The organism is Neisseria subflava, from assembly GCF_005221305.1.
GTDB classification, from domain to species: domain Bacteria; phylum Pseudomonadota; class Gammaproteobacteria; order Burkholderiales; family Neisseriaceae; genus Neisseria; species Neisseria subflava.
This window is the reverse complement of the sequence record NZ_CP039887.1, coordinates 230,687-461,372: the sequence shown is the minus strand read 5'-3', so window position 1 is coordinate 461,372 and position 230,686 is coordinate 230,687. Positions and strand designations below refer to the sequence as shown.

At 49.5% G+C, this 230,686-nt stretch carries 215 protein-coding genes, 2 tRNA genes and 4 pseudogenes (2 of these 221 cut by a window edge); 82 read left to right on the top strand and 139 right to left on the bottom strand.

The window, feature by feature from the left end; translation table 11 throughout:
* The 3 genes from FAH66_RS02290 to FAH66_RS02280 form a co-directional block, all read left to right on the top strand.
* Nucleotides 1-2,749: the 3' portion of a TonB-dependent receptor domain-containing protein gene (locus tag FAH66_RS02290; RefSeq protein ID WP_137040557.1), read on the top strand. It extends 686 nt beyond the left edge of the window; 2,749 of the gene's 3,435 nt are visible here — the last part of the coding sequence; its start codon lies off the left edge, out of view; the stop codon is at nt 2,747-2,749.
* Nucleotides 2,750-2,986: 237 nt separating this feature from the next.
* Nucleotides 2,987-3,946 (top strand): Slam-dependent surface lipoprotein, encoded by a 960-nt coding sequence (locus FAH66_RS02285; RefSeq protein ID WP_137040556.1) that lies wholly within the window; start codon nt 2,987-2,989, stop codon nt 3,944-3,946.
* 115 nt (nt 3,947-4,061) lie between these two features.
* A complete protein-coding gene (locus tag FAH66_RS02280; protein ID WP_137040555.1) occupies nt 4,062-5,555 on the top strand; it encodes a surface lipoprotein assembly modifier in 1,494 nt (497 codons plus the stop codon).
* Between the two features lie 128 nt (nt 5,556-5,683).
* Here FAH66_RS02280 and FAH66_RS02275 read toward each other — a convergent pair.
* From FAH66_RS02275 to FAH66_RS02265, 3 genes and pseudogenes are all read right to left on the bottom strand, one after another.
* Nucleotides 5,684-6,250 (bottom strand): annotated as a pseudogene (locus FAH66_RS02275) (glycogen/starch/alpha-glucan phosphorylase); the annotation flags it as partial.
* Nucleotides 6,160-6,447 (bottom strand): 4-alpha-glucanotransferase, encoded by a 288-nt coding sequence (locus tag FAH66_RS10970; RefSeq protein WP_244285043.1) that lies wholly within the window; start codon nt 6,445-6,447, stop codon nt 6,160-6,162. The pseudogene FAH66_RS02275 and the gene FAH66_RS10970, both read right to left, overlap by 91 nt.
* Nucleotides 6,448-7,111: 664 nt before the next feature.
* Nucleotides 7,112-7,594 (bottom strand): FKBP-type peptidyl-prolyl cis-trans isomerase, encoded by a 483-nt coding sequence (locus FAH66_RS02265; RefSeq protein WP_003683125.1) that lies wholly within the window; start codon nt 7,592-7,594, stop codon nt 7,112-7,114.
* Between the two features lie 514 nt (nt 7,595-8,108).
* Between FAH66_RS02265 and FAH66_RS02260 the strand changes: the two genes are divergently transcribed.
* On the top strand, nt 8,109-8,375 hold the full coding sequence (locus tag FAH66_RS02260) for a hypothetical protein (RefSeq protein WP_003683138.1): 267 nt from the start codon (nt 8,109-8,111) through the stop codon (nt 8,373-8,375).
* A 95-nt stretch (nt 8,376-8,470) separates the two neighbouring features.
* Nucleotides 8,471-9,844, top strand: coding sequence for an FAD-binding oxidoreductase (locus FAH66_RS02255; protein WP_137041594.1), 1,374 nt, complete (start codon nt 8,471-8,473; stop codon nt 9,842-9,844).
* A gap of 53 nt (nt 9,845-9,897) precedes the next feature.
* Here FAH66_RS02255 and FAH66_RS02250 read toward each other — a convergent pair whose 3' ends face one another.
* Both FAH66_RS02250 and FAH66_RS02245 read right to left on the bottom strand, forming a co-directional pair.
* Entirely contained in the window at nt 9,898-10,728 is an 831-nt protein-coding gene (locus tag FAH66_RS02250; RefSeq protein WP_070633481.1) for a symmetrical bis(5'-nucleosyl)-tetraphosphatase, read from the bottom strand.
* A gap of 70 nt (nt 10,729-10,798) precedes the next feature.
* A complete protein-coding gene (locus FAH66_RS02245) occupies nt 10,799-11,188 on the bottom strand; it encodes a RidA family protein (protein WP_137040554.1) in 390 nt (129 codons plus the stop codon).
* 170 nt (nt 11,189-11,358) lie between these two features.
* On the opposite strand from FAH66_RS02245, the gene yaaA reads away from it, so the two are divergent.
* Nucleotides 11,359-12,138 (top strand): peroxide stress protein YaaA, encoded by a 780-nt coding sequence (yaaA, locus tag FAH66_RS02240; protein WP_137040553.1) that lies wholly within the window; start codon nt 11,359-11,361, stop codon nt 12,136-12,138.
* 79 nt (nt 12,139-12,217) lie between these two features.
* A tRNA-Ser gene (locus FAH66_RS02235) sits at nt 12,218-12,308 on the top strand.
* A 142-nt stretch (nt 12,309-12,450) separates the two neighbouring features.
* Here the strand turns inward: FAH66_RS02235 and FAH66_RS02230 are convergent.
* From FAH66_RS02230 to FAH66_RS02210, 5 genes are all read right to left on the bottom strand, one after another.
* The gene (locus FAH66_RS02230) at nt 12,451-14,055 is read right to left on the bottom strand and encodes an ABC transporter ATP-binding protein (RefSeq protein ID WP_137040552.1); all 1,605 of its coding nucleotides are present in this window, start codon (nt 14,053-14,055) and stop codon (nt 12,451-12,453) included.
* A gap of 24 nt (nt 14,056-14,079) precedes the next feature.
* Nucleotides 14,080-14,988, bottom strand: a complete 909-nt coding sequence (gene oppC / locus FAH66_RS02225; protein ID WP_003683112.1) for an oligopeptide ABC transporter permease OppC — start codon at nt 14,986-14,988, stop codon at nt 14,080-14,082.
* A gap of 72 nt (nt 14,989-15,060) precedes the next feature.
* Nucleotides 15,061-15,981, bottom strand: a complete 921-nt coding sequence (gene oppB / locus FAH66_RS02220) for an oligopeptide ABC transporter permease OppB (protein WP_036472303.1) — start codon at nt 15,979-15,981, stop codon at nt 15,061-15,063.
* A gap of 233 nt (nt 15,982-16,214) precedes the next feature.
* The gene (locus tag FAH66_RS02215; protein ID WP_137040551.1) at nt 16,215-18,011 is read right to left on the bottom strand and encodes an aminopeptidase P family protein; all 1,797 of its coding nucleotides are present in this window, start codon (nt 18,009-18,011) and stop codon (nt 16,215-16,217) included.
* 75 nt (nt 18,012-18,086) lie between these two features.
* Nucleotides 18,087-19,706, bottom strand: coding sequence for an ABC transporter substrate-binding protein (locus FAH66_RS02210; protein WP_137040550.1), 1,620 nt, complete (start codon nt 19,704-19,706; stop codon nt 18,087-18,089).
* A 328-nt stretch (nt 19,707-20,034) separates the two neighbouring features.
* Here FAH66_RS02210 and FAH66_RS02205 point away from each other — a divergent pair, with 328 nt between their 5' ends.
* From FAH66_RS02205 to FAH66_RS02180, 6 genes are all read left to right on the top strand, one after another.
* Nucleotides 20,035-21,105 (top strand): porin, encoded by a 1,071-nt coding sequence (locus FAH66_RS02205; RefSeq protein ID WP_137040549.1) that lies wholly within the window; start codon nt 20,035-20,037, stop codon nt 21,103-21,105.
* 126 nt (nt 21,106-21,231) lie between these two features.
* Entirely contained in the window at nt 21,232-22,746 is a 1,515-nt protein-coding gene (locus FAH66_RS02200) for a polyamine aminopropyltransferase (protein WP_137040548.1), read from the top strand.
* 168 nt (nt 22,747-22,914) lie between these two features.
* A complete protein-coding gene (locus FAH66_RS02195; RefSeq protein WP_167480306.1) occupies nt 22,915-23,382 on the top strand; it encodes an FxsA family protein in 468 nt (155 codons plus the stop codon).
* A 178-nt stretch (nt 23,383-23,560) separates the two neighbouring features.
* Nucleotides 23,561-25,408 (top strand): lytic transglycosylase domain-containing protein, encoded by a 1,848-nt coding sequence (locus FAH66_RS02190; protein WP_137040544.1) that lies wholly within the window; start codon nt 23,561-23,563, stop codon nt 25,406-25,408.
* 277 nt (nt 25,409-25,685) lie between these two features.
* Entirely contained in the window at nt 25,686-25,898 is a 213-nt protein-coding gene (gene rpsU / locus FAH66_RS02185; RefSeq protein WP_003680926.1) for a 30S ribosomal protein S21, read from the top strand.
* 98 nt (nt 25,899-25,996) lie between these two features.
* Nucleotides 25,997-26,443 (top strand): GatB/YqeY domain-containing protein, encoded by a 447-nt coding sequence (locus FAH66_RS02180; protein WP_137040542.1) that lies wholly within the window; start codon nt 25,997-25,999, stop codon nt 26,441-26,443.
* Between the two features lie 63 nt (nt 26,444-26,506).
* Here FAH66_RS02180 and accD read toward each other — a convergent pair whose 3' ends face one another.
* The 11 genes from accD to FAH66_RS02125 all read right to left on the bottom strand — a co-directional run bounded on the left by accD (nt 26,507) and on the right by FAH66_RS02125 (nt 36,307).
* Nucleotides 26,507-27,373, bottom strand: a complete 867-nt coding sequence (gene accD / locus FAH66_RS02175; RefSeq protein ID WP_137040540.1) for an acetyl-CoA carboxylase, carboxyltransferase subunit beta — start codon at nt 27,371-27,373, stop codon at nt 26,507-26,509.
* A gap of 75 nt (nt 27,374-27,448) precedes the next feature.
* Nucleotides 27,449-28,234 carry a tryptophan synthase subunit alpha gene (gene trpA / locus FAH66_RS02170; protein ID WP_137040538.1) on the bottom strand — a complete coding sequence of 262 codons (786 nt, stop codon included), beginning with the start codon at nt 28,232-28,234 and terminating at the stop codon, nt 27,449-27,451.
* 326 nt (nt 28,235-28,560) lie between these two features.
* Nucleotides 28,561-28,908, bottom strand: a complete 348-nt coding sequence (locus tag FAH66_RS02165) for a hypothetical protein (protein WP_137040536.1) — start codon at nt 28,906-28,908, stop codon at nt 28,561-28,563.
* Nucleotides 28,892-29,194 carry an integration host factor subunit alpha gene (locus FAH66_RS02160; RefSeq protein WP_003680933.1) on the bottom strand — a complete coding sequence of 101 codons (303 nt, stop codon included), beginning with the start codon at nt 29,192-29,194 and terminating at the stop codon, nt 28,892-28,894. The genes FAH66_RS02165 and FAH66_RS02160 overlap by 17 nt, the downstream gene beginning before the upstream one ends.
* A gap of 114 nt (nt 29,195-29,308) precedes the next feature.
* A complete protein-coding gene (pheT, locus tag FAH66_RS02155; protein ID WP_137040534.1) occupies nt 29,309-31,672 on the bottom strand; it encodes a phenylalanine--tRNA ligase subunit beta in 2,364 nt (787 codons plus the stop codon).
* A gap of 103 nt (nt 31,673-31,775) precedes the next feature.
* A complete protein-coding gene (pheS, locus tag FAH66_RS02150) occupies nt 31,776-32,765 on the bottom strand; it encodes a phenylalanine--tRNA ligase subunit alpha (RefSeq protein ID WP_137040532.1) in 990 nt (329 codons plus the stop codon).
* A 248-nt stretch (nt 32,766-33,013) separates the two neighbouring features.
* Nucleotides 33,014-33,373 carry a 50S ribosomal protein L20 gene (gene rplT / locus FAH66_RS02145; RefSeq protein ID WP_003675502.1) on the bottom strand — a complete coding sequence of 120 codons (360 nt, stop codon included), beginning with the start codon at nt 33,371-33,373 and terminating at the stop codon, nt 33,014-33,016.
* 12 nt (nt 33,374-33,385) lie between these two features.
* Complete coding sequence (gene rpmI, locus FAH66_RS02140; protein ID WP_137040530.1) at nt 33,386-33,583, bottom strand: 50S ribosomal protein L35; 198 nt, start codon at nt 33,581-33,583, stop codon at nt 33,386-33,388.
* 142 nt (nt 33,584-33,725) lie between these two features.
* On the bottom strand, nt 33,726-34,247 hold the full coding sequence (gene infC, locus FAH66_RS02135) for a translation initiation factor IF-3 (protein ID WP_079453677.1): 522 nt from the start codon (nt 34,245-34,247) through the stop codon (nt 33,726-33,728).
* Between the two features lie 17 nt (nt 34,248-34,264).
* A complete protein-coding gene (gene thrS / locus FAH66_RS02130; protein ID WP_137040528.1) occupies nt 34,265-36,178 on the bottom strand; it encodes a threonine--tRNA ligase in 1,914 nt (637 codons plus the stop codon).
* Nucleotides 36,179-36,230: 52 nt separating this feature from the next.
* Nucleotides 36,231-36,307: transfer RNA gene (locus tag FAH66_RS02125), tRNA-Val, on the bottom strand.
* Between the two features lie 237 nt (nt 36,308-36,544).
* Here FAH66_RS02125 and tgt point away from each other — a divergent pair.
* The 4 genes from tgt to FAH66_RS02100 all read left to right on the top strand — a co-directional run bounded on the left by tgt (nt 36,545) and on the right by FAH66_RS02100 (nt 39,971).
* Complete coding sequence (tgt, locus tag FAH66_RS02120) at nt 36,545-37,660, top strand: tRNA guanosine(34) transglycosylase Tgt (RefSeq protein ID WP_137040526.1); 1,116 nt, start codon at nt 36,545-36,547, stop codon at nt 37,658-37,660.
* 84 nt (nt 37,661-37,744) lie between these two features.
* A complete protein-coding gene (gene hemH, locus FAH66_RS02115) occupies nt 37,745-38,755 on the top strand; it encodes a ferrochelatase (RefSeq protein WP_137040524.1) in 1,011 nt (336 codons plus the stop codon).
* Nucleotides 38,756-38,875: 120 nt separating this feature from the next.
* Nucleotides 38,876-39,274, top strand: coding sequence for a c-type cytochrome (locus FAH66_RS02110; protein ID WP_137040522.1), 399 nt, complete (start codon nt 38,876-38,878; stop codon nt 39,272-39,274).
* Nucleotides 39,275-39,479: 205 nt separating this feature from the next.
* Nucleotides 39,480-39,971, top strand: a complete 492-nt coding sequence (locus FAH66_RS02100) for a disulfide bond formation protein B (protein ID WP_003683060.1) — start codon at nt 39,480-39,482, stop codon at nt 39,969-39,971.
* A 60-nt stretch (nt 39,972-40,031) separates the two neighbouring features.
* Here FAH66_RS02100 and FAH66_RS02090 read toward each other — a convergent pair whose 3' ends face one another.
* Nucleotides 40,032-40,760: a YebC/PmpR family DNA-binding transcriptional regulator gene (locus FAH66_RS02090; RefSeq protein WP_137040518.1), complete on the bottom strand. Its 729-nt coding sequence runs from the start codon at nt 40,758-40,760 to the stop codon at nt 40,032-40,034.
* A 365-nt stretch (nt 40,761-41,125) separates the two neighbouring features.
* On the opposite strand from FAH66_RS02090, the gene FAH66_RS02085 reads away from it, so the two are divergent.
* Nucleotides 41,126-42,556, top strand: coding sequence for an alanine/glycine:cation symporter family protein (locus FAH66_RS02085; RefSeq protein WP_137040516.1), 1,431 nt, complete (start codon nt 41,126-41,128; stop codon nt 42,554-42,556).
* Nucleotides 42,557-42,614: 58 nt separating this feature from the next.
* On the opposite strand, the gene trhA is transcribed toward FAH66_RS02085, so the two are convergent.
* A complete protein-coding gene (trhA, locus tag FAH66_RS02080; RefSeq protein ID WP_049350640.1) occupies nt 42,615-43,241 on the bottom strand; it encodes a PAQR family membrane homeostasis protein TrhA in 627 nt (208 codons plus the stop codon).
* 384 nt (nt 43,242-43,625) lie between these two features.
* On the opposite strand from trhA, the gene FAH66_RS02075 reads away from it, so the two are divergent.
* Nucleotides 43,626-44,189, top strand: a complete 564-nt coding sequence (locus FAH66_RS02075) for an RBBP9/YdeN family alpha/beta hydrolase (protein ID WP_137040514.1) — start codon at nt 43,626-43,628, stop codon at nt 44,187-44,189.
* 128 nt (nt 44,190-44,317) lie between these two features.
* Here FAH66_RS02075 and pyrC read toward each other — a convergent pair whose 3' ends face one another.
* The 3 genes from pyrC to FAH66_RS02060 form a co-directional block, all read right to left on the bottom strand.
* Entirely contained in the window at nt 44,318-45,352 is a 1,035-nt protein-coding gene (gene pyrC / locus FAH66_RS02070) for a dihydroorotase (RefSeq protein ID WP_137040512.1), read from the bottom strand.
* 97 nt (nt 45,353-45,449) lie between these two features.
* Nucleotides 45,450-46,043, bottom strand: coding sequence for an NMCC_0638 family (lipo)protein (locus FAH66_RS02065; protein ID WP_137040510.1), 594 nt, complete (start codon nt 46,041-46,043; stop codon nt 45,450-45,452).
* A 12-nt stretch (nt 46,044-46,055) separates the two neighbouring features.
* Nucleotides 46,056-46,280, bottom strand: a complete 225-nt coding sequence (locus FAH66_RS02060) for a sulfurtransferase TusA family protein (RefSeq protein ID WP_003681929.1) — start codon at nt 46,278-46,280, stop codon at nt 46,056-46,058.
* 109 nt (nt 46,281-46,389) lie between these two features.
* On the opposite strand from FAH66_RS02060, the gene FAH66_RS02055 reads away from it, so the two are divergent.
* The gene (locus FAH66_RS02055) at nt 46,390-47,001 is read left to right on the top strand and encodes a CNP1-like family protein (RefSeq protein WP_070747752.1); all 612 of its coding nucleotides are present in this window, start codon (nt 46,390-46,392) and stop codon (nt 46,999-47,001) included.
* Between the two features lie 63 nt (nt 47,002-47,064).
* Here FAH66_RS02055 and FAH66_RS02050 read toward each other — a convergent pair whose 3' ends face one another.
* Nucleotides 47,065-48,180: a porin gene (locus tag FAH66_RS02050; protein WP_137040508.1), complete on the bottom strand. Its 1,116-nt coding sequence runs from the start codon at nt 48,178-48,180 to the stop codon at nt 47,065-47,067.
* A 387-nt stretch (nt 48,181-48,567) separates the two neighbouring features.
* Between FAH66_RS02050 and FAH66_RS02045 the strand changes: the two genes are divergently transcribed.
* Nucleotides 48,568-49,314, top strand: coding sequence for a carbonic anhydrase (locus FAH66_RS02045; RefSeq protein WP_137040506.1), 747 nt, complete (start codon nt 48,568-48,570; stop codon nt 49,312-49,314).
* A 62-nt stretch (nt 49,315-49,376) separates the two neighbouring features.
* On the opposite strand, the gene FAH66_RS02040 is transcribed toward FAH66_RS02045, so the two are convergent.
* The 30 genes and pseudogenes from FAH66_RS02040 to FAH66_RS01900 all read right to left on the bottom strand — a co-directional run bounded on the left by FAH66_RS02040 (nt 49,377) and on the right by FAH66_RS01900 (nt 72,285).
* Nucleotides 49,377-51,011 (bottom strand): CTP synthase, encoded by a 1,635-nt coding sequence (locus FAH66_RS02040; protein ID WP_137040504.1) that lies wholly within the window; start codon nt 51,009-51,011, stop codon nt 49,377-49,379.
* 124 nt (nt 51,012-51,135) lie between these two features.
* Complete coding sequence (locus tag FAH66_RS02035; protein WP_137040502.1) at nt 51,136-52,791, bottom strand: AMP-binding protein; 1,656 nt, start codon at nt 52,789-52,791, stop codon at nt 51,136-51,138.
* 95 nt (nt 52,792-52,886) lie between these two features.
* Nucleotides 52,887-53,990 carry a tRNA 2-thiouridine(34) synthase MnmA gene (gene mnmA / locus FAH66_RS02030; RefSeq protein WP_137040500.1) on the bottom strand — a complete coding sequence of 368 codons (1,104 nt, stop codon included), beginning with the start codon at nt 53,988-53,990 and terminating at the stop codon, nt 52,887-52,889.
* A 126-nt stretch (nt 53,991-54,116) separates the two neighbouring features.
* The gene (locus FAH66_RS02025) at nt 54,117-54,596 is read right to left on the bottom strand and encodes a copper chaperone PCu(A)C (RefSeq protein ID WP_070631623.1); all 480 of its coding nucleotides are present in this window, start codon (nt 54,594-54,596) and stop codon (nt 54,117-54,119) included.
* A gap of 131 nt (nt 54,597-54,727) precedes the next feature.
* A complete protein-coding gene (locus FAH66_RS02020) occupies nt 54,728-55,111 on the bottom strand; it encodes a diacylglycerol kinase (RefSeq protein WP_049350673.1) in 384 nt (127 codons plus the stop codon).
* 67 nt (nt 55,112-55,178) lie between these two features.
* A complete protein-coding gene (gene gshB / locus FAH66_RS02015; RefSeq protein WP_137040498.1) occupies nt 55,179-56,135 on the bottom strand; it encodes a glutathione synthase in 957 nt (318 codons plus the stop codon).
* Between the two features lie 115 nt (nt 56,136-56,250).
* Nucleotides 56,251-57,912, bottom strand: coding sequence for a DNA repair protein RecN (recN, locus tag FAH66_RS02010; protein ID WP_137040496.1), 1,662 nt, complete (start codon nt 57,910-57,912; stop codon nt 56,251-56,253).
* 199 nt (nt 57,913-58,111) lie between these two features.
* Nucleotides 58,112-58,423, bottom strand: a pseudogene (locus FAH66_RS02005) (BCCT family transporter); the annotation flags it as partial.
* Nucleotides 58,424-58,468: 45 nt separating this feature from the next.
* The gene (scpB, locus tag FAH66_RS02000) at nt 58,469-59,077 is read right to left on the bottom strand and encodes an SMC-Scp complex subunit ScpB (protein ID WP_063067919.1); all 609 of its coding nucleotides are present in this window, start codon (nt 59,075-59,077) and stop codon (nt 58,469-58,471) included.
* 69 nt (nt 59,078-59,146) lie between these two features.
* On the bottom strand, nt 59,147-59,380 hold the full coding sequence (locus tag FAH66_RS01995) for a glutaredoxin family protein (RefSeq protein WP_036472354.1): 234 nt from the start codon (nt 59,378-59,380) through the stop codon (nt 59,147-59,149).
* Nucleotides 59,381-59,529: 149 nt separating this feature from the next.
* On the bottom strand, nt 59,530-59,730 hold the full coding sequence (locus FAH66_RS01990) for a (2Fe-2S)-binding protein (protein WP_003681978.1): 201 nt from the start codon (nt 59,728-59,730) through the stop codon (nt 59,530-59,532).
* A 227-nt stretch (nt 59,731-59,957) separates the two neighbouring features.
* The gene (gene xerD / locus FAH66_RS01985) at nt 59,958-60,836 is read right to left on the bottom strand and encodes a site-specific tyrosine recombinase XerD (RefSeq protein ID WP_137040494.1); all 879 of its coding nucleotides are present in this window, start codon (nt 60,834-60,836) and stop codon (nt 59,958-59,960) included.
* 76 nt (nt 60,837-60,912) lie between these two features.
* Nucleotides 60,913-61,356: a peroxiredoxin gene (locus FAH66_RS01980; protein WP_003683206.1), complete on the bottom strand. Its 444-nt coding sequence runs from the start codon at nt 61,354-61,356 to the stop codon at nt 60,913-60,915.
* 36 nt (nt 61,357-61,392) lie between these two features.
* Nucleotides 61,393-62,028: a deoxynucleoside kinase gene (locus FAH66_RS01975; RefSeq protein WP_070590983.1), complete on the bottom strand. Its 636-nt coding sequence runs from the start codon at nt 62,026-62,028 to the stop codon at nt 61,393-61,395.
* Nucleotides 62,029-62,125: 97 nt separating this feature from the next.
* Nucleotides 62,126-62,614 carry a 2-amino-4-hydroxy-6-hydroxymethyldihydropteridine diphosphokinase gene (gene folK / locus FAH66_RS01970; RefSeq protein ID WP_137040492.1) on the bottom strand — a complete coding sequence of 163 codons (489 nt, stop codon included), beginning with the start codon at nt 62,612-62,614 and terminating at the stop codon, nt 62,126-62,128.
* Nucleotides 62,615-62,629: 15 nt separating this feature from the next.
* The gene (locus FAH66_RS01965; protein ID WP_003681989.1) at nt 62,630-63,004 is read right to left on the bottom strand and encodes a SirB2 family protein; all 375 of its coding nucleotides are present in this window, start codon (nt 63,002-63,004) and stop codon (nt 62,630-62,632) included.
* Between the two features lie 55 nt (nt 63,005-63,059).
* Nucleotides 63,060-63,629, bottom strand: coding sequence for a tRNA 5-(aminomethyl)-2-thiouridylate-methyltransferase MnmM (gene mnmM / locus FAH66_RS01960; protein WP_137040490.1), 570 nt, complete (start codon nt 63,627-63,629; stop codon nt 63,060-63,062).
* A gap of 78 nt (nt 63,630-63,707) precedes the next feature.
* The gene (hfq, locus tag FAH66_RS01955; protein ID WP_003683208.1) at nt 63,708-64,004 is read right to left on the bottom strand and encodes an RNA chaperone Hfq; all 297 of its coding nucleotides are present in this window, start codon (nt 64,002-64,004) and stop codon (nt 63,708-63,710) included.
* 163 nt (nt 64,005-64,167) lie between these two features.
* Entirely contained in the window at nt 64,168-64,233 is a 66-nt protein-coding gene (locus FAH66_RS11180) for a hypothetical protein (protein WP_373463616.1), read from the bottom strand.
* 66 nt (nt 64,234-64,299) lie between these two features.
* On the bottom strand, nt 64,300-65,757 hold the full coding sequence (der, locus tag FAH66_RS01950) for a ribosome biogenesis GTPase Der (protein ID WP_049331367.1): 1,458 nt from the start codon (nt 65,755-65,757) through the stop codon (nt 64,300-64,302).
* Between the two features lie 141 nt (nt 65,758-65,898).
* The gene (locus FAH66_RS01945) at nt 65,899-66,528 is read right to left on the bottom strand and encodes a YfgM family protein (RefSeq protein WP_137040488.1); all 630 of its coding nucleotides are present in this window, start codon (nt 66,526-66,528) and stop codon (nt 65,899-65,901) included.
* The gene (hisS, locus tag FAH66_RS01940) at nt 66,529-67,824 is read right to left on the bottom strand and encodes a histidine--tRNA ligase (protein WP_137040486.1); all 1,296 of its coding nucleotides are present in this window, start codon (nt 67,822-67,824) and stop codon (nt 66,529-66,531) included.
* 117 nt (nt 67,825-67,941) lie between these two features.
* A complete protein-coding gene (locus FAH66_RS01935; protein ID WP_167480305.1) occupies nt 67,942-68,598 on the bottom strand; it encodes a C39 family peptidase in 657 nt (218 codons plus the stop codon).
* Nucleotides 68,599-68,665: 67 nt separating this feature from the next.
* Nucleotides 68,666-68,986, bottom strand: a complete 321-nt coding sequence (locus tag FAH66_RS10965) for a hypothetical protein (RefSeq protein WP_244284974.1) — start codon at nt 68,984-68,986, stop codon at nt 68,666-68,668.
* Nucleotides 68,987-69,030: 44 nt separating this feature from the next.
* Nucleotides 69,031-69,408: a hypothetical protein gene (locus FAH66_RS01925; RefSeq protein WP_137040484.1), complete on the bottom strand. Its 378-nt coding sequence runs from the start codon at nt 69,406-69,408 to the stop codon at nt 69,031-69,033.
* Nucleotides 69,409-69,542: 134 nt separating this feature from the next.
* Nucleotides 69,543-69,791 carry a hypothetical protein gene (locus FAH66_RS01920; protein WP_137040482.1) on the bottom strand — a complete coding sequence of 83 codons (249 nt, stop codon included), beginning with the start codon at nt 69,789-69,791 and terminating at the stop codon, nt 69,543-69,545.
* Nucleotides 69,792-69,976: 185 nt separating this feature from the next.
* The gene (locus FAH66_RS01915; protein ID WP_137040480.1) at nt 69,977-70,399 is read right to left on the bottom strand and encodes a hypothetical protein; all 423 of its coding nucleotides are present in this window, start codon (nt 70,397-70,399) and stop codon (nt 69,977-69,979) included.
* 23 nt (nt 70,400-70,422) lie between these two features.
* Nucleotides 70,423-70,851: a hypothetical protein gene (locus tag FAH66_RS01910; RefSeq protein WP_244284972.1), complete on the bottom strand. Its 429-nt coding sequence runs from the start codon at nt 70,849-70,851 to the stop codon at nt 70,423-70,425.
* Between the two features lie 75 nt (nt 70,852-70,926).
* Nucleotides 70,927-71,373, bottom strand: a complete 447-nt coding sequence (locus FAH66_RS01905; protein WP_137040478.1) for a hypothetical protein — start codon at nt 71,371-71,373, stop codon at nt 70,927-70,929.
* A gap of 42 nt (nt 71,374-71,415) precedes the next feature.
* Nucleotides 71,416-72,285, bottom strand: a complete 870-nt coding sequence (locus tag FAH66_RS01900; protein ID WP_137040476.1) for a meta-pathway of phenol degradation family protein — start codon at nt 72,283-72,285, stop codon at nt 71,416-71,418.
* A gap of 337 nt (nt 72,286-72,622) precedes the next feature.
* Between FAH66_RS01900 and FAH66_RS01895 the strand changes: the two genes are divergently transcribed.
* Nucleotides 72,623-73,546, top strand: a complete 924-nt coding sequence (locus tag FAH66_RS01895) for an RluA family pseudouridine synthase (RefSeq protein ID WP_137040474.1) — start codon at nt 72,623-72,625, stop codon at nt 73,544-73,546.
* Between the two features lie 69 nt (nt 73,547-73,615).
* On the opposite strand, the gene adhP is transcribed toward FAH66_RS01895, so the two are convergent.
* Nucleotides 73,616-74,659: an alcohol dehydrogenase AdhP gene (gene adhP / locus FAH66_RS01890; protein WP_167480304.1), complete on the bottom strand. Its 1,044-nt coding sequence runs from the start codon at nt 74,657-74,659 to the stop codon at nt 73,616-73,618.
* A gap of 340 nt (nt 74,660-74,999) precedes the next feature.
* Here adhP and FAH66_RS01885 point away from each other — a divergent pair, with 340 nt between their 5' ends.
* Nucleotides 75,000-76,481 (top strand): aldehyde dehydrogenase family protein, encoded by a 1,482-nt coding sequence (locus FAH66_RS01885; protein ID WP_137040472.1) that lies wholly within the window; start codon nt 75,000-75,002, stop codon nt 76,479-76,481.
* Between the two features lie 95 nt (nt 76,482-76,576).
* Here the strand turns inward: FAH66_RS01885 and FAH66_RS01880 are convergent, their stop codons facing one another.
* The 3 genes from FAH66_RS01880 to yjgA all read right to left on the bottom strand — a co-directional run bounded on the left by FAH66_RS01880 (nt 76,577) and on the right by yjgA (nt 79,867).
* Nucleotides 76,577-77,512, bottom strand: coding sequence for a DMT family transporter (locus FAH66_RS01880; protein ID WP_137040470.1), 936 nt, complete (start codon nt 77,510-77,512; stop codon nt 76,577-76,579).
* Nucleotides 77,513-77,530: 18 nt separating this feature from the next.
* Nucleotides 77,531-79,231, bottom strand: coding sequence for a single-stranded-DNA-specific exonuclease RecJ (gene recJ, locus FAH66_RS01875; RefSeq protein WP_137040468.1), 1,701 nt, complete (start codon nt 79,229-79,231; stop codon nt 77,531-77,533).
* 102 nt (nt 79,232-79,333) lie between these two features.
* Nucleotides 79,334-79,867, bottom strand: a complete 534-nt coding sequence (yjgA, locus tag FAH66_RS01870) for a ribosome biogenesis factor YjgA (RefSeq protein ID WP_137040466.1) — start codon at nt 79,865-79,867, stop codon at nt 79,334-79,336.
* A 124-nt stretch (nt 79,868-79,991) separates the two neighbouring features.
* Here yjgA and pmbA point away from each other — a divergent pair, with 124 nt between their 5' ends.
* The 3 genes from pmbA to FAH66_RS01855 all read left to right on the top strand — a co-directional run bounded on the left by pmbA (nt 79,992) and on the right by FAH66_RS01855 (nt 83,239).
* Nucleotides 79,992-81,323 (top strand): metalloprotease PmbA, encoded by a 1,332-nt coding sequence (gene pmbA, locus FAH66_RS01865; protein WP_137040464.1) that lies wholly within the window; start codon nt 79,992-79,994, stop codon nt 81,321-81,323.
* Between the two features lie 87 nt (nt 81,324-81,410).
* Nucleotides 81,411-82,580, top strand: coding sequence for a glycosyltransferase (locus tag FAH66_RS01860; RefSeq protein ID WP_137040462.1), 1,170 nt, complete (start codon nt 81,411-81,413; stop codon nt 82,578-82,580).
* 149 nt (nt 82,581-82,729) lie between these two features.
* Nucleotides 82,730-83,239: a cold-shock protein gene (locus FAH66_RS01855; protein WP_137040460.1), complete on the top strand. Its 510-nt coding sequence runs from the start codon at nt 82,730-82,732 to the stop codon at nt 83,237-83,239.
* 93 nt (nt 83,240-83,332) lie between these two features.
* Here FAH66_RS01855 and smc read toward each other — a convergent pair whose 3' ends face one another.
* Together smc and FAH66_RS01845 are read right to left on the bottom strand one after the other, a co-directional pair.
* Nucleotides 83,333-86,818 carry a chromosome segregation protein SMC gene (smc, locus tag FAH66_RS01850; protein ID WP_137040458.1) on the bottom strand — a complete coding sequence of 1,162 codons (3,486 nt, stop codon included), beginning with the start codon at nt 86,816-86,818 and terminating at the stop codon, nt 83,333-83,335.
* 134 nt (nt 86,819-86,952) lie between these two features.
* Nucleotides 86,953-87,747 carry a thymidylate synthase gene (locus FAH66_RS01845; protein ID WP_137040456.1) on the bottom strand — a complete coding sequence of 265 codons (795 nt, stop codon included), beginning with the start codon at nt 87,745-87,747 and terminating at the stop codon, nt 86,953-86,955.
* A gap of 415 nt (nt 87,748-88,162) precedes the next feature.
* On the opposite strand from FAH66_RS01845, the gene gdhA reads away from it, so the two are divergent.
* Complete coding sequence (gene gdhA / locus FAH66_RS01840) at nt 88,163-89,497, top strand: NADP-specific glutamate dehydrogenase (protein WP_070584291.1); 1,335 nt, start codon at nt 88,163-88,165, stop codon at nt 89,495-89,497.
* A 71-nt stretch (nt 89,498-89,568) separates the two neighbouring features.
* On the opposite strand, the gene recG is transcribed toward gdhA, so the two are convergent.
* From recG to grxC, 3 genes are all read right to left on the bottom strand, one after another.
* The gene (gene recG, locus FAH66_RS01835; protein WP_137040454.1) at nt 89,569-91,608 is read right to left on the bottom strand and encodes an ATP-dependent DNA helicase RecG; all 2,040 of its coding nucleotides are present in this window, start codon (nt 91,606-91,608) and stop codon (nt 89,569-89,571) included.
* A 100-nt stretch (nt 91,609-91,708) separates the two neighbouring features.
* The gene (secB, locus tag FAH66_RS01830; RefSeq protein ID WP_003684095.1) at nt 91,709-92,143 is read right to left on the bottom strand and encodes a protein-export chaperone SecB; all 435 of its coding nucleotides are present in this window, start codon (nt 92,141-92,143) and stop codon (nt 91,709-91,711) included.
* 21 nt (nt 92,144-92,164) lie between these two features.
* Entirely contained in the window at nt 92,165-92,422 is a 258-nt protein-coding gene (gene grxC / locus FAH66_RS01825; RefSeq protein ID WP_049329930.1) for a glutaredoxin 3, read from the bottom strand.
* 237 nt (nt 92,423-92,659) lie between these two features.
* On the opposite strand from grxC, the gene FAH66_RS01820 reads away from it, so the two are divergent.
* Nucleotides 92,660-94,153, top strand: a complete 1,494-nt coding sequence (locus tag FAH66_RS01820) for an Rne/Rng family ribonuclease (protein ID WP_107858142.1) — start codon at nt 92,660-92,662, stop codon at nt 94,151-94,153.
* A 57-nt stretch (nt 94,154-94,210) separates the two neighbouring features.
* Here the strand turns inward: FAH66_RS01820 and FAH66_RS01815 are convergent, their stop codons facing one another.
* The 4 genes from FAH66_RS01815 to FAH66_RS01800 all read right to left on the bottom strand — a co-directional run bounded on the left by FAH66_RS01815 (nt 94,211) and on the right by FAH66_RS01800 (nt 97,874).
* Nucleotides 94,211-94,879: a DUF3108 domain-containing protein gene (locus FAH66_RS01815; protein ID WP_137040452.1), complete on the bottom strand. Its 669-nt coding sequence runs from the start codon at nt 94,877-94,879 to the stop codon at nt 94,211-94,213.
* Between the two features lie 30 nt (nt 94,880-94,909).
* Nucleotides 94,910-95,536, bottom strand: a complete 627-nt coding sequence (purN, locus tag FAH66_RS01810) for a phosphoribosylglycinamide formyltransferase (RefSeq protein ID WP_049344053.1) — start codon at nt 95,534-95,536, stop codon at nt 94,910-94,912.
* 96 nt (nt 95,537-95,632) lie between these two features.
* The gene (locus tag FAH66_RS01805; protein ID WP_137040450.1) at nt 95,633-96,448 is read right to left on the bottom strand and encodes an FKBP-type peptidyl-prolyl cis-trans isomerase; all 816 of its coding nucleotides are present in this window, start codon (nt 96,446-96,448) and stop codon (nt 95,633-95,635) included.
* A gap of 160 nt (nt 96,449-96,608) precedes the next feature.
* A complete protein-coding gene (locus FAH66_RS01800; protein WP_003685975.1) occupies nt 96,609-97,874 on the bottom strand; it encodes a Glu/Leu/Phe/Val family dehydrogenase in 1,266 nt (421 codons plus the stop codon).
* A 420-nt stretch (nt 97,875-98,294) separates the two neighbouring features.
* On the opposite strand from FAH66_RS01800, the gene FAH66_RS01795 reads away from it, so the two are divergent.
* The 3 genes from FAH66_RS01795 (at nt 98,295) to FAH66_RS01785 (ending at nt 99,807) form a co-directional block, all read left to right on the top strand.
* Nucleotides 98,295-99,008, top strand: a complete 714-nt coding sequence (locus FAH66_RS01795; RefSeq protein ID WP_049329866.1) for a phosphoglycolate phosphatase — start codon at nt 98,295-98,297, stop codon at nt 99,006-99,008.
* Nucleotides 99,009-99,108: 100 nt separating this feature from the next.
* Nucleotides 99,109-99,570: a recombination regulator RecX gene (recX, locus tag FAH66_RS01790; RefSeq protein ID WP_137040448.1), complete on the top strand. Its 462-nt coding sequence runs from the start codon at nt 99,109-99,111 to the stop codon at nt 99,568-99,570.
* A 75-nt stretch (nt 99,571-99,645) separates the two neighbouring features.
* On the top strand, nt 99,646-99,807 hold the full coding sequence (locus tag FAH66_RS01785) for a hypothetical protein (protein ID WP_003686014.1): 162 nt from the start codon (nt 99,646-99,648) through the stop codon (nt 99,805-99,807).
* Between the two features lie 119 nt (nt 99,808-99,926).
* On the opposite strand, the pseudogene FAH66_RS01780 reads toward FAH66_RS01785, so the two are convergent.
* From FAH66_RS01780 to gmk, 3 genes and pseudogenes are all read right to left on the bottom strand, one after another.
* Nucleotides 99,927-102,082, bottom strand: a pseudogene (locus FAH66_RS01780) (RelA/SpoT family protein).
* A 104-nt stretch (nt 102,083-102,186) separates the two neighbouring features.
* Entirely contained in the window at nt 102,187-102,393 is a 207-nt protein-coding gene (rpoZ, locus tag FAH66_RS01775) for a DNA-directed RNA polymerase subunit omega (RefSeq protein WP_070631367.1), read from the bottom strand.
* 52 nt (nt 102,394-102,445) lie between these two features.
* Entirely contained in the window at nt 102,446-103,063 is a 618-nt protein-coding gene (gene gmk / locus FAH66_RS01770) for a guanylate kinase (RefSeq protein ID WP_003686079.1), read from the bottom strand.
* A 168-nt stretch (nt 103,064-103,231) separates the two neighbouring features.
* Between gmk and FAH66_RS01765 the strand changes: the two genes are divergently transcribed.
* Nucleotides 103,232-103,792, top strand: coding sequence for an adenine phosphoribosyltransferase (locus tag FAH66_RS01765; protein WP_137040446.1), 561 nt, complete (start codon nt 103,232-103,234; stop codon nt 103,790-103,792).
* Nucleotides 103,793-103,837: 45 nt separating this feature from the next.
* On the opposite strand, the gene FAH66_RS01760 is transcribed toward FAH66_RS01765, so the two are convergent.
* The 3 genes from FAH66_RS01760 to FAH66_RS01750 form a co-directional block, all read right to left on the bottom strand.
* Nucleotides 103,838-104,575: a toxin-antitoxin system YwqK family antitoxin gene (locus FAH66_RS01760; RefSeq protein ID WP_137040444.1), complete on the bottom strand. Its 738-nt coding sequence runs from the start codon at nt 104,573-104,575 to the stop codon at nt 103,838-103,840.
* A gap of 225 nt (nt 104,576-104,800) precedes the next feature.
* On the bottom strand, nt 104,801-105,700 hold the full coding sequence (gene prmB / locus FAH66_RS01755) for a 50S ribosomal protein L3 N(5)-glutamine methyltransferase (protein WP_063076008.1): 900 nt from the start codon (nt 105,698-105,700) through the stop codon (nt 104,801-104,803).
* A gap of 95 nt (nt 105,701-105,795) precedes the next feature.
* A complete protein-coding gene (locus FAH66_RS01750; protein ID WP_137040442.1) occupies nt 105,796-108,051 on the bottom strand; it encodes a nitric-oxide reductase large subunit in 2,256 nt (751 codons plus the stop codon).
* Between the two features lie 400 nt (nt 108,052-108,451).
* Here FAH66_RS01750 and nirK point away from each other — a divergent pair, with 400 nt between their 5' ends.
* The 4 genes from nirK to FAH66_RS01730 all read left to right on the top strand — a co-directional run bounded on the left by nirK (nt 108,452) and on the right by FAH66_RS01730 (nt 113,409).
* Nucleotides 108,452-109,633: a copper-containing nitrite reductase gene (gene nirK, locus FAH66_RS01745; RefSeq protein WP_137040440.1), complete on the top strand. Its 1,182-nt coding sequence runs from the start codon at nt 108,452-108,454 to the stop codon at nt 109,631-109,633.
* Between the two features lie 268 nt (nt 109,634-109,901).
* A complete protein-coding gene (locus tag FAH66_RS01740; protein ID WP_137040438.1) occupies nt 109,902-110,657 on the top strand; it encodes a formylglycine-generating enzyme family protein in 756 nt (251 codons plus the stop codon).
* A gap of 210 nt (nt 110,658-110,867) precedes the next feature.
* Nucleotides 110,868-111,137 carry a 30S ribosomal protein S15 gene (gene rpsO, locus FAH66_RS01735; protein WP_003679932.1) on the top strand — a complete coding sequence of 90 codons (270 nt, stop codon included), beginning with the start codon at nt 110,868-110,870 and terminating at the stop codon, nt 111,135-111,137.
* Between the two features lie 178 nt (nt 111,138-111,315).
* The gene (locus FAH66_RS01730) at nt 111,316-113,409 is read left to right on the top strand and encodes an AsmA family protein (RefSeq protein ID WP_137040437.1); all 2,094 of its coding nucleotides are present in this window, start codon (nt 111,316-111,318) and stop codon (nt 113,407-113,409) included.
* A 267-nt stretch (nt 113,410-113,676) separates the two neighbouring features.
* Here FAH66_RS01730 and ubiD read toward each other — a convergent pair whose 3' ends face one another.
* Nucleotides 113,677-115,155 carry a 4-hydroxy-3-polyprenylbenzoate decarboxylase gene (ubiD, locus tag FAH66_RS01720; protein ID WP_137040433.1) on the bottom strand — a complete coding sequence of 493 codons (1,479 nt, stop codon included), beginning with the start codon at nt 115,153-115,155 and terminating at the stop codon, nt 113,677-113,679.
* Between the two features lie 249 nt (nt 115,156-115,404).
* Here ubiD and FAH66_RS01715 point away from each other — a divergent pair, with 249 nt between their 5' ends.
* The 7 genes from FAH66_RS01715 (at nt 115,405) to trmA (ending at nt 123,537) form a co-directional block, all read left to right on the top strand.
* The gene (locus FAH66_RS01715; RefSeq protein WP_070749053.1) at nt 115,405-116,067 is read left to right on the top strand and encodes a DedA family protein; all 663 of its coding nucleotides are present in this window, start codon (nt 115,405-115,407) and stop codon (nt 116,065-116,067) included.
* 66 nt (nt 116,068-116,133) lie between these two features.
* On the top strand, nt 116,134-117,117 hold the full coding sequence (locus tag FAH66_RS01710; RefSeq protein WP_137040431.1) for an asparaginase: 984 nt from the start codon (nt 116,134-116,136) through the stop codon (nt 117,115-117,117).
* Between the two features lie 13 nt (nt 117,118-117,130).
* Nucleotides 117,131-117,898: a TatD family hydrolase gene (locus FAH66_RS01705; RefSeq protein WP_137040429.1), complete on the top strand. Its 768-nt coding sequence runs from the start codon at nt 117,131-117,133 to the stop codon at nt 117,896-117,898.
* A 287-nt stretch (nt 117,899-118,185) separates the two neighbouring features.
* Nucleotides 118,186-119,454, top strand: coding sequence for an NRAMP family divalent metal transporter (locus tag FAH66_RS01695; protein WP_137040425.1), 1,269 nt, complete (start codon nt 118,186-118,188; stop codon nt 119,452-119,454).
* A gap of 155 nt (nt 119,455-119,609) precedes the next feature.
* Entirely contained in the window at nt 119,610-120,686 is a 1,077-nt protein-coding gene (gene prfA / locus FAH66_RS01690; RefSeq protein ID WP_137040423.1) for a peptide chain release factor 1, read from the top strand.
* Nucleotides 120,687-120,834: 148 nt separating this feature from the next.
* Nucleotides 120,835-122,337 (top strand): phosphate acetyltransferase, encoded by a 1,503-nt coding sequence (gene pta / locus FAH66_RS01685; RefSeq protein ID WP_137040421.1) that lies wholly within the window; start codon nt 120,835-120,837, stop codon nt 122,335-122,337.
* A gap of 117 nt (nt 122,338-122,454) precedes the next feature.
* On the top strand, nt 122,455-123,537 hold the full coding sequence (gene trmA / locus FAH66_RS01680; RefSeq protein ID WP_137040419.1) for a tRNA (uridine(54)-C5)-methyltransferase TrmA: 1,083 nt from the start codon (nt 122,455-122,457) through the stop codon (nt 123,535-123,537).
* Between the two features lie 69 nt (nt 123,538-123,606).
* Here trmA and FAH66_RS01675 read toward each other — a convergent pair whose 3' ends face one another.
* A complete protein-coding gene (locus FAH66_RS01675; protein WP_107858123.1) occupies nt 123,607-124,647 on the bottom strand; it encodes a zinc-dependent alcohol dehydrogenase family protein in 1,041 nt (346 codons plus the stop codon).
* A 161-nt stretch (nt 124,648-124,808) separates the two neighbouring features.
* Between FAH66_RS01675 and mutY the strand changes: the two genes are divergently transcribed.
* On the top strand, nt 124,809-125,843 hold the full coding sequence (gene mutY / locus FAH66_RS01670; protein WP_137040417.1) for an A/G-specific adenine glycosylase: 1,035 nt from the start codon (nt 124,809-124,811) through the stop codon (nt 125,841-125,843).
* 6 nt (nt 125,844-125,849) lie between these two features.
* On the opposite strand, the gene FAH66_RS01665 is transcribed toward mutY, so the two are convergent.
* Both FAH66_RS01665 and FAH66_RS01660 read right to left on the bottom strand, forming a co-directional pair.
* A complete protein-coding gene (locus FAH66_RS01665) occupies nt 125,850-126,206 on the bottom strand; it encodes a hypothetical protein (RefSeq protein WP_036473192.1) in 357 nt (118 codons plus the stop codon).
* Nucleotides 126,207-126,209: 3 nt separating this feature from the next.
* On the bottom strand, nt 126,210-126,407 hold the full coding sequence (locus tag FAH66_RS01660) for a zinc-finger domain-containing protein (RefSeq protein ID WP_003745781.1): 198 nt from the start codon (nt 126,405-126,407) through the stop codon (nt 126,210-126,212).
* A 113-nt stretch (nt 126,408-126,520) separates the two neighbouring features.
* Here FAH66_RS01660 and FAH66_RS01655 point away from each other — a divergent pair, with 113 nt between their 5' ends.
* Complete coding sequence (locus FAH66_RS01655; RefSeq protein ID WP_208648092.1) at nt 126,521-127,015, top strand: DMP19 family protein; 495 nt, start codon at nt 126,521-126,523, stop codon at nt 127,013-127,015.
* A gap of 63 nt (nt 127,016-127,078) precedes the next feature.
* Here FAH66_RS01655 and FAH66_RS01650 read toward each other — a convergent pair whose 3' ends face one another.
* Both FAH66_RS01650 and FAH66_RS01645 read right to left on the bottom strand, forming a co-directional pair.
* Complete coding sequence (locus tag FAH66_RS01650; RefSeq protein WP_070749039.1) at nt 127,079-127,852, bottom strand: M48 family metallopeptidase; 774 nt, start codon at nt 127,850-127,852, stop codon at nt 127,079-127,081.
* Between the two features lie 108 nt (nt 127,853-127,960).
* Nucleotides 127,961-128,869 (bottom strand): serine hydrolase, encoded by a 909-nt coding sequence (locus FAH66_RS01645; protein ID WP_372512670.1) that lies wholly within the window; start codon nt 128,867-128,869, stop codon nt 127,961-127,963.
* 313 nt (nt 128,870-129,182) lie between these two features.
* Here FAH66_RS01645 and clpX point away from each other — a divergent pair, with 313 nt between their 5' ends.
* Entirely contained in the window at nt 129,183-130,448 is a 1,266-nt protein-coding gene (gene clpX / locus FAH66_RS01640; protein ID WP_137040411.1) for an ATP-dependent Clp protease ATP-binding subunit ClpX, read from the top strand.
* A gap of 208 nt (nt 130,449-130,656) precedes the next feature.
* Here clpX and FAH66_RS01635 read toward each other — a convergent pair whose 3' ends face one another.
* A complete protein-coding gene (locus tag FAH66_RS01635; RefSeq protein ID WP_137040409.1) occupies nt 130,657-130,989 on the bottom strand; it encodes a hypothetical protein in 333 nt (110 codons plus the stop codon).
* 428 nt (nt 130,990-131,417) lie between these two features.
* Here FAH66_RS01635 and FAH66_RS01630 point away from each other — a divergent pair, with 428 nt between their 5' ends.
* The gene (locus FAH66_RS01630; protein ID WP_137041590.1) at nt 131,418-132,812 is read left to right on the top strand and encodes a DEAD/DEAH box helicase; all 1,395 of its coding nucleotides are present in this window, start codon (nt 131,418-131,420) and stop codon (nt 132,810-132,812) included.
* A 183-nt stretch (nt 132,813-132,995) separates the two neighbouring features.
* Here FAH66_RS01630 and acnB read toward each other — a convergent pair whose 3' ends face one another.
* Nucleotides 132,996-135,581 carry a bifunctional aconitate hydratase 2/2-methylisocitrate dehydratase gene (acnB, locus tag FAH66_RS01625; RefSeq protein WP_137040407.1) on the bottom strand — a complete coding sequence of 862 codons (2,586 nt, stop codon included), beginning with the start codon at nt 135,579-135,581 and terminating at the stop codon, nt 132,996-132,998.
* A gap of 200 nt (nt 135,582-135,781) precedes the next feature.
* On the bottom strand, nt 135,782-136,819 hold the full coding sequence (locus FAH66_RS01620) for a sensor histidine kinase (protein WP_137040405.1): 1,038 nt from the start codon (nt 136,817-136,819) through the stop codon (nt 135,782-135,784).
* Between the two features lie 93 nt (nt 136,820-136,912).
* On the opposite strand from FAH66_RS01620, the gene argH reads away from it, so the two are divergent.
* Nucleotides 136,913-138,292, top strand: a complete 1,380-nt coding sequence (gene argH / locus FAH66_RS01615; protein ID WP_137040403.1) for an argininosuccinate lyase — start codon at nt 136,913-136,915, stop codon at nt 138,290-138,292.
* Between the two features lie 168 nt (nt 138,293-138,460).
* Nucleotides 138,461-138,985, top strand: a complete 525-nt coding sequence (locus FAH66_RS01610) for a hypothetical protein (protein WP_137040401.1) — start codon at nt 138,461-138,463, stop codon at nt 138,983-138,985.
* A gap of 50 nt (nt 138,986-139,035) precedes the next feature.
* Here FAH66_RS01610 and fumC read toward each other — a convergent pair whose 3' ends face one another.
* On the bottom strand, nt 139,036-140,424 hold the full coding sequence (gene fumC, locus FAH66_RS01605) for a class II fumarate hydratase (RefSeq protein WP_137040399.1): 1,389 nt from the start codon (nt 140,422-140,424) through the stop codon (nt 139,036-139,038).
* 320 nt (nt 140,425-140,744) lie between these two features.
* On the opposite strand from fumC, the gene FAH66_RS01600 reads away from it, so the two are divergent.
* Complete coding sequence (locus FAH66_RS01600) at nt 140,745-142,664, top strand: TonB-dependent receptor (RefSeq protein ID WP_137040397.1); 1,920 nt, start codon at nt 140,745-140,747, stop codon at nt 142,662-142,664.
* A gap of 57 nt (nt 142,665-142,721) precedes the next feature.
* Complete coding sequence (locus tag FAH66_RS01595) at nt 142,722-143,699, top strand: ABC transporter substrate-binding protein (protein ID WP_137040395.1); 978 nt, start codon at nt 142,722-142,724, stop codon at nt 143,697-143,699.
* 185 nt (nt 143,700-143,884) lie between these two features.
* On the opposite strand, the gene FAH66_RS01590 is transcribed toward FAH66_RS01595, so the two are convergent.
* Both FAH66_RS01590 and FAH66_RS10775 read right to left on the bottom strand, forming a co-directional pair.
* Nucleotides 143,885-144,847, bottom strand: a complete 963-nt coding sequence (locus tag FAH66_RS01590; RefSeq protein ID WP_137040393.1) for an ATP-grasp domain-containing protein — start codon at nt 144,845-144,847, stop codon at nt 143,885-143,887.
* Between the two features lie 57 nt (nt 144,848-144,904).
* Nucleotides 144,905-145,063 (bottom strand): hypothetical protein, encoded by a 159-nt coding sequence (locus tag FAH66_RS10775; protein WP_167480302.1) that lies wholly within the window; start codon nt 145,061-145,063, stop codon nt 144,905-144,907.
* A 291-nt stretch (nt 145,064-145,354) separates the two neighbouring features.
* Between FAH66_RS10775 and FAH66_RS01585 the strand changes: the two genes are divergently transcribed.
* From FAH66_RS01585 to FAH66_RS01570, 4 genes are all read left to right on the top strand, one after another.
* Complete coding sequence (locus tag FAH66_RS01585; protein ID WP_049331626.1) at nt 145,355-146,152, top strand: ABC transporter permease; 798 nt, start codon at nt 145,355-145,357, stop codon at nt 146,150-146,152.
* On the top strand, nt 146,152-146,844 hold the full coding sequence (locus FAH66_RS01580; RefSeq protein WP_208648078.1) for an ATP-binding cassette domain-containing protein: 693 nt from the start codon (nt 146,152-146,154) through the stop codon (nt 146,842-146,844). The genes FAH66_RS01585 and FAH66_RS01580 overlap by 1 nt, the downstream gene beginning before the upstream one ends.
* A 309-nt stretch (nt 146,845-147,153) precedes the next feature.
* Complete coding sequence (locus FAH66_RS01575) at nt 147,154-147,768, top strand: CadD family cadmium resistance transporter (protein ID WP_167480301.1); 615 nt, start codon at nt 147,154-147,156, stop codon at nt 147,766-147,768.
* Nucleotides 147,769-148,063: 295 nt separating this feature from the next.
* Nucleotides 148,064-149,161, top strand: coding sequence for an NnrS family protein (locus FAH66_RS01570; protein WP_137040387.1), 1,098 nt, complete (start codon nt 148,064-148,066; stop codon nt 149,159-149,161).
* A gap of 52 nt (nt 149,162-149,213) precedes the next feature.
* Here FAH66_RS01570 and pgi read toward each other — a convergent pair whose 3' ends face one another.
* The 5 genes from pgi to zwf all read right to left on the bottom strand — a co-directional run bounded on the left by pgi (nt 149,214) and on the right by zwf (nt 155,092).
* Nucleotides 149,214-150,857 (bottom strand): glucose-6-phosphate isomerase, encoded by a 1,644-nt coding sequence (gene pgi, locus FAH66_RS01565; protein ID WP_137040385.1) that lies wholly within the window; start codon nt 150,855-150,857, stop codon nt 149,214-149,216.
* Nucleotides 150,858-151,000: 143 nt separating this feature from the next.
* The gene (gene hexR, locus FAH66_RS01560; RefSeq protein ID WP_049352085.1) at nt 151,001-151,849 is read right to left on the bottom strand and encodes a DNA-binding transcriptional regulator HexR; all 849 of its coding nucleotides are present in this window, start codon (nt 151,847-151,849) and stop codon (nt 151,001-151,003) included.
* A 77-nt stretch (nt 151,850-151,926) separates the two neighbouring features.
* Complete coding sequence (locus tag FAH66_RS01555; RefSeq protein ID WP_137040383.1) at nt 151,927-152,907, bottom strand: glucokinase; 981 nt, start codon at nt 152,905-152,907, stop codon at nt 151,927-151,929.
* Complete coding sequence (gene pgl / locus FAH66_RS01550) at nt 152,888-153,583, bottom strand: 6-phosphogluconolactonase (RefSeq protein WP_137041589.1); 696 nt, start codon at nt 153,581-153,583, stop codon at nt 152,888-152,890. Before pgl ends, FAH66_RS01555 begins: the two co-directional genes overlap by 20 nt.
* Before the next feature lie 63 nt (nt 153,584-153,646).
* A complete protein-coding gene (gene zwf / locus FAH66_RS01545) occupies nt 153,647-155,092 on the bottom strand; it encodes a glucose-6-phosphate dehydrogenase (RefSeq protein ID WP_137040381.1) in 1,446 nt (481 codons plus the stop codon).
* A 481-nt stretch (nt 155,093-155,573) separates the two neighbouring features.
* On the opposite strand from zwf, the gene edd reads away from it, so the two are divergent.
* Together edd and FAH66_RS01535 are read left to right on the top strand one after the other, a co-directional pair.
* Nucleotides 155,574-157,409 (top strand): phosphogluconate dehydratase, encoded by a 1,836-nt coding sequence (edd, locus tag FAH66_RS01540; protein ID WP_137040379.1) that lies wholly within the window; start codon nt 155,574-155,576, stop codon nt 157,407-157,409.
* A gap of 90 nt (nt 157,410-157,499) precedes the next feature.
* Nucleotides 157,500-158,138, top strand: coding sequence for a bifunctional 4-hydroxy-2-oxoglutarate aldolase/2-dehydro-3-deoxy-phosphogluconate aldolase (locus FAH66_RS01535; RefSeq protein WP_137040377.1), 639 nt, complete (start codon nt 157,500-157,502; stop codon nt 158,136-158,138).
* 66 nt (nt 158,139-158,204) lie between these two features.
* On the opposite strand, the gene FAH66_RS01530 is transcribed toward FAH66_RS01535, so the two are convergent.
* The 5 genes from FAH66_RS01530 to FAH66_RS01515 form a co-directional block, all read right to left on the bottom strand.
* The gene (locus tag FAH66_RS01530) at nt 158,205-159,809 is read right to left on the bottom strand and encodes an NAD(P)-binding protein (RefSeq protein ID WP_137040375.1); all 1,605 of its coding nucleotides are present in this window, start codon (nt 159,807-159,809) and stop codon (nt 158,205-158,207) included.
* 425 nt (nt 159,810-160,234) lie between these two features.
* Nucleotides 160,235-161,212, bottom strand: coding sequence for a DUF4178 domain-containing protein (locus FAH66_RS10960; RefSeq protein ID WP_244284969.1), 978 nt, complete (start codon nt 161,210-161,212; stop codon nt 160,235-160,237).
* Between the two features lie 65 nt (nt 161,213-161,277).
* A complete protein-coding gene (locus tag FAH66_RS10955; protein WP_244284967.1) occupies nt 161,278-161,568 on the bottom strand; it encodes a hypothetical protein in 291 nt (96 codons plus the stop codon).
* 105 nt (nt 161,569-161,673) lie between these two features.
* Complete coding sequence (speD, locus tag FAH66_RS01520; protein WP_137040373.1) at nt 161,674-162,039, bottom strand: adenosylmethionine decarboxylase; 366 nt, start codon at nt 162,037-162,039, stop codon at nt 161,674-161,676.
* The gene (locus FAH66_RS01515; RefSeq protein WP_137040371.1) at nt 162,036-163,730 is read right to left on the bottom strand and encodes a DUF4178 domain-containing protein; all 1,695 of its coding nucleotides are present in this window, start codon (nt 163,728-163,730) and stop codon (nt 162,036-162,038) included. Before FAH66_RS01515 ends, speD begins: the two co-directional genes overlap by 4 nt.
* Here FAH66_RS01515 and FAH66_RS10770 point away from each other — a divergent pair.
* A complete protein-coding gene (locus FAH66_RS10770; protein ID WP_167480292.1) occupies nt 163,729-163,905 on the top strand; it encodes a hypothetical protein in 177 nt (58 codons plus the stop codon). The genes FAH66_RS01515 and FAH66_RS10770 overlap by 2 nt on opposite strands.
* 29 nt (nt 163,906-163,934) lie before the next feature.
* On the opposite strand, the gene FAH66_RS01510 is transcribed toward FAH66_RS10770, so the two are convergent.
* Both FAH66_RS01510 and FAH66_RS01505 read right to left on the bottom strand, forming a co-directional pair.
* Complete coding sequence (locus FAH66_RS01510) at nt 163,935-164,948, bottom strand: SPFH domain-containing protein (protein WP_137040369.1); 1,014 nt, start codon at nt 164,946-164,948, stop codon at nt 163,935-163,937.
* Between the two features lie 50 nt (nt 164,949-164,998).
* Entirely contained in the window at nt 164,999-165,397 is a 399-nt protein-coding gene (locus FAH66_RS01505) for a DUF350 domain-containing protein (protein WP_208648077.1), read from the bottom strand.
* Nucleotides 165,398-165,602: 205 nt separating this feature from the next.
* Between FAH66_RS01505 and FAH66_RS01500 the strand changes: the two genes are divergently transcribed.
* Nucleotides 165,603-166,355, top strand: a complete 753-nt coding sequence (locus FAH66_RS01500) for a CPBP family glutamic-type intramembrane protease (protein WP_137040367.1) — start codon at nt 165,603-165,605, stop codon at nt 166,353-166,355.
* Between the two features lie 73 nt (nt 166,356-166,428).
* On the opposite strand, the gene FAH66_RS01495 is transcribed toward FAH66_RS01500, so the two are convergent.
* Nucleotides 166,429-166,776 carry a cupin domain-containing protein gene (locus tag FAH66_RS01495; RefSeq protein ID WP_003686176.1) on the bottom strand — a complete coding sequence of 116 codons (348 nt, stop codon included), beginning with the start codon at nt 166,774-166,776 and terminating at the stop codon, nt 166,429-166,431.
* Between the two features lie 174 nt (nt 166,777-166,950).
* Between FAH66_RS01495 and FAH66_RS01490 the strand changes: the two genes are divergently transcribed.
* Together FAH66_RS01490 and FAH66_RS01485 are read left to right on the top strand one after the other, a co-directional pair.
* On the top strand, nt 166,951-167,841 hold the full coding sequence (locus tag FAH66_RS01490) for a DMT family transporter (RefSeq protein WP_137040365.1): 891 nt from the start codon (nt 166,951-166,953) through the stop codon (nt 167,839-167,841).
* An 18-nt stretch (nt 167,842-167,859) separates the two neighbouring features.
* Complete coding sequence (locus tag FAH66_RS01485) at nt 167,860-168,216, top strand: SpoIIAA family protein (RefSeq protein WP_137040363.1); 357 nt, start codon at nt 167,860-167,862, stop codon at nt 168,214-168,216.
* 157 nt (nt 168,217-168,373) lie between these two features.
* On the opposite strand, the gene argS is transcribed toward FAH66_RS01485, so the two are convergent.
* Complete coding sequence (gene argS / locus FAH66_RS01480; RefSeq protein WP_137040361.1) at nt 168,374-170,092, bottom strand: arginine--tRNA ligase; 1,719 nt, start codon at nt 170,090-170,092, stop codon at nt 168,374-168,376.
* 153 nt (nt 170,093-170,245) lie between these two features.
* On the opposite strand from argS, the gene FAH66_RS01475 reads away from it, so the two are divergent.
* Entirely contained in the window at nt 170,246-170,782 is a 537-nt protein-coding gene (locus FAH66_RS01475; protein WP_137040359.1) for an isochorismatase family protein, read from the top strand.
* A 13-nt stretch (nt 170,783-170,795) separates the two neighbouring features.
* A complete protein-coding gene (locus FAH66_RS01470) occupies nt 170,796-171,296 on the top strand; it encodes a GNAT family N-acetyltransferase (RefSeq protein ID WP_137040357.1) in 501 nt (166 codons plus the stop codon).
* A gap of 56 nt (nt 171,297-171,352) precedes the next feature.
* On the opposite strand, the gene tehB is transcribed toward FAH66_RS01470, so the two are convergent.
* Nucleotides 171,353-172,222 carry an SAM-dependent methyltransferase TehB gene (gene tehB / locus FAH66_RS01465; protein ID WP_049330918.1) on the bottom strand — a complete coding sequence of 290 codons (870 nt, stop codon included), beginning with the start codon at nt 172,220-172,222 and terminating at the stop codon, nt 171,353-171,355.
* Between the two features lie 12 nt (nt 172,223-172,234).
* Complete coding sequence (locus FAH66_RS01460; protein ID WP_049329817.1) at nt 172,235-172,624, bottom strand: PH domain-containing protein; 390 nt, start codon at nt 172,622-172,624, stop codon at nt 172,235-172,237.
* 119 nt (nt 172,625-172,743) lie between these two features.
* Here FAH66_RS01460 and rnhA point away from each other — a divergent pair, with 119 nt between their 5' ends.
* The 3 genes from rnhA to FAH66_RS01440 all read left to right on the top strand — a co-directional run bounded on the left by rnhA (nt 172,744) and on the right by FAH66_RS01440 (nt 175,095).
* The gene (rnhA, locus tag FAH66_RS01455; RefSeq protein ID WP_137040355.1) at nt 172,744-173,181 is read left to right on the top strand and encodes a ribonuclease HI; all 438 of its coding nucleotides are present in this window, start codon (nt 172,744-172,746) and stop codon (nt 173,179-173,181) included.
* A gap of 248 nt (nt 173,182-173,429) precedes the next feature.
* On the top strand, nt 173,430-173,828 hold the full coding sequence (locus tag FAH66_RS01445; protein WP_003686086.1) for an HIT family protein: 399 nt from the start codon (nt 173,430-173,432) through the stop codon (nt 173,826-173,828).
* A 73-nt stretch (nt 173,829-173,901) separates the two neighbouring features.
* Nucleotides 173,902-175,095: an LD-carboxypeptidase gene (locus FAH66_RS01440; protein ID WP_137040353.1), complete on the top strand. Its 1,194-nt coding sequence runs from the start codon at nt 173,902-173,904 to the stop codon at nt 175,093-175,095.
* Nucleotides 175,096-175,158: 63 nt separating this feature from the next.
* Here the strand turns inward: FAH66_RS01440 and serC are convergent, their stop codons facing one another.
* Entirely contained in the window at nt 175,159-176,265 is a 1,107-nt protein-coding gene (gene serC / locus FAH66_RS01435; RefSeq protein WP_137040351.1) for a phosphoserine transaminase, read from the bottom strand.
* 343 nt (nt 176,266-176,608) lie between these two features.
* Between serC and rimP the strand changes: the two genes are divergently transcribed.
* From rimP to FAH66_RS01405, 5 genes are all read left to right on the top strand, one after another.
* Entirely contained in the window at nt 176,609-177,040 is a 432-nt protein-coding gene (gene rimP, locus FAH66_RS01430) for a ribosome maturation factor RimP (RefSeq protein WP_167480300.1), read from the top strand.
* A 28-nt stretch (nt 177,041-177,068) separates the two neighbouring features.
* The gene (nusA, locus tag FAH66_RS01425) at nt 177,069-178,574 is read left to right on the top strand and encodes a transcription termination factor NusA (RefSeq protein ID WP_137040347.1); all 1,506 of its coding nucleotides are present in this window, start codon (nt 177,069-177,071) and stop codon (nt 178,572-178,574) included.
* An 11-nt stretch (nt 178,575-178,585) separates the two neighbouring features.
* Complete coding sequence (gene infB, locus FAH66_RS01420) at nt 178,586-181,477, top strand: translation initiation factor IF-2 (protein ID WP_137040345.1); 2,892 nt, start codon at nt 178,586-178,588, stop codon at nt 181,475-181,477.
* A gap of 350 nt (nt 181,478-181,827) precedes the next feature.
* Nucleotides 181,828-182,016, top strand: coding sequence for a hypothetical protein (locus tag FAH66_RS01415; protein WP_137040343.1), 189 nt, complete (start codon nt 181,828-181,830; stop codon nt 182,014-182,016).
* 286 nt (nt 182,017-182,302) lie between these two features.
* Complete coding sequence (locus FAH66_RS01405) at nt 182,303-182,860, top strand: nitroreductase family protein (RefSeq protein WP_137040341.1); 558 nt, start codon at nt 182,303-182,305, stop codon at nt 182,858-182,860.
* A 79-nt stretch (nt 182,861-182,939) separates the two neighbouring features.
* Here the strand turns inward: FAH66_RS01405 and FAH66_RS01400 are convergent, their stop codons facing one another.
* From FAH66_RS01400 to yajC, 4 genes are all read right to left on the bottom strand, one after another.
* Nucleotides 182,940-183,821 (bottom strand): carbohydrate kinase family protein, encoded by an 882-nt coding sequence (locus tag FAH66_RS01400; protein WP_137040339.1) that lies wholly within the window; start codon nt 183,819-183,821, stop codon nt 182,940-182,942.
* Between the two features lie 325 nt (nt 183,822-184,146).
* Nucleotides 184,147-185,082: a protein translocase subunit SecF gene (gene secF, locus FAH66_RS01395; RefSeq protein WP_049350727.1), complete on the bottom strand. Its 936-nt coding sequence runs from the start codon at nt 185,080-185,082 to the stop codon at nt 184,147-184,149.
* A gap of 3 nt (nt 185,083-185,085) precedes the next feature.
* Complete coding sequence (gene secD / locus FAH66_RS01390; protein WP_137040337.1) at nt 185,086-186,939, bottom strand: protein translocase subunit SecD; 1,854 nt, start codon at nt 186,937-186,939, stop codon at nt 185,086-185,088.
* Nucleotides 186,940-187,014: 75 nt separating this feature from the next.
* Nucleotides 187,015-187,281: a preprotein translocase subunit YajC gene (yajC, locus tag FAH66_RS01385; RefSeq protein ID WP_003678762.1), complete on the bottom strand. Its 267-nt coding sequence runs from the start codon at nt 187,279-187,281 to the stop codon at nt 187,015-187,017.
* Nucleotides 187,282-187,458: 177 nt separating this feature from the next.
* On the opposite strand from yajC, the gene FAH66_RS01380 reads away from it, so the two are divergent.
* From FAH66_RS01380 to FAH66_RS01365, 4 genes are all read left to right on the top strand, one after another.
* Nucleotides 187,459-188,517, top strand: a complete 1,059-nt coding sequence (locus FAH66_RS01380; RefSeq protein WP_137040335.1) for a histone deacetylase family protein — start codon at nt 187,459-187,461, stop codon at nt 188,515-188,517.
* Nucleotides 188,518-188,750: 233 nt separating this feature from the next.
* A complete protein-coding gene (locus tag FAH66_RS01375; protein ID WP_137040333.1) occupies nt 188,751-189,815 on the top strand; it encodes a 2,3-butanediol dehydrogenase in 1,065 nt (354 codons plus the stop codon).
* Between the two features lie 118 nt (nt 189,816-189,933).
* Entirely contained in the window at nt 189,934-191,076 is a 1,143-nt protein-coding gene (locus FAH66_RS01370; RefSeq protein ID WP_137040331.1) for an NADH-dependent flavin oxidoreductase, read from the top strand.
* Between the two features lie 213 nt (nt 191,077-191,289).
* Nucleotides 191,290-192,885 (top strand): peptide chain release factor 3, encoded by a 1,596-nt coding sequence (locus FAH66_RS01365; protein WP_137040329.1) that lies wholly within the window; start codon nt 191,290-191,292, stop codon nt 192,883-192,885.
* A gap of 49 nt (nt 192,886-192,934) precedes the next feature.
* Here the strand turns inward: FAH66_RS01365 and FAH66_RS01360 are convergent, their stop codons facing one another.
* The 3 genes from FAH66_RS01360 to FAH66_RS01350 all read right to left on the bottom strand — a co-directional run bounded on the left by FAH66_RS01360 (nt 192,935) and on the right by FAH66_RS01350 (nt 195,818).
* Nucleotides 192,935-193,705, bottom strand: coding sequence for a sulfite exporter TauE/SafE family protein (locus FAH66_RS01360; protein WP_137040327.1), 771 nt, complete (start codon nt 193,703-193,705; stop codon nt 192,935-192,937).
* A gap of 132 nt (nt 193,706-193,837) precedes the next feature.
* Nucleotides 193,838-194,725 carry a bile acid:sodium symporter family protein gene (locus FAH66_RS01355; RefSeq protein ID WP_137040325.1) on the bottom strand — a complete coding sequence of 296 codons (888 nt, stop codon included), beginning with the start codon at nt 194,723-194,725 and terminating at the stop codon, nt 193,838-193,840.
* A gap of 205 nt (nt 194,726-194,930) precedes the next feature.
* Nucleotides 194,931-195,818, bottom strand: coding sequence for a YicC/YloC family endoribonuclease (locus FAH66_RS01350; protein ID WP_308862455.1), 888 nt, complete (start codon nt 195,816-195,818; stop codon nt 194,931-194,933).
* Between the two features lie 139 nt (nt 195,819-195,957).
* On the opposite strand from FAH66_RS01350, the gene rph reads away from it, so the two are divergent.
* Nucleotides 195,958-196,686: a ribonuclease PH gene (rph, locus tag FAH66_RS01345; protein WP_137040323.1), complete on the top strand. Its 729-nt coding sequence runs from the start codon at nt 195,958-195,960 to the stop codon at nt 196,684-196,686.
* A 171-nt stretch (nt 196,687-196,857) separates the two neighbouring features.
* The gene (locus FAH66_RS01340; RefSeq protein ID WP_137040321.1) at nt 196,858-198,078 is read left to right on the top strand and encodes an aspartate kinase; all 1,221 of its coding nucleotides are present in this window, start codon (nt 196,858-196,860) and stop codon (nt 198,076-198,078) included.
* Between the two features lie 80 nt (nt 198,079-198,158).
* On the opposite strand, the gene FAH66_RS01335 is transcribed toward FAH66_RS01340, so the two are convergent.
* Nucleotides 198,159-198,599: a DNA polymerase III subunit chi gene (locus tag FAH66_RS01335; RefSeq protein WP_137040319.1), complete on the bottom strand. Its 441-nt coding sequence runs from the start codon at nt 198,597-198,599 to the stop codon at nt 198,159-198,161.
* A gap of 37 nt (nt 198,600-198,636) precedes the next feature.
* Nucleotides 198,637-201,123 carry a heavy metal translocating P-type ATPase gene (locus FAH66_RS01330; RefSeq protein ID WP_137040317.1) on the bottom strand — a complete coding sequence of 829 codons (2,487 nt, stop codon included), beginning with the start codon at nt 201,121-201,123 and terminating at the stop codon, nt 198,637-198,639.
* 360 nt (nt 201,124-201,483) lie between these two features.
* Here FAH66_RS01330 and FAH66_RS11115 point away from each other — a divergent pair, with 360 nt between their 5' ends.
* Nucleotides 201,484-201,609: a hypothetical protein gene (locus tag FAH66_RS11115; protein WP_003678791.1), complete on the top strand. Its 126-nt coding sequence runs from the start codon at nt 201,484-201,486 to the stop codon at nt 201,607-201,609.
* Between the two features lie 68 nt (nt 201,610-201,677).
* On the opposite strand, the gene hflX is transcribed toward FAH66_RS11115, so the two are convergent.
* From hflX to lptF, 4 genes are all read right to left on the bottom strand, one after another.
* Nucleotides 201,678-202,838: a GTPase HflX gene (gene hflX, locus FAH66_RS01325; protein ID WP_137040315.1), complete on the bottom strand. Its 1,161-nt coding sequence runs from the start codon at nt 202,836-202,838 to the stop codon at nt 201,678-201,680.
* 44 nt (nt 202,839-202,882) lie between these two features.
* On the bottom strand, nt 202,883-204,103 hold the full coding sequence (locus tag FAH66_RS01320) for a glycosyltransferase (protein WP_244284964.1): 1,221 nt from the start codon (nt 204,101-204,103) through the stop codon (nt 202,883-202,885).
* A gap of 119 nt (nt 204,104-204,222) precedes the next feature.
* The gene (gene lptG, locus FAH66_RS01315; RefSeq protein WP_137040313.1) at nt 204,223-205,293 is read right to left on the bottom strand and encodes an LPS export ABC transporter permease LptG; all 1,071 of its coding nucleotides are present in this window, start codon (nt 205,291-205,293) and stop codon (nt 204,223-204,225) included.
* Entirely contained in the window at nt 205,290-206,405 is a 1,116-nt protein-coding gene (lptF, locus tag FAH66_RS01310; protein WP_137040311.1) for an LPS export ABC transporter permease LptF, read from the bottom strand. The genes lptG and lptF overlap by 4 nt, the downstream gene beginning before the upstream one ends.
* 158 nt (nt 206,406-206,563) lie before the next feature.
* On the opposite strand from lptF, the gene FAH66_RS01305 reads away from it, so the two are divergent.
* Both FAH66_RS01305 and FAH66_RS01300 read left to right on the top strand, forming a co-directional pair.
* On the top strand, nt 206,564-207,973 hold the full coding sequence (locus tag FAH66_RS01305; RefSeq protein WP_137040309.1) for a leucyl aminopeptidase: 1,410 nt from the start codon (nt 206,564-206,566) through the stop codon (nt 207,971-207,973).
* A gap of 101 nt (nt 207,974-208,074) precedes the next feature.
* Nucleotides 208,075-208,557, top strand: a complete 483-nt coding sequence (locus FAH66_RS01300; protein ID WP_137041585.1) for a cupin domain-containing protein — start codon at nt 208,075-208,077, stop codon at nt 208,555-208,557.
* Between the two features lie 156 nt (nt 208,558-208,713).
* Here FAH66_RS01300 and FAH66_RS01295 read toward each other — a convergent pair whose 3' ends face one another.
* Both FAH66_RS01295 and FAH66_RS01290 read right to left on the bottom strand, forming a co-directional pair.
* On the bottom strand, nt 208,714-209,544 hold the full coding sequence (locus tag FAH66_RS01295; RefSeq protein WP_137040307.1) for an integrase core domain-containing protein: 831 nt from the start codon (nt 209,542-209,544) through the stop codon (nt 208,714-208,716).
* A gap of 171 nt (nt 209,545-209,715) precedes the next feature.
* Complete coding sequence (locus FAH66_RS01290) at nt 209,716-210,507, bottom strand: RTX iron-regulated FrpC family protein (protein WP_244284962.1); 792 nt, start codon at nt 210,505-210,507, stop codon at nt 209,716-209,718.
* Nucleotides 210,508-210,869: 362 nt separating this feature from the next.
* Between FAH66_RS01290 and FAH66_RS01285 the strand changes: the two are divergent.
* Nucleotides 210,870-211,723: pseudogene (locus tag FAH66_RS01285) on the top strand (IS630 family transposase).
* Here FAH66_RS01285 and FAH66_RS01280 read toward each other — a convergent pair.
* From FAH66_RS01280 to FAH66_RS01190, 17 genes are all read right to left on the bottom strand, one after another.
* A complete protein-coding gene (locus FAH66_RS01280; RefSeq protein WP_137040305.1) occupies nt 211,699-212,550 on the bottom strand; it encodes a phosphatidylserine decarboxylase in 852 nt (283 codons plus the stop codon). The pseudogene FAH66_RS01285 and the gene FAH66_RS01280 overlap by 25 nt on opposite strands.
* Before the next feature lie 225 nt (nt 212,551-212,775).
* Nucleotides 212,776-213,042 carry a hypothetical protein gene (locus tag FAH66_RS01275; RefSeq protein ID WP_070645454.1) on the bottom strand — a complete coding sequence of 89 codons (267 nt, stop codon included), beginning with the start codon at nt 213,040-213,042 and terminating at the stop codon, nt 212,776-212,778.
* Nucleotides 213,023-213,430 (bottom strand): phage holin family protein, encoded by a 408-nt coding sequence (locus FAH66_RS01270; RefSeq protein ID WP_137040303.1) that lies wholly within the window; start codon nt 213,428-213,430, stop codon nt 213,023-213,025. Before FAH66_RS01270 ends, FAH66_RS01275 begins: the two co-directional genes overlap by 20 nt.
* Nucleotides 213,431-213,540: 110 nt before the next feature.
* Nucleotides 213,541-213,975 (bottom strand): ElaB/YgaM/YqjD family protein, encoded by a 435-nt coding sequence (locus tag FAH66_RS01265; RefSeq protein WP_003686098.1) that lies wholly within the window; start codon nt 213,973-213,975, stop codon nt 213,541-213,543.
* A gap of 192 nt (nt 213,976-214,167) precedes the next feature.
* Nucleotides 214,168-215,058: a succinate--CoA ligase subunit alpha gene (sucD, locus tag FAH66_RS01260; RefSeq protein WP_137040301.1), complete on the bottom strand. Its 891-nt coding sequence runs from the start codon at nt 215,056-215,058 to the stop codon at nt 214,168-214,170.
* 10 nt (nt 215,059-215,068) lie between these two features.
* Nucleotides 215,069-216,235, bottom strand: coding sequence for an ADP-forming succinate--CoA ligase subunit beta (gene sucC / locus FAH66_RS01255; RefSeq protein ID WP_137040299.1), 1,167 nt, complete (start codon nt 216,233-216,235; stop codon nt 215,069-215,071).
* A gap of 71 nt (nt 216,236-216,306) precedes the next feature.
* Entirely contained in the window at nt 216,307-216,594 is a 288-nt protein-coding gene (locus FAH66_RS01250) for a hypothetical protein (protein ID WP_002213751.1), read from the bottom strand.
* Nucleotides 216,595-216,718: 124 nt separating this feature from the next.
* Complete coding sequence (lpdA, locus tag FAH66_RS01245) at nt 216,719-218,152, bottom strand: dihydrolipoyl dehydrogenase (RefSeq protein WP_137040297.1); 1,434 nt, start codon at nt 218,150-218,152, stop codon at nt 216,719-216,721.
* Between the two features lie 258 nt (nt 218,153-218,410).
* Complete coding sequence (gene odhB, locus FAH66_RS01235; protein WP_137040295.1) at nt 218,411-219,592, bottom strand: 2-oxoglutarate dehydrogenase complex dihydrolipoyllysine-residue succinyltransferase; 1,182 nt, start codon at nt 219,590-219,592, stop codon at nt 218,411-218,413.
* A 99-nt stretch (nt 219,593-219,691) separates the two neighbouring features.
* The gene (locus FAH66_RS01230; RefSeq protein ID WP_137040293.1) at nt 219,692-222,520 is read right to left on the bottom strand and encodes a 2-oxoglutarate dehydrogenase E1 component; all 2,829 of its coding nucleotides are present in this window, start codon (nt 222,518-222,520) and stop codon (nt 219,692-219,694) included.
* 209 nt (nt 222,521-222,729) lie between these two features.
* On the bottom strand, nt 222,730-224,013 hold the full coding sequence (gene gltA / locus FAH66_RS01225) for a citrate synthase (RefSeq protein WP_070591354.1): 1,284 nt from the start codon (nt 224,011-224,013) through the stop codon (nt 222,730-222,732).
* Between the two features lie 124 nt (nt 224,014-224,137).
* A complete protein-coding gene (locus FAH66_RS01220) occupies nt 224,138-224,386 on the bottom strand; it encodes an FAD assembly factor SdhE (protein ID WP_003678830.1) in 249 nt (82 codons plus the stop codon).
* 3 nt (nt 224,387-224,389) lie between these two features.
* Nucleotides 224,390-225,097: a succinate dehydrogenase iron-sulfur subunit gene (locus FAH66_RS01215; protein WP_002241462.1), complete on the bottom strand. Its 708-nt coding sequence runs from the start codon at nt 225,095-225,097 to the stop codon at nt 224,390-224,392.
* 119 nt (nt 225,098-225,216) lie between these two features.
* Nucleotides 225,217-226,980, bottom strand: a complete 1,764-nt coding sequence (gene sdhA / locus FAH66_RS01210; protein WP_070461322.1) for a succinate dehydrogenase flavoprotein subunit — start codon at nt 226,978-226,980, stop codon at nt 225,217-225,219.
* A gap of 2 nt (nt 226,981-226,982) precedes the next feature.
* Nucleotides 226,983-227,324, bottom strand: a complete 342-nt coding sequence (gene sdhD, locus FAH66_RS01205; protein WP_003678837.1) for a succinate dehydrogenase, hydrophobic membrane anchor protein — start codon at nt 227,322-227,324, stop codon at nt 226,983-226,985.
* Nucleotides 227,318-227,695 carry a succinate dehydrogenase, cytochrome b556 subunit gene (gene sdhC / locus FAH66_RS01200; protein WP_004519263.1) on the bottom strand — a complete coding sequence of 126 codons (378 nt, stop codon included), beginning with the start codon at nt 227,693-227,695 and terminating at the stop codon, nt 227,318-227,320. The genes sdhD and sdhC overlap by 7 nt, the downstream gene beginning before the upstream one ends.
* 626 nt (nt 227,696-228,321) lie before the next feature.
* Nucleotides 228,322-228,594, bottom strand: coding sequence for a hypothetical protein (locus tag FAH66_RS01190; RefSeq protein WP_003686206.1), 273 nt, complete (start codon nt 228,592-228,594; stop codon nt 228,322-228,324).
* A 207-nt stretch (nt 228,595-228,801) separates the two neighbouring features.
* On the opposite strand from FAH66_RS01190, the gene FAH66_RS01185 reads away from it, so the two are divergent.
* Nucleotides 228,802-229,185: a YkvA family protein gene (locus FAH66_RS01185; RefSeq protein WP_049329785.1), complete on the top strand. Its 384-nt coding sequence runs from the start codon at nt 228,802-228,804 to the stop codon at nt 229,183-229,185.
* Nucleotides 229,186-229,269: 84 nt separating this feature from the next.
* On the opposite strand, the gene FAH66_RS01180 is transcribed toward FAH66_RS01185, so the two are convergent.
* Both FAH66_RS01180 and cysK read right to left on the bottom strand, forming a co-directional pair.
* Nucleotides 229,270-229,770 (bottom strand): membrane lipoprotein lipid attachment site-containing protein, encoded by a 501-nt coding sequence (locus tag FAH66_RS01180; protein WP_371464839.1) that lies wholly within the window; start codon nt 229,768-229,770, stop codon nt 229,270-229,272.
* A gap of 154 nt (nt 229,771-229,924) precedes the next feature.
* Nucleotides 229,925-230,686, bottom strand: the 3' portion of a protein-coding gene (gene cysK, locus FAH66_RS01175; RefSeq protein WP_137040291.1) for a cysteine synthase A. It continues 171 nt past the right edge of the window; the window shows 762 of its 933 coding nt (coding positions 172-933); its start codon lies beyond the right edge, outside the window — the gene reads right to left on this strand; the stop codon is at nt 229,925-229,927.

Sequence of the window (230,686 nt, the reverse complement as noted above, 5' to 3'; positions counted from 1 at the left end):
CGGCGGTGTCGACCCGCTCACCGGCCAGCAAAGCCCGCAGGCGTTGGTGGTAGACAACTTTACCCCGCCCGCACACAAAAGCGGCCGCGACAACTGGCGCTTCGGCGGCGACCGCAGTTATATGGCCGCCGCCGCCTTCAAAACCGAACTTTCAGACGGCCTGGCCGCCTACAGCTACCGCAACAAAGGCAACTACTTTGCCGGCACCAAGGGAGCGGAAGGCTACCTGAATAATCCGGTATACGACCTGCAAAAATGCTACGACCAAGGCGGCAGCGATTTCAACTGCAAAAACTCTGCCACCTTCGTACCCAATATGGCCAAGGTCTACCACCCCGGGGTGGAAGTGCTCAACAGCAACACCGAAACCAAAACCCTGCTGTTGAAAAACAACTGGCACCTGCCCGGCAGCCATCGGCTCGGCTGGCAATATATGCGCACCGACGTGCGCTTCGGCGAAATCAACCCCTTCCACACCACCTATGTGATGAATATGGAGGAGCACAACGATACCAGCCGCCCCAGAGAACTGTCGCCACAGGCGCAGAGCATCGATTCCTCTATCCGCACCGATACCTACAAGCTCGGCTGGGCTTGGAAGCCGGAAAACAGCCGCTGGGTTGACCTGCAGGCCAACCTGTGGCGCATCAAAACCGACAGCACCCGCCACCAGAGCGGCGGCATGGCTTTGTCTTCCGCCCGCCCCGACCCCTATTATGATGCCTGGTACTGGTGTACCAAACGCGGACAACTTCCGCCCGATCACGTCGACAACTACAGCAGCTGCAACAACCTGATGAATGATTTCGGCATCAGCGGCATGAGCAAAGAAGAAGTGATGCAGCTGCTGCCCAACGACAACGGGCGGTTCCGCGTACTCTCCGGCGCCGAGCAGAAAACCAGCGTCAGCCGCACCGGATTCGACCTGAACAACCGCTTCCGCCTGCATCCGCGCCTGAACATGACCCTGTCCGCCGACTATCAGAAAGAAAAGCTGGAGGAAGAAGTGGAAATCGTCAATTCAAAAGACCTGTTCAATCTGGCCGGCATGGTCTCCGGCCTGACCAAGCTGGCCGGGCCCAGGGGCGGCGAGCGGCGCGAATGGGGGACGAACCTGGTGTTCGACTGGCAGGCCACCGACCGCCTGAAAATCTCCGCCGGCATCCGCTACCACAACTTCCGGGGCTTCGATACCGCCCTGGCCGAAGGCCGCGCCCGCCGCGACCCGCGCTATCAGGCGGGCAGCGGCATAAGTATCTACGAAGACGGGGTTTCCTTAGCTTATATGGAGCTGGTGGGGGATCAGGAGCAGCGCGACTGGGATGCGGTGGCCGAACAGCGCCGGCAGGCTTACCAATCGGGCAATATCGCCGCCATTGCCGCCGCCGAGCAGGCCATACAGGCACATGGTGCCAGGTATAACTTGCCCAAATACCAAAGATATCCAGACCAATACTACACGGACGCGTATCGCCGGATTGATAGTAATGGGCTTGTAAATTATAGCTACCATGTATTCGCACCTCCTCTTACTCATCCTGATGTCCCCTTGTATCGGGTTCATCCGGTGTTCGTCCCCTATGTCAATGGCAAACTGGACAGCAGGGTATGGGATCAACACCACCGCTTCGGTATGTTTGAAGAAAAAGTAGACAACCCGCAGGGTTTAAGCGGGCGCTATAACCGCTATTGGGCAGAGGGCGACTATTCTGGAAGGCTCGATCATACGCATGAATGCGATAAAGGGGTGCCCGGCTGTGCGATGCTTCGGGCAGGCAAGGTGGGGGACTTGCCCCAAGTTGGCCCTGATCAAATTCGAAACGGCATCCTTTACCGCAATTATACCGAGGAGCAACACTGGGCACCGCCCAAGCCGATCCGTGCCCATGCCTGGGCGCCGACCATTGCCGTCAGCTACGACCTGACCGACAACAGCCGCCTGTTTGTGCGCTACGCGCAGATGACCCGCTTCCCCAGCGTATATGAGGTCGGCAGCTTCCATAACGACTTATCCTATATCGGCAAGCCGAAGGCGCCGAACTTCCGTTTCAAGCCGGAGCGCAGCCGCAGCTGGGAAATCGGCTACAGCTTTAATTTCGCCCCGTATTGGAGCCGGCTGCGCGCCGGCGATGTGCGCCTGACCTACTACCGCAACCGGATTGAAAACGTGATCGAAACCACCGACCATTTCCGCACCGTGCAATACGACCGCAAGGATACCGCCGGGCTGGAATGGCAGAGCCGCATCGACACCGGCCGCTTCTTCGCCGCGCTCGGTGCCACCTACCGCCTGAAGCAGCAGATGTGCGACCGCGATACCGCCATTGAATTTGATCCGTATGGCTACAAGGGCGTACCGGATTGCATCGAAGGCGGCTACGGCAGCACGCGCGGCTATCAGGCCGTGCAACCCAAATATTCGATTAATCTGGATGCCGGGGTGCGCCTGTTGGGTGAAAAATTGGAACTCGGCCTGCGCGGCATCTACCACAGCAGCGTCAATACCAAGCAATACGACCAACTGCTGCAAAAGGATTTGGGTGTCATCTTCAGAACAACCGGCAAACCCTACCATTGGCGGTCGTCGCTGACTTGGGATATGTACGGCCGCTATCAGGTGCACAAAAACCTCAACGTCAACTTAGGCATTACCAATCTGACCAACCGCTACTATCTCGACCCGATGTCCAACGTGCCCGCACCCGGGCCGGGTCGGACGGTTACCTTCGGGCTGACTGCCAAGTTCTAGCCATAAAGGCTACCTGAAAAACACTGTTTGCTATACAGCCGGAATTTTCAGGTAGCCTGCCCGGTACACCGGCCGAAAACAGGCCGGCAGAACGATAACGATACAGACGCATCACGGAACAACACAAACCCGACCACCCCGCCTTTCGGGGCAAGGGTTTTTACCGTTTTTTCCGCCTTCGGGCGGCAACAAAGCGGATGTTTTTTGTTCAACAACTTTTTTGATAAGGAGACTATTATGTCTATGCGTAAACAAACCCTGTTGGCCGCCGTACTGTGCGGCGTCTTCGGTGTGGCTGTGGCTGACAGCGGTCAAAATGATGGTATGGGAGGAACTTCCAATTCGCAGGCAGTACGGACTAATAAATCTGACCGACTGCCTTTTGGAGACGGTCAAGCAGGGTTGTCGTTTAATGCCGGTAACGGATTCTCCACAACCATCAATTTGGAAAAAGGCCCGGTACAACATATCCGCGCCAAATATAATGACCGCAATCAGACACCGATACCAATTAACGGTACTGATCCGTATGCCAATGTGGACGGCACGCGCAATCCTCATTATCTGACGTTGCGCGATGTCGCCCCGGTTATCGGCTGGTTCTACAACCCGAAACTAGGTCAGGTGTGGTATGAAAACCGCCACAACAACACCGAAGTGTACAGCGTGCGCCAGATGGCTGAACCGGCCATTCCCGCCGCACCCAAGTTCGGCGGCCTAGTCATCGCCAAGGTGCCGGGTATGAACGGCAGCGACGGCAACGTGTTCTTCGGCGAATGGGCGCCGCGCAAAGGCAATCCGCCGCAAAACAGCACGGATTTGAATATGGCGGACGGCAAACGCACCGTTTGGTATGTGGGCGACAACCCGACCCGAAATATGCCGAAGCTCGTTAATGCTAAATACAATGTATTGGGCGTGAACAAACACACTCCCGGCCGCAACGATTTCTACACCGGTACACTTACCGCCAACTACGGAACAGGGTCAGGTTCACTGACAGGCAGTATCTCCCGTCCAGGCGACAGTGTAAACTTCGCCGGTACCAATATTCGGAGCAACGGCACATTTGACAACGGCAAGGCAAACGAACATATTACCGGCCGCTTCTACGGCAGCGGCGCGGAAGCCCTGGCCGGCATCGTTGACCGCGCGGGTGTCGATAAAGACATTGCCTTCGGCGGCCGCAAACAATAAGCCCAAATTGTCAAGAATACCACGGGATGCAGCTTGACCGTAGTCTGCATCCCGCTTTGGTTTTATCGAATCCGACTTCTTTCAGACGGCCTCCCTGCCCAAAGGACCCTATCCCATGACCTACCGCCTCTGCCTGCTTTTCCTGCCGCTCTGTACGGTCTGCCTTGCTGCCCCGTCCGACGATGCCGCAGACGAACGCCGCCGCCTGCTGGACGAAAGCGGCCGCCAAACGCAGCAATACCGCGAAAGCGGCTGGCTGGACACGGAGCAGGCACACGGGGAAGTGGGAGAAAACGACGGCTACATCATGATAGACGGTACAGTCTACCAAGTCGGCGACACGGCGGAAGAACTGGAAAGCGCGATTTACCACGCCCTCAACGCGCGGCAGTGGCACAAGGTGCGGCAGTTCGCTGCCCGCTACGCCAAACTGCCCCGGCACAAACCCGCGCTGATTCATTTGGCCGATGCACTGCAAAAACGGGACGAAGGGGATTTCCGCGCGGCGGGGAACAGTTTTCAGACGGCCTTGGCAGCAGAACCCGGCAATCCACGCCTGCTGCTCGAAGCGGGGCGGTTTTATGCCGAAGACAACCAAAACAAAGAGTCCGCCGCCGCGTTTGAGAAAGTTCTGAAAACGGATATTCCCGCAGAAACCCGCCCCATCGTGGAAAACTACCTGTCCGAACTGGGTAAACGCCGCCGCCGGCACGGCCAAATCAGCCTAGGCTACGGCTACAACAGCAATGTAAACCAAGGCAACGGCATCAGCCAATGCGTGTGGGAAATCGCGGGCATGTGCCTGATGGAGCGCACCCTGCCCGCGCCAACGGATTCGACCTTCTCATCCTATAGCGCGACCGCCGAAAAAACCGTCCCGCTCAAAGGGCATCACGGCGTACAGGTGCGCGGCGTGCTGTACGGCAACCGCTACACGGAAAAAGACAAAGATTCGGCGGCCATGCCGGATTACGGCTATCACAACGGTTCGCTTTACGCGGGATATGCCTATGCCGACGCACGCTCCTCCTTTTCCCTGCTGCCCTATTTCGAATACGACTTCCGCAACCGCCACACCCACTACCGCGCATGGGGCGCGGATGCCGACTGGTCGCGCGCACTCTCCGCGCGCTGGCGCATCAATGCCCGTGCCGGAGCGAAAAAAACCGGATACGGCGGAAAAAGCAAAGATTATTTTGCCGACTACAAACAATACGAACTGGGCGCGGGGGCGGAATTTTCCATCACGCCCAAAAGCGGCCTGCTTGCCAACTTCGATGCCGCCCGCAAAGCCTATCCCGAAAAATCCTCTTCCAGCAAAGAATATACGGCGCGGCTGGGCACGTATAGGCTGTTTCCGGGCGGTACTTATTTAAACGCCATCCTGCTCTACCGCCGCAGCCTGTATGACGCGGCAAGTTTCGTCAGCGATAACAAACGGCGGCGCGACAAGCAATACATCATGATGGCTGCGGCGGGTTTTCCTCAATGGAATATCAAAGGCGTATATCCCGAACTGCGTTTCAGGCGAACAATCGCACACAGCAACGCGGTGTATTACCGCTACCGCCAAAACGAATGGCTGTTGGGTTTTAAATATCGGTTTTAAATTGAGTCATCTAGAAATACGCTAAAACAGCGATATAACCATGCTGTTTTACTCGTTTCTATATCATGCCGTCTAAAAAAAGCCGATACACCTTTCCGATGTATCGGCTTTCGCTATCTGCTTAACGCTTAATTTCTGCCGGGCAATTCTTTTTCACTCAATGGTTTGATGTACCAAATATCGCGGCAGTAGTCGGCGATGGAGCGGTCGGATGAGAAGAAGCCCATGTTGGCGATGTTGATCAAGGCTGATTTGCGCCATGCGGATACGTTGCGGTAGTGTTCGTCCGCTTTGTATTGCGTGTCAATGTAGCTGCGGAAATCCGCCATCAGCTGATAGAAGTCGCCGTATGGTTGCAACACGTCGTTGTAGCGGTTTGGCTCTTCCGGAGAGAAAGTGCCTTGGCTGATTTGGTTGACGACGCGGCGCAGGTCGCTGTCTCGCTCGATATAGATCAACGGGTCGTAGCCGTTGCGGCGGATTTCTTCGACTTGTTCTACGGTGTTACCGAAGATATAGCAGTTGTCCGCGCCGACTTTTTCCAAAATCTCAACGTTCGCGCCGTCCAGCGTACCCATACAGATTGCGCCGTTGAGGGCAAATTTCATGTTACTGGTACCGGATGCTTCCGTACCTGCCAGTGAGATTTGTTCGTGCAAATCGGCGGCAGGAATGATGATTTGTGCAAGGCTGAGTAAATCGGATTGAGCCATTCGCGCGAAGAAGGGCTATACGGGCTGGCAAAGGCAGGCTTGCTGGTAAACAAGGCGTGCAAAGGGTTGATACCGACAAAATCCAGCTTTTTCTCTGCCGCATATTTCATCAGGTTCAGCAAATCAGTAAAGTCGCCTATGCCCCAGTTGCGCTCGGAACGCAGGCTGTACAAATGCATGGTCAAGCCATTCATCCGACCGCCATTGGCAAGCAGTTTGGGTTGGTAAACCGATTCAGGCGCAACAATCAGGCGTATAAGGCGACATTTGCCGCCGGTCTCAGCCGACAAAGTGTAATAACCGCAAGCCAGTCGGGGCAGCTTAATCCAAAGCGTATCGTTGTCGCCCGGATATAAAGTCAAGCTCTGGCACTCATCCGCCTCATCACTCAATACGACCGCTTCCGCACCATGAAATTCAGACGGCATCTGTAAAGATTCTTCGCCGTTTTCATGCGCGACCATCGTATTCAGATAAAGGCCGTCTGAATCCGGTTTGCTTTTGTCCAAAACAGCAACGATCGATTCCAACACTTCAGGTTTGGTCGCATGATATATACCGTTGATGTCGTGGTAGCCTAAATCAATACCGGCCTCTACAGCCTGCTGCTCCAATGTTTCACTCATTGCATTCTGCCTGTTTTACCAATATCTGAATCTTAATACAGATTGTGTCGCACCGTTACATGTAATTCATTGTAGTTTCTAACAAAATCCATATTTCCCTGCTTGATTTGACCTGCGCCAAAATTTCCTATTTATCTGTCTTGTAAAAACTTAAAGGCCGTCTGAAAAGGAAGGTTTCATTCCTTTTCAGACGGCCTTTATCATACTTCAAGCCTGATTAGTGGTGGTGATGACCGTGCGGGCCATGTACGTGGCCGTGGGCAATTTCTTCCTCAGTCGCATCGCGTACACCTTCAACGGTCGCTTTGAACAATACTTTCATACCGGCCAAAGGATGGTTGCCGTCCACTACGGCTTTACCGTCGGCAACATCGGTTACACGATAAATCAATACATCGCCTGTTTCCGGATCATCGGCTTCAAACATCATGCCGACTTCAACTTCAACAGGAAATACGCTTACATCTTCAATACGTACCAGCTCAGGATCTTGCTCGCCGAAGGCATCATCAGGCGACAAAGCCACTTCAACAGTATCGCCTACATTTTTGCCGTGCAACGCTTCTTCCACCAAAGGGAAAATACCGTCATAACCGCCATGCAGGTAAGCAATCGGCTCTTCGGTTTTGTCCAACAACTGGTTGTTTGCATCGTACATTTCATAATGCAGGGAAACTACGGAATTTTTAACAATAGACATCATGTCGTCCTTAATCAATATTTAAAAGTCAAGTCCAGGCTATTCTATCACAGCTGTAACTAAACAATCGGTTTACCTTAAACAAATACTTTTGGCAAACACAACAAAACCAAAAAAGCCCATATAAAAAACCAAATTGAATGATTCCAACCCATAAAAGTTGCTTTTTCACAACACAAAGTTGCTAAATTACAAAAAACTTCCCAAACGCAAAAACATTCTAAATCCTTAAAACCAACAATAGTTAAAAATAATCAAATTATTGAATATAAACAACTTTTTAAAAGTTCATTAATTATGAATATTTTTAGATGATTTTTTATCTGCCTCCCTGATTTACATTATTTTCGCTAATTTTGTATTGATTTTAATCCGCAAACGGTTAAGCAACGTTGCATTGGCCCACCCCGTGGGGCATAATAACGAAAATTCAGCAATGAATTTCTACTGTACAGGCCGTTTGACGGCTATTTTTAGTTTAAATGTTTAAATCGATTTAAAAAGGTCCTCAAAAATGAAAAAATCTCTGTTCGCTGCTGCTTTGTTGTCTTTAGCTTTGGCCGCTTGTGGCGGTGCTGATAAAGCTGCTGAAACTGCCGCTTCTGCTGCTTCTGAAGCCGCTGCTTCTGCTACTGAAGCTGCTGCATCTGCTACTGAAGCCGCTGCTTCTGCTGCTACCGAAGCTACTGAAGCCGCTGCTTCTGCTACTGAAGCTGCTGCATCTGCTACTGAAGCCGCTGCATCTGCTACTGAAGCTGCTGCTTCTGAAGCTGCTAAATAATATTCTTTTGAATATAAGAAAAGCAGGATACCATTGTGTATCCTGCTTTTTTACATTCCTCACACTCCCCTTCCCGACTTTTCTGCCTGACTGCCATGCACCTTCACGACCGTTTTGCTGAGTTTCTTTCCGCCTCTGAAATCATCGAAGCCACTCCTGCCTTGTTAAACGACCAACGCCGCCGTTTTGTTTCTTCGCCGGATATTGTCTTACAGCCGAACTCTATCGAAAGCGTGCAGAAAATCATGCGTTTCTGTTTTGAAAACCGCATCCACGTAACCCCGCAAGGCGGCAATACCGGATTATGCGGCGCAACGGTAACCACCGAAGGTGTACTGCTCAACCTCTCCAAGCTAAACCGCATCCGCGATATCAACCTTGCCGACAACAGCATGACGGTTGAAGCAGGCGTGATTTTGCAAAATGCTCAAAAGGCAGCAACCGAAGCCGGACGACTGTTTCCGCTCAGCCTTGCCAGCGAAGGCTCTTGCCAAATCGGCGGCAATATCGCCTGTAATGCCGGCGGTTTAAATGTCTTGCGTTACGGCAGCATGCGCGATTTGGTATTGGGTTTGGAAGTCGTGTTACCAAACGGCGAACTGGTTTCCCACCTTCAGCCCCTGCACAAAAACACGACCGGCTACGACTTACGCCATCTTTTTATCGGCAACGAAGGAACATTGGGCATCATTACCGCCGCCACACTCAAACTCTTTGCCCAGCCCAAAACCAAAGCGACCGCATGGGTAGGTTTAGACGATATTGAATCCGCCGTCTCGCTTTTGACTGCGGTGCAAGGTTATTTTGCCGAGCGCTTGACCAGCTTCGAGCTAATCAGCCGCTTCGCCCTCGATTTATCTTCGGAATTCAGCCAACTCAAAAAGCCTGCCGATGCGGAATGGCATATTTTGATAGAACTTGCAGATTCCGTTCCCGATGCCGGACTGGATGAAAAGCTTGCCGAATTTCTCTATCAAAGCGGATGGGAAAACAGCATTTTGGCGCAATCCGAGCAAGAGCGCTCCGACTTATGGACCTTGCGTGAAAATATTTCCGCTTCCCAACGCAAACTCGGCACCAGCATCAAACACGACATCGCCGTCCCTATCGCCCAAGTGGCCACCTTTGTCCGCCAATGCGCCCCTGCCTTGGAAATCCGTTTTCCCGGCATACAAATTGTCTGCTTTGGACATTTAGGCGACGGCAGCCTGCATTACAATACGTTTTTGCCCAACGTATTGAGTAACGAAGCCTACCAATACGAAGACGCCGTCAATACCATTGTTTATGAAAACATCCTTGCCTGCCACGGCACGATTGCCGCAGAACACGGCGTAGGCATCATCAAAAAACATTGGCTGCCCCGCGTGCGTACGCAGGCCGAACTCATGCTGATGCATGCCATCAAAAATCAGCTTGACCCTTATGGCATTATGAATCCGGATAAACTCCTGCCTTCTCTGGATTAACCAATACAAAAGGCCGTCTGAAACATTTCAGACGGCCTTTTATCTTATCCAAACTATTTCAATGCCGTTTTCCAATCCAATCCGCCCAAGGACGGTACCTGTATCACTTCATTGGTATCCAAATTGACCGCTGTCAGCTCTCCGCCCCACAACGCGCCGGTATCCAAAGCGATAACCTGATCGGTATTAACGTAGCCCAATGACGACCAATGTCCGAACACGGTAATATAATCCAAATTCTGCCTATTGGGCGCTTTAAACCAAGGGCGCAGGTAAAGCGGCATTTTTTTCAGAGTGGATTTATATTCATAATCCAATTCGCCTTTGTACGTCAGCGCACGCATACGGGTAAAGACGTTGATAATCATGCGTAGGCGCTCATAGCCTGTCAAATCGTCCGCCCACTCGGTCGGCTTGTTGCCGTACATTTTGCCAAAAAATTTCCTGTATTTTTTACCTTGCAATTCAGCCTCAGCTTCACGAGCAAGACTTTCAGCCTTATCAACCGACCATTGCGGCAAAATACCGGCATGCACCATCACATGTCTGTCACCGCGCACCAACAGCGGCTGATGACGCAGCCAGTCAAGCATGGCATAACTATCGGGATGGGTCAAAATCGGCTCAACCGTATCACTGCGCTTAAGCGTTCCTTCACCGCAACCGACTGCCAAAAGATGTAAATCATGATTGCCCAAAACCATTTGCACACTGCTGTCATGCTCTTTGGCAAATTTCAGGGTTTCCAAGGACTTCGGGCCGCGATTGACAATATCACCAACCAGCCAAAGGGTGTCCGTACCATGATTAAAGCCGATTTTGGCAAGCAATAAAGTCAGCTCGTCAAAACAGCCTTGAATATCTCCGATTGCGTAATGTGCCATTATTATTGTTTTCCGTTGTTATTCTTTTCAGACGGCCTCAAGCCCAGCCCAGGCCGTCTGAAAACATCAATTATGCATTTAAAACCAATACAGCCTCTGCTTCAACCTGAACGCCTTTAGGCAGGCTGGCCACGCCAACCGCCGCACGCGCCGGGAAAGGTTGCTCGATAAATTCTGCCATCACTTCATTGAATACGGAAAAGTTGGCCAAATCAGTCAAATAAGCATTGAGTTTGACGATATCGTTTAAAGAACCGCCGGCCGCTTCGGCTACGACTTGCAGGTTTTTAAATACTTGCACTGCTTCGGCACGGAAGTCGCCATTGCCGACCACAGTCATCGTAGCCGGATCCAAAGGAATCTGACCGCTCATATAAACCGTATCGCCTGCGCGGACTGCTTGGCTGTATGCGCCAATCGCGGCAGGGGCTTTGTCGGTATGGATAATGGTTTTAGACATGATATTCTCCTCAAGTAGAAATGTCAGAATCAGGTGGAAGCTTCGAATTTTACTTTCAACAGAAATACGTTTCAATAAAAGCATTCAATTAATGCGTTTAGCCCGTCTTGTTCTTCCCCGATTTTAAACCTACAATTCCACACATTATTCATTTCAAAGCCGAAATTATCATGTTTTTTGTCTTATCCCCAGCCAAAAACCTCAACGAAAAAGACCCCTCCCCCGTCAGCAGCTTTACCCAGCCCGACCTTTTGCCCGAAGCAGAAATCCTGATGCAAGAGTTGCGCCAGCTTGCCCCTCAACAAATCGCCGAGCTGATGCATGTTTCCGACAAAATCGCCCTGCTCAACGCCGAACGCAATGCCGTATGGCACACGCCGTTTACGCCTGAAAACGCCAAACAAGCCGTATTTATGTTCAACGGCGACGTCTACGAAGGCATCGCCGCCGATACGCTCAAGCCGGAACAAATCGACTACCTGCAACAACACGTCCGCCTGCTCTCCGGCTTATACGGCGTACTGCGCCCGCTCGACTTGATGCAGCCCTACCGCTTGGAAATGGGCACAGCCTTTGCCAACTCGCGCGGCAAAAACCTCTACGAATTTTGGGGCGATAAAATCACCGACCTGCTCAACCAAACGCTGAAGCAGGCCGACAGCGATGTCTTAATCAACCTCGCCTCACAAGAATATTTCAAATCCGTCAACACCAAAAAACTCAACGCACGCCTGATTACGCCGATTTTTAAAGACGAGAAAAACGGCAAATACAAAATCATCAGCTTCTACGCCAAACGTGCGCGCGGTTTGATGGTGCGCTACGCGGCAAAACACGGCATTACCGATCCTGAAATGCTCAAAAATTTCGACTACGAGGGCTATTCATTCAATGAAGCAGCTTCAAACGAAGCCGAATGGGTATTCATGCGTGAAGAACAATCTAAATAAAAACAGAATCCTAGATATTTTTTCTAAAATACCTCTTGGCAAAGGCCGTAAGTTCCATTAGTATTACGGCTTCAAGAACGGAAGCGTGGCAGAGCGGTTTAATGCAACGGTCTTGAAAACCGTCGAGGGTTGATAGCCCTCCGTGAGTTCGAATCTCACCGCTTCCGCCATTCTTGATAAGGATATAAAGACTTGATTGATTCAAGTCTTTTTTATTTTTGTCCTTTTGAAATTTAAGTTTATGTTGACGGGTCAACATTATCGATAAACAAAAGGCCGTCTGAAAACTACTTCAGACGGCCTTTTCCTTTTCTACAAATCAAATGCGGCGTTAATCAAACGTTTGGTGTAGTCGTTTTGCGGATGGTGGAAAATCTGATCCGCGCTGCCGTACTCAACCATTTCGCCCTGCTTCATCACAATTACGTTGTCGCTGACGGCGCGCACGACAGACAAATCATGGCTGATGAACATATAAGTCAGGCCGTATTTCTTCTGCAAGTCGCGCAAAAGTTCGACCACTTTGGATTGTACGGAGCGGTCAAGCGCAGAGGTCGGCTCGTCCAAAAGAATGAATTTCGGGCGCAGGATAACGGCGCGTGCAATCGCGATACGCTGACGCTGGCCGCCGGAGAATTCATGCGGATAGCGGTTGAGCGCGTCAAGCGGCAGGGACACTTCCTTCATGACTTCCAAAACACGCTGGATACGTTCTTTTTTGGTCATTTCAGGATGATGAACCGTCAAACCTTCGCCAATAATTTCGCCAACGGTCAGGCGCGGTGAAAGCGAACCGAACGGATCTTGGAACACAATTTGCCGTTGCGATTTCAGACGGCGTGCTTCTTCGGCGGTATAGTTTTTCAGGTCTTTGCCTTCAAAGGAGATATGGCCGGTATAAGGCAGCATCTGCATGACGGCTTTGCCCAGCGTGGATTTGCCGGAACCGGACTCGCCGACGACGCCCAATGTTTCGCCTTCTTTAATTTTGAAGCTGATGCCTTTGACGGCATCAAAAGTTTTGAGCGGTTTGCCGAAAAAGTTTTGCTTCAATACGAAAGAAACATTGACATTATCGGCATCGATTAACACACCGGCATTGTTTTCTTCCGGCTCTTTCATGCCTTTTGGAATGGCATTGATGAGTTCGGCAGTATATTCGTGTTTCGGATGAACAAATACTTCTTTGATTTTGCCACGCTCGACAATTTCGCCGTTACGCATGACGCAGACGGTTTTGGAATAGTGTTCCGCCAAACCCAAATCGTGGGTAATGAAGATAATCGCCATGCCCATTTGCTGTTGCAAATCGTGGAGCAAATCGAGAATCTCGGCTTGAATGGTTACATCCAAAGCGGTGGTCGGCTCATCGGCAATCAGCAGGTCGGGTTCATTGATGAGCGCCATGGCAATCATGATGCGTTGCAGCTGACCGCCGGAAAACTCGTGCGGATATTGCTTCATGCGGCGCTCGGCTTCTTTAATGCCTACACGCTCCAGCAGTGCCAATGCCTTCTGCCCTGCTTCTTTTTTGCCGAGCTTTTTATTGTGCACACGCGCCGCTTCAATCAGTTGCGTACCGATACGCATAAACGGATTGAGCGAGGTCATCGGCTCTTGGAAAATCACGCTAATGCGGTTGCCACGCAAATCACGTAGGGTTTTCTCATCGGCATCTAAAATGGAAATACCGTCAAAAGTAATGCGCGAATCTTTGCTGTATCGGGCAAATTTCTCAGGCAGCAGGCGCATAACGGACATAGATGTTACAGACTTGCCCGAACCGGACTCGCCGACCAAAGCCAATGTTTCGCCCTCTGCCACTTTAAAGCTGACATTACGAACGGCGTGCACGTTCTTTTCATGCAATTCAAAATTGATGTCCAGATTTTCTACAACCAGTAACTGTTTTGTCATTTTGATTATCCTTTTGGTTGTGGTTTAGCGGTCTTTCGGGTCGAGCGCATCGCGCAGGCCGTCGCCGATAAAGTTGAAACAGAACAAAGTGGTTACCAAGAAGAAACTCGGCACGAGCAGCTGCCAAGGTGCGGCTTCCATAGAAATCGCGCCTTCTTGCAACATCGAACCCCAACTGGTCATCGGCTCTTGCACGCCCAAGCCCAAGAAGCTCAAGAAGGATTCAAACATAATCATGCCCGGCACCAGCAAAGAGGCATACACCATTACCACGCCCAAAACATTCGGAATAATGTGGCGCGTTACGATTTTACGTTTTGCCACGCCGCTCACACGCGCCGCTTCGACAAACTCTTTATGCTTCAAGCTCAAGGTTTGACCACGCACGATACGCGCCACGTCCAGCCAAGACACCAAACCTACGGCAGCAAAAATCAAAAGCAGATTGCGGCCGAAGAATGTGGTCAGCAGAATCACGAAAAACATAAACGGAAATGCGTTCAAAATTTCCAAAAAGCGCATCATCAACGAATCAAGCTTACCGCCGATAAAGCCGGCAATCGCGCCATAAAGCGTACCGATAACAACGGCCACCAATGCGCCGGCCACACCGACCAGCAAGGAAATACGTCCGCCGGTTGCCGCACGCGACAGCAAATCGCGACCGAGCAAATCCGTACCCAGATAGTGATGGGTAGAAAAGGACGGTGGAATCTGCATATTGTCCCAGTCGGTGAAGTCGTAGGTGTAGCGGACAATCCATGGCGCCACAATCACAAAAATGCTGATCAGCAACAGGATGATAATGCTGTACACCGCCGCTTTGTTCTGTTTAAAACGCCGCCATGCGTCGCTCCACAGGCTTTTGCCGTGTACTTGGGCGTATTCTGCTGCCTCTGCAAGGGCCTGAGTCTGCTTCTTTTTGAATAACATAATGTTCTCTCTCGCTTTTTATTCTTTCTTCAGGCCGTCTGAACGTTTCAGACGGCCTTTGCGCAAATGGGATTAATAACGGATTTTCGGGTCAATAATGGCATACAGAATATCGAGGATGGCGTTGAACAAAATGGTCATAATGCCCACCAAAATCGTCAAACCCAAAATCATGCCGTAGTCGCGGTTGAGCGCGCCGTTGACAAACAATTGTCCGACGCCGGGAATACCGAACACGTTTTCAATCACAATGGAGCCAGTGATAATGCCGACGAATGCCGGGCCTAAGAAAGAAACAATCGGCAACATGGCAGGACGCAATGCATGGCGCAGGATGATGCGGCTCATGGGCAGGCCTTTGGCGCGTGCCGTGCGGATAAAGGGGCTGTTCAATACTTCGATCATCGCGCCGCGCGTAATCCGCGCGATACTGGACACATAACCGATGGACAAAGTAACGACGGGCAAAATCAAGTTCATTAGTGCGCCATCGTTCCAACCGCCGGCAGGCAGCCATTGCAGTCTGACGGCAAACACCAGCACCAATACCGGCGCCATCACAAAGCTGGGAACGACGATACCGGTCATCGCTCCGCTCATCAGCGAATAATCCAGCCAACTGTTTTGTTTTAAGGCGGCGATGATGCCGATAAACATACCGAAGATGGCGGCAATCAAAAAGGCGTAGAAGCCAAGTTCTGCCGATACCGGCAGGGATTGGGCAAGCAACTCATTAACGCTGAAATCTTTATATTTGAACGACGGCCCCAAATCCCCCTGCGCCAACTGCTTGAGGTAGTGGAAATATTGGAGGTACATCGGATCATTGAGGTGATATTTCGCTTCGATGTTGGCCATGACCGCAGGCGGCAAATTGCGTTCGCCTGTGAACGGGCTGCCTGGTGCGAGCCGCATCAGAAAAAACGATACGGTAATCAACACCAGCATGGTCGGGATGGAAGCACATATCCGTTTGATGATGAATTTCAACATAATCAGGCTGTCCTGTCTGAACATACCGGACTCGTGAAAACAAAGCTGACCTGAAGCGGAAATCGGATGAATGGCAGCAGGCATCTGTAACGTCGCCGCGCCGGTTTCTCTCTCTATTCCGACCGGGTTATTGTTTTTATTCGGAGTCGGGTAAGGTTTTTTTAGTTTTTAGATAATTGTTGTTATAAGGCCGTCTGAAACTTTGTATCCGCCGTTTCAGACGGCCTTTCACGTTAACGCGCCAAAGGTTCGGTGCGTTCAATCAGCCATGCTTTGGCCTCGCCTTCTGTCAAAGGCTCAAGACGGCGGCGCACTTCGGCGTGATATTGGTTCAGCCATTCGATTTCGCTGCCGGTCATCAGTTTGGTATCGATCAGGCGCGTATCGATTGGGCAGAGGGTAACGGTTTCAAAATACAGGAATTTGCCGAACTCGGTTTCCTCTGGGTTTTCAACCGGACGGTTGATTACCAGGCTTTCGATACGGATACCCCATTTGCCCGGACGGTAAAGACCCGGCTCGTTGGAAGTCAGCATGCCTGACTTCATCGCGTGATGCGGTTGCGGCACGGCGGCAACGGCAATGCTTTGCGGGCCTTCATGCACATTGAGGAAATAGCCCACGCCATGACCTGTACCGTGACCGTAATCGCATTGCGCCTGCCAGAGCGATTTGCGGCAGATGGCATCAATCATCGGGCCTTTGATGTTTTCAGGGAAAATGGTTTCCGCCAGAGAAATATGCGCTTTCAACACCAAAGTGTAATCGCGCTTCATGGCCGCACTCGGATTGCCGACAGGCACCACGCGCGTGATGTCGGTCGTACCGCCCCAGTATTGACCGCCGGAGTCAATCAGCAGCATACCGTCGCCTTTGATTTTGCTGTTATTTTCCGGTGTCGCGCTGTAATGAGGCAAGGCGGCATTGGCATTGTAGCCGGCGATGGTGTCGAAACTTGGCGAAATAAAGCCGGGACGTTGGCTGCGGTGTTTGTAGAGCATGCCGTCGATGTCCAGTTCGCTCAATTCGCCGCCGTCTGCCAAGATTTGTTCAAACTCGGCAAAGAAGCCGCACAATGCCGCGCCGTCTTCCGCCATGGTATTGCGGATATGGGCGATATCGGCATCGGATTTGACTGATTTGAAGAATGTGCTTGGGTGGATGGCTTCAATCAAACGGACGTCTTCAGGCAGGCGGCGCAAAGTGCCGACAGCAGTTTTGTTCGGATCAATCAGCAATGTGCCATTAACGCCTGCCAAATAGTCCGCCGCCTGCGCATAAGGCAATACTTCAAAACCTGCCGCTTTCAAAGCTTCGGCAGATTCGGCTTTCAGACGGCCTGCATCGGTAAACAATACGGCTTTGTCTTGGCTGATAAACAGATGGGACAAGAACACAGGGTTAAACGGTACATCATCGCCGCGCAGATTAGTAATCCAAGCGATGTCGTCCAAAGAAGAAACCAAATGCGCATCTGCGCCCTGCTCTTTCATGGCCGCACGGATTCTGGCCAGTTTTTCGGCCGCCGTTTCGGAAACATAGTCGGGATGGTGAATGTAGATTTCCGGAGTCGGCAATGCAGGACGGTCGTTCCACACTTCGTCCAACAAGGTTTCAGGATATTCGAGGCGGATGTTTTTGGCGGCAAGTGCCTGTTTCAAACCGCGCTCGCCGCTGAGTGCGAACATATCGGCAGGTGCGCCGACCACTGCGCCCTCGGGCAGATTTTGTGCCAACCACTCGGTATAAGGCGCATCAACGCCCATTTTTTGCAGCTCGATGCCGTTTGGCGCAAGCTGTTGGCCTGCCTGTTCCCAATAGCGGCTGTCCGTCCACACGCCTGCTTTATCGGCGGTTACCACCAAAGTGCCGGCCGAACCGGTAAAGCCGGAAAAATCGCGGCGCGCCTGCCAATGCTCGGGCAGGTATTCGGAAAGGTGCGGATCGGCGGAAGGAATGACAAACGCGTCCACGCCATGTTTTTTCATGGCTTCGCGTAAAGCGGACAAACGTTGTTGTACAGATTTCATGTGTTATGTCTCCTATTATTTCAGACGACCTCTGTCATCAAGGCCGTCTGAAAACTTGTGCTGTCTATAATCAATCTATTTTTTCGGTGCGAACGACCAGCTCTTCACTGTATAGTTCCGCAAAGGGTCTTTGTCGGAATAGCCGATGATATCGGGTTTGACCATACGCACTTCAACCTGATGATACAGCGGAATCAGTGCAGCGTCTTCTTGAAGCTGCTTCTCCGCATCGGCATAAAGCCGGCTGCGCGCTTCCTTGCTGACACCATCTTTCAGCGTATTGTTCATAAATGTGTCAAACGCCGCGCTTTTGTAGCGGAATGCATTGTTTGAGTTGTTGGATTTCAAGATATTGAGCATACCCGCCGGATCGTTGAAATCGGAACACCAGCCGCTGAACGAAACCTTAAAATTACCTTGCGCGCGCGTATCCAAATAAGTTTTCCATTCCTCGTTGGACAAAGTCGGACGGATAAACGGAATGGCGGCTTTCCACACCGACTGCACGGCAGTAATTTGTTTTTTGGACGCTTCGCTGGTGCTGTACAAAATATCGAACTCAAGCGGATGGTCATCGTTGTAGCCTGCTTCGTTCAAGAGTTTACGCGCGGTTTCGATGCGTTTTTCAGGCGTCCACTCTTTCCACTCTGGATAAACAGGAATCACGCCCTGCATTTGCGGCGGCGTCAACTGGAACGCAGGCGTATCGCCGCGGCCGCCCACTTTGACGACAATGTCGCGGCGCGTCAGCATATTGAGCGCCTTGCGGACGCGCGGATCGTTAAACGGCGCCGCTTCGTGGTTCGGCTCCAAATACCAGCTGCACAAAGAAGTCGTGCGTCTTACTTGGCCCGGAAACTCAATATCCGCCACTTTGACCTGATCGCTGGGAATACCGTAAGTCACATCAATTTCATTGGCGCGATAACGGTTGTACTCGCCGCTACCTGACAAGAAAACAGCCTTCGGAATAGCCACTTTGTCTTTATCGTAATAATTGGGATTGCGTTCCATATTAATGTGGCTGTTGACTTTCCAATCCGTTAAAAGATAGGCGCCACTGGAAACGTAATGACCGGGCTGCGTCCACTTATTGCCGTATTTTTCAACAGTGGCGCGGTGAACCGGAAACGTGAATTGCTGAATCAGCATATCGGGGAAATAAGGCACGGGCGCAATCAGCGTAAATTGCAGGGTCTTCGCGTCCAACGCCTTGACGCCCAATGTCTCAGGCTTGGCTTTGCCGTTTAATATATCTTCCGCATTTTCCACTTGTGCATCGACCAAATAGCTGCCGAAAGGTGCGCCGGTGGCCGGATCGGCAAGACGACGGAAGCTGTACACGAAATCTTCGGCAGTAATCGGATCGCCATTGCTCCATTTGGCATCACGCAGATGGAAGGTCCAAATACGCTCGCCCTCGCTCTCCCATTTTTCCGCCAAAGCAGGAATGGTTTTGCCTTCGGCATCCGTACCGACCAAACCATCCATCAACTGACGGATAATCGTACCAGCCGCCATATCGCCGCTCATCTGAGGATCCAGCGTACCCGGCTCAACGCCGTTGCTGACTACCACGCGCTCATAATCGGTACGTTTAAACTCAGGGGCAGGCTTGACATCGCGGCTGCACGCCGACAACGCGAATACGGCAGCCAATGATGCAGCCAACAGCGGATAGGTTTTTCCGGCCATATTTCATTCCTTCTTTTTGGGTATTCTTCTTTTTCAGACGGCCTGATTATTCAAACTACACTCGACTACATTTAGTTAGAATTTTTCCAATGCAGTTAAATCGTCTATTTCAAGTCATGAAAATAGTGTTTTAAACCACATATTCCATCAGGATAATAGTGAGCCATCCAAGATTGTTGGCAAATTAACACAAAAATACGTAACTGAAAACTATTTTTCAATTTATCCTACGATAAATTACAAATGTATTGATTTTTTATAATTTGTCAAATAAGATTATCCGAATTTCCCGTCCCCAATTAAGAAAAAGACATAAAAGGAGAATAAAATGAACAAGTTATCTTGCTTTGTTGCCACTACCCTCATCGGCTCTTCCATAAGCTTCGCCCACGCCGAACCTAAAATGAGCGGTACCATCTACATCATGACCGAGGTCGAACACAACAATAAAACCGGCGTCACCAATACAACCATTTCCGATAAAAGTTCCAGTCTTTATCTCTCCGATGAAGTACGACTCAACAACGACTTATGGCTGAAATGGCAACTTGGCTCCTTTATTTACTTCGATTCTGACCGCTGGAGCGGCTGGGGCACTGCCGACTCATACGTTGCGCTCAACAGCTACAAAAACCTTGGTACCGTCAAAATGGGTTACATCAGTACACCCATGAACAGCATTTATCTGAACCCGTTTGACACCAACAGCTCGATTTTGGAATTCGGCAAAATTTCCCGCTTCGGCCAACGTCGCGTTTCTATGGCTTATGAGTCTCCTTGGAAAAACGGTTTCCAATTCAAATTCAACGTTTCCCCAGGTTCCAATGCCGCACGCAACAACAACGACTGGAGTCCGGATAAAAAACGTGACGGCGACTGGGTTTTCGGCTGGGGTGTGGACTACAACCACCCAAACAACGGCTTTAACGCCCACTACGCTGCCGAATACGCACCCAACGACTCTCCGACCGAAACCAAAGACTTCCAAGCCCATGCATTCATGGCCGGATACAGCAAAGACAAAATCTCCGTCGATGCCGCGTTCCAATACGCCAAAAACACTTGCGACGGCTTCAGCTGCTGGGGCGTATGGAAAGATGCGGCAGGCAACGTAGCCGGTTCTTACGACAAAGAAATCAACAACACCAAAGAATTTATGGTGTCCGGCTCATACAAAGTAGGCAATTTCAAACCTCAAATCGGTTTCGCCTACGGTAAAAGCTCTGTCGGCGAAGACTACAAACACGTCGCCGTCAGCACCGATTACAGCTTCTCCAAACGGACAACCGCCACACTCGGCGCCGGCTGGTTGAAAGAAAACGTCAATCCGAAATACGATGAAGATTTACCGAAAAAATCTTCTTACGCAGTGGGCATGGTATTCAAACACCGCTATTAATGCCTGACAGATTAAAGGCCGTCTGAAACAATTGTTCAGACGGCCTTTTCTACATCCTATAAATAAACTTGCAGCCCACCTTAAAAATCATTACATTGCCCACACTCAAGCAACAAAAACGTCATCATGAACGCCCACCGCACCCTCATCATCTCCGTTTTTATCGTCGCCAGCTGCGGCCTTGCTTACGAGCTCATCATCGCCGCGCTCGCAAGCTATCTTTTGGGCGACAGTATTTTGCAGTTTTCCTCCGTCATCGGGCTTTATCTGTTTTCAATGGGTATCGGTGCCCACCTGACCCAATACATCAAAGATAAAGACGTGTTGCACCGCTTTATCGAAATCGAACTTCTGGTCGGCATCATCGGCGGCATTTCCGCGCTGGCATTATTTGTGGCCTTCGGTTTATCCGCCGCCCCGTTCCGCACCCTGCTCTACGCTTTTGTACTGATTGTCGGCATGGTTGTCGGCATGGAAATTCCTTTAGTCATGCGCGTGTTAAACCAAAAAGGGGCGGAATTTAAAGAACTCGTTTCCAAAGTATTGACCTTCGACTACTTAGGCGCACTTGCCGTCTCGTTATTATTTCCGCTCCTGCTCGCCCCCAAACTCGGCATGGCGCGTTCCGCCTTGTTGTTTGGCATTTTCAACGCCGCCGTCGCCTATCTGACCGCGCGTGTATTCAAATCCGAATTACCCCGCTACCGCGCCATCCGCCTGCGCGCGCTGATTGTCTTGTCCGTCCTCGCCGCCGCCTTCGCCTACGCCGACCGTATCTCTTTCAAAGCCGAACAAAGCTATTTCGGCGATCCCGTCGTCTATCAAAGCCATTCTCCCTACCAACGGCTGGTCGTTACCCGCTGGAAAGACGACACCCGCCTCTACATCAACGACAACCTGCAATTCTCCTCACGCGACGAAGCCCGTTACCATGAAGCACTCGTTCTGCCCGCCATGCAGATGGTTCAAAACGCCACCCGCGTCCTCATTCTCGGCGGCGGCGACGGGCTGGCGGCGCGCGAAGTCTTGAAATACCCGCAGGTCAAACACGTTACCCTGGTCGATTTAGACCCTGACATGACCGCCACCTTTAAAACTTCCGCCGCCTTAAGCGCGCTCAACCAAGGCTCGCTGTCCCATCCCAAAATGCACATCGTCAACGACGATGCCGCCAAATGGCTGGAAGGGTCGTCTGAAAAATTCGACGTCATCATCATCGACCTGCCCGACCCGTCCAACTTCTCGCTGGGCAAACTCTACTCCGTCCCCATGTACCGCCTCGTCGCCCGCCATCTTCAGCCGCAGGGCAAAATCGTCGTCCAATCCACCTCGCCCTACTTCGCCCCCAACGCCTACTGGTCGGTCGTTGCCACCCTCGAAGCGGCCAAGTTGAATACCGCGCCCTATCATGTTTACGTCCCCTCCTTCGGCGAATGGGGATTTGTGCTGGCAGGGTTTGACCAAAGCTTCCCCATTCCGCAAAAATTCGACGTACCCACACGATATCTCAATGCCCAGACTGTTGCCGAAATGTTCCGCTTTCCGCCCGATATGGCAAGGCGCAAGGTGGAAGCAAATTATTTGAACAACCAAATTCTCGTCAGTTATTTTGAAAGTGATTGGAACAATGTGATGCGATAGAATATCTAAAGGCCATCTGAAACATCTGCCTTCTTTATATCTCCGTTCAGACGGCCTCATCGTCCGTTTACCCTTTTTCACACAGCATTTGCTTGAAAAAAATAAGGTTTATCTTTATCTAGATAGAACACAATCGACACTATCCGTTGAATGAAGGAACAAACACTTATGCAGTATTTTGGAATCGGTTTTTTGGTTTTAATCTTTTTGGAAATCATGTCCATCGTCTGGGTTGCCGACTGGCTTGGCGGCGGTTGGACGCTATTTTTGATGGCTCTCAGCTTTATCAGCGGTATCTTTATGCTGCGCCATACCGGTATCTCCGGCCTTTTACTCGCAGGCGCAGCCGTCCGCAGCGGCCAAAACATTTCCCTCTATCAGATGCTGTGGCCGATTCGCTATACTGCCGCCGCGGTTTTCCTACTCAGCCCCGGTTTTATTTCAACCGCCGTTGCCCTGCTCTTGCTGATTCCGTTTAAAGGCAACGCGGCCGTTTCTTCTACGCAATCTTTCCAAAGCCACCAGACTTACAGCTCCGCCAAAGATGATGAAGACATTATCGAAGGCGAATATACGGTTACGCGCACCAACAAAGCCGACAAACCGCAAGACTATATCGAACACAAACCCGATTGACGACTTCCTTCATAAAAGGCCGTCTGAATTAGGAATACCTCAAAAGTGTTTCATATTTCAGACGGCCTTAATCATTTCCTGGCTTTGAAAATGTAAATATCAGTTTGTAATTCGGTTATTCCGCATAATTCATTTAAAATAAGCAGTTATTTTGATTATAAAAACGACACGGTATCCAATGAACGTTCAACGTCTTTTCCCTCTCTCCCTCAGCTTGATTACCGCCGCTGTTTTATCGGCGTGCGCCACCCAAAACACACCGACTGCTTCGAAAAGCGAAACCGTCGTTCAGCCTAAATCCACTTCTATTCCTTCACGCCGCGCCGACAGCGAATCCAAAATCCTGTCCGATTACAGCCAATACCAAAGCGCCATCGATGCCGCCAAACGCGGCGACGATGCTTGGGTACAACAATTTTTATCCCAAGCCAGCGACAGCGCAATGGCTGAAAACGTCCGCAACGAATGGCTGAAAACCTTGGGCGCGCGCGGCCAATGGGATTTGTTCCGTCAAGAATTCAGTAAATTGAACGCCGCCGGCGTCGCACAAGAAGTGCAATGTTATGCCGATTTGAGCAGCGACAATTACAGCAAAGCCGCCGAACTGGTTCGCGTTACCGGCAAACTGCCTGCCGGCTGTACCCGCTTGGTTGAAAGCGCGGCAGCTTCAGGCCGTCTGAACACCAACGACGCATGGCGTCGCGTGCGCGGCTTGTTGAGCAACAGTCAAACCACAGATGCACGCAACCTCGCCGCCGCATTGGGCAGCCCCTTTGAAGGTGGCGCGCAAGGTGCGACCGAATACAGCCTGTTGAGCGTGATCGGCAAAGATGCACGCAAATCCGCTTCTGCCGCCGCCACCCTATCCGACATGGAATCCGGCCTCAGCCGCGAACAACGCAGCTTCGCATGGGGCGTATTGGGCCACTACCATGCACAAAGCCAAAACATGCCGACTGCTTTGAGCTACTACGGCCGCGTTTCCGATCGCAAGCAACTGACCGACGAACAATTAGAATGGTACGCACGCGCCGCTTTGCGCCTGCAACGTTGGGACGAATTGGCAAGCGTGATTCAGCATATGCCTGAAAAACTGCAAAAAGACCCGACATGGCAATATTGGCTGGGCCGCAGCTTTGCCGCACAAGGCAAAAGCAGCCAAGCCAAAGAAATGTATGAAAAAGCTGCCGCTTCCGGCCGCAATTTCTACGCCGTAATGGCAGGTGAAGAATTGGGCCGCCGCATCAATACGCGCAACAACGTTTCCGATGCCGATGCCAGAGACGTCCGCCGCATGAGCGAAGACGGCGCCATCAAACGCGCATTGGTTCTGTTTAAAAACAGCCAAAGCAACGGCGACTCCAAAATGCGCCGTCAGGCACAGGCAGAATGGCGTTTTGCCACCCGCGACTTCAATGAAGACAACCTGCTGACTGCCGCACAAGTCGCTTTTGACAACCAGTTCTACGACATGGCAATCAACAGTGCCGACCGTACCGATCACAAACTCAACTACAAGCTGCGCTACCTCTCTCCGTTTAAAGACCTGACCGTCCGCTATGCCGCACAGGCAGGCGTTGACCCTGCATGGGTTTACGGTTTGATTCGCCAAGAGAGCCGCTTTGTCATGGGCGCTCAATCCAGCGTCGGCGCACAAGGCCTGATGCAGGTCATGCCTGCGACCGCCCGCGAAATCGCCGGCAAAATCGGGATGAGCAGCAGCGAACTCTACACCATGGATGGCAACATCCGCATGGGTACTTGGTACATGGCAGATGCCAAACGCCGCCTGCAAAATAACGAAGTAATGGCCACCGCAGGCTACAATGCCGGCCCCGGCCGCGCCCGCAACTGGCAGGCTTCTTCGCCTTTGGAAGGCGCCATCTACGCCGAGACCATCCCATTCACCGAAACCCGCGACTACGTGAAAAAAGTCATGACCAACGCGACTTATTACGCGTCATTGTTCAACGAACCGCAAACTTCGTTGAAACAACGTATGGGTACGGTTCCCGGTCGTTATTAAAACCAAATAGGCCGTCTGAAAAGTGAGACAGAATCAAACGTTCAGACGGCCTGCAATCTTGACAGACTATCGGGTTTATAAGATAATCTCCCGATTGTTTCTGACCGAAAAGGTCACTTGCACGGCAAAAGCCGACTTGTTAGGAGGTGATGTTTACATCACGGCGCGTATCCCGCCCTGCCCTAGGCAAACCCGCGATACAACAACTATCCCATTATGACAAACCGTCCTCTATTTCTTAAAACGGTTTGATTGAACAAAATTTAAAGGAAATAAAATGCCTGCTATTCGTGTTAAAGAGAATGAACCATTTGAAGTTGCCATGCGTCGTTTCAAACGTGCCGTAGAAAAAACCGGTCTGTTGACCGAACTGCGCGCCCGTGAAGCGTACGAAAAACCAACTACCGAACGCAAACGCAAAAAAGCTGCTGCAGCCAAACGTCTGCAAAAACGTCTGCGCAGCCAACAACTGCCTCCTAAAATGTACTAATTACAGGCCTGCCCTGTGATAAACGACACACCGCAAGGGCAGCTTTGCGGTGTGTTTTGTTTTTCAGACGGCATCTTTTTATATAAAGTGAGAACATTATGAGCCTAAAAACACAATTAACCGAAGACATGAAAACCGCCATGCGTGCCAAAGACCAAGTGTCTTTAAGCACCATCCGCCTGATTAATGCCGCCATCAAACAATTTGAAGTAGATGAGCGCACTGAAGCCGATGACGCAAAAGTCATCTCTATCCTGACCAAAATGGTGAAACAGCGCAAAGACAGCGCCAAAATCTATACCGAAGCCGGCCGTCAAGATTTGGCTGATAAAGAAAACGCGGAAATCGAAATCCTCAACCGCTACCTGCCGCAAATGATGTCCGCAGAAGAAATCAAGACTGTCGTTGAAGCAGTCATTACAGAAACCGGTGCATCAGGCATGGCCGATATGGGCAAAGTTATGGGCGTACTGAAAACCCGTCTGGCCGGCAAAGCCGACATGGGCGAAGTCAACAAGATTTTGAAAGCCGCATTGACTGCTTAATCATCAATAATCAAAAAGGCCGTCTGAAATATTACTTTCAGACGGCCTTTCTTATTGTGCTAATCAAGCAGCAGTTACTTTACTTTCATGACGCAACAAAGTAATCAAATCACTGATACGTTTTTTCATGGAACGACGATCGACGATTTGGTCGATTGCGCCCTTCTCCAACAAGAATTCTGCACGTTGGAAACCTTCCGGCAAGGTTTCGCGTACAGTCTGCTCGATAACGCGCGGACCTGCAAAACCAATCAGAGCATTCGGTTCTGCCAAAACCACATCGCCCAAGAAAGCAAAGCTGGCAGATACGCCGCCCATGGTCGGGTCGGTCAATACAGAAATAAACGGCAGACGTTTTTCAGTCAGCAAATGCAAAGCCGCGCTAGTTTTCGTCATCTGCATCAAAGAGTTCAAACCCTCCTGCATACGCGCACCACCGGAAGCCGCCACGCAAATAAACGAACAATTATCTGCAACAGCACGGCGTACACCCTGCACGAAACGTTCACCCACTACCGAACCCATGGAGCCGCCGATAAAGCGGAATTCAAAAGCAGCCACCACGACAGGCAGGCCGTTCATGGTGCCTTTCATAACGACCAAAGCATCGTCCTCGCCGGTTGCTTTACGCGCAGCAGTGAGGCGATCCGTATATTTCTTGCTGTCTTTAAATTTCAGCGGGTCTGTCGGTTTAATATTGGCTGCAATCTCTTCACGGCCTTCTTCATCCAAAAGCAGGTCCAAACGTTCGCGCGCAGAAAGCGGATTGTGATGGTTACATTTCGGACAGACTTCGCTGTTTTGTTTCAACTCGGTTGAGTAAACCGTTGCCGAACAAGACGGACATTTGTGCCACAGGCCTTCAGGGACGCTGGACGAACTGCTTCGGTTTTTAATTTTCGGAGGAAGAATTTTATCTAGCCAGCTCATGAATGACTCCTTAGGATTCAGAATTCAGACGGCCAGTTGAACGTAAGGCCGTCTGAAACAATAGAATGGAAAAATTTAGCGAATCGCGTCTTTCAACTCTTTAACCAACGCGCCTACTGCTTCAGCCTCGCTACCTGCATGGCTTTCAATCTCTTTGACGATACGGCTGCCGACAATAACGGCATCCGCCACCGCACCAATCTTACGCGCACTCTCCGCATTATTGATGCCGAAGCCGACACCAATCGGAATATCGATGTATTTGCGCAAAAGCTCTATTTTACGCGAAACTTCTTCAGTGTCCAAACTTGCCGCACCAGTCACGCCTTTGAGCGATACATAATACACAAAACCGCCGGCCACTTTGGCAATAATTTGAATACGCTCCTCAGTTGTCGTTGGCGCAATAAGGAAAATACAATCAATACCTTGTGCTTTCAACGACTCATGTAAAGGCGCAATGGTTTCTACCGGAGAATCCACGGTCAACACGCCATCTACGCCTGCTTCGGCAGCCGCTTGCGCAAACGCCTGATAACCCATTTTATGTACTGGGTTCAAATAGCCCATCAAGACAACCGGCGTTTTATCATTGGTTTGGCGGAACAAGCGTACTGTTTCCAATACGTCGCGCAAAGAAACATGATTTGCCAACGCCCTTTCAGCCGCACGTTGAATAGTCGGGCCATCCGCCATCGGGTCAGAAAACGGCACACCCAGTTCCAAAATATCAGCACCATTAGCCACCAGGCTATGCATCAATGCCAAGGTTGTCTCAAGGCTGGGATCACCCACCGTAATATAAGGAATCAGTGCTTTTGCGCCATTGAGCGCTGAGAAAGTTTGTTGGATTCTGCTCATTTTCTGCTATCCATTTCATCGATTTGAATGTTGTCCGGCAGCCTGTTTATTCTGCCGTTACATTTGTTTTAAAAACCTCAGTCTGCCATGAAAAGGCGGCATCTATCCGCATTATCTAATGACTGTTTCTTCCCAATCGGCAAACAAGAGGCTAAGTATAACATTTACGGCTATTTCATAGAATCATTTGCAATCAAGATTCTGATATTTTGAAAGCAATATAAAACAATAAAGGCCGTCTGAAAATCATTCAAACAGCCTTTATTAGAATCAATTATGCAAATCTTTGTATGCCTTCGCACTTTTGATTAGAATTTCCCTATCGATTACAGCTCGACATGGTGATTTTGTTGTTCAGAACCCAGATGATGCTCCAAATCAGACAAAATCTGCATCAGACCATGACGCACTTCTTCTGCATTGGCGGCAGGATTGCCGTTTGCATCCAAAGCACCACGGCTGAACGTATCGATATATGGTTCAAACGTATCTTTCAGTTTCAACAACTTAACTACATCTGAGCGCGTATATCGATCGCCACCGTATCCAATCACAACATTATTTTCATGTTGCCATTGGGCAAACTGAGCCGGGCTGATTTGCACCAATTGGCACATCTCATCCAACGTAAAATAACGCTTGGCAGGAATAACCGGATTATTGTTGTTTGTCATAGTAATGCTCCACCATGCCTTTGAGTTTTTGGCTGGCATGGAAAGTTACCACACGGCGTGCGGTAATCGGCACTTCTTCGCCTGTTTTAGGGTTACGGCCAGGGCGTTGAGGTTTGTCGCGCAATTGGAAATTACCGAAACCGGAAATTTTAATTTCTTCACCACGCGCCAAAGTGCTGCGGATTTCTTCAAAAAAGAGCTCGACGATTTCTTTGGCATCATTCTTGGTGACGTTGCTGACTTTGTCGACCAAAATATCAGCCAATTCTGCTTTAGTTAGTGTCATGTGTTTACCTTCATTCAAACTGGTGCAATTATTACCAAAATTCTTTTAAAAATCAAGTCTTCACCAAAAAATCAAATGTTATTGGTGATTTTTGGCGACAACTTTTATCTTATTTTAAGCGCGAAGCTGTGCATCTTTTTCGGCTGCCGCTTTAATCATTTTCGCAACCAAAGGCTCGATGACTTCATCCGTCAGCGTGTTTTCCATATCTTGCAAAATGATTTTGACGGCAACGCTCTTCATGCCTTCAGGCACGCCCGTACCGCGGTAAACGTCAAACACGCTGATTTCTTGAACCAGCTTGTTCGCCGCCGCTTTCAGGGCATTTAACAAATCATCATGCGTTACAGCTTCAGGCATTACAAATGCCAAATCTCGGCGTACAGGTTGGAATTTGGATACGGACTGATAACGGGTTTTCTCACGACCCAATACCGCATCCATATCGATTTCAAACACCAGCGGCGCTTGCGGCAAATCATATTTTTGCAGCCATTTCGGATGCAACTCGCCAACAATACCAACTACTCGGCCGTCTGAAACAATATTGGCGGCACGTCCTGGATGCAATGCCGGATGTTCGGTCTTAACAAAGGATACTTCCTTGTTTTTCAAAAGGCTCTCAACATCGGCTTTCATATCGTAGAAATCTACGTTACGTGTTTTCTCGCCCCATTGCTCAGGCAGCACAGAGCCATACCACAAACCGCCGATACGTTCGTTTTGAACAAATTGATCAGCCGAATCTTTGCTGAACACACGGGCAATTTCAAACACGCGTACACGGTTTTGCTTACGGTTCAAATTGTTTTGCAAAACTTCCACCAAACCGCCGATAAGCGTAGAACGCATGACTGCATACTGCGCCGCCAACGGATTTTGCAGACGGATAGGATTGGTATTGGCAGCAAAGTCTTGCTCCCATTGCTCATCCACAAACGCATAGCTGACCACTTCGCGGTAACCACGTGCCGCCATTTCGTTATAAACCGCAAAACGCGGGCGTTTGGTTTCAGGCAAAACCAACATTTTCAGACGGCCTGAAGTATAGTCGTCGGGAATATTTTCATAACCGTAAACGCGGCCGATTTCTTCAATCAAATCAGCTTCGATCTCGATATCGAAACGGAAGCTAGGAGAAGTGACACGGAAGCCTTCTGCGGTTTTCTCAGGCTGCAAACCCAAGTGTTGCAAGATAATTTCGACCTGATCGGCAGGGATTTCAACGCCCAATACCGTTTTCAGACGGCCTAAACGCAATTCAACCTGTTTTGCCTCAGGCAATTTTCCTTGTGCCTCAACCATTTCACCGGCTGCACCACCGCAAATCTGTACCACCAATTCGGTAGCACGCTCAATAGCATCAGCTTGCAAGCAGTAATCCACGCCACGCTCAAAACGGAAAGAAGAATCCGAGCCAAAACCGTATTGACGGGATTTACCGGCAATAATCTCCGGAGCAAACCAAGCAGCTTCCAACACAATATTTTGCGTCTCATCAGAAACCGCGCTTGCCTCGCCGCCCATCAAGCCCGCCAAGCTCAACGCACCTTTTTCATCAGCGACCACCAGTGTATTGTCAGCCAAAGTAACCGTCTTCTCGTTCAGACACGCCAAAATCTCGCCATTTTGAGCACGGCGGACAATTAAACTGCCTGACAGCTTGTCAGCATCGAAAACATGCATAGGCTGACCGATTTCCAGCATCACATAGTTGCCGATGTCCACCAATGCAGAAATGCTGCGGATACCGCTACGCTCCAAACGTTGTTTCATCCAATCAGGAGTAGCCGCTTTCGCATTAACATTTTCAATAACGCGACTGATAAAACGGCCGCAGTCGGCCGGCGCATCAATACGGACAGCCTGTTTTTTCTCACTGCCGATAGAGGCCGTCTGAATTTCAACAGGCGTAAACGCACATTGAGTCAACGCAGAAACCTCACGCGCAATACCCTTAACACTCAAGCAATCAGCGCGGTTAGGCGTAATTTTCAACGTAAACAGCGTATCGTCCAAATCCAAGTATTCGCGGATATTGGCACCGACAGGCGCATCTTCAGGCAGAATATGCAGACCGTCTACACCATCATCAGGCAAACCCAGTTCATTGGTCGAACACAACATACCGTTTGATGGTACACCACGCATTTTAGTCGGCTTAATTTTGAAATTGCCCGGCAAAACGGCACCCGGCAAAGAACACGGCACTTTAATACCAAGCTTGACATTCGGCGCACCACAAACAATCTGAACCAACTCGCCCGTACCGGCATCAACTTGGGTAACGTTCAAACGGTCTGCATCAGGATGTTTCTCAACGGATTTCACTTCGGCAACAACCACACCACTGAAAGCAGGGGCAGCAGTATCGATTTCTTCCACTTCCAAACCGGCCATGGTCAAAAGATGTTCCAGTTTATCGGCAGAAAGATCAGGATTGGCTTGGGTTCTCAGCCATGAATAAGGAAATTGCATATTATTTTCTCTACTATCAGGCCGTCTGAAACAAATTTTTATCAGACGAAATCAGTAATATCTATTCACTTTTCAGACGGCCTATCAAAAGACCATCTGAAATTTATTTAAACTGCTTCAAGAAGTTCAAATCGTTATCAAAGAACAGGCGCAAGTCGTTCACGTTGTAACGCAGCATAGCGAAGCGGTCAAGACCGATACCAAAGGCGAAACCGGTATATTTTTCAGGGTTAATATTGACGTTTTTCAACACGTTAGGATGTACCATACCGCAACCGCCTACTTCCAACCATTTGCCATTTTCACCCATGATGTCGATTTCGGCTGAAGGCTCAGTAAACGGGAAGAAAGACGGACGGAAACGCACTTGCAGGTCATCGCGTTCAAAGAAGCGACGGATAAAATCAGTAAACACAGCTTTCAAGTCGGCAAAAGTCACACCCTCTTCTACCCACAAACCTTCAGCCTGATGGAACATAGGCGAGTGAGTGGCATCACTGTCTACACGGTAAACGCGGCCGGGGGCAATAATGCGGATAGGCGGCTCTTTTTTGTCGAGCATATAGCGGATTTGAATAGGCGAAGTGTGTGTGCGCAAAACGTCGCCGTTTTCAACGTAGAAAGTATCTTGCATCGCACGCGCTGGGTGATTTGCAGGAATATTCAAGGCTTGGAAATTATGGAAATCGTCTTCGATTTCAGGGCCGTCCGCTACTTCAAAACCCATACCGTGAAACAGCTCGACCACACGTTGCAAAGTTAAAGTAACTGGATGCAAACCGCCATGTTCTTGCGCACGGCCCGGCAAAGTAATATCCAATGCTTCTGCAGCCAATTGAGCTTGCAGCTTGGCTTCATTTAGGGTATCGCGTTTGGCATTAAAGGCCGTCTGAAACTGATTTTTGCATTCGTTGATGTGCGCACCTATGGTTTTACGCTCTTCAGGAGACATTTGACCCAAAGTTTTCAAAAGTCCGGTCAATTCGCCGGTTTTACCAAGATAGCGTGCTTTAATTTGTTCTAAGGCATTGAAGTCTTGCGCGGCTTCAATAGCGGCAATACCTTCTGCAACGATACGGTTTACATTTTCCATAGTGGTTTATCGTCTGTTTGTTGATGGCAGGCCGTCTAAAACAACAAAGCCGTCTGTTGGATTTGATTTCAAACCCGTTCAGACGGCCTTTTGTCTTACTGCGGCCAATCCGTTTGATAAGAGAGGCCTATTTTATCGCAAATTAGTATAAAAAAATAGAGTTTAAAGAAAGAAAATCAACTACATAGGATTTCTTTAAGAAAAGAAAAAAGGAAGCATAAGCTTCCTTTTTAAATAATCTTATCGAATTAAGCAGCCAAAGCAGCTTTAGCTTTTTCAACCAATTGTGCAAATGCAGCTTTGTCGAATACAGCCAAATCAGCCAATACTTTGCGGTCGATTTCGATAGCAGCGCGTTTCAGGCCGTTCATGAATTTGCTGTAAGACAGACCATTTTCACGGGCACCTGCGTTGATACGAACGATCCACAGTTGACGGAATTGACGTTTGCGTTGGCGACGGTCACGGTATGCGTATTGACCGGCTTTCATTACCGCTTGTTTGGCAACACGGTAAACGTTTTTACGACGACCGCGGTAGCCTTTAGCTAACGCGAAGACTTTTTGGTGACGAGCACGAGCGGTAACACCGCGTTTTACGCGTGGCATATTCTAAACTCCTTAAGCGTAGGGCAACATTTTAGCAACAGAAGCCAAATCGCGTGAATCAACCATAGCGGTGCCGCGCAATTGACGTTTAGTTTTAGTGTTTTTTTTGGTCAGGATGTGACTTTTGAACGCATGACCGCGTTTTACACCACCGTTACCCAGTACTTTAAAGCGTTTTTTCGCGCTAGACTTGGTTTTCATTTTAGGCATTGGAAAACTCCATTCGTTATTAGATAAGGTATAAGGGGTTTTGAAATAAATTTCAAACACTTGGAACCCAAAATACCACGGTTTTTGCCGCTAATTAAACCTTATTTCGAGCGGCAATCGAAATAAGCCTTGCATTATAGCTTTATTTTTTCTTAGGCGCAATCATCATCACCATTTGGCGGCCTTCCATTTTAGGGAAGGACTCGATTTGTGCCACTTCAGCCAACTCTTCTTTTACGCGTTCAAGCAGTTGGGCGCCCAATTGTTGGTGTGCCATCTCACGACCGCGGAAACGCAATGTCACTTTAACTTTGTCACCATCGGCAAGGAAGCGGTTGATGTTGCGCATCTTGATTTGATAGTCGCCTTCATCAGTACCCGGACGGAATTTAATTTCCTTGATTTGTACCTGCTTTTGGTTTTTCTTGGCTTCGTCGCGCTTCTTGGCTTGTTGGTATTTGTATTTACCGTAATCCATCAGTTTGCATACGGGCGGTTTGGCAGTCGGGGAAATTTCTACCAAATCGACATCTTGCTCTTCGGCCATAGCCAGAGCTTCACGAACTGAAACGACACCAAGCTGATCGCCTGACTCACTGATTAATCGCACTTCTTTGGCGGTAATTTCACCATTGATTCGTGCTTCGCGTTCTTGAGCGATGATGAATACTCCTATAAAAATTAATGATTGACGAGGGCGTCAGTGATTTCTTGCTGCAATTGTGCAATAAAATCATCTACATTCAAAGAACCCAAGTCCTCTGCTTTGCGGCGTACCGCAACTTTGTTTTCTTGTTTCTCTTTATCGCCGACAACGATTTGATAAGGGAAACGGTATTGGCTGTTGTCACGGATTTTGTAACCGATTTTTTCGTTACGCAAATCCAATTCGACACGGAAACCTGCCGCCTGCAATTTAGTAGCCACTTCACGACAATAATCTGCTTGGTTCTCGGTGATATTCATAATCACCATTTGAACCGGCGCAAGCCACAATGGGAATGAGCCTGCATGGTTTTCAATCAGAATACCGATGAAGCGCTCCAATGAACCCAAAATAGCACGGTGCAACATTACAGGACGCGCACGATCGTTGTTTTCAGTTACATATTCGGCATTCAAACGCTCCGGCAATACGAAGTCCAACTGCAGGGTACCGCACTGCCAAGAGCGACCCAAGGCATCTTTGACATGGTACTCAATCTTAGGACCATAGAATGCGCCTTCGCCAGGCAATTCTTCCCACTCTACGCCGCAAGCGGTCAATGCATCACGCAGACCTTGTTCGGCTTTATCCCAAACTTCGTCAGAACCTGCACGTTGTTCAGGGCGGAGGGACAGCTTCACAGCAACATCATGGAAGCCGAATTGTTTGTAAATGCGAACCAGCAATTCATTGAATGCACGTGCTTCATCAACGATTTGATCTTCGGTACAGAAGATGTGCGCATCATCCTGCACAAAACCACGAACACGCATCAGACCATGCAATGCACCGCTTGGTTCATTGCGGTGGCAAGAACCGAACTCAGCCAAACGCATTGGCAAATCGCGATATGAGCGCAAGCCGTTATTGAAAATTTGCACATGACCCGGACAGTTCATCGGTTTAACCGCGTATTCGCGTTTTTCTGAACTGGTCACAAACATATTGTCTTTATAGTTTTCCCAGTGGCCGGATTTTTCCCAGAAGGTTTTATCCATAATCTGAGGTGTTTTAACCTCTTTATAACCGGCAGCATTCAACTCTTTGCGCATATGCTGCTCAATCACTTGCCACAAAGCCCAGCCTTTAGGATGCCAGAACACCATACCCGGCGCTTCATCTTGCAGGTGGAACAAATCCAATTGTTTACCCAGCTTACGATGGTCGCGTTTTTCTGCTTCCTCGATACGTTGGATATAGGCTTTCAATTCATCTTTGCTTGCCCAAGCCGTACCGTAAATACGTTGCAACATTTCATTGTTGCTGTCGCCGCGCCAGTATGCGCCTGCCAGCTTGGTCAGCTTGAAGTTTTTCAAGAAACGGGTATTGGGAACGTGAGGACCGCGGCACATATCGACGTATTCTTGATGATGATACATGCCCATTGCTTCCACTTCAGGCATGTCTTCAATCAGACGCAATTTGTACTCTTCGCCGCGATCTTGGAAAATTTTGATGGCTTCTGCACGAGGCGTCATCACTTTAATAACGTCATAGTCTTGTGCAATCAACTCTTTCATGCGCGCTTCGATAGCGGCCACATCATCAGGCGTAAATGGTTTTTCAGTTGCGATATCGTAATAGAACCCGTCTTCAATCACCGGGCCGATAACCATTTTGGCATCAGGATAGAGCTGCTTGACTGCATGACCAACCAAGTGTGCGCAGGAGTGGCGGATAATTTCCACACCTTCTTTGTCTTTAGGCGTAATGATTTGAACGTGGGCATCTTCGGTAATCGGATCGCAAGCATCCACCAATTTACCGTTAACCTTGCCCGCTACCGTTGCCTTTGCCAAACCTGCACCGATAGACGCTGCAATTTGCGCCACGGTAACGGGTGATTCATATTGGCGGACCGAACCGTCCGGCAAGGTAATGTTCAACATCAGAAAGCTCCAAAACATTAAAAAATAACGGCATAAAGCCGTTATGGAAATTTGGTAGGCACAATTGGACTCGAACCAACGACCCCCACCATGTCAAGGTGGTGCTCTAACCAACTGAGCTATGTGCCTTCATCTAAGTCGCTTATTGTAACGAAGCGTGTTCCCTTTTGCAAGCATCTGTAAATACTTTTCAGACGGCCTGGATATTTTTGTTTGATTTATACCTCATTTTTTATTTCCTCCGTCATTCAGGCCGTCTGAAGCATTGTTTTGACAAAGATAAAATCCAGCCGTCAACCAACGAAAAATCCTTTATAATCTGCCCTTTCATTTCGCACACACGCGAACGTCCAATCTATTATTACTATGCTTAAATTTACCTTACACAAGAAAGACGGTCATGCCCGACGCGGCACTTTGGAACTGAACCACGGCAAAATCGAAACGCCGGTATTTATGCCGGTCGGCACATATGGTTCGGTCAAAGCGATGAACCCGCAAAACCTGCATGACATCAAAGCACAAATCATCTTAGGCAACACTTACCATCTGTGGCTGCGCCCCGGTTTGGAAGTCATCGAACAATTCGGCGGCCTGCACGAATTTATCGGCTGGGATAAGCCGATTTTGACCGACTCAGGCGGTTTCCAAGTATTCTCATTGTCCGACATGCGCAAGCTGACCGAAGAAGGCTGTACATTCCAAAGCCCGATCAACGGCGACAAACTGTTCCTCTCGCCCGAAGTGTCGATGAAAATCCAAACCGTATTGAATTCCGACATCGTGATGCAGCTGGACGAATGCACCCCGGGCGAGGCAACGCACAGCCAAGCGCAAAAATCGCTGCAAATGAGCCTGCGCTGGGCGGAACGAAGCAAAAAGGCTTTTGAAGACCTGAAAAACCCGAATGCGCTGTTTGGCATCGTACAAGGCGCGATGTATGAAGATTTGCGCGAAGAATCGCTGAAAGGCTTGGAAGAGCTCGACTTCCCCGGCTTGGCCATCGGCGGCTTGTCTGTTGGCGAACCTAAGCCCGAAATGTACCGTATGTTGCGCGCCGTCGGCCCTATCCTGCCGGAACACAAGCCACATTATTTGATGGGCGTCGGCACGCCTGAAGATTTGGTGTACGGCGTGGCACACGGCGTGGATATGTTCGACTGCGTCATGCCTACCCGCAATGCGCGTAACGGCTGGCTGTTTACCCGTTTTGGCGATTTGAAAATCAAAAACACCAAACACAAACTCGACAAGCGTCCGATTGATGAAAGCTGCACCTGCTACGCCTGTCAGAATTTCAGCCGCTCCTACCTGCACCATCTGCATCGTGTCGGCGAAATCTTGGGCGCACAGCTCAACACCATCCACAATCTGCACTTCTACCAAGTCATCATGGCAGAAATGCGCGAAGCCATCGAACAAGGCAAATTTACCGATTGGCAGGCACAATTCCATGAAAACCGTGCCCGCGGTGTGGATTAATCCTTTTAAAGGCCGTCTGAAATCAGATTTAATTCAAACTGCTTTTCAGACGGCCTCAATATTCTTAATTAATAAAGCACAATCATGTCCCGTTTCCATACCGAACCACCCTTAGCCTACACCGCACAAAACCGTACCGCCGTCCTGCTGCTCAACCTCGGCACGCCTGACGCGCCCACTGCTACCGCAGTTAAGCCTTACTTGAAAGAATTTCTGTCCGATCAACGTGTTGTCGAACTGCCCAAGCTCCTATGGCAACCGATATTGCGCGGCTTGGTATTGACTTTTCGCCCGAAAAAAAGCGCGCATGCCTATGAAAAAGTTTGGTTTAAAGAAGGTTCGCCGCTTGAGGTTTACACACACCGCCAAGCAGAAGCCCTGGCCAAACATTTGCCCGATGTCATCGTCCGTCATGCCATGACTTACGGCAATCCAAGCGTTGCCGACGTTTTGGCGGAACTCAAAGCCCAAGGCGTGGGCAAATTACTGGTCATCCCGCTCTATCCGCAATATGCCGGCTCTTCTACCGGCGCGGCTTTGGACAAAGTGTTTCAAGAGTTATTGCTGCAACGCAACCAAATGAGCGTCCGCACCGTCTCCCGTTACTACGACGATGCCGCCTATATTCAAGCCATGAAGCAGCATATTGAAGCCTATTGGGCTCAAAACGGACGCAGCGAAAAACTGATGTTGAGTTTCCACGGTATTCCGCAAAAGCATCACGATGACGGCGACCCCTATCCTGACGAGTGCCACCATACTGCCAAGCTGTTGGCGCAGGCATTGTGCTTGTCCGAACAAGAATACATTGTTTCTTTCCAAAGCCAGTTTGGCAAATCCCAATGGGTCAAGCCCAGCACGCAAGCCCTGTTTGATCAGCTGCCGAAACAAGGCACAACCAAACTCGACGTATTCTGTCCCGGCTTCCTAGCCGACTGCCTCGAAACCATGGAAGAAATCGCCATTATGGGACGCGAACAATTCTACGCCGCAGGCGGCAAAGAATACCGTTACATCCCCTGTCTCAACGATTCCGCCGACTGGATTGCCGCACTTGCACAATTAAGTCGGGCCAATCTGCAAGGCTGGATTTGACCTAAACCAAAGGCCGTCTGAAAAATTCACTTTCAGACGGCCTTTAGCGTTATCATCAAGCTATTAAAACGCAAACCAAGCGTGTGGCCATCAAAAACACTACTCAAAAAGGAACACATCATGACTGCACTCCGCCCTATCCTGCTCCTTCTGACCGCACTCAGCATCCCAACTGCTTTTGCCGCTGATGCCGCTCTGATGAGCAAAGGACAAAAAATTTACGAAACCAACTGCGCTGCCTGCCACGGTAAAAAAGGGGAAGGCCGGGGTGCCATGTTTCCGCCTTTATTCCAGTCCGACTATATCAACAAAAAACCGCAAGCCCTGTTGCAAAGCATGACCAAAGGCATCAACGGCCCGATTAAAGTAAACGGCAAATCCTACAACGGCTTCATGCCTGCTACCGCCATCAACGATGCCGATGTCGCCGCCGTTGCCACTTACATCATGAACGCCTTTAATAATGGCGGCGGTACGATTACTGAAGCAGATGTCAAAAAATCTCACGGGAAAAAATAAAACGTCTCTCCCCTAAAGGCCGTCTGAACATTTCAGACGGCCTTTTCAATATGGAACACATTTTTGTTTCCATATTTATGGTTACGCAACATCAACAAACATACGCAAAAAACCGTCAAACCGAAAAAAGCATATGCGTTTTGTGTTAAAGTAAACATTATTGATCGGCTGTTTTGCGTCCAGGCCGTCTGAAAGGTTTTATGTTATGAACTTTTTCCGCAAGACTGTTTTATTTTTAGTCGTCCTCTCCATATTTGCCGCCTGCGGCTCCTTTATTTCACAATACGTTTTGGGTATGAACCCGTGCGTATTGTGCATCCTGCAACGCTTGTGCGTATTGGCTGTCGGGCTGTTGGCCATTGTTACGGCATTCAGTTCTCAATCTTCCAAATTTGCCCGCTCGCTCTCGGCATTGTTGATTGCCGCTCCGGCCGTTTACGGAGCAGGTGTCGCCGCCTATCAAATTTGGCTGCAAAGCCTGCCGCCCGGCACCGCCCCTTCTTGTGGCGCACCTTGGACTTTCCGCCTGCGTGACTGGCCTTTGTTCGATTGGTTTGAACCCATCGTCCGCGGCTTTGGCAACTGCGCCGAGCCGGACTATCTATTCGGCGTTGCCCTGCCAGTGTGGAGTATTTTGTATTTCGGCTTTGTCGTATTGCTGCTGCTTTGGGCTTGGTTGAAAACCAGAAAAATCTGATTGGTTTCGATATAAAAAGGCCGTCTGAAATTTCAGACGGCCTTTTGTTCTTTAAACTGTTTAGTCCAGATTCAACACTGCAGAAGTATAAACGTCTTGTACGTCGTCCAAATCTTCCAATGCGTCAATCAGTTTTTGCATCTTAACCGCATCTTCGCCGCTCAACTCGGTTTCGTTTTGGGCGCGCATGGTAACGTCGCCGTCAACAGATTTGCAACCTGCCGCTTCCAAAGCCGATTTTACAGCAGCCCAGTCGTTCGGCGCGGTAATCACTTCGATGGAACCGTCGTCGTTGGTGATCACGTCTTCCGCACCTGCCTCCAAAGCCGCTTCCATCAGCGCATCTTCGTCAACGCCCGGTTCAAACACCAAATAACCTTGATGAACGAAGTTGAACGCTACGCAACCGTCGGTACCCAAGTTGCCGCCGTTTTTAGTGAACGCATGGCGCACATCGGCAACGGTACGGGTTTTGTTGTCGGTCAGACAGTCCACCATCAAAGCCGCGCCGCCGATGCCGTAGCCTTCGTAACGCAACTCGATGTATTCCACGCCTTCCAGATTGCCCGTACCTTTATCGATGGCACGTTGCACGTTGTCTTTAGGCATATTGTTTTCAGCGGCTTTTTCCAAAGCCAGGCGCAGGCGCGGGTTTGCGCCGGGGTCGCCGCCGCCCATACGGGCAGCAACGGTAATTTCTTTAATCAGACGGGTGAAGATTTTGCCGCGTTTGGCATCTTGTCGGGCTTTTTTGTGTTGGATATTTGCCCACTTACTATGGCCTGCCATATTGATTCCTTTCGTTTTTTCACGCGTTGAGGCGGAATTTGCTTCATTTGTAAGGCGTGCATTTTATCATAAGTTGCCTTTAGCCAAAATATTCAGACAGCCCGAATATTTGCAAAAACAGGCCGTCTGAAAACAAAGAAACCTTTTTTAAATAAAGAAGCACATTGGCGGCAAACCTTTGTCAGTTTTTCGTTTTAATTCACGAAGGTTTACGGTATGATGACAAAACCGGTCAAAATTGTTAACAACTTAACCGGTATCGAATGGCAAAACGGCCTGCTCGCCGATGTTGCCAACCATGAAAAATGAGAGGGGGTAGTTACCCGTATCATTTTATTTTTATTGTTTTTATTAAAGGTTTTATTATGGAAGAAATATTGTCTGCTCTGGTGGGTGCAGTCAATCAGGTTCTTTGGGACTACCTGCTGATTTATGCCTTAATCGGTATCGGCCTGTTTTTTACCCTGTACTTGGGCGCGCCGCAAATAACCAAATTGGGGACGGGTTTTAAAGCCGTTTTCGGCGGCTTGTTCAGCAAAAAAAACAAAGACCACGAAGGCAAATCCCTGTCTCAATTTCAAGCGCTTGCCGTGGCGATTTCCGCGCAAATCGGTACCGGTAACGTTGCCGGTGTCGCCACTGCGATTACTGCCGGCGGCCCGGGTGCCATTTTTTGGATGTGGTTGTCTGCCATTTTGGGCATGTCTACTATTTTTGCAGAAGCCGTTTTGGCGCAAAAATACCGCGTGGTCAGCCACGGCAAATACATCGGCGGCCCTGCGTTTTACATTACGCACGGCCTGACCCCGAAAATCGGCCGTGGTGCGGCGCGTTTCCTGTCCGGCTTTTTCTCCATTGCCTTGATTATCGCGCTGGGCTTTATCGGTAACGCGACCCAATCCAACTCTATCGCCTCGGCCATAAATTTGGCTTTCGATATTCCTCCGATGGCTGTCGGCATTGCTTTGGCGGTATTCGCCGGCCTGATCATCATCGGCGGCATCAACCGCATTGCCGGTATCGCGCAATTTGTCGTGCCGTTTATGGCGGTGATTTATATCTTGTGTGCCGTGATTATTTTGTTCAAATTCTCCGACCACATCATTCCGATGTTCCACAGTATCTTTGTCGCTGCCTTTAATCCTGAAGCGGTATTGGGCGGTGCAGCCGGTATCGGTATGCGCGAGGCAGTCCGCTTCGGTGTGGCACGCGGCCTGTTTTCCAATGAAGCCGGTATGGGTTCGACCCCACACGCTCATGCGACCGCCAACGTCAAACACCCTGTACAACAAGGTATGGCTGCATTTATCGGTATTTTTATCGATACGCTGATGGTCTGCACGGCAACCGCGCTGATTATCCTGCTGACCGATGCCAACCTGTCCGGCGAAACCGGCGCTGCGGTTACCCAACTGGCGTTTAACAAAGCCTTCCCGGGTTTCGGTTCGCAACTGCTCGCCGTCTGTCTGACCTTCTTCGCCTTTACCACCATCATCGGCTGGTACTACTTCGGCGAATCCAATATCCGCTTCCTGTTCCGCGGCAAACATTTGGGCATCTACCGCGCGCTGGTTTTGGTGGCCATCGTATTGGGTACATTGGGCAAAGTGGATTTGGTTTGGAGTATGTCCGATATGTTCAACGGCTTTATGGTCTTACCAAACTTAATCGCCCTCTTCCTGCTGCGCAAGGAAATCCGTGCTGTTTACGACGATTATCTGGCGCAAACCAAAGCTGGCAAAGAGTTGACCTACAACTATGAATTCCACGAATTCCACGACAAAAACCCAGGTTGACGACAAACAAAAACCTCTCAGTCAAACTGAGAGGTTTTTTATTCCAGGCCGTCTGAAACTACAACACATAAAAATAAATGCTGATAAATTGCGTCAAACTGCCTGCCAAGACAAACAAGTGCCAGATACCGTGGCCATGGCGGATTTTCGTATCGTTGATAAACCAATAAATCCCCACGCTATACAATACGCCGCCCAACACCAGCCAAAACAACCCGCCGGCCGAAAGCGACTGTATCAGCGGCCATACCGCCACCACAATCAGCCAGCCCATCAACACATAAATCACCATCGACAACAACCGCTTCTCGCTTTTGCGCCCGATCGTCAGCTCCTGAACAATGCCCAGCAAAGCCAGCCCCCACGACACGCCGAAAAGCGACCAGCCCCAACCGCCCTGCAGGGTAATCAGCGTAAACGGCGTATAGCTGCCTGCAATTAAAAGATAAATCATGCAATGATCGACCTTTTGCAAAATCGCCTTGGCCTTCGGCTGCGGAATACTGTGGTATAAGGTTGAGCCCAAATACAGAAGCAGCAGGCAGACTCCGTAAGTCAGTGCACCGGCAATCCGATAGCCGTCCGCCGATTCTACCGCTTTCACCAGCATCAGCACCAAGGCTGCCACTGCCAACAAGAAACCGGCCAAATGGCTGTACGCATTAAATCTCTCGCCGTGATACATAAACCATTCTCATTTATAAAAGACCAAAGTGTACGCCAAGACAGGCACTTCGTCAGAGAAATCGGGTTAAAAATAAGTTAAAGCGTAAAGGCCGTCTGAAAAACACGGCCTTGCAATATAACAAAAACATCTTTGCAACAAACAAACCATTCTTTCCCTTTTTCAGACGGCCCCTATATATTTCAAACCCGAACAACACGGCAAAGTCATCCGCCACTGCCGTGTTGTTTGCTTTATTATTCTTGCAAATATCATTTAACAACAAAAGCTTAATCAACCATCCTTACAAAGCGGCAAACAATAAAACATAAACAAACATGGTATAATAAACGCTTACAGGCAGAGATTTAGACAAAATCTCAGGCCGTCTGAAGGAGGAGAAACATGAATCGACGCGTTTATATCGTACATGGCTTTGAAGGCAATCCGCACGGCAACTGGTTTGACTGGCTTTGCGCCCAAGTCAAAAGCACCGGCGCACAAGCAATCTCCCTTGCCATGCCCAATCCCGACAAACCAAGCACGACCGCGTGGCAGTTTACCCTTGACCAGCACATCGGCAAGCCTGATGCCCATACCTTCCTAGTCGGCCACAGCCTCGGTTGCATTACCCTCCTTCACTTCCTCAGCCGCCAACAGCCGCAAAAAATCGGCGGTCTGTTGCTTGCCGCCGGTTTTGCCGATACGTTGCCGCCCCTGCCCGCGCTCGATGCCTACATTAAAGCAGCGTCCCCCGATTTCGACATCCTGCGCAAAATCGACATGCCCAAACACTGTCTGGTTTCCGACAATGACACCCATGTTCCGCCTGAACTGACTTTGGACATGGCGGCCAAACTTAAAAGCCCTGTTACCCATATCCCCGAAGGCGGCCATTTGATGGCTTCGGACGGCTTTACCCAACTGCCGCAGGCTTGGGAAGCGCTGAAACCCATGTTGATAGACTAAACGTAATAATTGGTTTTCAGACGGCCTTGTTTGTCTTCCCTCCCCATAACAGGCCGTCTGAACGACAATAAAAAACAACCTGCCCTTTCAAGCAGGTTGTTTCTTTTTATGCCTTATTGACGGCAAATTTAATATTGCACTGTCCATTCAATCTCGCCGCCGGCCCTCATCGGTACAAGATCGCCATCGCCGTAAGGTACGCTGGCAGGAACGGTTTGCGTTTGTTTGACCAATGTGATGGTATCGGTATTTTCAGGCAGACCGTAGAAACATGGGCCGTTTTTAGAAGCAAAGGCTTCCAGTTTGTCCAGCGCGCCTGCTTTCTCAAACACTTCGGCATAAAGCTCGATGGCCGTCATTGCGCTGAACATACCGGCGCAACCGCAAGCATTTTCTTTGGCAGTTTTAGCATGTGGCGCAGAGTCCGTGCCGAGGAAGAATTTGTGCGCCTTATCGCCGGTAACGGCGGCAACCAAAGCCTGACGGTGGGTTTCGCGTTTGAGTACAGGCAAGCAGAAATGATGAGGGCGCACACCGCCGACCAAAAGGTCGTTGCGGTTGAGCAGCAAGTGTTGCGGCGTCACAGACGCGGCCACATTATCGCCTGCTTCCAATACCAGTCGTGCAGCCTCGGCAGTGGTGATGTGTTCAAACACGACTTTGAGGTTGGGCACTTGCGCCAAAACCGGCTTCATCACGCGCTCGATAAAGGCGGCTTCGCGGTCGAAAATATCGATTTCAGGATCGGTTACTTCGCCGTGAACCAAGAACAAAATGCCCTGTTTCGCCATTTCTTCCAACACGGGGATCAGCTTAAACAAGTCGGTCACGCCGGAATCGGAATTGGTGGTCGCGCCTGCTGGATAGAGTTTGAAAGCCACAATACCGGCAGCCTTGGCTTCACGCACGAGTTCGGGAGTGGCGTTATCGGTCAAATAAAGCGTCATCAACGGCTGGAAGCTACTGCCTTCTGGCAGGGCGGCCATAATGCGCTCTTTGTATGCTTGGGCGTCGGCAACGCTGACGACGGGCGGCTTCAGGTTGGGCATGATAACGGCTCGACCCATTTGTCGGGCGGTGTACGAGACAACAGCTTTGAGCGCGTCGCCGTCGCGCAGGTGTAAATGCATATCGTCGGGGCGGATGATGGTCAGGGTTTGCATAGCTTACTTTCGAGTGGTTTGGTTTGATAATGTTTCAGACGGCCTTTATTCGGCGGTAACGGTTTCTATCGATTTGATGTTTCAATCGTCAACCGGCCTAAGGCAAAACGGGGGCCTTATTGTCGTAAGAATGATGGGTCAAATAAAAAACAGCCTGTACCGGAAAATGCTCGGACGACGTTGTTTTAACGGTCAGCAAGGTTTCTTTCGGACTGCCGGACGCGCGCCATGCGTAGGAAATCTGACGCATAGGCAACGGGGTTTCCACCAAATTATCGGCACGCAACTCAGCGTTCAAACCTTGCGGCGGATTTTCTGCCAAAGCCAAAAATTGTTTGAAAATCAGATGGCCGTCGGCTTTAGCCGTGCGCACGCTGCAACTGTCTTCAGTCAGGCTCAAATAATAATCCGCGCCGTTTACCGTTTTCTTCCAAATGCTTAATGCCTCCAAATCCATCATTCCGGCAGGCAAATCGGCAATATCTTTTTTCGACAATAAAACCAGTTTGTTGGCATTGGCAAACTCGCCGACAAGGGCGGCATCGCCGTCTGTGGCCACGCAGCTTTGGCGGAACAAGTCGGTTACATTTTGGGCATAATCGGCAGCGTTCTGCGGCGAAACGCCTTCATTGCCGCATGCATTCAGGCAGACAGCCAATACAGCGGCAGACAACGCGACGGCTTTAGACATTTCAGACGGCCTTTATTTGTGCTTCAACACCAGCTTGAACACGCCGTCGGCTTCGCTCGATTCCAACAAAACATGCCCTGTCTGACGGCAAAACGCTTCAAAATCGCCGGGCGCGCCGCCATCGGTGGCCAATACGGTCAGCACTTCTCCTTCCTGCATTTGCGCCAAAGCTTTTTTGGCACGCAAAATCGGCAACGGGCATTTCAAACCAATGACATCCAGAGTTTGTGTATTCATGATGAAAACTCGTCATATTAATCAGAATTAACGTCAATTATACCGCACTTACTTGCACCCCACCCTGCAAGCCCATAAAATAAAGCCGTTTTTCACTTTGGAGCTGTCTATGCGCCGTTTTGCCCTTCTTGCCCTCAGCCTTGCCGCGACTCAAGCATTTGCTTTGGGTTTCAGCCAAAAGGATACGCTGACCAACACGCGTTATCAGGAAAGCCCTGAAGAAGTTGCCGCACGCGAATTTAAAGAACACAAAGCCGAGTTGCCGCCCCTTCCCGATACCCAATCGGGAGATTGGTTCGACCTCTACGTCAACGAAACCTACGGCAAGCAGCCTAAAATCCTGCTCAGCAGCCTGCAAATCATGCCTGCGCCTGACAACAGCATCCGCTACGTCTTGAACGTGCGCTCCGACAAAGGCTACGACAACCTCTCCGTCGAAGGCCTCTATTGCGCCCGCACATCCTTTACTTACAGCAACGATAAGCGTTCGTCTTACAAAGTATTCGCTTACGGCGACACAGTAAACCACCGCTGGATCGAGCCGCGTAAAGGCGATTGGAAGCTGATCGGCAATGCGTTCAGCCGCAACGATGCCCTGCATACCGCCCTGTATCAGGCATTCTGTGTCGACGGCATGCCGACAACGGTCGAAGGTTTGGTACAACGTTTGAAAGAACGCGGTGGCCGTCACGGCACAACGCTGACCAACCACGACAAATAAACCGCTTTAATCAACAAAAAGGCCGTCTGAAATTTTTCAGACGGCCTTGTCTTTCAAGACGGCTTAGAATTTGTGATACAGGCCCACAGAAGCGGCTTTTTGTTCAACGCCGCCTTTGTTGGCTGCAGTCAGACGGGTTTTGTTGCCGACTTTCAGATACGCCAGTTGGGCAACTACGCCGGTGCGTTTACTGAAGGTGTATTGGCCGCCGACAACGACTTGGTCGAATTTATCCACCAATTTCTCGCCGCTGTTCACGCCCTTGGCAGGCCAGCCGTGTGCATAAGTAATGCGTGGGGTGACATTGCCCAATTTGTAGCCGACAGTTACTGCTGCATCAACCACTTTCACGGCTTCAGATTTGCCTGAATCGGCAGTGATGTCACTACCCTTGTACTCATTAAAACCATCGGTGAAATAGCCTAAATATTCGTTGGCTGTCTCATGGCCTTTGGCATAGTGTACGCCGCCGCCGACAAAGAGATTGTCTTTGTCGTAATAAGTTTCAACTTTGGCGATTTGTGCCGCTTTGACTTTGCCGGAATTGTCGGTGTACGCGCCGTTGTAGTGGCCGTAAGCCGCATTGGCAGTAAAGCCGTTTTTAGAGAAGCTCACGCCGCCGGTGTATTGGTCTTTGGCCGCTTGGGTGTGCGTGTATTTGTCTGAAGGATTGCGGTTGTCGCGCGGTGCGTAAGACACGTTGAATTTGAATCCGCCAAAATCCGGGCTGTCGTAGCGTACAGCGGCATTACGGTTGCCGGTACGGGTAAAGATGCCCAAGCCTGCGGCATTGGTTTTGTACATCCACGGATCGATGGTGTCCATTTCGTTCAGCATATTGCTGAGTTTACCGGCACGGACTTTACCGAATTTACCTTGCAAACCGATGAAGGAATCGCGATTGGCAAAACCTTGAGAGCCGCCGGTAATGGCTGTTTTTTGTTCAACTTGCCAGATGGCTTTCAAATCGCCGCCCAAGTTCTCGCTACCTTTAAAACCGATACGGGAGGTATTGTCATTGATGCTGGTTGCGGTAGAGCTGGTTTCAGAACCTGCGTCACCTTTGATTTTTACTTGACCAACGGTCACGCTGCTTTTGATTTGACCATACAGAATGACTTCTGCAGAGGCAGCCAGCGGCAAACCGGCAATAACCAAAGCGATAATCGATTTTTGCATTATTCTCTCCAAAACAAAGTTAAAATCTCGTGAAAACACGTTTAGCAATATTAATGTTTTCCAACGATACAAACAACTACTTTCATCTTGATAGACACTTTTATTCATTAGAGTTTAGACTTTTTACAACATTTTTAAATAAAACAGGCCGTCTGAAAAAATTTCAGACGGCCTCTCCCATTCAAAGTCATGGCAAGGACAATCATCCTTATTATTGTAATCATCTAATCAAAAATGATTGCTTGATAAATGTTTGCCATATATCAAGCCAACATTCTCCAATTGCCACTATCATTAATTTTCTTCTTATAAAGAGGCTTTTTTATATCAATAATTTATTTGGTATAAATTTTTCCTTTTACCTAATATAAATAAATAGGAGTCCTTATGTTGAACAAACATCTCTTTTTATCTTTGCTAATGGCTGTCTCTACTGCAACGGTATCCGCCGAAACCCATCATGCACATTGGTCTTACACAGGTGAAAACGATGCTGCACACTGGGGCGATTTGAGTGAAGACTTTGCTGTCTGCAAAACAGGCAAACAGCAATCTCCAGTGGACTTCTCCACAACAAAAGCAGTAAAAGGCAAACAACTGACATACCGTTACAACGTCGCCGACTACAAAGTAGAAAATAACGGCCATACTCTTCAAGCCACGCCGCAAGGCAAGGCCCAAACCATCGTGATTAACGGTAAAACCTATACCTTTAAACAATTCCACTTCCATACGCCGAGCGAACATACTTTCAAAGGCAGACATTTCCCGATGGAAGCGCATTTCGTCCATCAAGCCGAAGACGGTACTTTGGCAGTCATCGGCTCTGTATTTAAACCGGGCAAAAACAATCCTGCCTTATCCGCACTCACTGCCAAAAAACTGAAAGCAGGCGAATCCGTAACGTTAAAAAACTTGAATATCCAAGCCCTGCTGCCTAAAGATAGCAAGTCCTTCCAACTGAAAGGCTCGCTGACAACGCCGCCTTGCAGCGAAAACGTTACTTGGGTTGTCTTAAAAACTCCGGTTCAGGCAGATGCGGCGCAGTTTAAAGCCATGCGCGACATTATCGGCGGCGAAAACAACCGTCCCGTACAACCTTTGAACGACCGCGAAGTCAATGAAGACAAATAACTTCTAAGGCCGTCTGAAAACAAAAAAGCACCCGGAAACGGGTGCTTTTTCAATCACATCAATCAGGCTTTTTTGTTACCCAACGCGGCTTTCACAAACGCGCTGAACAAAGGATGGCCTTTGCGCGGATTGGAAGTAAATTCCGGATGGAACTGACACGCGAAGAACCAAGGATGATTTGGCAATTCGATGGTTTCAACCAAATGCTCGCGGCCTGCGGATACGCCGCCGATGACCAAACCGGCTTTTTCCAACTGAGGAACATAGTTGTTGTTAACTTCGTAGCGGTGGCGATGGCGTTCGCGGATATGTTCGCTGCCGTAGATTTTTGCGGCAAGGCTGCCCGGTTTAAGGTCAACTTCTTGCGCACCCAAACGCATGGTGCCGCCCAAATCGGCAGATTCGTCACGGGTTTCTACGCTACCGTCGGCAGTTTGCCATTCGTCAATCAGGGCAACGACAGGCGCGGCGCATTTCAAGTCAAACTCGGTAGAGTTCGCACCTTTCAAGCCTGCAACATCGCGGGCATATTCGATCAGGGCGATTTGCATACCCAAGCAGATGCCCAAGTATGGTACGTTGTTTTCACGCGCATAGCGTACGGCGGCAATTTTGCCTTCCACGCCGCGTGAACCGAAGCCGCCCGGCACCAAAATCGCGTCCATGCCTTTGAGCATGGAAACATCGCCATTTCCCTTCTCGATGCTTTCGCTGTCGACAAAGGTAATCTGTACGTCGGTTTCAGTGTGAATACCGGCGTGTTTCAGGGCTTCGATCAATGATTTGTAGGACTCGGTCAAATCAACGTATTTGCCGACCATCGCGATTTTGACGGTATGTTTCGGATTTCGAATCGCGTGAACGATTTTCTTCCATTCGGTCAAATCGGCTTGTTTGACATTCAGTTGGAGCTGCTCAGTAATAATGCTGTCGATGCCTTGGTTATGCAGCATTTCAGGGCATTCGTAAATGCTGTCTACATCGTAACTGCCCACGATGGCACGTTCTTCAACGTTACAGAACAATGCAATCTTACGGCGCTCGTCCGCAGGCATTTCTCTGTCCATACGGCAGATCAGGATGTCCGGTTGCAAACCGATGCTCAACATTTCTTTAACGGTATGCTGGGTCGGTTTGGTTTTGATTTCACCGGCGGCGGCAATGTAAGGAACATAGCTCAGGTGGGCAAACAATGTATTGTTGCGGCCGAGCTGGCTGCGCATTTGGCGGATGGCTTCCAAGAAAGGCAAAGATTCGATATCGCCGACTGTACCGCCGATTTCGACAATCGCCACATCATAACCGGCCGCGCCTTCGTGGATACGGCGTTTGATTTCATCGGTAATATGCGGAATCACTTGTACGGTACCGCCCAAATAATCGCCGCGACGCTCTTTGGCAATCACGTTTTCATAGACTTGGCCGGTACTGAAGCTGTTGCGGCGGGTCATGGTGGCGTTGATGAAACGCTCGTAGTGACCGAGGTCGAGGTCGGTTTCCGCGCCGTCATCGGTCACGAATACTTCGCCGTGTTGAAACGGACTCATGGTACCCGGGTCAACGTTGATATACGGGTCGAGCTTAAGCATGGTCACGTTCAAGCCACGCGACTCGAGAATAGTAGCAATAGAAGCGGCGGCGATACCTTTACCCAAAGAAGATACAACGCCGCCGGTTACGAAAATAAATTTAGTCATGATGTGATACCCATGTTGGAATGTGTGATTTTAACTTGAAGCAACATATTCTGGCAAACGGCAAAAGCTTCAGGCCGTCTGAAAATAACGTTTTCAGACGGCCTTATCATACTGTTTCTATATATCAGCGCAGCTCGCGGCGCAGGATTTTGCCAACGTTGGATTTTGGCAACTCGTCGCGGAATTCGATGTCTTTCGGCACTTTATAAGCGGTCAGTTCTTTGCGGCAGAAATCGATCAACTCTTCCTTAGTCAAAGATGGATCTTTGCGTACAACGAAGACCTTAATCGCTTCACCGGTTTTCTCACTTTTCACGCCGATACAGGCGACTTCCAAGACTTTGTCGTTGCCGGCCACCACTTCTTCGATTTCGTTCGGATACACATTGAAACCGGATACCACAATCAAATCTTTTTTGCGGTCCACCAGCTTCAGCCAGCCTTTTTCATCCATCACGGCAATGTCGCCGGTCTCCAAAAAGCCGCGTGCATCGATTGCTTTGGCGGTTTCTTCAGGACGATTCCAATAGCCTTTCATCACTTGCGGGCCGCGCACCCACAATTCGCCCGGTTGTCCGATAGGCACTTCTTTGCCGTCTGCATCACGCAATTCTATCTCAGTTGAAGGAACAGGCAGGCCGATACCGCCGCTGTAAGCTTCGATATTCAAAGGATTGCAACATACGCCCGGGCTGGCTTCGGTCAAGCCGTAGGCTTCCACAATCGGCGTACCGGTGATTTTTTTCCATTTTTCCGCCACGGCTCTTTGCGTTGCCATACCGCCGCCCAAAGTCAGCTTCAAACGGGAAAAATCGACTTCGGCAAAATCTGGACGGTTGACCATCGCATTAAACAGGGTATTTACACCGATGAACACGCTAATCGGCTCTTTTTTCAATTCACCGATAAATCCTTTCATGTCGCGCGGATTGGTAATCAGGATGATTTTAGAACCGGTATTCGCAAAGATCATCAGGTTTACCGTCAAGGCAAAGATATGATACAGCGGCAACGCGGCAATGACCGTTTCTTCGCCTTCGTGCAGGCTATTTTTAATCCATTCTTTTGCCTGCAACATATTAGCGCAGATATTGCCGTGACTGAGGACAGCGCCTTTCGCCAAACCGGTCGTGCCGCCTGTATATTGCAGCAAGGCAGTATCATCGCGCGTCAACTCGACTGGTTTGAACGTATTTGCCGCACCTTGCTTCAAGGCCGTCTGAAAAGTCACGGTATTGGGAATGCGGTATTCCGGCACCATTTTTTTCACTTTGCGGATGACGAAGTTCATCAACGCGCCTTTAATCATGCCGAACATTTCGCCGACCGACGCGACAATCACATGTTTGATTTGCGTACGCGGCAACGCCAGCTCCAACGTATTGGCAAAGTTCTCCAACACGACAATCGTTGTCGCGCCACTGTCTTTCAACTGATGCTCCAACTCGCGCGGCGTATAAAGCGGATTGGTATTCACTGCCACCAAGCCTGCCTGCAAAATACCGAAAAGCGCAATCGGATATTGCAAAACGTTCGGCATCATAATCGCCACACGCTCACCACGCGGCAGTTTCAATACGTTTTGCAGGTAAGACGCAAAATCGGTCGCCAACTTGCCCACTTCGGCATAAGTCAGCGTTTTGCCCATGTTTTGAAAAGCAGGTTTATCCGCAAATTTTTCGACACTTTGACGGAATACGTCGCTGATGGAGCTGTATTGAGAAATATCGATTTCAGGGTTTACGCCTTGTTCATAGCTTTTGAGCCAGAGTTTTTCCATATTGATCAGTCTTTATATTTAGTCGTTTTTTGAAATCGAGGCCGTCTGAAAGGCTTTATTTCAATCCGCCGCTTCGTTTTCAGATGGCCCTTTTATTAAGCAGTAATAATGACAGGCTTGTCGGTGGACATGATGATACCGCCGCCCAAGCACACATCGCCGTCATACAGTACCGCAGATTGTCCGGGGGTTACCGCCCATTGCGGCTCGTCAAAGACAAGCTCGACGGTTTCATCATCCAAGTAACGCAACGTACAAGGCGCGTCAGCCATACGGTAGCGCGTTTTGCAGGTATAGCGTCCTTCTTTCGGGCGTTCGGGCAATGTGAAACTCAAATCGTTCATCACCAAGCTTTGCGTATAAAGCAAAGGATGGTCATGGCCTTGTACGACAATCAGTTCGTTTTGGGTCAAATCCTTGGCCGCGACAAACCATGGCTCGCCTGCGCCACCGATACCCAAGCCTTTGCGTTGGCCCAGCGTGTAAAACATCAAGCCGACGTGTTCGCCGACTACTTTGCCTTCAGGGGTAACCATTTTGCCATTATTGGTCGGCAGGTATTTTTGCAGAAATTCGCGGAACGGGCGTTCGCCGATAAAGCAAATACCGGTACTGTCTTTTTTGGTTGCAGTCGGTAATTTGAATTCTTCGGCAAGACGGCGTACTTCAGGCTTTTCCAACTCGCCCAATGGGAAAATCGCGCGTTCGAGTTGGAAAGGCTTGAGACGGTACAGGAAATAGCTTTGGTCTTTGTTTTGATCCAAGCCTTTGAGCAGGTAATGCACGCCATTGCGAACTTCTTTGCGGGCATAGTGTCCGGTGGCAATGGTATCGGCGCCCTGCTCAATGGCATAATCCAAAAAGCATTTGAATTTGATTTCGGCATTGCACAAGACATCCGGATTTGGCGTGCGGCCTGCGCTGTATTCTTTGAGGAAATAGGCAAATACATTGTCTTTATATTGCGCGGCAAAATTGACGATGTTGATATCGATACCGATGATATCGGCAACGGCAATGGCATCAAAGGAGTCTTGTTTGATGCTGCAATATTCGTCGTTGTCGTCATCTTCCCAGTTCTGCATGAACACACCGCTGATTTGATGGCCTTGCTGTTTGAGCAGGGCCGCGGTAACGGATGAATCGACGCCGCCGGAAAGGCCGACGATGATGTTTGTTGGTGTGTTGGTAGTATTCATGAGGGGAATGTGGGTTTTAAATACATTTTTTAAAGCGTGATTTTAGCACATTTTGATTTAACGACAGAAAAGGCCGTCTGAAAGCCTAATGACTTTCAGACGGCCTTTATATGAAAATTCAAGCAATTAGTGTTGATGCGCGCCACCGTGACCATGACCGTGACCGTGATCCATGCCGGATTGCGGTGCGGTTTTCACTTCCAGTTGTACGGTTTGAGGTTTGGCATTTTTGAATTTCAGGGTAACAGGTACTTTTTCGCCTTCTTTCAGCGGTTTTTTCAGACCCATGAACATAACGTGGTAGCTGCCTGGTTTCAGCTCGGTTACGCCTTTTTCTTCCAGCGGGATGCCGCCTTTAACTTCGCGCATGCGCATTACGCCGTTGTCGTTTACATGGGTATGTACTTCGATACGCTCGGCTACCGGGCTGCTGCCGCCAACCAAGAAGTCTTTTTTAGCTTCATCGTTGTGGATTTTCATGAATGCGCCACCCATTTTCATACCTTCAACGGTAGAACGTGCCCAACCGTCTTCAATATGGATACCGGCTGCAGATACGGAAGTTGCCAAGCCTGCCAGAATCAGGGTTGCCATTAATTTTTTCATGTTTTGCTCCTTATGTTTGCCAAATGGCTGGGATATACAGCCTTCATCTTACAACCGAAGGCCGTCTGAGAACTTTGATATAGATTAAGTAATACTATCTAATCCTAATGAATTACCATATTACCACATTTCTAAGCAGTTAATGCAACAATCCAAACAATAAATAACATTAACAAAGCCATCAGTTGCGCGGCCGAACCGGCATCTTTGGCACGCTTGGCCAGCTCGTGTTTTTCAGTAGAGGTATGGTCAACAGCTGCCTCGATGGCGGTATTAAACAATTCGGTAATCAGTGAAATAAACGATGCGACAACAAGCACCATTTTGGTGACCGGGCCGAAATCAAGGAACAAAGCCAAGACAATTAAAATCAGGTTCAGCCAAAAAACTTGGCGAAATGCGCTTTCATAACGATACGCGGCAGCCAGTCCGTCTTTGGAATAACCAAACGCATTGATAATGCGCTTGATACCGTTTTTTCCTTTTTTCTCGGAAGCGTAGGAAGATGGTTTCATCATATACTCAACATAAAAAGGCAGTCTGAAAAAAACGGTCGGATCAATTTTCAGACGGCCTTTGGATTTATTGTTTTGCCCAAGATGCCACGGCATCTGCGAACATGGCGGCAACGTCGAAATCTTTTTGCTTCATGATTTCTTGGAAGCCGGTCGGGCTGGTTACGTTGACTTCGGTCAGGTTGCTGCCGATGACATCCAAACCAGCAAGCAAAATACCGCGGTGCTTCAATTCAGGCGCAAGGGTTTCTGCGATCTCACGGTCGCGCTCGCTCAACTCCTGCGCCACGCCGCGGCCACCGGCAGCCAAGTTGCCGCGTGTTTCGCCATTTTGCGGAATGCGCGCCAAAGCATACGGAACAACTTCCCCGCCGATAATCAGAATGCGCTTGTCGCCATGTACGATTTCAGGAATATAACGTTGCGCCATGATGGTGCGTGAATCAAGCTGCATCAGGGTTTCCAAAATACTGCCGATATTGGGATCGGATTCGGTCAGGCGGAAAATGCCCATACCACCCATGCCGTCCAAAGGTTTGATGATGATGTTACCGTGTTCTTTCAAAAAGGCACGGACATCGGCAGAACGTGTGGTAACCAAAGTTGGCGCGGTAAACTGGCTGAAGTTCAAAATCGCCAATTTCTCATTGAAATCGCGCATTGCTTGCCCGCTGTTAAACACTTTTGCGCCCTGCTGCTGCGCCAACGTTAAAAACTGGGTCGCGTACAGATATTGCATATCAAACGGCGGATCAGTGCGCATAATGACCGCATCGAAATCTTTTAAGGCCGTCTGAACTTTTGCCTCTGCTTTAAACCATTCATGATCGTCATCGTTCTTCGCGCCGACAAACTCAAATGCCGCTGCCTGAGCCACCACCAAGCCTTCACGGACGGACAATTCTCCGCTCAAGGTATGAAAAAGCTGCCAACCGCGCTTTGCCATTTCACGCATCATGGCGTAAGTAGTGTCTTTATAGGTTTTAAAACTTGCCATCGGATCGGCGATAAACAGGACTTTCATCAAAATTTCCTTGTAAACAGACAATATAATCATACCTTGTATTCTGCCTGCCTGAAAAGGTGGCAAAATATAGAAAAGGCCGTCTGAATTCTATTTTCAGACGGCCTTGAGGCTTTTAGGCGGCTGCCAAATGCAAGAGTTCGGCGGCATGGCTGCGTGTGGTATCGGTAATGATTTCGCCACCCAGCATACGCGCGATTTCCTCAATGCGCTGATGATGGTTCAATACGCTGATTTCGCTGACGGTTTGTTCGCCTTTGCTATGCTTGCGCACCTGCCAATGGTTTTCACCGCAAGAGGCAACTTGAGGAAGATGGGTTACCGCCAAGACTTGATGTTTTTTACCTAAGGCACGCAAAGCTTTACCGACCATTTCAGCGACGCCGCCACCAATACCGGTATCCACTTCGTCAAAAATTAATGTCGGCACTTGCGTGTATTGGCTGGCAACCACTTGCAAAGCCAAGCTGATACGCGCCAATTCGCCGCCGGAAGCCACTTTGTTCAAAGGACGGGACGGATTGCCTTTATTCGCCGCCACTTGGAATTGTACCTGCTCCAGACCATGTGCGGTCGGCGAAGACGGCAACAAGACGATATCAAAACGTGCGCCTTTCATGGCCAAATGCTGCATATGCTCGGTGGTCTCTTCGCCCAAACGGCCGGCCGCCTGATGGCGCATGGCGGAGAGAATATGCGTGGCTTCGTGGTATTCTGCAAGATTGCGTGCGACTGTATTTTCCAAGGCTTCCAAATCGGCAGCCGCTTGCAGGTTTTGCAGGCGCTCGTCGATTTCTGCCAGCTTTTGCGGCAACTCTTCCGGCTCAATACGGTATTTGCGCGCCATGCTCATCAATTCGCCCATGCGGCTTTCTTGTGCGGCCAATTCATTAGGATCGATATCGCTGCGACCGGCCACATCGCGCATATTGGCACTGATTTCACCCAATTCTGCTTCAATACTTGCCAACATATTCAGGCTCTCGGCAAAGCGCGGCTCAATGTTTTGCAGATTGCCCAGCAGTTTTTGGCATTGGTAGATTTGACGTTGGATGCCGTTGTCCCCGTCTATACTGTCGCCTACTTGTTCGGCGGTTTGCAGCAACTCAGCCGAATGCGCCAGGCTGTCGTGGCTTTGGCTTAAGGCTTCCCATTCATTGGGTTTAAGCTCCAATTGGTTCAATTCATTAAACTGCCATTCCAAACGCTCACGCTCAATGGCCATGGTTTCTGCCTGCTCTTGTGCTTCTTGCAGTGCCTTTTTCGCATTAACCCAATTTTGATAAAGCTGTTTGACCGTTTCTGCCTGCTCTTTGCTGCCGGCAAACGCATCCAACAACTCGCGTTGCGCAGACTCTTGATTCAGCGAATGATGGGCATTTTGGCCGTGAATATCGATTAACTGCTCGCCGATGGCTTTCAGCTGCGCCAATGTTGCTGCCTGATTATTGATATAACTGCGGCTTTTACCCTTGGCATCGATAATACGGCGGATGCTGAGCTCTTCAGCATCTTCTTCCAAAAGGCCTTGCTCCTGCAGCTGCGCTTTCAGTTCGGGCAAACCGCTGATGTCGAACAAAGCCGACAACTGCGCTTCTTTGGCGCCGCTGCGCACTTGGCTGTAATCGGCCTTATCGCCCAACAACAGGCCAATCGCATCCAGAGTAATCGATTTGCCTGCACCGGTCTCGCCCGTCAATACGGTAAAGCCGTTTTGAAAATCAAGATTTAGGTTTTCAACAATGACAAAATCACGCAAAGAAAGTGCCAACAGCATTGCAGTATTCCTTAGTAAATCACCCGCACCTATGCGGAATAACTTTAGATAAGCTGATTATAACTAAGATTTTTTATAGTTTAAATCAGATTTTTCTTATAATTTATCTAAGATATTTATTTTAAACAAATTATTTTTTAAGCAGACAATAAAAAGGCCGTCTGAATATTGCTACATGTTCAGACGGCCTAAATTTATTTTACTCTGCCAGCTCTACTTGTTCATGCCCCATCAATTCCTGCCCCACTCCGGCAAGCAGGTTTAGATAACGCTCATACTGCTTAAGCATATCGGCAATCAATTCTTTTTGCGTCATATATTGCACATCGTATCCATCGCGCCCATCCGAGAAATACGTCAACGGTATGAACGTTACCGCATATTTGAAATGAGGCAGGCTGTCTTCACGAATCAACTGGTCGGTAATTTCCCGCTTTACGGATTTAATCCCATAGACAAAATCCATTACCGTCCCTTTATGCACCACCAGCTCTACCGACGGCTCATCTTGTTGCAATCTGAAACACGATTGTTTCAGACGGCCTTTACATTCAAATCAGTTAATCAGTCTGTTTCCTGATTCAACTGCTTCTTCAGCCTCCTCATCACCTGTCGGCGGCGTTTCCATCAAATCAGGCAACACCAACTCGCCCAATTCAGTCAGCGGCGGCAATTCTTCCAAACTTTCCAACCGCAAATCACTTAAGAATGTTGCCGTTGTCGCCCACAAAGCCGGACGGCCGACAGAATCACGGTGGCCGATGACTTCAATCCAGCCCCTATCCTGCAAAGTTTGCATTACATTTTGCGACACCGCCACGCCGCGTATGCCTTCGATATCGCCACGCGTTACCGGTTGCTGATAGGCAATAATCGCCAGCGTTTCCATTACGGCGCGAGAATAACGCGGCGCGCGCTGCTCTTGCAGGCTGCCCAGCCGTTCAAATGCAGCTTGGGCGATTTGGAAGCGCCAGCCCTCATGGGTATGCACCAGTTGCAAAGCCCTGCCCTGCCAGCGAGCCTTCAATTGCGCCAACACATCAATCAGCTTGTCTTGCGACAACGGCGGCACGCATAATTCGCGCATAGCTTTTTCGTTTAAAGGTTCGACTTGCGTTAACAGCGCCGCTTCAATCAGCGCATCGGGAGAAAGTTTTTCAGTCATAATAAAATTAATGTTCAGACGGCCTAAACAGCCAAAGGCCGTCTGAAAGATAATATGGTCAACGGTTTGTTACGCGCTCAAATGCGCTTTCAGTTTTTCTTCATCCAAAAACCAATGGCAGATTTCGGTATCGCCATCCAGCAAAACAGGCACCAGCTCATTGTACTTTTCTTCTAAAACCGGATCTTCATCAACATCGACAATATCCAGCTCAAATCCAAATTGCTCCTGATAAGGCTTTAATTGTTCGCGCATTTTATGGCACAAGCTGCAATATTCCCGAAACATCAAGGTCAGTTTCATGGCAGTTACTCTCAGAGGGACAAAAGCGGCCATTGTATAGCAAAATGCTTCCAAACCATACAGGCATGACAAAGGCCGTCTGAACAGGCGCGAAACGAAATCAAGGATTTCTGTCACGCCTTCAGACGGCCTTTATGTGTATTCTGAAATTAAGACTGAACGTTGATACCGGCAGTCACAGTATTTTGGGCACTGCTTGCAGTCAAAAATGACGCTGCCAATTCGCCGCAGCAACCGCAACAAGTCGCCACGCCTAATTGAGCCTGCAAATCGCTCATGGTGGTTGCACCGGCGGCGATGGTCTCTTTGATGTCGTGGTCAGTAATGGCATTGCAGATGCATACGAACATGATGTGCTCCAATTATTTTGTTACCCTCTGTAATTGAGAGTAGGATTTATTCTTGAACGTAAATATAAATAAAAACGGTTTGCATTGCAATATTGGCACAGCCCTTTTGCTTTGAAATTTTTCTATGAAATTTTATATTTTGATTGATATTTTATAATTTTAAAGTTTGATAACCTTTCAGACGGCCTCAATAACAAAAAGCGGCATCTTCGAGATGCCGCCTTTATTTATGAACGGGAATGGTGTTCATCGACCATGTTTTTCAAACGGATATTGGCAACATGGGTATAAATCTGCGTGGTGTTGATATCGGAATGTCCCAACATCATCTGGACTGAGCGCAAATCAACGCCGTGATTGACCAAATGCGTGGCAAAAGCATGGCGCAAACCGTGCGGGCTGAGCGAAGCAATACCGGCTGCTTCGGCATATTCTTTAACTATCATCCATGCAAGCTGACGGCTGATGCCGCTGCGCTTCTGGCTGACAAACACTTCGTCGCAAATTTTGTTTTTCAGCAACAATGGGCGCGATTCGTTGCAATAGCGTTCCACCCAATATGCCGCTTCCTGCCCCAACGGAACCAAACGTAATTTGTCGCCCTTGCCTATGGTGCGGATACTGCCGCGATGTAAATCGATATCGCTGAGCGTCAATTTGACGGCTTCGGTCACGCGCAAGCCTGTTGCATACATGACTTCGAGTAAGGCTTTGTCGCGCAGTCCGTGCGGCGTTTCCACCTCCGGCGCAGCCAGCAGCGCATCGATTTGGGCTTCGGTAATCAGCGTGGGCAGTTTGCGTTCCGATTTCGGCGCTTTGAGAAAACGGGTGGGATTGTCTGCTCTTTGACCCGTTTCTTCCAACCAGCCGTACATGCGCTTGCAAGCCGACAATGCCCGCGCTTGGGACGTGTTTTTTTCTCCCTCCGCATACACGGCATCAGACAGGGCAAATTCATCGGCACTCAACCAATCCTGCCCGCACTCGGCCAACCGCGCGGCGACTTTGACCAAATCACGGCGGTAACTTTGCAGCGTATTGTGGCTGAGCCTGTCTTGCAGCCAAAGGGATTCAAGCAGCTTGTCTATTAAATCGTCCATATTCATCAAACTGTATTGAAAGGCCGTCTGAACGGCATGACTTTACATCCGTTCAGACGGCCTTAGGTTCTCAAAGCCCTATTTAAGAGGCTTGAGAAATTGTATCCAAAACTTCCTGCGCGTGTCCGGCCACTTTGACTTTACGCCATTCATGGGCGATTTCGCCGTTTTCGTCCAACACAAAGGTGCTGCGTTCAATGCCGAGGGATTCTTTGCCGTAAAGCTTTTTCAGCTTGATCACGTCAAACAGTTTGCAGACGGTTTCTTCTTTGTCGCTCAACAATTCAAACTGAAAGCCTTGTTTGGCGCAGAAATTCTGATGCGATTTGACGCCGTCGCGCGAAATACCGACAACGGTATAGCCCAATGCTTTGAATTGTTCCAATCGGGCATTGAAATCCAAGCCTTCAGTGGTACAGCCGGGCGTGCTGTCTTTAGGATAAAAATAGACAACCAACGGCAAATGTTCGGCGGAGTTAAAATCACTACCGGAAGAAGATGGGAGTGTGAATTGATATTTTGACATATTATTCCTTTCAGACGGCCTAAACCTAGCCTGCATTTATTTTTCGCTTAAATTCAAATAACTTCGCGTACCTTGAAAATCTTCTAATGCGCGCAACAAAAGCTGGAAATGATCGTCATTGCCGGCTAAATCTAACTCATCGGCATTGACGGTCAGCAAAGGCGCACTTTGATACAAATGGAAGAAATGGCTGTATTCGTCATGCACCCGTCCCAAATAACCTTCGGGAAACAAGCTGATGATGCCTTCGTGACGTTTTTGCAGGCGTTTGCGGTTGTTTTCGACGGCGGTTTGCAGATAAATCACCACATCGGGCTCCGCGTATTGCGGCAGAATGCGTTGCTTCATATCGGCAAAAAGCTGCTGCTCGTCATCATTCAAAACGATAGGCGTAAAAATACGGTCTTTTTCTGGTAAAAAATCAGCCACAACCATTCCGCCTTGCGCGCATTGGTCTTCAATAATATTCACGCTTTCTGCGCGACGCGTCAGGAAGAAAAGCTCGGCAGCCAAGCCATTATTGGAAACATTGCTGTAAAACTTCATGAGAAACGGATTGTGATCCGGATTCTCCGACAACAGCAACGCGCTGAAATGCTCTGCCAAGCGGCGGCTCAAAGCGGTCTTGCCACTACCGATGGCGCCTTCGACAACAATATAACGAGGATTCATAGTAACTCTTTGTAATGTGTTTCCCAACAATATTTTATAGTAAAAAAGGCGTGTCCAACACGCCCTTTCTTGTTTTAGTCCGTTTTTCAGACGGCCTTTATTCTTTCAACAGGCGAATACCCTGCCCACTCAAAGCCTGAGCCAAATCAGCCGCACGGCCATGCTCGCCCAACTCGAAATCCGGAAGGATTTCAGCCAACGGCAACATAACGAAACTACGCTCATGCGCGCGCGGATGCGGCAAGGTCAGATGTGGGTTATCACTGCGGATACCGTCAAAATCGATGATGTCCAAATCCAAGGTGCGCGGTGCATTACGGAAAGAACGTTCGCGCCCAAATTTAGCCTCGATGCGGTTTAACTCTGCCAACAGCGCCACGCCGTCCAATGAAGTTTTCACGGTACAAACGGCGTTCACAAAATCGGGCTGATCGTCATAGCCGACCGGCGCAGTCAGATACAGGGAAGAAGCCTTTTCGAGCCAGATATGCGGATGTGCGTCCAATTCGGCCAATGCAGCGCGAACCTGTTCGGCAGGATTGGCGAGATTGCTGCCCAAAGCGATAACGGCAAAATGCGGATACATTTCAGACGGCCTCTTTTAAAACGGCAGCGTTTTGGTTTTGGCAAGGAAAACAATCGTGGCAACACACGACATGGCCAAAACGTAGACAATATAGAATTTCGGTGAACGCGGACGCGAACGCATCATAATCATGCCCAACACAATATAAACCAGCAACAGCAAGATTTTCATGCCGAGCCACGGCGCATTAAACGGCGAAAAATGGGTAATCTTCATCAGCCACAAGCCGGTAAACAGCAACATGGTATCGTTCAAATGCGGCATGGCTTTCCAAATGCCTGCCAACGGCTTCTCAGGATGACGCCAGAGCAGGAAAAAACGAATGTTGAACAACAGGATGGTGATGGCAACGAAAATCTGATGGCTGTATTTTACAAACAGATATTGCATGGCAGTTTCTTATGTTGAGGGTTGAAAAACAAAGCAGCTATTTTACCGCAAACATCTATTTCTGACGCAACTTTTCAATCGCCAGCAGATAGGGAGGCGCATTGCGGCGGTTGACAAAGCCATAGCGTAACACGGCAAAGGTTTCCTGCGGCAAAGTTTCCGCCCATTGCACAATCGCTTCAGCCTCTATTCGGCCGGCTTCATGTCCCGGATACAATACCGCTACGGCAAGGCCGCCCTCTTTCAGCAAACCCAAAGTATCCGTCAGCGCACGGATGCTGCTTGCCGCTTCAGTCGTACAGCTTTTATCGCCACCCGGCAGCCAACCGAAATTAAATACTGCAGCATCTAAAGGCTCATCGATATAAGATAAAAGGTTTTCATGGCCGCCATGTATCAGGGCTACCCGGCCATCTACGCCGTTTTCTCTCAGACGGCCTTGGGTCTGCATTAATGCTTTAGATTGCACATCAAACGCCCACACCCTACCCGTCTCGCCAACCGACTGCGCCAACAGCAAAGTATCATGCCCATTTCCAGCCGTCGCATCCAAAGCGCGGCCGCCTGCTTTTAAGGCTTGTCGTAACAGGGAGTGTACAAAGGGAAGAATGTTTTCAAGCAGCATAATAAAGGTCGTCTGAAAATAAAAATACCCTACCGCAAAAGCGGTAAGGTATTGAAAAACAGGAATACGTTACATCATTTATTCGGCAGGTTGTTGCGCAGTCTCAACTTGAACCGGAGCAGCTGCGGCAGCGGCTTGAGGTTGCTTGTTTTCGTGTTGCAGGCTGACTGCGCGTGCAGGAACGATTGTTGAGATAGCGTGTTTGTAAACCATTTGAGTGACGGAAGTATTACGCAGCAGAACAACGTACTGGTCGAATGATTCCACTTGACCTTGCAGCTTGATGCCGTTTACCAAGTAGATTGAAACCGGAACGTGCTCTTTACGCAACGCATTCAAAAAAGGATCTTGTAACATTTGTCCTTTAGCTGTCATATTCTTGAGCTCCATTATTATGATTGTAAAGACGCCAAAATCGGCGTTTGATGGGATTGTAGCCCCGAATAGGATAAATTACCAACTATTTTTTTCTATCACACCGTTTAGGAATCCAGCAATAAGGGAACTTCCCGTCAAACCGACTGTTTCATTTCCATATTCACAACAATCCCCATTTCAAATTGGATGTTTTTTTAAATTCGGCAAACCCTATCGAAAATGCCATGAAGCTCTAATGAGCTGTTTTTCATTATAAAAAGGCCGTCTGAAATGGTTCAGACAGCCTTTGTGTTTATTTGCTGAATTGTTTTTTCACGCTGACTTTGGTTTTCTTCTTGAAGCGGTTTTTCTCTTCCTTGCGGCCTTCGCGTTTCTCAATACGGTTGCTCAGGCTGACACGGCGCAGCGGTTTTTTCTTCGGTTTGTCTTCCGCATTTTCATACGGGTTTTCCGAAACATTGTATTGAATTCTGAGCGGCGTACCTTGCAGATTGAAGGCTTTGCGGAACGTTTGGGTCAAATAGCGCGTATAGCTGTCAGAAATGGCGTGCAGCGAATTGCCGTGTACTACAATCACCGGCGGATTCATGCCGCCTTGGTGGGCATAACGCATTTTCGGACGCACCAAGCCAGCACGCGGCGGCTGTTGACGCTCGATAGCACTTTGCAGAACGCGCGTGATTTTCGGCGTCGGCATCTTAATCATCGCCGCATTGTAGGCAGCCTGAATGCTTTCAAACAAACCGTCTATACCGCGTTCTTTCAATGCAGAAATAAAGTGGAACTTAGCAAAATCAAGGAAATACAGTTTGCGGTTGATATCGCGTTTCACTTGCTCGCGACGCTCTTCGCTAATGCCGTCCCATTTATTGACTGCCACCACCAAGGCACGGCCTGCTTCCAAAGCAAAACCTGCAATCGTCGCATCTTGATCGGCAATATCTTGTTGCGCGTCCAATACCAAAACAGCAACGTTTGCCGCTTCAACCGCCTGCATGGCTTTGATAACGGAGAACTTTTCCACTGCTTCATCCACTTTGCCGCGACGGCGCACACCTGCGGTATCGATGATGGTAAACGGTTTGCCTTCACGTTCAAAATCAATATGGATACTGTCGCGCGTCGTGCCTGCCATATCGAAGGCAATCACGCGCTCTTCGCCGAGAATGGCATTTACCAAGGTCGATTTACCGACATTTGGACGGCCGATCACAGCAAAAACAGGATGTTTCGCTTCTTCCTCTTCCTTTTCAGGCTCAGGGAAGGTTTCCAAAATATCTTCAATCAAATAATACACACCATCGCCGTGCGCACCTGAAATCACATAAGGGTCGCCCAAAGCAAGTTCGTAGAACTCGGCGGCAAGCACGGCCCTATTGCCGCCCTCGCCTTTATTCACCGCCAAATAAACGGGGCGTGGGCTTTGGCGCAAACGGTCGGCAATGATTTTGTCTTGCGGCGTCAAACCGGTGCGGCCGTCCACCAAAAACACAACCGCATCGGCTTCATCGACAGCCTGCAAAGTCTGCTTCGCCATTTCGTGCAAAATGCCGCTATCGACAACCGGCTCAAAACCGCCGGTATCGATGACCAAATAAGGTTTGCTGCCGACTTTGCCATGACCGTAATGTCGGTCACGCGTCAGGCCGGGCAGGTCATGCACGAGCGCGTCTTTGGTGCGCGTCAAACGGTTGAACAAAGTAGATTTGCCGACATTGGGGCGGCCGACAAGCGCGATGGTTGGTTTCATAATTGAATCTTTCTGTGTCAAGTGCCGCCTAAAAACGGGAGCGGAACACAAGCAGGTGTTTTAAAAACACGGTTGATAAGGATAAGTGTAGGCCGTCTGAAAAGTCATTGCAACTTCAGACGGCCTTGATTTCAAACAAACTTATTTCAAGCTGTCGATTTTCATTTGCAGCAATTCGCGGCCTACTGCGGTTTGCGGCATTTTGCTCAAAGCAGCTTCGTAACTTTGTACGGCTTCTTTGGTTTTATTTTGAGCAACGTAAACATCGCCTTTGGTTTCCAACATCAAAGGCTCGAAATCAGCCTCAACCTGAGTATTCAGGGCATTGATGGCGGCATCGTATTTTTTTTGCTGCAACAGGGTAACGCCCAAACGCTGCGCTGCCAAAGCTTGAACCAGCGGTGCGTTTTGATTTTTCAGCACCCAATTCAAATGACCTTCCGCCACATCATAACGGCCGGCATCAAACTCGGTTGCCGCTACCATCAAAGTGGCTTGGGCTGTCGAAATAGAATCAGGATAGTTTTTTTGCAATTCGGCCAAATCGGCATTGATGGCTTTTGGGTCGGTTTTTTGCTGTGCCTTTTCCACCATTTGCGCCAATACGGCTGCTGCTTCCTGATCTTTTGAAGCTTTTTGGCCTTGGTAAATGGTGTAACCCAAATACCCCAAAGCCGCCACGATCAGCAAGGCAAAGATCCAACGGCCGGTGCGTTTCCAAAAATATTTAAAGTTGTCTAACTCTTGTTGTTCTTCCAAATGGGCTGCCATTTATGCGTTCTTCCATTGTTGTAAAGTGTCTGTCAAATCAGCGGCGGCAACGGTTTGTTGTTCGTGTTTGCCCTGCATATCTTTCAGGGTAACCGTACCGTTTGCCAGCTCATCCTGAGCCACAATCAGGGCAAAGCGTGCGCCACTGTTGTCTGCTTTTTTCATTTGCGCTTTCAGGCTCTGATAGCCGGAATGCTGCATTACATTGAAACCTTGGGCGCGCAAGGCTTGCGTGTATTTCATCACCTGCAAGTCCGCACCTTCACCTTGGTGCATTGCATAGACATCAGGCGCAGCGTTCACTTCCAGCGAGCCGTATTCGCTCACCAAAAGCAGCAGGCGCTCAATACCCATCGCAAAGCCGATAGACGGCGCAGGCTTACCGCCAAGCTCTTCAATCAAACCATCGTAACGGCCGCCACCGCACACAGTCGCCTGCGCGCCGAGTTTGTCGGTCGTCCACTCAAAAACTGTCTGATTGTAGTAATCCAAACCACGGACCAAGCGCGGATTTTCAATATATTGGATACCCAAACCGTCCAACATCGCCTTGAAGCGAGCATAGTGATTTTGCGAAGCCTCGCCCAAGTAATCCACCAGACGCGGCGCCGCATTGCAGATTTCCTGCAAATCAGGGTTTTTCGTATCCAAAACGCGCAAAGGATTGGTTTTCAGACGGCGTTTGCTGTCTTCATCCAGTTGCGCCTCATAGCGGGTCAAATATTCAACCAATGCCGCACGATGTGCCGCGCGCTCCTCACGGTTGCCCAAGCTGTTGATTTCCAAAGTTAGGCATTCGCGAATACCTAATTTTTCCCATAAGTCAGCAGACATCGCAATGATTTCCGCATCGATATCCGGCCCTTCAAAACCCAAAGCCTCGATACCGACCTGATGGAACTGACGATAACGGCCTTTTTGCGGACGCTCGCGGCGGAACATCGGGCCCATATACCACAGCTTTTGCGGGCTGTTATACAGAAGGTTGTGTTCGACTACCGCACGCAGACAAGAAGCCGTACCTTCGGGACGCAGGCTCAAACTCAAAGAATCGTTTGAATCGGAAAAGGTGTACATTTCCTTGCCGACCACATCGGTTTCCTCGCCGATGGAGCGGACAAACAAACCTGTTTGCTCGACAATCGGCGTACGGATTTGCTGGTAGCCGTAAGCGCGTGTCCAACGGTCGACCGTATCTTCAAACGCCTGCCAAAACGCAGCTGTCAGTTTGAAATCTTTTTGTTCGACAGGTAAAAGGTCGTTCATACCTTTTACAGATTGAATTTTTTGTGCCATTTCAATATGGGATAAGCGAAAATCAAATAGTTGGGCATTATAGCTGATTTTTAAGGGTTTGTGAGGTTGGGAACAAATCAAAAGGCCGTCTGAAACAGTTTTCAGACGGCCTTTGACTCAGTCTACACGCCGTAGCCTGATTTGTTTGACTGCAAATTCCGTCTGCCGCTTTGGGTGTTGTGTGAAAAACAATTTATTTGAAATCGTCTCCGCTTTTTTCGGTACGACAGCCAAAATCTTACCTGCCAAATTTCCCTCACGGGTTTTCCAAGCATCCAAAAACTGCGCCCTACTCATGGAAACATGACCCAGCGAAGGGTCGGCAAGCAAAACCGTATTGCCGTCTATCCCGCGCAATACCGAGAAATGATCGTCCTTGCGGTATTTCAGATACACGATGACGGGGATTTTCAACTGCGCAAGCTGCTCGAAAGACAGAGCATAGCCTTTCGCCTCAAAACCCAAATCAGGCATGATGCGCTGCATATCCTCAAACGACGCACGCATCTGCTCCTTATCCAGCTTTTTCAACACTTCTTCTTCCGTCAGCTTTTGCCCGTAAAAATTGTTCAAAAGCGTCGCCACCGAAGCCGCCCCGCAGGAAAAATCCAAATCCTGCTTCACAATATTGAAATCGCTCCTCTCTTTCCAACTTTGCACTTTGATTTTTCCGTAAACAACAGGATTATCGTTAAACATCGGTGCAGCATTCAGAGGACCGGATAAAGAAACGGCAATCGGTACTGACAGACAAATACGTTTAAACATCATCATACCTTCCAAAGATATATGTAAGAGGTCGTCTGAAAAGGCTTTCAGACGACCTCTTACAAAATTATTCTTACATGCCGGCTTTCTTAGCAAACCAGACAACCCTATTTCCAGCATGATATTTTCCGTTTATCGAAATACGGCAAGCCATACCGCAAAAATGCCACGCGCTGCCGATTTCAACGGTAATTTTCGTACCGCTTTCTTCAAATTCCAGGTATTCCCCTATCAGCGAACGCAAAGAAACAGACGCCATCTCGGCTTCGTTATGATAAACCCGCCTGCCGTTGATATAGACTTCCGCCCCTGTCCGCTCCAAATTCCAAAAATTCCGTACTGAAATTTCCATATCCCGATATTGTGCAGACCATGTTTTTTCAAAGGTTTTCATAAAATTTCCTATACCTGTCCAATTGGCACATATCAATTGCATTATTACATCTCAATACGATAAATATTTCTTAAGTCAAAATGCAAGTCTGACCGTACCTTAACTATCAAAATTTTATTATTTTTTATTGATTTTAAAACAATTTCTGCAAAATTCTCTTCGCTTTCTCCCTTTTGTAGAAGCACATCAGAAAAAATAAAACTTCCCCGATTAAATTCATAAATATGTTTCAACCATTCACTTCCTCTTTCTGTAAGACAAGATTCAGTTTCATTCTTCCTTATTGTATAAATATTTCCCTCACAAAATCTGAAATAAATCCATAAATCCATCTTCTTCATAATCAAAGAAAAAGTTTCACCCCGAGATTTTGTCAGTAATTCACAGGGTTGCGATGTTGCAATCAAATAGCCGAAAGACATTTTAACCCCGTCAATTTAGCACACATGCATGGTTACAGACCTAATAACAAAAAATGTATTTAACTTATCCGTAAGACCTGACAATCGTATTTAAAGGCTAGGTCTACACCCTACTTGATCACTGTATGTATGATTTAGACTAAAAAGAAATCGATCATTTGCTCAATTTTAAGTGTCTCCCCAACAGGCTCTCCCGTCTCAGAATCGAACTCAAGAAAACCTGATAAAAAATCATTAATAATCAATAATTTTTCATCACTGGAAACAGTATTGTTTATAATTTTCTCCCTTAGTACAGATAAAGCAAAATTTTCTAAAGAACTATATTGCCCTCCATCAATTTTTTTAAAAATTAAATCAACTATTTCATTTTTAATATTCATAAATTACCCTTAAATGATAAAGGGAGCGAAGCCCGCTTAAAACGTATAACTGTACACCCAATTTCAGCAAGCGCAGGTTGAGTTGCCAAGCCCAACAAAACCGTTGAACCACCTGAATGTTTGGCTATATATAACTCAATCTTATATCTACACTTACTGAAAAACCTCAAATAACTTAATAAAAATCAAACCTCACACTTACTAATACGATAAACTACATTTTCTTTCAACAAGGTTTTATCTGTTATCTCATTTAAAGACAATAAACTTTTTGGAAGCATCTCTAATTTATTAATATCGCTCATATCCCCTACATACAGAAAAAATTCTTGGGGAATCTCCCTTAACTTTTTCAATAATTCTTCACAAAGTCTAAAATGATTTAATTTTAGTTTCTTTTTATTTTTTTTGATAAACTCGAGATAACCGCGCTTATTAGGAAAAATTTCAGGATATATCCCTTCTCCCTCTGAAGAAGTATATATCCATTCATATAGAGAAAAATTCTTATACCCAATATGAAACAAGGTCTTTCCATTATATTTTGAAAAACCTAGAAGCTCCGTATCTATTGGTTTATCAAAATTAACAATTATTGCAGAAGACATGCAGGCTAATAATCTTGATTTATCTATATTTTATTAATTATATATTTAACCCCGAAGTCAATATAGAAATTTAGTGATTTTAAAGTTCTCTTATCAATTTCAATCTCAGGGAGTACATGAAAATCTTCAGAATAGGCAAACTCTACATATGCATCATCATTCGATAATAATTCAATAATATTTTTCATTTCATCCGAAAGAAATGTAACCATCTCATATTGACATTTATTTTTAGACGCCATTTTTGAATATTGATTAAATAATTTTGGATTACTATTTTTAGTAATTAATCCTTCCGGAGTAATAAAACCACTTTGCATAAAGTCATCACTTATATTAACAGCCTTCCGAAAAAAAATATAATCACGCTCTTTGTTATCAATATAAAATCTCATACTCTTCAATAAGGAAATATAAGAATTTCCAGAATTACAAGCAATTTGAAAAAACATCATTACTCCTAAAGCTCATAAATAGTAAGGAATATATATATGCATATTCCTTACTATTTTTTTCACAAATTATGCTTATCTATGCTTATTTCCATAAAAAGCATGCCCTCGAATTTTTTGACTTGAGTTCTGGAAATGAGAATAATTTGAATGGATTTCCTTCTGCCCATGTCTAATAACATTTTGTCTTCCCCAAGCTTGGTTTGCTACCGCTCTTGCTTGTTGAGATGTTCGTGCATAGACATTAGCTCCTCTTGATAAAGCTTGCGCTGCAACACGCTGTGTAACCCAACGCTGCGCAAGGAATCTGCCCGCATGCAAAATTCCTATTGCCACCAACGGTGCCGCTGCCCCCTCAGTCTCTTTCATCTCCTTCTGAGAAAGCTCCGCCAACTGCATAGGCGTATCTGCCTGCGTGTGGAACACTTGGTTTTCAAATGCCTGATTCTCCATGCTGTTTGCCAGTGCGGGAGCGGCAATCATCGTCAGAATCATCATGGCTGCGGTAATTTGTTTTTTCATAATAAGTCCCTTTTTTTACAAGGTTGGAAAATCAAAGCCTGCTTAAAACGTATGCTGTACGCCCAATTTCAGTTCGGAGCTGCTCTGCCCTGAAATATTGAAGCGTGCGGATGCGTTTAAAGACGTGGCTTTGGAGAAGCCAAAGCCTGCGCCGAGATGGGCGTAGGTAGAGGTATTCCTTGCGGATTCTTTTTTGCCGTCCAGACGGTCGGGCTGCTTGCCCAGCCATTGGATGCCGCCCGTGAGGCTGATCCTGTCGTTGGCGGCGAAGGAGATATTAGGGTTCAGCATCCAGTAGTTGCCTGCTTTATATTTGACGTCGTCTGAAAGGGTTTTGCTGCCGTTGATGCGGTAGGCGACAGTCAGAGCAAGGACGACGGGGTCTATGGCTTTGTAAGTCGTCGCGCCAATCAGCCATGATTTGCCCGGCGAAGCTTTGCCGCATGATTTTTCGTAAAGCGTGCCTTCGAGAAAGCCTATCAAGGCAGGGTTTTTGTCGTCTTTGAGGAAGGTATGGCTGATGCCGAGAGATACGTCGGATAGGTGCTTGTCGCGGGTTTTGCTGCTTTCGCCGTCGAATCTGCGGTCTTCGCGCCCCAAGTAGCTGCCGCTGCCGTAGATTTCTGTGTTTCCGGTCAAACCGTAACGTAGGCCGAGTGTGCCGACGAGTATATCGCTGTTGCTGCCGTTTTCCTGAATTTCGGTCGGGACGGGGATAAAGGAAGCGGAGCCTGTCTGAATATAAATTGGCGCAGCAAGTTCGGAACGGCTGCTTTCGCTGTTGATATAGGTAACGGAAGCGTCGAGTTTCAATTTGCCCTTGTCCGTCATGATGTCTTCGATATTCAAAGGCAGGTCGGCGCGGACAACCAACGGAGCAAAGATAACGAATGCAATCAGAATATTTTTCATATTGTTGTTTTATTGTTTTAAATTAAATTTAACGGATATTAATGAAATTTAGTGTAGTTTGCCTAAATTATATTTTTAATGATGACATGAAAACTTATTGCTTTCTTCTATTAAGGTATTTCTGCAAGAGTTCGTCTAAAGACGAAAGCTTTGGGTTTCGATCCACGTTTTCAGACGACCTTAACTGCTAAACCGTCCATTAATCTGAAACAGGTCACCAGTCATCAAAGATGAATTCCTTTCTGCTCTGAAATGATGGCGGCAACAGAAAATCGTGTCCGCCCCTAATGAAAAACATCGTCTGAAAAAATCCTAAAAACCGAGTACAATCCGCCGCATGAAAAAACGTACCAATCCCCTCCCCCTTTTAGACGGTGTCAAACCCAGCTACTTGGTTTTGCCGCATGAAAAGCAGTTTTACGGCTTGCCGCTACTGCATTTTTTATGCGCTCATTTTCCCTTTGTCGGCGAAGAAAACTGGCGGCGGCGGCTGAACAGCGGTTTTGTGGTGGGCGCGGATGGCGTGCCGTTTGATGAGAATACCTTGTTCGAGCCCGGCAAGACGATGTTTTATTACCGTGAAACCAGCCGTGAGAGCGAGCCGCGTATTCCGTTTGAAGAAAAGATTTTGCATATTGATGAGCATTTGATTGTGGTGGACAAACCGCATTTCCTGCCTGTCATCCCCAGCGGCAGGTTTTTGCGGGAAACCCTGCTCACGCGCCTGCGTTTGCGGCCGGAATTGCAGCATTTGAATGTTGAAGACATTACGCCGATTCATCGCTTGGACAAAGATACGGCAGGCGTTATGCTGCTTTCGCTCAACCCTGCCACGCGTCGCGATTATCAGGCCATGTTCCAAGAAAAAACCGTCCGAAAAACCTATGAAGCGGTGGCGCCGACGCGGACGGATTTGGACTATCCGCTGGATATTTCGTCACGAATGGAACGCGGCGAAAAATTCTTTCTCACACGGGAAACAGAAGGCGAACCCAATGCCCACACGACCATCGAGCTTATCGAAAACCGCGGCGCATTCAGCCTCTACCGCCTCACGCCGCATACCGGAAAGAAACACCAGCTCCGCGTGCATATGATGAGTTTGAATATGCCGCTGATGAACGATGCGCTTTACCCTACCCCCTTGGCAGCCGGTGATGAAGACTACGATAAACCTTTAAAACTTCTGGCCAAAAGAATAGAGTTTACCGATCCTATCAGCGGAGAAATCCGCGTATTTGAAAGTAGCTTTACGCTTTAAGTTATTCAATCCAATGAAAAAGGCCGTCTGAAATTGTTCAGACGGCCTTTTTATCACGGAATCATTTGATTAGTGATGAATACAGCTGCACTCTTTATTCATATCAATCACCATACGGCCGGTAATTTTACCTTCCCGCATTTCTTGGAAGATGGCAGGCGCTTCATCCAAAGCACGCAATTCGACTTTAGGCACAACCAAACCTTCTGCGCCGAATTGGAATGCTTCTTCCAAATCTTTGCGGGTACCGACCAGAGAGCCGACCACTTCGATGCCGTCCAAGACCAGACGCGGGATGGACAGGTCCATAGATTCGGGCGGCAGACCAATGGCAACGACGCGGCCGCCTGCACGAACGCAGTCCACAGCGGAGTTGAACGCGGCGGCGGATACGGCTGTTACCACGGCTGCGTGTGCGCCGCCGGTTTTCTCTTGAATCACTTTGGCTGCGTCTTCTTTGGCGGCGTTGATGACTAAATCTGCGCCGCTTTCTTTAGCGAATGCCAGTTTTTCATCGTTGATGTCGATGGCGACGACGTGTGCGCCGAATACTTTTTTCGCGTATTGGACGCCCAAGTTGCCCAAACCGCCTGCACCGTAAATCGCAATCCATTGACCCGGACGAACGCCGGAAACTTTAATCGCTTTATAAGTGGTCACACCGGCACAAGTAATGCTCGAAGCTTGCGCAGGGTCAAGACCGTCGGGTACTTTAACGGCGTAGTCCGCATCGACGATACAGTGGGTCGCCATGCCGCCGTCGGCAGTATAGCCTGCGTTCAATACAGAACGGCACAAGGTTTCGCGGCCGGTATTGCAGTATTCGCAAGAACCGCAGCTTTGGAATAGCCATGCGATGCTGACACGATCGCCAACTTTCAGATTTTTCACACCGTCGGCAACTTCTTTAACCAAACCGATGCCTTCGTGTCCCAACACACGACCCGGTTTGTCGCCGTAATCGCCTGCCGCAACGTGCAAGTCGGTGTGGCACACGCCGCAATACTCGACTTCCACCAACGCCTCGCCGTATTCCAGCGGACGTAATTCGCGTTCAACAACTTCTACATCACCTGCTACATCTTTATTTACTACCACAGCATGCATTTTCATGAGAAAGTCTCCTAGGGTGTTGAAAAACTGTTTAGCTATGAATGAGAATACTCCCCATATCCGAAGACGTCAACCCATAATCTTTTTTAAAACAATAAGTTATGATGTTATACCATAACAAAATCTATTTAATCCCTATAAATCTTTAAATATATTAACAAATATACTTTCATTTCAATTAAATCCTTTATTTTTTAGACGGCCTGCTACATGAAACAACATTGCAAATATAAATTTTGAGAATATTCTCATTTTTAATACTTGAACTTAAAAAGAAAAAAGCATAAGCTGTTTTCATGGTGTTGAAACACCTATTCCCATTCATTAAGGAGACAGCATTATGGCAAAAGATTTAAATGTGTTTGATAAAGAATACGGCCTTTTGATCAACGGCGAATGGACAAAAGGTAGCGAAGGCAAACTTTTATCCTCTTACAACCCTGCCAATGGCGATGAGTTGGCCAAGTTCACAGACGCAACCGATGCCGATGTCGATGCTGCCGTAGCCGCTGCGCAAGAAGCGTTCAAAACATGGCGTAAAACCACGACTGCCGAACGCGCGGCCATTTTGAACAAAATCGCCGATGTGATTGACGAAAACGCCGAATTGTTCGCCCTGCAAGAAACCTTGGACAACGGCAAACCCATCCGCGAAACCCGCGCTGCCGACGTGCCTTTGGCCTCCGACCATTTCCGCTATTTCGCCAGCGTGATCCGCGGCGAAGAAGGCACTGCGACCCAACTTGATGCCGAAGACCTGTCCATCGTTTTGCGCGAACCGATCGGCGTTGTCGGCCAAATCATTCCTTGGAACTTCCCATTCCTGATGGCCGCATGGAAAATCGCTCCGGCATTGGCCGCAGGTTGTACCATCGTCATCCACCCTTCTTCCAGCACTTCATTGAGCCTGTTGTCCCTCGCTCAAAAAATCAACCACTTGCTGCCTAAAGGCGTGTTGAACGTAATTACCGGCCGCGGTTCAAAATCCGGCGAATACATGCTGCACCACAAAGGCTTCAACAAACTGGCCTTTACCGGCTCAACCGAAGTCGGCCGCCGCGTCGGCATCGCCGCCGCCGAATTGCTGATTCCGTCCACTTTGGAATTGGGCGGCAAATCTGCCAACATCTTCTTCGACGATATGCCTTTCGACAAAGCCCTCGAAGGCGCGCAAAAAGGTATTTTGTTCAACCAAGGCCAAGTATGCTGCGCCGGTTCGCGCATTTTTGTACAAGAAGGCATTTACGACAAATTCGTCAATGCGTTGGCTGAAGAATTCAAAAAAATCAAAGTCGGCCTGCCTTGGGAAGACGACACCCAAATGGGTTCGCAAGTCAACGCCGGTCAACTCGAGACCATTTTGAAATACGTCAAAATCGGCGAACAGGAAGGTTGCCGCATTATTACCGGCGGTAAAAAAATCGAAGGCGAATTGGGCAAAGGCGAATTTGTCGAGCCTACTTTGATTGAAGCCAGCAGCAACGAAGCCCGTGTTGCCCAAGAAGAAATCTTCGGCCCGGTTGCCACCGTGATTAAATTCAAAACCGAAGAAGACGTCATCAAAATGGCCAACGACAGCGAATACGGCTTGGGCGGCGCAGTGTGGAGTACCGACATCAACCGCTGCCTGCGCGTTTCCAACGCATTAGAAACCGGCCGCGTTTGGGTAAACTGCTACAACCGCCTGCCTGCCGGCGCGCCGTTTGGCGGCTACAAAACTTCAGGTATCGGCCGCGAAACCCACAAAATGATGCTCGCCGCCTACACCCAAGTGAAAAACATCTACATCAGCACCCGTGAAGAACGCGAAGGCTTCTATTGATTCAGCGATTCACATTAATCTGATTTAGAAAATATAAAGGCCGTCTGAAACCTGTTTCAGACGGCCTTGCTTTATTCTGTTTTGCAATAAATGCTTCATATCTTTCTCAAAAAAAGCCCCATTACTTTCTCTCCGGCCACAGCCAGCAAGGCTCCGACCACAACCACCATGGCACCCACATAGCTGACGATATTCATATCCGAAGCGGCAAAATAATCGGGGGCGAGATGATGGCCGATGGTGGAAAATATCATGGTGAATACAGGAATCAGCGTGGTGACGATACTGACTTTTGAAGCGTCCCAATGATTGAGCGCTTCGCCGAATGAACCGTAGCCGATCAGCGTGTTCAGGCAGCAATAAATAAAGCAGCCCCATAAAAACGGATTGCCGATATGGGCAATTTGCGACGGTTCGGCAAACGGCAGGAAAACAAAGCTGCTACAAAAATAAATCATGAGCAGGATTTGTTGCGAATTGAAATGTTTGGACAAAAGTTTTTGCGCCACGCCGTAGCACACCCAAATCATGCTGCCCGAAGCCGCCATCATCACGCCGACCGCGTAGCTGCCCAAGCTGAAAAGTTCGCCGAATTTGTCGTTGAAAAACATGGCCAAACCCGTCAGCAAAAGCATCAAGCCGATTTTTTGCCAGTGCGTAAAGGCTTCTTTAAACACACCTACTCCGACCAAAATCATGGTAAAGGGCGAGAGCTGCCACAACACCTGCGTGGTTGTCGGCGAAATATAGTGCAAACCCATGGCAACAAGCACGAAGTTGGCGGAAATACCAATAATGCCCAGCACCAATAAAAATAAGGTTTGCTTGGAAAATTCAGACGGCCTCGGCAACTTGCCGGTCAGCCCCAACAACGCAAACAACACCAGCGAAGCCACTAAAAAGCGTATCCACACCAGCGTGGGCGCATCGACGGCTTTTAAGGCCTGTTGGGCGATGACCGGCAGCGAACCCCAAGTCATGGTGGCAAGCAGCGCCAATGAAAAGCCGAGCCAAGGTTTTTGTTTCTTCATTTTTCAGACGGCCTTTGCTTACGCGGCTTCCCAGTAGTCGATATAAAGCTGCAATTCGAGATTATTCCGCCATTCGTTGGCAACGGGGCGGTACACCGTGCGGATGTATTCGGGAATGTCTTCACTGCAACGCCAAAACATGGCTTCAAATTCGTAGCCGTCTTTTTGCAGCCAGACTTTTTTATGTTTGCCTTCCGCGCCCAAAGGCTGCTGGCGGATGACGTGAAATTCGTCGGTAAAACTCGGCGGCGTGAAGCCCTGCCCCCAAACGTGTCGGGCAAGGTTCTGCGCCTGTTCCAGCGTAATGTCGCGGGCAGGCAGGCTGCCGTCGGTGATGAAGGTTTGCGACAAATCGTCTTCGCACACCATCTCGCGCACTGCTTCTTCAAAGGCCGTCTGAAACGCGGGAATATTGTCTTCAAGTATGCTCAAACCCGCCGCCATCGCGTGTCCGCCGAATTTCAAAATCAAATCGGGATGACGTTTAGACACCAAGTCCAAAGCATCGCGCAGGTGCAGATTGGGAATGGAGCGTCCCGAACCGCGCACTTCGCCGTTGTCGGCAGGCGCAAACACGATGGTCGGACGATAAAAACGGTCTTTGAGGCGGCTGGCAACGATGCCGACCACGCCTTGATGGAAATCGTCGCGATACGCCACCAAAGTCGTCTGACCTGGAGGTAGGGTTTCGGGAAAGGCGTTCAGCGCGTCTTGTAGCATGGATTGCTCGATTTCGCGGCGCTCGATATTGAGGTTGTTTAACTGAGCCGCCAGTTCCTGCGCTTCGGCATCATCTTGCGCCAACAGACAGGCAATGCCGACCGACATATCGTCCAGCCGTCCGGCCGCATTGATGCGCGGTCCCAACGCAAAGCCCATATCAAACGGCTGAGCCTTGCGCCAATCCCGTCGCGCCACTTCAAACAAGGCGCGGATACCGGGGCGCATTTTGCCCAAACGCATCCGTTTCAAACCTTGAGACACGAGGATACGGTTGTTGTGGTCTAGAGTGACAACATCGGCGACGGTACCGAGTGCGACCAAATCCAAAAGATCGCCCAGATTCGGCTCTTTCAGGCCGTCTGAAAAATAATGGCGGCGGCGCAGTTCGGCACGCAAAGCCATCAATACATAAAAAATCACGCCCACGCCCGCCAAGCTTTTGCTTTGGAAACCGCAGCCTTTTTGATTCGGATTGACGATGATGCAGTCGGGCACGGTCTCGGCAGGCAGATGGTGGTCGGTCACAATCACATCCAAACCCAACTCCTGCGCACGCGCCACGCCTGCAATGCTGGCGATACCGTTATCCACCGTCACCAATAAATCCACACCTTGCTCTGCCGCGATTTCAGCCAGCTCGGGCGTTAAGCCGTAGCCGTGTTCAAAGCGATTGGGCACAAGGAAATCCACTTTCGCCCCCATCGCCGCCAAACCGCTCATACCGACGGAACACGCCGTCGCACCGTCTGCATCGTAGTCGGCGACAATCAAGATTTTTTCCTGACGCTCAATCGCATCCGCCAAACGGCCGGCGGCGGCTTCGCAGTTTGTCAGCGTTTGATACGGCAACAGCGCAGCAAGTTTGTCGTCCAACTCGGCCGGACTTTGCACATCACGCGCAGCACACAGCCGCGCAATCAAAGGATCGGTACCGGCAGTAAGCAAGTCGTTAAAAACAGTCGGATTAATAGAACGTGTTTGGATTTTGACGGACATGGTGTGTGGGATTAAATAGAGAAAAATTAATATTTTTGAAGCGTTTATTTTAAGGAGGAGGCCGTCTGAAACCTGCAATCCGTTTTCAGACGGCCTTAAGGTTTATTCCTCCCAATCCTGCCCTTCTTCTGAAGCATCGGATTGACCGGCCTCCATCACTGCTTTAATTTCTTGGAACAGCGCGCGGAAGTTTTTCGGCGGTTTGTTTTGTTCCTGCTCTTTTTTAGTGTTGCGGATCAAGGTGCGCAATTTGCCGGCGTCGGCTTGCGGAAAATCGGCCATAAATTGGGTAATCGCGCCATCGTCTGCCAACAGTCGGGTACGCGCCTGCTCGACGCGTTGCAAAAAAGCATTGTGCGCCGTATTGTCGCCGCGCAGTTTGGCCAAGAAGGCTTCGATGGGCGCAGGGTCGGTATCGCGCATCAGGCGGCCGATAAATTGGGCTTGGCGTTTGAGTGCGCTGTTGGACGTGATTTTTTTATAGGTGGCAATTGCCTCGAACAGGTCTTCGTCCAAGCCGATTTTTTTCAATGTATCGCTGGAGAGCTTGGTCAATTCCATACCCAAAGCCTGCAAATCGTTCATTTGCTTTTTCATTTGGGTTTTGCTGACCCATTCGTCTTCTTGTTCAAACATTGTGTTTCCCTGATTTTCTGAATCTGCCTATTTTATCAGTTTTCAGACGGCCTTTCCGTGCGATTTTTGCAGAGGCCGTCTGAAACGGTTAAAATGCCGCAAAACCCTGTCAGGAAACCTTTTTATGCTGTTTAACCACACACCGGACGAGCTGTTGCGCTTGTGCGGACACACGCTGGATTTGGCCAAACAATCCGGCGCCACCTCGGCCGAAGCCGATTTCAGCGAGTCGCTCGGGCAAAGCGTCAGCGTGCGCTTGGGCGAAATCGAACAAATCGAGTTCCAACAAGACAAATCTTTAGACATTACGGTCTATGTCGGCCAACGCAAAGGCCGCGCCAGCACGGCCGACTTCTCCGAACGCGCCCTGCAAGATACGGTCAAAGCTGCCATCGATATTGCACGCTATACCGCCGAAGACGATTGCGCCGGCCTTGCCGACGCTGCCTTGATGGCAACCCATATCGGCGACCTCGACCGCTACCACGAATGGGATTTGAGTACCGAATCCGCCATCGATTTGGCCAAGCAATGCGAACAGGCCGCGCTGTCAACGGACAAACGCATTGAAAATTCTGAAGGCGCATCGGTTCATACCGGCCATTACCAATATGTCTATGGCAACACCCACGGCTTTGCCGCACACCAGCAAAGCACGCACCACAGCATTTCTTGCAGCGTGGTCGCCAGCGACGAACACGGCATGCAGCGCGACTATTGGTACGATTCTTCCTGCCGTCACGAAGACATGGACACGCCCGAACTCATCGGTAAAACCGCAGCCGAACGGACTTTACGCCGTCTGAACAGCCGCAGCGTTCCGACCGGCAGCTATCCCGTACTGTTCGACACCACTGTCGCCGTCGGCTTAATCGGCCACCTTATCGGCGCACTCAGCGGCGGCGCGCTCTACCGCCAAAGCAGCTTCCTGATTGACAGTATCGGCAAACAAGTGCTGCCTGAGTTTCTCAGCCTGCGCGAAGAACCGCATATTCTGCGCTCGTTCCGCAGCACTTATTTCGATGCCGAAGGCGTGGCCACCCAGCCGCGTTTTGTGGTGAAAGACGGCATCATCGAAGGCTATTTCCTCAGCAGTTACAGCGCGAAAAAACTCGGTATGCAGACAACGGGCAACGCCGGCGGCGCGCACAATCTGTATCTGAACCATACCCACGCCACGCAGGCCGACCTATTGAAAGAAATGGGAACAGGTTTGCTGGTTACCGAATTGATGGGACAAGGCGTCAACGGCATTACCGGCGACTACTCGCGCGGCGCGGCCGGTTTTTGGGTGGAAAACGGCGTCATTGCCTATCCGGTTCAGGAAATCACCATTGCCGGACGTTTGCAGGATATGTACCGCGACATCACCGGCGTGGCAGACGACGCATTACGCCGTTCGTCCAACCAAATCGGCTCCATCTTGGTCTCTAAAATGACGGTTGCCGGCAACTGATTGAACTAAATATACAAAAGGCCGTCTGAAAGATATCTTTTCTTTTCAGACGGCCTCGCCGTTACCTACTTCCATAAAAAACACATCATGCATATTGTCGTTATCCCCTCTTGGTATCCTTCTTCCGAAACCGACGTGGACGGAATCTTTTTCCGTCTCCAAGCCCAAGCCCTGCAACGCGAAGGCATGAAAATCGGCATGGTCGTGCCCATGTTCCGCTACTTGAGAAGCCAGCCGAAAACCATCTTCTCGCGCTTCTACGGCCTGCGCCGCCATCAGCAAGGCGGACTCAACACTTACGCCTACGACAGCATGTATTTCTTCCCACGCTGCCCGGTTGTCGACATCGACCGCATCCGCTGGGTCAACGCAGGCATGAAAGCTTTTGAAGCCTATATCGCTGACAACGGCAAACCCGACGTAATTCATGCCCACTGCGTCAACTACGCCGGCATTTTGGCCTGCGCCATCTTCAAAAAATACGGCGTTCCCTATGTGATTACCGAACACAGCAGCGCCATTTCACGCGGCCTTGTCCGCAAAAACCAATGGCCGTCCATGCACGAAGCCGTGCGCCACAGCGCGGCACGGTTCGCCGTCAGCCGTGATTTCTGCCGTATTCTCGAAAAAACCTACGCCGGTACAGACTGGCAATACCTGCCCAATATGCTGGGCGGCAATTTTGAACAGGATTTCGAGTTCCCCGAAAAAAACAATCAAGACTTCACCTTCTGCAGCGTCTCCCACCTGCGCCACCTTAAAGGCCACGACCTGCTCCTACCTGCTTTTGCCGAAGCACTCAAAACCTATCCGCAGCTCAAACTCAAAATCGGCGGCGGCGGCGCAGAAGAAGGCCGTCTGAAACAACTGGCTAGCGACTTAGGTATCAACCACGCCGTTACCTTTACCGGCGCATTGACCACCGACCAAACCCTAGACCTCATGCGCCACAGCAACGCATTCGTCCTCGCCAGCCGTACCGAGACCTTCGGCGTCGTCTATATCGAAGCACTGTCGCAAGGTTTGCCCGTTATCGCCACACGTTGCGGCGGCCCCGAATCCATCGTCACTTCCGACAACGGCCTGCTGGTGCCAATTGAAAACATACCGGAGCTGACCAAAGCATTGCTCACCCTCTACGAAAACCATGCCAACTACGATCCCGTCCGTTTACGCCAAGATTGCCTGCAACAATTCGGCAGCCGTGCCATTGCGCAACACCTGATCAACACCTTCCAAAAAGTGCTTAATAAGTAGGCATAAACCATACAGGCCGTCTGAAATCCTTCAGACGGCCTGCTTCAACAAGACAAATCTAGTGTAAAATTAAGACAATAACCAAACTTTTTGATTTAAAATCAGTCCAAAGAAAAACTGTTACCTATAATAATATCCCCACATACATTATGCGCTATTACGGAACGATTACTCGCTGGAACAGCAAGCGCGGCTTCGGCGCCGCTACCATAGAAGACACAGGCCAAGAAATCTTTCTTGCCCTTGCCGCCTTCACCACCCTTACCCGCCTTCCGGCCGAAGGGCAGCACATCTCCTTCAACATCACAGAAGGCCGACGCGGCCGCAAAGAAGCCGAAAACGTCTGCTTCGCCCTCGATTGCGCCGACTGCTTTGATGTCCTCGTCCCGCCCCCTGAAAAACCCCTCGCCGGCAAACAAGCCATCATCGGCCTGATTGCCGTTATCTTCGTCTGCGGCATTTTCGCCACCTTGTGGTACGGCCTCCACTTTTCCGATAACACACCGGAAGAGCCGGCCATCAAAAAACAAGAAACCATGGTTCACGAAGTAGCCGCGAAAATCGAAGCGGAACGCAAAGCATGGCGTGATGCCGTCAACCGCAGCAACCAACGCTCGGGGCAGCCTCAACGCGCCAAAGATAATACTTCAAAACAATAACACTTTATCCAATACAAAAAGGCCGTCTGAAAAAATGGGAAGATGAAATTATAGATTTCTTCCTCATTCTTTCAGACGGCCTTTGTTCTTACCTCAATTCGGTTCCGCCATTTCCAACGCCTGCTTGATGTCCACGGCGACGACGCGTGAGACGCCTTTTTCCTGCATGGTTACGCCGACGAGCTGCTCTGCCATTTCCATGGTCAGGCGGTTGTGGGAGATGTAGAGGAACTGGGTTTGCGCCGACATTTCTTTGACCAGGTTGCAGAAACGCGAGGTGTTGGCGTCGTCCAGCGGGGCGTCGACTTCGTCCAGAAGGCAGAAGGGGGCGGGGTTGAGGCTGAACAAGGCGAACACGAGGCTCATGGCGGTGAGGGCTTTTTCGCCGCCGGAGAGGAGGTGGATGGTGCTGTTTTTCTTGCCGGGCGGGCGCGCCATGATGGACACGCCGGCAGTCAGGAGGTCGTCGCCTATCATTTTGAGGGTGGCTTCGCCGCCGCCGAACAGGGTCGGGAAGAAGGTTTGGACTTTGCCGTTGACGGCGTCGAAGGTTTCTTTGAAGCGCGCTTTGGTTTTGTCGTCGATTTGGGCGATGGCTTCTTCCAAAAGGGTAATGGCTGCCTGTACGTCTTCGCTCTGGCTGCGGTAGTAGCCGTCGCGTTCGCGCGCTTCTTCGAGTTCTTGCAGGGCGGCGAGGTTGACGGCGCCGAGTGCTTCGATTTGCTGGGTAAGGCTGCCGATGCTGCTGTTCAATACTTTCGGCGATTCTTTCGCCAACGCTTCGAGCGCATCCAGATCGGCAGCGCGTTCGGTCAGGTTTTGATGGTAGCGTTTGGCGTTGATCAGGGCTTCCTGCTGCTGCAACAGGGCGGTTTGGGTGGCGGCCTGAAGCTGCGGCAGCTTGATTTGCAGGGTTTGTACGCGGGCGTATTGCTCCCTGCCCTGTTCCTGAATCTGCGCGAGTTTTTCCTGCACGGCGATGTATTCTTCGTCCAGCGTGTGTACGGCTTCGGTCAGCTCGTCGAGCTTGATGTGCTGCTCGTCGTTTTGGAACTCGGTTTCATAGGCGAGGGCAAGCTCTTGCTGGCGTTCCTGCCAGTCCAGGGTTTGCTGTTCGAGCCGTGCGATTTGCTGCTGGTAGTTTTGTTTTTGCTGGTTGAGCTTGTGGACGGCGACTTCGGCAAGCCCGTATTGGCGGTTGGCTTCCAACAGGGCAAGCTGCGCCTGTTTCAGACGACCTTGCTGCTCTTGGCGGCTGTGCGCGGTGGTTTGCTGCTGGTGTTCGAGTTCGGCGGCGGCTTCCTGCAAAGTAACGATGTCGTCTGAAAGACCGTCGGACGTGTGTTGCAACACGGTCTGCTCTTCCGCCAACTGCGCCAGTTCGCGAGCGATGTGTTCGCGGCGGATTTGCCCTTGGTTGGTGCGTGCCAAGAGTTCGGCGGCGCGTTGCTGCGCCTGGCTGTATTGGCGCGTGTGCTGCTGTTGCTGCTGCATCAGGTTTTTGTGCTGCGTTTCAGACGAGCGCACGGCAGCCTCGGCCTGTTTGAACGCGGCTTCGGCGGCGGAAAGTTCGGGGGCGAGGTTTTCCAGTTCGGACGCGATGCCGTCGAGACGGGCTTTTTGGGCAATCAGGCTTTCCTGCGCAGGTTTGGCATAGAGCAGGACGCTGACTTTATCGACCTGATGGCCTTCGGGCGTGAGCCAGATTTGATGCGCGCCCAAATCGCTTTGATGCGCGAGAGCGTAACTCAAATCGGGCGCACACAATACGCCGTCGAGCCAGTGGTGCAATGCCGTCTGAAACGGCGGCTGCGCTTGGATTTGGTTCAGCAATGCCTGTACGGGCAGGGATTTTTTGATGCCGCCGGAGAGGTCGTCTGAAAGCCATGCCGCCTGCCCTTGCGGCAACGGCACGGGGGGAACGAAGCCAGACGGCACGCTACGGGCGTGCAGGCGTTCGGCAAGGATGACGGACAAAGCGTGTTGCCACTCGGCGGGGGCGGTGATGTGTTGCCACAGTTGCGGCGCGGCAGCGTGGTCGGTTGCCTGCCAGAAGTCGGCGGCTTCCTGCTGTTGCGACAGGATTTGCGACAACGCCTGCTGCTGCGCCTGCAAGGTGATGTGTTGCTGCTTCAGGCTTTGGAAGCGGTTTGAGGCCGTCTGAAACGCCTCGCGTGCGGCGTGTAAGGCTTCTTCGGCGGCAATGATTTGTTCTTCGTAATGCTCTTGCTGGCTTTGCAACAAGGCGGCGGCTTCCTGCGCGGCGGCGGTTTCGGCTTCGTCGGGCAGGTTCAGGGCTTGGTTTTCCTGTTTCAGACGACCTTTGCGCTCTTCGTGCTTGGCAACGGTTTGTTCGGCATGGGCAAGCTGCTGCTGCTTCAACGCCAGTTCGCGGCGGATACGGTTTGCCTCGTCCTGCTGGGTTTGGAAGGCGGCGTTGAGCGTGGCTTGGGCTTCTTCCAATTCGGGCAGACGCTCTTCGTGTTCGGCAACCTGCATCGCCCATTCCGCCAATTCGGTTTGCTTCTCTTCGGCCTGCAACTCGTTTTCTTCAAGCTGCACACGGATTTGCTGCTGCTCCTGATGGATGCGCTGCATCTGCGCCTGCGCCGCCTGTTTGTCGCGTTCGATGCGTTGGTGCAGGTTTTGCTGATGGCGGATTTGTTCTTCCAAACGGGCAATCTGCTCGCGCAACACGCCGCGTTTGTTGCTCAATTCGTGTACCGCCTGCTGCTGCGACTGCTCGGCGGTCTGCAAGGCGTGTACTTCGTCGTTTAACGCCTGAACCTGAGCGGCGGTTTCGTCTTGCTGCGCCTGCAAAGACTGATGCTGCGCGGTCGCCTTGTCGGCGGCGGCAAGCGATTGCTGCCATTGGGCGTAATCGAGCAAATCCTGCTGGCGGTTTAACTGCGCGGTCAGGGATTTGTAGCGTTCGGCGGTTTCCGCTTGTTTTTCCAGCTTTTCCACCTGACGCGCCAATTCGTTCTGCAAATCGCCCAAACGCTGCAAATGCTCGCGCGTGTCTTTCAGACGGCCTTCCGTCTCCTTGCGGCGTTCCTTGTATTTGGACACGCCCGCCGCCTCCTCGATATAGGCGCGCAACTCCTCCGGCCGCGCTTCGATGATGCGCGAAATCATCCCCTGCTCGATAACGGCATAACCGCGCGCGCCCACGCCCGTACCCAAAAACAAATCGGTAATGTCGCGGCGGCGCACGGTCTGATTGTTGATGAAATAAGTCGATTCGCCCTGACGCGTCAGCTGCCGCTTGATGCTCACCTCGGCATACTGCCCCCATGCGCCCTGCAAACTGTGGTCGCTGTTGTCAAACACCAGCTCCACCGAAGCCCTCGGCGCAGGACGGCGCGTCGCCGCACCGTTAAAAATCACGTCCTGCATACTCTCGCCGCGAAGCTGCTTCGCCGAAGCCTCGCCCAACACCCAGCGCACCGCGTCAATCACATTCGACTTGCCGCAGCCGTTCGGCCCGATAACCGCAACAAGCTGCCCCGGCACATGAATCGTGGTCGGGTCGGTAAAAGATTTGAAGCCGGAGAGTTTGATGTGGGTAAGACGCATGGCAATGTTTCGAATTGGAAAAGAAGGCGTATTTTAACGGAAATACGCTTATCCGTTGAGAGAAAATCTGACAACTCAAATCAAATAAAAAGGCCGTCTGAAGTTTCAGACGGCCTTTTTATTTTTAATTTGAATTACACCGATACGGCTGCTTTGATGTGCGGATGCGGATCATAGCCTTCCAACTCGAAGTCTTCAAATTTGAAGGCAAATAAGTCTTTGATTTCAGGGTTGATTTTCATGGTCGGCAGGCTTCGGAAATCGCGGCTTAATTGCAGCTGGGCCTGCTCGATATGGTTGCTGTACAAATGCGCATCACCAAACGTATGAATAAACTCACCGGCTTCCAAGCCGCACACTTGCGCCATCATCATGGTCAACAATGCATAGCTGGCGATATTGAACGGCACGCCAAGGAAAATATCGGCGCTGCGTTGGTAAAGCTGGCAGGACAGCTTGCCGTTGGCAACGTAAAACTGAAACAGCGCGTGGCAAGGCGGCAAGGCCATTTCGTCGACCAAAGCCGGATTCCATGCCGATACAATCAGACGGCGCGAGTCGGGATTTTTTTTGATTTGTTCAACCACATTGGCAATTTGGTCGATATGGCGGCCGTCGGGTGCGGGCCAGCTGCGCCATTGGTAGCCGTAAACCGGGCCCAAATTGCCGTTTTCATCCGCCCATTCGTCCCAAATGGAAACGTTGTTATCTTTCAGGTATTTGATGTTGGTATCGCCTTTGAGAAACCAAAGCAGCTCATGAATAATCGAGCGCAGATGCAGTTTTTTGGTGGTCAACAGCGGAAAGCCTTCACTCAAATCAAAACGCATTTGGTAACCGAACACGGAACGCGTGCCGGTGCCGGTACGGTCGGATTTGTCGATGCCATTGTCGAGAACATGGCGCATAAGGTCGTGATAGGCTTTCATGTGTTTCCTTAATGTATGTGTTGTGGGAATTTCTTGTGTATTGTACCGAATTTTCAGACGGCCTGCCTCTCTGTCTTCAATGGGGCGACCTTCCCCATATTCGCGTAGTACACTCATTAACAATTTTGACAATTCCGCACTAATTTACAGAAATTTTTGAGCTGAATTAAATTTTTACAAAAAAATTTTTCAGTATTCTCCAATTTAAATGATTAGAATTTTATTTTTTATAAAATCTATTTTATAAAATATATTTGAATATTTCTAGTTAAATTTAAAATATAATTCCATTTTTACAACTTAGTAAAAAAATAATGTCAACAATCTAGGCAAAATTTTTCTTGGCAAGTAAAATTTTTACGGCTATATTTCAAAACATAAATATTGAAATATCTCACTCAATAGGAGTAGAAAAATGACCGACCTGAACACTCTATTTACCAATCTCAAACAACGCAACCCCAACCAAGAACCCTTTCATCAAGCCGTTGAAGAAGTGTTTATGAGTTTGGATCCGTTTTTGGCGAAAAACCCGAAATACACCCAACAAAGCCTGCTTGAGCGCATTGTTGAGCCGGAGCGCGTGATTATGTTCCGCGTCACTTGGATGGACGACAAAGGCCAAGTCCAAGTCAACCGCGGCTACCGCATCCAAATGAATTCCGCCATCGGCCCTTACAAAGGCGGCTTGCGCTTCCACCCTACCGTCGATTTGGGCGTGTTGAAATTCCTCGCTTTTGAACAAGTCTTCAAAAACGCGCTGACCACCCTACCTATGGGCGGCGGTAAAGGCGGTTCCGACTTTGATCCTAAAGGCAAATCCGATGCCGAAGTAATGCGCTTCTGCCAAGCCTTTATGACCGAACTCTACCGCCACATCGGCGCCGACACCGACGTCCCTGCCGGCGACATCGGCGTAGGCGGCCGCGAAATCGGCTATCTGTTCGGCCAATACAAAAAAATCCGCAACGAATTTGCTTCCGTCCTGACCGGCAAAGGCCTCGAATGGGGCGGCAGCCTGATTCGCCCTGAAGCCACCGGCTACGGCTGCGTGTATTTTGCCCAAGCTATGTTGGAAACCCGCAACGACAGCATCGAAGGCAAACGCGTATTGATTTCCGGCTCCGGCAACGTGGCGCAATACGCTGCCGAAAAAGCCATCCAACTGGGTGCAAAAGTATTGACCGTTTCCGACTCCAACGGCTTTGTCCTCTTCCCTGACAGCGGCATGACCGAAGCGCAATTGGCCGCTTTGATCGAGCTGAAAGAAGTACGCCGCGAACGCGTGGCCACTTACGCCAAAGAACAAGGCCTGCAATACTTTGAAAACCAAAAACCGTGGAACATTGCGGCCGAAGTCGCCCTGCCTTGCGCCACCCAAAACGAATTGGACGCAGACGCTGCCAAAATCTTGCTGGCCAACGGTTGCTATGTGGTTGCCGAAGGTGCGAACATGCCGTCAACTTTAGGCGCAGTCGAACAATTTATCAAAGCCGGCATCCTCTACGCTCCAGGCAAAGCCTCCAACGCCGGCGGCGTAGCGACTTCAGGTTTGGAAATGAGTCAAAACGCCATCCGCCTGTCTTGGACACGCGAAGAAGTGGACAGCCGCCTGTTTGACATCATGCACAACATCCACGAATCCTGCCTGAAATACGGCAAAGTCGGCGACAAAGTGAACTACGTCAATGGTGCGAACATTGCCGGTTTCGTCAAAGTTGCCGATGCCATGTTGGCGCAAGGTTTCTAAAAACCGCATCAACACAAATCATAAGGCCGTCTGAAATATTTCAGACGGCCTTTTTCTTTATAAAGCAAATTTTATACACCCAAATACCCTTCCCTGCTGGCAAGCCACCTTGCCAGATGCGCTTCGACGATTTCGGGGTTTTGCTCAATCAACAAGGGGGCGATTTCGCGCGCCTGTTCCAAGAGGTGCAGGTCTTCTTCGAGGTTGGCGAAACGCAGCATGGGGACGCCGCTTTGGCGTGCGCCGAGAAATTCGCCGGGGCCGCGGATGTTGAGGTCTTGGCGGGCGATTTCGAAGCCGTCGGTGTGTTCGTAGATGACTTTCAGCCGCGCTTTGGCGAGTTCGCTCAAGGGTTCGGCAAACAGGAGGACGCACACGCTTTCCGCCGCGCCGCGCCCTACCCGCCCGCGTAATTGGTGCAGCTGCGCCAAGCCCATGCGCTCGGCGTGTTCGATCACCATCAGGGCGGCGTTGGGCACATCTACGCCGACTTCGATAACGGTGGTGGCAACCAAGACGTTCAGACGGCCTGCGGCAAACTCCGCCATGACTTCGGCTTTTTCAGCGGCTTTCATGCGCCCGTGTACCAAGCCGATGTTGAGTTCGGGCAATGCCGCCTGAAGCTGCTCGAGGGTTTTGGTAGCGGTTTGCAGTTGCAGGGTTTCGCTTTCTTCAATCAGCGGGCAGACCCAGTATGCCTGCTGCCCTTTGCGGCAGATGTTGAGGACGAAGCCTTCGACTTCGGCGCGGCGGACGTTGTTGACGAGGCGAGTCTTAATCGGGGTGCGCCCGGGCGGCAATTCGTCGATAACAGACACGTCTAAGTCGGCGAAAAAACTCATGGCAAGCGTACGCGGAATGGGCGTGGCGGACATCATCAGCTGGTGGACGTCGCGCCCTTTGTTTTTGAGGGCGAAGCGTTGGGCGACGCCGAAGCGGTGTTGTTCGTCCACAATCACCAAGCCTAAATTTTGAAACTCGACGTCGTCTGAAAACAGGGCGTGCGTACCGACGGCGATTTTGACGGTGCCGTCGGCGAGTTTGGCTTTGGCTTCGTCTTTGGCTTTTTTGCGCTGGCTGCCGGAAAGCCAGACGACTTCGAGTCCTAAAGGTTCGAGCCATTGTTTGAACTTGATGAAATGCTGTTCGGCAAGGATTTCGGTCGGCGCCATTACAGCCACCTGCGCACCGGATTCAATGGCATTCAAAGCAGACAAGGCAGCAACAATGGTTTTGCCGCTGCCGACATCGCCTTGCAGCAGGCGGTGCATAGGATGGGTTTGCGCCATGTCGCGGCGGATTTCGGACACGACTCGTTCTTGGGCATCGGTCAGGGCAAACGGCAAGGCGTGGCGCAGGGCTTGGGTCAGCGTGCCGTCGCCGCCCAATGCCGCCGCCGTGCCGCTGACACGCTTCTGTCGCGCCAGCCGCATGGACAACTGTTGCGCCAAAAGTTCGTCGAATTTGAGCCGCTGCCATGCGGGAAGCGCGCCGTCGGAAAGCTGGTGGATGGTGAAACTCGGCGGCGGCGAATGCAAAAGGCGCAGGCTTTCGGCGAGGTGCGGCAGTTTCAGACGACCCAATAAGGCATCGGGGAGCGTGTCGTGCAGCGGCGTAACGTCCAACGCCGTTTGAATGATGCGGCGCAAAGTGGGCTGGTTCAAGCCGTTTACGGTCGGATAGACGGGCGTGAGGCTTTCCGCCAAACCGCTGCTCTCGGCATCACGGATTTTGGGATGAATCATCTCGTCGCCGTAAAACCCGTGTTTGATTTCGCCCACGGCGCGGATGCGTTTGCCGGCCGCCATCTGTTTCTGATGGCTGGCGTAAAAGTGGATGAAGCGCAGAAAAAGGACACTACCGGAACCGTCGGCGATTTGGACAATCAGCTGCTTGCGCGGTTTGAACGTTACTTCCTGATGGATAACTTCGCCCTCAACCTGACACGGCACACCGATCGGCGCATCCTTAATCGGCATGATGTGCGTCTCGTCCTCATAACGCAACGGCAGGTGCAACACCAAATCCCATGCGGTATGGAGGTTGAGTTTTTCGAGCTTCTTGGCGGAAACATCGGTGATTTTGAGCTGTTTTTGGGTTTCGGGCGTCATCTTAAAGGCAGCTGATTGAAAGTTTGCTGTATTTTATCCGAAAACAAAAAGGCCGTCTGAACGTAATGTTTCAGACGGCCTTAATTTAGGTATAACGCGATTAAGCGTTAGCTCCCTGTTGTTCTTCGTAGATTGCTTCGAAGTTGATCGGAGCAAGCAGTACAGGTGGGAAGCCGGCGCGGGTTACGCTGTTGGAAATGGCTTCGCGTGCGTAAGGGAACAGGATGTTTGGACAAGCAACGCCCAGCAGCAGTTGTACGTCTTCTTCAGGAATGTTTTCCAGACGGAAGATGCCGCTTTGGGTTACTTCGTTCAAGAACATGGTGCGCTCTTCGTTCAGTTTGGCAGTCACGGTCACGGTAACGTCAACGCTGTAGAAGCCGTCTTCCAGTTTGGTGCTGCCGGTAGAAACGCGCATATCCACTTCAGGCTCGCCTTGTTCCAAGAAGATTTGTGGTGCGTGAGGCACTTCCAAAGACAAGTCTTTTACATACAGACGCTCAACGCTGAATACGGGTTGCAATTCTTCGCTCATTTTATTTTCCTAAGTTAAGGGTTAAGGATTCAGTAATTCGTCCAACTTGCCTTCCTGCTGCAAGCGGTACAAATCGGTAAAGCCACCGACATGAGTGTCGCCGATAAAAATCTGCGGCACGCTGCGCTGACCGGAAAGCTGCTGCATTTCGGCAAAAACTTCCGGATTGCTATCGATGCGGATTTCGTTGATTTCTTTCACACCCACCGCCTGCAACAGCCTTTTCGCCATGGTGCAGTACGGGCAATATGGACCGGTATAAACAGTAACGGTTTGCATGATTTCTTCCAAAATACCAATGTTCATGACTATATGGGCATAGGTGTTATTTTACAAGTATTCCCGCCGTACGGTTGTAAAAAACATTCAGACGGCCTCTTGGCCATAAACATTTGTGCAGATGCGGAAAAACCATAATTAAAGTATGATAAGCGCTTTCGCAGAATGACTTTTGCCATTTGTTTTGTGGAGAAGAACACATCGCAAAAGTTTTTCTATTCAAAATCAGGTATCCCCATGCTTTCAGGAATTCCCATCCCCAAGGACGCCGTGCGTCCATCCGAAACCGTCCTCGTCAATATTACGCCGCAAGAAACACGTGTAGCCGTTTTAGAAGAGAACAATATCTGCGAGCTGCACATCGAGCGCAACAGCGGCCACAGCTTGGTCGGCAATATTTATTTGGGCGTTGTCAAACGCGTCCTTCCCGGCATGCAAAGCGCATTCATCGATATCGGCTTGGAACGTGCCGCGTTTTTACATATCGTCGATGTCCTCGAACAACGCCGCAATCCGGACGAAACCCAACGCATCGAACACATGCTCTTTGAAGGCCAGTCTGTCTTGGTTCAGGTCATCAAAGACCCCATCAACACCAAAGGCGCGCGCCTGTCCACCCAAATCTCACTGGCCGGCCGTTTCCTCGTCCATCTTCCGCAAGAAGACCACATCGGCATTTCTCAACGCATTGAAGACGATGCCGAACGCAGCAGTTTGAGGGAGCGCCTCAACAACCTGCTGCCCGAAAACGCCTGCCACGGCTACATCATCCGCACCAACGCTGAAAACGCTTCCGATGACCAACTGCAATCAGACATCAACTATCTGACCAAAGTGTGGGAACACATTCAAAAACAGGCAAAAATTCAGCCGCCCGAAACCCTCCTCTATCAAGATTTGCCTTTGAGCCTGCGCGTATTGCGCGATATGTTCAGCCTCGATACGCACAAAATCCTGGTCGACTCGACAGAAAACCACCGCCGCATGACCCAGTTTGCCGAACAATACGTTCAAGGTGCATTGGGCAGGATCGAATTGTTTAAAGGCGAACGCCCCCTATTTGAAACCCACAACATCGAGCAGGAAATCGCCCGCGCCCTGCAACCGCGCGTCAACCTCAACTTCGGCAGCTACCTCATCATAGAGTCCACCGAAGCCATGACTACCATCGATGTCAACACCGGCGGCTTTGTCGGCGCGCGCAATTTTGATGAAACCATCTTCCGCACCAACCTCGAAGCCTGCCACACCATCGCCCGCGAACTTCGCCTGCGCAATCTCGGCGGCATCATCATCATCGACTTCATCGATATGGCGCAGGAAGTCCACCGCGAAGCAGTCCTGCAAGAGCTTGCCAAAGCCCTGAGTTTCGACCGCACCCGCGTCACCCTCAACGGCTTTACCAGCCTGGGCCTTGTTGAACTGACCCGCAAACGCTCGCGTGAAAACTTAAGCCAAATCCTCTGCGAACCCTGCCCTTCCTGCCAAGGCCGGGGCCGTCTGAAAACGCCGCAAACCGTGTGCTACGAAATCCAACGCGAAATCGTCCGCGAAGCGCGCCGCTACGATGTCCAAGCCTTCCGTATTTTGGCCGCTCCGAATGTCATCGACTTGTTCCTAGACGAAGAATCGCAATCGCTGGCAATGTTGATAGACTTTATCGGCAAACCGATTTCGCTGGCAGTCGAAACCGCCTACACGCAGGAACAATACGATATTGTGTTGCTGTAAAAATAAAAGGCCGTCTGAAAACTTTTCAGACGGCCTTCTTGTTTGAGCAAATAAAGATTACGGTTTCACTACTTTACCGTTGATTTTGACGGAAGTCAGTTTCAGGTTGTAGGTTTTGCCGTCATCGGTATAGCTGATTTGCGCAGGGATATTGTCGATATCGGAAGCAAAAGAGTAAGTAACGGTATCGTCGCCACGGCGGACGCGATATTTGCTCACAGGCGTTGTACCACCGTTCAGTTTATAGCTTTCGCTACCGATTTTGTTCATGCTGCCGACGGTGTACAGTTTTTTACCGTTGGTAATTTTCAAACCTGACGGCAGGCGCACGTCATTGGCGGCCAGTTGCCATGCCAAAGTAAACAAGTCCATGGCCGGGCCGGACTTTTCGGTTTTCAAATCACCTGCTTTACCGTAAGTGATGTTGCCGCCGGAGAATTTGGCCTCAGCATATAATTTACCGCCGCGTACATCTTTGTAGTAAGACGGATTCAAGGTTGTGCCGTCGATGCTGCCGCCGGATTCAAAGCGGATATTGTAAAGCGGTACTTTGATGGTAGAGACGATTTTGTATTGGCTGCCGCTGCGGGTGAAGGTCATGGTTGCAGGAATACCGTAGCTGCCTGAGTATTGCAAAACGGCGGATTGCGGCAATTCAGCGGCTTGTGCACCGATGGAGGCAGTGAGCAGGGAAAGTGTCAATAAGGTTGTTTTAATCGGATTCATGATGTTTTCCTTGTGTGTATGGTGTTTTAATTAAGCCAACAGGCTTTGACCGGCGGCATTGCGTTGTGCATTCAAAACGCGGTTGCCTTCGATTTTCAGACGGCCTGCAACGAAATCAGCAACGGCTTGCGGAAAAAGCTGGTGTTCAACCGTCAACACGCGTGCGGCAACGTCGTCAGCAGTATCTCCGTCCAAAATAGGAACAATGCCTTGTGAAATAATTGGGCCGCAATCCAGCTCGGGCGTCACGAAATGGATGGTGCAGCCTGCCACTCGGCAACCTGCTTCCAATGCGCGTTCGTGGGTATGCAAGCCGGTGAAAGAAGGCAGGATGGACGGATGGATATTGATCAGGCGGTTTTCATAATGGGCGCAGAATTCCGGAGTCAAAATGCGCATAAAGCCCGCCAATACAACCAAATCAGGCTGATAGGCATCGATTTTTTCCATCATGGCCTGATCAAATGCTAAACGCGAGTCGAAGTTTTTATGGTTCAAACTGTCAGTGGCAATACCGCGCTCTGCCGCCCATGCCAATCCGGCAGCGGTCTCGCTGTTGCTCAATACGGCTGCAATGTTGGCATCGGGAATGTCGGCATTCACAATCGCCTGCATATTGCTGCCGCGTCCGGAAATAAGGATGACGATATTTTTCATCATAATTCCTTGTTTGTTTGGAACAAAGGCCGTCTGAAACGGAATTTTTCAGACGGCCTTTTATCCGTTGTTTAAGGGCGTAAGCCTTGATTCGGATTATTGAACTTTTTGTACGTCAACTTGTACAGGTTGTTGTGCAGCGGCATCAGGCGCGCCGACTTTAACCAGTTTCACGTCGAATACCAAAGTAGCGTTCGGGCCGATTTTATCGCCGGCACCAACTTCACGATATGCTAATTTGGCAGGGATGTAGAATGTTGCTTCGCCGCCTTCTTTCAAGAGCTGGATACCTTCAGTCCAACCTGGAATCACTTGGCTTACAGGGAAGCTTACTGGGCCGCCGCTGTTTTTGCTGCTGTCAAATACAGTACCATCAATCAGACGGCCTTCGTATTCAACGGTAACGATGTCGTCTTTAGTCGGTTTTTTGCCTTCGCCTTCTTTGGTGATTTTGTATTGCAGACCGGAAGCGCTGGTTTTCACGCCTTCTTTAGTCGCGTTTTCTTTCAAGAACGCCTCGCCTTTTTCCAAGTTTACTTTGGCATCTTCAGCACGTTTGGCAGTGGCTTTTTCTTGTTGCTCTTGCAGGAATTTCATCATCACTTCCTGAGCTTGGGCTTCAGTCATTTTGACTTCTTTACCTTCAAACATGGCTTCCATGGCTTCGGTGAAGACTTTCAAATCGATTTCCGTACCTTGGTCTTTCATTTGTTTCAATGAACGGCCGATGTCCACACCCATCGCGTAGCTGGCTTGTTGGGCAGTAGAACCGATGGCAGAAGCATCTGCAGCCGCATTTGAAGCTGCGGAAGCAGCAGGGGCGTCTTTAGCGGCAGTGTCTTTTTGGTTGCAAGCAGTCAGTGCCCACAAAGCAGACAAAGCCAATGCGCTGAATTTGAAAGTTTTGTTCATGATTATGTCTTTTCTGGAAAGGTCAAAAAAGGGGATTATAGCTGAGTTTGAATGAAATGGAATCAAGGTGGATAAAAATTTGTAAAGGCGCTTATCAAAAACATTAAGGCCGTCTGAAAACAGGTTTCAGACGGCCTACTCTTAGCTATCGGTCAAACGATTAATACCAGCCGCGCAGTTTCATTGCTTTTTCAACACGACGGATACTCATCATGTAGGAAGCGGTACGCAGGTCGACATCGTATTCTTGAGCCAAGTTCCAAATATCGCGGAACGCACGGCGCAGGACAACGGTTTCTTTCTCTTGAACTTCGTCAAACTCCCAGTAGTAGCCTTGCAGGTTTTGTACCCATTCAAAATAGGATACCACCACGCCGCCGCAGTTTGCCAAAATATCAGGAACAACCAATACGCCGTTTTGACGCAGAATAACGTCGGCTTCTGGAGTGGTCGGGCCGTTTGCGCCTTCAACCACGATTTTCGCGCGTACTTTACCGGCATTTTCAGAAGTCAGTTGGTTTTCCAGCGCGCAAGGGGCGAGTACATCCACATCCAAAGCCAAAAGTTCGGCATTGCTGATTTCTTTACCGTAGCCGGCCTCATTGGTGATGAAACCTTTGGTTTGGAATTCTTTGATGATTGCTTCCATATCCAAGCCGTTTTCGTTGTAGATGGCAACGTCAACAGTAGATACGGCAACGATTTTCGCACCAGCTTTATGTGCATAGTAACCGGTGTGGTAGCCCACGTTACCGAAACCTTGAATGGCGTAAGTAGCACCCTTCACGTCTTTGCCCAGTTTTTCCAAAGCTTGGACGGCAGCGAAGTTTACGCCGTAACCGGTGGCTTCGGTACGCGCCAAGGAACCGCCAAACTCAACCGGTTTACCGGTGAACACACCCGGTGCAGAATGTTTCACCACGTTTTCATAGGCATCAACCATCCAAGACATGATTTTGCCGTTGGTGTTCACGTCAGGGGCAGGAATATCGATTTTCTCGCCGATCAGCGGAGAAATAGCTTCGGAATAAGCGCGGGCGATACGTTCCAATTCCGCTTCAGAATAGTTACGCGGATCCAAAGTAATACCGCCTTTACCGCCGCCATAAGGAATACCTGCCACGCAGCATTTGATGGTCATCCAGATAGACAGGGCTTTAACCTCGTCCATATTCACATTGGGATGGAAACGCACGCCGCCTTTGTAAGGGCCGACGGCATTATTGTGTTGTGAACGGTAGCCAGTGAAGTTTTCTACTGTACCGTTGTCGAGTTTGACAGGGAAGTTGACTTCCAAAACACGTTGCGGCTTTTTCAAGATTTCAAATACTGCTGGATCGGCATTCAGACGGTCGCAGGCAGTTTTCACTTGTTTTTGCGCAATTTCAAACGGATTCAGCGTTTCTTTTACAGCAGATGCGGACATGTATTTTTCCTTTTCATACATATGATTAGACGAGAGCCATACCCGTTACTATATACAAAAACGGACAAAAATGTAATAGCATGTAGTCGATAAAAAGCAAATCTATTCATTTATATATGAATTTAGTTTGAGGCCGTCTGAAAATATCGGCACACTAGCCGGAAATTTTTCAGACGGCCTAGTATAAATGCTCATCAAATCATTCAAAAACACACACAAACCCTTTGTTTTTTAATGCCTACCAAACCACCCTTTTTGTTGACAAAATTCTTGCCATATTACAAACAGGTTGACAGACTTACACCAGCAAAAATTGTTAACAATTTAACCAAATATCCCTTAAAGAATCAGCAAAACATCGGCAAATCAGGCAAATAATGTTAGAATAACCGCTTAAATAATATGACAGAAAGTTACTCAATGACCACTGCTGCTTTAGAACACGTTCAAGCCGTTGCTTTTGATTTGGACGGTACCTTATGTGATTCCGTTCCTGATTTGGCCGCAGCAGCCCAAGCCATGTGCGCACACTTGGATTTACCTGTTTTACCTACCCAAACGGTTGAAATTTATGTCGGCGACGGCATCAGCAAGTTGGTTCATCGCGTCATTACCAATGATCGTGAAAAAGAAGCCGATCCTGAAATCTGGGAAAAAGGTTTTGTGTTCTTTATGCAATATTATCGCGAGCACTTGAGCGACTTTACCCGCCCCTACCCTGAAACCGAAGCCGGCCTCGGCCTGCTCAAGTCCTTGGGTATTCCTCTGGTTGTCATTACCAACAAAAATGAAATTCTGGCTGCCGAGTTGCTGAAACAGCTTAATCTCGATGGCTACTTCAGTCTGGTTCTTGGCGGCGACAGCCTGACCGAGAAAAAACCCAGTCCATTGCCACTTCAACATGCGGCCGAAGTTTTGGGCATCGACGTTGCCAATATGCTGATGGTGGGCGACTCTAAAAATGACATTATTGCCGCCAAAGCGGCCGGTTGCTTCAGCGTCGGCGTAACATTCGGCTACGGCGACATGACCTTGCTCTCTCAAGACAAAGCGACCAAACCTGATTTGTTGATTCGCGCCCTGCCTGAAATCTACGAAAATCTGCAACCGCAAAAAAACAAAGACGAAGAATAATTCGGCTTTATTTTCAGACGGCCTTTTCGGTGCTTTCACCCAATCAGGCCGTCTTAAATGTAATTCAATGTAGTTAAAATCCCTCCCCCTCCATATCCCCATGAAACCTCCCAAAACCTTACGCGCCCGCGCCTTGGATATTCTTTCCCGTCAGGAAGTCAGCCGTGTTGGATTGAAACGCAAACTGGCCCCACACGCTGAAAGTGAAGAAGAATTGGAAAAGGTTTTGGACGAATTCGCCGAACGAAATTGGCAATCCGACCAACGTTACGCAGAAGCCTATATTCACAGCAAGAGCAACCGTTATGGCACGCTCCGCCTCAAGCAAGCCTTGGCGCAACAAGGTATCAATGCAGACGACTGTCGGGAGTTCTTACCCGATAGGGAAGACGAGCTGCAAACCGCCATTTCCGTCTTGCGTAAAAAATTCAAGCAAGAAGCTCAAGATTTGAAAGAAAAACAAAAACAAGCGCGTTTCCTTGCCTATCGCGGCTTTGGCTCCGACACCATTCAGACGGCCTTAAAAACCGCGTGGAATGAAGACGAAGACTTCTATCAATAATCATTCCCACTTGAATCTTTGCTTCTATCGGCGTACCCTTACGCTTTTATTCAATAATTCAATCAGAGCTTCATCATGTCCGACAAACCGCACGATACACCTAATCCCCTAATCGAAGACGAACGCAAAAATCCTGTTTACCGCTTGGGTCAGGCAGTAGCCGGATTCATGCTGCTGGTTTGGGCCGGCGTTTTGGCCTTAGTTTTCTTTTTGGTTTTCCGTTTTTGGTTGAGTTAAACCCAATCTAATTACAAAAAAGCCATAAACCCTCTTATAAAAAAGCCAACAGCTTTTATTTGTAAGCATCAAAAAGGCCGTCTGAACACACTTTCAGACGGCCTTTGCTTATAACAAGATTATCCTCGAATCACTTTGCGGATATTCGGATTGGCATGCATTGCATGAATAATCTGATTAACCTGATCCAAGTCTTTGACTTTAATTGTGAATTTAAATTCTACAAACCTTCCGTTCCTGCTTGCGCTTTGGTTGGCGTATCCACAGATTCGATATCCGCACCGGAATTGGAAATCGCTTGCGCCATTGAAGCCAGCAAACCATGCGCATCTTCAGATTTGACATTGAGAATGGTGCGGTACGTTTGATTGCGCAAACTGTCCCAGCCCGCATCGAGTTGCTCTTCCGGATCGGCTTTGACCAAAGTTTGACAAGTATCTCGGTGGATAATCATACCCTTGTCTTTGACCAATAAGGCGCGGATCGCATCGCCTGGAATCGGATGGCAACATTCGGCAAAATGAATCCGGCCGGTTTCTTGATCGTTGACTTTGATCGGGCTGAGTCTGACCGTGCTGCCAAAATGTTGGCCTGCCAACTCGGCAATGTGCATGGCAACGTGTACCGGCAAAGTATGCCCCATACCGACATTGTAGAGAACCTCTTCAAACGATGTTTGTTTGGTATTCAAATCGGCAAGGTATTTTTCCTTGAGGTCGTCTGAAAGCAGGATGTCTTTAGGCAACAGGCTGGATAAAGCTTTTTGCAGCAGGTTCTCACCCAAAACAACGGCATCGTGACGATTCAGATTTTTAATGTATTGGCGGATGGCGCTGCGCGCACGGCTGGAAACGGCAAAGTTCAGCCATGCTACATTAGGCTTGGCATGCTCGGAAGTAATGATTTCTACCGTATCGCCGGTTTTCAGCTTGGTACGCAACGGCATCATGACGTTATTGATACGCGCGGCAACGGTTTTATGACCGATATTGGTGTGAACGGCATAGGCAAAGTCAATCGGCGTCGAACCCTTAGGCAGGGTGAGGATTTTGCCTTTGGGCGTCAGGATATAGACTTCGTTGGGGAACAGATCGACTTTGACGTGCTCAAGGAATTCGATGGCGTTCGCGCTGCTGGCTTGCAAATCAAGGATGTTTTTGAGCCATTGGTTGGTATGGAGGACGGCTTGATCCGGAGTATTTTCACCGGATTTGTAAATCCAATGGCCGGCAATACCTCCCTCAGCCACAGCATCCATTTCACGCGTACGGATTTGCACTTCGATCGGCAAACCGTAAGGGCCGACCAAGGTCGTGTGCAGGCTTTGATAACCATTGCTTTTCGGAATGGCAATATAGTCTTTAAAACGGCCAGGCTTGGGATGGTATAAATTATGCAATGCGCCCAACGCGGCATAACAGGCAGGAATGCTGTTTACAATGACCCGAAAGCCGTAAATATCCATCACTTCTGCAAAACGCAGCTTTTTGGCCAGCATTTTTTGATGGATGCCGTATAAGTTTTTCTCGCGGCCTTTGATTTTGGCTTCAATATTGACACCGACCAAACGCTGACCAAATGCACGCAACACTTTGCCGACAACATCGCGGCGATTTTTGCGGCTGTTGTTCATGGCTTTTTTCAGGGTTTCGTAGCGTCTTGGGTGGAGGTTTTGGAACGATAGGTCTTGAAGTTCTTGATATGCATTGTTCAGGCCAATGCGGTTGGCGATTTGAGCATAGATTTCGAGGGTTTCTTTGGCGATGCGGCGGCGTTTTTCCGGACGCATAGAGCCAAGGGTGCGCATATTGTGCAATCGGTCGGCAAGTTTGACGACGATGACACGCACATCTTTAGTCATGGCGAGGATAAGCTTGCGGAAACTTTCCGCCTGATGCTCGGCATGATCTTCAAATTTGAGTTTTTCCAGTTTGGAGAGGCCGTCTACCATTTCGGCAATGGTATCGCCGAATTCTGCCGCCATTTCGACTTTGGTCACGCCCGTATCTTCCAATACATCGTGCATAACGCCCGCGCAAAGGCCTTGAACATCCATGTGCCAAATCGCAAGCTGCGTGGCAACGGCAAGGGGATGGGTGATGTAGGGTTCGCCGCTTTTACGGGTTTGTCCGTCATGGGCGTGGAAAGCGTAGGCAACGGCTCTTTCAAGCTCGGCCTGCTCGTTGGTATTGAGATAGGATGCGGTGCGAAACAGAAGCTCGCGCGCTTCTGCTGTCAACGGATCATAGGGGGCGGTAGGCAGTGGGGCTGGCATTTTCAGACGGCCTTTTATGGCTATTTTTAAGCCGTCAGACTGTATCGGTTGTGATATCGCACCGATACAGTCCGCGCGGCGGTTTTATCGGTTTGCCGGTTGGTTTATTTGTTGCGGGTCAGCAGCTCGATTCCGATTTGTCCAGCAGCGATTTCGCGCAGGGCGGTTACGGTTGGTTTATTGTTGCGGATGTCGTCAACCAAAGGCGTATTGCCGTTTTCTAATTGGCGTGCGCGACGGGCGGCAACGAGGGTAAGGTCGAAGTGGTTAGGGATTTTACCTGTGCAGTCTTCAGTAGTAATACGGGCCATGTTTGCTTGCTTTCTTTCTATGTTTCAAATAAACGGTTATTTTCGCTGTTTTTTAGGAATTTTCCAACAGGTTTGAGATAAATCCCTGTTGAGAGGATTTTTTCAGACGGCCTGCTTTAATAATGTGGAACAAATCGGCTTCGGCACGATCCAAATCGTCATTCACGACAACGTAATCGAACAAAACGGATTGCTCAATCTCATGACGGGCTTTTGAAAGACGTGTCTGAATAACTTCTTCGCTGTCTGTACCACGGCCGATCAAACGTTGCGCCAATACCTCAAAGGAAGGCGGCAGGATAAAAATACTGCTGGCTTCAGGCAACGATTTACGCACTTGCGCCGCACCTTGCACATCAATTTCCAAAATTACGTCATAGCCCTCTTCGCTTAACGAATTCACGCCGGCGATGCTGGTGCCGTAATAATTGCCGAACACATTGGCGTGTTCCAAAAAGGCTCTTTGCTCAATCAGTGATTCAAATTCTTCTTTGGGAACAAAGTGGTAATGCACACCATGTGCCTCACCCTCTCGCGGCTGACGTGTGGTATGAGAAATAGAAACACGGATGTCGTCATGATTTTTCAACAGGCGCGACACCAAGGTCGTTTTACCTGTTCCGGAAGCGGCAGAAATGATGTAAATATTGCCTTTTTTATGATTTTGCATGGTGGTTCAGCCGATGGTATGTACCTGTAAATTATAACACAACACAATGTTTCTCGGAATTTCAGACGGCATGTTGCAAAATTTGGCTATTGTATCGATTAATTTGGCAAGTCCGCATATGACCGCTACAATATCGTGTTAAAAACTTTTTGATTTCGGAATGTCGAGATGTTGATTCATCCTGAAGTAATGGGCGTAGAAGCTTTGGCGGACAAAATCCGTAAAATTAAAAACTGGCCGCAAAAAGGGATTTTGTTTCATGACATTACTCCCGTTTTGCAAAGCGCAGAATATTTCCGCCTGCTGGTCGATTTACTGGTTTACCGCTATATGGGGCAAAAAGTTGATGTCGTGGCAGGCTTGGATGCGCGCGGCTTCATCATTGGTGCGGCTTTGGCCTATCAGCTGAACGTCGGCTTTGTCCCCATCCGCAAAAAAGGCAAACTACCGTTTGATACGGTTTCTCAAAGTTATGCTTTGGAATATGGCGAAGCAACGGTAGAAATCCATACCGACGCCATCAAGCCGGGCGCACGCGTTTTGTTGGTAGATGATTTGGTGGCAACCGGCGGCACAATGCTGGCAGGTGTCGAGCTGATCCGAAAACTGGGCGGCGAAGTAATCGAAGCGGCTGCCATTTTAGAATTTACCGACTTGGACGGCGGCAAAAAAATCCGTGAAAGCGGCGCACCGTTATTTACCCTATGCCAAAACAAAGGCTGTATGTAATAAAAAACCGCAAGCTGATCAGCCTGCGGTTTTTTATTGTCAAAATCATTCGAGAACGTATCCGTCCGTATCCCAGAAAGTTTTTTTCACCAACTGGTCGTCTTTATAAACCAACTCGGATTTCTTCGCACCATCATCATACCAATCCAAAATAATGCCGCTGCGTTTACCGTTGCGAATACTCAATTCAGACACGATGCGGCCATTTTCATCCCAACTGATAATCTCCGTCGGTTTGTCATTGCTCATCATCATTTCGGTTTTCGGGCTGCCGTCTGAATACCATTGTTTCCAATAACCATTGGCCTTATCGTGCTTAAATTGGATTTCGCTTTCTTTCACACCATTTCGGTAATAGCGGGAACCCACGCCCTCGCTCAGACCATTTTGATAAGGCATCACCGCAGATTTTTTGCCGTTTGGATACCAGTTGACCCATTCGCCATGAGGTTTGCCGTTGCGATAGCTGCCGACCATCTTTTTCTGACCGTTGAAATGCCACAGGGTCAGCGTACCATTACCCAACGCCGGCACAAAAACCTTAATCTGACTGGCAGGTACTTCATAAGGATCAGAATATTTTTTCATCGATGGATAGTAAAAATCCTGCACCTGCGCCTTGCCTGCCTCAATCTTGTATTGGCGGACATAAGCAACCGAAGGCATGGTCGCCGTCAGTTTACCGTTTTGATTGAAATAAACGGTATGTTGCTGGGCAAAGGCGGCAACGGGCATGCTGAACAAGGCAGCAGCCAACAGGCCTGATTTTAAATAATTATTCATAATATGGAGTTTGGCAGTATATGTTCTACAAAAAGTTAGCAATAAAAATCCACTGACATTAGAAACTATGACAAATATTATAAGCCATAGTTTCAAAGCCTGCTTGGATTTCATATTCAGCATACCATAGGCATTTGTATTTTCTTAAAATATTAAAAATTTTATGAAACAAAGGCCGTCTGAAACTTTTTCAGACGGCCTTTGTTTTATTTATATCAAAATAATCTATTCTTCACCCAATAATTGCTCGCGGGTCAACAGGAATACAAACCCATCGCCACCGCTGGTTTCCAACCAAGTAAACGGTAATTCAGGATAAGCAGCCTCCAATACTTCACGGTTGTGACCGATTTCAACCAACAATACACCTTTCGGATTCAGATATTTTGCCGCTTGCAGAATGATTTGACGTGTAGCGTCCAAACCATCTTCGCCACTACCCAAAGCCAATTCCGGCTCATGCAGGTATTCATCAGGCAACGCCTCCACAGATTCCGCATCAACATAAGGCGGATTGGAAACAATTAAGTCGTAGGTTTCATCCAAACCTTCAAACAAATCGGTATGCACCAAGCTGATGCGGTCTTCCAAGCCATAATCTTCGATATTGATGGCGGCCACTTCCAGCGCATCCAAGCTTAAATCAACGGCATCGATTTGTGCGTCGGGATAGTGATGCGCCATTTGAATGGCCAAACAGCCGCTACCGGTACACAAATCTAAAGCTCGATGCACCAACTCATCATGTTCAATCCAAGGACGGATACCATCACCAAGCAATTCGTAAATAAAAGAACGAGGCACAATAACGCGCTCATCGACATAAAAATCAAACTCGCCCTGCCATGCCTGATGCGTCAGATATGCGGCAGGAATATGCTCAACTGCGCGACGTTCGATAATCGACAACACTTCCTCCTTCTCACTTTGCAACAATTTGGCATCCAAATAAGGCTCCAACGTATCCAAAGGCAGGTTCAAAGTGTGCAAAATCAGATAGGCCGCCTCGTCATGGGCATTATCACTTCCGTGTCCGAAAAACAGTCCGGCATCATTAAAACGGCTGACGGCGAAACGCAATAAATCGCGAACAGTGGTCAGCTCTTGAGCAGCTTGGTTGAACATAATGTTTTGTCTTGTCAATTTAAGAATGTTGAAATTATAACAGAAAGGCCGTCTGAAAACTTTTCAGACGGCCTTCGATTTAATTCAGCTTAAGATTATTTATCGCGGCTGAATACAATTTTGGTAGCTTGGATAGCAACGCAGACAGCACCACCGATGAAGATCAAGTCAGCAGCGGTACGAACCCAACGCAGGGTATCCAGGATTTCCATTTGCAGGAACTCTTCGCTACGTGCATACCACAGACCATGAGTGATAGAAGCGTAAGCTTGAATCACGCCGACCGGCAACAGGCTGATGGCAATCATACCCACCAGACCGCCGTTCAGCAGCCAGAAGCCCCAAGTCATCAATTTGTCGTCAAATTGAACATTAGGTTTCAGGTAGCGTGCAACCAGCAATACGAAGCCCAGAGCCAAGAAACCATACACACCGAACAGAGCCGCGTGAGCGTGAACTGCAGTAGTGTTCAGACCTTGGATGTAGAACAGGGAAATCGGCGGGTTAATCAGGAAGCCGAATACGCCGGCACCGATCATGTTCCAGAAGGCAACTGCTACGAAGCACATCAGAGGCCAACGCAGACGTTTCGCCCAGTCGGACAGGTGTTGGTAAGACCAGTGTTCGTAAGCTTCACGACCCAGCAGAACCAAAGGCACAACTTCCAAAGCGGAGAAACATGCACCGATTGCCATAGAAGCAGAGGTAGAGCCGGAGAAGTACAAGTGGTGCAATGTACCTGGGATACCGCCCAACATGAAGATGGCGGCAGCAGCCAGAGTAGAAGCAGTAGCGGTACTACGGCGGACAAAGCCCATGTTGTAGAAGATGAATGCGAAAGCGGCAGTAGCGAATACTTCGAAGAAGCCTTCTACCCACAGGTGAACCACCCACCAACGCCAGTATTCCATTACGGCGATTGGAGATTTCTCACCGTAGAACAAGCCAGGAGCGTAGAACACACCCACACCGACCATAGAAGCTACGAAGATAGCCAACAGGTTTTTATCTGTACCTTTTTCTTTAAAGGCAGAGACGGTGCAACGCAACATCAGGAACAGCCACAACAGCAAGCCGACCATCAGCAGAAGTTGCCAGAAACGACCCAAATCCAAGTATTCGTAACCTTGGTGGCCGAACCAGAAGTTCAGTTCAGGTGGAATGATGTGAGTCAAAGCAAAGAAGTTACCTGCGTAAGAACCGCCGACTACGATGAACAGGGCAATGTACAGGAAGTTCACACCGGCACGTTGGAATTTAGGATCTTTACCGCCGTTCACAATCGGAGCCAAGAACAGACCTGCTGTCAGGAAGCCGGTTGCAATCCAGAAAATAGCGGATTGGATGTGCCAAGTACGAGTCAATGCATATGGGAACCAATCGGCCATTTCAAAGCCCAGTGCGGTATCGATACCGTAGAAGCCTTGACCTTCAACAGTATAGTGAGCGGTCAAACCACCCAACAGTACTTGTACGACAAACAGCGCAACAGTCAGGAATACATATTTGCCTAACGCTTTTTGAGAAGGAGTCAGTTGTACTTTAGAGATAGGATCTTCAGTAGGTACTTCAACCTCTTCATGCTTAGTCAAGAAAGAGTAACCCCACATCAGCAAGCCGATACCCATCAGCAACAATACCACGCTGGTGAAAGACCACATGTAGTTTTCAGTAGTCGGTACGTTGTTGATCAAAGGCTCGTGAGGCCAGTTGTTGGTGTAAGTGAAATTCTCGTCAGGACGGTTGGTCGAAGCAGACCAAGAAGTCCAGAAGAAGAAGTTGAACAGTTTTTCACGCGCTTCTTGGCTTGGCAATGTGTTGTTTTTCATTGCAAAGTGTTCGCGAGTGGTTTGGAACTTAGGATCGTCGCTGTACACACCGTGGTAGTAAGGCAGGATGCTTTCGATCGCTTTCACGCGGGTTTCACTGACAACGACAGAACCGTCTTCCTTAACACGGCTTTGGTTGCGGTATTCGTCAGCCAAACGGGTTTTCAGAACAGCTTGTTCTTCAGGAGAAACTTCGTCAAATTTTTTGCCGTAAGTTTCTTGCGCAGTCAGATCCAACCATGCAACCAGCTCGCGGTGCAGCCAGTCGGCAGTCCAGTCCGGAGCTTGGTATGCACCGTGCCCCAATACAGAGCCGACTTCCATACCGCCGATAGTTTGCCATGCAGATTGACCTGCCAAAATATCGTCTTTGGTCATCAGGACTTTGCCGGATGCAGAAACGACTTGTTCAGGGTATGGCGGAGCCTTTTTATAGACTTCGCTACCCATATAACCAAGAATGGTAAAGCATACTGCCAGCACGGCAAACAGCAAGTACCAAAGCTTCTTGTACTGTCCCATTTTAAGTACTCCTTAATTTTGGTAAAAAGTGGTTGGGTGGTATTAATTCATCAAATATGAATGTTAAAGATTGTATCACGGTTTAATAAGTAAAGAAATATTTTGTCAATAATATTCCTTTAAAACCATTAACTTATATGATATTGATTCCCATTTTCCTATACAAACCCTCCTTTATCGTATTTGTGTTAAGTTTTCGCTAACATTTTCACACAAAAATAAACTTTTCGATGTATTTTTTTATACTTCTAAAGGAGTATTTAGGGATTAAAAGATTCATATTCCCTGAACAATTTGATTTACATCAAAATATGACCAAACAAGCGCCTACATAATCATACAAAATTTCAAACCATCCTATCAGGATTCTTACTTTTCTTACTATAAGGAAACTTTAAACATGAAACGCCAAACCTTAGCCGCACTTATCGCTTCTGTATTTGCACTGGCCGCATGCGGCGAGCAAGCTGCTAAACCTGCTGAAACTCCAGCTGCTACCGCTTCTGCTGAAGCTCCTGCCGCTTCCAACTCACAAGCTGCTGCCGAGACTCCTTCTTCAGAACTGCCTGTGATCGATGCTATCGTAACTCACGCTCCGGAAGTTCCACCTCCAACTGATCGCGATCATCCGGCTAAAGTACGCGTTAAAATGGAAACCGTCGAAAAAACCATGACCATGGAAGACGGTGTTGAATACCACTACTGGACATTCAACGGCGACGTTCCGGGCCAAATGATTCGTGTACGCGAAGGCGATACCGTAGAAGTTGAATTCTCTAACAATCCTTCTTCTACCGTTCCTCACAACGTTGACTTCCACGCTGCAACCGGTCAAGGCGGTGGTGCAGAAGCTACCTTTACTGCTCCTGGCCACACTTCTACCTTCAGCTTTAAAGCACTGCAAGCTGGTTTGTACATCTACCACTGTGCCGTTGCTCCTGTAGGTATGCACATCGCCAACGGTATGTACGGTTTGATCTTGGTTGAACCTAAAGAAGGCCTGCCTAAAGTAGATAAAGAGTTCTACATCGTACAAGGCGACTTCTATACTAAAGGTAAAAAAGGCGCTCAAGGCCTGCAACCTTTCGATATGGATAAAGCGATTGCTGAACAACCTGAATACGTTGTATTCAACGGTCACGTAGGCTCTATCGCCGGCGACAACGCTCTGAAAGCTAAAGCTGGTGAAACCGTTCGTATGTACGTTGGTAACGGTGGTCCTAACTTGGTATCTTCCTTCCACGTTATCGGTGAGATCTTCGACAAAGTTTACGTAGAAGCTGGCAAACTGATCAACGAAAACGTACAAAGTACCCTGATTCCTGCCGGTGGTGCAGCGATTATCGAATTTAAAGCCGACATCCCGGGCAGCTATACTTTGGTTGACCACTCTATCTTCCGTGCGTTCAACAAAGGTGCTTTGGGTCAATTGAAAGTTGAAGGTGATGAAAACCCTGAAATCATGACCAAAAAACTGAGCGACACCGTTTACCAACCTGCCGGTGCTGCCGCTTCTGCTCCAGCAGCTGCTTCCGCAGCAGCGCCTGCTTCCGCAGCATCTGCAGATAAAGGCGGCTACTAATCCAGTCATCTCGGCATAGAAACAGAAAAAAGCCACTGCTGTTCCGGCTGATGCAAGGACAACAGTGGCTTTCTTCCACGACCAATCAAAAGATTGGTTTTTCAGACGACCTCTCAAGCATCGAAGGTCGTCTGGAAAACCGGTTTCAAGCATTCACGAACCCGACAAGCCAAAAGCACAATAATCAGAAGGCTTCTCAGGATTTTTATCCGGTTTCGCTATATAATCAAAGCCTAATAATCCCCGTATTCAGATTAGAAAGCCCGTTATGAAACTCATACCACTCATCGCCCTATTTACCCTTGTCGCAAGCGGCAGTGCAGCGGCGGCCGAAATGGTAAAAATCGAAGGAGGCAGCTATCGTCCTCTCTATCTCAAAAAAGAAACTTCCCTTATTAAAGTCAAACCCTTCCAGCTTGACAAATATCCGGTTACCAATGCCGAATTTGCCGAATTTGTGAACACACATCCGCAATGGCAAAAAGGTAAAATCAATTCCAAACATGCTGAAAAAGCTTACCTGAAACATTGGGTGAAAAACGGCAGCAACAGTTTTGCACCTAAAGCCAGCGAACTCAAACATCCGGTAACCAATGTTTCATGGTTTGCCGCAAATGCCTACTGCGTTTCCAAAGGTAAACGTCTGCCAACTATTGACGAATGGGAATTTGCAGGCTTGGCTTCTGCCACTCAAAAAGACGGCTCTTCCGAGCCTGGCTACAACCGCACCATCTTAGACTGGTATGCAGACGGCGGTCGCAACGGTCTGCACGACATCGGTAAAAACAAACCCAACTATTGGGGCGTATACGATATGCACGGCCTGATTTGGGAATGGACTGAAGACTTCAACAGCAGCCAACTCTCTGCCGGCTCGTCCAACACACAAATGTTCTGTAGCGGCGCATCCGTGGGCTCAAGCGATCCGTCCAACTATGCGGCATTCTTACGCTACGGCATCCGCACCAGCCTGCAATCCAAATATGTTTTAAATAACTTGGGCTTCCGTTGCGCGAGCAAATAAAGTTTAGTTTTTATCACCAAAGCAGCTTTGGCGGTACTGAAAGGTATCGCCGCTTTTTTTGGCCGTCTGAAAAGATGTGGCATACCAAGACAAATTGTGGCATAATCCGCACGTCCTTATAAAAAGGCACTTAGGAGTTTGCTTAGGTCGTTCGGCTTGGCAAACTTGTCCGAACCTGAAAAGGTTCTTTTATTTTCGGAGTTATCCATCATGGCATTGACCGTAGAACAAAAAGCACAAATTGTTAAAGATTTCCAACGCAAAGAAGGCGATACCGGCTCTTCTGAAGTACAAGTCGCTCTGTTGACTTTCCGCATCAACGACCTGACTCCTCACTTCAAAGCCAACCCTAAAGACCACCACAGCCGTCGCGGCCTGTTGAAAATGGTTAGCCAACGTCGTCGCCTGTTGTCTTACCTGCGTCGTACTCAGCCTGATACTTACCGTACACTGATTACCCGCCTGGGTCTGCGTAAATAATTTATGCTTAAATCAACACCGCCTTCGGGCGGTGTTTTTTATTGACATACCGATGCCGTCTGAAACACAGGCCCACGCTCTGTGTTATACTTCCACACGCTTAAACAGCAAGGCTTAAACTTCCAATCACTCCTTAAAGCTCCCATCAAAGCGAGAATCTGAATTGTCTGTTCATTCCATGTTGCACTCAGGAAAATTTTGGCTGAAAACCCTGGTTTTCAGCATCGCCGTGCTTTTATGCCTTGCAGCGGTATTGAGTGCCTTAATGTTCCGCATATTCAATACAGAAAACATCGACGCATTCATACAGAAAAACTTTTCCGCCCATGGCTGCCAAGTCAAATACAACGCCAATATCAGCAGAAAATGGCTGCCGCGCCCTACGCTTATTTTAAAAGACCTCAGCCTTTCATCTTCCGAACCCGATACGCCGACGCTGAACATTGCCGAGTCCAAAATGGGCTTTGGCTGGAGCAGCCTATGGTCAGACGCCCCCATTCTTGAAAAATGGATTCTTTCCAATCCGTCGCTGACGCTGGGTCCCAAAAACCACCTGCCTGCCTGCCTGCAACAAAACCATGCATCAAAAGAAAGCTTCCAGCTCAACCGCATCATCATCAATAGCGGCAGCATACGCTATCACAATAAAGAGCAAGATATTGTCTTAAACGATCTGCAATTTTCCCTGCGCAGAGCCGATTCAGACGGCCGTCCATTCGATATCAGCGGCACACTGCAAAACATAGGCAACCCCATCAGTTGGCAAGGCATTGGACATCTTGTACAAGATGATGCCGGCTGGAGCGTTCCCGCCCTCAAATTAAACCTGCAAACCGTATTGCTCAAAAACAAGCTGGATGCCCAAATCGCAGGCAGCCTTAATTGGCAAAACCAAACCGCCCTTTTCCGCGACTTCAATCTGCAAGCCGAAAGCGACTATCAAAACTTGCATATCAACGCACGTTCGCCCCTCTTGCAATTCAAAAACGGTTATTTGCACCTCAACACACTCAACGGCGCATTGACCGCCGGCAGTGAAAACAACCAATGGGACGGTTCATTCAAACTGGACAAAGCCAACCTCTATCCAACCGTTTTGACCGCCGCCAATTTTGAACTCAAAGGCAGCCATAAAAACGACCGCCTCCAAACCAACTTTACCTTTTCCAGCCCGTTGGTTTGGCAAAAAGGCAAAGGCATCGATGCACCCAAACTGCACCTCAGCACCCTGCAAGACACCATCAACCGTCTTCCCCGCCCCCGATTTATCAGTACACTCGAAGGACAGGCCAATTTCAGCCTCAATACATGGGAAGGCCGTCTGAAAGGCGCATTTGACAGACAAGCCCTCGCCTTGGCCTTTAAATACCAACGCGATGCCCAACCTCGTCCGCACCTTGACGCCGGTATCGCCTTACAAAAACTCAATCTGACTCCTTACTTGGAAGATCTGAAAACCCAGCCATCACTAAACCTTCCTTCCCTGCTGGCCAAATCCTGGTTGCCCGACATTGAGGCCAACCTCCAAATCGGCAGCATTCAAACTGCCGGCCTGCAATTAGAAAACATCGAATTCCTGCTTACCGCCGATAAAGAACATATCGCCCTGCACCGTTTCAAAGCCGGGCTTTATGGCGGCAAAACCGAGGGCGGCCTGAGTATTGCAGCGACGCAACCTGCCTCCTACCACCTTCAGCAAAACGCAAAAGGCATACAGATTCAACCGCTGCTGCAAGACCTGTTCGGTTTCCACAGCTTCAGCGGCAGCGGCGACGCCGTTATCGACATTAAAACCACCGGCAACAACCGCGCCCAAATGATACAAGCCCTAAACGGCAGCCTGCTCCTCGATATTACCAACGGTGCATGGCACGGCATTGATATGGACAGCATTCTGAAAAACGGCATCTCTTCGGAAAAAATCGACAACAGCAACCTCAAAACCCCTTTCCATCATTTCACCCTCAATAGCGAAATCGAGAAAGGCATCAGCCATCACATCAACACCGAACTGTTTTCCGACAGTCTGCACGTTGTCAGCAGCGGCTATACCGATTTGAATACCCAAAAGCTATCGGAAAACCTGCTTATCAGCAACGTTCTGCAACCTAAAAACAAACCGATTCCCCTAAAAATCGGCGGAACCGTACAAAACCCTTCCATTACCCTTGATTACAGCCGCTTGACCAATGGTATGAACACGCCTGCAGAAAAACAAAAAGCCCTGCAAGAAACCATACAAGAACAATGGAAGTGGCTCAAACCGCGCTAGGTTTTCAAATCAAAGGCCGTCTGAAACCCCAAAAGTTTCAGACGGCCTTTTAACAGATGCCTTGTCAGAATAAGATGTTTACTGAGGAATGACCATATACACAATCAGTGCAACAATGATGGCAAATCATATCGCCAACATTATCAAGCTTTTTTTGGAGAGTTTTCTTTTTCTCCAATCGAGCCTCAATATTTCTACCATACCCTCAAACATAGACCCAATCATTTCCATCAATATTTGAAGTAGAAATTCCAATAAATCTGACATCTACAAACCCAAACGCTCCCAAATCTCATCGATTTTAGCTGTAACGGCAGGGTCTTTTTTGATCACACGACCCCATTCGCGGTCGGTTTCACCCGGCCATTTGTTGGTCGCATCCAAACCCATTTTGCCGCCGAGTCCGCTGACCGGGCTGGCGAAGTCGAGATAGTCGATGGGCGTGTTTTCCACCAAAACGGTGTCGCGCACGGGGTCCATGCGCGTGGTTACGGCCCAGATGACTTCTTTCCAGTCGCGCACGTTCACATCGTCATCGACCACGATGATGAATTTGGTGTACATAAATTGGCGCAGGAACGACCAGCAACCCATCATCACGCGCTTGGCGTGGCCGGCGTACTGTTTTTTCATGCTGACCACCGCCATGCGGTAGGAGCAGCCTTCGGGCGGCAGGTAGAAATCGGTGATTTCGGGGAACTGCTTTTGCAAAAGCGGTACGAACACTTCGTTCAACGCCACACCCAAAACGGCGGGTTCATCGGGCGGTTTGCCTGTGTAGGTGGAATGGTAAATCGGGTTTTCGTGCATGGTGATGCGCTCGACCGTAAACACGGGGAAATGGTCTTGCTCGTTGTAATAGCCCGTGTGGTCGCCGTATGGGCCTTCCAACGCAGTTTCGTTCGGATGGATGACGCCTTCCAGTACGATTTCGGCACGGGCAGGCACTTGTAAATCGTTGCCGATACATTTCACCAGTTCCGTCCGCGAACCGCGCAGCAGTCCGGCAAACTGGTATTCGCTCAAGGTATCGGGAACGGGCGTTACCGCGCCTAAAATGGTGGCGGGGTCGCAGCCAAGCACGACGGCGACGGGATACGGCGTATTGGGATTGAGTTTGCGGAATTCCTGATAATCCAGCGCGCCGCCGCGATGCGACAGCCAACGCATAATCAGCTTGTTTTTGCCGATTAGTTGTTGGCGGTAAATGCCTAAGTTTTGGCGTTTTTTGTGCGGACCGCGCGTGACGGTCAAGCCCCACGTTACCAGCGGCGCAACGTCTTCCGGCCAGCAATGTTGAATCGGGAGTTTATACAAATCAACGTCTTCACCTTCCCACACGATTTCCTGACACGGCGCGTTTTTCACCACGTTCGGTGCCATGCTCCAAATGTCTTTCAGCAGCGGCAGTTTGGAAAACGCGTCTTTGATGCCTTTGGGCGGTTCGGGTTCTTTCAAATACGCCAGCGTCTGCCCGATTTCGCGTAGCTTGGACACGCTGTCCGCACCCATGCCCATCGCCACACGTTCGGGCGTGCCGAACAGGTTTGCCAACACGGGATAATCGTAACGCGTACCGTCAGGCTTAATCGGGTTTTCAAACAGCAACGCCGGCCCTTCGGCGCGCAGCACACGGTCGGCGATTTCAGTCATTTCCAAATGCGGGGAAACGGGATGCTGAATGCGCTTGAGTTTGCCATCAGCTTCCAATCCGGCGATAAATTCTCGCAAATCTCTGTATTTCATGATTTCATTTTCCTGAACAGGCCGTCTGAAAACAGACTGCCATTTCGGGTTTGAAAGATAAACCAGCGGCTATTGTACCTGCCAAATCTGTTCAAATCCCAACTTTCCACGTCCGAATTTCGAGATTTTTTGCAAACTACCGTCAAATTTAAACAATATCTGCTTGTGATTGCTTTCAGACGGCCTTATCTTTGGTAAAATTTCAACTTAATCCAGTCATCAATCAATATCTATCGTGGGACAGCGGCCATGTTTGCATTTTTAGAATCTTTTTTCGTTGAATACGGCTATGCGGCCGTGTTTTTCGTTTTGGTTATTTGCGGCTTTGGCGTGCCGATTCCTGAAGATTTGACACTGGTAACCGGCGGCGTGATTTCCGGCCTGGGTTATACCAACCCTCATATTATGTTTCTTGTCGGTATGCTCGGCGTATTGGCGGGCGATGGCTTTATGTTTGCGGCCGGCCGGATTTGGGGGCAAAAAATCCTTAAATTCAAACCGATTGCGCGCGTGATGACGCCCAAACGCTACGCCCAAGTACAGGAAAAATTCGACAAATACGGCAACTGGGTTTTATTCGTCGCCCGTTTCCTGCCCGGCCTGCGTACCGCCGTTTTCGTAACCGCCGGCATCAGCCGCAAGGTTTCCTACCTGCGCTTTATCCTGATGGATGGCTTGGCCGCGCTGATTTCCGTTCCGGTTTGGATTTATCTGGGCGAATACGGCGCACGCAATACCGACTGGCTGATGAAAAAAATGCACAGCCTGCAATCCGGTATCTTTGCGGTACTGGGCATCGGTGCCGTCATTGTCGGCTGGATTTGGTGGAGAAAACACCGCCGCCATACCTTCTTCCGTGAAAAATTACACGAAAAACGCGCTGCAAAAGCCAAAAAACAAACCAATCAATAAACCATTCCAGGCCGTCTGAAACACTTCCTTGCTTTCAGACGGCCTCAATCATTCATCAGAAACACCATGAAACAAAAAATCTTCGTCCTCTACACCGGTGGCACCATCGGCATGACCCAAAGCAGCGCCGGCCTGCGTCCCGACACCGCCCTCGTCGATAAGGCCCTTGCCCCCTTTTCAGACGGCCTTGATTTCGAATGGCACGTTTGCCAGCCGCTCATCGATTCTTCCGCAGTAACGCTGCAAAACCAACGCGACTGGTTGAAGCTTATTATCGCCAAACTGCCTGACTATGACGGCATTTTGGTGCTGCACGGCACGGATACCATGGCGTACACAGCCAACCTCTTCGCCCTTTCGCTGCAAGGTTTGGACAAACCTATTATCCTGACCGGCTCGCAATGGCCTTACGATGCTGCCAACAGCGATGCGCCGCGCAACCTTGCCATCTCCGTTTCCGCCTTCTCGCTCAAACTCAAACAAGTGGCGATTGCCTTTGACGGCAAGCTCTTCCCAGCCGTCGGCAGCAGCAAGGTCAGCACCGAAACCGCCGCAGGTTTTGACAACCTGCATTTTGGCGCGCTTGCCGAATGGGAGAAAAACAAAGGTTGGCACAATATCCGTACCGCCCCGACCCAACATTCAGACGGCCTCAAACCGCGTCTTCCATCCCCCGAAGCAAAAGTTTCCGTCCGCACGCTGATTCCCGGTTATGCCGCGCAAGAACTTTCAGACGGCCTGCCCCACCTTTCCGCACAAGCCCTAATACTGCAAAGCTACGGCCACGGCAATGCGCCGAGCGACGATGCGTTTGTCCGAGCCGTCCAAGCCTTTACGCAACAAGGCAAGTTACTGCTCAACATCAGCCAAGTGCCGCAAGGTTGCGCCGCCGCAGTCTATGCCCAAGGCGATGCTTTGCGTCAGGCAGGTATCATCAACGGCGGCAAATGCAACCTCGAAACCGCCACTGCGCTGATGACCCTTGCCGTATCGCATGACTGGAATGCGGATAAGGTGCAACAAGAATTGCGACAATTAAATCTGCTGTAAACCGCCATTTAACATGACTTTTACCGACACCCACTGTCATCTTGCCGACCCTAAACTTGCCAACACGCTGCCTACCGTGCTTGCCGAAGCGCAAGCCGTCGGCGTAGCGCGTTTTATCGTACCGGCAACATCTCCCAAAGATTGGCAGGAAGTTGCGCAGTTGGAAAGGCCGTCTGAAAACATCCATATCGCTTTGGGCATCCACCCATGGTTTTCAGACGGCATTGATGAAACAGCGTTTCAACAATTAGAAACCGAACTGATCCAGCATCCGCAAGCATGGGTTGGCGAAATCGGCTTGGATTTTTATGGCAAAGAGCAAACCCAAGCACAACGCGACACGCAGACCGACGTCTTTATCCGCCAACTCATCCTCGCCCAAAACCTCAACCGCCGCGTCATCATCCATAATCTGAAAGCTACCGCCGCCATTGCCGCCGCCGTTAAAACCGCCGGTTTCACACAAGGCGGTATCGTTCACGCCTTCTCCGGCAGCGTAGAAGAAGCATGGATTTTGGTGAAACTCGGCTTCAAAATCGGCATAGGCTCGCTGCTGCTCAATTCCAATGCAAAAAAAGTCCGCGTTGCCTTACAAGCTTTAACCGACACGGATTTCGTTCTCGAAACCGACAGCCCTTTTATGCTCGGCCATGAAACCAATACACCAGCCAACGTCCGCCGTATCGCCGAAATTGCCGCCGAATTGCGCGGCATACCGCTGGCGCAACTGTCTGAAATAACCGAGCAAAACGTGGATTCCCTGCTCCATACTTCCCCTTAATATGCCGACCTCAAGGCATCAAAAAGCCTTGCCCTGCCATTTCGTTTCCAAACCAACACACTCTGCCTCCCCACCCCATATTCATGAATAAAAAGCGATACAAGGCCGTCTGAAAAAATGTTTTTAGCACAAAATATCGCTAATTCCCCTATTTCAGCTTTTTCAAACCGTATTTCTCCTTTGATTGATAAAAAGTATTACGCATATTATTGGGCAAACTTTTTATTTACGTTAAAATATGCTTTTTTTTTGATAATAAGGCCGTCTGAAACAGGCGGAAAATACTTATGGCAGAACAACATACATACTCCTCTACCTGGCAGAGCAAAATTAATGCCCTCGGCCCTGGCATCATGATGGCTTCGGCAGCGGTCGGCGGCTCGCACCTGATTGCCTCCACGCAGGCAGGTGCGCTTTACGGCTGGCAGCTTGCGCTGATCATTATTCTGACCAATCTCTTTAAATACCCGTTTTTCCGCTTCAGCGCACATTACACACTGGACACGGGCAAAAGCCTGATTGAAGGCTATGCCGAAAAAAGCCGCGTTTATTTGTGGGTATTTTTGATTTTGTGTATTGCATCGGCAACGATTAACGCGGGTGCGGTTGCCATCGTTACCGCCGCCATCGTCAAAATGGCAATCCCATCACTGACTCTCGATACCGGTATAGTGTCCGCCCTGATCATGGCTTCCTGCCTGCTGATTCTGGCAAGCGGCCGCTATAAAGCGTTGGACAACGTTTCCAAAATCATCATCGTCAGCCTGACCATTGCCACCGTTGCCGCGGCAGCCGTTGCCATGTCTCGCGGTATGCAGATGAAGCCCGACTTTATCGAGCCCACCCCTTGGACGCTGACCGGCTTGGGCTTCTTAATCGCGCTGATGGGCTGGATGCCTGCGCCGATTGAAATTTCCGCCATCAACTCTTTGTGGGTAACCGAAAAACAACGCATCAACCCTTCCAGCTACCGCGACGGTATTTTCGACTTCAACGTCGGCTACATTACTAGCGCGATTTTGGCGGTCGTTTTCCTCGCCTTGGGTGCATATGTACAATACGGCAACGGCGAGGAAGTACAAATGGCGGGCGGCAAATATGTTGGCCAACTGATTAATATGTACGCCGTTACCATCGGCGACTGGTCGCGTCCGCTGGTGGCATTTATCGCCTTTGCCTGTATGTACGGCACCACCATTACCGTAGTAGACGGCTACGCGCGCGCGATTGCCGAACCGGTACGCCTGCTGCGCGGTAAAGACAAAACCGGAAATGCCGAATTATTTGCTTGGAACGTCTGGGTTGCAGGCTCGGGCTTGGCCGTGATTTTCTGGTTCAACAGCGCGATGGCCGAGCTGCTCAAATTCGCCATGATCACCGCCTTCGTTTCAGCCCCTGTGTTCGCTTGGCTGAACTACCGCCTCGTCAAAGGCGACAAACGCCACAAACTGACCATGGGCATGAACTTCCTCGCCATTATCGGTTTGATTTATTTGACCGGATTTACAGTTTTGTTCCTGCTGAACCAAACAGGCATATTGGCTGCGCCTAAATAAACCCATATAAAAAAGGCCGTCTGAAACTTAAAAACAGGTTTCAGACGGCCTTTCCAATCAATCATATCTTTTTGAATTTTCATTCAAACCCATTATAATGACTCCTTATTTCGCCGTTGCAGACCACTCGACGGCATCCGTATTTTGGAAAATTTATGAAGCCGTCTATCTTAGAAAAACTACAACAACTCAGCGACCGACTGGAAGAAGTCACCCACCTGCTCGGTCAGCCTGAAGCCACGTCCGACATGGACAACTACCGCAAACTCACACGTGAACACGCCGAACTGACCCCCGTTGTCGAAGTCTTCCAAAACTACCAGCTGGCGCAAAGCGACTTAGCGGATGCCGAAGAAATGCTGTCCGATCCCGAAATGAAAGACTTTGCTGCCGAAGAAATCGAAACGGCGAAAGCCAAAATCGACGAACTCGATACCGAACTGCAAAAACTGCTGCTGCCTAAAGATGCCGACGACGACAAAAACATCTTCATCGAGGTACGCGCCGGAACGGGTGGCGACGAAGCCGCGCTGTTTGCAGGTGACTTACTGCGCATGTACAGCCGCTACGCCGAGCGCAACCGCTGGCAGGTCGAAATCGTTTCCGCCAATGAAAGCGAGTTGGGCGGCTATAAAGAAGTCATCGCCCGCATTGTCGGTTTGGGCGCGTACAGCCGTCTGAAATTCGAATCGGGTGGCCACCGGGTGCAGCGCGTCCCCGCTACCGAAAGCCAAGGCCGTATCCACACCTCCGCCTGCACCGTCGCCGTCATGCCCGAAGCGGACGAACTCGAAGACATCGAGCTGAACCCTGCCGACCTGCGCATCGACACCTTCCGCGCATCCGGCGCGGGCGGTCAGCACATCAACAAAACCGACTCCGCCGTCCGTATTACCCACTTGCCGACAGGCATGGTGGTCGAATGCCAAGACGGCCGCAGCCAACACGCCAACAAAGCGCAAGCGATGAAAGTCCTCGCTGCCCGCCTGAACGACGCGCAAAAACGCGAAGCACAAGCCAAAGAAGCCGCCGAACGCAAATCCCTGATCGGCAGCGGCGACCGCAGCGAACGCATCCGCACCTACAACTACCCACAAGGCCGCGTTACCGACCACCGCATCAACCTTACCCTGCACAAACTGGATTTTGTGATGGACGGCGATTTAGAAGAAATCACCAATGCCCTGATTGCCGAGCATCAAGCCGAGCTTTTGGCAGCAATGGGGGATTGATGGATTTGGTCCATTGCGTTTATACTTTTCAGACGGCCTGATGACATATGTTAATATGGCCGTGTATATGTTATCCCGAAGTGATAAATGCAGCACCAGCTGCGCCACAGCAACACCCTTCTACAATCACCGAATGAGAGGACACAAAATGGCAAAAATCCTGATCGCACCGGTATCTGCCGGTCTGAGCGCCGATGCAGCGGCAAAAGCATTTGCAGCAGCATTAAATGCGCAAGTTTTCCAAGCCGTTGACTCCACTACAGAAGCCCTGTTGGCTCAAGGCAAGAGCGACGACTGGTTTGACGCACTTGTCGGTAAAGTTGCAGCATTGAATGCAGACAATCTCGTTATCGAAGGCATCACTCCTGATGCGGACAAATTGTTCTTGGCAGGCAAAAACGTTGAATTGGCGCTGTCTTTGGATGCAGGCGTTGTATTGGCGCTGAAATCCGACAACACTGATGCCGCTGCCGTCACTCAACAATTGAATCTTGCCAAACAGCTCTATACCAACTCTCCAGGCTTATTGGAAGGTTTCATCATTGACGGCGCAGCCGCAGCTTTAGGCGCACAAGTTGCCGAGCAAACCGGCCTGACTTTCTTCGGCTCCAGCGACAAACTGCAAGACGTATCCGCTTTGGCCAAACGTGAAGCCAAACGCCTGTCTCCAGCCCAATTCCGTTACAACCTGATCGACTTTGCCCGCAAAGCCGATATGCGCATCGTTCTGCCTGAAGGCGCAGAACCGCGCACCGTCGCCGCTGCCGCCATCTGCCACGAAAAAGGCATCGCCCGTTGCGTACTGTTGGCTACCCGCGAAGAAGTTGAGGCCGTAGCTAAAGAACGCGGCATCTCCCTGCCTGATTCTTTGGAAATCATTGATCCTGCTTCTTTGGTTGAGCAATACGTTGGGCCGATGTGCGAATTGCGCAAATCCAAAGGCCTGACTCCTGAAGACGCACGCAAACAGCTGCAAGATACCGTCGTACTGGGTACCATGATGATGGCTCAAAACGACGTAGACGGTTTGGTTTCCGGTGCAGTCCACACTACTGCCAACACTATCCGCCCTGCCCTGCAACTGATTAAAACCGCTCCGGGTGCAAGCCTTGTATCCAGCGTATTCTTCATGTTACTGCCTAACCAAGTATTGGCATTTGCCGACTGCGCGGTTAATCCAAACCCAACTCCGGAACAACTGGCCGACATCGCCATCCAATCTGCCGACAGCGCCAAAGCCTTCGGCATCGATCCAAAAGTGGCCATGATTTCCTACTCTACCATCAACTCAGGCAGCGGCCCTGATGTCGATGCAGTGATCGAAGCAACCAAACTGGCTAATGAAAAACGCCCTGATTTGGCCATTGAAGGTCCGTTGCAATACGATGCGGCTACCGTTCCATCTATCGGCCAATCCAAAGCTCCGGGCAGCGCTGTTGCCGGTCAAGCAACCGTTTTGATTTTCCCAGACCTCAATACCGGCAACTGTACTTACAAAGCCGTACAACGCAGTGCCAACGTCCTGAGCGTAGGCCCGTTGTTGCAAGGTTTGCGTAAACCGGTTAACGACTTGTCCCGCGGCGCATTGATTGAAGACATCGTCTTCACCATCGCCCTGACTGCCGTTCAAGCCAAACAAATGCAAGGCTGATTGACAAGCTGATGCTTTGAAATCAAAGGCCGTCTGAAACCGATGTTTCAGACGGCCTTTCGTATCTTTGCGCCAACTATATTATAATTCGCCATTATTTTCCGAAAGACTGCCCCAATGACTGCCTACCAGCAACAACTAGCCGACAAAAAGCAATATCTTCAGCAACTTTTCCAAGGACTGGATTTCCCTGAAATTGAAATCTTTGAATCTCCGGAGCAGCATTACAGGATGCGTGCCGAGTTCCGTATCTGGCATGAGGGCGGAGAAATGTTTTACGCCATGTTTGAGCGCGGGCAAAAGGCAAGCGGGGCAAGCCTGATCCGTTGCAACCAATTTCCTGCCGCATCCGAATCCATCAATGCCTTGATGCCGAAACTGATTGAAGCCGCGTCCAATCATCCCGAGCTGAAAAACCGCTGGTACGCCGTCGAATTTTTGTCCACTTTAAGCGGCGAAATGCTGGTTACCATGATTTACCACAAGAAGCTGAACGAAGCATGGCAACAAGCCGCGCAAGAGCTGGCGCACAATTTGGGCATCCACATTATCGGCCGCAGCCGCGGACAGAAAATCGTATTGAGCCAAGATTTTGTGACCGAAACGTTGGAAGTCAACGGCAAAACCTTCCGCTATCGTCAAATCGAGGGCAGCTTTACCCAACCCAATGCCCAAGTGTGCCAAAAAATGCTGACGTGGGCGTGTGATGCTGCGCAAAACTTAGGCAAAGACCTACTTGAGCTGTACTGCGGCAACGGCAATTTCACCCTGCCACTTTCGCAACATTTCACTCAAGTATTGGCAACCGAAGTCTCCAAAACTTCCGTCAACGCCGCCCAATGGAATATTGAAGCCAACCAAATTACCAATCTCAAAGTCGCCCGCCTGTCTGCTGAAGAATTTACCGAGGCCTACACGCAAAACCGCGAATTCCGCCGCCTGCAAGAACAAGGCATCGACTTGAAAAACTATGATTTTTCAACTATTTTTGTCGATCCTCCACGCGCCGGTGTTGATGATGAGACGCTCAAATTGGTTGCCCGATTCGACAACGTCCTCTATATTTCCTGCAACCCTGAGACCCTACGCACCAACCTCGATACGCTCTGTCAAACCCATACCATCGAACGCGCCGCCCTGTTCGACCAATTCCCATTTACCCACCATATCGAAAGCGGCGTTTGGTTGAAGAAAAAATAAAACCATACAAAAAGGCCGTCTGAATGTTCAGACGGCCTTTAATTAACGGCATATTAAACGATTTTCAAATCAATCCGCCTCCAAAACCACTTTCATGGCTTGGTTTTCAGCAGCATGCTTGAATACATCGTAAGCTTTTTCCAATTCGCTGAATTTGAAATGGTGGGTCATCATTTTGGTGTAATCCACTGAGCTGCTGGAAATGGCTTTCATCAGCATTTCGGTGGTATTGGCGTTAACCAGGCCGGTAGTGATGGCAAGGTTTTTAATCCACAGTTTTTCTAGTTTGAAATCAACGGATTGACCATGTACACCGACCACTGCGATATGGCCGCCAGGTTTCACGATGTCTTGACACATATTCCAAGTTGCCGGGATACCGACTGCTTCGATGGCGCAATCTACGCCGTCTTCGCCGACGATATCGGCAACTTGCTTGCTTACATCGCCGGAAGCAGGATTGATGGTATGGGTTGCGCCCAATTCCTTCGCCAGTTTCAAGCGGTTTTCGTCCATATCGCAAACGATAATGGCGGCAGGGCTATACAGTTGCGCGGTCAGCAATGCAGACATACCGACAGGGCCGGCACCGGCGATGAATACGGTATCGCCAGGTTTCACATCACCATATTGCACGCCGATTTCGTGGGCGGTTGGTAAGGCATCACTCAACAGCAGGGCAACTTCTTCGTTGACGTTGTCAGGCAGAGGAACCAAGCTGTTGTCGGCATAAGGCGTACGGACGTATTCGGCCTGTGTACCGTCAATCATATAGCCCAAGATCCAACCGCCGTTGCGGCAGTGTGAATAAAGTTGGATTTTACAGTTGTCGCAAGTACAGCATTTGCTAACACATGAAATAATGACTTTATCACCGACTTTGATGTTTTTTACAGCGTCGCCGACTTCTTCTACAATACCGATGCCCTCATGACCGAGAATGCGACCGTCGGCAACTTCAGGGTTTTTACCCTTCCAAATACCCAAGTCAGTACCGCAAATCGTGGTTTTAACGATTTTGACGACTGCATCGGTCGGATCGATAATTTGAGGGCGGGGTTTTTCTTCGAAACGAATGTCGTTTGCGCCATGATAAACCATTGCTTTCATGTGAATCTCCTTGAGCAGTTAATAAACTTTAACAATACAGTGTAAATCCACGTTAACTATATTTATATACCCTCTACCAGATAAGTCAATTCTGACTATTATTTCGTATGTTATAGTATAACATGCTGTTTTAAAAATAAATAATTAAAAAGTAAATATTAATGAACACACACACATCCTTTGCACAACGACTCATCGATTGGCAACGGCAGCATGGCCGTCACGACTTGCCTTGGCAGGTCAAAGACCCTTATTCCGTCTGGCTTTCAGAAATCATGCTCCAACAAACGCAGGTTGCTACCGTATTGGACTACTATCCGCGTTTCTTAGCCAAATTCCCAACCGTACAATCGCTTGCCGCCGCGCCGCAAGACGAGGTTTTATCCTTGTGGGCAGGCTTGGGCTATTACAGCCGCGCACGTAACCTGCACAAAGCTGCGCAACAAGTCGTCGGACAATTCGGCGGTATCTTTCCATCCGAGCGCAAAGACTTGGAGACGCTCTGCGGCGTAGGCAGAAGTACCGCCGCCGCTATTTCTGCCTTTGCTTTCAACCGACGCGAAACCATCTTGGACGGCAACGTCAAACGCGTTCTCTGCCGTGTCTTTGCCCAAGACGGAAATCCGCAAGACAAAAAATTTGAAAACGCGCTTTGGACGCTTGCAGAAAGCCTGATGCCGTCTGAAAACGCCGATATGCCTGCCTATACACAAGGGCTGATGGATTTGGGCGCAACCGTCTGTAAACGGACAAAACCTTTGTGTCATCAATGCCCTATGGCAGAGATCTGCGAAGCAAAAAAACAAAACCGCATTGACGAGCTGCCCCGCAAAAAAACTGCTCCCGAAGTGCAAACCCTACCGCTTTATTGGCTGATTATTCATCACACTGACGGCGCATTATTGCTTGAAAAACGCCCTGCCAAAGGCATTTGGGGCGGTCTGTATTGCGTACCCTGTTTTGAAAAATTAGACGATTTGTATACTTACGCCGAACACTTCGGCATTGTTTTAGACGGCCTTGAAGAACAAACCACGTTTACCCACCGCCTGACCCACCGTTTATTGATGATTACCCCTTTTCAGACGCAACAAAGGCCGTCTGAACATCTTTCAGACGGCCTTTGGGTATCATTGGAACATTTGGCGGATTATGGTTTGCCCAAACCTTTAATCAAATATTTGGCTAAAGGCTAAACCGCCCTATTCCACAATCTCTTTAAATACAACTTCTTTCCCGCCGCGAATCAGTACGGCAAACCCATCGCCAATTTGCCAACGCGAGCTCGGATTGGCGTACTCGACGCCCTGACTCCGCAAGCGGACTTGCACCAGTTTTTCAACCGTATTGCCTTCACGCAGCTCAACCATCATCGGGCTGTGGCTGTTGATATAAATTGCAGTAATCGTCCGACCTTGTGCGGATTGATAACGGACAGAATACGTCTGCGCTTGTGCAATGACAGGTAACGGCGCGTCAGGGCGCACGGCCTTATAAGAACCGCACGCAGCGCACAAACTCACGCACAAAGCGCAGATGATTTTGTTCAACATAGGCATAGATTAGTAATGGTGATGCGGAATCTCGCCATCAAGACGGTAATAAGTGCCGCAATACGGACATTCAATCTCACTGTTGGACTGAATCGGCAAGAACACACGCGGATGGCCGTTCCATGTTTCATGATTAGGGCCGGAGCAATGCAGCGGCAAATCCTGCGGCTTGATGACTACAACGTTTTTTTCAGACTGTGTACTCATGGTTTGGTTCCTCACTATGTTTTCTTATCTTCCGATATTGTAAAGCAAAACGGCCGCTAGGTTCAGACTGAAAACATTATATAATCACTTTTTTCAGACGGCCTTTGATGATTATGACGACCCTGCTCCGCCTTCAAGATTTCGATACTTCCGATTCCGCTTCATTTCTTTATACACTCAGCGCAGCCTATTTGGACCACACCGAACAGGCAGGCGACGATGAAATGTCCGGCCTCAACGATGAACAGCATACATTAACCGCCCTTTGCTATCTTGACAGCCAAGTTCAAGAAGGCGGCTTCGTACAGCTTATCGCTTCAGGATACGGAGAATACATCTTCGGCAATCCGGTTGCCGACAGCCTGCGCCGCTGGCGCATCAAGCCGATACCGAAAATCTTAGACAAAGCCAAAGCCTTATACGAAAAACACGGCGAAGCCATTGAAAAAATGGCAGACGAGCAAAGGGATTACGATGAAATCCGCAAAGCTTTTCCCGATTTTGAAGAGCTTGACAGCGATTATTATGACGTTGCCGACGAAGACTTGGAAACCGCAGCAGCGTACGTTCAGGCAAATTGGGATAAATTTGCCAAACTGTCAGGCTGAAACCATAAAACTTTGCCGGTTTGAATCATCTGTTCAAACCGGCAAAATCATCAATACGTCAAATTAACGTTTGTTTTTCTGATAAATCGGCATCACTTCAGGCAACATTTTGCGGATTGCATTGATACGCGCCTGATTGGTCGGGTGAGTCGACAAAATAGCCAATGAGCTGCCGCCCTGTACTTTGTTCATTTTTTCCCACACGCTTACCGCTGCCTCAGGGTTGTAGCCTGCTTCAGCCATCAAACGCACACCGCCGGCATCCGCTTCGCTTTCCTGATAACGTGAGAACGGTTTGGTTGCCAACAAATCTGCACCCAAGCCGACCAAATCACCATCCACACCGGTTGAGCTGGCCAAAATCGAACCGCCCAAGCCGGTCAATACTTGTCCGCCCAAAGCTTTTTTACTGTGTTCCAACAAAGCATGGGTCATTTCATGGCCGACAACGGCGGCAATTTCATCATCAGTCAGCTTCAATTTTTCTACTATGCCGGTGTACACGGCCATTTTACCGCCCGGCATTGCCCATGCGTTCATTTCATCACTGCGGATAACGTTCATCTGCCAGTTGAAGGGCACGCCGGTTTTGTTGGCGCGCTCAGCATGAGGACGCAGACGTGCAAACACACGTTGAACGCGTTGAGCAGTTGGAGATGAAACATCCAAAGCTTTTTGACCACGCGCTTTTTGAATGACTTGTGTGTAACTTTTAGCCGCATCTTCATTTAAAGTCGCGGTATCGTAGCCAACCATATCTGCTACAGAAGTACAGCCGGTCAACGCCAAAATCACTCCCATGCCGGCCCAATATTTTTTATTCCATTTTTTCAACATGTTTTCTCTCTGTATTTTAAAATTAATGTAACGACATTGTACCCAAATTTAATACACTTTACACAAAAGGCCGTCTGAACGGTTTCAGACGGCCTTTAAGCGCAATATTTAAGAGCTGCGCTGCAACATCCAAGACTCAATCTTACGCGCATCGTTCACGCGTGTTGTGGAAGACGGAGAGTTGAGCAATACGATGGTAATCGGCTGATTCTGTACATTGGCCTTAACCACCATAGAACGTCCTGCCTCGCGGATATAGCCGGTTTTCTGCAATTCAATATTCCAGCTACCTTCACGCACCAAGGCATTGGAGTTTTTGTAGTTTTGACGACCATTTGCCGTCCAAACCGAGCCATAATTTGAAGTAGAATTTTTGCGGATCAGCGGATATTTGCTGGCTGCCGCAACCATGCGGTTCAAATCGCGTGCAGTTGAAACGTTTTGGAAATTCAAACCGGTAGGCTCATAGAAACGGCTGTTGGTCATGCCCAGGCTTTGTGCTTTGGCATTCATTGCCGCAACAAACGCGCTCATACCGCCCGGATAGGTACGGCCCAACGCATGGGTAGCACGGTTTTCACTGCTCATCAGGCTCAGGTGCAACAGTTCGCCGCGTGTCAGTGTCGTGCCAATGCTCAAACGGCTGCCTGTACCTTTCAAACGGTCGATTTCAGCCTCGGTAATCGTGATAGGCTCGTTCATATCCAGATGCGCATCCAACACCACCATCGCGCTCATCAATTTGGAAATAGAGGCAATCGGCATGACACGATCAGGGTTTTTCTGATACAGCACTTCACCGGTTTTATTATTGAAAATCAAAGCAGATTGCGAAGACAGCAAAGGACCTGCCAAAGCGGCTTGAGCTTCGACTTGGCCGGCATGACTCAACGCAAAAGCTTCCATCGGGTCATTTTGCACTGGGAAATTTTGCTCCAAAAATTGTCCCAATACATCCATATCATCGGCAACGGCAGGTGCAGAAGCAAAGGCCAATGCCACACCTGTCCATACCATTCCTAAAGTTTTATAGAATTTCATATCTGCCAATTCAAAAAAATACATTTAATTCAACATTCTGTTAAATTTTTCGCTAATTGTAAAGCGAGTTGAGAAAACTTTGCGTTTGTTTGCGAGATATTCAAATCCAACGCCCGCATCTGTTTCTTAGACGATACGGCGCAATGCCTGCTCTGATTTGAAAAAACACAAGATAGTCATTATACTTAGGCTCCTTTGTCAGAGGCATTCCCTCAATCCGGCAATACGCCCGAAATATCTGTTCCCCCTTTACAACACAGCCTCCATACAACCATACGAAGAAATTATTATGTCTGAAGAAAAACGCACCTGTTCATTCTGCGGGAAGTCCGAAAACGACGTTAAAAATCTGATCAAAGGCGAACACGCCTTCATCTGCAACGAATGTGTAGAAACTTGCGGCATAATGCTGCAAGACAACGAGTCCGGCGAGATTGAAAACGAGCTTGCCAAAGCGAAAGAAGAAAACGCTGAGAAAAAACTGCCTACCCCGGCCGAAATCGTTGCCAACCTCAACGACCACGTTATCGGTCAGGAACACGCAAAAAAAGCGTTGGCAGTATCGGTTTACAACCACTACAAACGCCTGCGCCACCCAAAAGCAGAGGGCAAGGTTGAATTGTCCAAATCCAATATCCTGCTCATCGGCCCTACCGGCTCAGGTAAAACCCTGTTGGCGCAATCTTTGGCGCACAAACTGGATGTACCTTTTGTCATGGCAGATGCCACAACTTTGACCGAAGCCGGTTATGTAGGTGAAGATGTCGAACAAATCATCACCAAACTTTTGGGCAAATGTGATTTTGACGTTGAAAAAGCCCAGCGCGGCATCGTTTATATCGATGAAATCGATAAAATTTCACGCAAAAGCGATAATCCATCGATCACGCGCGACGTATCTGGCGAAGGCGTGCAACAAGCCTTGCTGAAACTGATCGAAGGCACGGTAGCGAGCGTTCCTCCGCAAGGCGGCCGCAAACATCCGAACCAAGAATTCATCAACGTTGATACCACCAACATCCTCTTTATCTGCGGCGGCGCATTTGCCGGCTTGGAAAAAGTCATCCGCCAACGCACCGAAAAAGGCGGTATCGGCTTTGGTGCGGCGGTACACAGCAAAGATGAAAACGCCGATATTTCAGCCCTGTTTGAAACAGTCGAGCCTGAAGACTTAATTAAATTCGGTTTGATTCCCGAGCTTATCGGCCGTCTGCCCGTGATTGCCACATTGGCAGAATTGGACGAAGATGCTTTGGTCAACATTTTGACCGAACCGAAAAATGCCTTGGTCAAACAATATCAAACCTTGTTTGCAATGGAAGATGTCGGTCTTGAGTTTGAAGAAGACGCCTTGCGCAGCATCGCCAAACTGGCGATGGAACGTAAAACCGGTGCGCGCGGCCTGCGCTCTATCGTCGAACGTTGCCTCTTGGACACCATGTACGCCCTACCGGATTTGAAAGGCGTAGCAAAAGTCGTCATCAATAAAGAGGTCGTGGAAAAAGGCGAACAGCCAAAACTTTTCCGTGCAGACGGCAGCGAATATAAGCAATAAGGATCATTCTCCGAAAAAAGACATGTACCCGTTACACGTCTTTTTTATTTTTTAATAAAACCCAAAGCATATCTTTTAATAATGGTCTTATACTTGAAAAAACAAAGGCCGTCTGAAATATATTCAGACGGCCTTTGTTTTCAAGTTGCTCTAAGTCTGCTTTCATCCGGAGTATTGATGAGAGTGACTTCCTTGAATTTTATGAAGCTTATTTTTTTACTTTTTTAACAGCTTTTTTAGCTGGAGCAGCTTTGGCGGCAGGTTCAGAAGCCGCAGCTTCAGGAGCAGCAGTTTCAGGAGCAGCTACAGGCTCAGATGCAGCAGGCTCGGAGGCAGCTGATTCAGCCGTACGTTGATAGCCTTTGCCTTTCATGCAGGCATCAAATACAGCGCGATCAGCATTTTCACCAGATGCTTGTTGACATTGAGTCATTGCTTCTTCAACAGTGATGCGTGGTGCTGCCGCTTCTTCAGGTTTGGAAGAAGAACAAGCTGCCAACATCAGACTACCGGTTGCAAGAGCGATTAATAAAGTTTTCATAATTGTATATTCCTAAATTTTGATTTTATGGTTTACCGTTAAACGGGAGATACGGGCTACAAAACAAGCCCTGCACCTCAATATTGAGTACGTGAGTACAATTTAGTTTCATTTCAGCTTGTAAGTTTTTGATAAATTAATTCTATTGACGTTAAGACAAATGCTTAATTCCCAATAAACTCAAGATCTTGCAGGCCAGTAAATTTTTCTGTTTTTTCACTGTAAAAATATCAAAACATGGCTGTTCCTAGCCGCAACCATCATTTGGGGAGTCCCTCTTTTTATGGCATAATGGACTACTTGACGGATTGTTCCGCTCTCCATTTTTTCAAACCGCAGAATCAAGATCATACTGCGGTTTGTCCATTTCAGAATCAGATTTTTCAGACGGCCTATCATTCAAAAGGCCGTCTGAACAGAAAGCCACCATCATGAATCCTTTCTCTTCACTCGGTTTAGGCAGCGAATTAGTCTCTGCCCTGACTGATCAGGGTTATGAAAACCCGACACCTATCCAAGCCGCAGCGATCCCTAAAGCCTTGGCAGGACACGACCTTTTGGCCGCAGCACAAACCGGCACAGGTAAAACCGCCGCCTTTATGCTGCCCAGCCTCGAACGCCTGAAACGCTACGCCACATCCAGCACCTCCCCTGCCATGCATCCTGTCCGCATGTTGGTATTGACCCCAACCCGCGAACTGGCCGATCAAATCGATCAAAACGTGCAGGCATACATTAAAAATCTTCCTTTGCGCCACACCGTCCTCTTCGGCGGTGTCAATATGGACAAACAAACTGCCGACTTGCGCGCCGGTTGTGAAATCGTTGTTGCCACAGTTGGCCGACTGCTCGACCACGTCAAGCAAAAAAACATCAATTTAAACAAAGTCGAAATCGTCGTACTCGACGAAGCCGACCGTATGCTTGATATGGGTTTCATCGACGATATCCGCAAAATCATGCAGATGTTGCCCAAACAGCGACAAACCCTGCTTTTCTCCGCCACTTTCTCACCGCCTATCCGTAAGCTTGCGCAAGATTTTATGCACACGCCTGAAATGGTTGAAGTGGCTGCGCAAAACACCACCAACGCCAATGTCGAGCAACACATCATTGCCGTTGATACACTCAAAAAACGCAACCTGCTCGAACGTCTGATTGTTGATTTGCATATGAATCAAGTCATTGTATTCTGCAAAACCAAACAAAGCGTCGATCAAGTTACCCGCGACCTCGTCCGTCGCAACATTGCCGCGCAATCCATCCACGGCGACAAATCCCAACAAAGCCGACTGGAAACCCTCAACGCCTTTAAAGAAGGTTCATTACGCGTTTTGGTTGCCACTGACGTTGCCGCACGCGGCCTGGATATTGCCGAGTTGCCTTTCGTCATCAACTACGAGCTGCCAACCCAACCTGAAGACTACGTCCACCGCATCGGACGTACCGGCCGGGCCGGTGCCGACGGCGTTGCCATTTCCTTAATGGATAAAACCGAACAGAAAATGTTTGAATCCATTAAAGAGCTAATCGGCAGCGATTTGAATGTGGAACGCATCGAAGGCTTCGAGCCGCATTGGTGGGGCAACGACAATCAAGATGAAGCCGAAGCGCAACCGGTTCAGCACAACGACAGCCGCTCTCGTCGCGATGATAGAAACAAACGCAACGAATACGCGAATAAATCAGACAAAAACTCGAAAAAAGCAGAAGAGAAAAACGATCCGGGTATTGTCTGCGGCAAAATTGCCGGCAGAACACGCCGCAGCCGTCACGAGCGTCAGCCTTGCGCCCTGCTCCAACCTGGTTTTGGCGTAAAGTAAACAACGCTGATTAATCGGTTTTCCGATTATTTATCCTACGCAAAGGCCGTCTGAAACTTATATTTCAGACGGCCTTTTATTAAACTAAAAATAAAAAGGACGTGATGAACACGCCCTTTATTTTTCCGTTTCAGACGGCCTTTATTATTTAAGGCCGTCTGAAAATCGGTTTACCTTGCTATATTAAACATTCACTTTCTCGGCTACTTCGTTGTAGCTGTCGATTTCGTTGAAATTCATGTAGCGGTAGATTTGGTCGCCCTGCTCATTGATGATACCGATATTGGCTTGGTATTCTTCAACAGTCGGGATTTTACCCAGTTTGGAGCAGATTGCCGCCAACTCAGCCGAACCAAGGTAAACAAAGGTGTTTTTACCCAAACGGTTCGGGAAGTTACGGGTAGAAGTGGACATTACAGTCGCGCCCTCGTGTACTTGTGCTTGATTACCCATACACAGTGAACAACCCGGCATTTCCATGCGCGCGCCGGCGCGGCCGAGTACGCCGTAGTGGCCTTCGTCGGACAACTCTTTCGCGTCCATTTTGGTCGGCGGTGCTACCCACAGGCGGACGGGGATGTCCGCTTTACCTTCCAAGAGTTTGGAAGCGGCGCGGAAGTGGCCGATGTTGGTCATGCACGAACCGATGAACACTTCGTCGATTTTGGTGCCGGAGCGTTCGGACATGAAGCATACGTCGTCCGGGTCGTTCGGACAGGCGATAATCGGCTCTTTGATGTCGTCCATGTTGATTTCAATCACGGCTGCGTATTCGGCATCTTTATCCGCTTCGAGCAATTCAGGATTTGCCAACCATGCTTCCATGGCTTTGATACGGCGTTCCAAAGTGCGCGAATCTTGATAGCCGTCGGCAATCATATTTTTCATCAACACAATATTGGATTTCATGTACTCGATAATCGGCTCTTTGTTGAGCTTCACGGTACAGCCTGCAGCAGAACGTTCGGCAGACGCGTCAGTCAATTCAAAGGCTTGTTCCACTTTCAAATCAGGCAGACCTTCGATTTCGAGGATGCGGCCGGAGAAGATGTTTTTCTTACCGGCTTTGGCAACGGTGAGCAAACCTTGTTTAATTGCGTAAAGCGGAATGGCGTTCACCAAGTCACGCAGGGTTACGCCCGGTTGCAGTTTACCGCTGAAGCGCACCAATACAGACTCAGGCATATCGAGCGGCATTACGCCGGTAGCTGCTGCAAAAGCAACCAAGCCGGAGCCGGCAGGGAAAGAAATACCGATAGGGAAACGGGTGTGGCTGTCGCCGCCGGTACCGACTGTATCAGGCAACAACAGACGGTTGAGCCATGAGTGAATCACGCCGTCGCCCGGACGCAGAGATACGCCGCCACGGGTAGAGATGAAGGCAGGCAATTCTTTATGGGTTCTCACATCGACAGGTTTTGGATAAGCCGCGGTGTGACAGAAAGACTGCATTACCATATCTGCTGAGAAACCCAAGCAAGCCAGGTCTTTCAATTCATCGCGAGTCATCGGGCCGGTAGTATCTTGCGAGCCGACAGTAGTCATGCGTGGTTCGCAGTAAGTACCCGGACGCACGCCTTTGCCTTCCGGCAAACCGCAGGCACGGCCAACCATTTTTTGGGCCAAGGTGAAACCGGCTTTGCTTTCGGCAGGCGCTTGAGGTAGGCGGAATTCTGTGGAAGCAGGCAGTTTCAGGGCTTCACGCGCTTTGGCGGTCAGGCCGCGACCGATAATCAGGTTGATACGGCCGCCGGCTTGCACTTCATCCAGCAATACTTGGGATTTCAGGCTGAACTCGGCAACGGTTTCGCCATTTTTCACAATTTTGCCTTCATAAGGCAGAATATCGACGACATCGCCCATTTTCAGCGCGGAAACATCGACTTCAATCGGCAATGCACCGGAATCTTCTTGAGTATTGAAGAAAATCGGCGCAATTTTGCCGCCCAAGCATACGCCGCCGAAGCGTTTGTTCGGTACGAACGGGATGTCTTCGCCGGTATGCCAAATGACGGAGTTGGTAGCAGATTTGCGTGAAGAACCGGTACCGACCACATCGCCAACGTAAGCAACCGGATGGCCTTTGGCTTTGAGTTCTTCCAACAATTTAATCGGACCGACTTCGCCCGGTTTGTCAGGATTGATGCCGTCGCGCGGGTTTTTCAACATCGCCAGCGCGTGCAGAGGTATATCAGGACGGCTCCATGCGTCAGGTGCAGGAGAGAGATCGTCTGTATTGGTTTCACCGTCGACTTTGAAGACGGTAACAGTGATTTTTTCTGGAACTTTGGCGCGAGAAGTGAACCATTCGGCATCTGCCCAAGATTGCAATACTTCTTGCGCGTATTTGTTGCCTTTTTCGGCTTTTTCTTGAACATCGTGGAAAGAGTCAAACATCAACAGAGTGTGTTTCAGACCATTTGCAGCGATAGGCGCAAGTTTGTCGTTATCCAAGAGTTCGATGAGTGCATGAATGTTGTAACCGCCAAGCATGGTACCCAACAGCTCGGTAGCATACTCAGGGGAAATCAGCGGACTGGATGCGCTGCCTTCGGCAACGGCAGCCAAAAATGAGGCTTTAACTTTGGCGGCATCGTCCACACCGGGTGGTACGCGGTGAGCCAACAGCTCAACCAAGAATTCACCTTCACCGGCAGGTGGATTTTTCAGCAGCTCAACCAAATCAGCAGTCTGCTGAGCAGTCAGAGGAAGGGGGGGAATACCAAGGGCGGCGCGCTCGGCGGCGGCTTTACGATAGGCTTCTAACATCTCTTTGTTCCTTTTTCTGTTTTTTCTTCTGGGCAATTGCAAATGATTTGCAATTAAAGATTGTAAACAATCCTTTTAAGCATCATAGACCAGTTTTCAAAAAATGGGAACAGTTATGTTACTGAATGTAATAAATTTAAACTATTTTATTTAATGTATTAATAGTCTAACCTATCTAAAGTCGCCCTCTTCTATGCGTTTTAGCCAAACAGACGGGAAACTTCGGCTGATTTTTTACGGTACGGCAATATGATTTCAACGCGGAACAGGCCGTCTGATTGGATGTTTCTGATTTTCGCGTCGGTGTCATACATCAAAGTCAGACGCTCTTTCAGATTGCGCAGAGCCATAGAATTGCCTTTATGCGGCTTGGTATTTTCATTAGGTTCTTTTCCACACGGATTTTCGATACTGATGAAAATAGATGATTTTTCCAATTTTGTTAATACTGTAATTATCCCTGGGCGGTGGCTGGATTCGACACCATGGAATACAGCATTTTCCAAAAGCGGTTGCAGCAGCAGATGCGGCGTTTCCGCATCGTCGGGTGCATGGTGCTGCCACATAACCTGTACACGCATATGTCCCATGCGGATTTGCTCGATGGCAATATATTCCTGCGCCCACTCGATTTCCTGCCCCAAGGTGCTGTTTTGACTACCGTCGCGCAGTTGTGCGCGGAACAGGTTGGCTAGATTCTCCAGCAAAGTTTCCGCATCATACGGACGCAGACGGATTAAGCTGATGGCGGCATTCAGGCTGTTAAACAAGAAATGCGGACGGATACGCGCCGTCAACGCACTCAATCTGGCTTCGGAAATAGAAGGCGCAAGGCTGTTGCGGCGGGCCGCTTCGATGTACATGAAACTGAAACAAAAAAAGGTCAGCAAGAAGAAGTGCTGAATCAACGACCAAAGATCTGTCTTCAAAATTACTAAATCGACAAACAAGAAAATCAGCAGGTTGGAGACGTAGGAAACCACAACGCTGTACTGCGAGCGAAGCAGGGACGGCGCAAATGCCTGTAAGAAATAGACTTTAAGTAAAATTAAAAGGATGACGGGGCAAGCCCATGAAAAATGTTGGAAAATCTGTTCCGGATAAGGCACCCCCGATACTGTCATCAACGGAAAGATAAACAAACTGATTAACAAAATAATGAGCAGGCGCACCAAAGTTGCGGAATTGCGCAAATCCGGCACTGCGAAATTCTGGTTTATTTGACGTATAATAGACATGATTTCAACCGTTTTCTTTCATAATGTATAGACGGGTCTGCTATATTGAAGACGTAGACCCTGTTTTTTTATTTATATTTTAAGGATGCTGATATGAGCAAGGACAAAACCTGGTCAGGCCGTTTTAACGAACCTGTTTCCGAGCTGGTCAAAAAATATACCGGCTCGATTGATTTTGACAAACGACTGGCCGAATGGGACATCCAAGGCTCGCTGGCACACGCGCAAATGCTGACACAGTCGGGCGTTTTGAGCGAAGACGACCTCTCCGCCATCCGTCAGGGCATGGCCGAGATTATAGCAGAAATCAAAGAAGGAACGATTTCCTGGTCGCTGGATTTGGAAGATGTCCACATGAACATCGAGCGCCGCCTCACCGACAAAATCGGCGATGCCGGCAAACGCCTGCACACCGGCCGCAGCCGCAACGACCAAGTCGCCACCGACATCCGCCTGTGGCTGCGCGATCAAATTACCGTTATTCAAAGCCTGATTCAAAACCTTCAGACGGCCTTGGTTGATTTGGCAGAACAAAATGCGGAAACCGTTATGCCCGGCTTTACCCATCTGCAAGTTGCCCAGCCGGTCAGCTTCGGGCATCACATGCTCGCCTACGTTGAAATGCTCGGCCGCGATTTCGAGCGCATGGCCGACTGCCGCAAACGCGTCAACCGTATGCCGCTCGGCGCAGCAGCCCTTGCCGGTACTACCTACCCGATTCAACGCGAAATTACCGCCGAGTTGTTGGGCTTTGAGCAAATCTGCCAAAACTCGCTCGATGCCGTGTCTGACCGCGATTTTGCCATTGAGTTCACAGCTGCCGCCTCCCTGATTATGGTTCACCTGAGCCGTCTTTCCGAAGAATTGATTTTGTGGATGAGCCCGCGTTTCGGCTTTATTGATATTGCCGACCGTTTCTGCACCGGCTCGTCCATCATGCCGCAAAAGAAAAATCCCGACGTACCCGAACTCGTGCGCGGCAAATCCGGTCGCGTGATTGGCCACCTGATCGGCCTGGTTACCCTGATGAAATCGCAGCCTTTGGCATACAACAAAGACAATCAGGAAGACAAAGAGCCATTGTTTGACACTGTCGACACGCTTATCGATACGCTGCGCATTTACGCCGATATGATGCGCGGTGTTACCGTCAAACTCGACAATATGCGTGCCGCCGTAATGCAGGGTTTTGCAACGGCTACCGACTTGGCGGATTACTTGGTGAAAAAAGGCATGCCTTTCCGTGACAGCCACGAAGTCGTTGCCCAAGCCGTGCGCCATGCCGATGAAGCTGGCGTTGATTTAAGCGAATTGCCGCTTGAAGTCTTACAAGGCTTCAGCGATTTGATTGCCGACGACGTTTACAGCGTGCTGACACCCGAAGGCAGCTTAAACGCGCGCAACCACTTGGGCGGCACCGCGCCTGAACAAGTCCGTTTCCAAGTCAAACGCTGGCGTGAATTGTTGGCTTAAACCCATCTAAACACACAATAAAAGGCCGTCTGAAAATTTTCAGACGGCCTTTTGATTACCCATATTACACTCAATCTCACAATAAAAACAGATAAAACCTAAACTTACCTTCAAATGAGAAAACACGCCTCCTGACTTTGCCGCCATCTTCAAACAAAAGGAGCAAGGATGAAAAACATTGTCTTAAAATTGGTCATGATCTGCCTATGCTGCGGATGCTATGCCGTATTCGTCGCCTGGGAAAATGGCGGATTCAGCCAGCTCCATGATTTTCAAGCAATAGAGAGCAACGGCATGAGCGCATACCTTCATCAAACCTCCTCCGCAGTCATGCAGGCTGAAAAAAGCGAGCTGTCGATTTTGCAAAACAACCAAAACAGCTTGGCCTCTTGCGTCGGCATTGAATCTTTATGCGAACAGGCCAAGCCGGGTATCTGGGTTGAACATGCCAAATTCTTACAACACAAAGACACGGGCAAATTATTGGTACTTTCCTTGGACTATTTGGACAACAATGACACCGCAAAAACCCTACACAACCGCTATTCTGCATCGCTCCTACCCCAAGCAGACAGAACGGAGGCGTGGCATTACGCCTGGCGTACATTTTTGAGCTCAATAATATTTCTAATGGGCATCAATCTGCTGCCAATGATTTTTACCCTATTCGAAAAAAAGACAACCGCAGCATAAAAACATGCCGTCTGAAAATATTTTCAGACGGCATGTTTCATTATTAAAGCTTAACGCGGATGAACCATATCGGCGGGGACGACCAGTTCGTCAAACTCTTCGCCTGTCAGCAAGCCCAACTCAACGGCGGTTTCGCGCAGCGATTTGTCGTTTTTATAAGCGGTTTTGGCGACTTTGGCGGCGTTTTCGTAGCCGATTTTGCGGTTCAGCGCGGTAACGAGCATCAGGGAATGGTGCAAGAAATAGTCAATTTTTTCTGGCACAGGTTCGATACCGGCGGCGCAGTGTTCGTTGAAGCTGTTGCACGCGTCGCCCAAGAGGCGGATGGATTGCAAGAGGTTGTAGGCAATGACGGGCATATAGACGTTCAGCTCGAAATTGCCCGATGCGCCCGCCATGCCGATGGTGACGTCGTTGCCGAACACTTGGCAGCACACCATGGTCATCGCTTCGCATTGGGTCGGGTTGACTTTGCCCGGCATGATGGACGAACCCGGCTCGTTTTCGGGGATTTTGATTTCGCCCAAACCGCAGCGCGGGCCGCTTGCCAACCAGCGGATGTCGTTGGCGATTTTGTTCAGGCTTGCCGCCAGCGTTTTTAATGCACCCGAAGCAGCAACGGCGGCATCTCGCCCGCCCAAAGCTTCAAACTTGTTCGGCGCGCTAACAAACGGCAGGCCGGACAATTCGGCGAGTTTGGCGGCGGCTTTTTCGGCGTATTCGGGATGACTGTTCAAACCCGTGCCGACCGCCGTGCCGCCCAAAGCGAGTTCATACAAATCTTTAAGCGCATCGTTCAGACGGCCTAAGCCGTGGTCGAGTTGGGAAACGTAGCCGGAAAACTCTTGTCCCAAAGTCAGCGGCGTCGCGTCCTGCAAATGGGTGCGACCGATTTTGACGATGGGGGCAAATTCTTTGGCTTTTTTGTCCAATGTGTCGCGCAGGGCTTGGACGGCGGGGATGAGGTGGCGGTTGATTTCAATCGCGGCGGCGACGTGGATGGCGGTTGGGAACGCGTCGTTGGTCGATTGCGCGTGGTTCACATGGTCGTTGGGATGGACGGGCTGGTACGCCGCCAAACCCGTACCGGCGATTTCGTTGGCGCGGTTCGCCAGCACTTCGTTCATGTTCATATTAGATTGCGTGCCGGAGCCGGTCTGCCAAACCACCAAGGGGAACTGCCCGTCGAGCTTGCCGTTCAACACGTCGTCCGCCGCCTGCGTAATCAAATCCGCCTGCTCAGGCTTAATCCTGCCGAGGGAAACATTGGTCGCGGCGGCGGCTTTTTTCACCAGCGCCAAAGCATAAATCAACGGCTGCGGCAAGGTTTCGCCGCCGATTTTGAAATTGTTGCGGCTGCGCTGGGTCTGCGCGCCCCAATAGGCTTCGGATGGGACTTCGACATTGCCCATGGTGTCGTGTTCGGTACGGGTACTCATGCGTTTCTCCTACATTAGAATAGAAATAATAATGATTCGTAAAATTATTATAACCAGCAATAGGCCGTCTGAAAAGAGAGAGTTTTTTTCAGACGGCCTATCTGCTTTATGAACGGAAAACACAAACGCAAAATAAAACTCAAATACAAACCTCGCTAACACTTTCTTCTAAAAGTTTTTAGCCCATATCGGCTTGTGTTCAAGGCTAAAGCATTCCTTACCGACAATAAAGTTTTGTCGGCTTCAGACACTTTATCGTTTCTTTACTTTACTTCTCTCTAAGAGCATAATAAATAAAAATGATTATCAGGATATAAGCCATGAAACAAAACCATTTGATTTGCTTGTTAATGAGCAGCTTTGCCGCTGCAAACGGCTTTGCCGAAACCTTGGCAGACCCTGACGAAATCCAGCCTGTCAAAACCTTCTCCCCTCCCAAGCCGATTGCACCAACCGCCGCACAAGGCTATTTCCCAGAAAACCAATTCGACCGCACCGACCGAAGCGATCATTACTTTGTTACCGAAAACATAGACCAAGCCTTCCGTCCGCTGAAAGCAAACAGCGGTTTTTACGGCAAAAGCTTTTATAACTCCGTTACCGCGCAAGCACGCGGGGCGAAGGTATACGGCGTAGCCAACCTCAATCACACCAAGGCAAACGGCTACAAAGACGGCGGTGGGCGCGATACTGATTGGAAATACAGCCGCTTCAATCAAGCTTTGGTGCTCGGTTTCGTGCCGTCTGAAAATCAGGAATACCGCCTCACTTATCTGCACGACGACATCAATAATGACCGCCAGCCGCAGTTCGTCAACGATGCATTGGATACCGAACGCCACATCGCCAAACTCAACGCGCGTTGGGGCAATGCCGATTTGAGCAATACGGTCAGCGCGGAAGCAGGCGTCATCAAACTCAAACGCCATGCCGACAATTACTCCCTGCGTCAAAACAATACGCAGCAGAAAGTGTTCGTGGAGCTTGACCGCAAAGTGTACGACTTCTCGCTCAAACACGACGCAGACTTCGGCAAGTTCCACAACACCGCCGCCGTCAGCTACCGCAACGACAGCCAAAACGGCGAACGCAACACCCACACCGCCATGCGAGACTTCCTCAACGGCTACCGTTTCGCCGATGTGCACATTGACCGCTGGCGCATTGCCGATACCTTGTCTTACAAGTTTGACGACCGACACAAACTGGGCTTGGGTTTGAGCTACGGACTCAACGAAGCGGACGTTCGCAAAAATACGGCGCAACCCGCCCATCCGATGAACCGCAATCTCGCCTTCGCCTCGGCGCAGCAAATCTGGAAAACCCATTACGGCTACGACTTCAACGGCAAAGTGCGCCGTCATGCTTTATCGGGCGAAATCAAATACGATTTCACGCCGTCTGAAACGCAAAAATACAGCGTTTCCCTTGCTCACTTAGAACGCATCGGCGACAACACCGAACGCTTCAACTCGCTTGCTGCCATCGTACAAAACCGCATGAACGGCGCGTTGATGAACCAAAATTCAGCCGCCGCCATCGCAGGCAATCCCCTGCTGAAAACCGAAAAACACAACCGCATCAAGCTCACCGCCGACAGCCGCAACGACTACTACAACGGCTACATGAACTCGTTGGCAGGCACGGGCTGGAACGTGGGCGGCACGCTTGTGGCGGACAAAGTCAAAGACCTGATTATTTTTGACCGCGCACACGGACAAAGCGGCACAGCCTCCAAAGGCGGCGGCATCATCACACGCAATGTCGATGCACGCCTGTTCACCGCGCAAGCCTACGCGCGTTACAACTTCAATCCGCACTGGGCGGCAGGCATCAAAGCCGCCTACAACTACGGACACAACGAAACCGACGGCAGGCCGCTCTATCAAATCCGCCCGTTTGAAGCCGCCGTCCAAGCCGACTACAAAAACTACTTTGCCCACGGCAGCTACAACATCGGCGCGGCGACGCGCTTTGTCGCCAAACAAACGCGCGGCGATTTTGACGCGGCAAGCGGTCTGTGCATAGACAAACGCGAAGCCGCCAAAGGCTTTACCGTTGCCGACCTTTACGCAGGCGTAAACATCAAAGACAAATACGGCTTACGCTTGGGCGTGAACAACGTGTTCAACAAAAAATACGCCGAATACATCAGCGGCGACCACGTCCTCGCCCTATCCCCCAGCGTGGTGTATGCACCGGGCAGGACGTATTGGCTGAGTTTGCACGCGGCGTTTTGAGTATCAGGCCGTCTGAAAAATGCCTACACTGGCTTATTAAGAATTAGGAGATAAAAAATGGATATGAAAAGACGTGATTTCTTAAAAATGACCGCCGCGCTGGCAGCGGCAGGCGTTTCGCCTTCGCTATTGGCGGCGGGGAAAGAACAATTTACCGTGTACGGCGCACCGGCAATGCCCAGCATCACCATTGCCGTAGCGGCGTTGCAAGGCAAGCTGGCGAAGCAGGCGGATGTGTCGCTGAAAATCTGGCGTTCGCCCGACCAGCTTCGCGCGGGTGTGGCGAGCGGGCAATTTAAAGTGATGATGAGTCCGAGCAATGTCGGCGTAAACCTGCGCAACCAAGGGCAGAAAGTCGGCATGGTGAATATTTTGACCAACGGCATCACGCAGCTGATGTGCAAAGGCAGCGCGATTACCTCGCCGCAGGATTTGGTCGGCAAAAAAATCCTCGTGCCGTTTAAAAACGACATGCCCGACATCGTGCTGCAAGCCTTGTTGAAAAAACTGAAAATCGACGCACACAAAGTCGGCATCACTTACACCGCCACGCCGCCCGAAGCGGTGGGGCTGTTTTTGAGCAAGGACTACCACGCCGCCATCCTGCCCGAACCGATGGCAACCGCCAGCATGCTCAAAGGCAAAACCATGGGCGTGAACGTCGTGCGCGGCTTTGATTTGGTGAAGGCATGGGGGCAGGCGTTTGACACCAAACCGCTGATTCCGATGGCAGGCATCATCGCCAACGAAGAATATTTCCACGCACACAAGGCGCAGTTCGACCTCTTCCATCAGGATTTGAAAAACGCGCTCAACTGGATACTCGCCAACCGCCAAAGCGCGGCGAAAATCGGCAAAAACTACCTACCCGCCCCCGAACCCGCCCTAGTCATGGGCTTGGACGGCGCGCGGCTGACGGTAACCAAAGGCAGTGAAGTAAAGAACGAGATTTTGAAGTTTTACGAAATCCTGATGCAGTTCAACCCAAAACTCTTGGGCGGCAAGCTGCCGGATAACGGGTTCTTCTTGGCTTAAAAGGGAAAGAGGTCGTCTGAAAAAGGGTAGGTTGTATTGGGGAATCCAATATACCCTTTTCAGACGACCTATCAGATAATAGTCAGAACAGCACACAAAAAGCCGTTATTCCCGCCTGTGCGGGAATGACGGTGGGTGGATAAACGTGAGTTGTTAAACCCAACCTACGCTTGCTAAAAAAATATTTAACGCCTCATTTTCAACAATAATTCTGCAATCGCTTGGCTAATTTCCAATCCAACTGCTAATTCAATCCATTTATACCGTCCAAATGGATTCACATCCAATAACCAAAACTCCCCATTTTTATCCACACACAAATCTAAGCAAGCATAGTCCAATTCAAAGTATTCTAGCACTTTCAATAACTTATTCTGAATATCAACCGGAATATCAAAGATTTTATGAATTGTATTTGGCAAATCATACGCACGCCAATCCAAATTACCAACAGGAGATTGACTGGCATCAATTTTGCAACCGAATATTTGTTTTCCAACCACAATCGCTCTGACATCAAAAACTTTATCAATTGCTTGCTGCAAAAACACAGGACATTCATTTTGCGTTTCAAATTGAGCAAAATCTGCTTGATTAACTTTTTTCACAAGCATCATCGTTTGCTCATTTTGATATTCCAAATAGATTTGGTGCATCGTTTTAATAACTACTTGCGGATATTTATTGAAAAATGTTTGGATATCCTGTTTATTATTACCAATTAACGTAGCAGGTGCACATATCCCTGCATTTTTTGCAGCCTGAAAAAAGTGAATTTTATTTTGCGCTGCTAACGCAGTAAAAATTTTCCGATTGATAAAAAATGATTTTTCCGCTAAATACGCATAAAAGCCATATAAAGCCTCACGCCAAGTAAAATGCCAAAAATCTTTTTCATTAGAACTAACAAAACCTTTACGCGCATACAATGGCAATAGACAAAATACAGCAGAAATATCGTTTGCTTGAATGACTTGATTTTGCTGTGTAATCATCAGTTGATGAGGTGCGGAAAGATAAGAAAATTGCGTATTTAGCAAGGCTTCACGACTAGTATCTAAAATACTAACTGACTGTCCAGCCTGTTCTAAATGTTGATAAATAGAAGTTAAATGCGGGTCATCTGCGCTACCAATGAGTAATTTCATTATTTTATCCTTTTATAAAAATAGGCTATTTAAAAAATTAAATAGCCTATTTATTACTTACTCACCAGTCCAATCGTCAGCTTGATTCTTACCGCTGAACGTAGCTGTTTTAATTTCAGTGCCATTTAAACCATTTTCAGGCTGCCACTTCCATTCTTGGTCCATATCAATGCTCGGATTAGCTTGCAGAAAATTTAAAGAAAAACTTTTTTCCATAAATAATACCTATTTAAAATTAATAAACTGTAAGATTGAATATAACTCATTGTTTAATTTGCCTAAAGTTGATTACTAACAAATAACTCCGCATATAAAAAAATAATTAGGCATTAAAACGATTCATTGTACCTATTCCAAACAAATTTAAGCAAGCATTTTTTACTGAAACATTTTAAAATAGCAATCATATAGGTTAGGTAACTAAGCACAACAGGATCATTGAATATCTGAAGGTTAAGCTTTGCTCCAACCTATAATCAAACCATCCCATCAACCAACACACAAACCATGATTAAAACCGACAAAATCCGCAAACCGCAGCCTGCACTGTTTTACATCATCGATTACCTTTGGAGCGGCTTTGCCGGTCTGAGCGTGGCGATGGTGGTGGTGGCGTTGTGGGCGTGGGGCAGCGCTGTGTTCGGTGAGTTTATGCTGCCTGCGCCGGTAGAAGTGTTTCAAAAGTCTTTGGATTTATTGAAACATTTTCAGGAAAACGAAATTGGGATTTCGCTGTGGCGGTCGGTGGTGGGCATTTCGGTTGCGCTGGCGGCAGGACTGGCAGCGGGGCTGGTGGCGGGCAGTTTTAAGACGGCGATGGCGTTGCTTAAGCCTGTGATTACGGTTTTGTTGGCGATGCCGCCGATTATTTGGGTGGTAATGGCGTTGTTTTGGTTCGGTTTCGGCAATCCGAGCGTGTTGTTTACCATCATTGTGTTGGTTGCGCCGCTGACGTTTGCGAGTGCGGCGGTCGGGATGGCGAGCGTGAACAAGCAGCATGAGGAGTTGTTTGACGCTTATAAATTAGGCCGTCTGAAAAAAATCCGTTATCTGTATATCCCGCATCTGACGGGCTATGTGATTTCCAGCATCGGCGTGGCGGTGGCGATGGGGGTGAAGGTGGTGATTATGGCGGAACTCTTGGGTGCGAGCGAAGGCGTGGGTGCGCGGATTGCGGACGCGAGGGCGATGTTGGAGACTTCGACGGTGATGGCTTATGTGGTGTTGGTTATCGTGTTTGTGTCGCTGTTTGAATACCTGATTACTAAGCCTTTGGAAATTTTGTTTATGCCGTGGAGAAGGTGATGCTCTGTCTTGAAAACGTGCGTTTTGAAATTCTCCGCGACCCCATCGTGCGCGATTTCAGTTTGAACCTGCAACACGGCGAAGTGAAAGCCTTGTTCGGGCCGAGCGGCTGCGGCAAGACGACGGTTTTGCGGCTGATTGCGGGCTTGGAAACGCCGAAATCAGGCACGATACGCAATACTTTCCGCAAAACGGGTTTTCTGTTTCAGGAAAACCGTCTGCCGGAAAACTTGACCGCGATGCAGAATATCGCTATTTTTATGGACAAACCCGATGAAGGTGAAATCATCGCGCTGGCGGCGAAAGTCGGGCTGACTGCGGGTGATTTGAACAAATATCCGACCGAGTTGTCCGGCGGCATGGCGAAACGGGTGGCGTTTTTGCGCCTGCTGCTGTGCGGCTGCGACCTTGCCTTGCTGGACGAGCCGTTTGTCGGTTTGGACCGCGATTTGCGCGATATTTTGGCCGCCATGCTGGTGGAAAAAATCGAGCAGCAGGGCATGGCGTGTATGCTGGTAACACACGACCGCTTCGAAGCCGCGCGCCTGAGCCATGAAATCATGCTGCTTTCCACTAAGGGCATGAACGTGCAAAACGTGATAACCCTGCCCACGCCATTGTCCGAACGCGATTCGGCTTTTGAAGAGGCAGTCGTGGCAAGGGAGTTTCAGGGGATTCATTATTATGAGTGATGAGGGGATTTGAGTATCTGACGAACCTTGCGGTTCGTTGCCCTCTCCCTAACCCTCTCCCACGGGGAGAGGGGATTAGGTTGCTGAAAATCAGAGAGTGCAGGATTGGGAATCAGAGTCAGGTAAACCTGAAAATGTTAGGGTTTGGCAGCCCGATTCCCTGTCCCCGTGGGAGAGGGCTAGGGAGAGGGTAAGCAAGCCGCAGGCTTGCCTCTTTAGCGAAAGATACGAATCTGTTATCCGAACGCGATTCGGTTTTTGAAAAAGCCGTGGTGCCAAGGAGGCAGGGGATTCATTATGAGGTGCTTTATGTTTTCGACTGTGATTACTGCTGCTGTTTTATATATTGCTACAGCAGTAGATTTGTTGGTAATACTATTAGTATTTTTTGCTAGAGCAAATACTAGAAAAGAATATCGAGATATTTATATCGGACAATATTTAGGTTCTGTAATTTTAATATTAGTTAGTTTATTTCTAGCTTTTGTTTTGCATTATGTTCCGGAAAAATGGGTGTTGGGTTTATTAGGTTTAATACCGATTTACTTAGGTATTAAAGTTGCTATTTACGACGATTGTGAGGGCGAAAAAAGAGCTAAAAAAGAATTGGATGAAAAAGGGTTGTCAAAATTAGTCGGTATTGTTGCCTTGGTTACAGTTGCTAGTTGTGGTGCAGATAATATTGGACTTTTTGTTCCTTACTTTGTGACTTTAGATCTTGTCGACTTATTAGTTACTCTTCTTGTATTTTTAATATTGATTTTTGTTTTAGTATATACAGCACAAAGATTGGCTAATATTTCAGGTGTTGGTGAAATTGTAGAGAAGTTTAGTCGTTGGATAATGGCTGTTATTTATATTGGTTTAGGGTTATTTATTATTATTGAAAATAATACAATTCGAACAATAATATCAATAATATGAATGATACGGGCATTTGAATATCTGACGAACCTTGCAGTTCGTTGCCCTCTCCCTAACCCTCTCCCACGAGGCGAGGGGAACAGGTTGCTGAAAATCAGAGAGCGCAGGATTGAAAATCAGATGGCAGGTAAACCTGAAAATGCTCGGGCTCGACAGCCTAATCCCCTCTCCCCGTGGGAGAGGGCTAGGGAGAGGGCAAGCAAGCCGCAGGCTTGCCTCTTTGGCAAAAGATACGACCCTGTCCACCCAATAAATCCATATCCAAAAGCATCTTCATGCAGAATCAAGTCAAGCCATGAATAAATTTTTCACCCACCCCATGCGGCCGTTTTTCGTCGGCGCGGCAGTGCTTGCCATACTCGGCGCGTTGATATTTTTCATCAGCCCCAGTGCCGTCATTTCGCACCGCCAAATCTTCTTAGAACTCATGCTGCCTGCGGCATACGGTGGCTTCCTGACTGCCGCCATGCTTGAATGGACGGGCTATCAAGGCCGTCTGAAACCTGTCGCTACTTTGATGGCGGCATTATTGCTCGCCTCATCCGCCATACTGCCCTTTTCGCCGCAAACTGCCTCGTTTTTCGTTGCTGCCTATTGGCTGGTGTTGCTGCTGTTCTGCGCCTGGCTGATTTGGCTCGACCGCAATACCGACAACTTCGCCCTGTTGATGCTGCTCGCCGCGTTCACCGTTTTTCAGACGACCTATGCCGTCAGCGGCGATTTAAACCTGCTGCGCGCGCAAGTGCATCTGAACATGGCGGCGGTCATGTTCGTATCCGTCCGCGTCAGCGTCCTTTTAGGCGCGGAAGCCCTTAAAGAATGCCGTCTGAAAGACCCCGTATTCATCCCCAACGTCGTCTATAAAAATATCGCCATCACCTTCCTGCTGCTGCACGCCGCCACCGAACTTTGGCTGCCCGCGCAAACCGCCGGTTTTACCGCACTCGCCGTCGGCTTCATCCTGCTTGCCAAGCTGCGCGAACTGCACCATCACGAACTCCTGCGCAAACACTACGTCTGCACTTATTACCTGCTCCAGCTCTTTGCCGCCGCAGGCTATCTGTGGACAGGCGCGGCGAAACTGCAAAATCTGCCCGCCTCCGCCCCATTACACCTGATTACCCTCGGCGGTATGATGGGCGGCGTGATGATGGTGTGGCTGACTGCCGGACTGTGGCATAGCGGCTTTACCAAACTCGACTACCCAAGACTTTGTCGTGTTGCCGTCCCCCTACTCTTTATGGCTGCCGTCTCGCGCGCTTTCTTGATGAACGTGAACCCGATATTTTTCATCACTGTTCCTGCACTTCTGACCATCACCGTATTCGTACTGTATCTTTTCACATTTGTACCGATATTTCGGGAAAATGCGTTTACGGATGATCCGGAATAAAACAAAAGGCCGTCTGAAAATTTCAGACGGCCTTTTGTTTTAAATAAATGCTTTATTTGTTGGCATTCAAATAAAGATTAATCAGACGTGTAGTCGAGCTGTCGTGTTTTTGCACTTCGGTCTCGCCGGTCAATTCGGCAAGAATGGTTTTAGCCAGTTGTTTGCCGAGCTCTACGCCCCATTGGTCAAAGCTGTTGATGCCCCAAATAATGCCTTGAACGAAGGTTTTGTGTTCGTACATGGCAATCAGGCTGCCCATATTGCGCGGGTTGATTTTGTCCATGAGGATGAGGTTGGTCGGACGGTTACCGGAGAAGGTTTTATGCGGAACCAGCTCTTCGATACGCGCTTCGTCCATGCCTTGTGCTTGAAGCTCGGCACGTACTTCGTCAGGCGTTTTGCCGCGCATAAATGCTTCGGCTTGGGCAAAAACGTTCGCCAGCAGGATTTCGTGGTGGCCGCGCAGGTTGCTGCGTTTTTCAAGGGAGGCAATCAGGTCAATCGGCGTGATGTGCGTACCTTGATGCAGCAGTTGGAAGAACGCATGCTGGCCGTTGATACCGGTTTCGCCCCAAATAATCGGCGAAGTTTCGTAACCGACAGCTTTGCCGTCAAGGGTAACTTGTTTGCCGTTGCTCTCCATATCGAGCTGCTGGATGAATTTGGGCAGACGGTGGAGATGTTGGTCGTAAGGTGCGATAACGTGGCTGCCGCCGCCGTAGTAGTTGATGTACCAAACGCCGATAAGGGCAAGGATAACTGGCAGGTTGCGCTCCAGCGGCGTGTTGATGAAGTGTTGGTCCATCAAGTGCGCGCCGTTGAGCATTTCGATGAAGTTTTCTTCGCCGAGGTACAGCATAATCGGCAGGCCGATGGCTGACCACAGGCTGTAACGTCCGCCGACCCAGTCCCAGAATTCAAACATATTGGCGGTATCGATACCGAATTCGGCAACGGCTTTTTGGTTGGTTGATACGGCAACGAAGTGTTTGGCGACGGCGCTTTCATCGCCTGCATGATCCAAGAACCATTTACGCGCGGTCAGGGCGTTGGTCAGGGTTTCTTGGGTGGTAAAGGTTTTGGAAGCAATGATGAAGAGGGTGGTTTCAGGGTGGACTTTAGACAATACGTCGCGCAGTTGGGAGCCGTCCACGTTGGAGACGAAGTGCATATTCAGGCGCGGATGACCGAAAGGCTTGAGCGCGGTACACATCATCAGCGGGCCGAGGTCGGAACCGCCGATACCGATATTAACAACGTCGGTAATAACTTGATTGGTATAGCCCAACCAGCTGCCGCTGCGGACTTCGTGCGCGAACTCGCCCATGCGTTGTAGGACATGGTTGACCTTAGGCATGACATCCTCGCCATCCACGACAATGGGGGCATTGGTGCGGTTGCGCAGGGCAACGTGGAGTACGGCGCGGTTTTCTGTCGTATTGATTTTTTCGCCGTGGAACATTTGCTGCATCCGCTCCGGCACGCCTGCTTCACGCGCCAACTCGAACAAAAGCGACATGGTTTCGTCGTTGATACGGTTTTTAGAATAATCCAAAGTCAGGCCGCCAACTTGCAGCCAGTAGCGCTCGGCACGTTCGGGATCTTGCTCGAACATTTCACGCATATGTTGTTCTTTGGTTTCGTCAAAATGTATCCATAATTTTGACCAAGCTGGTAAATCGTAAAGCTGTTTCATCGGATGCTCTCCTGGATAGTGGACAGTTTTGTTGAGAAAACGGCCGTGAGGTCGTCTGAAACGGGAACGGGGTGGTTTCCGTTTTTTGAGGTTTCAGACAGCCTTGATGTGGGTTAAGGCCGTCTGAATATATCAGTGAAGAATCAATCTTTATCGTATTCGATGTGTTTGTTATGTATGCTTTTTTTACTTTTTTGCAGTTGCGTGCTGGCAGTGTCGCCCAAGCGTAAAGCCAAGCCGATGGCAAGAATGTCGATAACGGCCAGCTGCAGAAGACGGGACACCATAGGCGTATAAAGCTCGGCATTTTCCTGAGTGGCAATGCTCAATACGCAGTCGGCCATTTGGGCCAACGGCGAATCATTGCGGGTCAGCGCGATAACGGCTGCACCGTTTTCTTTGGCAATACTGGCCGCATCCAACAATTCGATAGATGAGCCGGTATTGGAAATCGCTACCAACACATCCTGCTCGGTCAATACGGAAGCCGCCATCAACTGGGTATGCGTATCGACATAGGCGACGGTTGACATACCGAAACGGAAGAATTTGTGCTGCGCATCTTGGGCAACAATGCCGGAGTTGCCGACACCATAAAACTCAACGCGTCGCGCGTGCATCAGAATGGCAATCGCGTTTTCCAGCTCAGACTCTTTCAAGAAACGGCGCTCACCCAAAAGGGAGGCTGCGGCATTGCCCAATACTTTTTCGACCACGCTGCTCATGTTGTCATCGGCGTTCAATTCTTCATGAACGTATGGCATACCTTCATGACCGATGCTGGCAGACAAAGCGAGTTTGAACTCAGGTAAGCCTTTGTAACCCAAGCTACGGCAGAAACGGATTACAGTCGGCTGACTGACGGAGGCACGCTCGGCGATTTCGGCCACTGCGGCATGAACGAACCATTTCGGCTCGGCCAACGCAGATTCGGCAACTTTGCGTTCTGCGCCGGAGAGATTGGACAATGATTCGCTGATTTTGCTTAACATATACTCTACCCTTTGATTCTTTGACGTTCAGGACAAGGTACATTTTCGTACCCTGCCCTGCACCGCCGTTTGTGTGTTTAAACGTTATTTAAATGATTGTCTAATGCGACCGCCGCGCCGACGATGCCCGGAAATTCGCTCAATACGACATACACGGGAATGGCGGCAAGATAAGCTTCAAAGCGGCCTTTATTTTCAAAGCGGCTGCGGAATGGAGACGTTTTAAAGTAATCCAACACGCGCGGGATAATCCCGCCGCACAAATACACGCCGCCGCGCGCGCCCAAAGTCAAAGCTAAATTGGAAGCAACCGTACCCAGCATGGCGCAGAAAATATCCAAAGTCTGACGACAAATCGGTGATGTTCCGCTCAATGCCTTATCGGTGATTTCAGAGGGTTTCAGACGGCATTGTTTGATGTTGTCGCGTTTGGCCAATGCCTCGTAAATCAGGCTCAAACCTGCGCCGCTCAAAAAACGCTCGGCAGAAACATGACCGTATTTGTTTTTAGCGTATTGCCAAATCAACACTTCCATATCGTCAAACGGCGGGAAGCTGGCATGGCCGCCCTCGCCTGCCAACGCCACCCAGCCGGCAGCGCTGTGCACCAAGCCGCTGACACCCAAACCAGTACCCGGACCGATAACGGCTTTAGGCGCAAATTCGATTGGTTTTTGACCGCCGATTTGTATCAAGTCTTTCTTATCGGTTTGTGTTACCGCCAAAGCTTGGGCGGTAAAGTCGTTCAACAGAATCAACGTTTCAAAACCCAAAGCCTGACGGGTGGTTTCGATGGAGAATGCCCAGTGGTGGTTGGTCATCTGCATCCAGTCGCCCAAAATCGGATTGGCAATCGCAAAGGCGGCGTGCAAAACTTTCGGGCTGCCTGCGCGTTCCAAATAAATTTTGACGGCATCGACGATGGTGTCGTAATCCTTGCAAGGCAAGACTTCAGCTTTTTCAATGACCTGTGGTGCAGTTTCAAGTGCAAAACGGGCATTCGTACCGCCGATATCGGCGACCAAACGAGGATAAGCCTCAGTGTGCATAGTAGACATGGCAGTTAATTCCTTGGTGATTGAGAATCAGACTGGTCGGATATTCGGTGTCAGCCCTTGCAGCAGCCTTATCGAATACCGCTTTTTTCTCTGCGCCTTGAATAGCCAAAAATACATTCGGCGTTTTGGCAATCGCACCCAAAGTCATGCTCACACGCTCATGCGGTGCGGTAACCGGCGTAGTATGAATCAATGTTGGATCATTAGCTTCATTGATTGCGGCCTGTAATTGAGGCGCTTGAGGGAACAACGACGCCGTATGCCCGTCTCCGCCCATGCCCAACACCAGCACGTCAGGTTGCTTATAATATTTCAATGCGTAAGCAACGACAACTTCAGGTTGTAATTCAGTTTCAGACTTTCCGTCTTCAACAACAGGAATCCATGTGGCAACGGCCGCGTTATTCTTGAGCAGATATTCGCGTACCAAGCCTGTATTGCTGTCGGCATGCGTGGTAGGGACAATACGCTCGTCCACCAAAGTAATGCCGACATTTTGCCAATTTAAATCTTTTTGTGACAAAGCCTCGAAAAACGCAATCGGCGAACGACCGCCGGAAACGGCCAAAACCGCATGGCCTTTCTCATTCAACGCGGCTTGCAATGCGGCGGCAACGGCATCAGCGAGAGCTTGCGCGGCAGTTGCAGCGTTTTCTTGTTCGAGCCAAACAAACATGTTTCGTCCTTTCATGGTTTCAGACGGCCTTTTGTTGGAAAACAAAGCCGTCTGAAAGAAATATTATTGCTCTTCGTGCCATTTGTTGCCGTCACGGGCCAACAGCGCGCGCGCAGCTTCAGGACCCCAAGAATGGGCTTCGTAAGCATGTGGAGGCGTTGTATTGTTCGCCCAGTTTTCCAAAATCGGCATCACATATTCCCAAGCGGCTTCGAGTTCGTCACGACGGTTGAACAAAGCGAGTCTGCCATTAATCACATCCAGCAGCAGACGCTCGTAAGCCTCGGCGCGGCGGCCCTCTACGACTGTGCCCAAGTCCACGCCAATCGGCGTAACTTCGACTTTGTTACCTGCACCCGGAGTTTTCACTTGAGTGTAAAGGCGGATGGATTCGGTCGGTTGTAGTTCAATAACCAAACGATTCGGCACAGGTTGGCTGTTGTCAAAAATATGGTTTTGCAGCGGACGGAAATTCAACACGATTTCCGCCACTTTGCCTGCCATGCGTTTGCCGGTACGCAGATAGAAAGGTACGCCTTTCCAACGCTCGTTTTCAATTTCGGCTTTGATGGCGACATAGGTTTCAGTGAAGCTGTCTTGCGGAACGTTGACTTCTTCCAGATAGCCGTTCATGCCGTTTGCTGCAACATATTGGCCGCGAATAACATTTTCGTTAACGGATTCGATGGTCAGCGGTTTCAGCGATTTGATGACTTTCACTTTCTCGTCGCGTACGGCATCGGCATCCAAGCTCGCCGGCGCTTCCATCGCAGTCATACAAAGCATTTGCATCAAGTGGTTTTGCACCATATCGCGCAATGCGCCGGTAATGTCGTAAAACTCGCCGCGTTCTTCTACGCCTAACTGCTCGGCGATGGTCAGCTGTACGCTTTCAATATATTTGTTGTTCCACAAAGGCTCGAACATCACATTGGCAAAACGCAAGGCCAACAGGTTTTGTAGGCTTTCTTTACCCAGATAATGGTCGATACGGTAGATTTGCTCTTCTTTGAAATAACGGGCCACATCTGTATTGATTTGCTGGGAGGAGGCCAAGTCCGTACCCAACGGTTTTTCCAAAACCACGCGCACGTTATCGGCATTCAAACCGATTTCGGCAAGGTTTTCACAGGCTTGCGCAAAGAATTTCGGCGCAGTTGAGAGATAGATCGCGACATTTTCAGTATTCTTGCGTGCTTTTACCAAGTCGCCCAAGGCAATGAAATCGCCTTTCTCTGTGACATCGACTTTTAAATACTCGATACGTTGGATAAACGACGCCCACGCTTCATCTGAGAAGTTTTGTTTGACATGGATTTTAGAATTCGTTTCCACTTTAGACAAAAAGCCGGCGGTATCCAATTCGCTGCGGCTTACACCCAAAATACGACCTTCGGGATGAAGCAAACCGGCTACATGCGCCTGATACAGGCAAGGCAAAAGTTTACGCATTGCCAAATCGCCGGTCGCGCCAAACAACACCAAATCAAAATTTGTCTGTGTACTCATCGTTTCATCTCTCGTTGAGGAAGCTTGCTTCAAAACTTTTGGACTGTCGTCATCCATAAAAATCAATTAAAATCAAAAGCCTTTAAGCAATAAGCAGTAAAAAACCAATCGCCCGCACCAAAATTTCAAACAAGCGGGCTAGTGAGTAGTAATACTACACATGACTACAGATTTTGTCCATTCTCATTTTTACAAATTGTTTGATTTAACATAAAAGTTTGATGACTTTTGCAGCCTGCCATTTTACAAATTGACTATACCTCGATTTAAATCAAATTTCTTCCACTTAGCGAATTATTCTGTAACAAAATTACAGAATTTGTACTATAATACGCAGACACTTCGAAGAGAAATCTTCAACATTTCAGACGGCACTCATTATTTATTCCCACAGCTCCAGGCCGTCTGAAAAACACCCAATACAAAAATCAGAAACGCGCAAACAAAATCCCTATCATATCGTTTTGCCAGGAGACAGCACATGAACCCCACTCCTATTCACCCTAAACTCGCCGAGATTACCGAGCGCATCATCGAGCGCAGCCGCCCGACGCGTGAAAAATATCTGGCGAAAATCCGTAGTGCCAAACAGATGGGACGCTTAGAGCGCAACCAGCTCGGCTGCAGCAATTTGGCGCACGGCTACGCCTCCATGCCCAAAAGCATCAAAATCGAAATGCTTCAGGACACCGTTCCCAACTTAGGCATCATTACTGCCTACAACGACATGGTTTCCGCACACCAGCCGTTTAAAGACTTCCCTGATCAAATTAAAGACGAGGCGCAGAAAAACGGCGCGACCGCGCAAGTTGCCGGCGGTACGCCCGCCATGTGCGACGGCATCACGCAAGGCTATGCCGGCATGGAATTGTCGCTGTTCTCCCGCGACGTGATTGCCATGAGTACCGCCGTCGGCCTGTCGCACCAAATGTTCGACGTCAGCCTGTTTATGGGTGTGTGCGACAAAATCGTGCCGGGTCTGATGATAGGCGCGCTTTCGTTCGGTCATATTCCGGGCATCTTTGTCCCCGCAGGTCCGATGTCCAGCGGCATCGGCAATAAAGAAAAAGCCCGCACCCGCCAGCTTTTCGCCGAAGGAAAAGTCGGCCGCGACGCATTGCTCGAAAGCGAAATGGGTTCCTACCACAGCCCCGGCACCTGCACTTTCTACGGCACGGCAAACTCCAACCAAATGATGATGGAAATGATGGGCGTACACCTGCCCGCCGCCGCCTTCGTCCATCCCTATACCGACCTGCGCGAAGCCTTGACCCGCTACGCCGCCGGACACCTCGCGCGCGGCATCAAAAACGGCACCATCAAACCTTTGGGCGAAATGTTGACCGAAAAATCCTTCATCAACGCCCTGATTGGTCTGATGGCGACCGGCGGTTCGACCAACCACACCATGCACCTCGTCGCTATGGCGCGTGCCGCAGGCGTGATTTTGAACTGGGACGACTTTGACGAAATTTCCTCCATCATCCCGCTGCTCATCCGTGTGTACCCCAACGGCAAAGCCGACGTGAACCACTTTACCGCAGCAGGCGGTCTGCCTTTCGTCATCCGCGAATTGCTGGACGCAGGCTTGTTGCACGACGATGTCGATACCGTCGTCGGACACGGTATGCGCCACTACACCAAAGAGCCTTTCCTTATCGACGGCAAGCTCGAATGGCGCGAAGCCCCCGAAACCAGCGGCAATGACGACATCCTGCGCAAAGCCGACAACCCGTTCTCCCCAGACGGCGGTCTGCGCCTGATGAAAGGCAACATCGGACGCGGCGTGATTAAAGTGTCCGCCGTGCGCGAAGGCTGCCGCATCATCGAAGCGCCCGCCATTGTGTTCAACGACCAACGCGAAGTGTTGGCGGCATTTGAACGCGGCGAGTTGGAACGCGATTTCGTCTGCGTCGTCCGCTACCAAGGCCCGCGCGCCAACGGTATGCCCGAGTTGCACAAACTGACCCCGCCTTTGGGTATCCTGCAAGACCGCGGCTTCAAAGTGGCGCTGCTGACCGACGGCCGTATGTCCGGCGCATCCGGCAAAGTGCCTGCGTCCATCCACATGACGCCCGAAGCCCTGATGGGTGGTAACATCGCCAAAATCCGTACCGGCGACCTGATCCGCTTCGACTCCGTTACCGGCGAACTCAACGTCCTGATTAACGAGGCCGAATGGAACGCCCGCGAAGTCGAACACATCGACTTGAGCGCGAACCAACAAGGCTGCGGCCGCGAACTCTTCGCCAACTTCCGCAGCATGACCAGCAGCGCAGAAACCGGCGCCATGAGCTTCGGCGGCGAATTTGCCTAAACCCTTTTCAGACGGCCTCTTAAAACAATCAGGCCGTCTGAAACCATGTTAACGACCCTATTACGATACAGTCCCCAACGGAGACCTAAAATGTCTAAACTGACCCCACGCGAAATCCTGACAGCCGGCGCAGTTGTGCCGGTAATGGCGATTGACGACTTGAGTACTGCCGTCGATTTATCCCATGCCCTTGTCGAAGGCGGCATTCCCACCCTCGAAATCACCCTGCGCACCCCTGTCGGCCTCGACGCCATCCGCCTGATTGCCAAAGAAGTGCCCAACGCCATCGTCGGCGCAGGTACGGTAACCAATCCCGAACAACTCAAAGCCGTCGAAGATGCAGGTGCAGTTTTCGCCATCAGCCCGGGTTTGCACGAATCCCTCGCCAAAGCCAGCCACAACAGCGGCATCCCCCTGATTCCCGGCGTTGCTACCCCGGGCGAAGTCCAACTGGCTTTGGAACACGGTATCGACACCCTCAAACTCTTCCCTGCCGAAGTTGTCGGCGGCAAAGCCATGCTCAAAGCCCTCTACGGCCCTTATGCCGACGTGCGCTTCTGCCCGACCGGCGGCATCAGCCTCGCTACCGCCCCCGATTACTTGTCGCTGCCCAACGTCTTGTGCGTCGGCGGCTCATGGCTGACTCCGAAAGAAGCCATCAAAAACAAAGACTGGGATACCATCACCCGTCTGGCTCGCGAAGCTGCCGCTTTAAAACCCAAAGCCTAATCGGGTTATTAAGCTGAAAGAGCAAAGGCCGTCTGAATATGATTCCAGACGGCCTTTTTATATCAATTAAGCCAACACTTTCCGTGCCGCTTCCACACCCCAATACAAAGCCTCTTCAAATACCGAATAGCTGCTTAAATCACTGTGTGCAAATAATAATCCAGAATTTCGACTTCTGATTTTTAATAAAGCCTCATCGCTTAAATAGCCGGGTTTCGGCACGCTCATGCCATGCCCGCGAACGGTAATGTCAACATGGGAAACGTGCCGCCAAAAGCCTTCGCCGTAAGTAGTAAGCAGATCTTGGGCGGTAAGCTGGAGCAGCTCTTCGTCGCTTGCTTCAAGCAGCTGGCGGCGGACGACTTGTGGCGTATCGTGGTTGAGCGCGGCATAGGCGGTAAAAATCGTGCGTTCAGGACGGGCAACCCGGATAAGCTGGTTGGTCGCAACAACATAGCCCAGCCCTTGACTGCCATAAACCACGTTGTCCCATGCAAGTTCGCTGTTGTTTTTTTCTTTCGGGAAACTGTGCAGTTCAAAATTAGAAACCAGCCATGGCGCGTATTCTGGGATGTCCAGACCAAATTGTTCGGGAGATTCAATAATGCGGGCGGCAACCATCAGCGGCATGGCGGAGATAACGTGTTGCGCGGTGACGGCAATGGTTTCCCCTTTTGCATTATCACGCAACCACACTTCAATCCGGCCATCCGAAAGCGGTTTGATTTTGACGGCAGAAGCATTAATTGAAGCAGGTTTCTCCAAATGGATACTATTTTCAGGCGGCCATTGCCAACCTTCCTGCAAACCGGCATGACGGCGCAGGTTTTCAGAAAGATGCGCCAAACCTTCGGGCCAAGTGAGGACGGTTTCCGCGCTGTTGCGGGCGGCAAAATAATGCAATCCGGCAAAGGCAGACACTTGCCCGATGCCTTGTCCGTAATCGTCGCGGCAACAATAATCGAGATACCATAAAAGCTCAGGCGAGATGTAGCCCTCTTGCTCAAGCCATTGTTTTAACGTCAGATGATCGAGTTTCCGCCATGTTTCATCTGCCGATGACAGCGCAATCGGAATAGCAAAAATTTTCTTACCGTCATTGCCGTAAGCCTGTTTCAGACGGCCTATCAAATCAAAAAACCGTTTGGAATCCGCATCTTCTTTCGGCAATAAATGTTCCACCCATTTATCCTGATATAAGAGGCGCGATTCGGGCGCATAGACCAAATCGGTTTCCCTAAAGCTGCCATCCGGCTGCAAAATACCGAAATCTGCCAGCATCTCGCGCACATACACGCTTTCTTTCGACGGCAAAGCCAAATAATGCGCACCACTCGGCGCTTTCAGGCCGGCTGAAGACGTATAGGCGGCATTGTTGCCATTGCGTTCAAACCCTTCTGCCAATAATACATCGCAGTGATTATGCTTCGCCAAATACCACAACGCCCCCAAACCAGCCGCACCGCCACCGAGTATCAAGGTATTGCATTCATAACGACGGGTCGGCTGATTGATCAATTCTCCGTCGCGCAACAAATGCCCCAACGGCAAGCCGACACGGTTAATAGAAACCGGAGGTTTGCGGTTGAGGTATTTATAAGTCTGCCAAGAGAAAGCAGAGGCAGCGCCAAGCGCGGCGGTATAGCTGAGAAATTGACGGCGAGTTAGCATGTTTTATAAAAAGGTTGTCTGAAAAAATAAAAATAAAACGGTACAACGAGGTTAAGCAGGTCTCGCGTTATTTATGCCCTGCCGAATAACCATGATAGGAGCTGCCGGAATGCGATGAGTCGCTATCTTCCGCTTGGACATAGTTGAACAAGACGGTAAGAAAAATGATGAAAGCAAAGAAAATAATCGTCCCTACCCGTTCTTCTTCGTAATCACGATCGTTTTTATATCTGTCAGAAACTCATATCCATACCAACGCACACAGACTGACCGCTATACCAACTGGGCTACGTAGGTGCGGTGACAGCCAGGCCGGAAGGTTGACGATGATAAGAATCAGCATAGCAATGATACGGGCTACATTATCTCTACTCCCAACATTTCTATTGTCACCCTTCAGCCAGTAAGAGAGCATCTCCTTAGTATCATAAAGACAGGCCGAATGCCTTTCTCATTTGACGGTAAGACACAGGACTGCTTTTACTCCAGACTATTTCATCCTTGCTCTGCTCAGAACACAGAATGACATTCCGGCCATAACTTTTCTTGCCGCTATATTCCTTATAATGAAGCAAATCGCCTTGTTTGACTTTCCAATAAAACGCACCAGCCGCTGCCTCGACCTGCCCACGGTAATGATCAATCAACATTTCACCGGCAGGATTGCCACTTGAATCAAAGTCCGGCCATGTGTGTAAGGTTTCTGACAACCGCCAGCGTTTTCCAGACTCAATCAGCCAGGCAAACCCTTGCTGCGTGTTATAAAGCAGATATTCCGTCCAGTATTCAGACTGATTTTGGTTATAGGACGGTATCTCAGCAAATCTTACAGCCCCGATAATCAGATATTCTGTATCGTTCAGACGGCCTTTCGTACCTATGGAAAGTGTGAACAGGTTTTCTTGTTCTTTCCTTTGGGCATTTGCCTCCATCAACGCAACAGTATCTTTTGTCGTGTTCAAACTACTGCCGCAAGACTGACATAAAAGGAAAGAAGTAACACCACCTGGCCAATGAACAGGAGCGCCGCAATGAGGGCAGTTTTCAGAAAGAATCTCTCCTTTCAGACGGCCTGCACTTTCACGGATTTCATCATCACTGCGCTTATTTTCCAGCTTCAAACTGTCCAAACTGACTATGCGTCCGAAGTAGGAGTTCATTGGAAAAGTCGAATAATCCAAGGTCAAAAACAAATTGCCCCGTCGCCAGTCGCAAACCTCGCCTGTCGCTTGATTCCTAGATAAATTGAACGGCAACTCGCCTTGCGCATCGGTATTACAGTAATGTATGGTGCGGACGTCTGACGCAATAAAGGTTTGGCCATTAAAGATCAACGAACTGGAACCGGCTTTCACCGACTTAAAATTTTTCGGCCCCGTCTCCTCTTCTGAGCCAGCAAACAAGTCATCGCATATAAATCGCCAACCTCGGAAAGCCAGCCGGTCTGCCCGTCATCAAACAAGACATACTATTCATTCCATGCGCCGACATCATAATGCACCTGCAATCGCCCAATCAGCGTAAATTTCCGATCATCAAAAACGCCTCTCGTTCCAATCTGTAACGGACTGAAATCTTCCAGCAACGCAGAATCACGCCCTGCATTGGCAACAAAATATCCGCTCCTCCCCTTACCGCTTCTAGCAACCAGCATACTGCGGCAATGGCCACACACCAGCGTCACGGCAGTAGCGCAATACGCCTCCACAGGCGCACCACAGCTTGGGCAATCGGTTTTAAAAAAAGGCGTTTTTTCCATATAGTGTCAATATTTCAGTTTAAGCAGCACAAGGTTTAAGGCCGTCTGAAAACGGATTGAATATGCTTTCAGACGGCCTAACAGATTTTATTGTTCAACCGATGGTTATATATCGTCCAGTATACCTTCGCCACGTTGCGCAACCGTCCAAACAGCCCTTTCAGCCGCCAACTCCCTGCACAAGATTTCCTTCACTTTTTCCAATTTCATGCCGCCGCAAATAAATGCATCAATGGCGGCGAAGTGGTGTTCAGGCCAAGTGTGGATACTGATATGAGACTCGGCGAGCAGTAAAACGCCGGTTACGCCGCCTGCTCCGCCAAAGGTATGGAAGTGTTCGGTTAATATGGTGGCTTCTGTAGCCTGTGCGGCGGCTACCAAAGCGGTTTTCAGACGGCCTTCATCTTTTAAGATGGCTTCATCGCAGCCGTATAAGTCTAATAGGCCATGATTACCGGGCATGTGGGTCATTTATGGCCTCCGGAATAGCCGCTTGAATAACCGCCATAGCTTCCTCCTGAATGAACTCGGCTACTGTCATCATCCAAATCAGACAAATCTGCATAATTCATCATCGTAACAAAAACAATCAAAGCCATTGCACAAATAACATATCCCACTCGGGAAATACTCTGTTCGCCATTTTCATCTCTCTTCCGTCCAACTATAAAAAGAGCATAGACACCCCAACCGATAAGAAATATATCGAATAGTGCATCGAAGCCATTCATAAACAATGACGGAATATTGACGATAACCAAAATAGCAATCATCAGAAGTCGTAATTTTTCATCGATATCATCTGCACTCATTTTCACGGTGTAAGATGATATTTTATTGGTCAAATTAAACGCATCTGCAATTTCCCGATAAGCAATGGGTGTACTTCTACTCCATGCCATTTCGTGACTGTTTAGTTCGGAACCAAGCTTACGGCTTTGTCCGTCTCGGTAATCGCTGTAATAGTTCAAATCACTGCTTCGGACGCGCCAATAAAACGCTCCGCTGGCAATCCTGACCCGTCCGCCATAGTCATAAAGTTTGCCATAGCCTTGCGGTTGGCGGTTGCGGTCGAGGCGCGGCCAATCGTTCAAGGTTTCGGAAATATTCCAACCTTCATCAGCTTCAACCAGCCATAAGAAACCCTGAGTTGGGTTGTAAAGCAGATACTCTGTCCACTGCCCTTCTGGTGCCAATGTATGTTTGGCACCTTTGAACAAGTTATCAAATGTTTCCTGCGCATCTGTTTCTAAATATCGGATTGCGCCGATAACATGAAACTCTTTATTTTTCAGACGGCCTGTCGAGCCGATAGGCAGAGTAAACAGCGTATTCTGCGACAAACGCAGATTATTGGCGGTAATAAGCTCCGCTTTATCTTTGCCGACTGCCAATTCGCTACCGCAACTTTGACAGTTCAGATGGGAAGTCAGCCCGTTTACCCAATGAATGGATGAGCCGCAGTTAGGACAGTTTTCAGAGGTAATACTGCCTTTCAGACGGCCTGCACTTTCTTTAATTTCATCTTCTTGGCGCGTGTTTTCCAGCTTCAAATCATCTAGGTTTACCATCCGCCCGAAGAAGGCTTCGGGTGTTTTATCGTTGTAATCGAGCGTGATGAAAAGGTTTTCGCAACGCCAGTCGGAAACCAGATTTTCTGTATCTTCTTTCAAAACAAACGGCAACTCACCCTGCGCGGCGGCGCGTTTCAAGCTGATTTTGCGGACATCGGAGGCAATATAGTGCTTATCTTGGAAAGTCAGCTCGCTAAATCCGGCTCGCGTGTCTTCAAATTTCGGCGGATTATCGACTTCGACCGGCATGGTCATCACATACAAATCGCCCGCCTCTGAAAGCCAACCCGCCCTGCCGTCGTCAAATAGCGCATACCATTCATTCCACGCACCATCGTCGTATTGCACCTGAAGCCGTCCGACCAAGGTAAAGCGTTGCACGACAAATGTGCCGCTGGTTCCGATTTGCAGCGGACTAAAATCTTCCAGCAATGCGGAATCACGGCCGGAGTCGACAACGCCGTTATCTTGCCGCACCAGCATGCTGTTGCAATAGCCGCACACCAGCGTCACGGCAGAAGCAGAATGTGCTTCGACAGGTGCGCCGCAGCTTGGGCAGTCGGTTTTAAAGAAAGGAGTTTGAGACATGGATTTGCTTTTTTCAGAATGGGTTGGAATGTTTCAGACGGCCTTAACGTTTATATCAACTGGTTTTATCAATGATTTCAAATTAGAAACAAACCAAATCGCCGAACGGACTCAATCAAATGATTCAAAAGGCCGTCTGAAACCTTTTCACAGAAGCAGCTCAACGCTTCTTTGAATGATATTTTTCAGACGGCCTTCAATTGATTAACCAATCAACTGTTTCAACACTTCAGCCTTGGCTTTATCAAAATCTTCTTGCGAAATCAAACCGCCATCCAGCAAAGACTTGAGTTTCATCAATTTCGCCTGCGGATCTTCGGCAGCCGGCTGAACATTTTGCTGAGCCTGTTGCATATTCGGATGCATCATGCCTGACATGGCACCCGCCATCGCCTGACCAATACCGGCACCCACGCCCAAGCCTGCACCGATTCCGGCAAGTCCGCCTTCATTTTGTGCCGCAAGCGGGATGGATTCGGCGGTTTGATATTGGGTGTAGCGTCCCAAATCGCCGATAACGCCCATCGAAATTTTCTTATCCAACGCAGCCTGAATAGACGCAGGCAAGGTAATGCTTTCAACAGTGAAGTTTTCCAACGCCAAACCCAGCTTGGTAAATTCCGCACCAAGCAACTCGCCGATTTTTTGCGACAGCAAAACTTGGTTCGCCGCCATATCCAAGAATGGGATACCGGAGCTACCAAACGCGGCCGCCAATTGGGTGACTGCAATATTGCGCAGCTGGTTTTCCAAGTCTACACCGCTGTATTGCGCCGCCACTCCACTGACTTCTTTGAAGAATTTTGCCGGATCGCTGATACGGTAAGAATACATACCAAACGAACGCAGTTGCACCGCGCCAAACTCGGCATCGCGCACGGTAACAGGTTGGGATGTACCCCATTTTCGTGCGAGCTGTTGTTTGGTATTGAAAAAGTAAACATCCGATTTAAAAGGGGATTCAAAAAGCTTGTCCCAGTTTTTCAAGTTGGTCAGCACAGGCAACGTTTGCGTATTGAGTGTGTAACGCCCCGGACCGAACACGTCGGCGGTTACGCCTTCATCGACAAACATCGCCATCTGCGCCTCACGCACAGTCAGGCTCGCACCGTTTTGGATTTCCTCATCGGCAATTGGAAAACGCCACATCAGCAGGCTGTCATCGGGATTCGGCCATTGAATGACGTCGATAAACTGTTTCTTGATAAAATTGAACATTTCAGTTCCTTATAAAATAAATCGGGATACAAAATTCAAGGTATGGGTATTCAAGTCAAGCAAGCAGCGTTCAAAATGCCGATCGAGATGGACACTGCACCAAACAACGCGCCGACGGCGACATTGTTGCCAATGAGTTCTGCGGTAGCGCCTTTAATCATCATTGTTGCAGCGAAATAGACAAAAATCTGAATCACTGCTGCGGCAAGTCCCCACAGGATAAAATCGATGAAGCTGATGCTGTGGGCAATGCTTGAGGCAAGCGTCAGACAGAAACCGACCAATGCGCCGCCAAACGACAAGGCGCAGGCAAGGTTGCCGTTTTTAATCAGGCGCAACTCTTCGGCAGGGGTAATCCGCAGATATACGGCACCGAAAACTACAGTCATGGCAACACCTGCCAACATATATTGCAGGTAAAGCAGATATTGGGACAGAGAAATACTCACGATAAGATTCCTTGTTTTGCAATAAAGTGATTATGCCATATTTTTGAAGATAAACCCTTCGGAAATATGGCATTTTTAGAAGCGCTTCAGGCCGTCTGAAACGGTCAGATTTTTTAATTCATGTTTTATTGTGATAATTGTTGACAATTTTTGTATATTTATGTAACTATTGCGCACCGCTATTTATTAGAGTAACGAGGAGAATATGAGCATACTCGCCGCCATCCGCCCTAAAGAGCCTTTGCGCCATCTGCGCTGGTTTGACATGCTGATTGTAACCGCCATCCTGTTCGGTCAATTTGCCTACCGTTCTACCCAACTTTATATCGCCAGCCTGATGCCGCAAGTGGAAACAGCCGCTGCTACCGAAGAAGTGCGCGATACTGCGGTAACCGGCGTGGCTTATTCGGAAAACATGAGCCTGCAGCTGACGCTGCTTGCTATTGCTCTGATTTACCTCATTATTCGCCGTTTCGACTTTAAGCAGTTGCCGATTCACTTTAATTTAGGCGTATTGTTTTGGACGCCTGTAATTTTTATCCTGATGGGTCTGACCGCCGATGCGGTGACTTCGTTAAGCGGCGGCTACAATTACTTCACTACTGAAATTTTCCAATATATCAAACCATTATCCATTTTTGACAAATTCGCCGCCCTTGCGCCGATGGCCATCCTCTACGGCCTTTTAAACGGCTTTTACGAAGAATTCTGCTTCCTCGGTCTTTTAACCTGCGTGGAAGACAAATACAAATGGCAGGCATTGGCCTATTCGACCTTGGTGCGCATCTCCTTCCATACTTATCAAGGCATGCTTTGGGCGACCGTTATCGGCGTTGTTTTCGGCTTGATGTACTACTTCTTCTACAAATACAAAGTTAAAAACCTGCTGCCGTTTTTCCTGATTCACGCCTTGGCAGATATCTTCGGCTCCGGCTTCATCTATTTGATTTGCGCTTAATAGCAACGGTTGGATGAATAAACCAGGCCGTCTGAAACATCATTTTTCAGACGGCCTTGTATCATCTATCGGTTTACTTAATCAACGTAATTGCCACATCCGCATCTTCGGTTGCAACTGCCTCAATCACTGCATCGCCGCCAAACCTCAACACCGATCCTGCGCCGACCGTATGTTTTTCAGTCTGATTCAACGTTACGTCAAAGCTTCCTTTTCCAACGGCAAAAATCAGCGTTTTAAAACCCGGATGATCGTGCGGCTTAATCTGCTCCCCTTTCTTCATGTCTTTCTTAACAACCATGTAATTTTCGCCGCTGAAAATTTTACCGTTTTCGGAAGAAACCTCTCCCAAAGGCGCGGCAGAAACGGCAACGGAAAACAAAGCAGACAGCAATACAGCAGAAATATTAGATACTTTCATGGCAAGCCTTTCTTAAAATAGGGCTTCCATTCTATAAAAACCCACCTCATTACTCAATAATAATTCTTATTTTCTAATAAAAAGGCCGTCTGAAACCCAACGATATTTTTCAGACGGCCTGATTGACCTGTATAATATTTTCTTATTAATAAAATCGCTTTACATACCCATCAAATGGAAACCATCAGAAAAGATCCGCTCGGCTCGGCATGGGTGGTTATTGCCGCGCTCAGCTTTACCGTCATGAACCTCTCCGTCAAAGCCGCCTCTACACATTTCGGCTTTTCCAGCGGCGAGCTGGTCTTTTGGCGCATGCTGGTCTCCACCCTGTTCTTAGGCATCATGGCCAAAGTGCAAGGCAACACATTTTCCACGCCGCATTGGAAAACCCATCTCAACCGCAGCGTCATCGGCACGCTTGCCATGATGTGCACGCTTTATTCCGTCATACATCTGCCGCTGGCAACAGGCGTCACGCTCAACTACACCTCCTCCATCTGGCTTGCCATCTTTTCATTTTTCATTCTAAAAGAACGTATTACGCTTTATACCCAAGCCATTTTGGTTATGGGCTTCATCGGCGTTATCCTGTTGCTCAACCCATCTTTTCAAGGCGGGCAGGAATTTGCCGCGCTGATCAGTTTGGCAGGCGGCGCCATGTCAGGCTGGGCATATTTGCAGGTGCGCGAACTCTCGCTTTTGGGCGAACCGGGCTGGCGCGTGGTGTTTTATCTGTCGCTTACCGGCCTGATTATGTCCGCCATTTGGAGCTGCTTTACCGGCTGGCATCCGCTGACCGTATCTTCCCTGCCCTATCTGGCCGGCATCGGCATCTCCGCCATGATTGCCCAACTGGCCATGACCCGCGCCTATAAGGTTGGCAAGAAATTTACCGTTGCCTCGCTTTCCTACCTGACCGTCGTTTTCTCCGCCCTGTCCGGCGTACTGCTTTTCGGCGATAAAATCACTTGGCAGGAAGCCGCCGGCATGGTTATCATTGTTGCAGGCGGCGTGTTCAGCAGTTTTACTCCGGCCTCAATCAAAAAATTTCTGATGAAGCAATAATTTAACAAGGAGAACACCATGATTTCCATCCGCGAACAATCTTACGGCTTAAACGTAGCGCTGTACAACGAGTTCACTTTGGACGATTTCCGCCAATTGGAAGAAGCCTTGTTGACTGCGAAACAAAAAGTCCATCTGCCCGACATCCTGTTGGACTTGTCCATGCTGAAAGACTTCACCATCGATATGGCGGTCGAGCAAATCAAATTTCTCAACCAACACGAAACCGACTTCGGCCGCGTTGCCGTCATTACCGACGACATTTGGATCAAACTCGGTGCGCGCCTGTCCAGCCTCTTGACCAACCAACATCCCAAATATTTCAGCGACGCTGCCGAAGCACAGGCTTGGTTATTGGCAAGCAATTTGAAATAAAGACAAGGCCGTCTGAACGCATTACCTGAGCAAATTCAAAACCGCTTAGGCTCAAAATCAACGGTATCACAATATTTTTCAAAGCATCAAAAAGGCCGTCTGAAACTTTGCAACCCGCAAAGTTTCAGACGGCCTTTCATCATTTTTATTCAAAAACTTACATCACATCCAATACATCAATGCCCAACAATTCCAAGCCTTGTTTCAGCGTGTCGCCGGTCAGCTTCGCCAGTTGCAGGCGGCTGTTGCGGGTTGCGCCGTCTGATTTCAGAATCGGGCAGGCTTCGTAGAAGCGGCTGAACAGGGTGGCGGTTTGGTAGAGGTAGGCGGCGAGGTAGTGCGGATACGCCGTGTCCGCCACGCTTTGCAGTACGTCTTCAAATTTCAGCAGCTCGGCGGCAAGCTGTTTTTCCAACGGTTCGGTTAAAACGGTTGGCGCGGTTGCGTCCCATTCGCCGGCTTTGCGGAATACGCTTTGCACGCGGGTGTAGGCGTATTGCAGGTAGGGGGCGGTGTTGCCTTCAAATGAGAGCATGGCGTCCCAGTCGAACACATAATCGCTGGTGCGGTTTTTGCTCAAGTCGGCGTATTTGACCGCGCCGATGCCGACGGTTTTGCCGATTTTAGCGGCTTCGTCCGCGCCCAATTCGGGATTTTTTTCTTTCACCAAAGCGGTGGCGCGCTCGACAGCTTCGGTCAGCAGGTCAACCAGTTTTACAGTATCGCCGCTGCGCGTTTTGAACGGTTTGCCGTCTTTGCCCATCATGGTGCCGAAGCCGATAAACTCGGCTTTTGCATCTTCCGGCAGATAGCCTGCTTTGCGGGAAGTGGTGAAAAGTTGTTCGAAGTGCAGGGCTTGGCGGTGGTCGACGACGTACAGCAGGCGGTCGGCTTTCAGACGACCTATGCGGTAGCGCAGGCATGCCAAATCGGTGGAGGCGTAGAGGAAGCCGCCGCCTTGTTTTTGCACGATAAATGCGGCGGGTTCGCCTTCTTTATTTTTAAACTCGTCCAAGAACACAACTTTCGCGCCGTCGTCTTCGACCGCCAGACCTTTTTGAACCAAATCATCGACCACGGGCTGCAAATCGTCGTTGTATTTGGATTCGCCCGCCACATCTTCAGGACGCAGTTTCAAGCCCAGCGTGTCATAAACGGCTTGGGCGTGCGAGAGTGAAATATCGACAAACTGTTTCCACAATGCCAATACGGTTTCATCGCCGCCTTGCAGTTTCACAACGTATTCGCGTGCGGTGTCGGCAAAGGAAGGGTCTTCGTCAAAGCGCACTTTGGCAGCGCGGTAAAACTGCTCCAAATCCGCCAACTCAAACGCAGCGTTGTCTTTTTGCTGCTCAACCAAATAAGCGACCAACATGCCGAACTGTGTACCCCAGTCGCCGACGTGGTTTTGGCGGATAACGGTGTTGCCCATAAATTCCAATACGCGCGAAATGCTGTCGCCGATGATGCTGGAACGCAGATGGCCGACGTGCATTTCTTTGGCCAGATTAGGCGAAGAATAGTCGATAACGACGGTTTGCGGTTTATCGGTTTTTGCTACGCCGAAACGCGCGTCGTTCAAGGCCGTCTGAATGTTTTGGGCGAGAAATTCGGGACGTAGGCGCAGGTTGATAAAGCCCGGGCCGGCTACTTCTGCGCTTTCAATCACGGCGTTGTCAGCCAATGCTTCGGCCACTTTTTGCGCCAACTCGCGCGGATTTTGTTTGGCTTTTTTCGCCGCACCCATCACGCCGTTGATTTGGAAATCGCCGAAGTCGGGATTTTTCGCCGCCTGCAATACGACGGGGCTGTCGGACAAGCCGGCAGCGGCAAAGGCTGCTTGGGCTTCACGTTCGACGGTTTGGTATAAATTCATGTTGTCGGTCTCTATCAATTCAAATCAGGCGGTATTTTAAAAGAATTTCGGGCTTTAAAACAGGGCAAGCTGCAATACTTTTCCAGCGGCTTGTTATATGATTGCATTCTGATTCAACGATTTTGCTGTAAAGGCCGTCTGAAAGGAAAAGCCATGAACCCAAAAAATACGCTTTGTCTGATTGTCGATATTCAAGAACGCCTGCTGCCCGCCCTTTCCGGCACGGACGAAATGTTGGAACGCTGCCGCCTGCTGATTCAAGGTTTAACGGCTTTGGACGTACCCTTTGCCGTAACCGAACAATATCCGAAAGGTTTGGGCAACACCGTATCTGCCGTATCGCTGCTGTTACCCGAAGGCACGCCTGTTGTCGAGAAAACCCGATTTTCGGCGTTTTTACCTGAAATTCAGGAAATATTACGCAAAAACGACATCAAAAACGTTATTTTGGTGGGTGCGGAAGCACATATCTGTATGCTTCAGACGGCCTTGGATTTGAAGGCGCAAGGTTACGCCGTATCCCTGCCTTTTGAATGCACCGCCTCGCGCACAACGGCCAACCGCGACAATGGTTTGGCGCAACTGAGCCGTCAGGGCATTATCATTTCAAATGTTGAAAGTATTTTGTTCCAACTACTCGGCGATGCCAAACGTCCGGCCTTTAAGACTATCTCCAAACTGATTCAATAACAGGCCGTCTGAAATGCAATACACCATCCGCCCTGCCCTGCGGCAAGACTTGCCCGCCATCGTCGATATTTACAACAGCACCGTGGCCACGCGCCAATCCACCGCCGATTTGTCGCCGACCACGGTTGCCGAACGCGAAATATGGTTTGCCGCGCACACGGACAAACGCCCGATCTACGCCCTTTACGATGCCGACGGCACCGTATTGGCCTGGGGCAGTTTCAGCGACTACCATCCGCGCTACGCCTACCACATCAGCGCAGAAGTCAGCATTTATGTCCGCCACGATATGCGCGGTGCAGGCGTGGGCAAAATCCTGTTGCGGCACATGCTCGAACGCGCACCGTCCTTAGACATCCACAACGTCATCGCGCTTGTGTTCGGCCACAACTATCCGAGCCTGAACCTGTTTCACCGTTTCGGATTTGAAGAGTGGGGGCGGCTGCCGCAAGTCTGCGATTTGGACACCATGTTGGCAGACGTTGTGATTTTGGGTAAAAGGATTGTGGATTGATGACGACAAAGGCCGTCTGAAAACTGAATTCAGACGGCCTTTTTACGGCAAAACCTTTATTCCGGTTTCTTCGCCAGCATGGTGACGAATTTAAACTGAATCGGATTGCCGAATTCGTCTTTCGCGTGCATCGAACCCAGCTCTTCCTTGTATTCCACCAACTCCCAATCCTTATAGTATTCGCGCAGCTCGCCCTCGCCAAACTTGAACGGGAACGGCATCGGGCAAGGGAAATCTTCCGTATCCATCGCAGACACGATCAGGTTGTAGCCGCCGGGGTTGGTGTGTTCCTTCATATTGGCAATCACATCAGGAACGTAACGCGGCATCAGGAACATAAACACCACGGTCGCCACCATATAATCGAAGTTTTCCTGAATATTGGCGGCGTTAAGGTCGTATTCAAACGCGCGGACATTCAGTTCTTCAATACGCGCCAGCTCTTCCACGTTTTGAACCGCGTTCGGATTATTATCGACAGCGGTAACGTCAAAACCTTTCAAACCCAAATACAGCGCGTTTCGACCCTGACCGCAGCCCATATCCAAAACCTTGCCGACAGGCACGATGCCTTCGGCGGCGCGGACGGCCGAATGTGTCGCGCTCATGCCGTATTTCTTATTGAAATAGTCCGCCGCCTCGCAGTAAAACGAAAGTTGAATTTCCGTGTCTTGCGTTTGCGGCGCGATAAAGTGCCATGCTTGCGGATGAATAATCCAATCATCGCTTTCAGGCGTCAGCTCGTGCGTGGCCGTAATATTGCCCGCCTCGTCCACTTCATTGAAGTTCAGACGGCCTTGGAGGACATTGAGGCAGCCCCAAGTACCGGCGGCGGTATTGTGTTTGGACAACAAGGCTTCGGGAATCTCGTCCGCCGTCCACACCGGCATCTGTTTGTAACAAAACAATTCTTGCTGTTCGCTCATCATGTTTCCTTTCTATTTTGACGGTTTCAACACAGCTTCTGCCAAGGCTTTCTGAATGGCAATCACGCTCTTGTCGCTTTTAAACTGCAAGGTTTCGGTCGGCGCTTCACTAGAAGAAACCCAAATCTTCAGCTCGGCATCCAAATCGAAATGACCCGAGGTTTCCACCGAAAAGCGCGACACGGAACGGTATGGAATCGAACGGTAAGACACTTTCTTGCCGGTCAAACCCTGTTTGTCCACCAACACCAGCCGATATTCGGTAAACACAATCAAATCGCGCACCAGGCTGAATGCCATTTTTACCTGTTCGCCATCAATCAGGATATTCGCCAAATCGCGTTCCACCGCATCGGCGTCTTTTTGCGAAGCATTGCCTAAAAGGCCGCTGAACAATCCCATATCTGCCTGCTTTCTATACGAGTGATAAGTGCAGGGTATTTTACACGCGCAAACCGTATTTGCCGATATTTCAGACGGCCTTATGTTATGATACCGCCTTATTCGACAAAGACATGCCCATGGATAAACCCGTTTACCTCTACACCGACGGCGCATGCAAAGGCAACCCCGGCGCAGGCGGCTGGGGTGTATTTATGCGCTACGGCTCACACGAAAAAGAATTGTTCGGCGGCGAAGCCGAAACCACCAACAACCGCATGGAGCTGACCGCCGTCATCGAAGGACTGAAATCCTTAAAACGCCGCTGCCAAGTCGTCATCTGCACCGACTCGCAATACGTCAAAAACGGCATGGAAAGCTGGATACACGGTTGGAAAAAAAACGGCTGGAAAACCGCCGCCAAGAAACCGGTCAAAAACGATGATTTATGGAAAGAGCTGGATAGTTTGGTTCAACAACACGATGTCCGCTGGACATGGGTAAAAGGCCACGCCGGACACCCTGAAAACGAAAAAGCTGACGAGCTTGCCAATCAAGGGGCGGCAAAATTTGCATAACACTTCGTCCATGACTGCACTCAGACATCTCAAGCCGTTGTTTGGGATTGCCGTCATTGCATTGATTTGTGTGACCACGTTAAGAGTGCCGAAGAATGTGACGACTTAATCACGCCCGCCTATTTATTTTGGTGGTTTATACCCAAACCGTGGTTTTTCACATTCATCACACTGACTGCTATTTACCTCGTTCTAAAAATCCTGATTGAAATCATCCGATTCCTATTCAGACTGAGAAAGAAAAACCCATGACCTGCCCCATCTGCACTGCCGACAACGAAGATATTTTGCTACAAACGCCAAACCTGCGCGTTATCGCCGTTCACAACGAAGCCGGCGCACCGGCATTCTGCCGCGTTATTTGGAATGACCATGTTTCCGAGATGACCGACCTTTCCCCTGCCGAACGCAACGAAATCATGGAAATGGTGTATCAGGTTGAAGCCGCAATGCGCCAAGTCTTTCGCCCGGCCAAAATCAATTTGGCCAGCCTCGGCAATGTTGTGCCCCACCTGCATTGGCACGTCATTGCCCGCTTTGAAAACGATGCCAACTTCCCCGCGCCGATTTGGGCCGCTCCCGTCCGCGAACACGGTATGGCCTTGCCCGAAAACTGGCCACAACAAATTAAAAACTTAATCGCTTAAACTTTCAGACGGCCTGTAAGGTCCGACACGCCAAGTTCAGGCCGTCTAAACATATAACGAAAGGAAAACCTCAATGAACTCCACCACGCGCCGCCATTTCCTGCGTACCTGTTCTGCCGCGGCAGGCGCAGGATTGTTGCAAGCCTGCGGTACAGGTACGACCACCACGCCGCAAACCAAAACCACATCTACCACCGCGAAAGCCCAAACCGTGCAACCTAAGCAACCTCATCCGCCACGTTCCGGCGACAACCTCCTGCGCGTTGTTGCGCCGTCAGGCTTTGCCGAAGACCCCAACCGCGTGACCACCGGCCTGACCCGCCTCTACAACGCAGGCTTTACCGTGACCAACCAACAGGCAGGCAGCCGCCGTTACCAACGCTTTGCCGGCAGCGACGCCCAACGCGCCGCCGACTTCCAAGACGTTGCCAGCGGCCGCGTTGAAACGCCTAAAGTCTTGATGGGCCTGCGCGGCGGCTACGGCGCGGCACGCATCTTGCCGCAAATCGACTTTGCCTCACTCGGCGCCAGAATGCGCGAACGCGGTACATTGTTCTTCGGTTTCAGCGACGTGTGCGCCGTCCAACTCGCCCTGTTGGCCAAAGGCAATATGATGAGCTTTGCAGGCCCGATGGTGTACAGCGAATTTGGCAAAGCTGACCCCAGCGTCTTTACCATGGATTCTTTCATCCGCGGCACGACCAACAACGTCAATATCGTTGATGTCCCAACCATCCAACGCGCCGATGTCAACGTCGAAGGCACATTGTGGGGCGGCAACCTCAGCGTTCTCGCCTCCCTCGCCGGTACGCCTTACATGCCCGATATTCAAGGCGGCATCCTCTTTATCGAAGACGTCAGCGAGCAACCCTACCGCATCGAACGTATGCTCAACACGCTTTATCTGTCAGGTGTTTTGCAAAAACAACGCGCCATCATCTTCGGCGATTTCCGCATGGGTACTATCCGCGACGTGTACGACTCCAGCTACGACTTCTCCGCCGTCGTCAACCACATTTCGCGCACTGCCAAGATTCCTGTGTTGACCGGTTTCCCATTCGGCCACATTACCAACAAAACCACTTTCCCGTTGGGCGCGCATGCCAAAGTCCGCAGTACCGGCAACGGCGGTTATTCCGTCACCTTCAGCGGCTATCCGACACTGAACCCGTCCGCGCTGACACTCGACAACCTGCTGCCGCCTCCTGTTCCGACTTACGACAGCACCATCTACCGCGACAGCATTACTGAAGAAGTCACCGAATAAGGCTTGTTCAAATCAAAAGGCCGTCTGAAACCCAGTTTCAGACGGCCTTTTTATATCTTCATCTTAACCGTAACGTCGTTGGAAATCTTTCATAAAGTCAGCCAACGCGTTCACACCTTCAAGCGGCATCGCATTGTAAATGCTGGCACGCATACCGCCGACGGTTTTATAGCCTTTAAGCAGGCACAAGCCCTGCAACTCGGCTTCCAACACAAAGCGGCGGTCCAAGTCTTCGCTTGCGGTTTTGAAGACCACGTTCATTTTGGAGCGCGCATCAGGATGAATATCGTTGATGTAAAAACCGCCGCTGCCGTCTATCGTCTCATACAAGGTTTGCGCCTTTATTCGATTGACCGCTTCAATTTTTTTCACACCGCCCTGCGTTTGCAGCCAGCGGAACACCAAACCCGACATATAAATCGCATAGGTGGAAGGCGTGTTGTACATACCGTCGCGGTTGATGTGCGAACGGTAGTTGAACACATCGGGAATATCTTTCGGACAACGCTCCAGCAAATCCTCGCGGATAATGACCACGGTCGCACCGGCAGGGCCGATATTTTTTTGCGCGCCGGCATAAATCAAGCCGTAATCGGATACATCAAACTCACGCGACAAAATCTCGCTCGACATATCGCACACCAGCGGCGGCAGGCCGTCTGAAAGTTTGGGGACGTTTTGATACTGCAAGCCGTTGACGGTTTCATTAATCGCAAAATGAACAAACGCGGAATTCGGGTTGACATCCCAATCCTCAACCGCAGGCAGGTTTTTATAGGCATATTGCTCGCCGCCATGCGCGGCCAAACGGATTTCGGCATTGCTCAAACGGCTCATCTGTTCATAGGCAATACGGCTCCAGTTGCCCGTTACCACCGCGTCGGCAGTCGCAAAACCGTGCGCCAAATTCATGGCCACCATATTGAATTGCGTGGTCGCACCGCCCTGTAAAAACAAGATTTTATAGTTGGACGGAATATTCAAAAGCTGGCGCAAGTCTTGTTCGGCATGATGCAGAATGCTCAAAAACATATCCGAACGGTGGCTCATCGCCATCACGGGAAAACCCGTACCGTTGTAGTCAAGCATTTCCTGTTGCGCGGTACGCAATACCGCTTCCGGCAATACGGCAGGACCTGCGGAAAAATTGTAAATCGGGTGTGCGGACATGGCGGCCTTCTTTCTTATTCGGTGGGTATGAAGAAATTGTAGAACCGCCTTGCGCATTGTGCAAGCACGAAAAATCAGGAAATCTAAGGCCGTCTGAAAACAAAGCAATACCAATTCTTTGTTTTCCAAAACAATTTCAGAAACACCACATAAAAACTTGTCAACAATTTCCTTTTCAGACGGCCTCACCCCTACCCTTTACATTTAAGCAATCACTTCAAAAAATCCACGCCAAATCAACGCTTTTCTTTTATCTTGAAAACAGTTATAATAGGCCAATTTTTCAAATCACACGAAAAATGGCCGCGCGGCCATTTTTTTGTTTATGTACTTCTGGAGAAGCATGGATATTCAAAACATTCTTGATAAAACCCTGCCCGGCTTGGGCTACGAGCTGGTCGATTTCGAACTGACCGCACAAGGCGATTTGCGCGTTTTCATCGATAAAGAAGGCGGCATCACCGTCGAAGACTGCGCCACTGTCAGCAACCATCTGAGCCGCGTGTTTATGGTTGAAGACATCGACTACAAACGTTTGGAAATCTCCAGCCCGGGCCTTGACCGTCCGCTGAAAAAAGCCGCCGACTTCGTGCGCTTTGCCGGCCAGAACGCCAAAATCAAAACACGCCTGCCGATTGATGGTCAGAAAAACTTCATCGGCCGCATCGAATCTTGCGAAAACGACATCGTTACCGTCTCTTTCGACGGCAAAACTGCCCAAATCGAATTGAGCAACATCGACAAAGCCCGTTTGCGCCCCGAATTTAAATTTTAAAAACCGATTACTTTGGAGATTCTAGAAAATGAGTCGCGAAATGTTACAGCTGGCCGAAGCGCTGGCAAGTGAAAAAAACGTTGAAACGGAAGTCGTATTCAAAGCCCTTGAATTCGCCCTCTCTACTGCTGCCAAGAAAAAAGCCGACCGCGAGCACATGGACGTGCGCGTCGAAATCGACCGTGATACCGGCGAATACCAAACCTTCCGCCGTTGGCTGATTGTTGCCGATGAAGACTACACCTACCCCGACGTAGAAAAAACCATCGAGGAAATCCAAGAAGAAATTCCCGGCACCACCATCCAAATCGGCGAATACTACGAAGAGCAGCTGCCAAACGAAGGTTTCGGCCGCCAAGCCGCGCAAACTGCCAAACAAATCATCCTGCAACGCATCCGTGATGCGGAGCGCGAGCAAAACCTGAACGAGTTCCTCGCTTCTAAAGAAGACATCGTTTCCGGTACGGTAAAACGTGTCGAGCGCCACGGCATCATCGTTGAAGTCGTCGCAGGCAAACTCGACGCACTGATTCCGCGCGAAGAAATGATTCCGCGTGAAAACTTCCGTAGCGGCGACCGCATCCGCGCCCTCTTCCTGCGTGTGGACGAAATCGGCAATACAGGTCGCAAACAAGTCATTTTGAGCCGTACCAGCGGCGACTTCTTGGCCAAACTCTACGCCAACGAAGTGCCTGAAATTGCAGACGGCCTATTGGAAATCCGCGAAGTAGCACGCGACCCTGGTCAACGCGCCAAAGTTGCCGTTAAAGCCAACGATCAACGCATCGACCCGCAAGGTACTTGTATCGGCGTGCGCGGTTCCCGTGTTAACGCCGTGAGCAACGAATTGTCCGGCGAACGCATCGACATCGTATTGTGGTCTCCTGAGCCTGCCCAATTCGTGATGAATGCGCTGTCTCCTGCCGAAGTAAGCCGCATCGTAATTGACGAAGACAAACACGCTGTTGACGTGATCGTTGACGAAAACCAACTGGCGCTGGCCATCGGCCGCGGCGGTCAAAACGTCCGCCTGGCTTCCATCCTGACCGGCTGGCAGCTGAACATCATGACCATTGAAGAAGCCGACGAGCGCAATGCCGCCGAAGATGCCGTTATCCGCAACCTCTTCACCACCCACTTGAACATCGACGACGAAACTGCCGATATCTTGGTGGAAGAAGGCTTTGCCACATTGGAAGAAGTTGCTTACGTTCCAGCGGCAGAATTGCTCTCGATTGACGGTTTTGACGAAGAAATCGTTGAAACCCTGCGCAACCGCGCACGCGATGCGATCCTGACCATTACCATCGCCGCAGAAGAAAAACTGGGTGAAGTGTCTGAAGACATGCGCAATTTGGACGGCGTAGATTCCGATATGTTGCGCAAACTTGCCGAAGCCGGCGTAACCCAACGCGATGATCTGGCCGAATTGTCTGTTGACGAATTGGTCGAAATTACCGGTGTTGACGAAGAAGAAGCCAAAAAAGTGATTTTGGCTGCACGCGAACACTGGTTTACTGAAGAAAATAACTAAGGGGGTACTGAATGAGTAATACAACCGTAGCGCAATTTGCCGCCGAACTAAACCGCCCCGTCGATGATTTGCTTAAACAATTGAAAGAAGCCGGGGTCAACAAAAACAGCGGCAATGACAGCATAACCACTGACGACAAACAACTGTTGACTGCTTACCTGCAAAAGAAAAACGGCAGCAACAGCGGCACCATCAGCATCCGCCGCAAAAAAACCGAAGTCAGCACCGTTGACGGCGTAAAAGTGGAAACACGCCGCCGCAGCCGTGCCGTTACCATTCCTTCTTCCGAAGAATTGGCAGCGGAAGCCAAAGCCAAAGTAGCAGCGAAAAACCAAAAAGCCGAAGCAGAAAAAGTAGCCACTCAAGCCGCCGAAGAAAAAGCCAAAGCTGAAGCAGAAGCTGCCGCAAAAGCCGAAGCCCGCGCCAAAGCAGAGGCTGAAGCAGCCAGACTGAAAGCAGCCAAAGCCGCACCAAAAGCGGAAGATAAGCCTGTCGCAGCGAAAAAAGAAGAAGCCAAACCGGTTGAAACCGTAGAAGCCAAGGCCGAAGCAAAAGTTGAAGCTAAAGCAGACAACAAGCCGTCTGAAAAATCCGTTGAAGCTGAAAAACCAGCCGAAGCCAAAAAACCTGCCAAAGCCAAACAAGACAAAGGCGGCAAAGGCAAAGAAGCGAAAAAGACCGCCAAACCTGCCGCTCCTGCCGTACCGCAACCTGTCGTCAGCAAGGAAGAACAGGCCCAACGCGATGAAGAAGCCCGTCGTGCCGCTGCCCTGCGTGCGCATCAAGAAGCCTTGTTGAAAGAAAAACAAGAGCGTCAAGCGCGCCGCGAAGCCATAAAACAACAGGCCGAGAAAGACTCAAAACCTACGAAAGAAGCCAAATCAGGCGAACGCAATAAACCTGCCGAGAAAACCAAAGCAGCATCCAGCGAAGGCAAATCCGAACACAACGCGCGTGGCAAAAAAGAAGACCGTCGTGAGCGTGATGAAGACATTCAAGGCCGCAACGCCAGAGGCAAAGGCGGTAAAGGCGGACGCGACCGCAATGCCCGCAACGGCGACGACGAGCGCGTACGCAGCGGCAAAAAAGGCAAAAAACTCAAACTTGAGCCAAACCAACACGCCTTCCAAGCGCCGACTGAGCCCGTCGTACACGAAGTCTTGGTCCCTGAAACCATTACCGTTGCCGACTTGGCACACAAAATGGCCGTTAAAGGCGTCGAAGTGGTTAAAGCCCTGATGAAAATGGGCATGATGGTAACCATCAACCAATCCATCGACCAAGACACTGCCCTGATTGTGGTGGAAGAACTCGGCCACATCGGTAAACCTGCCGCCGCCGACGACCCTGAAGCATTCTTGGATGAAGGCGTTGAAGCAGTAGAAGCCGAAGCATTGCCGCGTCCTCCGGTGGTGACCGTAATGGGTCACGTTGACCACGGTAAAACTTCCCTGCTGGACTACATCCGCCGTGCCAAAGTGGTACAAGGCGAAGCGGGCGGCATTACCCAACACATCGGTGCATACCACGTTGAAACCCCTCGCGGCGTGATTACCTTCTTGGATACTCCGGGTCACGAAGCATTTACCGCCATGCGTGCGCGCGGTGCGAAAGCAACCGATATCGTGATTCTTGTTGTAGCAGCCGACGACGGCGTGATGCCGCAAACCATCGAGGCAATTGCCCATGCTAAAGCCGCGGGCGTACCGATGGTGGTTGCCGTCAACAAAATCGATAAAGAAGCCGCCAACCCTGAGCGCATCCGCCAAGAGCTGACTGCTCACGAAGTTGTGCCTGACGAATGGGGCGGCGATGTACAGTTCATCGACGTTTCTGCTAAAAAAGGCCTGAACATCGATGCATTGCTCGAAGCCGTCTTGCTCGAAGCCGAAGTTTTGGAACTGACTGCCCCAGTCGATGCACCTGCCAAAGGTATCATTGTTGAGGCTCGTTTGGACAAAGGCCGCGGCGCAGTTGCCACCCTCTTGGTTCAAAGCGGTACGCTGAAAAAAGGCGATATGCTGCTGGCCGGTACTGCATTCGGTAAAATCCGTGCAATGGTTGACGAAAACGGCAAAGCCATCAATGAAGCCGGTCCGTCTATCCCTGTCGAAATTCTCGGCTTATCCGACGTACCGAACGCAGGCGAAGATGCAATGGTATTGGCTGATGAGAAAAAAGCGCGCGAAATCGCCCTCTTCCGTCAAGGCAAATACCGCGATGTACGCTTGGCCAAACAACAGGCCGCGAAACTGGAAAACATGTTCAATAATATGGGCGAAAACCAAGCCCAATCCTTGTCCGTCATCATCAAAGCAGACGTACAAGGTTCTTACGAAGCTTTGGCTGGCAGCCTGAAAAAACTGTCCACCGACGAAGTGAAAGTGAACGTGTTGCACAGCGGCGTTGGCGGCATTACCGAATCTGATGTCAACTTGGCCATCGCTTCCGGCGCATTCATCATCGGCTTTAACGTCCGTGCAGATGCTTCCGCCCGTAAACTGGCTGAGAATGAAAACGTGGAAATCCGTTACTACAACATCATTTACGATGCCATCGACGACGTGAAAGCCGCCATGAGCGGTATGCTCTCTCCGGAAGAGAAAGAGCAAGTAACCGGTACGGTCGAGATCCGTCAGGTTATCTCCGTTTCCAAAGTCGGCAACATTGCAGGCTGTATGGTTACCGACGGTGTGGTCAAACGCGATTCCCATGTCCGCCTCATCCGCAACAACGTGGTTATCCATACCGGCGAGCTGTCTTCTTTGAAACGCTACAAAGACGACGTCAAAGAAGTCCGCATGGGCTTCGAGTGTGGTCTGATGCTCAAAGGCTACAACGAGATTATGGAAGGCGACCAACTCGAATGTTTCGACATCGTCGAAGTTGCCCGTACTCTGTAATCAGACAGGCCGTCTGAAAAATCAGAAGCAGGTTTTGCAATGCGAAACCTGCTTCTTTTTTTCAGACGGCCTTTTTACAACCATTCATAGTTTGAAACTATGGAAATTGATGTGTGGTATATAAGAAACAAAACAGCCGCACAAGGCAAAGCCATTTGTCAAAAGAATAGACGGCAAACTAAGCCTGATAAGGCTCTCTATATATTGTCATATCTTAACGTTTCTGTTGTTTTTATCAAATTTCGGCACTAGTATATACAGCCTAAACACAATACAAATTAAGCAATACCGGCCATATGCCGGATACGTTTACCTCCTTGTTACTCTCATCAATATCTAAAGAAAATATCATGACAATCGAAAAAACAATGCACATCCGCAATGCGCAATTTGAATTACGACATTTAGAGCAATTGCAGCCATCTCCCCTTGCACAAGCAACAACAGGCACATCGGGAGATGACGTTTATTATGTAACCCGCAGCGACGATAAAATCATTGAAAACCCAAATGGCAGAGATGATACGGTTTACAGTTAAAAACCGGCGATGATTGGGTCTTAACCATCAAAGATACAGGCGACACCCTGACCATCCATGACATTGTCAACAATAATGTCGACAGCTTTGTATTCGGAAATGGTAAGAGCTACACCGCCGACGAAATCAACAAAGCACTGATTACAGAAAATACACAAAACAACGGTATCCTGTAAAACTCAAAGGCCGTCTGAAACCTTAATTCAGACGGCCTTAGTTCTTTGCTGATTTATTTATCGTTCTGCTATATAATTATTCTCATTCGAATTCACAAGAAAGAATAAAAATGGATGCCTTAAATCTCCTCACCACGCGTCGCTCTTCCAAAAAACTGACTGCTCCTGCACCCAATGCCGAGCAACTGGAACAAATGCTGCAAGCGGCAACACAAGTTCCTGATCACGGCAATATGCGCCCTTTCCGCTTTACTGTGATTCAAAGCGAGGCCGGCTTACAACGTTTCCGCGAGCTGTTGAGCAATACCGTTACCGAACTCAACTTCGGCGATGATGCCATGAAAAAAGCCGAACGCGTTGGCAACATGGCGCCTATGATTATCGGCGTTACATTTACGCCAAACCGTGAAGTGGTAAAACCCAAACCCGAATGGGAGCAAATGCTGACTGCCGGCTGCGCCGCCTATGCTTTACAACTGGCTGCTTCTGCTCAAGGCTTCGACAACGTTTGGATTACGGGCATGTGGGTCAACAGCCCATTGTTGCGCGAAGCATTTGAGTGTGCCGACAAAGACAAAATCATCGGCCTGATGATGATTGGTTCGCCGACCGAAGAAGGCGGCGGTCCGAAAAATACCAACTTGGAATGTTTTACAACTTATTGGTAAAGCCTGAAAACACTCAGGCCGTCTGAAAACCTGATTTAATGGTTTTTCAGACGGCCTTTTTATATCTATTATCGAAGCATCAAGCCGGATTCATAAACGCTTCAATTTCTTCCAAAGAAATATCCGCCGTCGCACCATGGCGTGAAGCCACCAATGCACCCAACGCACAAGCAAAAGCAATAGCTTCTTGAGGAGGCGCATTGTTCAGCAGTTTGTAAGTCAAGCCGCCAAGGAAGCTGTCGCCCGAGCCGACAGTATCCACCACTTTGACGCGGAAACCGCAATGACGGTATAACTCGCCGTCCTTATACAGAACCGCGCCATGGCTGCCCAAAGTCACGCAAAGGATTTTAACGCCGGTCAACTCAACGAGGTAGCCGATATTTTGCTCGATACTGTGATAAGGAGAACCATAGGCCGCAGCCAATTTATACAACTCATCATCATTGAGTTTGACCATATCGGACTGTTTCATGGTCTCCAACAAGCGGTCAATATCGTAATGGGGCTTGCGCAGATTAACGTCAAAAATTTTGAATTTGGCTTCTTTCAGCAAAACTGCCAAGCTTTTACGCGAAACTTCATCACGGGTTGCCAAGCTGCCAAAAACGAACGCATCGGATTCTGCCACACGTTTGATTGCCGCATCATCAACCGCAATCCTGTCCCACGCGCAAGGGTAAACAATCTCATAAGACGCACTGCCATACTTGTCCAAGTGTACTTTCACCAAGCTGGTCGCACATTCATGACAAACCTGCAAATAATCAGTGTTGACGTTTTTGCTTTGAATCTGGAGTAGCAATTCTTCGCCATCGGCATCATCGCCACGACGGCTGATGATGGCAGTATCGATACCCAAAGACTGCAAACGAACGATAACATTCAGGGGTGCACCACCCAATACCTTTCCGTTTGGAAAATCGTCCCACAGCACTTCGCCGAAACTGGTTACTTTCATTCTTGGCCTTCCTTTTTTGAGGTTGCTTGGCAGGGTCTGCACGCCCAACAGATTTTTTGCAAATCATGTACTTGTAGTAAAACTCCAGCATCGGGGGCAAAAGTATTATGTTTTAAAATATTGGGACTGACAAGCAATTAAGGGCATATCAGACAATAAACTTGATTCATTACAAAATTATATTGTTCCTATTTTTTTCTTTTTCTTTCACATTTATCCCTTTCTATTTCATTAAAACAAAATATTCTGAAATTTAAATACAAAAGGCCGTCTGAAAACTGATTCAATCAATTTTCAGACGGCCTTTATTGAAGTATTGCAGCGATTAAACTACAACTTCTTCTTTTTTCTTCACTTCTTTGGCAATGTTCTCACGACTCAAGCCAAACATCAGCAAGAGCGGGCTGGCAACCAATACGGAAGAGTAAATACCGAATACGATACCGATGGTCAGCGCCATAGAGAAACCGTGCAAGGCTGCACCGCCGAACACCAGCATAGAAACAACCATTGCCTCGGTCGAACCGTGGGTAATGATGGTACGGCTCATGGTTGCGGTAATCGCGTTGTCGATGACTTCCGGCACAGTGTGGCCGCGCATATGCGGCTTACGGAAGTTTTCACGAATACGGTCAAACACAACCACAGATTCGTTCACGGAATAACCCAGAACTGCCAAAATACCTGCCAAGACAGTCAGAGAGAATTCCCATTGGAAGAAGGCGAAACAGCCGAGAATAATCACGATATCGTGCATATTCGCAATAATCGCGGATACTGCAAAACGCCACTCAAAACGCATGGACAAGTAAATAATGATACCTGCCACCACGAAGCCCAATGCCATCAAACCATTGGTAACCAATTCTTCACCAACCTGAGGGCCGATAAATTCGACTTGGCGCAAGGTAACGTCAGGATTGTCTTTTTTCAGCAAATCCATCACTTGGTTGGACAACTGGGCAGACGTTACGCCTTCTTTGTTCGGCAGGCGGATCATGATGTGTTTGTTCGTACCCAATGCCTGAACCTGTACATCACCCATTTTCAGCGTATCGAGGCGTTCGCGCGTTTGATTCACATCCACGCCCTGCTGATATTGGACTTCCATCACCGTACCGCCGGTAAATTCGACGGAGAAATTCAGGCCTTTGGTTACCAAAAAGAACACGGCAGCGATAAACGTAACCAACGAAATAAAGGTCGTCAGTTTGCCGTAGCTCATAAACGGAATATCGCGTTTGATTTTAAATAATTCCATGTTTTACTCCTTGCCTTCTGCCATTTCAGCTTTCGGCTTCCATACCGAACCAATGGAAATATTCCGCAATTTGCGACGGCGGCCGTACCACAGGTTGACCAAAGCACGGAACACGACCACAGACGAGTACATCGAGGTCAGAATACCGATACAGTGTACAACGGCAAAACCGCGTACAGGACCGGAGCCGAATACCAACAAAGCAATACCGGCAATCAGAGAGGTCAAGTTAGAGTCGACAATGGTTGCCCAAGCATGTTGGAAACCGAGGTTGATGGCCTGTTGAGGTGGTATACCTGCGCGTAATTCTTCACGGATACGCTCGTTAATCAATACGTTAGAGTCAATCGCCATACCCAATGTCAATGCCAACGCGGCAATACCCGGCAAGGTCAGCGTTGCCTGCATGGCAGACAAAATGCCCACCAAAAATAAGATATTGGTACTCAAAGCGATGGTAGAGAAGAAACCCATCAGGCGGTAGTAAACCACCATAAATGCAGCAACGGCGGCAAAGCCCCACAAGGTGGAATTGAAGCCTTTTTCAATGTTTTCTTTACCCAAAGACGGGCCGATGGTACGTTCTTCGACAATCTGCATAGGCGCAGCCAGCGAGCCGGCACGCAGCAACAATGAAGTATCGTTGGCTTCGGCAGTTGTCATGCTACCGGAAATCTCCACACGGCCACCGGTAATGGCGGAGCGGATGACAGGCGCAGTCACAACTTCGGATTTACCTTGGTCGATCAACACCATAGCCATACGTTTACCCACATTGGCCGAAGTCAATTCGCCAAAAATACTGCCACCCGCGCTGTCCAAGCTCAGGCTCACAGCAGGAGCGCCCATTTGGTCAAAGCTAGGTTGCGCGTCGTTGATGTTGTCGCCGGTCAGTTCAACTTGTTTGTTGACCAAAATAGTTTCCGGATGATCGCCACCGCTTGACAGTAACTCGTAACCAGTCGGCACATTACCGTTTAAGGCTTCTTGCAGTTTAATCGGATCGTCTTCCACCATGCGCACTTCCAAAGTCGCAGTACGACCGATAATGTCTTTTGCTTTGGCAGTATCTTGTACACCCGGCAGCTGTACAACAATGCGGTCAAGACCGGATTGTTGGATAACCGGTTCTGCCACACCCAATTCGTTCACACGGTTGTGCAAAGTGTTGATGTTTTGCTTAACCGCATCAGAGCGTACTTTATTAATCACCTCCTCAGATAGAGTCAGCACGATATTGTTGCCGTCTGCAACTAAAGTGGCTTCAGGGAACATTTTTTGCAACTGAGGCAAGGCCTTTTGTACATCGGCGGCATCTTGCAGAGGCACAGTCAGACCATTTTCAGCCTGATGCACCGTACCGGTCCGGATTTTTTCGCGGCGCAATTCGCGGCGGATGTCGCCGGCGTAACGTTCAAACGTTTTCTGCATCGCGGCTTTCATGTCCACCTGCATGGTGAAATGTACGCCGCCGCGCAAGTCCAGACCCAAGAACATCGGATTGGCTTTAATTTTCGCCATCCATTCAGGGCTGTCCGCCAAAAGGTTAAGCGCAGTAATATAGCCTTCGCCCAAAGTGTTTTCGATGACATCACGCGCTTTCAATTGCGTTTCAGTATCTTTAAAACGCACTTTCAGCGAGTTATCGACAATGAACATACCGTCAGTTTGAATACCTGCGCTTTGCAACGCAGAAGACACTTTAGACTGGGTTTGCTCATTGATAACGATGGCTTGTCGGTTGGTCGATACCTGTACGGCAGGCGTTTCACCGAAAAGGTTGGGCAGCGAATAAACAGCTGCAACCACAATCGTGAACGCAATCAGCAGGTATTTCCATAAAGGATAACGGTTCATGGTAAACCTTTGCTTTATTTATAAAGGCAAACAGCCGCACTCGGAAAATGAGGCGGCTTTTCGCAAAAAAACGGATTATTCGGCTTTCGCGGCAATCGCGTTGCGTTCAACTTCTACTTCGATTCTCGCACCTTGGCCGATGTCGACAGTGTAGAATTGCTCGCCGACTTTAGTCACGCGGCCTTTGAAACCTGCAGCCAAAACGACTTTATCGCCTACTTTCAAAGCAGCCAGCATCGCTTGGTGTGCTTTGAATTTCTTTTGTTGAGGACGCATAATCAGGAAGTAAAACACCACCATAATCAGCAGTAAGGGGGCAAATTGAGCCACAGCTTGATTCATAATATATCCGTTCTTTTGAGTTTTAAGATAAAGTAAAAAACTGCATACAGCCCAAAACGCAGTTGGTCGGACTGTAAAATTGAGCTATTCTAAAGGCCGTCTGAAAAATTTCCAAGCATTTCCGTATTTATTAACCATATTTAGCAGTCCGTGCGACTCGTTCGAGACACACCTTCCATGCTTAAAAAAATCATTTGGCGCGTGCGTACCCTGCTGCGTCGACTACTCGGCAAAAATGCCCGCACCGTATGGATTTCCCATCCTATATTTCTGCAGCACCAGCCGGGCACCAACCACCCCGACAAGCCCGAACGCATCAGTGCCATTCAAGCCGCCTTAAAAAAGGAAGGCATCTGGCGTCATCTGCAAACCGCTGAAGCACCCGAAATCAAAGATGCGCAACTGGCATTGGTTCACTCGCGCAATTATCTGCACGAATTGGAAGCTGCCCAGCCGCTTCCCGGCAAAATCCACCGCATCGATGACGATACGGTCATCTGCCACGACTCCCTTCAAGCCGCCCGTTTTGCGGCCGGAGCCGTTGTCAAGGCAGTCGATATGGTGATGAACAAAAAGGCTTGGCATGCTTTTTGCGCCATCCGCCCACCCGGCCACCATGCCCACAGTAACAGCGCCAGCGGATTCTGCCTCGTCAACAACACCGCCGCCGGTGTAATGCACGCCATTGCCCAATACCGTCTGCAACGCATCGCCGTCATTGATTTCGACGCCCATTTCGGCGACGGTACGGCGGAGATTCTCCGAGACGATCCGCGCGTGATGTTTTTTAACCTGTTTGAAACCGACATCTTCCCCTTCCCGGAAGCGGAACAATACGCCGGCAGTAAAAATATGCTGCATACGCCCCTCAAACCCGGCACAGGCAGCCGTATCTTCCGTACGACCATCCGCGAACAATGGCTGCCCAAGCTGGAAGCTTTCCGTCCCGAGTTGGTGTTGCTTTCAGCCGGTTTTGACGGGCACAAACAAGACGAAACAGGCCGTCTGAACCTGCATGAAGCCGATTTTGCCTGGCTGACGCACAAAATCGTCCAAGCAACGGCAAGCTGTCAGGGACGTGTCGTTTCCGTACTGGAAGGCGGCTACACCTTGGAATCCATGTCCAAATCCGCCGCCGCCCACATCCGCGTATTGGCAGGCTTGAGCAAGGCAGATTACGTCATCGCCTACCAAAAGCATTTGAAGCGCGGTAAAAGTAACAATCCTACGCAATAACGCATTTAAACTATCGACCCCAGGCCGTCTGAAAACATATTATCTGTTTCAGACGTCCTTTTCTTCATTTACACACCTTAATTTGAGCAAAGACAAACCATTTCCATATTATCAGTAGTAAAATAATAAAAATAAAACGTACAAATAAAAATAGTTCACACACCTCACTGTTACCCTTTCCCCAATTGACCGTCTTTTTCAGACGGCCTCCATTTAAAAAAAGGAGCGTTACAATGAAAGCAGCACGTTTTTACAACAAAGGCGACATCCGCATCGAAGACATTCCAGAGCCAACCGTAGCTCCGGGTACTGTCGGCATTAATGTTGCTTGGTGCGGTATCTGCGGTACCGACCTGCACGAATTCATGGAAGGCCCGATTTTCATTCCGCCTTGCGGCCACCCACACCCAATCTCAGGCGAGTCTGCGCCAGTCACCATGGGTCACGAGTTCTCCGGCGTGGTTTATGCCGTAGGCGAAGGCGTGGACGACATCAAAGTCGGCCAACACGTCGTGGTCGAACCCTACATCATCCGCGACGACGTACCGACCGGCGAAGGCAGCAACTACCACCTCTCCAAAGACATGAACTTCATCGGCTTGGGCGGCTGCGGTGGCGGCTTGTCTGAAAAAATCACCGTCAAACGCCGTTGGGTACACCCTATTTCCGACAAAATCCCATTGGACCAAGCCGCTTTGATTGAGCCTCTGTCCGTCGGCCACCACGCTTATGTCCGCAGCGGCGCGAAAGCAGGCGACGTCGCATTGGTCGGTGGCGCAGGCCCGATCGGTTTGCTGCTTGCCGCCGTGTTGAAAGCCAAAGGCATCAAAGTCATCATCACCGAATTGAGCAAAGCGCGCAAAGACAAAGCCCGCGAATCTGGCGTTGCCGACTACATCCTCGACCCGTCCGAAGTCGACGTCGTCGAAGAAGTGAAAAAATTGACCAACGGCGAAGGCGTAGACGTCGCATTCGAATGTACCAGCGTGAACAAAGTTCTGGATACTTTGGTTGAAGCGTGCAAGCCCACGGCCAATTTGGTTATCGTCTCCATCTGGAGCCACCCCGCCACCATCAACGTCCACAGCGTCGTGATGAAAGAGCTGGACGTGCGCGGCACCATCGCCTACTGCAACGACCACGCCGAAACCATCAAATTGGTTGAAGAAGGCAAAATCAACCTTGAGCCTTTCATCACCCAGCGCATCAAACTGGACGAATTGATTTCCGAAGGCTTCGAGCGCTTGATCCACAACAACGAATCCGCAGTAAAAATCATTGTTAACCCTAATCTTTAATCCTAAGGTTTAAAGAATAAACAGGCCGTCTGAAACTTTTCAGACGGCCTGTGTACTTGATAAATTCCCGAATGGCCCAATTCTATGCCGACCATTCACTTATCAAGAGTAAAACTCCATGAATCCAAAATACGCCCCACTCTTTCAAACATACACCCTCAATAACGGCGTAACCATCAAAAACCGCCTTGTCGTCGCCCCCATGACCCATTTCGGCTCACAAGCCAACGGTTTGATCAGCGACCAAGAGCGTACCTTCCTCAGCAACCGCGCAGGCGATATGGGCTTGTTTATCACTGCCGCCACTTTGGTTCAAAAAGACGGCAAAGCCTTTCACGGCCAACCTGAAGCCACAGGCGAACACTGCCTCGACAGCCTGAAAGAAACCGCACAAATCCTGCAACAGCAAGGCGCAAAAGCAATTTTACAAATTCATCACGGCGGTTCCAAAGCCATGGATGACCTTTTGGACGGTCTCGATAAAATCAGCGCTTCCGCCAGCGAAGCCGAACACGCACGCGAAGCGACCGCAAAAGAAGTCGAAGCACTCATCGCCTCTTATGCGCAAGCCGCCGATTTGGCGCTTCGTGCCGGTTTTGACGGCGTGGAAATCCATGGTGCCAACACCTATCTGATCCAACAGTTTTACTCTGCCCAAAGCAACCGCCGCAACGACCAATGGGGCGGCAGCTTGGAAAACAGAATGCGCTTCCCGCTGGCCGTTATCGATGCCGTGGTTGCCGTCCGTGAAAAACACCAGCGCAACGACTTCATTATCGGCTACCGCTTCTCCCCTGAAGAGCCGGGCGATGACGGCTTAACCATGACCGAAACCGGCGCACTGATTGACGCATTGGTACAAAAACCGCTGCAATATCTGCACGTTTCCTTGTGGGAATTTGATAAAAAAATCCGTCGCGGCGGCGATACCGCCCAAACCCGTATGCAGTTTATCCACGAACGTATCAACGGCAAATTGCCCCTTATCGGCGTGGGTAACCTGTTTACCGCCGACCAAATTTTGGCCGCCTATGAAACCGGCTGGGCAGAATTTATCGCATTGGGCAAAACCGTGATGATTAATCCGCACATCGCCACACAAATCCGTGAAGGCCGCGAAGATGAAATCGAAACCCAACTCGACCCGACGCGTGCCGACCATTACGGCCTCCCCGACACCTTGTGGGGATTTGCCTCCAGCGGTACGCAATCATGGCTGCCGCCGGTAAAAGGCGCGGAATGGAAACCGATGGATATTTAATCATCGATTCATAAACAAAGGCCGTCTGAAACTTTTCAGACGGCCTTTGTTTTGGCGCAAACATTGAATTATCAAGCATTTTTTTGTACAATTCCGCATCTTTCAATCTATTGCAGGGCGTGTTGCACACGCCCTTATTTTAGCCTGTTTTCCAACACCCATATCCTTCAGGCCGTCTGAAAAAGCGGCCTGAAACTTTTTGCAAAGAAAACCATGTCCCAAGAAATCCTCGACCAAGTGCGCCGCCGCCGCACGTTTGCCATCATCTCCCACCCCGACGCGGGTAAAACCACGCTGACCGAAAAGCTCTTGCTGTTTTCAGGCGCGATTCAGAGCGCGGGAACGGTAAAAGGCAAGAAAACCGGAAAATTCGCCACCTCCGACTGGATGGAAATCGAGAAGCAGCGCGGCATTTCCGTGGCATCAAGCGTAATGCAGTTCGACTACAAAGACCACACCGTCAACCTCTTGGACACGCCGGGACACCAAGACTTCTCCGAAGACACCTACCGCGTATTGACCGCCGTGGACAGCGCCTTGATGGTCATCGACGCGGCAAAAGGCGTGGAAGCGCAAACCATCAAACTCTTGAACGTCTGCCGCCTGCGCAATACGCCGATTGTCACGTTCATGAACAAATACGACCGCGAAGTGCGCGATTCTTTGGAATTGCTGGACGAAGTGGAAAATATTTTAAAAATCCGCTGCGCGCCGGTAACTTGGCCGATCGGCATGGGTAAAAATTTCAAGGGCGTGTACCACATCCTGAACGACGAAATCTATCTCTTTGAAGCCGGCGGAGAACGCCTGCCGCACGAGTTCGACATCATCAAAGGCATCGATAATCCCGAATTGGAACAACGATTTCCGTTGGAAATCCAGCAGTTGCGCGACGAAATCGAATTGGTGCAGGCTGCTTCCAACGAGTTCAATTTCGACGAATTTCTCGCCGGCGAACTCACGCCCGTGTTCTTCGGTTCGGCGATTAACAACTTCGGTATTCAGGAAATCCTCAATTCATTGATTGACTGGGCGCCCGCGCCGAAACCGCGCGACGCGACCGTGCGTATGGTCGAGCCGGACGAGCCGAAATTCTCCGGATTTATCTTCAAAATCCAAGCCAATATGGATCCGAAACACCGCGACCGCATCGCCTTCTTGCGCGTCTGCTCCGGCAAATTTGAGCGCGGCATGAAGATGAAACACCTGCGCATCAACCGCGAAATCGCCGCCTCCAGCGTGGTTACATTCATGTCGTACGACCGCGAGCTGGTGGAAGAAGCCTACGCGGGCGACATCATCGGCATCCCGAACCACGGCAACATCCAAATCGGCGACAGCTTTTCCGAAGGCGAACAACTGGCGTTCACCGGCATCCCCTTCTTCGCGCCCGAACTGTTCCGCAGCGTCCGCATCAAAAACCCGCTGAAAATCAAGCAACTGCAAAAAGGTTTGCAACAGCTCGGCGAGGAAGGCGCGGTGCAGGTGTTCAAACCCATGAGCGGCGCGGATTTGATTTTGGGCGCGGTCGGCGTGTTGCAGTTTGAAGTCGTTACCTCGCGGCTGGCCAACGAATACGGCGTAGAAGCCGTGTTCGACAGCGCATCCATCTGGTCGGCACGCTGGGTATCGTGCGAAGACAAGAAAAAACTGGCGGAATTTGAAAAAGCCAATGCAGGCAATCTCGCCATCGACGCAGGCGGCAACCTCGCCTACCTCGCGCCTAACCGCGTCAACCTGAATCTGACGCAAGAACGCTGGCCGGATATTGTGTTCCACGAAACGCGCGAACATTCGGTTAAACTGTAAAATGCAAAGGCCGTCTGAAACTTTCAGACGGCCTTTTTTTCATTCGATATCAACCCAACAAATCCCAAGCAAACTTTCCAATGGTCAGACACAGCAGCAACATAAATCCGTAACGCAGCAGCTTGGTTCCGCCGCGCATTGCCAAGCGCGCTCCGACCATGCCGCCACACAAATTCGCCACTGCCAACGGTATCGCCCATGCCCACACAACATGGCCTTGCGGGATAAAAAACGTCAGCGCGGCAAGATTGGTGGTCGAATTGATGACCTTTGCCGAGGCGTTGGCCGCTAAAAAATCATAGCCGTAAAAGCGAACGAACACAAAAGCCAGCAGGCTGCCTGTTCCCGGCCCGAACACACCGTCGTAAAACCCGATTAACGCGCCGAAAAATAAGCCCCATAAGGTTTCGCGGCGCGTCAGCTTTTCAGTGCGCACCGTCTGCCCCAAGTCTTTTTTCAAAAAAGTGTACAGACACATAGCAATCATGATGACCAACATCGCCGGTTTCATGTATTGCACGGGGAAATACACCACCGTTTTCGCGCCCAAATATGAAGCAGCAAACGCCAACGCCGCCGCAGGCAACAGCATTTTCCACGGCACAGGAATTCGGCGCAGATATTGCCCCGTCGCGGTCAATGTGCCGCAGCAGGAAGCAAATTTATTGACACCCATCACAGAGGCCACAGGCGTAGCATTTGGCAATAGGTTGAACAATCCGGGAATCTGCAACAGCCCTCCGCCGCCAACCGCCGCATCCATCAGCCCGGCGGCAAAGCCGACCAACACCAGATAATAAAAAAACGAATCTGTAAGCATAATGTCCATCTCTAAAAAGCAAAGCGATTTTGCGCGTGTTTGCCTGTCCTGACAACCTAAAAGGCCGTCTGAAAACAAGAAACCATATTCTGTTTTCAGACGGCCTTTTGTTATTTGGCAATATTTACCGGCTTATTGCTTACGCTTGTCCCACCATGCAAACAAATTGCCCAAAACCGTTCCCGATACAGAGTGCCAAACGCAAGCAACGGCGGCGGCAACTGCAGACTCGGCATTACCGGGGAAGAATTTAGCACTCAAACCGGTGGCAAGTCCGGCGTTTTGTACACCGACTTCGATGGCAAGAGTGCGTTTTTTGGCGGTGTTCATGCCGGTCAGCGCGCCGCTGTAATAGCCAAGAATGTAACCACCAATGTTGTGGGCAGCGATGGCGAGTACCATCACGAAAGCGGATTCAGCAAAGCGGTGTCCGTGAACGGCAGCAACGCCGCCGACAATGCAGGCAAACGCGACAACGGCAACGGCAACGGCAACGGCAGGCAGCAGGGTAACAAGCAACATAAACTTGAACATACCCCAGCCGTCCATTTCGACGGTTTGTCCGACCAAATAAGTCATACACAACGGCGTCATCACAGGAGCAAGGACGGTGGAAACAGTGGTCATGCCGACCGAAAAGGCAACATCGCCTTTAGCCAAAAAACTCATAATGTTGGACGAAACGCCGCCCGGACAAGTACCGACCAAAACCAAACCTAGCGTCAATCCGGGCGAAAGGTCAAAGGCTTTGGCAATACCGATAGCGAGCAGGGGCATAATCGTGTATTGGGCGATTGCGCCGATAAAAATATCGAGCGGACGTTGCGCCAAAATTTGATAATCTTCTTTGCCCAAAGTCATGCCCATACCGAGCATGATGATGCCGAGTACGACAACTTGCGTATCGCCTTTTACCCACGAAAAAGTGGCAGGTTCGATAAAGGCGATGATGGAGGCAAGGACGATAATCAGGGCGATGAAGCGGGTCATTTGCTGACTGACTGCGGTCAGAAAGTTCATGTTTTTACTCCTTTGTATGTTCTTATCATGACAATAATTGCCATAATTTAACACATATTAACAATTGCGCGCAATTACAGTAACGAAATAGGGAACCTACCATCCAATAATGTTTAAAAACAAACCGCACCGATTCCACTCAATATCAACACAAAGGCCGTCTGAAACTTTTCAGACGGCCTTATCCTATCCGTTCATCATCGATTTATTCGATATTTTGAACCTGTTCGCGCATTTGTTCGATCAAGACTTTCAGTTCAACCGACGCTTGCGTACATTCAGCGGCGATGGCTTTACTGCCCAAGGTATTGGCCTCACGGTTCAACTCTTGCATCAAGAAATCCAAACGTTTACCTGCGCTACCCTTGCCTTCGGTAACAATGCGGCGTACTTCTGCGATATGGGTGCGCAAACGGCTGAACTCTTCATCCACATCGGATTTTTGAATAAACAAAGCAAATTCCTGTTGCAGGCGGTCGTTGTCGATATTGCCAACGGCTTCTGCCAAACGAGCTTTGACTTTGTCCATATGCGCCTGCAGCAGGCTTGGGAACAATTCGTTCAAAGCGTCCACAATCTCTTCCATAGCGGTCAGACGTTGCAGCAAATGTTCGCCCAGTTTTTTACCTTCGCGTTTGCGGGCGGCTGTGAACTCTTTCAACGCGTCGGTCAATAAATCTTTGACACCTTTCGCCAAGGTCTCGGAATCTTCGCCCTGCCCTGCCAAAACGCCGGGGAAACGCAAAACGTCGGCCACGCTCAGCTTGCCGAAATTGTGTTCCTTACGCCATTCTTTGTTTAAATGCGCCAGCTGTGCGACCAAATCCTGATTGACTTCCAAAGTCTGACCGCCAGAAGCCGCATCTTGCAGCTGAACACGGCACTCCAATTTACCGCGCGCCACAGCCGCGGCAATCTGTTCGCGCAATGCGCCTTCCAAATAGCGCAACTCTTCCGGCATACGGAATTGGACATCCAAATAACGATGGTTGACCGCACGGATTTCCAAATTAATCCGCTTGCCGCAGCATTCGCCTGCAGCATTGGCAAAGCCGGTCATGCTGTGGATTTGAATAGTTCGTCTTGTAGCCATAGTTTTACTCCGTTTCCAAATACGAGTGAAAGTATGGACACTATAACACACCCGACCAACGATTTTCAGACGGCCTTTGATGCCAAATTCCTCTATAATTCAAGGCAACCTGTTTTTTATTCTCCCCAAAAGGACCATCATGAGCGACTACACCCGCACCGACCGCGCCGCCAACAGCCTGCGCAACATCAAAATCACCCCCAATTTCCTGCCACACGCCGACGGCTCCTGCCTTATTGAGTGTGGCAACACCAAAGTGATTTGCACTGCCTCCATCGATGAAAACGTTCCCCCTTTCCTACGCGGTAAAGAACAAGGCTGGGTAACGGCCGAATACGGTATGTTGCCGGCCTCCACCGCCTCCCGTATGCGTCGTGAAGCCGCCGCAGGCAAACAGTCCGGCCGCACACAAGAAATCCAACGCCTGATCGGCCGCTCACTTCGCGCCGTCGTCGATATGGAAAAACTCGGCGAACGCCAAATCCTGATTGACTGCGACGTTATCCAAGCCGACGGTGGCACGCGTACCGCCTCCATTACCGGTGCCTACGTTGCCCTGCAAATCGCCGTGGACAAACTCCTTTCAGACGGCCTTATCAGCGAAAACCCCATCCGTGAAGCCGTTGCCGCCGTTTCTGCCGGCGTGGTGGGCGGTGTACCACTTTTGGACTTGGACTATCCCGAAGATTCAGGCTGCGACAGCGACGTTAACATCATCATGACCGCATCCGGCAAAATCATCGAAATCCAAGGTACAGCCGAAGGTGCACCGTTCAGTATCGAAGAATTGGGCAAGCTGATTGCCCTCGCGCATAAAGGCATTGCCGAATTGGTCCAACACCAGCAGGCCGCCCTTTTGGCCCAATAATCAACAAGGCCGTCTGAAAACTTTCAGACGGCCTTTTTTAACCCAACCCCTTTATGCGTATTTACTCAAAAAAGCGCGTTCTATCCTTGAATTCCATGTAAAAAATAGTAATAATAACCCTTTTTCCAGCAAACCAAGCTGCCCGACAACCCCCACAAGAAAGCACGAAACATGGCGTTAATCGTACATAAATACGGCGGCACATCAGTAGGCTCGCCCGAACGCATCAAAAACGTAGCCAAACGTGTCGCCAAAGCCCGCGCCGAAGGACACGACATCGTAGTCGTCGTATCCGCCATGAGCGGCGAAACCAACCGACTGGTCGCACTGGCGCACGAAATGCAAGAGCATCCCGATCCGCGCGAACTCGACGTCGTTCTCGCTACCGGCGAACAAGTGACCATCGGCCTGCTGGCCATGGCCCTGAAGGACATCGGCGTTGACGCCAAGAGCTACACCGGCTGGCAAGTCGCCCTCCAAACCAACACTTCCCACACCAAAGCCCGCATCGAAAACATCGACGACGAGAAAATGCGTGCCGATTTGGCCGCCGGAAAAGTCGTTATCGTAGCCGGTTTCCAAGGCATCAGCAGCGAAGGCAATATCTCAACCCTCGGCCGTGGCGGTTCTGACACCTCCGCCGTTGCCATCGCCGCAGCCCTCAAAGCCGACGAATGCCAAATTTACACCGACGTGGACGGCGTTTACACCACCGACCCACGCGTCGTACCCGAAGCGCGCCGCATGGATACGGTTACATTTGAAGAAATGATCGAATTGGCAAGCCTCGGCTCGAAAGTCTTGCAAATCCGTTCCGTAGAATTCGCCGGAAAATACAAAGTGCGCCTGCGCGTACTGAGCAGCCTGCAAGACGGCGGCAACGGCACCCTGATTACCTTTGAAGAGGACGACAACATGGAAAGAGCAGCCGTAACCGGTATCGCATTCGACAAAAACCAAGCACGCATCAACGTACGCGGCGTACCTGACAAACCCGGCGTTGCCTACCAAATCCTCGGCGCAGTGGCCGATGCCAACATCGAAGTCGACATGATCATCCAAAATGTCGGCAGCGAAGGCACAACCGACTTCTCCTTCACCGTTCCACGCGGCGACTACAAACAAACCATCGAACTGCTGCAACAACGCCAAGACAGCATCGGCGCTGCCTACATCGACGGCGACGACACCGTATGCAAAGTCTCCGCAGTCGGCTTGGGCATGCGTTCACACGTCGGCGTAGCAGCCAAAATCTTCCGCACCCTCGCAGAAGAAGGCATCAACATCCAAATGATTTCAACTTCCGAAATCAAAGTATCCGTCCTGATTGACGAAAAATACATGGAACTGGCTACCCGCGTTCTGCACAAAGCATTCGACTTGGGTAACTAATTCCCATCCAGTCAAAAAGGCCGTCTGAAACTTTATTGTTTCAGACGGCCTTTTTTATTAAAACCTTGCTGTTTCAAAGCTCAATTCTTCCCTTCTCTCGAAAAATGCTCAATCTCAAATCCGCTCTGACGATAAGCTCGGAAACGGTCTCGGGCTTCGGCCAAATCTTCTAAGCTGTTGCCCACAATTTCAAGGATACGGTTTGGAATGGCCGGGGCTTGGCTCCAAAAATCGGCAGACAGGTTCAAAACCGTGCAATCTTGCGGAATATTCGGCAATGCGTTTCCAAACGCAAGCAATACCGGCGTTTCAGACGGCATGGGGTCGGTAGGCAGCCAGACTTCATGCGGAATAAAGCTTTCGGGAATCTGCTGCCATAAATCAACGTCTAGTTGCTGCACTGCCGCAGAAGAATCCGACCACACCAAAATCTGCCCGCCATCGCGTATGGCGCGCGCAATCAGGCGGCAGGCAAAGGCGGCCGGTTGGGCGACGTGTGTATAAAAAGTGGCTTTAGGCATGGCGTATTCTTTCGTTTGAGCAATAGATTTGCCGTTTTCAGACGGCCTTTTTGGTTTTCAACAATCTCAAGGCATTGCCCAACACCAGCAGCGAGCTGAAACTCATGCCGAGCGCGGCAATCCACGGGGTAACGTAACCAAATACGGCCAATGGAACGGCAACCAGATTGTATGCGCTCGCCCAAGTCAGGTTTTGACGGATGATTTGATGGGTGCGGCGTGCCTGTTCCATCATCACGGGCAAAACGTTCAAATCATCATTGAGCAAAACCACATCCGCACCGTCTCGCGCCACATCGGCACTCGTGGCCACGGCGGCCGATACGTCGGCTTGGGCAAGGACGGGGGCATCGTTGATACCGTCGCCGATCATCATGACTTTACGTCCTTGTTTTTGCAGATTTTCCACATAAGCCAGCTTGTCTTCAGGCGTGGCTTCGGCGCAATAAGCGTCCAAACCCAGCTCTTGCGCAACTTGGGCTACGGCAGCCTGACGGTCGCCGCTTAAAAGGTGCAGACGGATGCCGTGTTGTTTCAGGTTTTGCAGCATTTCAGCGACGCTGTCTTTGATTTGGTCTTCCAGCAAAAAGGCCGTCTGAAAACCGCTTTGATTGCCCAAGAAAATAATGCCGCCTGTGTGGTCGATATGTGCAAATACTTCGGGAAGATTACCGGCAATTTCCGAGACAAACGCCGCTTTGCCCAAAGCCCAAACTTGGGTTTCGCCATCAAATTCGATTTGCGCGCTGACACCGTGTCCGATACGGTTGACCCGTTGCTGCACTTTCACATCAAGCGCGGATACAGGGCCGTCTGAAAGCGTATGGTTCAAAATGGCACGGGCGATGGGGTGTTCGGATTGCTGTTCCAATGCTTGGGCGATAGCAAGGGCTTGGACTTCGTTCAGACGGCCTGTATGCAACATACGGCTGACGGAAAGCTGCCCTTTGGTCAGCGTACCGGTTTTATCGAACACGACGTCGTCAATTTGGGCAAGCGTTTCCAGGCTTTGTTTGCCGCTGATAAGAATGCCGTCTTTGGCAAGCGCACCGGTAGAAGCGGCCAGCGCGGTCGGCGTGGCAAGCGACAAGGCACACGGGCAGGTAATGACCAGCAGGGCAACGGTAATCCACAAAGCAGTGTGCGCGTCAGCATACCATGCCCAGCCGATAAAAACAGGAATCGCAAGCAAAAGTTCGCCAAACACGAAACTGGACGCGTATTTTTCGGCCAACTCGGCGGCACGCGGTTTTTGCGCCAGCGCACGGTCGAGCAGTTTAACGATATGGGACAAACGCGTGTTGCCGCCGGTATGATCGGTGTGGATGATTAAAGGGCTGCTGGTGTTGAGCGTACCGGCGGTTACTTTTTCAGACGGCCTTTTCACGATGGGCAGGCTTTCGCCGGTCAACATGGCTTCGTTAACCTCACTCTCGCCGGACAAAACCGTACCGTCCACCGGAATGACTTCGCCGGGTTTCACAACAATCGTATCGCCGATATTGAGGCGGACGACTGCGGCTTCCTCGATGGCTTCGCTTTCAGGATAAGACGGCAAACGGTGGCAGAATGCCGGAACCAATTTAACCAACCGCTCCGCCGCATCGCCGGCTTTGCGTCGGGCAATCTGTTCCATAAAACGCCCGCCCAACAGAAAAAACAGCAACATGGCAATGGATTCAAAATACATGCCCTGCCCTGCATTGGTAGCCAGGCTGTAAATACCGGCGATAAAGGTCATCACAATGGCAATGGCAATCGGCGTATCCATGCCGACACGGCGGTTTTTCCAGTCGCGCCAGGCGCCGCGGTAAAACGGCAACGCGCTGTAAAACACAACGGGCAACACCATCAAAAAGCCGCCCCAATGCAGGATTTCCAAATAAAGCGGCTCGATGTCGCCGCCGTAAAAATAAGTCGGCAGGGCAAACATCATCGTTTGCATCATGCCCAGACCGGCCACGGCCAATCTGACGATAAACTGTTTGCGTTCCTTCTGCGCCTGCGCTTCGATTTTTTGCGCATCATAAGGCGCGGCGGTATAACCGGTTTGGCGGATTTTCAGCAAAATGTCCGACAATTCGATGTGGGCGCCGTCCCACACCACGCGGCAACGGTGGGTGCTGTAATTCAAATCCACGCGCACCACGCCCTTCATGCGCAACAACTGCTGCTCAATCAGCCACACACACGCGGCGCAGGTAATGCCGCCCAGCATCAACACCGCCTCGCGCTCATCCCCTGCGCCGACCTCGACAAAATCAGCCTGCACTTCGGGCAAATCATATAGCTTTAATTGCGACAACACTTCCGGCGGCGGCAATTCAGATTTTTCCGCGTCTGCAGTACGCTGTTTGTAATAATTGCCCAAACCTGCATCGATGATACTCTGCGCCACCGCTTGGCAACCGGCGCAGCAGGTTTCGTGTTCTTCGTCTTCAAAACGAACCGTCAGATGCAGATGCTCCGGGACTTCAAGTCCGCAATGGAAGCAGTTTTTTTGGGGATGTGTGGAAGATGTCATAATGTGTTCGATTTATTTTTCAGACGGCCTGAAATAATCGTTTCAGGGTGTTACATTTTAGCAAAAAGCGTTTTTCCGCCTCATTTCATTTACTTTTGAATTAATAGACTGTCGAATTTTATAAAAACCATGGAAAACAAAGTATTGACCGTTTATCAAATGATGAACGGTAACATATAAATACCGTTTATCTTTAAAAACTTCCAATTATTTTAACGTAAAAATGGAACTTTTTTAAAAATCCAAATACATTTTTTATTGACCTCAATCCATTTAAGCAGCATACTTTAGGCATTCCGCGAAGACGGAAATAAAAAACACACATTTACTTATAACACTAACTTATTGGGAAACCTCACCATGATTGATCGCCTTATGCCTATCTTTGCCGTTATCGGCATTTTGTCCAGCACCGTATACCTGAGCCTCGCCGCTTGGATGCTTTACGAAAGCGTGTTCAAAAAGAAAAGCCCTCTGTCGGCATAATCCTCGGATTTAAAATTTTACGGTAAGGCCGTCTGAACATTCAGACGGCCTTGTTTCATTCCATACTATCAATCACTTGGCTGTACGGCCAATTCAATCATCGCTTCGCGTAAACCGTCCAGGCCTAAACTTTCGGCAACGGAAACATTCACGCCGACGGCATGCCCGGAGTTGTCGCGCAAAATGCCTGCTTCACGCATACCCGACGGCAGCAAATCAATTTTGTTGTACACCACCAATTGCGGAATTTCATGCGCGCCGATTTCTTCCAAAACCACATTCACATCGTCCATCTGCCGCTCGAAATCGGGATTGAACACATCGACGACGTGCAGTAGCACATCTGCCATCGCCGTCTCTTCCAAAGTAGCGGAAAACGCCGACACCAACTTGTGCGGCAAATCGCGGACGAAGCCGACTGTATCGGTCAAAATCACACTCGCCTCGTGCGACAGGAAAAGCCGTCGCGCAGTGGTATCCAAAGTGGCGAACAACTGGTCTTTCGCCAATACGTCCGCTTTGGTCAGGCGGTTGAACAGGCTGGATTTTCCGGCATTGGTATAGCCGACAATGGCAAAGGTTTTCAGACGGCCGCTCATGCGCGATTTGCGGCGCGTGGCGCGTTGTTTGCGGACATCGGCAAGCTGTTTTTTCAATGCCGTGATTTTTTGTCCGATTAAACGGCGGTCGGTTTCCAGCTGGGTTTCGCCCGGCCCTTTCAAGCCGATGCCGCCTTTCTGGCTTTGCAAATGTCCATAACCGCGCACCAGCCGTCCGCTCAAATGGTTCAACTGAGCCAGCTCCACCTGCAACTTACCTTCCTGCGACTGGGCGCGTTTGGCGAAAATCGCCAAAATCAAACCCACTCTGTCGAGGACGCGGCATTGAAGCTCTTTTTCCAGATTACGCTCTTGTGTCGGCGTGAGTTCGTGGTTGAACACGACCAGTCCGACATCATGCTGCTTGACCACTGCCGCCAACTCTTCCGCCTTGCCCGTACCGACAAACAAAGCCGGATGCGGTTTGTCACGGCGTGAAGTTTCGATAGAAACCAAATCGCCGCCGGCCGCACTCACCAATTCTGCCGCTTCGGTCAAGGCCGTCTGAAAGCCGCGCTCGCGCGTTTCGTTTGCGCCGGAATAGTCCGCCGTCAGCATTACGCCGACCAAGAGGACGCGTTCGGGCTGCTCCAAAGATTTATCGACGGAAAACAGATTGCGCTTGCTCAAAAAATTTCCTTTCAGACGGCCTGACGGCTGAGTCAAAGTGCCGATTAACGGTTTTTCAAAATATCGGCGAAATATTCGGTCACTTCTGCCAAACGTCCGCCCTGCGCGGCATAAGGCTGCATTACGGCCACCAGCTGCTCCAACACTTCACGCGTTTCGGTTTGCGCGTGTTCGCGGTAGAGCCACATATTTTGCATGGTTACCGTGGTCAATGCCTCGCGTACATTAAGCAAGAGCAAGTGGCGGCAAGACTCATAGCCTTGACGCAAATCGCCGGCCGCATAGGCGGTAACCGACAATTCATAGTCGATGTCCAACTGATAAACATTGCTTTGGACAAAAAGAATATCGTCTTTCGGGAACGGAATGCGTTTCGCCATCAGGCCGATCGCATGGGAAATGCGGTATTTTCCTTCCTGGCGCAGCATAGTTTGTGCAAGGTAGAGACACTCGGCACGGCGCGGATTGTAATCGTAGCCTGCCAACCAAGTCGCCAGGGCTTCATCACGTTTGCCCATTAATTTATAGCATTCGCCCAGCTGTTGGTAAGAAACCGTCACTTCCTCGATCCAACCGCCCAACTCGATGCGTTTTTTAAACCATTCGCTCGCACGCTCGGGCATATCAGAATCCCAATAAGAACGCGCCGCATAAAAGGCGTAACGCGGTTTCAGGTCTTCATCTTCAGGGCTGTAAAACGCTTTTTCCAAAGAAACGGCGTCAAGCAGGTATTTGTTCGCCATATTGCTGCGTGCGCCGAAACGGCCGCTGAGGACCGTATAGTCGCCATGAAGCGTGGCTTCGCTGGTATCTTGTTTGTCGGTTTCGATAAACTCGTGCAAGACGCCGCGCCAGTAGAATGTACCGTCATTGCGCAACAACAGCGGACGGTAATAAACCACGCCGCCCATGGCATTTCTCATGCGGAGGCGGTAACGGTCGGCGGTCAGCTCGGGTAATTCCAATTTGCCTTCAAAGCGGTCGTCCGCATCAAAAATCAACACGTAATCGGTTTTCCCTTTTGCGTGTTTCAACGCCTGATTGCGGTTGTATGCAAAATTTTGCCAACCATCCTGATGAATCTCGCCCGCGATGCCCTTTGCATCGAAAAAGCGACGGATCACGCCGACGGTATCATCTGTTGAGCCGGTGTCGCTGATGACATAGTAGTCAAGTTTGATGTGGTCGGTGATGTTGGCCAGTGTTTCTTCGATGATTGCCGCTTCGTTTTTGACAATCATATTCAAGCAGATGGTTTGGGACATTTTCAATAGCCGCATTGGTTTGGAAAGGTATTATTTTACTTTAGCATTTTGTTTTTTGCACACAAAATACTCAGGCCGTCTGAAGATTGCCTTTCAGACGGCCTGAAGTTTATTTTGCCTTATCTTTTTTCCTGACGACGTATCAGATACACCGCCAACAGCGCAAACAAAACCGTCGGCAATGCGCCCGCCAAAAACGGCGGCACGCCGTACAACTGGCTGGTAAAGCCGAAGAGCCGTCCGGCAAAGTGGAACAGCAAACCGAGGCAGATACCGCCGAAAAGTTTCAAGCCCATATTGCCGTGGCGCGTGGTTTGCGGGGTAAAGGCGAAGGCAACAAGCGCCATCACCCATGCGGCAACGGGATACACCAGCTTGCTCCACCATGCGATGGCATAAACTTGGGTATTTTGGTTGTTTTTTTCCAGATGGTCGATGTAGGTGGTCAATTCGCCGACAGACATTTGGTCAGGCTTGACGAGCAATACATCCATCAGGTTGCGTTTGACGGAAATCGGCCAGTTTTCTTCGGCGGCAGTAGAAACCTCGACTTTATCTTCGCCCAATATACTGCGGCGGATATTTTTCAGCTGCCAGCTGCCATCGGGATTCAAAACCGCTGATTCGGCTTCTGCCGCTTGGATCAGTTCGTTTTTATCGTTGCGCTGCCAAATTTTGATGCCCAAAAGCGTATGGTCGGGCAACATTTCGCGCACGTTGATAATGCTGTTTTTTTCTTTCAGCCAAAGGCCGGTATTGCCGGTACTGATTTTGCCGTTGATAGCCGCGGCTTTGATGTTTTCGGCTTTTTGGCTCAGCGCGGGGGCGACCCATTCGCCGAGCGCAACGGTGGCAATGGCGAAAATCAAACCGAACTGCGACAGAATCAACAGCAGCTTTTTGGTACTCATGCCGCTGGCTTTGATAACGGTCAGCTCGCTGCCGGAAGCCAGTTGGCTGAGGGAAATCAGGCCGCCGATCAAAACGGCAAGCGGCATCAGTTCATATGCGCGCGCAGGCATCTGCATTAAAACATACTGCCCCAATTTTGCGCCGTTATAGCTGCCCTTTCCAAGATCGCCGACTTCGTTGATGATTTCAAAAAAGCTGTACAAAGCGAGGAAGGCAAGGAGGGCGTAAACCGCCATAACCGCCATTTGACGGATGATGTAACGTGAAATCAGGTTCATTTTCCGCCTTTCAATGTCAGACTTTTGGCAACCGCCTGCCAGAAGGGTTGGCTAGGCATACTGCGCACGCGCAGCAGGACGACGGCAATCACAAACATGATGATGTGCATAGGCAGCAGTCCGATCCAGAAATGGATTTTGCCGTCTTCCACAGCATTGCGCAGAAAGGTCAGCCCGTTTTGGTAAACCAAAAACAAACCGATGGCAATCAGGATATTGTAGGTATGGCCGCTGCGCGGATTGAAATAGGAAAGCGGCACAGCAAGCAGGCACAACAGCAAAACGCTGACGGTCAAGGAAATACGCCACATCAATTCCGCCTGGTGTTGGGGATTGCTGCTGCCAATCAGTTGGGCGGTCGGAATGGTACGGCGGTGTGAAACAGGGTCGATGAGTTTGGGCGTAGTGCTGATAATCAGGCTGAGCTGTTGGAAAGAAACGCGGTTGTAATCGGCTTTGCCAGGCGTACCGCTGTAACGGTAGCCGTCGCGCAATTCAAGCGTGCGTTTGTTGTCGGTCAGCGAAAAATTGCCCTCTTTGGCAAAAACGATGTTGTCGTTGCCGTTTTTGTCCTGCTCGCGCAGGAACAGGTTTTTCATGATGCCGGATTCAGTATCGAAGGTTTCGACAAAATAAACCCTGCCGTTGCGCTTGCCCAAGTTATTGAACTCGCCGGCTTCCACCAAAGACAACTCCTGCTTCTGCTTCAAAATTTCGGCATATTCGCGGCTGCGCAATTCTGCCCACGGCATCACCCAAAGCTGCATGACGGCAATCAAAATGGCAAACGGCACGGCAAACTGCATGACCGGGCGTATCCATTGTTTCAATGCCAATCCGCAGGAAAGCCAAACCGACATCTCGCTGTCGCGCCAGTAGCGGGTCAATACGGCCAACGTACTGATAAATGCGGTCAACACCAGCAAAAGCGGGGTCATGCCGATTACCCAGAAGCCGACTAAGGCCAACACGGCATCGATGGCGACACGCCCGTCGGCTGCGCGGCCAAGCAGGTTGATGGCCTGCGTCGACACCAATACCGCCAAGAGGACGACAAAGATGCCGACGGCGGTAAAGGAAAGTTCTTTAATAAAGTTTCTTTGGTAAATCATAAGATTGAGCGTGGTATACGGTTTATGGGAAACCTATATTTATTAATAAGGCTTCAGACGGCATGACACAAATGGAGTACAATGATTTTCATCTGTTCGGACGGTTGGTCAACATGCCGTCTGAACAACCGACAACCGTTCCAATCAGGAGAATAAACGTGAAATTTAGCACAAAAGCCGAAACTTTGCAGGCTCAACAGGCAGGTGCGCAATTATTTGTCTGCACCGAAGCATCGCAACTGAGCAACCCGACTGCCCTCGCCCTCTTCGCTTCCCTTGAAGAAGGTCAAAATTTCGCCGACACCAAAATCCCGACGGACAACGGTTTGCAAGCCATTGCCGTCGCCCTCCTCGCTAAAACCGACCGCGCCGCATTGAACAAAGCCGCAGCCGAAGCCGCCAAATGGGCGCAAAATCAAGAAACGGTCAATGTGGACGTTCATGCCTTTGAAGAAGCGCAAGCCGCCGCCGTTGCCGAAGCGTTTGCGATTGCTTTCGGCAATGCCGCCTACCGTTTCGACCGCTACAAAAAAGAAGCCAAACCGGCCAAATTTGCAGAAGCCGTGTTCCACAGCGCACACGAAGCCGCCGTCAAAGAAGCCCTGCGCGTTGCCGAAGCGCAGGTTTACGGACAAAGCCTCTGCCGCGACTTGGGCAATGCCGCACCCAACGAATGCACGCCTGAATTCCTCGCGCGTACTGCCAAAGCCGAAGCCGAAAAATTGGGCGCACACGCTAAAATCATTGAAAAAGACTACATCAAAGAAAACATGGGTTCGTTCTGGTCTGTCGCCAAAGGCAGCGTCGAAGACCCATATTTGGTCGAATTGAGCTATTTCGGCGCAGCCGACAAAGAAGCCGCGCCTGTGGTATTGGTCGGCAAAGGCATTACCTTCGACACCGGCGGCATCTCCCTCAAGCCCGGTCTGAACATGGACGAAATGAAGTTTGACATGTGCGGCGCGGCAACCGTCATCAGCACCTTCTGCGCCGCCGTCAAACTGCAACTGCCGATTAACCTCGTCGCCATTGTTGCCACCTGCGAAAACATGCCTTCCGGCGCGGCAAACAAACCGGGCGACGTCGTGAAAAGCATGAAAGGCCTGACGATTGAAGTGTTGAACACCGATGCCGAAGGTCGTCTGATTTTGTGCGACGCGCTCACTTACGCCGAACAGTTCAAACCCAAAGCCGTCATCGACGTCGCCACCCTGACCGGCGCGTGCATCATCGCCTTGGGACATGACGTCAGTGGCGTGATGGGCAACAATCAGGATTTGGTCGACAGCCTGCTTGCCGCCTCCCGCAACGTGGACGACAAAGCATGGCAACTGCCGCTCTTTGAGACCTACAAAGACCAACTCAAATCCAACTTTGCCGACATTCCAAACATCGGCACGCCGGGTGCAGGCACGATTACCGCCGCAACATTCTTGTCTTACTTTACCGAAGACTATCCATGGGCACACCTCGACATCGCAGGTACTGCATGGAAATCCGGCGGTGAAAAAGGCGCGACTGGCCGCCCTGTTCCTTTATTGTTGAACTATCTGCGCAATGTGAAATAAATCTTGGGGGGAAGTCTGCGGGGTTAATCGTTTCAACCCCGCAGGCCGTCTGAAAACGGAATCCGCATTATCTGACACAACCCAACAAACGGAGAACCATGATGAAACCGCTATTTGCCGCATTATCTGTCGCCCTTCTGCTCGGCACATCCATAAGCGCCCAAGCTGCCGAACAAACCACCCCCACCGACCGCAACATCCAAGTGTACAAAAAAGCCGACTTAGCAGAATGGAACCGCGAAAACGCAGCAGGAGGCCAAGGCCCCTTGCTCGGCAGCTTTGCCTTCACGCGCCATCAAACCGCCGACCAAGACGCATTCAAAGAAATCGGCTGGCTCACATTACCGCCGGGCGCTTCCATCGGCCAACACAAACATACCGGCAATGAAGACGTTTACATCATCGTATCCGGTAAAGGCATGTTTACCGATAGCGAAGGCAAACAAACCGAAGTCGGCGCCGGCGACATTACCATCGCCCGCCCCGGCCAGTCCCACGCACTCAAAAACATTGGCAAAAAGCCGTTGGTATTCTTAGATTTAATTGCAGAGACCGCTGGCGCTAAAGCCGCCGAAACCAAGTAATGCTTTCAATGAAAGCAAACAATCTGCCATGACTTTCTGCCTTACCCAAACCAGGAAACAGAGAGATTGTTCCATTTTCATTTAAACTCACATACAAGCTAAAGGCCGTCTGAAAACCACGCTTCGTTTTCAGACGGCCTTTTTTTCTCAAAAATCTTATCTGTAGGAAAGCGTTGCGTTGTTTACACCACAGGTTGAGAATGAAGCCTGCAAGACCTCAAACGGCGTATCGCCGTTCAAACTGCGGTGCGGCTTCACAGTGTTATAGAAATTAACAAAGCGGCACAACTCCTTTCGCCAGTGTTCCGGACTGTCAAACAACTGTTTCCCATGCCACATCTCCATCAGGGTGCGGATAACCCGTTCCGCCTTACCGTTGGTCTGCGGACGGGCAACCCGGGTAAACTTTTGACCAATCCCGTTCTCATAACAGGCTACACCGAAAGCATGGTTGGCCGAGCCTTTATATTCCGTACCGTTGTCGGAGTAAACGCACTCAATCAGGTATGGACAGGGATCAATCAGGTGTCCAGTCAGAAACTTGGCGGCACTGTCTGCAGTTTTGTCCGGCAAAATGGCGGAGTATAGCTCCCTTGAGAAATCGTCGATGGCGACAAACAGGTAATCCCGATTATCGGTGGCTTTCTGCCCTTTGAGCAGCGGCAGCCGTTTGGTATCGAGATGTACCAGCTCTCCGGGGTAGGATTTATTGTAGCGTTTGGCCTGCCTTTTGAGTTTTTCCTGAATGCCGCGTTCTACCTTGGACAGGCGTTTCATTCCGTACTTTGCCTGTTTGAAACGGTTGTTGGTACTGGTTTGGGGTTTGAGCAGTCTGCCCCTTGCGGCTTTAAGTGCGCGGTAAATGGTGACGCGGCTGACTTGATAGCGGCGTGCCAGGGAGGTTACGCTTTCCTTCCCCTGCGTATAGGCCAGCCAAATGGCTTGGCGGTGGTGCGAGGAGAGACGGGTGTTTTTGTGCATGTTCATGTTTCAGTATTCTCCTGGAAATACTGTAAACAACGCTACTAATTTCTACACGGTCCTTGCTTGGCAAGATAAGTCCATCCACCATGATAATCGCCTCTATCAGCATATCCTTTTAATTCAGCCTGCTGTCTTTCATTTAAAATAATCATAAGTTAGATTCCTAAAATAAAATTACTTGATAAAACTTTTAATTAATTTCTCTATTTTTAGATGATATTCAATCAACTCTTGTTGAGAAGGTTGCTTAGAAAAATTTCCATATTCATGTGTACTGATACTAGGATAATAATCTACTGATAAACCATTTATGCATGAGTCAACTGCGATTGAAAAATGCGGTTCATTAAGTCTTTTTCCATTTTTTCTACCATCATCCCTTACTTGTATTCTTACTGGATTTTCATCATCCCTAATATAATTAAATTCATGATAGAATGGTTCTTCATTAAATCTTTCATATGCTTTATAGTCTTTAGAAGAAGAAGTTATTTCTTTTGAACCGTACCTCAACATCATTTTTTTAAGATACTTAGGATCTAAAAGGCATTCAGAATTTTTCTGAATCGAAATAGTGTCTATCATCGGCAGACCATCCTTCAATGCCTTAACAAATTTATCTTTATTCTCCCGATTAAAAGGCTCTAAAATCCAAGAATCTCCTTTGCGTTTGGCATGGACGTAAATATCAAACCTACCGCCCTTATGGATTTTTTCCTCGTCCGACATCCATCTTGTTGCCGAATCTCGGGACGAACCTGCCAAATAACCGTAAGGCACGCTCATCAACGTCCCATTCAAATCAATTTTAATATTTCTTTCAAAGCCTGTTATGGGTATCTGATTGTCCATTTTTACTTCCTCCTTATTTTCTGAAGATGGATAACAAGCTGCCAAAGCGAATGAACCCAAAACTGCTATTAGAGCTGATAGCTTCTTTAACATCCTATCTTTTCCACATTCCACTTTTACTCTTCCTGTAACAGATTTCTGATTAAATTAACCAGACCGGCTGAAATACAATTCATTATCAATTTCTGATTCCTGCAAAATACTATATTCTCATATACTGGAAATTTATTTTTGATAAACGGTATTTAATTCAAACAAACGTATCATTACAACTGTAAATATAACAAAAGATCGTCTGAATATTTTTCAGACGATCTTTTTATATTTAATGAAATTCTTTAACATATTGTTTAATTTAGGTAAATAATTATTTATAAAGCTATTATTCGAATTATAATTTTATTCCTATATGATGTTTTACTACTATAGTCAATTGAAAACAAAATAGTACAATACTCAACTTTGAAGGTCTAACCATAGCATACTCTGCGGACTTAAGAAACAAAGCTTTAAACTATTACGAACAATGTAAAAACATCAGCCAAACCGCAGCAACGTTTAACTTGTCAAGAAACACGCTTTACCTGTGGATTCGCCTTAAAAAACAAACAGGCAGCCTAAAACATCAAGTTACCGGTCTAAATGCCGTCAAATTGGATAGGCAAAAACTGGCTCAATATGTTGAGTAACACCAGGATGCCTATCTGCATGAAATAGCTAAACATTTTGATTGTACGCCAGCCGCCGTTTGCTATGCACTCAAACAGATGGGGATGACGCGCAAAAAAAGACCACCACTTACAAAGAACAAGACCCGGCCAAAGTAACGCATTATTTGACACAGTTGGCCGAATTTTCCGACTACCAACGTGTTTATTTGGATGAAACAGGATTTGACCGCTACCTGTTCCGTCCCTATGCCCGCAGCCTGAAAGGGCAAATAGTGAAAGCGCAGATAAGTGGAAAAAGATACCAACGCTTATCTCTGGTGTCCGCACAAGTCGGCAACCGGCTGATTGCTCCGATGGTTTATCAAAATATGATGACCGGAGCCTTTTTTGAGGCATGGTTTCAGCAATGCCTACTGCCCGCATTGACTCAAAAATCGGTGATTATTTTAGATAATGCACGATTTCACCGTATGGGTGTCTTACGGGAAATGGCGGAAAAATTGGGACATAAGGTATTGCCTCTTGCACCTTATTCTCCTGAGTTCAACCCGATTGAGAAGGTGTGGGCGGATATTAAGCGGTATCTGCGAACCGTATTGTCTGATTACGCCCGATTTGACGATGCGATAATGTCCTATTTTGATTTCACTTGGCTATAATCTTTCAACACATCTTGCACAGCCGCTTGAATCTTAGCCGCCGCCGCTTCGATTTGCTGCTGTTCGGTAGATTGGTTTGCCACTGTCTCAACCGGAGCAGCTTGAGAAGCCGGAGTTGCTTGTGAAACTGGCGCGGCTTGTGGGGCTGCAGCTTTAGGCTCAGATTCAGTTTGCGGCGCAGTCAACGGCAAACGCGCCAATACAGTGCTGACGCCGGTAACTTTATCACCAATCGCCACTTGCGCCTGAGCATCGACAGGCAAATACATATCCACGCGCGAGCCAAAGCGGATAAAGCCATAGCGTTCGCCGCGAGACAGTTTCGCACCTGCTTGGGTGTAGCACAAAATACGGCGCGCCACCAAACCGGCCACTTGAACAAAAGTAATTTCACGACCAGAAGCCGTAGTCGCCAAAACCGCATTACGTTCATTTTCCGTGCTGGCTTTATCCAAATCCGCATTCACGAATTTGCCTTTGTTATAGACCACTTTCGTTACCGTACAATCGGCAGGCGATTTTTGCGAATGCACGTTGAACACGTTCATAAAAATACTGATTTTCAAAGCGTCGACATCACGATACGGATCGCGTGCGCGCTCAACCACCACGATACGGCCGTCAACCGGGCTCAACACCGCTTCAGGATTTAGCGGAATTTCACGCGCAGGATCGCGGAAAAACTGCAGGGCAAATACGGTAAACACCCAAAACGGCAAAGACCACCAGCCGCAACACATCGACACCAGCAGGCTCAAAGCCAAACCGCCGCCGATAATCGGCCAGCCCTCACGGGCGATAATCGGGTGGGGATACAAACGGTTCATCACTTATCCTTCATTTAATAATTTCAAAATTGCCGCCATTATATCCGAAACTCCAAACATTGAGGCCGTCTGAAATGTTCAGACGGCCGGTGTCTTTTGTAAAAAATACTCAACATAGATAAAGTTTCAGTTTCGGCAACACAATGACGCAGCATCCTCAACAAGCGGCTCACACGAGCCAACAACACGCTGCAAATATCATTTTGACCAAACCTCTGCCCTCGATTATCTCGACAAGCCCAATATGACAGCCAATACCAGCCAAATCCAATGCCGACGGCGCGATGTAGAAAACAAAGCGCGTTGAGACAGCAAACGCGTTTGGCTCAACTGATACGCCACATCTGCGAGCTTAATCAACTGATTACCCTGTCGTGTTTTGCTTTCTTCCGCTTTACGCAATTTCAAATTTTCCGCTTCAATCCGCAGCCGCACCAGCTTGGCTTCTAAAAGCAGCAGCTCGCGCTCTTCCTCATACTCCTGTTGCTTCATCGTCCGCATCCTTGTCTATCTCACCGCGCAAATACGCAATGTCCGATCGAATATCCTGCAAGGTCTCAGCCACGCGACTGCCCTGCTCCCGATAGTCCGCCGATACTTTGCGGAACAATACGGCAATAATCAGCAGGCTCACGAAGAAAATGCCGAAAAATACCCATAAAGCCGCGACATCCGTCAGCACGCGGTTCAAACCGAACAGCAAACCGACCAAGCCCACCATCAACAGCGCGCCGGACAATACCAGCCATATCGCCAACCGGAACACATTCTCCGCCTGACGCGTCAAATCCAAGCTCAATACCTGCAAACGCAACAGCAGCAAATCCGCGCCCTGATTCAACAAAGCCTTGCCATGTTCAAAACGCTGGCGAATTCCCATCTCGATTATCCTTTTTTTCAGGAAAATATAAGGCAGAGGCCGTCTGCACGGCACAATGAAATCCATGATTTCATGTGCACGCCTGTTCAGACGGCCTTAACATATTCACATTAACGGCGGTTCAACAACACACCGACAACCAAACCGGCCAATGCGGCAAAACCCATCGCATAGTATGGTTTTTCATGCACCACTTCATCAGCGTGTTTGGCACCGCGTTTCAAACGCGCACCTGCATCGGCTTCAAATTCGGCAAAACGCTCTTTGCCTTCTTTCAAACGCTCCTGAGCCGCTTCTTCAAACTGCTCGTATTTTTCACGCGCACGCTCGGCATGATGGCGCAGACGCTCGCCGGCTTCTTCTTCAAAACGGCTCAAACGCTCTTTGGCCACAGCCAATTTTTCTTCCAATTTGGCTCGGGCTTTGCTGCCCTCTTCCGAACCGGCTTCCACACCATTGCGGTACAATTCTTCCACATCATCCATCACTTCTCGGATGTCTTTCAGCAAAGCCTCGCGACGTGCTTCAAAATCGTGTTTTTTCATGCTTTTCTCCTTGATATAGGTTGATATGGTTACAGACTATTTATCTGTTAATAAATTATAACCGTTTATTCCAAAATAAACGTTAATTTAAATTAAATTAAGTGCTTATTCTGAAAACAACCCAATGGAATTTAAAAAAGGCCGTCTGAAAACTTCAGACGGCCTTTTCAATTCAGCTTAAAGACTTAAGTCTTATGCTAAACCTTTTGCTTTCAACACTTCCAGCATGGTAGTGCCCAACTCGGCAGGGCTGCGGGTGTAAGCGATACCGACTTTTTCAAAAGCGGCGAATTTTTCTTCGGCAGTACCTTTACCACCGGAAATAATCGCACCGGCGTGGCCCATACGTTTGCCTTTAGGGGCAGTAACACCTGCAATGTAGCCGACGACGGGTTTGGTTACGTTGGATTGGATGTATTCGGCTGCTTCTTCTTCCGCAGTACCGCCGATTTCACCGATCATGATGATGGCGTCAGTATCTGGGTCTTCTTGGAAGAGTTTCAGTACGTCGATTTGGTTCATGCCAGGAATCGGGTCGCCGCCGATACCGATACAGGTTGATTGACCCAAGCCCAGTTTGGTGGTTTGTGCCACAGCTTCGTAAGTCAATGTACCGGAACGGGAAATGATGCCGATGCGTCCCGGAGTGTGGATGTGGCCCGGCATAATGCCGATTTTGCACTCACCCGGAGTAATCACGCCCGGGCAGTTAGGGCCGACCAAACGTGTACCGTTACCGTTGGTTTCCAAGTAGCGTTTGGCTTTGAGCATGTCCAGAGTCGGCACGCCTTCGGTAATCACAACCACCAAGCCTACGCCGGAATCAACGGCTTCAACGATAGAATCCAACACAAACGGAGCCGGAACGTAAATCACGGATGCGTCCGCGCCGGTTTCTTTAACGGCTTCTTTCATGGTGTTGAACACGGGCAGGTTCAGGTGGGTTTGACCGCCTTTACCCGGGGTCACGCCGCCGACAACTTTAGTGCCGTAAGCCAGAGCTTGTTCGGAGTGGAAAGTACCGTTTTTACCGGTGAAACCTTGAACCAATACTTTGGTGTCTTTATTAATCAATACGCTCATTCTTTTCTCCTTAGGCGTTTACGGCTGCGACAATTTTTTCGGCTGCGTCATTCAGGCCGTCGGCGGAAGTCAGTTTCAGACCTGATTCGTTCAGGATTTTCGCGCCGAGTTCGGCGTTATTGCCTTCCAAACGGACAACGACAGGCACGTCAACGTTGATTTCTTTAACGGCTGCCACGATGGCTTCCGCGATCATGTCACAACGGACGATACCGCCGAAGATGTTGATCAATACGCCTTTGACGGATTTGTCTTCGAGAATCAGTTTGAACGCTTCAACCACGCGCTCTTTAGTCGCGCCGCCACCTACGTCGAGGAAGTTGGCAGGTTGACCGCCTTTGAGTTTGATGATGTCCATAGTTGCCATCGCCAAACCTGCGCCGTTCACCATACAGCCGATGTTGCCTTCCAAAGCAACATAGTTCAGGTCGAATTCGGAGGCTTTCAGCTCGCGTTCGTTTTCTTGGGATTTGTCGCGCAATTCGGCGATTTTTGGCAGGCGGTAGAGCGCGTTGCTGTCGATACCGATTTTGCCATCTACGCAAGCCAGTGCGCCGTTTTCGCGAACTGCCAATGGGTTTACTTCAAACAGTGCGAAGTCGTTGTCGACAAACGCTTTGTACGCGCCGGTCATCAGTTTGACAAACTCGTTGATTTGTTTGTCTTTCAAGCCCAGTTGGAACGCAACTTCGCGAGCTTGGCAAGGTTGCAGGCCAACCAGTGGATCAACGGTTACTTTGAAGATTTTTTCAGGAGTTTCGGCAGCAACTTTTTCGATTTCCACGCCGCCTTCGGTAGAAGCCATGAATGTAACGCGGCGGGTAGAACGGTCAACCACTGCGCCCAAGTACAGCTCAGTTTGAACCGGATACATATCTTCGCAAACCAAAACGCTGTTGACAGGTTGGCCGTTGGCATCGGTTTGGTAAGTTACCAAGTTGGTGCCAATCAGGCTTTCAGCCACTTCTTTAGCTTCTTCGCGGCTTTTAACGACTTTTACGCCGCCCGCTTTACCGCGGCCGCCGGCGTGTACTTGTGCTTTGACAACAGCGAATTTGCCGCCCAATTTGTCGTAAGCTGCAGCGGCTTCTTCGCCGTTGTGTGCCAAAATACCGCCTTGTACGGGCAAACCGTAGCTAGCCAGCAGTTCTTTAGCCTGATACTCGTGTAAATTCATGGATTTCTCCTTAAGGTGAGTGGGTTTTAGGAATTGCCCTGCGGCCAATCCCATATTTTCAGACGGCCCTACTATTTACTGAAGGGCAACCACATCCGCGCCAGCAGATACATGGCTGCACCGCCTCCCCCGAGAATAAAAAAGACGATGCCTTTTTTACGCGAATTCGGGCAGAGCAGATAAACGGCAAGGCTGAAACTGATAAACAACAATGCCACGCGCCAAACCAATTCTTTATCTTTGAAACGGTTGAGCGTATAAGTTTCGGTCATCATCACATACATCTGCCACAATGCGGCCATACACATGCTGATAATGCCCATCGGTATAAAGAAAATACCGACTATTTCTTTGTTCATAATGAATGTAAATGCTGTTTGTTTGTCTGACGGAATTATAAATCAGAAAACGGAGCTCTCGGAACATTCAATTTGTCGAAGGCCTTAAGGCCGTCTGAAAAGTTTCAGACGGCCTTAATGTCTATCAACCGTGCAAAGCGCGTTTGTCGGCCGCCAATGCAGCTTCGTGAACCACTTCGGACAAGGTTGGGTGGGCATGGATAATGCGGGCGATGTCTTCGCTGCTGGCGAAGAATTCGAGCGCAGTCACGCCTTCGGTAACCAATTCGCTGACAACCGGGCCGATCATGTGTACGCCCAAGATGCGGTCGGTTTTGGCATCTGCCAATACTTTAACCGTACCTTTGGCTTTGCCCATTGCCAATGCGCGACCATTCGCACCGAAACCTGAAGTACCTTTTTTGTACTCCACACCTTCGGCTTTGAGTTGCTCTTCGGTTTTACCCACCCAAGCGATTTCAGGGTCGGTGTAAATAACAAACGGTACGTTGTTGAAGTCGATATGCGGTTTTTGACCGGCAATGCGCTCGGCAACGGCAACGCCTTCGTCGCTGGCTTTGTGTGCCAACATTGGGCCGCGAACCACGTCGCCGATTGCCCATACGTTAGGCAGGTTGGTACGGCATTCGCCATCTACCTTGATAAAGCCGCGCTCGTCTTTTTCCAAACCTACGGCTTCGGCGTTCAGGCCTTTGGTGTTTGGAATACGGCCGATGGCAACGATCAGTTTGTCGAATACTTCGGTTTTGGCTTCGCCGGCGGCAGTTTCGTAAGCAACGGAAACGCCTTTACCTTCAGATTTGATGTCGCCGATTTTCACGCCCAATTCAATGTTCAAGCCTTGCTCTTTGGTGAAGTATTTGAAGGCTTCTTTGGCGATTTGTTGGTCGGCGGCAGCCAGGAAGGTCGGCGCGGCTTCAAGAATGGTAACTTCTGAACCCACGCGGTTCCATACGGAACCCATTTCCAAACCAATCACGCCGGAACCGATCACGCCGAGTTTGGCAGGAACTTCGGTCAGGTTCAATGCGCCTTCGTTGTCCAAAACGTTCACGTTGTCGATAGCGACTTGTGGCAGCGGACGCGGTACGGAACCGGTCGCTACGATGACGTGTTTGGCTTCGATAACGGTTTTCTCGCCTTTGTTATCGACTTCGATTTGGTAAACATCGCCATTTTTACCGGCAAAGGAAGCAGTACCGAACAGGCTGGTTACTTTGTTTTTTTGGAACAGGAATTTCACGCCGCCGGTCAGCTTGGTCACGATGGCATCTTTGCGCTCAATCATTTTGGCCGCGTCGAATTTTACGTCGCCGACAGTGATACCGTGTTCTGCAAAATCGTGTTGCGCAGCGTGGAAATGTTCGCTGGATTGCAACAGGGCTTTGGAAGGGATGCAACCTACGTTCAAGCAAGTACCGCCCAATGCTGGGGCGTTGCCCGCTTTGTTAACGCCTGCGTCAACGCAAGCGGTTTTGAAACCCAGTTGCGCGGCACGGATGGCGGCAACGTATCCGCCCGGGCCTGCACCAATCACTACTACATCATATTGAGACATCGTGTCATCCTTTGCTTTTGCAGTATCTCAAAATAAAAACGATACTTTTTGTTTCTTTTTTATTTTGAATGACTGCGTTTTGATGGTTTTAAGAAAAGGCCGTCTGAAAGTCCATATCTGTCGATTCATTCGAATCAAATGTTTCAGACGGCCTCAATCGTTTGTTGAGCCTATTGTAGCACGATACTACATTACGCTACATCTAAATAAAAATTCAGACGGCCTTTTCATTAATAAATAAAAGGCCGTCTGAAACGATTACAGATCCAACAACAGGCGAGCTGGGTCTTCCAACGCGTCTTTAATGGCTACCAAGGTCAATACAGCTTCGCGGCCGTCAATGATACGGTGGTCGTAAGACAGAGCCAGATACATCATCGGACGGACAACAACTTGGCCGTTTTCAACCACGGCGCGCTCTTTAGTGGCGTGCATACCCAAAATTGCAGATTGAGGTGGGTTGATGATCGGGGTAGACATCATAGAACCGAAAGTACCGCCGTTGGTAATACTGAATGTACCGCCGGTCAGATCTTCGATAGCGATTTTGCCGTCTTTAGCTTTTTTCGCGTAATCAACAATTGCTTGTTCGATATCGGCAATGCTCATTTGGTCGGCATCGCGCAGGATTGGCACAACCAAACCGCGTGGGCTGCCAATCGCGATACCGATGTCGAAGTAGCCATGGTACACGATGTCTTTGCCGTCAACAGAAGCATTCACAACCGGATATTTTTTCAGGGCGGCAACAGCGGCTTTAACGAAGAAGGACATAAAGCCCAGTTTTACGCCGTGTTCTTTCTCGAATTTATCTTTGTACTTCGCACGCAAGTCCATGATTGGTTTCATGTTGACTTCATTGAATGTAGTCAAAATAGCGTTTTCTTGTTGAGAAGCCAGGAGGCGTTCTGCAACACGGGCTCGCAGGCGGCTCATTGGTACGCGTTCTTCAGGACGCGCGCCGGCAGGAAGTGCAACGGCAGGAGCAGCGGCTGCGGCAGGTTTGGCAGCGGCATTTTGTACGTCTTCTTTCAATACGCGACCGTCACGGCCGGAACCTTGCAATGCGTTCACGTCAACACCGGTCTCGGCAGCCAGTTTGGCGGCGGCAGGCATAGCGGCGTTGTTTTGTGCAGCAGCAGGAGCGGCAGCTGGGGCTGCTTCTGCAGGAGCGGCTGTAGGTGCTTCAGCAGCGGCAGTAGCAGCTGTATCGATACGGGCCAAAACTTGGTCGGCGACAACGGTTTCACCGTCTTGCGCTACGATTTCAACCAATACGCCGGCTTGTGGAGAAGGTACTTCCAAAACCACTTTGTCAGTTTCGATATCGATCAGGATTTCGTCACGGGCAACTGCTTCGCCAACTTTTTTCTTCCATTCCAAGAGTGTGCCTTCAGATACGCTTTCAGACAGCATAGGTACTTTTACATCAATAATCATTTTGTGTCTCCAATGGCCCTTTCAGACGGCCTGTTGTGTGTTTTTAATTCTGCATATGGGCATTCCGCCTGAGCAGACTCAGACGGAATACTACTTGGTTTACAATGCCAAAGCGTCTTCAACCAATTGTTTCAATTGAGCAATGTGTTTGCTTGAGTAGCCCACTGCAGGCGATGCGCTGCTTGGACGACCGGCATAAGACAGTTTTTGCTCTTCGCTGATAACGTCTTCGATGCGGTGGCGGATTTGGTAGAACGCGCCTTGGTTTTTCGGCTCTTCTTGTGCCCAAACCACAGATTTTGCGTTCGGATATTTCGCCAGTTCAGCTTTAACCTCCTCGTATGGGAACGGATACAGCTGCTCAACGCGGATGATAGCAACATCATCTTCCAGTTTACGCTCGGCACGGCCGGCTTCCAAGTCATAGTAAACCTGACCGGCACACAATACCACGCGTTTCACGCTGTCGTTGCTTGCACGTTCTGCGGTATCGCCGATAATCGGACGGAAAGTCGAACCTTCGGTAAAGTTTTCCAGCGAGCTCATTGCACCTTTGAAGCGCAACAGGCGTTTGGACATGAAAATCACCAGAGGTTTACGGTATGAACCCAAGACTTGACGTTGCAAGATGTGGAACATTTGCGACGCTTCAGACGGCATGATGACTTGCATATTGTTCTCGGAACACAGTTGCAACCAACGTTCTACGCGTGCAGAAGAGTGCTCAGGGCCTTGACCGTCGTAGCCGTGCGGCAGGATGGTGGTCAGACCGCACAAACGACCCCATTTGGTTTCGCCTGAAGACAGGAATTGGTCAATAGTCACTTGCGCACCGTTGGCGAAGTCACCGAATTGAGCTTCCCAAATGGTCAGCTTGTCAGGTGCGGAGCAGGCAAAGCCGTACTCAAACGCCATCACAGCTTCTTCGTTCAAAATGGAGTCGATAACCAGGAACTCGCCCATGCCTTCGCCCATATGGCGCAGAGGAACATAAGTACCGTCGTCCCATTTTTCGCGTTTTTGATCGTGCAGTACTGCATGACGGTGTGAGAATGTACCGCGGCCGGAGTCCTCACCGGAGATACGCACGCCATGACCTTTAGTCAGCAGGCTTGCGTATGCGAGGGTTTCAGCCATACCCCAGTCGATGGTTTGTTTGCCGGATGCCATTGCTTTACGCGCTTCAATCACACGTTTTGCAGTCGGATGCAGGGCAAAGCCTTCCGGCACAGCGGTAAACTTCTCAGTAAGACGCTCAATATCTGCGGCAGGCAAACCGGTTTCGATGTGTTCGCGCCAATCTTTGCCTTGGTATTTGCTCCAGTCGATTTGTGTGCGTTGGAAGTTGCTCAAAGTTGTTTGTTCAACATGTTCGCCTTTGTCCAAAGCATCACGGTAGGCTTGGATGTAACCGTCAGCTTCAGCTTGAGTTACCACGCCTTCGGCAATCAGTTGCTCGGTGTACAAAGCACGTGCACCTGGGTGTTGCGATACTTTTTTGTACATCATCGGTTGGGTCAAGGTCGGATCATCGCCCTCGTTGTGGCCCCATTTACGGTAGCAGACAACGTCGATCACGATGTCTTTATGGAATTTTTTGCGGTAATCTAAGGCAGCTTGGATGGCAAAGCAAACGCGTTCAGGATCATCGCCGTTCACATGGATAACCGGAGCGGAAACCATTTTCGCGATATCGGTACAGTGTACGGTTGAACGGGTATCGCGAATATCCGAAGTGGTAAAGCCGATTTGGTTGTTGATCACGATGTGAACAGTACCACCTGTGGTATAACCGCGTGTTTTAGACAGGTTGAATGTTGCTTGGTTAACACCCAAACCAATAAATGCGGAGTCACCGTGAATCAATACTGGCAAGACTTTATCGCGACCGTTTTCGCCCAAACGTTTTTGTTTGGCGCGTGCAGAACCTTCCACTACCGGATTCACGATTTCCAAGTGTGATGGGTTGAATGCTAAAGAAACGTGCATCGGGCCGTGTGGCGTAGCGATGTCGGAGCTGAAGCCCATGTGGTATTTCACGTCGCCGCTAGGCAGTTTGATTTCGGCACGGCCTTCAAACTCAGCGAATAAATCACTGGGTTTTTTACCAAGAATGTTCACCAAAACATTCAGACGGCCACGGTGTGCCATACCGATGATGACTTCTTCCACGCCGTCTTTACCGGCATTTTGAATCAGGTAGTTCAAACCGGCAATCGCGCTTTCACCGCCTTCTACACCAAAGCGTTTTTGACCGACATATTTGGTATGCAGGTAGCGTTCCAGAGTTTCGGCAGCAGTCATTTCTTTCAAGATACGGCGTTTTTGTTCAACGTTGTAGCTTGGCGTAGACAGTACGCTTTCAAAATAATTGCGAACCCAGCGGCGCTCTTCCGTATTTGGGATGTAGATATACTCTACCGCGATATGGCCGCAGTAGGTTTGTTTGAGGTTGCTGATGATTTGGGACAGAGGCAGTTTGCCCTGACCGGAAAAATCGCCCTCGCCCATATTGAACTGAAGTGCCATATCGGCATCTGACAGACCGTGGAATTTAGGATCGAGAGCTTCGATATTTTGAGGAGGAATACGTTTGAGCGGATCAAGTTGGGCTGCACCCACGCCTTGGATACGATAGGCAGAAATCAGTCGCAAAACGCTGACTTGCTTTTTCATCATTGCCTCATCCACACCGCCTGAAACGGCTGCGGCAATTTTCTTTTTAGCCAAAGTGGCAAATGATTCACGAATCGGTGTATGGGCAACATCGACAGCGACTGCGCCCGGCTGTTTACTCAAATCGGTAAAGTACTGTTTCCATTTTTCATCGACAGATTCCGGATTATCCAGAAACTTTTCATACAACTCCTCGATGTATGGCGCATTAGAACCAAACAGATAAGAGAAATTGAGTTTTTCGTCCATCATGGCGTGAGCTCTTTTCTTTAAAATATAAACAAAGGGTAGAATCCCGTGTTCTCCGAACGGAATTCAGGCCGTCTGAAATGACACTTTATTCTACCCTATTTCAAATCAAATTACCTGCTATCAACTTAATTAATTACGACCAACCTCATTGAAAACGGCAATTCGATTTTTTCAAACGACTTTTAAACAATATATTAATGTATTGCCTATTAGCGTTTATCTACCGGAACGTAATCGCGACGCTCTGCACCGGTATACAGTTGACGTGGGCGACCGATTTTCAGTGCTGGATCGCTAATCATTTCATGCCAATGAGAAATCCAACCTACACTGCGCGACAATGCGAAGATAACGGTAAACATTTCAGTTGGAATGCCCAATGCGGACAAGACGATACCGGAGTAGAAATCGACGTTTGGATACAGCTTGCGTTCAACAAAGAACGGATCTTTCAGTGCAATTTGTTCCAATTCCATCGCCAGCTTGAATTTAGGACTGTCTTCCAAGCCCAATTCTTTCAAGACTTCATAACAGGTTTCGCGCATGATATTGGCTCGTGGGTCCATATTGCGGTATACGCGGTGACCGAAGCCCATCAGACGATATTTGCGTTGTTTCACACCTTCCATGTATGCGGCAACATTAGATACATCGCCGATTTCATCTAGCATCTTCAACACAGCTTCGTTTGCACCGCCGTGTGAAGCACCCCACAGACAGGCGATACCGGCAGCGATACAGGCAAATGGGTTCGCGCCTGAAGAGCCGGCCAAACGTACGGTCGAAGTAGAAGCGTTTTGCTCGTGGTCGGCATGCAAAATAAAGATGCGGTCGAGCGCGCGAGCCAATACTGGATTAGGTTTGTATTCTTCACATGGAGTCGCAAACATCATGTGCAAGAAGTTTTCAGCATAGGAAAGGTTATTTTTTGGATAATTGAACGGCAGGCCGTTGGAATAACGGTAACACATTGCCGCAATTGTCGGAATTTTGGAGATTAAGCGGTAAATCGCAATTTTGCGGTGCTCAGGATTGGCAATATCCAAGCTGTCTTGGTAGAACGCAGACAAAGCGCCAACCACGCCAACCATCATCGCCATCGGATGCGCATCGCGACGGAAACCGCGGAAGAACCAAGTCAGCTGCTCATGCAGCATAGTATGGCGACTGACTGTGGCATCAAATTCTTTTTTCTGTTCAGGGGTAGGCAGTTCGCCGTAAATCAACAGATAGCAAACTTCCAAATAATCGGATTTTTCTGCCAGCTGCTCGATAGGATAACCACGGTAATACAACAGACCTTCATCGCCATCAATATAAGTGATTTTGGATTCACAACTTGCAGTTGACACGAATCCGGGGTCGAAGGAAAACAGACCTGTATTTTTAGTCAACGCACGGATATCAACCACATCATGGCCGATACTTGCTTCCAATACTGGCAGTTCCAAGGTCTCTTGATTTGGGGTGGTGAGCTTGACTGATTTAGACATTCTTAAACTCCTTTGTAAGTTGGGGCTTTCGTTGCCGCCCAAGCGGCACGGTCCTTTTTTTCAGACGGCCTCAGTATGGAAAGAGCTTGTTCGGATTGGCATCGCAAACAAGCTCTATAATACGTCATGCCTGTCTGATTTTTTCAAGCATGGGAATCAGGTGTTTCTTGTCCGTCGCCGAATGTCCGTTAATCAAGGCAAGCAACTCTTGGTCTTGAAATTCGAGGATTTCGGAAAATTCGGACAACTCCTGATCACTCAGGTGCTCGAATTCTTTTTCCATAAACCTACCGAAGATTAAGTCCAATTCCAACAATCCTCGGCGGGTTTGAAAACGGATTTTCCGTTTGGCAATATCGTCAAAAACCATCATTTCTTAAACGGCTCGTTTCAACATAATCTCTTTAATCTTACCGATGGCTCGGGTCGGATTCAAGTGTTTAGGACATACGTCTACGCAGTTCATAATGGTGTGGCAACGGAACAAACGGTATGGGTCGTTCAGATTATCCAAACGCTCATTAGTGATGGTATCACGGCTATCCGCAATGAAACGGTAAGCATTCAGCAAACCGGACGGACCAACGAATTTATCAGGGTTCCACCAGAATGACGGGCAGGCAGTCGAACAGCAGGCGCACAAAATACATTCGTACAAACCGTCCAACTCTTTACGCTCTTCCTGAGTTTGCAGACGCTCTTTGTCCGCATCGATAGGGTTATCGTTGACAACGTAAGGTTTGATGGAGTGATATTGTTTAAAGAATTGGGTCATATCCACAATCAGGTCGCGGATAACAGGCAGACCCGGCAGAGGACGGATTTTAACCGGCTGTTTCAGGCCGCGCAGATCGGTCAGACATGCCAAGCCGTTTTTGCCGTTGATGTTCATACCGTCAGAACCGCAAATACCTTCGCGGCAAGAACGGCGGAAAGACAATGTATCGTCTTGCGCTTTCAGGCGCACCAAAGCGTCCAAAAGTTTAACGTCGGTTGGTTCCAATTCCAACTCGTAACGTTGCATATAAGGTTTGGCATCAACGTCCGGGTTGTAACGGTAAATTTCAAAACTCATTTTTTCCATGAGAAGTGTTCCTTTTCTCATAAACTGCCCAATGATTTTGTATTATGAATTCAAGCAGTTCAATGTGGGTATGGTTAGGTTTCAGACGGCCTTTAAGATAAAGGCCGTCTGAAAACTCATCAATAAACGCGTTTAGCCGGTTTGATGTATTCCACGCTCAAAGGCTTGGTATGTACCGGTTTGTAAGACAAAGTATTGGTATCTGAATGATACAGGGTATGTTTCATCCAGTTTTCGTCATCGCGCTCAGGATGGTCGTCTGAAGCGTGTGCACCGCGGGATTCTTTACGCGCTTCGGCGGACACCAAAGTCGCTTTCGCTACTTCAATCAGATTATCCAATTCCAAAGCTTCGATACGCGCGGTATTCCACACTTTGCTCTTGTCTTTGATTTCAGTACGTTTCACACGCTCGGCAATCTCCATGATTTCTCGAACGCCTTTGCTCAGAATCTCATCAGTACGGAACACACCGGCATGCAGTTGTACAGATCGTTGCAGTTCGCGACGCAATGCATCAACGTTTTCACCACCGGTTTGGTTATCCAAACGCTCGATACGCTGGCGGGTCAATTCACCAGCATTAGCAGGCAGAGGTTTCCAGTCGCTTTGCTCTTTGATGAATTTAATCATGCTGTCGCCGGCAGCTTTACCGAATACCACCAAGTCCAACAGGGAGTTAGTACCCAAGCGGTTCGCACCGTGTACGGAAGCACAAGCGCACTCACCTGCCGCATACAGACCTTTTACAGGTACTTCGTAATCTTCACCTTGCGGAACGACAACTTCGCCATGGTAGTTGGTCGGAATACCGCCCATCATGTAGTGAGTAGTCGGCACAACAGGAATTGGGTCTTTAATCGGGTCGATACCGGCAAACTGGATGGAAATCTCGCGGATGCCCGGCAGTTTTTCCATAATTTTTTCTGCACCGATATGGTCGATTTTCAGCAATACGTGGTCTTTGTTTTTACCACAGCCGCGACCTTCGTAAATTTCCATCGCCATCGCACGGGAAACCACGTCACGGGAAGCCAAGTCTTTTACAGTCGGAGCGTAACGTTCCATAAAGCGTTCGCCGTCGGCATTCAGCAGAATACCGCCCTCACCACGCACACCCTCGGTAATCAATACACCAGCACCGGCTACACCGGTCGGGTGGAATTGCCAGAATTCCATGTCTTCCAACGGAATACCTGCACGGGCACAAATACCCAAACCATCACCGGTATTCATATAAGCATTGGTAGAAGAAGCATAAATACGACCGCCGCCACCAGTAGCAAACATCACAGCTTTAGCGTGGAAAATATAAACTTCGCCGGTTTCCATTTCCATGGCGGTCACACCGACTACGTCGCCGTTTTCATCACGAATCAAATCTTGCGCCGTCCATTCCACAAAGAATTGTGTATTGGCACGGACGTTTTGTTGGTACAAAGTATGCAACATCGCATGACCGGTACGGTCGGCAACCGCACATGCACGTTCTACCGCGCGTTTACCGTGTTCGGCAGTATGGCCGCCGAAAGGACGTTGGTAGATTTTACCGCTTTCCACACGGTCGAAAGGCATACCCATGTGTTCCAACTCAATTACGGCTTCAGGTGCGGCGCGACACATAAACTCAATCGCATCTTGGTCGCCCAACCAGTCAGAACCTTTCACGGTATCGTACATGTGCCAATCCCAACGGTCTTCTTGCACATTACCCAATGAAGCAGAAATACCACCTTGAGCCGCTACAGTATGAGAACGAGTTGGGAACACTTTAGACAAAACAGCACAATTCAGGCCGGATTTAGACAATTGAAGGGCTGCACGTAAACCTGCACCACCACCGCCAACAATCACGGCATCAAACTTGCGAACAGGAAAACCCATATTTACCCCCAAATTACTTTAACTGAATACACCAAGCAGCCTACCAACCAAACGATGGTGGCAACTTGTAAAAACAAACGTAGGCCGAAAGGCTTAATGTAGTCCATCCACAAATCACGGATACCTACCCATGCATGCAGGAATACGGCCAAGAAGCTCACTTGGGTAAACACCTTCACCCAAGTTTGATCAAAAAATGCCTGCCATGCCGAATATTCTTTAGGCAACGTAAACAAAACAACCAAAAGAACCACGGTGTACACTAGCATGATGACCGCAGTTGCACGTTGCATTGCCCAATCGCGCAAACCGTAATGCGCACCTGTCAATTTACGTTCTACCATAACAAAGCTCCCAAAACGACGGTCAGAATCAAAGCAGAAGCAAATACAACTTTAGCAGTAGTACGGGCAGTATTTAATTCCAGGCCTTTATGCACATCCAAAAACAGAAAGCGGATACCGGCAAAAAAGTGGTGCAGATATGCCCACAACAGACCGATAAGGATCAGCTTCACAAACGGATTGGAAATAGCAGAACGATATGCTTCAAACGACGCTTCGCGATCCAGCGTTCCAGAGAAGAAATACAAGAGAACAGGCAGCATCACAAACAAGCCGACGCCGCTGATACGGTGAAGAATAGATACAATCCCCGGTATGGGCAATCGGATATTCGGAATTTCCAAAAATACCGGGCGTGATTTGGCGGACATGGTCAGTTCCTCTAGATTTATTATCAGCTCAAAACCTATAGCTCAGCACTACAATAAGCTACATAAACCATAATTTACCTGTTTTATCTCATTTTGAACAGTGCAATTTATGAATGCTCTAATGATTTTTACCAAAAGACTAATAAAATCAAACAATCATTCTTAGATTTTTTTTTGCGTGGCTAGCCTTTTTTGTTACTTTCCTGCAATTAAGCCATCTCCCCATCAAAGCACTTACGATAACATCATTATTATTTGAGAATTGTATCTATTGTGAGATAAATTCTCACTCTTGATACCTAATCTTTACAAAGGAATCTGTCGTTGAAGCAGAGTTCAAAGGCAAGAAAGTCCACATGACGTATATGAACAAAGCCGAACGCAATGTCTTGGTTGTTTTAGACAATCCGTGTGTGAAATAATGTGCCAAATTTGATGGACAAGGCCGTCTGAAAAGATATAGTGGATTAACTTTAAACCAGTACGGCGTTGCCTCGCCTTAGCTCAAAGAGAACGATTCTCTAAGGTTCTGAAGCACCAAGTGAATCGGTTCCGTACTATCTGTACTGTCTGCGGCTTCGTCGCCTTGTCCTGATTTAAATTTAATCCACTATATAAAGTTTCTATCAATCCATATCATTTGAGTTTTCATCTTCATAATATGGATGATCGAACAGCTCTCCTTCCCAGATACATTCATCCGTTATACCTTGGGATTCCATGAAAGGAACATAAGAATAAAAATCTTTTTCATATTCTCCATAAAATATATTCACTCCTTTGAGCCATACTGCATCGCATTCATCACACAGAATAATTTCATCATGAAGATATTTAGGTTTTGAATGGTAGAGATAGCCTTGTTGACAAGCGGGACATATTTTTATTCTCTTATTCATGATTACTCCATATAATCGATTTATTTTTGTGGGTAAGCAGTAGTGATTTGATTGCTGCGGCATAAGCCATTCTTAACTTATTACCATTGCATTATCATCACTACTCTTACATAGTTATACATTCAAAGACATTTCATCCATCTCTAGATGGACTAAAATACAGCACAACACCAACAATGTTTCCATACCTTATAAGGAAGCTGTATCATGACACACTCCCCTCATCAAAACACACCCGACCCGGAAGACTATATCCCCTCCTTCCGCCGTCGAAACTTGGACACATCCGGTTTTATGAAAAAACTCGGACGCTTTGCCGGCCGCCTGGGCAAACCTGTCGTCCGACAGCTTTATGCACTTTATTACCTTTGGGAATCCGAACACACGCCCAAACGGGCCAAAATGATTATTGTCGGTGCACTGGTTTATTTTCTCAGCCCCATCGACAGCATTCCCGACTTGCTGATTCCATTTGGTTTCAGTGACGACATTGCCGTCATTGCATTGGTTTATTCTCAGATGAAAAACTATCTGACCGAAGATATTCAAGAAAAAGCCCGTCAAGCGGCTGACAAGCTGTTTGGTTCTTAATTGGATACAATTCGACTACACATATATAAATATGAGAAGAAGGCCGTCTGAATATTCAGACGGCCTTCTCGGTTTATGACTTTTTTATTTCAAAGGCTGCATACCCATAACTTCCATCAGGAAGTTGGTAAACGCAGGATTGCTTGGCTTGGTATCCATGTTTTTCCAACGTTGCTGCCAACCACGCAAAGCACCTTGAATGTACTGTTTGGATTGCTCGGTAGTAATTTCACCACGTTGGCTGTCAACGGCAGAACGCAGATAAACTTCGTACATACTGTCATCGACGGAGTTGCGTCCCACTTGTTGGATACGGAAGCGGTTCAAATATTGGGCAGCCTGAACTTTGGTCAGACTACCTTGGCTCACTTGGGTACTCAAGCGACGTGCTTCATCATGAATCTTGGAAACATCTGCCCAATGCGAAGGAGCCAAATGATAACTGGTAGCTGAAACTTGTGAATCAGCCTTAGGTTTCTTGACGTTGGTTGGTCGAACTGGCACTTCTTTCAATGTTGGAACATAAATCGATTCACAACCGGCAAGTACCGCCACAGCAAGGATAGGAAGAATGTATTTTTTCATAATGCGCATTATAAGCATGATTCGTTGAAGAAACCAACTTTTGAATAACGGTATTCAAAGCTCATTAACTGAATTACAACAGATTTCATACTATATCTCAAGCCCATACGTAAAAAAGGCCGTCTGAAAACGGCCCTTTAACAACAATCCTATATTATGCCAAATCGGCAAACAGAGGCGTAGAAAGATAGCGTTCGCCATACGATGGCAACAAGACAACAATCAGCTTGCCTTCGTTTTCAGTTTTTTTAGCCAGCTGCAATGCGCTCCATACCGCGGCACCGGAAGAAATACCTACCAAAATGCCTTCTTTTTCAGCCATAGCGCGCGCAGTTTCAAACGCTGCTTCGTTAGGTACTTTGACAATACTGTCGTAAACAGTCGTATTCAAAACACTGGGGATAAAGCCTGCGCCCAAACCTTGAATCGGATGCGGGCCTTTTTCACCACCGCTCAATACCGGGGAAGCTTCAGGCTCGACAGCCACGATTTGAACTTCGGGTTTGTATTTTTTCAACACTTCACCCACGCCGGTAATCGTGCCGCCAGTACCCACACCGGCCACGAAAATATCAACTTGGCCGTCTGTATCACGCCAAATTTCTTCGGCAGTGGTTTTGCGGTGAACTTCAGGATTAGCCTCGTTATCAAATTGGCGCGGCATAAAGTAAGTATCTGGATGTTCGTCCACCAAAGACTGGGCTTTAGCGATAGCGCCTGCCATACCTTCGGCAGCAGGTGTCAAAATCAGCTCTGCACCGAACGCACGCAGCAGCATTTTGCGTTCTTTACTCATGCTTTCAGGCATAGTAATCGCCAATTTATAACCGCGGGCCGCACACACCATTGCCAAACCAATACCGGTATTGCCGCTGGTCGCCTCAACGATAACGGTATCTTTATTGATTTTACCGGC

Coding starts and splice junctions, on each gene's coding strand:
- FAH66_RS01250 (WP_002213751.1), bottom strand. CDS start 216,594: ATGAACAAAGAAATAGTCGGTATTTTCTTTATACCGATGGGCATTATC.
- FAH66_RS01795 (WP_049329866.1), top strand. CDS start 98,295: ATGACCACTGCTGCTTTAGAACACGTTCAAGCCGTTGCTTTTGATTTG.
- FAH66_RS01750 (WP_137040442.1), bottom strand. CDS start 108,051: ATGGGACAGTACAAGAAGCTTTGGTACTTGCTGTTTGCCGTGCTGGCA.
- FAH66_RS01180 (WP_371464839.1), bottom strand. CDS start 229,770: ATGAAAAAATACATTCTTCCTATCCTTGCTGTGGCGGTACTTGCCGGT.
- FAH66_RS01730 (WP_137040437.1), top strand. CDS start 111,316: ATGTTGCACTCAGGAAAATTTTGGCTGAAAACCCTGGTTTTCAGCATC.
- FAH66_RS01495 (WP_003686176.1), bottom strand. CDS start 166,776: ATGAAAGTATCTAATATTTCTGCTGTATTGCTGTCTGCTTTGTTTTCC.
- FAH66_RS02100 (WP_003683060.1), top strand. CDS start 39,480: ATGAACTTTTTCCGCAAGACTGTTTTATTTTTAGTCGTCCTCTCCATA.
- FAH66_RS01340 (WP_137040321.1), top strand. CDS start 196,858: ATGGCGTTAATCGTACATAAATACGGCGGCACATCAGTAGGCTCGCCC.
- FAH66_RS02190 (WP_137040544.1), top strand. CDS start 23,561: ATGAACGTTCAACGTCTTTTCCCTCTCTCCCTCAGCTTGATTACCGCC.
- xerD (WP_137040494.1), bottom strand. CDS start 60,836: ATGAATATGGACGATTTAATAGACAAGCTGCTTGAATCCCTTTGGCTG.
- nirK (WP_137040440.1), top strand. CDS start 108,452: ATGAAACGCCAAACCTTAGCCGCACTTATCGCTTCTGTATTTGCACTG.
- lpdA (WP_137040297.1), bottom strand. CDS start 218,152: ATGTCTCAATATGATGTAGTAGTGATTGGTGCAGGCCCGGGCGGATAC.
- FAH66_RS01215 (WP_002241462.1), bottom strand. CDS start 225,097: ATGGAAAAAATGAGTTTTGAAATTTACCGTTACAACCCGGACGTTGAT.
- trhA (WP_049350640.1), bottom strand. CDS start 43,241: ATGTATCACGGCGAGAGATTTAATGCGTACAGCCATTTGGCCGGTTTC.
- recX (WP_137040448.1), top strand. CDS start 99,109: ATGAAACCTCCCAAAACCTTACGCGCCCGCGCCTTGGATATTCTTTCC.
- FAH66_RS01440 (WP_137040353.1), top strand. CDS start 173,902: ATGAACTCCACCACGCGCCGCCATTTCCTGCGTACCTGTTCTGCCGCG.
- der (WP_049331367.1), bottom strand. CDS start 65,757: ATGAAACCAACCATCGCGCTTGTCGGCCGCCCCAATGTCGGCAAATCT.
- recJ (WP_137040468.1), bottom strand. CDS start 79,231: ATGTCCGTCAAAATCCAAACACGTTCTATTAATCCGACTGTTTTTAAC.
- mutY (WP_137040417.1), top strand. CDS start 124,809: ATGAACACACACACATCCTTTGCACAACGACTCATCGATTGGCAACGG.
- hfq (WP_003683208.1), bottom strand. CDS start 64,004: ATGACAGCTAAAGGACAAATGTTACAAGATCCTTTTTTGAATGCGTTG.
- FAH66_RS01330 (WP_137040317.1), bottom strand. CDS start 201,123: ATGACATCTTCCACACATCCCCAAAAAAACTGCTTCCATTGCGGACTT.
- FAH66_RS02285 (WP_137040556.1), top strand. CDS start 2,987: ATGTCTATGCGTAAACAAACCCTGTTGGCCGCCGTACTGTGCGGCGTC.
- FAH66_RS01905 (WP_137040478.1), bottom strand. CDS start 71,373: ATGAAAAAACAAATTACCGCAGCCATGATGATTCTGACGATGATTGCC.
- rplT (WP_003675502.1), bottom strand. CDS start 33,373: ATGCCACGCGTAAAACGCGGTGTTACCGCTCGTGCTCGTCACCAAAAA.
- adhP (WP_167480304.1), bottom strand. CDS start 74,659: ATGAAAATGCATGCTGTGGTAGTAAATAAAGATGTAGCAGGTGATGTA.
- FAH66_RS02255 (WP_137041594.1), top strand. CDS start 8,471: ATGCACCTTCACGACCGTTTTGCTGAGTTTCTTTCCGCCTCTGAAATC.
- FAH66_RS01320 (WP_244284964.1), bottom strand. CDS start 204,103: ATGTCCCAAACCATCTGCTTGAATATGATTGTCAAAAACGAAGCGGCA.
- yaaA (WP_137040553.1), top strand. CDS start 11,359: ATGTTTTTTGTCTTATCCCCAGCCAAAAACCTCAACGAAAAAGACCCC.
- FAH66_RS02230 (WP_137040552.1), bottom strand. CDS start 14,055: ATGACAAAACAGTTACTGGTTGTAGAAAATCTGGACATCAATTTTGAA.
- hisS (WP_137040486.1), bottom strand. CDS start 67,824: ATGGCACAAAAAATTCAATCTGTAAAAGGTATGAACGACCTTTTACCT.
- FAH66_RS01185 (WP_049329785.1), top strand. CDS start 228,802: ATGACACACTCCCCTCATCAAAACACACCCGACCCGGAAGACTATATC.
- FAH66_RS01965 (WP_003681989.1), bottom strand. CDS start 63,004: ATGCAATATCTGTTTGTAAAATACAGCCATCAGATTTTCGTTGCCATC.
- pgl (WP_137041589.1), bottom strand. CDS start 153,583: ATGTTTGTTTGGCTCGAACAAGAAAACGCTGCAACTGCCGCGCAAGCT.
- FAH66_RS01660 (WP_003745781.1), bottom strand. CDS start 126,407: ATGAGTACACAGTCTGAAAAAAACGTTGTAGTCATCAAGCCGCAGGAT.
- FAH66_RS01445 (WP_003686086.1), top strand. CDS start 173,430: ATGACCTGCCCCATCTGCACTGCCGACAACGAAGATATTTTGCTACAA.
- FAH66_RS01475 (WP_137040359.1), top strand. CDS start 170,246: ATGAACCCAAAAAATACGCTTTGTCTGATTGTCGATATTCAAGAACGC.
- FAH66_RS01190 (WP_003686206.1), bottom strand. CDS start 228,594: ATGAATAAGAGAATAAAAATATGTCCCGCTTGTCAACAAGGCTATCTC.
- FAH66_RS10965 (WP_244284974.1), bottom strand. CDS start 68,986: ATGAAAACCTTTGAAAAAACATGGTCTGCACAATATCGGGATATGGAA.
- FAH66_RS01590 (WP_137040393.1), bottom strand. CDS start 144,847: ATGAAATTACTCATTGGTAGCGCAGATGACCCGCATTTAACTTCTATT.
- FAH66_RS02020 (WP_049350673.1), bottom strand. CDS start 55,111: ATGAAACCATCTTCCTACGCTTCCGAGAAAAAAGGAAAAAACGGTATC.
- FAH66_RS01675 (WP_107858123.1), bottom strand. CDS start 124,647: ATGAAAGCAATGGTTTATCATGGCGCAAACGACATTCGTTTCGAAGAA.
- gmk (WP_003686079.1), bottom strand. CDS start 103,063: ATGCAAAATCATAAAAAAGGCAATATTTACATCATTTCTGCCGCTTCC.
- FAH66_RS01380 (WP_137040335.1), top strand. CDS start 187,459: ATGCTTAAAAAAATCATTTGGCGCGTGCGTACCCTGCTGCGTCGACTA.
- prmB (WP_063076008.1), bottom strand. CDS start 105,700: ATGTTCAACCAAGCTGCTCAAGAGCTGACCACTGTTCGCGATTTATTG.
- FAH66_RS01695 (WP_137040425.1), top strand. CDS start 118,186: ATGGCAGAACAACATACATACTCCTCTACCTGGCAGAGCAAAATTAAT.
- FAH66_RS01555 (WP_137040383.1), bottom strand. CDS start 152,907: ATGTCTACTATGCACACTGAGGCTTATCCTCGTTTGGTCGCCGATATC.
- sdhA (WP_070461322.1), bottom strand. CDS start 226,980: ATGGGTTTTCCTGTTCGCAAGTTTGATGCCGTGATTGTTGGCGGTGGT.
- zwf (WP_137040381.1), bottom strand. CDS start 155,092: ATGAGTACACAGACAAATTTTGATTTGGTGTTGTTTGGCGCGACCGGC.
- FAH66_RS01400 (WP_137040339.1), bottom strand. CDS start 183,821: ATGAAAGTAACCAGTTTCGGCGAAGTGCTGTGGGACGATTTTCCAAAC.
- mnmA (WP_137040500.1), bottom strand. CDS start 53,990: ATGAATACTACCAACACACCAACAAACATCATCGTCGGCCTTTCCGGC.
- FAH66_RS02040 (WP_137040504.1), bottom strand. CDS start 51,011: ATGACTAAATTTATTTTCGTAACCGGCGGCGTTGTATCTTCTTTGGGT.
- secB (WP_003684095.1), bottom strand. CDS start 92,143: ATGAGCGAAGAATTGCAACCCGTATTCAGCGTTGAGCGTCTGTATGTA.
- smc (WP_137040458.1), bottom strand. CDS start 86,818: ATGCGTCTTACCCACATCAAACTCTCCGGCTTCAAATCTTTTACCGAC.
- infB (WP_137040345.1), top strand. CDS start 178,586: ATGAGTAATACAACCGTAGCGCAATTTGCCGCCGAACTAAACCGCCCC.
- gltA (WP_070591354.1), bottom strand. CDS start 224,013: ATGTCTAAATCAGTCAAGCTCACCACCCCAAATCAAGAGACCTTGGAA.
- FAH66_RS01265 (WP_003686098.1), bottom strand. CDS start 213,975: ATGAAAAAACACGATTTTGAAGCACGTCGCGAGGCTTTGCTGAAAGAC.
- FAH66_RS02215 (WP_137040551.1), bottom strand. CDS start 18,011: ATGAAATCTGTACAACAACGTTTGTCCGCTTTACGCGAAGCCATGAAA.
- FAH66_RS01925 (WP_137040484.1), bottom strand. CDS start 69,408: ATGTCTTTCGGCTATTTGATTGCAACATCGCAACCCTGTGAATTACTG.
- FAH66_RS02060 (WP_003681929.1), bottom strand. CDS start 46,280: ATGAATACACAAACTCTGGATGTCATTGGTTTGAAATGCCCGTTGCCG.
- folK (WP_137040492.1), bottom strand. CDS start 62,614: ATGTATCCGCATTTTGCCGTTATCGCTTTGGGCAGCAATCTCGCCAAT.
- sdhD (WP_003678837.1), bottom strand. CDS start 227,324: ATGGTAGAACGTAAATTGACAGGTGCGCATTACGGTTTGCGCGATTGG.
- rnhA (WP_137040355.1), top strand. CDS start 172,744: ATGGATAAACCCGTTTACCTCTACACCGACGGCGCATGCAAAGGCAAC.
- pheT (WP_137040534.1), bottom strand. CDS start 31,672: ATGCAATTTCCTTATTCATGGCTGAGAACCCAAGCCAATCCTGATCTT.
- FAH66_RS02075 (WP_137040514.1), top strand. CDS start 43,626: ATGAATCGACGCGTTTATATCGTACATGGCTTTGAAGGCAATCCGCAC.
- FAH66_RS01845 (WP_137040456.1), bottom strand. CDS start 87,747: ATGAAAGCCTATCACGACCTTATGCGCCATGTTCTCGACAATGGCATC.
- FAH66_RS01855 (WP_137040460.1), top strand. CDS start 82,730: ATGCGCTATTACGGAACGATTACTCGCTGGAACAGCAAGCGCGGCTTC.
- FAH66_RS02200 (WP_137040548.1), top strand. CDS start 21,232: ATGAACGCCCACCGCACCCTCATCATCTCCGTTTTTATCGTCGCCAGC.
- FAH66_RS01715 (WP_070749053.1), top strand. CDS start 115,405: ATGTTTGCATTTTTAGAATCTTTTTTCGTTGAATACGGCTATGCGGCC.
- acnB (WP_137040407.1), bottom strand. CDS start 135,581: ATGTTAGAAGCCTATCGTAAAGCCGCCGCCGAGCGCGCCGCCCTTGGT.
- FAH66_RS01230 (WP_137040293.1), bottom strand. CDS start 222,520: ATGATGGACGAAAAACTCAATTTCTCTTATCTGTTTGGTTCTAATGCG.
- FAH66_RS02025 (WP_070631623.1), bottom strand. CDS start 54,596: ATGAAAAAATTAATGGCAACCCTGATTCTGGCAGGCTTGGCAACTTCC.
- FAH66_RS01360 (WP_137040327.1), bottom strand. CDS start 193,705: ATGCTTACAGATTCGTTTTTTTATTATCTGGTGTTGGTCGGCTTTGCC.
- FAH66_RS01935 (WP_167480305.1), bottom strand. CDS start 68,598: ATGATGATGTTTAAACGTATTTGTCTGTCAGTACCGATTGCCGTTTCT.
- FAH66_RS01860 (WP_137040462.1), top strand. CDS start 81,411: ATGCATATTGTCGTTATCCCCTCTTGGTATCCTTCTTCCGAAACCGAC.
- FAH66_RS01705 (WP_137040429.1), top strand. CDS start 117,131: ATGACTTTTACCGACACCCACTGTCATCTTGCCGACCCTAAACTTGCC.
- oppB (WP_036472303.1), bottom strand. CDS start 15,981: ATGTTGAAATTCATCATCAAACGGATATGTGCTTCCATCCCGACCATG.
- recN (WP_137040496.1), bottom strand. CDS start 57,912: ATGCTGTTGGCACTTTCTTTGCGTGATTTTGTCATTGTTGAAAACCTA.
- pta (WP_137040421.1), top strand. CDS start 120,835: ATGGCAAAAATCCTGATCGCACCGGTATCTGCCGGTCTGAGCGCCGAT.
- FAH66_RS01570 (WP_137040387.1), top strand. CDS start 148,064: ATGAATAAATTTTTCACCCACCCCATGCGGCCGTTTTTCGTCGGCGCG.
- FAH66_RS01510 (WP_137040369.1), bottom strand. CDS start 164,948: ATGTTCAATTTTATCAAGAAACAGTTTATCGACGTCATTCAATGGCCG.
- gshB (WP_137040498.1), bottom strand. CDS start 56,135: ATGAAAGTCCTGTTTATCGCCGATCCGATGGCAAGTTTTAAAACCTAT.
- trpA (WP_137040538.1), bottom strand. CDS start 28,234: ATGAGCAGAATCCAACAAACTTTCTCAGCGCTCAATGGCGCAAAAGCA.
- FAH66_RS01650 (WP_070749039.1), bottom strand. CDS start 127,852: ATGTTGAAAAAATGGAATAAAAAATATTGGGCCGGCATGGGAGTGATT.
- FAH66_RS01610 (WP_137040401.1), top strand. CDS start 138,461: ATGAAAAACATTGTCTTAAAATTGGTCATGATCTGCCTATGCTGCGGA.
- FAH66_RS02055 (WP_070747752.1), top strand. CDS start 46,390: ATGCGCCGTTTTGCCCTTCTTGCCCTCAGCCTTGCCGCGACTCAAGCA.
- FAH66_RS01910 (WP_244284972.1), bottom strand. CDS start 70,851: ATGTTTTTTCAAATTGCTTGTAATTCTGGAAATTCTTATATTTCCTTA.
- FAH66_RS01655 (WP_208648092.1), top strand. CDS start 126,521: ATGACGACCCTGCTCCGCCTTCAAGATTTCGATACTTCCGATTCCGCT.
- clpX (WP_137040411.1), top strand. CDS start 129,183: ATGTCTGAAGAAAAACGCACCTGTTCATTCTGCGGGAAGTCCGAAAAC.
- FAH66_RS01765 (WP_137040446.1), top strand. CDS start 103,232: ATGTTGATTCATCCTGAAGTAATGGGCGTAGAAGCTTTGGCGGACAAA.
- edd (WP_137040379.1), top strand. CDS start 155,574: ATGAACCCCACTCCTATTCACCCTAAACTCGCCGAGATTACCGAGCGC.
- FAH66_RS01280 (WP_137040305.1), bottom strand. CDS start 212,550: ATGAACCGTTTGTATCCCCACCCGATTATCGCCCGTGAGGGCTGGCCG.
- FAH66_RS02280 (WP_137040555.1), top strand. CDS start 4,062: ATGACCTACCGCCTCTGCCTGCTTTTCCTGCCGCTCTGTACGGTCTGC.
- FAH66_RS01740 (WP_137040438.1), top strand. CDS start 109,902: ATGAAACTCATACCACTCATCGCCCTATTTACCCTTGTCGCAAGCGGC.
- FAH66_RS10775 (WP_167480302.1), bottom strand. CDS start 145,063: ATGGAAAAAAGTTTTTCTTTAAATTTTCTGCAAGCTAATCCGAGCATT.
- FAH66_RS01880 (WP_137040470.1), bottom strand. CDS start 77,512: ATGAAGAAACAAAAACCTTGGCTCGGCTTTTCATTGGCGCTGCTTGCC.
- FAH66_RS01530 (WP_137040375.1), bottom strand. CDS start 159,809: ATGCTAACTCGCCGTCAATTTCTCAGCTATACCGCCGCGCTTGGCGCT.
- recG (WP_137040454.1), bottom strand. CDS start 91,608: ATGACGCCCGAAACCCAAAAACAGCTCAAAATCACCGATGTTTCCGCC.
- FAH66_RS01760 (WP_137040444.1), bottom strand. CDS start 104,575: ATGAATAATTATTTAAAATCAGGCCTGTTGGCTGCTGCCTTGTTCAGC.
- FAH66_RS01980 (WP_003683206.1), bottom strand. CDS start 61,356: ATGTCAAAATATCAATTCACACTCCCATCTTCTTCCGGTAGTGATTTT.
- yjgA (WP_137040466.1), bottom strand. CDS start 79,867: ATGTTTGAACAAGAAGACGAATGGGTCAGCAAAACCCAAATGAAAAAG.
- FAH66_RS01355 (WP_137040325.1), bottom strand. CDS start 194,725: ATGAACTTTCTGACCGCAGTCAGTCAGCAAATGACCCGCTTCATCGCC.
- FAH66_RS01895 (WP_137040474.1), top strand. CDS start 72,623: ATGAAAAAACGTACCAATCCCCTCCCCCTTTTAGACGGTGTCAAACCC.
- tgt (WP_137040526.1), top strand. CDS start 36,545: ATGCTTAAATTTACCTTACACAAGAAAGACGGTCATGCCCGACGCGGC.
- FAH66_RS01665 (WP_036473192.1), bottom strand. CDS start 126,206: ATGCCTATGTTGAACAAAATCATCTGCGCTTTGTGCGTGAGTTTGTGC.
- FAH66_RS01270 (WP_137040303.1), bottom strand. CDS start 213,430: ATGGGAATTCGCCAGCGTTTTGAACATGGCAAGGCTTTGTTGAATCAG.
- tehB (WP_049330918.1), bottom strand. CDS start 172,222: ATGAGCGAACAGCAAGAATTGTTTTGTTACAAACAGATGCCGGTGTGG.
- FAH66_RS01275 (WP_070645454.1), bottom strand. CDS start 213,042: ATGAAGCAACAGGAGTATGAGGAAGAGCGCGAGCTGCTGCTTTTAGAA.
- FAH66_RS02045 (WP_137040506.1), top strand. CDS start 48,568: ATGTTGAACAAACATCTCTTTTTATCTTTGCTAATGGCTGTCTCTACT.
- FAH66_RS01300 (WP_137041585.1), top strand. CDS start 208,075: ATGAAACCGCTATTTGCCGCATTATCTGTCGCCCTTCTGCTCGGCACA.
- FAH66_RS01585 (WP_049331626.1), top strand. CDS start 145,355: ATGATTAAAACCGACAAAATCCGCAAACCGCAGCCTGCACTGTTTTAC.
- rimP (WP_167480300.1), top strand. CDS start 176,609: ATGGATATTCAAAACATTCTTGATAAAACCCTGCCCGGCTTGGGCTAC.
- grxC (WP_049329930.1), bottom strand. CDS start 92,422: ATGCAAACCGTTACTGTTTATACCGGTCCATATTGCCCGTACTGCACC.
- FAH66_RS01785 (WP_003686014.1), top strand. CDS start 99,646: ATGTCCGACAAACCGCACGATACACCTAATCCCCTAATCGAAGACGAA.
- FAH66_RS01920 (WP_137040482.1), bottom strand. CDS start 69,791: ATGAATATTAAAAATGAAATAGTTGATTTAATTTTTAAAAAAATTGAT.
- FAH66_RS01635 (WP_137040409.1), bottom strand. CDS start 130,989: ATGAAAACTTTATTAATCGCTCTTGCAACCGGTAGTCTGATGTTGGCA.
- pyrC (WP_137040512.1), bottom strand. CDS start 45,352: ATGCAAACCCTGACCATCATCCGCCCCGACGATATGCATTTACACCTG.
- FAH66_RS01805 (WP_137040450.1), bottom strand. CDS start 96,448: ATGAACAAAACTTTCAAATTCAGCGCATTGGCTTTGTCTGCTTTGTGG.
- FAH66_RS01990 (WP_003681978.1), bottom strand. CDS start 59,730: ATGTTCGTATGCATCTGCAATGCCATTACTGACCACGACATCAAAGAG.
- FAH66_RS01595 (WP_137040395.1), top strand. CDS start 142,722: ATGGATATGAAAAGACGTGATTTCTTAAAAATGACCGCCGCGCTGGCA.
- FAH66_RS01575 (WP_167480301.1), top strand. CDS start 147,154: ATGTTTTCGACTGTGATTACTGCTGCTGTTTTATATATTGCTACAGCA.
- nusA (WP_137040347.1), top strand. CDS start 177,069: ATGAGTCGCGAAATGTTACAGCTGGCCGAAGCGCTGGCAAGTGAAAAA.
- FAH66_RS02260 (WP_003683138.1), top strand. CDS start 8,109: ATGAAAAAATCTCTGTTCGCTGCTGCTTTGTTGTCTTTAGCTTTGGCC.
- FAH66_RS02180 (WP_137040542.1), top strand. CDS start 25,997: ATGAGCCTAAAAACACAATTAACCGAAGACATGAAAACCGCCATGCGT.
- FAH66_RS02090 (WP_137040518.1), bottom strand. CDS start 40,760: ATGGCAGGCCATAGTAAGTGGGCAAATATCCAACACAAAAAAGCCCGA.
- hexR (WP_049352085.1), bottom strand. CDS start 151,849: ATGTTAAGCAAAATCAGCGAATCATTGTCCAATCTCTCCGGCGCAGAA.
- mnmM (WP_137040490.1), bottom strand. CDS start 63,629: ATGCTGCTTGAAAACATTCTTCCCTTTGTACACTCCCTGTTACGACAA.
- FAH66_RS02065 (WP_137040510.1), bottom strand. CDS start 46,043: ATGTCTAAAGCCGTCGCGTTGTCTGCCGCTGTATTGGCTGTCTGCCTG.
- secD (WP_137040337.1), bottom strand. CDS start 186,939: ATGAACCGTTATCCTTTATGGAAATACCTGCTGATTGCGTTCACGATT.
- scpB (WP_063067919.1), bottom strand. CDS start 59,077: ATGACTGAAAAACTTTCTCCCGATGCGCTGATTGAAGCGGCGCTGTTA.
- FAH66_RS01350 (WP_308862455.1), bottom strand. CDS start 195,818: ATGGCTACAAGACGAACTATTCAAATCCACAGCATGACCGGCTTTGCC.
- FAH66_RS02245 (WP_137040554.1), bottom strand. CDS start 11,188: ATGTCTAAAACCATTATCCATACCGACAAAGCCCCTGCCGCGATTGGC.
- thrS (WP_137040528.1), bottom strand. CDS start 36,178: ATGTTGAACATTACCTTGCCGGACGGTTCGGTCCGCCAATATGAATCA.
- argH (WP_137040403.1), top strand. CDS start 136,913: ATGAGCAAGGACAAAACCTGGTCAGGCCGTTTTAACGAACCTGTTTCC.
- hemH (WP_137040524.1), top strand. CDS start 37,745: ATGTCCCGTTTCCATACCGAACCACCCTTAGCCTACACCGCACAAAAC.
- FAH66_RS01995 (WP_036472354.1), bottom strand. CDS start 59,380: ATGAAACTGACCTTGATGTTTCGGGAATATTGCAGCTTGTGCCATAAA.
- ubiD (WP_137040433.1), bottom strand. CDS start 115,155: ATGAAATACAGAGATTTGCGAGAATTTATCGCCGGATTGGAAGCTGAT.
- FAH66_RS01370 (WP_137040331.1), top strand. CDS start 189,934: ATGAATCCAAAATACGCCCCACTCTTTCAAACATACACCCTCAATAAC.
- pheS (WP_137040532.1), bottom strand. CDS start 32,765: ATGGAAAATGTAAACCGTATCGTTGCAGAAGGTATTGCCGCTATTGAA.
- speD (WP_137040373.1), bottom strand. CDS start 162,039: ATGACCCACATGCCCGGTAATCATGGCCTATTAGACTTATACGGCTGC.
- sdhC (WP_004519263.1), bottom strand. CDS start 227,695: ATGTCCGCCAAATCACGCCCGGTATTTTTGGAAATTCCGAATATCCGA.
- FAH66_RS01815 (WP_137040452.1), bottom strand. CDS start 94,879: ATGAATCCGATTAAAACAACCTTATTGACACTTTCCCTGCTCACTGCC.
- FAH66_RS02160 (WP_003680933.1), bottom strand. CDS start 29,194: ATGACACTAACTAAAGCAGAATTGGCTGATATTTTGGTCGACAAAGTC.
- FAH66_RS01515 (WP_137040371.1), bottom strand. CDS start 163,730: ATGTCTCAAACTCCTTTCTTTAAAACCGACTGCCCAAGCTGCGGCGCA.
- lptF (WP_137040311.1), bottom strand. CDS start 206,405: ATGATTTACCAAAGAAACTTTATTAAAGAACTTTCCTTTACCGCCGTC.
- sucC (WP_137040299.1), bottom strand. CDS start 216,235: ATGAATTTACACGAGTATCAGGCTAAAGAACTGCTGGCTAGCTACGGT.
- rph (WP_137040323.1), top strand. CDS start 195,958: ATGAGCGACTACACCCGCACCGACCGCGCCGCCAACAGCCTGCGCAAC.
- FAH66_RS11115 (WP_003678791.1), top strand. CDS start 201,484: ATGATTGATCGCCTTATGCCTATCTTTGCCGTTATCGGCATTTTGTCC.
- FAH66_RS10970 (WP_244285043.1), bottom strand. CDS start 6,447: ATGCATTTGTACAGCCTGCGTTCCGAGCGCAACTGGGGCATAGGCGAC.
- rpmI (WP_137040530.1), bottom strand. CDS start 33,583: ATGCCTAAAATGAAAACCAAGTCTAGCGCGAAAAAACGCTTTAAAGTA.
- FAH66_RS01365 (WP_137040329.1), top strand. CDS start 191,290: ATGTCCCAAGAAATCCTCGACCAAGTGCGCCGCCGCCGCACGTTTGCC.
- FAH66_RS01295 (WP_137040307.1), bottom strand. CDS start 209,544: ATGAACATGCACAAAAACACCCGTCTCTCCTCGCACCACCGCCAAGCC.
- FAH66_RS01945 (WP_137040488.1), bottom strand. CDS start 66,528: ATGGCAGCCCATTTGGAAGAACAACAAGAGTTAGACAACTTTAAATAT.
- rpsO (WP_003679932.1), top strand. CDS start 110,868: ATGGCATTGACCGTAGAACAAAAAGCACAAATTGTTAAAGATTTCCAA.
- FAH66_RS01820 (WP_107858142.1), top strand. CDS start 92,660: ATGCTTTCAGGAATTCCCATCCCCAAGGACGCCGTGCGTCCATCCGAA.
- FAH66_RS02265 (WP_003683125.1), bottom strand. CDS start 7,594: ATGTCTATTGTTAAAAATTCCGTAGTTTCCCTGCATTATGAAATGTAC.
- oppC (WP_003683112.1), bottom strand. CDS start 14,988: ATGTTATTCAAAAAGAAGCAGACTCAGGCCCTTGCAGAGGCAGCAGAA.
- FAH66_RS01335 (WP_137040319.1), bottom strand. CDS start 198,599: ATGCCTAAAGCCACTTTTTATACACACGTCGCCCAACCGGCCGCCTTT.
- FAH66_RS02035 (WP_137040502.1), bottom strand. CDS start 52,791: ATGGAAAAACTCTGGCTCAAAAGCTATGAACAAGGCGTAAACCCTGAA.
- trmA (WP_137040419.1), top strand. CDS start 122,455: ATGACTGCCTACCAGCAACAACTAGCCGACAAAAAGCAATATCTTCAG.
- FAH66_RS01405 (WP_137040341.1), top strand. CDS start 182,303: ATGGATGCCTTAAATCTCCTCACCACGCGTCGCTCTTCCAAAAAACTG.
- FAH66_RS02165 (WP_137040536.1), bottom strand. CDS start 28,908: ATGACAAACAACAATAATCCGGTTATTCCTGCCAAGCGTTATTTTACG.
- FAH66_RS01485 (WP_137040363.1), top strand. CDS start 167,860: ATGATTTCCATCCGCGAACAATCTTACGGCTTAAACGTAGCGCTGTAC.
- FAH66_RS01470 (WP_137040357.1), top strand. CDS start 170,796: ATGCAATACACCATCCGCCCTGCCCTGCGGCAAGACTTGCCCGCCATC.
- secF (WP_049350727.1), bottom strand. CDS start 185,082: ATGGAATTATTTAAAATCAAACGCGATATTCCGTTTATGAGCTACGGC.
- FAH66_RS01415 (WP_137040343.1), top strand. CDS start 181,828: ATGACAATCGAAAAAACAATGCACATCCGCAATGCGCAATTTGAATTA.
- FAH66_RS02085 (WP_137040516.1), top strand. CDS start 41,126: ATGGAAGAAATATTGTCTGCTCTGGTGGGTGCAGTCAATCAGGTTCTT.
- FAH66_RS01580 (WP_208648078.1), top strand. CDS start 146,152: ATGCTCTGTCTTGAAAACGTGCGTTTTGAAATTCTCCGCGACCCCATC.
- FAH66_RS01535 (WP_137040377.1), top strand. CDS start 157,500: ATGTCTAAACTGACCCCACGCGAAATCCTGACAGCCGGCGCAGTTGTG.
- pmbA (WP_137040464.1), top strand. CDS start 79,992: ATGCTGTTTAACCACACACCGGACGAGCTGTTGCGCTTGTGCGGACAC.
- accD (WP_137040540.1), bottom strand. CDS start 27,373: ATGAGCTGGCTAGATAAAATTCTTCCTCCGAAAATTAAAAACCGAAGC.
- gdhA (WP_070584291.1), top strand. CDS start 88,163: ATGACCGACCTGAACACTCTATTTACCAATCTCAAACAACGCAACCCC.
- FAH66_RS01710 (WP_137040431.1), top strand. CDS start 116,134: ATGAAACAAAAAATCTTCGTCCTCTACACCGGTGGCACCATCGGCATG.
- FAH66_RS02250 (WP_070633481.1), bottom strand. CDS start 10,728: ATGGCACATTACGCAATCGGAGATATTCAAGGCTGTTTTGACGAGCTG.
- FAH66_RS02210 (WP_137040550.1), bottom strand. CDS start 19,706: ATGGCCGGAAAAACCTATCCGCTGTTGGCTGCATCATTGGCTGCCGTA.
- prfA (WP_137040423.1), top strand. CDS start 119,610: ATGAAGCCGTCTATCTTAGAAAAACTACAACAACTCAGCGACCGACTG.
- FAH66_RS01975 (WP_070590983.1), bottom strand. CDS start 62,028: ATGAATCCTCGTTATATTGTTGTCGAAGGCGCCATCGGTAGTGGCAAG.
- FAH66_RS01645 (WP_372512670.1), bottom strand. CDS start 128,869: ATGGTATGGACAGGTGTGGCATTGGCCTTTGCTTCTGCACCTGCCGTT.
- FAH66_RS02195 (WP_167480306.1), top strand. CDS start 22,915: ATGCAGTATTTTGGAATCGGTTTTTTGGTTTTAATCTTTTTGGAAATC.
- FAH66_RS02050 (WP_137040508.1), bottom strand. CDS start 48,180: ATGCAAAAATCGATTATCGCTTTGGTTATTGCCGGTTTGCCGCTGGCT.
- FAH66_RS01375 (WP_137040333.1), top strand. CDS start 188,751: ATGAAAGCAGCACGTTTTTACAACAAAGGCGACATCCGCATCGAAGAC.
- FAH66_RS01620 (WP_137040405.1), bottom strand. CDS start 136,819: ATGTCTATTATACGTCAAATAAACCAGAATTTCGCAGTGCCGGATTTG.
- pgi (WP_137040385.1), bottom strand. CDS start 150,857: ATGAAACAGCTTTACGATTTACCAGCTTGGTCAAAATTATGGATACAT.
- lptG (WP_137040313.1), bottom strand. CDS start 205,293: ATGAACCTGATTTCACGTTACATCATCCGTCAAATGGCGGTTATGGCG.
- sucD (WP_137040301.1), bottom strand. CDS start 215,058: ATGAGCGTATTGATTAATAAAGACACCAAAGTATTGGTTCAAGGTTTC.
- rpsU (WP_003680926.1), top strand. CDS start 25,686: ATGCCTGCTATTCGTGTTAAAGAGAATGAACCATTTGAAGTTGCCATG.
- FAH66_RS01600 (WP_137040397.1), top strand. CDS start 140,745: ATGAAACAAAACCATTTGATTTGCTTGTTAATGAGCAGCTTTGCCGCT.
- rpoZ (WP_070631367.1), bottom strand. CDS start 102,393: ATGGCCCGTATTACTACTGAAGACTGCACAGGTAAAATCCCTAACCAC.
- serC (WP_137040351.1), bottom strand. CDS start 176,265: ATGTCCGCACACCCGATTTACAATTTTTCCGCAGGTCCTGCCGTATTG.
- FAH66_RS10770 (WP_167480292.1), top strand. CDS start 163,729: ATGGATTTGCTTTTTTCAGAATGGGTTGGAATGTTTCAGACGGCCTTA.
- FAH66_RS01800 (WP_003685975.1), bottom strand. CDS start 97,874: ATGTCCGCATCTGCTGTAAAAGAAACGCTGAATCCGTTTGAAATTGCG.
- FAH66_RS01885 (WP_137040472.1), top strand. CDS start 75,000: ATGGCAAAAGATTTAAATGTGTTTGATAAAGAATACGGCCTTTTGATC.
- odhB (WP_137040295.1), bottom strand. CDS start 219,592: ATGATTATTGATGTAAAAGTACCTATGCTGTCTGAAAGCGTATCTGAA.
- argS (WP_137040361.1), bottom strand. CDS start 170,092: ATGAATTTATACCAAACCGTCGAACGTGAAGCCCAAGCAGCCTTTGCC.
- FAH66_RS01460 (WP_049329817.1), bottom strand. CDS start 172,624: ATGGGATTGTTCAGCGGCCTTTTAGGCAATGCTTCGCAAAAAGACGCC.
- fumC (WP_137040399.1), bottom strand. CDS start 140,424: ATGAGTACCCGTACCGAACACGACACCATGGGCAATGTCGAAGTCCCA.
- FAH66_RS01490 (WP_137040365.1), top strand. CDS start 166,951: ATGGAAACCATCAGAAAAGATCCGCTCGGCTCGGCATGGGTGGTTATT.
- FAH66_RS02110 (WP_137040522.1), top strand. CDS start 38,876: ATGACTGCACTCCGCCCTATCCTGCTCCTTCTGACCGCACTCAGCATC.
- FAH66_RS01500 (WP_137040367.1), top strand. CDS start 165,603: ATGAGCATACTCGCCGCCATCCGCCCTAAAGAGCCTTTGCGCCATCTG.
- FAH66_RS02205 (WP_137040549.1), top strand. CDS start 20,035: ATGAACAAGTTATCTTGCTTTGTTGCCACTACCCTCATCGGCTCTTCC.
- yajC (WP_003678762.1), bottom strand. CDS start 187,281: ATGAATCAAGCTGTGGCTCAATTTGCCCCCTTACTGCTGATTATGGTG.
- FAH66_RS01220 (WP_003678830.1), bottom strand. CDS start 224,386: ATGATGGTTTTTGACGATATTGCCAAACGGAAAATCCGTTTTCAAACC.
- FAH66_RS10955 (WP_244284967.1), bottom strand. CDS start 161,568: ATGGAAAAAACGCCTTTTTTTAAAACCGATTGCCCAAGCTGTGGTGCG.
- FAH66_RS01915 (WP_137040480.1), bottom strand. CDS start 70,399: ATGTCTTCTGCAATAATTGTTAATTTTGATAAACCAATAGATACGGAG.
- purN (WP_049344053.1), bottom strand. CDS start 95,536: ATGAAAAATATCGTCATCCTTATTTCCGGACGCGGCAGCAATATGCAG.
- FAH66_RS01900 (WP_137040476.1), bottom strand. CDS start 72,285: ATGAAAAATATTCTGATTGCATTCGTTATCTTTGCTCCGTTGGTTGTC.